At 40.7% G+C, this 230686-nt stretch carries 187 protein-coding genes, 4 tRNA genes, 3 rRNA genes, 3 pseudogenes and 2 riboswitches (2 of these 199 only partly in view); of the genes and pseudogenes, 113 read left to right on the top strand and 84 right to left on the bottom strand.

What is annotated here, in order from left to right:
• The 3 genes from PSPO_RS12995 to PSPO_RS12985 form a co-directional block, all read right to left on the bottom strand.
• Positions 1-493, bottom strand: partial view of a bifunctional diguanylate cyclase/phosphodiesterase gene (locus PSPO_RS12995; RefSeq protein WP_010561609.1) — the 5' end (the start) only. It extends 1838 nt beyond the left edge of the window; the window shows 493 of its 2331 coding nt (coding positions 1-493); the start codon lies at positions 491-493; its stop codon lies beyond the left edge, outside the window.
• Positions 471-1124: a methylamine utilization protein gene (locus PSPO_RS12990; protein WP_010561610.1), complete on the bottom strand. Its 654-nt coding sequence runs from the start codon at positions 1122-1124 to the stop codon at positions 471-473. The genes PSPO_RS12995 and PSPO_RS12990 overlap by 23 nt, the downstream gene beginning before the upstream one ends.
• 149 nt (positions 1125-1273) lie before the next feature.
• Positions 1274-2458, bottom strand: coding sequence for an MFS transporter (locus tag PSPO_RS12985; RefSeq protein WP_010561611.1), 1185 nt, complete (start codon positions 2456-2458; stop codon positions 1274-1276).
• 114 nt (positions 2459-2572) lie between these two features.
• On the opposite strand from PSPO_RS12985, the gene PSPO_RS12980 reads away from it, so the two are divergent.
• The 4 genes from PSPO_RS12980 (at position 2573) to PSPO_RS12965 (ending at position 7884) form a co-directional block, all read left to right on the top strand.
• On the top strand, positions 2573-3460 hold the full coding sequence (locus PSPO_RS12980; protein WP_010561612.1) for a LysR substrate-binding domain-containing protein: 888 nt from the start codon (positions 2573-2575) through the stop codon (positions 3458-3460).
• 93 nt (positions 3461-3553) lie between these two features.
• A complete protein-coding gene (locus tag PSPO_RS12975) occupies positions 3554-4231 on the top strand; it encodes a response regulator transcription factor (protein WP_010561613.1) in 678 nt (225 codons plus the stop codon).
• A complete protein-coding gene (locus tag PSPO_RS12970; RefSeq protein WP_010561614.1) occupies positions 4228-5565 on the top strand; it encodes a histidine kinase sensor domain-containing protein in 1338 nt (445 codons plus the stop codon). The genes PSPO_RS12975 and PSPO_RS12970 overlap by 4 nt, the downstream gene beginning before the upstream one ends.
• Before the next feature lie 174 nt (positions 5566-5739).
• A complete protein-coding gene (locus PSPO_RS12965) occupies positions 5740-7884 on the top strand; it encodes a TonB-dependent receptor (protein ID WP_010561615.1) in 2145 nt (714 codons plus the stop codon).
• A gap of 141 nt (positions 7885-8025) precedes the next feature.
• On the opposite strand, the gene PSPO_RS12960 is transcribed toward PSPO_RS12965, so the two are convergent.
• The 5 genes from PSPO_RS12960 to glnA form a co-directional block, all read right to left on the bottom strand.
• Positions 8026-12294 carry a PAS domain-containing protein gene (locus PSPO_RS12960; protein ID WP_010561616.1) on the bottom strand — a complete coding sequence of 1423 codons (4269 nt, stop codon included), beginning with the start codon at positions 12292-12294 and terminating at the stop codon, positions 8026-8028.
• A gap of 142 nt (positions 12295-12436) precedes the next feature.
• Positions 12437-13831, bottom strand: a complete 1395-nt coding sequence (glnG, locus tag PSPO_RS12955) for a nitrogen regulation protein NR(I) (RefSeq protein ID WP_010561617.1) — start codon at positions 13829-13831, stop codon at positions 12437-12439.
• Positions 13831-14907 carry a nitrogen regulation protein NR(II) gene (gene glnL / locus PSPO_RS12950; protein WP_010561618.1) on the bottom strand — a complete coding sequence of 359 codons (1077 nt, stop codon included), beginning with the start codon at positions 14905-14907 and terminating at the stop codon, positions 13831-13833. The genes glnG and glnL overlap by 1 nt, the downstream gene beginning before the upstream one ends.
• 100 nt (positions 14908-15007) lie before the next feature.
• Positions 15008-15538: a DUF4124 domain-containing protein gene (locus tag PSPO_RS12945; RefSeq protein WP_010561619.1), complete on the bottom strand. Its 531-nt coding sequence runs from the start codon at positions 15536-15538 to the stop codon at positions 15008-15010.
• Positions 15539-15763: 225 nt separating this feature from the next.
• The gene (glnA, locus tag PSPO_RS12940) at positions 15764-17170 is read right to left on the bottom strand and encodes a glutamate--ammonia ligase (RefSeq protein ID WP_010561620.1); all 1407 of its coding nucleotides are present in this window, start codon (positions 17168-17170) and stop codon (positions 15764-15766) included.
• 461 nt (positions 17171-17631) lie between these two features.
• Between glnA and typA the strand changes: the two genes are divergently transcribed.
• A complete protein-coding gene (typA, locus tag PSPO_RS12935; protein WP_010561621.1) occupies positions 17632-19458 on the top strand; it encodes a translational GTPase TypA in 1827 nt (608 codons plus the stop codon).
• Between the two features lie 244 nt (positions 19459-19702).
• Here typA and PSPO_RS12930 read toward each other — a convergent pair whose 3' ends face one another.
• The 5 genes from PSPO_RS12930 to dapA form a co-directional block, all read right to left on the bottom strand.
• Complete coding sequence (locus PSPO_RS12930) at positions 19703-20707, bottom strand: phospholipase A (protein ID WP_010561622.1); 1005 nt, start codon at positions 20705-20707, stop codon at positions 19703-19705.
• 108 nt (positions 20708-20815) lie between these two features.
• Positions 20816-21928 (bottom strand): succinylglutamate desuccinylase/aspartoacylase family protein, encoded by a 1113-nt coding sequence (locus PSPO_RS12925; RefSeq protein WP_010561623.1) that lies wholly within the window; start codon positions 21926-21928, stop codon positions 20816-20818.
• Between the two features lie 2 nt (positions 21929-21930).
• Positions 21931-23136, bottom strand: coding sequence for a PLP-dependent decarboxylase (locus PSPO_RS12920; RefSeq protein WP_010561624.1), 1206 nt, complete (start codon positions 23134-23136; stop codon positions 21931-21933).
• Positions 23136-23876 carry a 2,3,4,5-tetrahydropyridine-2,6-dicarboxylate N-succinyltransferase gene (locus PSPO_RS12915; RefSeq protein ID WP_010561625.1) on the bottom strand — a complete coding sequence of 247 codons (741 nt, stop codon included), beginning with the start codon at positions 23874-23876 and terminating at the stop codon, positions 23136-23138. The genes PSPO_RS12920 and PSPO_RS12915 overlap by 1 nt, the downstream gene beginning before the upstream one ends.
• A gap of 12 nt (positions 23877-23888) precedes the next feature.
• Positions 23889-24770 (bottom strand): 4-hydroxy-tetrahydrodipicolinate synthase, encoded by an 882-nt coding sequence (dapA, locus tag PSPO_RS12910; protein ID WP_010561626.1) that lies wholly within the window; start codon positions 24768-24770, stop codon positions 23889-23891.
• A 125-nt stretch (positions 24771-24895) separates the two neighbouring features.
• Positions 24896-25090, bottom strand: a riboswitch (Lysine riboswitch).
• 175 nt (positions 25091-25265) lie between these two features.
• On the opposite strand from dapA, the gene PSPO_RS12905 reads away from it, so the two are divergent.
• Both PSPO_RS12905 and PSPO_RS12900 read left to right on the top strand, forming a co-directional pair.
• The gene (locus PSPO_RS12905; protein WP_084616554.1) at positions 25266-26204 is read left to right on the top strand and encodes a Solitary outer membrane autotransporter beta-barrel domain; all 939 of its coding nucleotides are present in this window, start codon (positions 25266-25268) and stop codon (positions 26202-26204) included.
• 187 nt (positions 26205-26391) lie between these two features.
• Positions 26392-27441, top strand: coding sequence for an energy transducer TonB (locus PSPO_RS12900; RefSeq protein ID WP_010561628.1), 1050 nt, complete (start codon positions 26392-26394; stop codon positions 27439-27441).
• Between the two features lie 51 nt (positions 27442-27492).
• On the opposite strand, the gene PSPO_RS12895 is transcribed toward PSPO_RS12900, so the two are convergent.
• Positions 27493-28113, bottom strand: a complete 621-nt coding sequence (locus PSPO_RS12895) for a DUF4097 family beta strand repeat-containing protein (RefSeq protein WP_010561629.1) — start codon at positions 28111-28113, stop codon at positions 27493-27495.
• A 91-nt stretch (positions 28114-28204) separates the two neighbouring features.
• Positions 28205-29101: a TraB/GumN family protein gene (locus tag PSPO_RS12890; RefSeq protein ID WP_010561630.1), complete on the bottom strand. Its 897-nt coding sequence runs from the start codon at positions 29099-29101 to the stop codon at positions 28205-28207.
• Positions 29102-29631: 530 nt separating this feature from the next.
• Here PSPO_RS12890 and ilvG point away from each other — a divergent pair.
• From ilvG to PSPO_RS12850, 8 genes are all read left to right on the top strand, one after another.
• Positions 29632-31281: an acetolactate synthase 2 catalytic subunit gene (gene ilvG / locus PSPO_RS12885; RefSeq protein ID WP_010561631.1), complete on the top strand. Its 1650-nt coding sequence runs from the start codon at positions 29632-29634 to the stop codon at positions 31279-31281.
• Positions 31278-31526: an acetolactate synthase 2 small subunit gene (gene ilvM, locus PSPO_RS12880; RefSeq protein WP_010561632.1), complete on the top strand. Its 249-nt coding sequence runs from the start codon at positions 31278-31280 to the stop codon at positions 31524-31526. The genes ilvG and ilvM overlap by 4 nt, the downstream gene beginning before the upstream one ends.
• Before the next feature lie 25 nt (positions 31527-31551).
• The gene (locus tag PSPO_RS12875; protein ID WP_010561633.1) at positions 31552-32466 is read left to right on the top strand and encodes a branched-chain amino acid transaminase; all 915 of its coding nucleotides are present in this window, start codon (positions 31552-31554) and stop codon (positions 32464-32466) included.
• Between the two features lie 64 nt (positions 32467-32530).
• Complete coding sequence (ilvD, locus tag PSPO_RS12870; protein ID WP_010561634.1) at positions 32531-34387, top strand: dihydroxy-acid dehydratase; 1857 nt, start codon at positions 32531-32533, stop codon at positions 34385-34387.
• Positions 34387-35934 carry a threonine ammonia-lyase, biosynthetic gene (ilvA, locus tag PSPO_RS12865; RefSeq protein WP_010561635.1) on the top strand — a complete coding sequence of 516 codons (1548 nt, stop codon included), beginning with the start codon at positions 34387-34389 and terminating at the stop codon, positions 35932-35934. The genes ilvD and ilvA overlap by 1 nt, the downstream gene beginning before the upstream one ends.
• A 105-nt stretch (positions 35935-36039) precedes the next feature.
• On the top strand, positions 36040-37215 hold the full coding sequence (locus tag PSPO_RS12860; protein WP_010561636.1) for a methyltransferase: 1176 nt from the start codon (positions 36040-36042) through the stop codon (positions 37213-37215).
• Positions 37216-37238: 23 nt separating this feature from the next.
• Positions 37239-37889 (top strand): carbonate dehydratase, encoded by a 651-nt coding sequence (can, locus tag PSPO_RS12855; protein WP_010561637.1) that lies wholly within the window; start codon positions 37239-37241, stop codon positions 37887-37889.
• Complete coding sequence (locus tag PSPO_RS12850; RefSeq protein WP_010561638.1) at positions 37840-38613, top strand: substrate-binding periplasmic protein; 774 nt, start codon at positions 37840-37842, stop codon at positions 38611-38613. The genes can and PSPO_RS12850 overlap by 50 nt, the downstream gene beginning before the upstream one ends.
• 8 nt (positions 38614-38621) lie before the next feature.
• Here PSPO_RS12850 and ubiK read toward each other — a convergent pair whose 3' ends face one another.
• Positions 38622-38882, bottom strand: a complete 261-nt coding sequence (gene ubiK, locus PSPO_RS12845; RefSeq protein WP_010561639.1) for a ubiquinone biosynthesis accessory factor UbiK — start codon at positions 38880-38882, stop codon at positions 38622-38624.
• A 130-nt stretch (positions 38883-39012) separates the two neighbouring features.
• On the opposite strand from ubiK, the gene rep reads away from it, so the two are divergent.
• Complete coding sequence (rep, locus tag PSPO_RS12840) at positions 39013-41025, top strand: DNA helicase Rep (protein WP_010561640.1); 2013 nt, start codon at positions 39013-39015, stop codon at positions 41023-41025.
• A 3-nt stretch (positions 41026-41028) separates the two neighbouring features.
• Here the strand turns inward: rep and PSPO_RS12835 are convergent, their stop codons facing one another.
• From PSPO_RS12835 to elbB, 3 genes are all read right to left on the bottom strand, one after another.
• On the bottom strand, positions 41029-43542 hold the full coding sequence (locus PSPO_RS12835; protein WP_010561641.1) for a sensor domain-containing diguanylate cyclase: 2514 nt from the start codon (positions 43540-43542) through the stop codon (positions 41029-41031).
• A gap of 278 nt (positions 43543-43820) precedes the next feature.
• Positions 43821-44216 carry a c-type cytochrome gene (locus PSPO_RS12830; RefSeq protein ID WP_010561642.1) on the bottom strand — a complete coding sequence of 132 codons (396 nt, stop codon included), beginning with the start codon at positions 44214-44216 and terminating at the stop codon, positions 43821-43823.
• A gap of 157 nt (positions 44217-44373) precedes the next feature.
• Complete coding sequence (elbB, locus tag PSPO_RS12825; protein WP_010561643.1) at positions 44374-45024, bottom strand: isoprenoid biosynthesis glyoxalase ElbB; 651 nt, start codon at positions 45022-45024, stop codon at positions 44374-44376.
• Positions 45025-45515: 491 nt separating this feature from the next.
• Here elbB and polA point away from each other — a divergent pair, with 491 nt between their 5' ends.
• Complete coding sequence (gene polA / locus PSPO_RS12820; protein WP_010561644.1) at positions 45516-48254, top strand: DNA polymerase I; 2739 nt, start codon at positions 45516-45518, stop codon at positions 48252-48254.
• A 282-nt stretch (positions 48255-48536) separates the two neighbouring features.
• Here polA and yihA read toward each other — a convergent pair whose 3' ends face one another.
• Positions 48537-49184 carry a ribosome biogenesis GTP-binding protein YihA/YsxC gene (yihA, locus tag PSPO_RS12815; RefSeq protein ID WP_010561645.1) on the bottom strand — a complete coding sequence of 216 codons (648 nt, stop codon included), beginning with the start codon at positions 49182-49184 and terminating at the stop codon, positions 48537-48539.
• Positions 49185-49527: 343 nt separating this feature from the next.
• On the opposite strand from yihA, the gene PSPO_RS12810 reads away from it, so the two are divergent.
• The 5 genes from PSPO_RS12810 to hemN all read left to right on the top strand — a co-directional run bounded on the left by PSPO_RS12810 (position 49528) and on the right by hemN (position 53995).
• Positions 49528-50160, top strand: a complete 633-nt coding sequence (locus PSPO_RS12810) for a c-type cytochrome (protein WP_010561646.1) — start codon at positions 49528-49530, stop codon at positions 50158-50160.
• A 577-nt stretch (positions 50161-50737) separates the two neighbouring features.
• Positions 50738-51385, top strand: coding sequence for a class I SAM-dependent methyltransferase (locus PSPO_RS12805; protein WP_010561647.1), 648 nt, complete (start codon positions 50738-50740; stop codon positions 51383-51385).
• A gap of 36 nt (positions 51386-51421) precedes the next feature.
• Positions 51422-52003: a Der GTPase-activating protein YihI gene (gene yihI, locus PSPO_RS12800; protein WP_010561648.1), complete on the top strand. Its 582-nt coding sequence runs from the start codon at positions 51422-51424 to the stop codon at positions 52001-52003.
• Complete coding sequence (locus PSPO_RS12795) at positions 52003-52506, top strand: DUF2489 domain-containing protein (RefSeq protein WP_010561649.1); 504 nt, start codon at positions 52003-52005, stop codon at positions 52504-52506. Before yihI ends, PSPO_RS12795 begins: the two co-directional genes overlap by 1 nt.
• Before the next feature lie 118 nt (positions 52507-52624).
• A complete protein-coding gene (gene hemN, locus PSPO_RS12790; protein WP_010561650.1) occupies positions 52625-53995 on the top strand; it encodes an oxygen-independent coproporphyrinogen III oxidase in 1371 nt (456 codons plus the stop codon).
• A gap of 4 nt (positions 53996-53999) precedes the next feature.
• Here hemN and PSPO_RS12785 read toward each other — a convergent pair whose 3' ends face one another.
• The 3 genes from PSPO_RS12785 to PSPO_RS12775 all read right to left on the bottom strand — a co-directional run bounded on the left by PSPO_RS12785 (position 54000) and on the right by PSPO_RS12775 (position 55628).
• Positions 54000-54491 carry a DUF1285 domain-containing protein gene (locus tag PSPO_RS12785; RefSeq protein ID WP_010561651.1) on the bottom strand — a complete coding sequence of 164 codons (492 nt, stop codon included), beginning with the start codon at positions 54489-54491 and terminating at the stop codon, positions 54000-54002.
• 31 nt (positions 54492-54522) lie between these two features.
• The gene (locus PSPO_RS12780; RefSeq protein ID WP_010561652.1) at positions 54523-55092 is read right to left on the bottom strand and encodes a YceI family protein; all 570 of its coding nucleotides are present in this window, start codon (positions 55090-55092) and stop codon (positions 54523-54525) included.
• Between the two features lie 68 nt (positions 55093-55160).
• Positions 55161-55628 (bottom strand): DciA family protein, encoded by a 468-nt coding sequence (locus tag PSPO_RS12775; protein WP_010561653.1) that lies wholly within the window; start codon positions 55626-55628, stop codon positions 55161-55163.
• A gap of 348 nt (positions 55629-55976) precedes the next feature.
• Here PSPO_RS12775 and secA point away from each other — a divergent pair, with 348 nt between their 5' ends.
• The 11 genes from secA to PSPO_RS12720 all read left to right on the top strand — a co-directional run bounded on the left by secA (position 55977) and on the right by PSPO_RS12720 (position 72100).
• Positions 55977-58688, top strand: coding sequence for a preprotein translocase subunit SecA (gene secA, locus PSPO_RS12770; RefSeq protein ID WP_010561654.1), 2712 nt, complete (start codon positions 55977-55979; stop codon positions 58686-58688).
• A gap of 67 nt (positions 58689-58755) precedes the next feature.
• The gene (mutT, locus tag PSPO_RS12765) at positions 58756-59145 is read left to right on the top strand and encodes an 8-oxo-dGTP diphosphatase MutT (RefSeq protein ID WP_010561655.1); all 390 of its coding nucleotides are present in this window, start codon (positions 58756-58758) and stop codon (positions 59143-59145) included.
• A gap of 143 nt (positions 59146-59288) precedes the next feature.
• On the top strand, positions 59289-60977 hold the full coding sequence (gene ggt, locus PSPO_RS12760) for a gamma-glutamyltransferase (protein WP_010561656.1): 1689 nt from the start codon (positions 59289-59291) through the stop codon (positions 60975-60977).
• Positions 60978-61180: 203 nt separating this feature from the next.
• Positions 61181-63766, top strand: coding sequence for a family 20 glycosylhydrolase (locus PSPO_RS12755; RefSeq protein ID WP_010561657.1), 2586 nt, complete (start codon positions 61181-61183; stop codon positions 63764-63766).
• A gap of 312 nt (positions 63767-64078) precedes the next feature.
• Positions 64079-65377, top strand: a complete 1299-nt coding sequence (gene nagP / locus PSPO_RS12750; protein WP_010561658.1) for an N-acetylglucosamine MFS transporter NagP — start codon at positions 64079-64081, stop codon at positions 65375-65377.
• Positions 65378-65943: 566 nt separating this feature from the next.
• Positions 65944-67476, top strand: a 16S ribosomal RNA gene (locus tag PSPO_RS12745).
• A 76-nt stretch (positions 67477-67552) separates the two neighbouring features.
• A tRNA-Ile gene (locus PSPO_RS12740) sits at positions 67553-67629 on the top strand.
• Positions 67630-67674: 45 nt separating this feature from the next.
• Positions 67675-67750 (top strand) — tRNA-Ala (locus PSPO_RS12735).
• Between the two features lie 277 nt (positions 67751-68027).
• Positions 68028-70908 (top strand): 23S ribosomal RNA (locus PSPO_RS12730).
• 123 nt (positions 70909-71031) lie between these two features.
• Positions 71032-71146: ribosomal RNA gene (gene rrf, locus PSPO_RS12725) — 5S ribosomal RNA — on the top strand.
• Together the 16S, 23S and 5S rRNA genes with 2 tRNA genes alongside form the textbook arrangement of a ribosomal RNA operon.
• 294 nt (positions 71147-71440) lie before the next feature.
• Entirely contained in the window at positions 71441-72100 is a 660-nt protein-coding gene (locus PSPO_RS12720) for a substrate-binding periplasmic protein (RefSeq protein WP_233430425.1), read from the top strand.
• Positions 72101-72136: 36 nt separating this feature from the next.
• Here PSPO_RS12720 and PSPO_RS12715 read toward each other — a convergent pair whose 3' ends face one another.
• On the bottom strand, positions 72137-74170 hold the full coding sequence (locus PSPO_RS12715; RefSeq protein ID WP_010562163.1) for a methyl-accepting chemotaxis protein: 2034 nt from the start codon (positions 74168-74170) through the stop codon (positions 72137-72139).
• A 112-nt stretch (positions 74171-74282) separates the two neighbouring features.
• On the opposite strand from PSPO_RS12715, the gene PSPO_RS12710 reads away from it, so the two are divergent.
• The gene (locus PSPO_RS12710) at positions 74283-75074 is read left to right on the top strand and encodes an NAD-dependent epimerase/dehydratase family protein (protein WP_010562162.1); all 792 of its coding nucleotides are present in this window, start codon (positions 74283-74285) and stop codon (positions 75072-75074) included.
• Between the two features lie 17 nt (positions 75075-75091).
• On the opposite strand, the gene hutC is transcribed toward PSPO_RS12710, so the two are convergent.
• Complete coding sequence (gene hutC / locus PSPO_RS12705) at positions 75092-75799, bottom strand: histidine utilization repressor (RefSeq protein WP_010562161.1); 708 nt, start codon at positions 75797-75799, stop codon at positions 75092-75094.
• A gap of 170 nt (positions 75800-75969) precedes the next feature.
• Here hutC and hutI point away from each other — a divergent pair, with 170 nt between their 5' ends.
• A complete protein-coding gene (hutI, locus tag PSPO_RS12700) occupies positions 75970-77223 on the top strand; it encodes an imidazolonepropionase (protein ID WP_010562160.1) in 1254 nt (417 codons plus the stop codon).
• Positions 77224-77247: 24 nt separating this feature from the next.
• Positions 77248-79050, top strand: coding sequence for a GGDEF domain-containing phosphodiesterase (locus PSPO_RS12695; RefSeq protein ID WP_010562159.1), 1803 nt, complete (start codon positions 77248-77250; stop codon positions 79048-79050).
• Positions 79051-79075: 25 nt separating this feature from the next.
• On the opposite strand, the gene PSPO_RS12690 is transcribed toward PSPO_RS12695, so the two are convergent.
• Both PSPO_RS12690 and rraA read right to left on the bottom strand, forming a co-directional pair.
• Positions 79076-80125 (bottom strand): formimidoylglutamase, encoded by a 1050-nt coding sequence (locus PSPO_RS12690; RefSeq protein WP_010562158.1) that lies wholly within the window; start codon positions 80123-80125, stop codon positions 79076-79078.
• Positions 80118-80618, bottom strand: coding sequence for a ribonuclease E activity regulator RraA (gene rraA, locus PSPO_RS12685; protein WP_010562157.1), 501 nt, complete (start codon positions 80616-80618; stop codon positions 80118-80120). Before rraA ends, PSPO_RS12690 begins: the two co-directional genes overlap by 8 nt.
• Positions 80619-80941: 323 nt before the next feature.
• Between rraA and PSPO_RS12680 the strand changes: the two genes are divergently transcribed.
• From PSPO_RS12680 to PSPO_RS12670, 3 genes are all read left to right on the top strand, one after another.
• Positions 80942-81451: a phosphatase PAP2 family protein gene (locus tag PSPO_RS12680; protein ID WP_010562156.1), complete on the top strand. Its 510-nt coding sequence runs from the start codon at positions 80942-80944 to the stop codon at positions 81449-81451.
• Positions 81448-82497, top strand: a complete 1050-nt coding sequence (locus PSPO_RS12675) for an MJ1255/VC2487 family glycosyltransferase (RefSeq protein WP_010562155.1) — start codon at positions 81448-81450, stop codon at positions 82495-82497. Before PSPO_RS12680 ends, PSPO_RS12675 begins: the two co-directional genes overlap by 4 nt.
• Before the next feature lie 76 nt (positions 82498-82573).
• On the top strand, positions 82574-84454 hold the full coding sequence (locus tag PSPO_RS12670) for a methyl-accepting chemotaxis protein (RefSeq protein ID WP_010562154.1): 1881 nt from the start codon (positions 82574-82576) through the stop codon (positions 84452-84454).
• Here PSPO_RS12670 and PSPO_RS12665 read toward each other — a convergent pair.
• From PSPO_RS12665 to priA, 5 genes are all read right to left on the bottom strand, one after another.
• A complete protein-coding gene (locus PSPO_RS12665; protein WP_010562153.1) occupies positions 84444-84812 on the bottom strand; it encodes a gamma-butyrobetaine hydroxylase family protein in 369 nt (122 codons plus the stop codon). The two genes, PSPO_RS12670 and PSPO_RS12665, sit on opposite strands and share 11 nt — an antisense overlap.
• Before the next feature lie 63 nt (positions 84813-84875).
• Entirely contained in the window at positions 84876-86204 is a 1329-nt protein-coding gene (gene hslU, locus PSPO_RS12660) for an HslU--HslV peptidase ATPase subunit (RefSeq protein WP_010562152.1), read from the bottom strand.
• Positions 86205-86210: 6 nt separating this feature from the next.
• The gene (hslV, locus tag PSPO_RS12655; RefSeq protein ID WP_010562151.1) at positions 86211-86732 is read right to left on the bottom strand and encodes an ATP-dependent protease subunit HslV; all 522 of its coding nucleotides are present in this window, start codon (positions 86730-86732) and stop codon (positions 86211-86213) included.
• Between the two features lie 131 nt (positions 86733-86863).
• Positions 86864-87385: an SPOR domain-containing protein gene (locus PSPO_RS12650; protein ID WP_010562150.1), complete on the bottom strand. Its 522-nt coding sequence runs from the start codon at positions 87383-87385 to the stop codon at positions 86864-86866.
• Positions 87386-87399: 14 nt separating this feature from the next.
• The gene (gene priA / locus PSPO_RS12645) at positions 87400-89574 is read right to left on the bottom strand and encodes a primosomal protein N' (RefSeq protein WP_010562149.1); all 2175 of its coding nucleotides are present in this window, start codon (positions 89572-89574) and stop codon (positions 87400-87402) included.
• Between the two features lie 211 nt (positions 89575-89785).
• On the opposite strand from priA, the gene rpmE reads away from it, so the two are divergent.
• Complete coding sequence (rpmE, locus tag PSPO_RS12640; protein WP_010562148.1) at positions 89786-90001, top strand: 50S ribosomal protein L31; 216 nt, start codon at positions 89786-89788, stop codon at positions 89999-90001.
• 399 nt (positions 90002-90400) lie between these two features.
• Positions 90401-91642, top strand: a complete 1242-nt coding sequence (locus PSPO_RS12635) for a malic enzyme-like NAD(P)-binding protein (RefSeq protein WP_010562147.1) — start codon at positions 90401-90403, stop codon at positions 91640-91642.
• Positions 91643-91688: 46 nt separating this feature from the next.
• On the opposite strand, the gene metJ is transcribed toward PSPO_RS12635, so the two are convergent.
• On the bottom strand, positions 91689-92012 hold the full coding sequence (metJ, locus tag PSPO_RS12630; RefSeq protein WP_010562146.1) for a met regulon transcriptional regulator MetJ: 324 nt from the start codon (positions 92010-92012) through the stop codon (positions 91689-91691).
• A gap of 190 nt (positions 92013-92202) precedes the next feature.
• Here metJ and metB point away from each other — a divergent pair, with 190 nt between their 5' ends.
• Positions 92203-93423: a cystathionine gamma-synthase gene (gene metB, locus PSPO_RS12625; RefSeq protein WP_010562145.1), complete on the top strand. Its 1221-nt coding sequence runs from the start codon at positions 92203-92205 to the stop codon at positions 93421-93423.
• Positions 93424-93431: 8 nt separating this feature from the next.
• Entirely contained in the window at positions 93432-95768 is a 2337-nt protein-coding gene (gene metL / locus PSPO_RS12620) for a bifunctional aspartate kinase/homoserine dehydrogenase II (RefSeq protein WP_010562144.1), read from the top strand.
• Between the two features lie 88 nt (positions 95769-95856).
• Here the strand turns inward: metL and PSPO_RS12615 are convergent, their stop codons facing one another.
• Positions 95857-98313, bottom strand: coding sequence for a penicillin-binding protein 1A (locus PSPO_RS12615; protein ID WP_010562143.1), 2457 nt, complete (start codon positions 98311-98313; stop codon positions 95857-95859).
• Between the two features lie 135 nt (positions 98314-98448).
• Here PSPO_RS12615 and PSPO_RS12610 point away from each other — a divergent pair, with 135 nt between their 5' ends.
• From PSPO_RS12610 to PSPO_RS12570, 9 genes are all read left to right on the top strand, one after another.
• Positions 98449-99528 (top strand): pilus assembly protein PilM, encoded by a 1080-nt coding sequence (locus PSPO_RS12610; RefSeq protein ID WP_010562142.1) that lies wholly within the window; start codon positions 98449-98451, stop codon positions 99526-99528.
• Positions 99516-100082 (top strand): PilN domain-containing protein, encoded by a 567-nt coding sequence (locus tag PSPO_RS12605; RefSeq protein WP_010562141.1) that lies wholly within the window; start codon positions 99516-99518, stop codon positions 100080-100082. Before PSPO_RS12610 ends, PSPO_RS12605 begins: the two co-directional genes overlap by 13 nt.
• Positions 100079-100684, top strand: a complete 606-nt coding sequence (locus tag PSPO_RS12600) for a type IV pilus inner membrane component PilO (protein WP_010562140.1) — start codon at positions 100079-100081, stop codon at positions 100682-100684. The genes PSPO_RS12605 and PSPO_RS12600 overlap by 4 nt, the downstream gene beginning before the upstream one ends.
• Positions 100681-101214, top strand: a complete 534-nt coding sequence (locus PSPO_RS12595) for a pilus assembly protein PilP (RefSeq protein WP_010562139.1) — start codon at positions 100681-100683, stop codon at positions 101212-101214. Before PSPO_RS12600 ends, PSPO_RS12595 begins: the two co-directional genes overlap by 4 nt.
• Positions 101201-103285: a type IV pilus secretin PilQ gene (locus tag PSPO_RS12590; protein WP_010562138.1), complete on the top strand. Its 2085-nt coding sequence runs from the start codon at positions 101201-101203 to the stop codon at positions 103283-103285. The genes PSPO_RS12595 and PSPO_RS12590 overlap by 14 nt, the downstream gene beginning before the upstream one ends.
• Positions 103286-103427: 142 nt before the next feature.
• On the top strand, positions 103428-103946 hold the full coding sequence (gene aroK / locus PSPO_RS12585) for a shikimate kinase AroK (RefSeq protein ID WP_010562137.1): 519 nt from the start codon (positions 103428-103430) through the stop codon (positions 103944-103946).
• An 18-nt stretch (positions 103947-103964) separates the two neighbouring features.
• The gene (gene aroB / locus PSPO_RS12580; RefSeq protein WP_010562136.1) at positions 103965-105044 is read left to right on the top strand and encodes a 3-dehydroquinate synthase; all 1080 of its coding nucleotides are present in this window, start codon (positions 103965-103967) and stop codon (positions 105042-105044) included.
• On the top strand, positions 105034-106224 hold the full coding sequence (locus tag PSPO_RS12575; protein ID WP_096035294.1) for an AAA family ATPase: 1191 nt from the start codon (positions 105034-105036) through the stop codon (positions 106222-106224). The genes aroB and PSPO_RS12575 overlap by 11 nt, the downstream gene beginning before the upstream one ends.
• A 77-nt stretch (positions 106225-106301) precedes the next feature.
• Positions 106302-107138 carry a Dam family site-specific DNA-(adenine-N6)-methyltransferase gene (locus tag PSPO_RS12570; RefSeq protein ID WP_010562134.1) on the top strand — a complete coding sequence of 279 codons (837 nt, stop codon included), beginning with the start codon at positions 106302-106304 and terminating at the stop codon, positions 107136-107138.
• Here the strand turns inward: PSPO_RS12570 and PSPO_RS12565 are convergent.
• A complete protein-coding gene (locus tag PSPO_RS12565) occupies positions 107135-107305 on the bottom strand; it encodes a DUF2970 domain-containing protein (protein WP_010562133.1) in 171 nt (56 codons plus the stop codon). The genes PSPO_RS12570 and PSPO_RS12565 overlap by 4 nt on opposite strands.
• A gap of 11 nt (positions 107306-107316) precedes the next feature.
• The gene (locus tag PSPO_RS12560) at positions 107317-107628 is read right to left on the bottom strand and encodes a hypothetical protein (protein ID WP_010562132.1); all 312 of its coding nucleotides are present in this window, start codon (positions 107626-107628) and stop codon (positions 107317-107319) included.
• A gap of 229 nt (positions 107629-107857) precedes the next feature.
• Here PSPO_RS12560 and rpe point away from each other — a divergent pair, with 229 nt between their 5' ends.
• From rpe to speD, 10 genes are all read left to right on the top strand, one after another.
• Positions 107858-108532 (top strand): ribulose-phosphate 3-epimerase, encoded by a 675-nt coding sequence (gene rpe / locus PSPO_RS12555; protein ID WP_010562131.1) that lies wholly within the window; start codon positions 107858-107860, stop codon positions 108530-108532.
• 96 nt (positions 108533-108628) lie between these two features.
• Entirely contained in the window at positions 108629-109633 is a 1005-nt protein-coding gene (gene trpS / locus PSPO_RS12550) for a tryptophan--tRNA ligase (protein WP_010562130.1), read from the top strand.
• A 65-nt stretch (positions 109634-109698) separates the two neighbouring features.
• Entirely contained in the window at positions 109699-110283 is a 585-nt protein-coding gene (locus PSPO_RS12545; protein ID WP_010562129.1) for an anthranilate synthase component II, read from the top strand.
• An 11-nt stretch (positions 110284-110294) separates the two neighbouring features.
• Positions 110295-111455 carry an HDOD domain-containing protein gene (locus PSPO_RS12540; protein ID WP_010562128.1) on the top strand — a complete coding sequence of 387 codons (1161 nt, stop codon included), beginning with the start codon at positions 110295-110297 and terminating at the stop codon, positions 111453-111455.
• A gap of 312 nt (positions 111456-111767) precedes the next feature.
• Complete coding sequence (locus PSPO_RS12535) at positions 111768-112973, top strand: aspartate aminotransferase family protein (protein WP_010562127.1); 1206 nt, start codon at positions 111768-111770, stop codon at positions 112971-112973.
• Positions 112974-113033: 60 nt separating this feature from the next.
• Positions 113034-114056, top strand: coding sequence for an arginine N-succinyltransferase (astA, locus tag PSPO_RS12530; protein WP_010562126.1), 1023 nt, complete (start codon positions 113034-113036; stop codon positions 114054-114056).
• A 19-nt stretch (positions 114057-114075) separates the two neighbouring features.
• Entirely contained in the window at positions 114076-115542 is a 1467-nt protein-coding gene (astD, locus tag PSPO_RS12525; RefSeq protein WP_010562125.1) for a succinylglutamate-semialdehyde dehydrogenase, read from the top strand.
• Between the two features lie 321 nt (positions 115543-115863).
• Complete coding sequence (locus PSPO_RS12520; protein WP_010562124.1) at positions 115864-116202, top strand: DUF3802 family protein; 339 nt, start codon at positions 115864-115866, stop codon at positions 116200-116202.
• Between the two features lie 91 nt (positions 116203-116293).
• On the top strand, positions 116294-116698 hold the full coding sequence (locus tag PSPO_RS12515) for an OsmC family protein (protein WP_010562123.1): 405 nt from the start codon (positions 116294-116296) through the stop codon (positions 116696-116698).
• 97 nt (positions 116699-116795) lie between these two features.
• The gene (gene speD, locus PSPO_RS12510) at positions 116796-117608 is read left to right on the top strand and encodes an adenosylmethionine decarboxylase (protein ID WP_010562122.1); all 813 of its coding nucleotides are present in this window, start codon (positions 116796-116798) and stop codon (positions 117606-117608) included.
• A gap of 42 nt (positions 117609-117650) precedes the next feature.
• Here speD and PSPO_RS21670 read toward each other — a convergent pair whose 3' ends face one another.
• The 7 genes from PSPO_RS21670 to cutA all read right to left on the bottom strand — a co-directional run bounded on the left by PSPO_RS21670 (position 117651) and on the right by cutA (position 122995).
• The gene (locus PSPO_RS21670) at positions 117651-117803 is read right to left on the bottom strand and encodes a hypothetical protein (RefSeq protein ID WP_157813512.1); all 153 of its coding nucleotides are present in this window, start codon (positions 117801-117803) and stop codon (positions 117651-117653) included.
• 304 nt (positions 117804-118107) lie between these two features.
• Positions 118108-118184, bottom strand: a tRNA-Ile gene (locus PSPO_RS12505).
• Positions 118185-118377: 193 nt separating this feature from the next.
• On the bottom strand, positions 118378-119718 hold the full coding sequence (gene accC, locus PSPO_RS12500; RefSeq protein WP_010562121.1) for an acetyl-CoA carboxylase biotin carboxylase subunit: 1341 nt from the start codon (positions 119716-119718) through the stop codon (positions 118378-118380).
• A gap of 21 nt (positions 119719-119739) precedes the next feature.
• Entirely contained in the window at positions 119740-120198 is a 459-nt protein-coding gene (gene accB / locus PSPO_RS12495) for an acetyl-CoA carboxylase biotin carboxyl carrier protein (RefSeq protein ID WP_010562120.1), read from the bottom strand.
• 40 nt (positions 120199-120238) lie between these two features.
• The gene (aroQ, locus tag PSPO_RS12490) at positions 120239-120679 is read right to left on the bottom strand and encodes a type II 3-dehydroquinate dehydratase (protein ID WP_010562119.1); all 441 of its coding nucleotides are present in this window, start codon (positions 120677-120679) and stop codon (positions 120239-120241) included.
• A 193-nt stretch (positions 120680-120872) separates the two neighbouring features.
• The gene (locus tag PSPO_RS12485; RefSeq protein ID WP_010562118.1) at positions 120873-122678 is read right to left on the bottom strand and encodes a protein-disulfide reductase DsbD; all 1806 of its coding nucleotides are present in this window, start codon (positions 122676-122678) and stop codon (positions 120873-120875) included.
• The gene (cutA, locus tag PSPO_RS12480; RefSeq protein WP_010562117.1) at positions 122678-122995 is read right to left on the bottom strand and encodes a divalent-cation tolerance protein CutA; all 318 of its coding nucleotides are present in this window, start codon (positions 122993-122995) and stop codon (positions 122678-122680) included. The genes PSPO_RS12485 and cutA overlap by 1 nt, the downstream gene beginning before the upstream one ends.
• Before the next feature lie 180 nt (positions 122996-123175).
• Between cutA and PSPO_RS12475 the strand changes: the two genes are divergently transcribed.
• The 4 genes from PSPO_RS12475 (at position 123176) to PSPO_RS12460 (ending at position 128331) form a co-directional block, all read left to right on the top strand.
• Positions 123176-123679 (top strand): FxsA family protein, encoded by a 504-nt coding sequence (locus PSPO_RS12475; protein ID WP_010562116.1) that lies wholly within the window; start codon positions 123176-123178, stop codon positions 123677-123679.
• A 121-nt stretch (positions 123680-123800) separates the two neighbouring features.
• On the top strand, positions 123801-124088 hold the full coding sequence (locus PSPO_RS12470) for a co-chaperone GroES (RefSeq protein ID WP_010562115.1): 288 nt from the start codon (positions 123801-123803) through the stop codon (positions 124086-124088).
• A gap of 50 nt (positions 124089-124138) precedes the next feature.
• Complete coding sequence (gene groL, locus PSPO_RS12465) at positions 124139-125785, top strand: chaperonin GroEL (protein ID WP_010562114.1); 1647 nt, start codon at positions 124139-124141, stop codon at positions 125783-125785.
• A gap of 170 nt (positions 125786-125955) precedes the next feature.
• A complete protein-coding gene (locus PSPO_RS12460; protein WP_010562113.1) occupies positions 125956-128331 on the top strand; it encodes a PAS domain-containing sensor histidine kinase in 2376 nt (791 codons plus the stop codon).
• A 9-nt stretch (positions 128332-128340) separates the two neighbouring features.
• Here PSPO_RS12460 and PSPO_RS12455 read toward each other — a convergent pair whose 3' ends face one another.
• Positions 128341-130755, bottom strand: coding sequence for an EAL domain-containing protein (locus PSPO_RS12455; RefSeq protein ID WP_010562112.1), 2415 nt, complete (start codon positions 130753-130755; stop codon positions 128341-128343).
• A 294-nt stretch (positions 130756-131049) separates the two neighbouring features.
• Between PSPO_RS12455 and PSPO_RS12450 the strand changes: the two genes are divergently transcribed.
• The gene (locus PSPO_RS12450; protein WP_010562111.1) at positions 131050-131544 is read left to right on the top strand and encodes a DUF3016 domain-containing protein; all 495 of its coding nucleotides are present in this window, start codon (positions 131050-131052) and stop codon (positions 131542-131544) included.
• Between the two features lie 30 nt (positions 131545-131574).
• Here PSPO_RS12450 and PSPO_RS12445 read toward each other — a convergent pair whose 3' ends face one another.
• Both PSPO_RS12445 and PSPO_RS12440 read right to left on the bottom strand, forming a co-directional pair.
• Positions 131575-131889, bottom strand: a complete 315-nt coding sequence (locus PSPO_RS12445) for a hypothetical protein (protein WP_010562110.1) — start codon at positions 131887-131889, stop codon at positions 131575-131577.
• Between the two features lie 41 nt (positions 131890-131930).
• On the bottom strand, positions 131931-132224 hold the full coding sequence (locus PSPO_RS12440) for a hypothetical protein (RefSeq protein WP_010562109.1): 294 nt from the start codon (positions 132222-132224) through the stop codon (positions 131931-131933).
• 69 nt (positions 132225-132293) lie between these two features.
• On the opposite strand from PSPO_RS12440, the gene PSPO_RS12435 reads away from it, so the two are divergent.
• A complete protein-coding gene (locus tag PSPO_RS12435) occupies positions 132294-132500 on the top strand; it encodes a hypothetical protein (RefSeq protein WP_010562108.1) in 207 nt (68 codons plus the stop codon).
• Positions 132501-132602: 102 nt separating this feature from the next.
• Here the strand turns inward: PSPO_RS12435 and epmB are convergent, their stop codons facing one another.
• Positions 132603-133622, bottom strand: a complete 1020-nt coding sequence (gene epmB / locus PSPO_RS12430; RefSeq protein ID WP_010562107.1) for an EF-P beta-lysylation protein EpmB — start codon at positions 133620-133622, stop codon at positions 132603-132605.
• Positions 133623-133664: 42 nt separating this feature from the next.
• Here epmB and efp point away from each other — a divergent pair, with 42 nt between their 5' ends.
• Both efp and epmA read left to right on the top strand, forming a co-directional pair.
• On the top strand, positions 133665-134234 hold the full coding sequence (efp, locus tag PSPO_RS12425) for an elongation factor P (RefSeq protein WP_010562106.1): 570 nt from the start codon (positions 133665-133667) through the stop codon (positions 134232-134234).
• Positions 134235-134310: 76 nt separating this feature from the next.
• Positions 134311-135282 (top strand): elongation factor P--(R)-beta-lysine ligase, encoded by a 972-nt coding sequence (gene epmA / locus PSPO_RS12420; RefSeq protein ID WP_010562105.1) that lies wholly within the window; start codon positions 134311-134313, stop codon positions 135280-135282.
• Between the two features lie 68 nt (positions 135283-135350).
• Here epmA and PSPO_RS12415 read toward each other — a convergent pair whose 3' ends face one another.
• The 5 genes from PSPO_RS12415 to PSPO_RS12395 form a co-directional block, all read right to left on the bottom strand.
• Entirely contained in the window at positions 135351-136571 is a 1221-nt protein-coding gene (locus tag PSPO_RS12415; RefSeq protein ID WP_010562104.1) for a methyl-accepting chemotaxis protein, read from the bottom strand.
• Between the two features lie 28 nt (positions 136572-136599).
• Positions 136600-137109 (bottom strand): hypothetical protein, encoded by a 510-nt coding sequence (locus tag PSPO_RS12410; protein ID WP_010562103.1) that lies wholly within the window; start codon positions 137107-137109, stop codon positions 136600-136602.
• Between the two features lie 42 nt (positions 137110-137151).
• The gene (locus tag PSPO_RS12405) at positions 137152-137847 is read right to left on the bottom strand and encodes a glycerophosphodiester phosphodiesterase (RefSeq protein WP_010562102.1); all 696 of its coding nucleotides are present in this window, start codon (positions 137845-137847) and stop codon (positions 137152-137154) included.
• Between the two features lie 269 nt (positions 137848-138116).
• Positions 138117-138989 (bottom strand): DMT family transporter, encoded by an 873-nt coding sequence (locus PSPO_RS12400; protein WP_010562101.1) that lies wholly within the window; start codon positions 138987-138989, stop codon positions 138117-138119.
• Between the two features lie 109 nt (positions 138990-139098).
• Positions 139099-139174, bottom strand: a tRNA-Ala gene (locus tag PSPO_RS12395).
• Positions 139175-139315: 141 nt separating this feature from the next.
• On the opposite strand from PSPO_RS12395, the gene PSPO_RS12390 reads away from it, so the two are divergent.
• From PSPO_RS12390 to PSPO_RS12380, 3 genes are read left to right on the top strand one after another with little or no spacing between them, the layout of a single operon-like run.
• The gene (locus tag PSPO_RS12390; protein ID WP_010562100.1) at positions 139316-140104 is read left to right on the top strand and encodes a class I SAM-dependent methyltransferase; all 789 of its coding nucleotides are present in this window, start codon (positions 139316-139318) and stop codon (positions 140102-140104) included.
• A complete protein-coding gene (locus PSPO_RS12385; RefSeq protein ID WP_010562099.1) occupies positions 140104-140502 on the top strand; it encodes a hypothetical protein in 399 nt (132 codons plus the stop codon). Before PSPO_RS12390 ends, PSPO_RS12385 begins: the two co-directional genes overlap by 1 nt.
• Positions 140495-140983 carry a prolyl-tRNA synthetase associated domain-containing protein gene (locus tag PSPO_RS12380; protein WP_010562098.1) on the top strand — a complete coding sequence of 163 codons (489 nt, stop codon included), beginning with the start codon at positions 140495-140497 and terminating at the stop codon, positions 140981-140983. Before PSPO_RS12385 ends, PSPO_RS12380 begins: the two co-directional genes overlap by 8 nt.
• Here the strand turns inward: PSPO_RS12380 and PSPO_RS12375 are convergent.
• Positions 140969-142111, bottom strand: a complete 1143-nt coding sequence (locus PSPO_RS12375; RefSeq protein ID WP_040642016.1) for an MFS transporter — start codon at positions 142109-142111, stop codon at positions 140969-140971. The two genes, PSPO_RS12380 and PSPO_RS12375, sit on opposite strands and share 15 nt — an antisense overlap.
• A gap of 158 nt (positions 142112-142269) precedes the next feature.
• Here PSPO_RS12375 and PSPO_RS12370 point away from each other — a divergent pair, with 158 nt between their 5' ends.
• The 6 genes from PSPO_RS12370 (at position 142270) to PSPO_RS12345 (ending at position 147818) form a co-directional block, all read left to right on the top strand.
• Positions 142270-142812, top strand: coding sequence for a DUF2058 domain-containing protein (locus PSPO_RS12370; RefSeq protein ID WP_010562096.1), 543 nt, complete (start codon positions 142270-142272; stop codon positions 142810-142812).
• A 298-nt stretch (positions 142813-143110) separates the two neighbouring features.
• Positions 143111-143383, top strand: coding sequence for a c-type cytochrome (locus PSPO_RS12365; protein WP_394228488.1), 273 nt, complete (start codon positions 143111-143113; stop codon positions 143381-143383).
• Between the two features lie 82 nt (positions 143384-143465).
• Positions 143466-144650 (top strand): BaiN/RdsA family NAD(P)/FAD-dependent oxidoreductase, encoded by a 1185-nt coding sequence (locus PSPO_RS12360; protein ID WP_010562094.1) that lies wholly within the window; start codon positions 143466-143468, stop codon positions 144648-144650.
• Between the two features lie 164 nt (positions 144651-144814).
• Complete coding sequence (locus PSPO_RS12355) at positions 144815-145753, top strand: HlyD family secretion protein (protein WP_010562093.1); 939 nt, start codon at positions 144815-144817, stop codon at positions 145751-145753.
• On the top strand, positions 145750-146679 hold the full coding sequence (locus tag PSPO_RS12350; RefSeq protein WP_010562092.1) for an ABC transporter ATP-binding protein: 930 nt from the start codon (positions 145750-145752) through the stop codon (positions 146677-146679). Before PSPO_RS12355 ends, PSPO_RS12350 begins: the two co-directional genes overlap by 4 nt.
• The gene (locus PSPO_RS12345; protein ID WP_010562091.1) at positions 146676-147818 is read left to right on the top strand and encodes an ABC transporter permease; all 1143 of its coding nucleotides are present in this window, start codon (positions 146676-146678) and stop codon (positions 147816-147818) included. Before PSPO_RS12350 ends, PSPO_RS12345 begins: the two co-directional genes overlap by 4 nt.
• Here PSPO_RS12345 and PSPO_RS12340 read toward each other — a convergent pair.
• From PSPO_RS12340 to recQ, 4 genes are all read right to left on the bottom strand, one after another.
• Positions 147815-149539, bottom strand: coding sequence for a BamA/TamA family outer membrane protein (locus PSPO_RS12340; RefSeq protein WP_010562090.1), 1725 nt, complete (start codon positions 149537-149539; stop codon positions 147815-147817). The two genes, PSPO_RS12345 and PSPO_RS12340, sit on opposite strands and share 4 nt — an antisense overlap.
• Before the next feature lie 120 nt (positions 149540-149659).
• Positions 149660-150928 carry a metal-dependent hydrolase family protein gene (locus tag PSPO_RS12335; protein ID WP_010562089.1) on the bottom strand — a complete coding sequence of 423 codons (1269 nt, stop codon included), beginning with the start codon at positions 150926-150928 and terminating at the stop codon, positions 149660-149662.
• A 61-nt stretch (positions 150929-150989) separates the two neighbouring features.
• The gene (locus PSPO_RS12330) at positions 150990-151265 is read right to left on the bottom strand and encodes a DUF3630 family protein (protein ID WP_010562088.1); all 276 of its coding nucleotides are present in this window, start codon (positions 151263-151265) and stop codon (positions 150990-150992) included.
• 15 nt (positions 151266-151280) lie between these two features.
• Complete coding sequence (recQ, locus tag PSPO_RS12325) at positions 151281-153104, bottom strand: DNA helicase RecQ (RefSeq protein ID WP_010562087.1); 1824 nt, start codon at positions 153102-153104, stop codon at positions 151281-151283.
• Between the two features lie 158 nt (positions 153105-153262).
• On the opposite strand from recQ, the gene rarD reads away from it, so the two are divergent.
• Positions 153263-154153, top strand: coding sequence for an EamA family transporter RarD (rarD, locus tag PSPO_RS12320; protein ID WP_010562086.1), 891 nt, complete (start codon positions 153263-153265; stop codon positions 154151-154153).
• On the opposite strand, the gene PSPO_RS12315 is transcribed toward rarD, so the two are convergent.
• Positions 154140-155372, bottom strand: coding sequence for a GGDEF domain-containing response regulator (locus tag PSPO_RS12315; RefSeq protein ID WP_010562085.1), 1233 nt, complete (start codon positions 155370-155372; stop codon positions 154140-154142). The genes rarD and PSPO_RS12315 overlap by 14 nt on opposite strands.
• 291 nt (positions 155373-155663) lie before the next feature.
• On the opposite strand from PSPO_RS12315, the gene PSPO_RS12310 reads away from it, so the two are divergent.
• On the top strand, positions 155664-156599 hold the full coding sequence (locus PSPO_RS12310; RefSeq protein WP_010562084.1) for a porin: 936 nt from the start codon (positions 155664-155666) through the stop codon (positions 156597-156599).
• Positions 156600-156947: 348 nt separating this feature from the next.
• Here PSPO_RS12310 and hemH read toward each other — a convergent pair whose 3' ends face one another.
• Positions 156948-157967, bottom strand: coding sequence for a ferrochelatase (gene hemH / locus PSPO_RS12305; protein WP_010562083.1), 1020 nt, complete (start codon positions 157965-157967; stop codon positions 156948-156950).
• Positions 157968-158174: 207 nt separating this feature from the next.
• Between hemH and PSPO_RS12300 the strand changes: the two genes are divergently transcribed.
• Positions 158175-159374, top strand: a complete 1200-nt coding sequence (locus PSPO_RS12300) for an alkaline phosphatase family protein (RefSeq protein WP_010562082.1) — start codon at positions 158175-158177, stop codon at positions 159372-159374.
• A 441-nt stretch (positions 159375-159815) separates the two neighbouring features.
• On the opposite strand, the gene PSPO_RS12295 is transcribed toward PSPO_RS12300, so the two are convergent.
• Positions 159816-161120, bottom strand: coding sequence for an inosine/guanosine kinase (locus PSPO_RS12295; protein ID WP_010562081.1), 1305 nt, complete (start codon positions 161118-161120; stop codon positions 159816-159818).
• Between the two features lie 181 nt (positions 161121-161301).
• Here PSPO_RS12295 and tadA point away from each other — a divergent pair, with 181 nt between their 5' ends.
• A complete protein-coding gene (gene tadA / locus PSPO_RS12290) occupies positions 161302-161802 on the top strand; it encodes a tRNA adenosine(34) deaminase TadA (protein ID WP_010562080.1) in 501 nt (166 codons plus the stop codon).
• Here the strand turns inward: tadA and PSPO_RS21665 are convergent.
• The gene (locus tag PSPO_RS21665; protein ID WP_158523447.1) at positions 161799-161948 is read right to left on the bottom strand and encodes a hypothetical protein; all 150 of its coding nucleotides are present in this window, start codon (positions 161946-161948) and stop codon (positions 161799-161801) included. The genes tadA and PSPO_RS21665 overlap by 4 nt on opposite strands.
• 123 nt (positions 161949-162071) lie before the next feature.
• Positions 162072-163418, bottom strand: a complete 1347-nt coding sequence (gene mltF, locus PSPO_RS12285) for a membrane-bound lytic murein transglycosylase MltF (protein WP_010562079.1) — start codon at positions 163416-163418, stop codon at positions 162072-162074.
• 204 nt (positions 163419-163622) lie between these two features.
• Between mltF and purL the strand changes: the two genes are divergently transcribed.
• The 4 genes from purL to PSPO_RS12265 all read left to right on the top strand — a co-directional run bounded on the left by purL (position 163623) and on the right by PSPO_RS12265 (position 170851).
• On the top strand, positions 163623-167507 hold the full coding sequence (gene purL / locus PSPO_RS12280; protein ID WP_010562078.1) for a phosphoribosylformylglycinamidine synthase: 3885 nt from the start codon (positions 163623-163625) through the stop codon (positions 167505-167507).
• Between the two features lie 599 nt (positions 167508-168106).
• Entirely contained in the window at positions 168107-168331 is a 225-nt protein-coding gene (locus PSPO_RS12275; protein ID WP_010562077.1) for a FeoA family protein, read from the top strand.
• 15 nt (positions 168332-168346) lie between these two features.
• Positions 168347-170152, top strand: a complete 1806-nt coding sequence (gene feoB / locus PSPO_RS12270; protein ID WP_010562076.1) for a ferrous iron transporter B — start codon at positions 168347-168349, stop codon at positions 170150-170152.
• Positions 170153-170341: 189 nt separating this feature from the next.
• Positions 170342-170851: a DUF2780 domain-containing protein gene (locus PSPO_RS12265; RefSeq protein WP_010562075.1), complete on the top strand. Its 510-nt coding sequence runs from the start codon at positions 170342-170344 to the stop codon at positions 170849-170851.
• Between the two features lie 42 nt (positions 170852-170893).
• Here PSPO_RS12265 and PSPO_RS12260 read toward each other — a convergent pair whose 3' ends face one another.
• The 5 genes from PSPO_RS12260 to PSPO_RS12240 form a co-directional block, all read right to left on the bottom strand.
• A complete protein-coding gene (locus tag PSPO_RS12260) occupies positions 170894-171283 on the bottom strand; it encodes a hypothetical protein (protein WP_010562074.1) in 390 nt (129 codons plus the stop codon).
• Positions 171283-175443, bottom strand: a complete 4161-nt coding sequence (locus PSPO_RS12255) for a S8 family peptidase (RefSeq protein ID WP_010562073.1) — start codon at positions 175441-175443, stop codon at positions 171283-171285. The genes PSPO_RS12260 and PSPO_RS12255 overlap by 1 nt, the downstream gene beginning before the upstream one ends.
• A gap of 60 nt (positions 175444-175503) precedes the next feature.
• Positions 175504-176961 (bottom strand): NAD-dependent succinate-semialdehyde dehydrogenase, encoded by a 1458-nt coding sequence (locus tag PSPO_RS12250; protein WP_010562072.1) that lies wholly within the window; start codon positions 176959-176961, stop codon positions 175504-175506.
• Positions 176948-178591: an FMN-binding glutamate synthase family protein gene (locus PSPO_RS12245; RefSeq protein ID WP_010562071.1), complete on the bottom strand. Its 1644-nt coding sequence runs from the start codon at positions 178589-178591 to the stop codon at positions 176948-176950. The genes PSPO_RS12250 and PSPO_RS12245 overlap by 14 nt, the downstream gene beginning before the upstream one ends.
• A gap of 199 nt (positions 178592-178790) precedes the next feature.
• Positions 178791-179216, bottom strand: coding sequence for a hypothetical protein (locus PSPO_RS12240; RefSeq protein WP_010562070.1), 426 nt, complete (start codon positions 179214-179216; stop codon positions 178791-178793).
• Positions 179217-179355: 139 nt separating this feature from the next.
• Between PSPO_RS12240 and PSPO_RS12235 the strand changes: the two genes are divergently transcribed.
• On the top strand, positions 179356-179895 hold the full coding sequence (locus tag PSPO_RS12235) for a GNAT family N-acetyltransferase (RefSeq protein WP_010562069.1): 540 nt from the start codon (positions 179356-179358) through the stop codon (positions 179893-179895).
• Between the two features lie 550 nt (positions 179896-180445).
• Here PSPO_RS12235 and PSPO_RS12230 read toward each other — a convergent pair.
• Both PSPO_RS12230 and PSPO_RS12225 read right to left on the bottom strand, forming a co-directional pair.
• Positions 180446-181165 carry a hypothetical protein gene (locus PSPO_RS12230; RefSeq protein ID WP_010562068.1) on the bottom strand — a complete coding sequence of 240 codons (720 nt, stop codon included), beginning with the start codon at positions 181163-181165 and terminating at the stop codon, positions 180446-180448.
• An 86-nt stretch (positions 181166-181251) separates the two neighbouring features.
• Positions 181252-181794 carry a hypothetical protein gene (locus PSPO_RS12225; RefSeq protein WP_010562067.1) on the bottom strand — a complete coding sequence of 181 codons (543 nt, stop codon included), beginning with the start codon at positions 181792-181794 and terminating at the stop codon, positions 181252-181254.
• A gap of 655 nt (positions 181795-182449) precedes the next feature.
• Here PSPO_RS12225 and PSPO_RS12220 point away from each other — a divergent pair.
• The 4 genes from PSPO_RS12220 to PSPO_RS12205 all read left to right on the top strand — a co-directional run bounded on the left by PSPO_RS12220 (position 182450) and on the right by PSPO_RS12205 (position 187191).
• Positions 182450-183388: a ribonuclease Z gene (locus PSPO_RS12220; RefSeq protein WP_010562066.1), complete on the top strand. Its 939-nt coding sequence runs from the start codon at positions 182450-182452 to the stop codon at positions 183386-183388.
• 81 nt (positions 183389-183469) lie between these two features.
• Positions 183470-185899, top strand: a complete 2430-nt coding sequence (gene rnr / locus PSPO_RS12215) for a ribonuclease R (RefSeq protein ID WP_010562065.1) — start codon at positions 183470-183472, stop codon at positions 185897-185899.
• A 4-nt stretch (positions 185900-185903) separates the two neighbouring features.
• A complete protein-coding gene (gene rlmB / locus PSPO_RS12210) occupies positions 185904-186641 on the top strand; it encodes a 23S rRNA (guanosine(2251)-2'-O)-methyltransferase RlmB (RefSeq protein WP_010562064.1) in 738 nt (245 codons plus the stop codon).
• A gap of 121 nt (positions 186642-186762) precedes the next feature.
• Positions 186763-187191 (top strand): BLUF domain-containing protein, encoded by a 429-nt coding sequence (locus PSPO_RS12205; protein ID WP_010562063.1) that lies wholly within the window; start codon positions 186763-186765, stop codon positions 187189-187191.
• 74 nt (positions 187192-187265) lie between these two features.
• Here the strand turns inward: PSPO_RS12205 and PSPO_RS12200 are convergent, their stop codons facing one another.
• Positions 187266-190043 carry a M16 family metallopeptidase gene (locus tag PSPO_RS12200; protein WP_010562062.1) on the bottom strand — a complete coding sequence of 926 codons (2778 nt, stop codon included), beginning with the start codon at positions 190041-190043 and terminating at the stop codon, positions 187266-187268.
• A gap of 366 nt (positions 190044-190409) precedes the next feature.
• On the opposite strand from PSPO_RS12200, the gene thiI reads away from it, so the two are divergent.
• The gene (thiI, locus tag PSPO_RS12195) at positions 190410-191870 is read left to right on the top strand and encodes a tRNA uracil 4-sulfurtransferase ThiI (protein ID WP_010562061.1); all 1461 of its coding nucleotides are present in this window, start codon (positions 190410-190412) and stop codon (positions 191868-191870) included.
• Here thiI and PSPO_RS12190 read toward each other — a convergent pair.
• Together PSPO_RS12190 and PSPO_RS12185 are read right to left on the bottom strand one after the other, a co-directional pair.
• A complete protein-coding gene (locus tag PSPO_RS12190) occupies positions 191848-192741 on the bottom strand; it encodes a ketopantoate reductase family protein (protein ID WP_010562060.1) in 894 nt (297 codons plus the stop codon). The two genes, thiI and PSPO_RS12190, sit on opposite strands and share 23 nt — an antisense overlap.
• Positions 192728-193090: a VanZ family protein gene (locus PSPO_RS12185; protein ID WP_010562059.1), complete on the bottom strand. Its 363-nt coding sequence runs from the start codon at positions 193088-193090 to the stop codon at positions 192728-192730. The genes PSPO_RS12190 and PSPO_RS12185 overlap by 14 nt, the downstream gene beginning before the upstream one ends.
• A 263-nt stretch (positions 193091-193353) precedes the next feature.
• Between PSPO_RS12185 and PSPO_RS12180 the strand changes: the two are divergent.
• From PSPO_RS12180 to PSPO_RS12165, 4 genes and pseudogenes are all read left to right on the top strand, one after another.
• Positions 193354-193716 (top strand): annotated as a pseudogene (locus PSPO_RS12180) (YajQ family cyclic di-GMP-binding protein); the annotation flags it as partial.
• A gap of 308 nt (positions 193717-194024) precedes the next feature.
• Positions 194025-194507 carry a YajQ family cyclic di-GMP-binding protein gene (locus PSPO_RS12175; protein ID WP_010562057.1) on the top strand — a complete coding sequence of 161 codons (483 nt, stop codon included), beginning with the start codon at positions 194025-194027 and terminating at the stop codon, positions 194505-194507.
• Between the two features lie 437 nt (positions 194508-194944).
• Positions 194945-196921, top strand: coding sequence for an ATP-binding protein (locus tag PSPO_RS12170; protein WP_010562056.1), 1977 nt, complete (start codon positions 194945-194947; stop codon positions 196919-196921).
• 107 nt (positions 196922-197028) lie between these two features.
• A complete protein-coding gene (locus PSPO_RS12165) occupies positions 197029-197691 on the top strand; it encodes a DUF6998 domain-containing protein (protein ID WP_010562055.1) in 663 nt (220 codons plus the stop codon).
• Between the two features lie 62 nt (positions 197692-197753).
• Here the strand turns inward: PSPO_RS12165 and PSPO_RS12160 are convergent.
• Positions 197754-198329, bottom strand: a pseudogene (locus PSPO_RS12160) (IS110 family transposase); the annotation flags it as partial.
• A 188-nt stretch (positions 198330-198517) separates the two neighbouring features.
• Here PSPO_RS12160 and PSPO_RS12155 point away from each other — a divergent pair.
• Complete coding sequence (locus PSPO_RS12155; RefSeq protein WP_010562053.1) at positions 198518-198955, top strand: hypothetical protein; 438 nt, start codon at positions 198518-198520, stop codon at positions 198953-198955.
• A 252-nt stretch (positions 198956-199207) separates the two neighbouring features.
• On the opposite strand, the gene PSPO_RS12150 is transcribed toward PSPO_RS12155, so the two are convergent.
• Complete coding sequence (locus tag PSPO_RS12150) at positions 199208-199435, bottom strand: hypothetical protein (protein ID WP_010562052.1); 228 nt, start codon at positions 199433-199435, stop codon at positions 199208-199210.
• Between the two features lie 587 nt (positions 199436-200022).
• Between PSPO_RS12150 and PSPO_RS12145 the strand changes: the two genes are divergently transcribed.
• From PSPO_RS12145 to PSPO_RS12135, 3 genes are all read left to right on the top strand, one after another.
• Positions 200023-200397: a hypothetical protein gene (locus PSPO_RS12145; RefSeq protein ID WP_010562051.1), complete on the top strand. Its 375-nt coding sequence runs from the start codon at positions 200023-200025 to the stop codon at positions 200395-200397.
• Positions 200398-200501: 104 nt separating this feature from the next.
• Positions 200502-200900, top strand: a complete 399-nt coding sequence (locus tag PSPO_RS12140; RefSeq protein WP_021032974.1) for a hypothetical protein — start codon at positions 200502-200504, stop codon at positions 200898-200900.
• A gap of 132 nt (positions 200901-201032) precedes the next feature.
• A complete protein-coding gene (locus PSPO_RS12135) occupies positions 201033-202298 on the top strand; it encodes an FtsW/RodA/SpoVE family cell cycle protein (RefSeq protein WP_010562049.1) in 1266 nt (421 codons plus the stop codon).
• 279 nt (positions 202299-202577) lie between these two features.
• Here the strand turns inward: PSPO_RS12135 and PSPO_RS12130 are convergent, their stop codons facing one another.
• The gene (locus PSPO_RS12130; RefSeq protein WP_010562048.1) at positions 202578-202835 is read right to left on the bottom strand and encodes a transposase; all 258 of its coding nucleotides are present in this window, start codon (positions 202833-202835) and stop codon (positions 202578-202580) included.
• Between the two features lie 96 nt (positions 202836-202931).
• On the opposite strand from PSPO_RS12130, the gene PSPO_RS12125 reads away from it, so the two are divergent.
• The 4 genes from PSPO_RS12125 to PSPO_RS12110 all read left to right on the top strand — a co-directional run bounded on the left by PSPO_RS12125 (position 202932) and on the right by PSPO_RS12110 (position 207548).
• Positions 202932-203255 carry a helix-turn-helix domain-containing protein gene (locus tag PSPO_RS12125; protein ID WP_040641308.1) on the top strand — a complete coding sequence of 108 codons (324 nt, stop codon included), beginning with the start codon at positions 202932-202934 and terminating at the stop codon, positions 203253-203255.
• 230 nt (positions 203256-203485) lie between these two features.
• The gene (locus PSPO_RS12120) at positions 203486-204244 is read left to right on the top strand and encodes a hypothetical protein (RefSeq protein ID WP_010562046.1); all 759 of its coding nucleotides are present in this window, start codon (positions 203486-203488) and stop codon (positions 204242-204244) included.
• A 602-nt stretch (positions 204245-204846) separates the two neighbouring features.
• Entirely contained in the window at positions 204847-206766 is a 1920-nt protein-coding gene (locus PSPO_RS12115) for an AAA family ATPase (protein ID WP_010562045.1), read from the top strand.
• 47 nt (positions 206767-206813) lie between these two features.
• Positions 206814-207548, top strand: coding sequence for a hypothetical protein (locus PSPO_RS12110; RefSeq protein ID WP_010562044.1), 735 nt, complete (start codon positions 206814-206816; stop codon positions 207546-207548).
• A 223-nt stretch (positions 207549-207771) separates the two neighbouring features.
• On the opposite strand, the gene PSPO_RS12105 is transcribed toward PSPO_RS12110, so the two are convergent.
• The 5 genes from PSPO_RS12105 to PSPO_RS12085 form a co-directional block, all read right to left on the bottom strand.
• Entirely contained in the window at positions 207772-208677 is a 906-nt protein-coding gene (locus tag PSPO_RS12105; RefSeq protein WP_010562043.1) for an IS481 family transposase, read from the bottom strand.
• Between the two features lie 255 nt (positions 208678-208932).
• Positions 208933-209523 (bottom strand): hypothetical protein, encoded by a 591-nt coding sequence (locus PSPO_RS12100; protein ID WP_010562042.1) that lies wholly within the window; start codon positions 209521-209523, stop codon positions 208933-208935.
• Positions 209524-211638 (bottom strand): site-specific integrase, encoded by a 2115-nt coding sequence (locus PSPO_RS12095; RefSeq protein WP_010562041.1) that lies wholly within the window; start codon positions 211636-211638, stop codon positions 209524-209526.
• A 13-nt stretch (positions 211639-211651) separates the two neighbouring features.
• Positions 211652-213937, bottom strand: a complete 2286-nt coding sequence (locus PSPO_RS12090) for a hypothetical protein (RefSeq protein ID WP_010562040.1) — start codon at positions 213935-213937, stop codon at positions 211652-211654.
• Positions 213938-213958: 21 nt separating this feature from the next.
• Positions 213959-215083 (bottom strand): tyrosine-type recombinase/integrase, encoded by a 1125-nt coding sequence (locus PSPO_RS12085; protein ID WP_010562039.1) that lies wholly within the window; start codon positions 215081-215083, stop codon positions 213959-213961.
• Positions 215084-215188: 105 nt separating this feature from the next.
• Here PSPO_RS12085 and PSPO_RS12080 point away from each other — a divergent pair.
• Positions 215189-215329 (top strand): annotated as a pseudogene (locus PSPO_RS12080) (nucleotide-binding YajQ family protein); the annotation flags it as partial.
• 87 nt (positions 215330-215416) lie between these two features.
• On the opposite strand, the gene PSPO_RS12075 reads toward PSPO_RS12080, so the two are convergent.
• Complete coding sequence (locus PSPO_RS12075; RefSeq protein ID WP_010562037.1) at positions 215417-218671, bottom strand: M6 family metalloprotease domain-containing protein; 3255 nt, start codon at positions 218669-218671, stop codon at positions 215417-215419.
• A gap of 200 nt (positions 218672-218871) precedes the next feature.
• Positions 218872-219031: riboswitch (cobalamin riboswitch) on the top strand.
• A gap of 34 nt (positions 219032-219065) precedes the next feature.
• Between PSPO_RS12075 and PSPO_RS12070 the strand changes: the two genes are divergently transcribed.
• Positions 219066-220973: a TonB-dependent receptor domain-containing protein gene (locus PSPO_RS12070; protein WP_010562036.1), complete on the top strand. Its 1908-nt coding sequence runs from the start codon at positions 219066-219068 to the stop codon at positions 220971-220973.
• 57 nt (positions 220974-221030) lie between these two features.
• Here the strand turns inward: PSPO_RS12070 and msrA are convergent, their stop codons facing one another.
• Positions 221031-221555, bottom strand: coding sequence for a peptide-methionine (S)-S-oxide reductase MsrA (gene msrA / locus PSPO_RS12065; protein WP_010562035.1), 525 nt, complete (start codon positions 221553-221555; stop codon positions 221031-221033).
• 65 nt (positions 221556-221620) lie between these two features.
• Between msrA and PSPO_RS12060 the strand changes: the two genes are divergently transcribed.
• A complete protein-coding gene (locus PSPO_RS12060) occupies positions 221621-222322 on the top strand; it encodes an SDR family NAD(P)-dependent oxidoreductase (protein ID WP_010562034.1) in 702 nt (233 codons plus the stop codon).
• A 26-nt stretch (positions 222323-222348) separates the two neighbouring features.
• Here PSPO_RS12060 and PSPO_RS12055 read toward each other — a convergent pair whose 3' ends face one another.
• Together PSPO_RS12055 and PSPO_RS12050 are read right to left on the bottom strand one after the other, a co-directional pair.
• Positions 222349-225438 carry an efflux RND transporter permease subunit gene (locus tag PSPO_RS12055; RefSeq protein ID WP_010562033.1) on the bottom strand — a complete coding sequence of 1030 codons (3090 nt, stop codon included), beginning with the start codon at positions 225436-225438 and terminating at the stop codon, positions 222349-222351.
• Positions 225435-226496 (bottom strand): efflux RND transporter periplasmic adaptor subunit, encoded by a 1062-nt coding sequence (locus PSPO_RS12050; RefSeq protein ID WP_010562032.1) that lies wholly within the window; start codon positions 226494-226496, stop codon positions 225435-225437. The genes PSPO_RS12055 and PSPO_RS12050 overlap by 4 nt, the downstream gene beginning before the upstream one ends.
• Positions 226497-226718: 222 nt before the next feature.
• Between PSPO_RS12050 and PSPO_RS12045 the strand changes: the two genes are divergently transcribed.
• The 5 genes from PSPO_RS12045 to PSPO_RS12025 all read left to right on the top strand — a co-directional run.
• Positions 226719-227411, top strand: coding sequence for a DUF2982 domain-containing protein (locus PSPO_RS12045; RefSeq protein ID WP_010562031.1), 693 nt, complete (start codon positions 226719-226721; stop codon positions 227409-227411).
• Between the two features lie 75 nt (positions 227412-227486).
• The gene (locus tag PSPO_RS12040; RefSeq protein WP_010562030.1) at positions 227487-227819 is read left to right on the top strand and encodes a hypothetical protein; all 333 of its coding nucleotides are present in this window, start codon (positions 227487-227489) and stop codon (positions 227817-227819) included.
• A gap of 112 nt (positions 227820-227931) precedes the next feature.
• A complete protein-coding gene (locus PSPO_RS12035) occupies positions 227932-229626 on the top strand; it encodes an Lcl C-terminal domain-containing protein (RefSeq protein ID WP_010562029.1) in 1695 nt (564 codons plus the stop codon).
• A gap of 13 nt (positions 229627-229639) precedes the next feature.
• Positions 229640-230161, top strand: coding sequence for an Lcl C-terminal domain-containing protein (locus PSPO_RS12030; RefSeq protein ID WP_040641320.1), 522 nt, complete (start codon positions 229640-229642; stop codon positions 230159-230161).
• Positions 230162-230221: 60 nt separating this feature from the next.
• On the top strand, positions 230222-230686 hold the 5' portion of the coding sequence (locus tag PSPO_RS12025) for a YggN family protein (protein WP_010562027.1). 318 nt of this gene lie beyond the right edge of the window; 465 of the gene's 783 nt are visible here — the first part of the coding sequence; its start codon is at positions 230222-230224; its stop codon lies off the right edge, out of view.

The raw sequence follows: 230686 nt of genomic DNA, 5'->3' as shown, positions 1-230686 counted from the left end.
GCGCTTTGACCGGAACGAGTATAATTTGATAGATACTGTCGTTAATTGCGATCATTTGCGCGTTAACCGCTTTTAGCGGAAGTGCATCAAGGTGTTTATTAAGTTGCGCTAAAGAATATGAATTATTGTTGCTGGCAATAAACTCGCCGTTTAGATTAATTAACACCATAAGATCAGCTTTAATACGCTGACCATGATTAAGCAAGGCGCTTTGCAGTGTTTTGGTGTCTTGGGTCGCAACAGCTTGTTTAAAACCAAAATCGGCAGTCAGTACGTTGGCCGATGTAATCAGCACTTGCTCTTGTTGTTTAAGGTTTTGCTTGAGTACATTCTGTGCAAAATACATTTGTTGTTGTAATTGCTGTTCGACATAGCTTGCCGTGGTTAGCCAGTAATTAATGGTTAGCAATAAGGTTGTCATAATAATAAGACTGGCAGCTAGCCATGTAATTTGCGCCCGCAGGCTAAGCTTAATTAGCTGTTTTAAAAACATCTTGAAAACTGCCTGTGGCTTTTACAGGTGCAACAGGTAACGTTAAGGTAACAGTGGCTTTTGCTTGCTTGAGCTCAGCAAGGTTAATTACTTGTTTATGCTTTACTCCATTGTTGTTTCGTGGGTGCCAAAGCCATGCGTTTTTTATGTTAGAGGGCGCTATATCAATAGTTGTTTCTCCTTTTGCATTCGACATGTACACGTGACTGTTGTTGTACACATAAATATAACCCACCATTGCATCATGAATATTGCATCCAAGCACAACCACGCCTGTGTTTTCAAACATGATGGGTGACTTAGGTTGACCCGCATAGAGCTTCAATTCAAAAGGCTTTGCTTTAGAAAAAGAGTAAACATGGTGGCGAATATCATCGCTATTAGGAAAAATTACATAGCTAGTGGCAGGTACAGTGAGCACATGAGGGCTAAACGCCTTATCGATTTGATCCATAACCAAAGGCGTATCTGGTATGTTGGTTTGTACAGCATCAAGAGTTTCAATTTCGATGATGGCATGCTCTAGCGCTTGGTTGTTTTGATCTGTTATCAGCAATGAAATAGCAGCACTTACGTGAAACGAAAACAGTAAAGTGCTTGCTAAAAAGCTGTGTTTTAGCAAAGCTGGCAAGTGAGGTTTCTCATCAAAAGTGGCATACAAATAATATTAGTAAGGCAAACCGAACGCGTCCAACAAATATCTAAAAAATCAATATTTTTAAAGCGTTAGTAATAGCTTTGCTGTGTCATGATAATGCATGACACAGCTATTTTTTGCGGTTAGGCGTGAATATTATCGTTATTGACTGCGCATTTATCTAAGCGACCGCTGTAACGCGTTACCACTAGGGCGAGCGCAGAAATTAGTGCGCCAATCCATGCGGTATCTTGCAATGTCAGTTGTTCCACAATAACGCCTCCTAAAATAGATCCCAAAGCAATGCCAATATTGAACGCTGCAATATTAAGACCCGATGCAACATCCACAGCATTTGGGGTAAACTTTTCGGCAAGCTTAACGACATAAACTTGTAATCCGGGTACATTACCAAATGCAAAAGCGCCCCAAACCAATACCGTAAATACGGCACCTATTTTCGATGTCATGGTAAACGTTAGAGCAAGTAAAATCAGTGTTAAGGCGCTAAAAATTATGGTTAACGCATTAATTGGTCCTTTTTTATCGGCGAGTTTTCCACCGTAAATATTTCCGACAGAAACCGATACGCCATATACCAGCATGATCAAGCCGATCGCATTTGCTGAAAAGCCACTTTCACTTTGTAAAATTGGAGCAAGGTAGGTAAATGCGGTAAATGTGCCGCCATATCCTAAAATAGTCATTAAATACACTAACAACAATCGAGGTTGTACTAACACTTGAGCTTGCTCTTTTAAACGAGCAGGGCGGTTTTGTTTAAGATTTTTAGGTACTAGCAATGCGCTGCCAACAAGCGCGATTACGCCTAATGCAGAGACTACTAAAAAGGTTGCTCGCCAGCCAAAGTGTTGTCCTATCCAAGTGCCAAGTGGTACGCCTGTAACTAACGCTACCGTTAATCCGGTGAACATAATAGCTATGGCGCTGGCTTCTTTTTCTTTACTTACTAAGCTGGTGGCGATGGTCGAGCCAATAGAAAAGAACACACCATGTGCAAGGCCTGTTAATATTCGAGCGATTATTAAACTTTCATAGCTAGGTGCTTGCCACGCCAGCAAATTACCCACAACAAATAATGCCATTAAGCTAAGTAGCAAATATTTTCGATTCCATCGCCCTGTTAAGGCGGTTAAAACAGGGGCCCCAATTGCTACGCCAAATGCATAAAGGCTAACCAATAACCCTGCACTGGGTAAGCTAACCTGTAAATCGTTGGCAATGGTGGGTACAAGCCCGACAATCACAAATTCAGTTGTGCCTATAGCAAAGGCACTTAGCGTTAACGCAAATAATGCTAACGGCATAAAGTTTCCTATTTTAGTTATCTACTAATGAGAGGACTATTGTGAGTATTAATTTATTTGCAAAAAATAGCGGTAGTGACAAAATACTTTTGTTAAAAATGAAAAGGTGGGTGTATGTCTGTTTCTGCTAAAACTGAAGATTTAGAAGCATTTATAACAGTGGTTGATAGCGGTAGCTTTTCTACTGCAGCAAACTTGCTTAATTTACAAGTCGCTAAAGTCTCTCGGGCGGTCACGCGTTTAGAACGAACTCTTGACGTAACCTTACTTAATCGCACCACAAGGCGATTAGAACTGACTGAAGAAGGGGCGTTTTTTTTGCGCCATGCGCGTGATGGCCTTAATGTTTTGGCAAAAGGCGAAGAAGCCTTGCGTTTACTAAAACGTTCACCGTCGGGAAAGTTGCGAGTTGATGCTGCCAGCCCGTTTGTGTTACATCAAATTGCACCGCTAATAAACGAATTTAGTGAACTATATCCTGATATTCATTTAGAGCTTACTAGCCACGACAGCATTATTGATTTACTCGAACATAAAACAGATATTGCGATTCGTATTGGTGAGTTAAGCGATTCAAACTTACATGCGCGTTTACTGGGAAAAAGTAAATTACATATTGTGGCAAGCCCTAAATATTTAGCTAACGTAACGTTTGAAAACGGGCAGTTCGCTCCCCAAAACCATCGTTTAATTGGTTTTAGTGATGCGCCTCATTTAAATAATTGGCCGCTTAAAAGGCCACAAAAGCTGGATTTTGCGATCAGTGCTTCCAGCGGAGAAACGGTGCGACAATTGTGTATTGCAGGGCAAGGGTTAGCGTTACTTTCTCACTTTATGATTAAAGATGATTTAGCTGCGGGACGTTTAGTGAGTGTATTTCACGATCACATTGTATCGCCCAACAAACGCGAGAGCGTTCAGGCGGTGTATTATCGCAATAGTGCGGTATCGTCGCGGATCTCGGTATTTCTCGACTTTATTTCGGCGCGGCTAAGTTTATAAAAGTAAAATCAACCCTTGGAATTTACATTCGAAGTGCAGCACATTAAACTTATTAAATGAGATTAAAAATCATTTTGGTTAGCTGTTGCAGTGATGAACATATTGCTCATTGAAGACGATAAAACGTTAAGTTGTTATCTCAAAGACATGTTAGTTAAATCGGGTTATCAAGTAGAGCAATGCTTTGATGGTGAAAGAGGCTTAATGTGCGCCCGTGAACATCGCCATCACTTAATCTTGCTGGATAAAATGCTGCCTAAACTGGATGGCGTTACATTATTAAAATCATTACGTGAGTTTAGCCAAGTTCCTGTGATTATGGTGTCTGCTCAAGGTGCTGAAGAAGAGCGCATCATTGGCTTATCGCATGGCGCTGATGACTATGTTGCAAAACCATTCAATGCAAAAGAACTGTTGTTAAGGGTTGAGAGCTTATTACGCAGAAGCCAAGCGAATAGTTTTACTAACGTGGAATCCGAAATTAGCATCGATGGTTTAACTATTAACGCGTCTTCTCAGCAAATCCAAGTGGATGGAAAACCACTTGAATTTACGCCAATTCAATTTAAATTATTATGGCAGCTGATCTCTAAACGAAATGTTGTGATCGATAAATCAGAGCTGTATCAATCCGTGCTTAACAGGCAATTAGGTGCGTACGATCGCAGTTTAGATATGCATTTAAGCCGTGTCCGGCGCAAGTTATCACAAGCAAATTGGCAAGGAGACCGCTTGCAAACCGTTCATGGAAAAGGGTATTGCTTTAAATGAAGCGTATCTTGTTATGGAAACTGTGTTTTATATTGGCTACAGGGCTGGTTAGCTTTTTTTATTTTTTACACATAGTTACGATAAAAACCGAAGAAGGCATGAGCTTCATCGCAGAGCAGCATCGCAACCAACTTAATGCGTGGGGAAGGCAGGCCGAAACACTATACTTAAAAGAGAATAAAGCTGCACTTCAAGCTTGGCTTGAAACACTCAAACGGCAAGAGAAAACATATGTGTCGATAGCGAGCTTTGAGGCATTACATATTGCAGGTGATACGTTAGATAAGAATATTGTGGGGGCATATCACTTTGGCCGCAGTGTAGAGTGGAAAATTCATCTGTATTTTGATGAAAACCCAATTATGGAAGTGCCATTTACGCAAACAAATGCAAGTTTGGTGATTCGTTTACCTGACTATATGCGTCCCGGCTCTTATTGGATAACAACTAAGTTTTTGCTGCAGGTAATTACGCCAATGGCCTTGCTATTGTTGCTTTCAATAATGCTGTATCGTCACATCATTACGCCGCTTCAACAGCTCGAAAAGGCCACATCAGAATTTAGCCGAGGTAATTTTTCGGTGCGGGTAGGCAAGTACCTCGGGCGACGCAAAGACGAACTGGCAGATCTTGCGAAAACATTTGATACTATGGTAGCAAGAATCGGTGAACTTATTGGTAATCAGCGCCAATTGATCGCCGATTTATCGCATGAGTTAAGAACACCTCTCACCCGTTTAGATATTGCGGTAGCTAATTTTGAACATCTTGATGCCAGTGACCATTTGGCGCGTATTGAAAGGGAATCTAAGCATATTCGAAAGCTTGTTGAAGATAGCCTCACACTGGCATGGCTTGATAATGAAAAATTGATTTTACAACAAGAAAGCGTTGATTTGGTCGACTTACTTGATGTGTTAGTTGATGATGCGCGTTTTGAATTCCCAGAACATCAATTAGAGCTGATTACACCAAATAACGCCATTGTTCATAACAGCAATCATCGTGCTTTGGCGCCTGCTATCGAAAATGTGATTCGTAATGCGCTAAGGTACACTCCTTCGCGTGGTCTTGTACAAATTTTGCTAACACTAAACGACAGTTACTATGTACTTGAAATAACTGATCAAGGACCGGGTATTCCAGAGCAATACTTAGAAAAAATATTTGAGCCATTTTTTAGATTGGATAAAGCGCGTATTGCAAATGGCGATAGCTTTGGCTTGGGGCTTGCACTTGCGAAGCGTCATTTAGCGAGTGTTAGAGCAAGCATTCACGCTAAAAATAAGTCTGAAAAGGGCTTAAAGGTGGTGATTATTATTCCCTGTGAATAGCGAGCAATCGCTTATCCGCTATTTTGATTTAACGCGTAACTCTGCAGTGCTGTGTGCTTTTATCCAGCAAATAGCTACTTAATTGCAAATGTAACAATTGTAAAATTGCTATCCTAATACAGTCTAAATGGTAATAATTCCTATTATCTTTACTCGATGATATAGAGAATTTCCATGTACATAAATAACCGCACTAAGAAGCAGTGCTTTACCCTAAATACCTTTACGACTTTATTGATTGGACTCGGCTGCTCACTGCAAGTTAATGCTAATCCAACTTCCCAAAAATTAGACGAAAAAATCGAAAAAATTATTGTTGTTGGTGCCACAACAAACTCTGAAATTACGCCTGCAGAAATAGAAAATTATCAAGCGAATGACCTGGAAGATATTTTCCGTCATACGCCTTCAGTAACAGTTGGTGGTTCGCTGGGAATTGCACAAAAAATATTTGTACGCGGTATGGAAGACTCTATGGTAAACATTACCGTAGATGGTGCGCCACAGACCAGTACGCTATTTCACCATATTGGCCGTGTTTCAATCGAGCCCGAATTATTACGCAGTGTTGAAGTGCAGGCTGGTGCGGGTGAAGCTACCGCTGGTAGCGGCGCGGTTGGCGGAGCTATTCGTTTTAAAACTAAATCGGCAAAAGATATGCTAGCCGACGACGAAAAATTTGGTTCACTTGTGAAGGCGAGTTACTTTACAAATGATGGCCATAAAGAGAGCATATCGCTATATGGTGAGGTGACAGAGTCGGTAAATGTATTAGCGTCTTATGTGAACGTTAGTCGCAACAATATGGATGATGGTGATGGAAAAGAAATCCCAGGTACCGCTGCCGATCAAACATTGGCTTTTGTTAAGTTAAATGCACAGTTAACAGATAACCAAGAGCTCACGGTTAGTTACGAAAAAAGAGAAGAAGAAGGGAAGTTTGGCAAGCAAACTAACTGGGCACCATTAGAAACTGATCCATTGTTCAAATCGTGGGGTGATCGTGAAACGGTCGTTGCAAATCATACTTGGTACCTAAATGCGCTGGTAAACCTTGAAACAACGCTGTACCAAACGGAATCGTCATTTAAACGAGAGCTTTATACATGGGATGCGTCAATTAAAACCACAGGTTTTGATATTCGCAATACAAGTGATCTAGGCGACCACTCAGTTACTTATGGCGTTGATTACAAGCAAGATAAGGTCGATTCACAATCATACGCTGATTTCGGTGGCATTTATGCCGAAGAAGGCACGGTAACGGGGCTGTATGCGCAAGACCATTGGCAACTCACTGACGACTTACTACTAAGCTTTGGTGTACGTTATGATGCTTATGAACTTGATCATCAAGGCGAACACGCAAACTGGGTTAAAGTAGACGGAGTGTGGGTTGTTGAGACCGACGCGAACGGTAACCCGATTACATCGAGATCGTCATTTTCAACAGAAAAGCAAGATGGTGTGAGCGCAAACCTTGGTTTTACCTATAACTTTACTGAAAGTCTAAAACTTACCGCTGGTTATGCTGAAGCGTTACGTGGACGCCAAGTCGCAGATGCATTTACCGTCGGTGAACTGACGCCCAACCCGGATTTAACAGCTGAAGAAGTCGACAACATAGAGATAGGATTAGGGTATAACGATACTACGTGGCTATTTGAAGTTTCATTATATAACAGCACGATTAACGATGTGGTATTTGATAAGTTTAAAGGTCGTGAGGGCGTTTTTTATGAAAACATAGGTGATTTAGAGACGAAAGGCGCAGAGGTTGTAGCAGGTTATCAAGCAGATAACTTCGATGTGATTGTAAGTTATAACCATAACGATGTTGAACTAAATAATGTTGATTTTGTGTGGCCAGATGCAACTGCTGAAAGTGGTTATCGCACGCGGACATTTGATGGCATTGAGTTAGCTGCTTATGAATATGGTGGGCTTGGTAATGCTGTTGGTGACTCCCTTAATGTGAATTTCAATTATTACTTGAATGAGCAGATAAAAATGGGCCTAAGCTTCCAGCATGTAGCAAGTTTAAATGATATTGAAGTGTTTCACCGTTCGATTGAGTTAGGCTGGATGACGGAACTAGAAACCGTTAATAAGCCTGGTTACAACCTTGTCGACGCTTATGTAAGCTATGAGCCGTTAGAGAATTTACGTTTAGACTTGGCAGTACAAAACTTATTAGATGAGTCGTATCGCAGTCATGGTAGTGTTGCGGATTATGGCCATATTCCGGGCTATGAAAGTGTGGTTGGTATTAAAGAGCCGGGTCGCGATATTCGCTTAAGCGCTTCGTATCGATTCTAGGCTAACTCATTTAGGTAACCTTAGGTTTGGATAAAAATAGTTGCACCCCGTTGGCCTGCATAATTTGTTATCCATATCTGAGGTTGCGTATTAACTTAGGTTATAGAATCAAAAATCCCGTTTTTTATGGCATTATTGAATTTATGTTGGTGAAGAAAACAGTAAGTGCAGAGTATCTTTAACATCGTCAATTGAAATAGGCTTTGAAATATACTCATTCATGCCTGCTGCTAAGCACTTTTCTTTATCACCTTCCATCGCATTGGCAGTCATCGCAATAATGGTTGTGTGCTGGTGTTGTTCACCACATTGGTTTTGTCGTATGGCATTTGTTGCTTGGTAACCATCCATTTCAGGCATTTGAATATCCATAAAAATTACGTCGTACGGTGTTGATTGTGCTTTTAGCTTATTCACTGCATCAAGGCCGTTTTCAGCGATATCACACGTTAGCTTGAGCTTAGACAAAATACCTTTTGCAACCATTTGGTTTACTTTATTATCCTCAACTAACAACGCATTAAGTTGTGGTAATTCCTTGCTGGTAGGCTTAACCTTGGTGTTATTTAGTTCATTAATATAGTGGCGTGTTAACAGTGGTTCAGCGTGTTTTAACGGTTCGCCGTTATCGACAATAATCTGTAAAGCCGCGCGCAGATCCGCACTGGTCGCAGGTTTTGGAAAATAGCCATCAAAACCAATCTCTGCAAAACGCTTAGCATCGCCTTTGTGCTGCATTGAGGTCATCATAATCAACTTAATAGCTGCTAGTTGGTTGTCTGCTTTTAGCTCTTTAGCCAGCATTTCACCGCTCATTTTTGGCATTTGCATATCAAGTATCGCTACATCAAATAACGTTTCGCTCGCTTTGAGTGCATTACATCGCGCTAAGGCTTCTTGCCCGTTTGAAAACGTAGTAACCTTGGCGCCCCAGTTTTTAAGCTGCTTTGCTAATATTTCACAGTTAGTTTCATTATCATCGACAACTAAAATATTTAATCCACTTATTGCTACATTAGGTTGAGAAAGCGAGCTTTGATTTGCCTTTTTAATGCGTAAATTACAAACAAATTCGCTGCCTTCGTTTGTTGCACTGGTCAAGCTAATATCGCCATCCATGTGATTACATAACCGCTTTACGATAGCTAAACCAAGCCCGGTGCCGCCATAATTACGTGTGGTTGAAGAATCTTCTTGGCTGAATAGCTCAAATACATGTTGATGTTTTTCTTTAGAAATACCAATGCCAGTATCTTTTACCGCTAAGGTGAGACGCCAATAGTGCTCACTGTCATCGCATAGAGCTGCACTCACAATGATTTCGCCTTGGTGCGTAAATTTAATGGCATTGCCGATTAAGTTACTTAGAATTTGGCGAATTCGTCCGGGATCGCCTATTACGAAATGCTCATTTAAATTAACCGTATCTAAAATAAGCTCAAGCTGTTTTTGCTCTGCGCGAGTAGCAAATAACTCAACAAGCTCAGAAAGTAACAGGTGTAAATCAAATTGAATTTGCTCCAGCTCCAGTTTATCAGCTTCTATTTTTGAAAAATCGAGAATATCGTTAATCAGATTTAAAAGAGAATTTGCACTATTTTTGGCGATGGTTAAGCGGTGTGTTTGCTCATCATTGAGTGGACTATCTTGCATTAACTCAAGCATACCAATAACGCCATTCATTGGCGTACGAATTTCATGGCTCATACTAGCTAAAAATTCATCTTTGGCTACCATGGCAGCTTCGGCGTTAACTTTGGCTTTAGTGAGTGCTAACTCATTTTTAACACGCTCGGTTATATCGTAGTTTACACCGATCATATTGGAAACTTGCCCGTTGCCATCGAGCTTATTAATTGCAGACGCTTTTATATAGCGTGTTTCACCTGCTGGTGTGATAATTCTAAATTCAGTATCAAATTTAGAATTGGTTTCTAATGCGTGTGTGAGTGCGGCAACAGCGTCGGCTTTGTCATCGGGATGTAACCCGTTTTCCCACGCTTCATATGCACCGATAAATTGATCATCATCTATGCCGTACAACTTAAACATCCACGTATCCCAAGTTAATGCTTGGGTTTGTACGTTGTAGTCCCAAATACCAATGCCTGCGGAATCAGCGGCAAGTGCCATGCGCTCGTTTTTATCTTGAATTTCGAGTTCAGCTTGTTTCGACTGATGAATATCGAGGTGTGTGCCGATCATCCGCTTTGGCGAACCATCGGCATGCCATTCAACTATTTTTCCGGTGTCGAGTACCCAAACCCATTCGCCGTTTTTATGTTTCATACGGGTTTCACAGCTATAGTGTTCGTCTTCTCCCTGCCAATGACGCTGTAATTGCTTTTCTGCTTTAGCTAAATCATCGGGGTGTAGCAAGCTCATCCAAGTATCAACTGAGGTGGGTGCTAATTCATCAAGCGTATAGCCAATCATGGTCGCCCAGCGATCATTAAAGGTGGTTTTTCCGCTATCAACGTCCCAATCCCAAATACCCACACTGGTAGATTGCAGCACAAACTGTAAGCGTTGGTTAGTATCGGTTAAATTATCTCGCGCTAAAACTCGGTCGGTAATATCTTGGAATGAACCAAATACACGTAGGCATTGGCCATTTAGCATTTCTGGTTGAGCGCGTGCCGCAACCCACTTCTCGTTGCCTTTAGCTGTGATTATTTGAAGCTCTTCTTGGAAAGGTGTGCCATGCTCAATTGCGTTTGCCATTAATTGTGCGATGCGGTCACGGTTTTCGCCAGGCTTGTAGTAGTCAATTGCTGTTTCAACTTGTGGTTCAAAGTTGTCACTGACATCGTGGATTTTTTTGGTCATATGTGACCAATATAACGAATTGTTCGTTACATTATATTCCCACGCGCCAATTAGTGCTTGCTCACTCATTTCTTCCATTAACTGACGCTGTGAAAGCAATTTGTTTTGTTGCGCTGCGCGCGTTAACTCAAAGCCAATCCAGTGGGCAAATAACCGGATCAACTCGAGATCGCTATTAGTAAACGGGTGCGATGATGCATCAGGGCTTGAAAAGTTTAGTGTGCCAAAGCGCTTGCCATCGACAAAAATAGGGCAGCCAATATAACTTTCTAGGCCAAAGTTTAAATAACAAGGATGCGTTGCAATTTCACTTTCTGCCACATGATGAAACGCAATTGCTTGGTCAGCATTAAAGGTGTGAAAGCAGTATGTATTCTCAAAATCAAATTGATCATTTGGTGAAATTTCATTATTTGGGCTTTTGGCGTATAGCACTTTATAGTTGTTTGAAATTTCACTTACTATGCCAAGCGGTAGCTGAAAAATATCACAGCCGAGTGTTAGCATGGCGTTCATTTTATCATCGATGCTTGCATTTATATCACTGGTTATCTCATGTAGACGTTTAAACGCTAACTCGGCATGCTTTTGCTCAGTAATATCGTTTTGAATAATGATTGACGTGTCTTTTTGCTCATCATTACTGCGCAGCGGCACTATGGTGGTGCTAAACCAATAAAAGCGCCCATCTTTAGCTTTATTGCATAGCTCGCCATGCCATACCGTATGTTTTGTGATGGCATCGGTTATTTCTTGATAAAGGGTGTCGTCATGGTAATAACTTCTGAGCGTACGCGTTGAATGGCCAATAATCTCATTTTGCTCATAACCATAAAAATGCGTGAACATTTTATTGCAGTACAAAATGTTTGTTTGGTTATCAACTCGCAAAACTGCGGAATGTTTATTGATTGCGAATTCAAAATCAGATGCCCGATTACGTTGCGTTAGCAGTTTAGAGTAGGTATCTGCAAGCCAAGATTGCGTTGGTTTTAGTAGCGCAAATGCAAGCCCAAGCAGGCATAACAGTGAGCCAATCCAAGTAATATAAATCAGCTCATTCTGCGTTTGTTTGTCAAGTATTACAGCATTTTCAAATACACTAACAACTCGGTCTAATTGAGTGAGTATTTGGTCGGTTTTATCTGTTGTAAATAAACTACTTTGTGAGGTCGAAAGCGTTTTCCCTTGTGAAAGAGATAATGCAGCGTTTGCGTAGGTTTCAAGGGTTGCTTGCAGCTGGTTATCAGCAAAGTAAATTTGTTTAATTTTTTGCTGAGTACTTTCGTCAAACAGCACAAGTTGTTTGAGTAGCTGTGTTTGATTACTTAGTAGCTTTTCTGCGGCCTTCGTAAGCTGCTGTTGATGGTATTGCGTTGGCTCACGTTGAGCAAATAAGGCAATACGCTGCGATAACATTCGTTGCTCGCCGGCACTATTAACAATACTGGCATAGCTTTCTTGTTGCTGTTGTTGCAGGGTAATAATTAAAAACGCACATGAAATGAGCACCGCAATTGCAAAAAGCGCTGTTTTATAACGCTTGGAAAAGTTAGTAAGTAAAGACTCCGTGCTAAGCATTCAACTTCCTGAGGCGGTGCTGTTTTATTAGAACTTTAAATATTGCACTAAATGGCGCGTCTTGCCAGCGCAAAATGATTAAAAACAGGTGGTTACTTCAGATTAAAGTGCCTTTACTATTTTTTAGCTAAACCTAAAGTAGTCAATCGATATTGAGCTCTTTAAGTTTGCGGGTTAGAGTATTACGCCCCCAACCGATTAAGTGCGCGGCATCTTGTTTGTGGCCGTTGCTGTGTTTAAGCGCACTTTTAATAATTTGGCTTTCAATTTTGTTTTGTATATCGGGCCAGATATTGTGTTTACCTTGTTTTAGCTCGTTTTCAAACCACAGTTGAAATTGCTGTTGCCAGTTTGAATCATGACTATCGCCACTATGGCTTGCTTTTTCGGTAATTTCGCTTGGTAAATCTTCAACGCTAATAAGCTGACCAGGGGTCATCACCGTGAGCCAACGGCAGGTATTTTCGAGCTGGCGCACATTCCCCGGCCATGTAAATTCCATCATTTTATTGGCAGCTTCTTTAGACAGGATTTTGCTGTCGACTTTAAGTTCTTTCGCACTGCGACTCAAAAAGTAATTGGCTAACTTTTCAATATCGACACTGCGTTCGCGCAGTGGTGGCAGTTTTAAGCGGACTACATTTAAGCGGTGAAATAAATCTTCTCTAAATTTTCCTTCGCGAGCCAATTTTTCAAGGTTCTGGTGGGTTGCGGCAATGATGCGTACATCTACTTTAATGCTTTGATGGCCACCGACACGATAAAATTCACCGTCGGCCAGTACGCGTAGTAACCGAGTTTGCACATCCAGCGGCATATCACCTATTTCATCTAAAAACAGTGTACCGCCATTAGCTTGTTCAAAGCGGCCTTTACGCACGCTATCGGCACCGGTAAATGCCCCTTTTTCATGGCCAAACAGTTCTGATTCAACTAAATCTTTTGGAATAGCTGCCATATTGAGCGCAATAAAGGTTTTTTCGCGGCGCGGACTGTGATTATGCAGCGCGCCTGCAACCAGCTCTTTACCCGTACCGGATTCACCGTTGATAAGTACGCTCATACTTGAAGCGCTGAGTTTACCTATGGCTCTGAATACTTCCTGCATGGCGGGCGCTTCGCCAATAATGTCAGGTGCTTTTTTCTCGACTTTTTTCGGCTTTACTTTAACGCGTGTGTTGGCGCGACATGCGCTTTCAACAAGTGAAACAGCTTCATTTAAATCAAATGGCTTTGCTAAATATTCAAATGCCCCTTTTTGGAAAGCCTGTACCGCTGAATCGAGATCGGAGTGGGCGGTCATAATAATCACTGGCAAGCCTGGATTTTGCTCTACAATATTTTCAAGCAATGACATGCCATCTTGACCTGGCATGCGCACATCTGAAATCAGTACGGTTGGTTGATCGTATTCAAGCGCAGAGGCGGCAGCTTCTGCACTGGCGAATGATTCGGTATTAAAACCTGCACGCTTAAGTGCTTTTTCTAGTACAAAGCGAATCGAAGCGTCATCGTCAACTAACCAAACGGTTTTCATTATGGCTTCTCCATAGACAGGGGTAGATAAATATTAAATTCGGTGTGACCTGGCCAACTATCACATTCAATATAGCCTTGATGTTGGTCAATAAGCGTTTGTGCAATGGCTAGCCCTAAACCTGAGCCGCCGTCTTTGTTGGTGACCATAGGAAAAAATAGGGTTTCTTTTAGCGCTTCATCAATACCTGGGCCGTTGTCGATAACTTGAATGATGAGTGCATTTTTAAATGCTTTGTTATGTAAGCGTACATGGTGCTTAACTCGAGTTTTTAACGTTATTGTGCCAAGCTCAGCCAGTTTATTGAGTGCATGTTGCGCATTTTTAACAATGTTGAGCAACACTTGCTGAATTTTACCGTTATCGATAAATACATCGGGAATACTCGGATCGTAATCTTTTATTAGCTTAATTTTGTGTTGGTTATCGAGCAAACTGAGCTTAATTACTGACTCTAATGTTTGATGTATATTGATCCACTCTTTGTTTGGAAGCTGGTTTGGCCCAAGTAGTCGGTCAACAAGCTCAGTGAGACGATCGGCTTGTTCTATAATTAAATTGGCGCATTGTTCGCGTTCTTGCTGATCACTCTCATATTGTAGTAATTGCGCTGCACCGCGAATTCCGCCTAGCGGGTTTTTGATTTCATGGGCGAGGCCACGGATTAAATTACGCGCTGCACTTTGTTGGTGCATTTGATGTGAAGCCTGATCATGCTTGAGCTCTTGGTTAAGTGAACGGCATTCAAGCAGCATTAAAAGCTGGTTATCTAATTCGACGCGACGCGCTGAAAGGCTAATGGTTGCGTGCCGACCATCGTTAAATACCACATTGGCGCGATGTTGAACGCAGTCGTTACCACTGAGAAAGGTATTTTCTAAGATTTTATGTAAATCAATCGAGTGGTAGTGAAATAGTTGTTTAAAATTGGTTGTAACAATGCGTTTGGTACTGATGCCAAATAATTCGCTTGCGCTGGTATTTGCGTAGTGAAGTTTAAAGTCACCATCGACTAACAATACACAGCTTGTGAGATTTTCTAGTAGTTTAATGTAGCTGGATAAGTCTTTAAGCATCATTGCACCATTTTAGTGCGCTATTTTAATTAAAATCAATGTAAATTGATGTTTAATTAGAAAAAGCAAGAAGCGTTCCGCAATGAGCGTATTTAGAGAGTTATTTTGCGATACTGCTTGCGCGGTGCATAAAGAAGGCGATTTGCTCGCTGGTAGCAACAGTATTGCCTTTTTCATCAAATAGTTGCGCTTGAATTGTATGTGCGCCGCGATCTACATTACGCATTACAAAAACCGATTTGGATTGCGGTGAGGTGTTGCGCTTGCCATTAAATAATAGCTGTACTTTATATTTGGGATTAAAGCTTGGTGTTATGCGAATAGAAACATGGAGAGAACCAGTGTTATCACGAATCGTTTCTTCATGACTTGGCGATACAATCTCAACACCGTATTCTATTTTTTTATTGGGGTCATCCGGTTTATCAAAGATGGATGTATCCGCTTTTTTCATGCTGGTTGCTTTATCGTCAGCTAAAGAGATCACTTTTGCACCCGGACGTTTCGTATCTGAGAATACTAAAACACCGTTTTCATCGCGCCACATATAAATTTCTTTCGCAGTGGCGTTTGTTACTGGAAGTAACATGATAAAAATTAAAAGTGATAGCAGCGCGCTTTTAAAAGCCACATCAGCTCCTTGCTTAGATATGTTATTTTTTATTTTAGTACTGAACGAAAAAATTCGCCTGTTTTACAGACAAACTAGTTATAAAACACCTAGCGAAACAATATGATAAGGTTCAGATGGTACAAATGTATAATATATATATTTATTTTTCCACAAAAAAAGCCCGCAGAACGGGCTTAGGAACACACATTGAAACAATAAATTGATTCTGGAGGCGTGAAATTATTACACGCTGTAGTACATTTCAAACTCAACTGGGTGAGTTGTCATGTTTAATTTTTCTACTTCTTTCGACTTAAGTGCGATGTAAGCATCGATTAAGTCGTCAGTGAATACACCACCTTGAGTTAAGAACTCACGGTCAGCATCAAGTGCTGCAAGTGCTTCGTCTAATGAAGCTGCAACAGTTGGGATTTCAGCTGCTTCCTCAGCTGGCAGATCGTATAGATCTTTATCCATTGCTTCACCTGGGTGGATCTTATTTTTAATACCGTCAAGGCCAGCCATTAACATTGCTGAGAATGCTAAGTATGGGTTAGCTGTCGGATCTGGGAAGCGAACTTCGATACGACGTGCTTTTGCTGATGGTACTACTGGAATACGAATTGATGCAGAACGGTTACGTGCAGAGTATGCAAGCATTACCGGAGCTTCAAAACCAGGTACTAGACGCTTGTATGAGTTAGTTGACGCGTTCGCAAATGCATTGATTGCGCGAGCGTGCTTGATAATACCACCGATGTAGTAAAGTGCTTCTTCAGAAAGACCGCCGTACTTGTCACCAGCGAAGATGTTTTGACCATCTTTAGCAAGTGATTGGTGACAGTGCATACCTGAACCGTTATCACCAACAATTGGCTTAGGCATAAATGTAGCCGTTTTACCGTAAAGGTGAGCCATGTTGTGAATAACGTATTTCATTTCTTGAATTTCGTCCGCTTTGATTACCATTGTATTAAAGCGAGTTGCAATTTCGTTTTGACCAGCTGTTGCTACTTCATGGTGGTGAGCTTCAACAACTTGACCTAATTCTTCTAGCACTAGACAAGTAGCTGAACGCCAATCTTGTGATGAATCTACTGGTGCTACTGGGAAGTAACCACCTTTAACACCTGGACGGTGACCTGAGTTGCCGCCTTCGTAGTCTTTGTCTGAGTTCCATGACGCTTCTTCAGCATCGATTTTGTACATAGAACCAGACATGTCAGTTTTGTACTTAACATCGTCAAATAGGAAAAACTCTGGCTCAGGACCGAAAAGTACAGTATCTGCGATACCAGTTGAACGCATGTATTCTTCTGCGCGTTTAGCAACAGAACGAGGGTCGCGCTCATAACCTTGTAGTGTTGAAGGTTCTACTACGTCACAACGTACGATTAGTGTTGCTTCTTCAGCAAAAGGGTCTAGTTTAGCTGAATCTGCATCAGGCATTAATACCATGTCTGATTCGTTAATGCCTTTCCAACCAGCAATTGAAGAACCATCGAACATTTTACCATCTTCAAAGAAATCTTCGTCAGCTTGGTGATGAGGAATAGAAACGTGCTGCTCTTTACCTTTTGTATCTGTGAAACGTAGGTCAACAAACTTAACGTCGTTTTCCTTGATAAATTGTAAAACCGTGTGTGACATATAGTCCTCCAACCGTGTGTTGTTTTTAATTGTGAAATCGCTGTCTATAAAGCGGCTTTTGTGCCAGTTTTGTAACTCAATGAATATTAATGCTTTTTAGTAAACTCGATTTACTTTGCACCATTTTGATGCACCAAAAAGATCCCTGCTTGCACTGATGTGGTGCGCGATAAAGTCTAGAAAACACGGCTAAAATCGCAAGGTCAAAATCGTTTTTTTTAAATAAACCAGTAATGTGACAAAAATATCGCAAAAATCAGCTATTTTTATTCTGTCTAAACTTTCATCTGTCACAGTAATAGGGGATAATATGCCACTTTTTTGCAGGCGCAGACCCTTTTGAGGTCATCATTAAGATGACATAAAAGGTGTTTAGCTTAGATTTTTAGCGGGCTTTGATGGGTATTGTGCCTATTAGATAATCCGTAGCTTCTATCCAGAGCACTAACTTGAGTAAAAATATGAGTATCGAAAAATTACGTAATATTGCGATTATCGCGCACGTTGACCACGGTAAAACAACACTAGTTGATAAGCTACTTGAGCAATCAGGTACATTAGAAACACGTGGCGGTAATGAAGAACGTGTAATGGATTCAAATGATATCGAGAAAGAGCGCGGTATTACAATCCTAGCTAAAAATACAGCAATCGAGTGGAATGACTACCACATTAATATCGTGGACACTCCGGGACACGCTGACTTCGGTGGTGAAGTAGAACGTGTTCTTTCAATGGTTGATTCAGTATTACTACTTGTTGATGCACAAGAAGGTCCAATGCCACAAACGCGTTTCGTAACGCAAAAAGCATTCGCATTAGGTCTTAAGCCTATCGTTGTTATCAACAAAATTGACAAGCCAGGCGCACGCCCTGATTGGGTTATGGACCAAGTATTCGACCTTTTCGATAACTTAGGTGCAACTGATGACCAGTTAGACTTCCAAGTTATTTACGCGTCAGCAATCAATGGTTGGGCAACATTAGATCTAGACTCACCGTCAGACAACATGCAACCTATGTTTGAAGCAATTGTTGATCAAGTAGAAAAGCCAGATGCCGATCCTGAAGGCGCATTCCAAATGCAAATTTCACAGCTTGACTACAACTCATACATCGGTGTTATCGGTGTAGGTCGTATTAAGCGTGGTACGGTTAAAGTTAACCAGCAAGTAACAATTGTTGGTGCTGATGGTTCTAAGCGTAACGGTAAAGTAGGCCAGGTACTTACTTATTTAGGTCTTGATCGTCACGAAGCTGAACAAGCGCAAGCTGGCGACATCATTGCAATTACAGGTTTGGGTGAGCTTAAAATCTCAGACACAGTATGTGATGTAAACCAAGTTGAAGCACTTCCTGCACTTTCTGTTGATGAACCAACAGTAACCATGACGTTCTCTGTAAATACTTCACCTTTCTCAGGTCAAGAAGGTAAATTCGTTACTTCACGTAACATTCTTGAGCGTTTACAGGCTGAACTAGTTCACAACGTTGCACTACGTGTTGAAGAAACAGATAACCCAGATAGCTTCCGCGTATCAGGTCGTGGTGAACTTCACCTAGGTATCTTAATCGAGAACATGCGTCGTGAAGGTTACGAGCTTGCAGTATCTCGTCCAGAAGTAATCCTTCGCGAAGTAGATGGTCAATTAGAAGAACCATATGAAACAGTAACAGTTGACGTTGAAGAAGAGCACCAAGGTTCTATCATGGAACAACTTGGTCTGCGTAAAGCTGAAATGACTGATATGGCACCAGATGGTAAAGGCCGTATCCGTATGGACTTTATGATGCCTTCACGTGGTCTAATCGGTTTCCAAACTGACTTTATGACACTAACGTCTGGTTCAGGTTTAATGTACCACACGTTCGATCACTACGGTCCTCACAAAGGCGGTAACATTGGTCAGCGTAAGAACGGTGTACTTATTGCTAACGCAACAGGTAAAGCGCTTACTAACGCACTATTCAACCTACAAGACCGCGGTAAACTATTTATCGGTCACGGTGTGGAAGTATACGAAGGTATGATCATTGGTATTCACGCACGAGATAACGACCTTACAGTTAACGCACTTAAAGGTAAGCAACTTACTAACGTTCGTGCATCAGGTACTGATGAAGCACAAAACCTTGTGCCACCAATCATTATGTCTCTTGAGCAAGCGCTTGAGTTTATCGATGATGATGAGCTAGTAGAAGTAACGCCTGAAAGCATTCGTATTCGTAAGAAACTTCTTACTGAAAGCGAGCGTAAGCGTGCTAGCCGCGAAGCGAAAAAATCGTAATAGCGATTTCGTTTTGTAATAAAAAAAACCAGCCTAGGCTGGTTTTTTTTTATGTTTGAAATTTAACGAAATGCTCTGATACCAATTCGCTTAAGTAGCTAATCATCCTAGCGGGCTAAATATCATGCTAACTGCGTTAGAATTTATCAATGTAGAACAACTACATAAGAAAAATTCCGCCTTGTTACCATTTCATTTATCCAGCGCTATCCCTGATCACATAGTTAACAGAATTGGTATGAAATTATAAAAAGTCAGTTAATAAAATACCTACACCAAAGCGTTCAATGTGTTGGTTGTAATCAATTAAACTTTCGCCATAACCATTGTAATATTGCGCGTAACCTCGTAAACGACCCCACGCAGGGAATGACCAATCAAGCTGCACTGCACCTTTGTTATCTGACTTTAAGTTGTTGCGTAACATTACGGTAAATTCATGTTCTTCATAGCGATAAATCGTTGCAAACTCAAAGTGTCCCATGTAGTCATCAATATCTGGGTTATCATCACCAGTTGGGTCATCTTCGTTGCGTCTTTCTTCTTCAGGGATGCGGTACCAAGGCCTAAAGCTAAACACAAAGCCATCTTGCTCCCAAAACAGGTTCGCATAAATTCGATTCCATGAACGTGAAAGTGGAATATTTCGGCCATTTGATTGGTGTTCAAAACCAAGCACTATGCCCATTTCGTCACCCCATAAACGATTTTCATCGTCCAGTAAATTCATCCAAAATACTTCGGGTTGATAGTTGGTTTCTCGAAATGGCGATGAAATATCATTATTGTAGAGTTGCCAATACGACTGCATGGTAAAACCAAAATAAAATGCTTGGTCGATATCAGACTTAACTTGGTATAGCGGCACTTTTAACGACAGCTGAAACTTAGCTTCTAACTCATCTAAAGGCGCACCTTTTAAGTTAGGATCGCTTTCTGCAGGCGTGTTCTTTGGGCGATCCATGTAAGTCACAGGTAGAATATAGTTGCGATTATGTGGCGTAATTACATTGGGATTGTTGGTGGTAACTTTTTCTCGGATAACGCGTTTATCAATTGCCGACATGTCATCCATATCTGTTATTTTCAAACACTTTTTCTTAACTTCAGCAAGTGTTTGCGAATCATCGCCTGCAGCAAGTTCGTTAAGAATACATTGCTTGGCGAGTTCTTTTTCAGAAGGGTCGTCGTTTGCAAATGCAAGCGAGCTGGCCAGTGAGAGTATTAAGCTAGAAGCTAAAAGGCGCATTAATTATATCCCTAAAATGAGTGAGCTTTTATTATAACCATTTTAGAAACATAAAAAAGGCGGCATATTTGCCGCCTTGTGCCCCAAAGGGGACTTCTCACGCAACTGTTACAATTCAAAGTAGTTTGTAAAAAATTTATAAAGCTCAGTGCCTTGATTTACGCTGGCTGACGCAAAGTGCAAAATTGCTATGCCATCTTGCTCTAGGGTAATTTCATTTAGTGGCTGTTCAGATAAATAGCGTTCCATACGTAAAATTTTGGCAATGGTATCGCCTGCTTTTACGTGGCTACCGAGCGCTGCTGTGTATTCAACCATGCCACCCATGGGCGCGTAATACGCAAGATAATCATCTAAATAACAGGCGTAGCGGGTAATGGCTTGTGGCTGGTAATGAGAATCTTGTAATGCTTCTTTATACGTTAAATAGCTTAGTATGCTGTTTGCATCGTTAGCGGCTTCTGTCAGGTCAATCTTTTCTTGTGAACCTAGCTCAACGGTAAAGGCTTCCACTAAAACGGGAATGTCGCGACCTGTTTTTTTATAGGCTTGGCTTAGTTGCCACCATGGACAAAAATTCGCTTCGTCCATTGCGCCATCAAATTCATTTGGAATAAGTAACACATGCTCAATATCAAAATAACGGGCACTGTCTTTAGCATATTCTGGGCAATATAAATGCTTCGCTGAGATTGGCCCTGTGTGTAGGTCGAGCACAATGTCTGCCTGATGCGCTAATTTTTGTAAGTTTAAAGCAATTCGCTTACCCGTATTGAGTGCGTAACTTGGCCCTTCTAAAATTTCGGCAGTTGCATTTATTAGGCGCGATTTAAACGCACTTTTAATTGTTGCGATATCAGCATCCTGATATTCCACAACAAAGCCATCGACCAAAGCCGAGTGGTTTTGATACATACGGTTCCAGTTGGTACCCGTAATTGGATCAAATCGTCCTAGGGTAAACTCTCCTGACTTTTGGTTGCAACCAATTGGGTTTGCATAAGGCACTAAGGTAATGTTTGATGCCAACGTCTCGCGCTTCAGTTTTTCAAGTAACTGATATATCACCGCGTTGCCTTGTACTTCTGCACCATGCATATTGGCTTGAATATACACATTTGGCCCTGTGCCGTTTCCTTTGAGGCGATAAACCGGAATAGTCAGCGGTAAGCCGTTGGCAATTTCACCAACTTGAATGTTTTCTTGGGTGATTAGGTTCATAGTTACCTCAAGTAATAATCAGCGCTTTCGCTTTGTCTGACACATGTTACGACGCCATTTTTTACGACAAATTCTGCGGGTAATTCATGGCATAAAAAGTACGGCATACTTTCAGTAAAGCCATACGCGCCACATTGGGAAAAAATAAGCCAGTCAGTGTCGTTAATATCGTTGGCTAATTCAAACTCGCCTAAGCTATCTAGTGCTGTACAAAGCGGTCCGTGCACTAAATAGGGTTTAGTTTTGCTGTCTGTTTCACGCAATAACTCCGCAGGGAATGCCTGATTGGTAACCGCAGGGCGTAAAATGTGGTTAATGCCGCCAGCAACAATAAGTTGATTAGCACCGTAGTTTTGCTTTTGTTCAACGACAGGATTGGCATAAAAACCCACTTCGCCAACCGCATAACGGCCGAGTTCCATCCAAAGCTCTTCGCAACCTACCGAGTGCTTTATTGTTGCCAATGCATCTACTAATTCCTGCCAGACAAGCTCTGTGCTTGATGTGCAATAAGGAATGCCTAGGCCGCCGCCTAAATCTAAAATACGTAGATCAAATCCGAGTTGCTTACTTAAACTTTGTAATGGTGCAATCATGGCACGCCAAAGCTCAGCTAGCTTCTCTGTGCTGAGCATATTGCCCCACTGAAAAATATGTAAACCAGCAAAGTCGAGCGCTGGGTAATCGGCAATATTCAACGTGGACCATTCGTCACAGCCAAGGCCAAACGGTGTTAAGCTATCGCCACCAAGAGGATTCTTTTCACTGTCTGGCCAGCGCAATTGCACTCGCAATAAAATGCGCAGGGTTAGGTTATGTTCACTAGCAGCTTGGTTTAACCAAGCCACTTGGTTGTGACTTTCAGCGACAAAGGTGCGAACACCTTTATCGAGAAAGTGCCGGATCTGCTTTTTCGATTTTGCAGGTCCAGTGTTGAGCACACGTTTTGCGTCTATGCCTTGGGCTAAAACTTGGTTTAGTTCACCGCTGCTTGCTACATCAAAGTCAAAGCCACATTTATCTAACGTTTGGATAATCGCTGAAAGCGGGTTTGCTTTTACTGCGTACCACAGTTTCACCACATTTTGTGATGTAAGCTGCGTTAGATGCGCTTCTAGCTTATCTAAATCGTATAGATAAAATGGCAGATCTGTTTGTTGGCAAAGCTCTGCAAGTAATTGACGTTGTGGTGTGCTCAAAAAGCTCATTAACGTAAAGCCTCTTCCAGTTCTAATGATGCATCGCTTTGTTCATCACGATATTTAACGATAAGCGCACATGACATGCTTAAGCCTTGCTCGCGGCCCCATTCACTTGATGAAGGGCGTGAACCTGGAATAACAATCGCATTTTCTGGAATTGGTTCGCCTTTTTCTAAAACGCGCTCATTTACACAGTCATAAACAGGAATAGTCGCAGAAAGACGCACGCCAGGTGCTAGTACCGCACCTTTTTTAACTACAACGCCTTCAACGATGACACAACCTGCGCCGATAAATGCATCATCTTCAATTACTACAGGGCTTGCGCCAACAGGCTCTAATACACCGCCAATTTGCACTGCAGCACTTAAATGTACGTTTTTACCAATTTGAGCGCATGAGCCTACTAATGCATGGCTATCAACCATAGTGCCGGTGTCGATGTAAGCACCAATATTCACATAGGCTGGTGGCATAATCACTGTGCCGCTTGCAACATAGGCACCTGGGCGAACACTCGTACCACCTGGCACCATGCGTACACCTTCTTGTGCAGAAAAACCGCGTACAGCAAGGTTATCTTTATCTACAAAACCACCTGGAAATTCAGTGTTAGTACCATTTTTGAAAACATCTAAAATGCCTTTTTTAACTTCAACGTTCGCGTGCCAGTTACCATTTTCATCTTGGTTTGCTGCGCGTAAGGTGCCGTTTTCTAGGTTTTTTAATAGTTCTTGCCAGTTCATAGTACTTCTCTCTTAATTCCAAGATAAAATTGTTTGATTAGCAGCGAGAATTGCTGCAGGTGATTCCAGCTCATGATGGGTAAGCGGTGGACGTAAATTTGGGGTGTTGAGCTTGCCTTGTTGGTGCATTAACACTTTTACCGGCACAGGGTTAGCTACTTCAAATAAGCTATTTACCGCGTCGCTCCAAGTAGTAAACAGGTTTGGTGTGCCTAAAAGCGATCTGCGAACAAACTCTGCGGTTTGTTTAGGCCATGCGTTAGCAGCAACCGATACTAAACCTTTTGCGCCAGCTTGGGCAAAATATGGCATTAAGGCATCATCGCCACTGTAAATAGCTACATTAGGATTGCTGCTTCTAAATACTTCAAATTTACTAATGTCACCACTGGCCTCTTTTAAAGCCCATAAGTTAGTGTGATGACTTAATGCGGATAACAGTTCAGGAGCAAGTGCCACGGCGCTTCGTCCTGGCACGTTATACAACATGCAGGGAAGCTCTGTGGCACTAAGTAATGCATCAAACCACTGAATTTGGCCTTTAATGCCGGGTTTAGCGTAAAGTGGTGAGCCTAGTAATAGTGCGTCAATCGGTTGTTGGTTACAGAACTCTAACCATTCAAGTTGTTGCGGTAAGTTAACCCCGCCTACAGCAACCATCAAGGGTACAGTCGGCGATAAGTCACAGACAAAACGCACGATTTGCTGCTGCTCTGTGATGGTTAATGCTAAACCTTCACCTGTGCTGCCGAGTAATAAAATGCCATTGTTGGCATCTTGTTGATCTGCTACCAATTGCGCAAGATTGTCATAGTCAACTTCACCTGTCTCAGTGAAGGGGGTGACTAATGCAGTCCACAGCGGGTACTGCGTCAAATTAAATTGTGATTTCATCTCTAGCGAACTTAATATGTGTTCGAAGAAGGGATAAGAGAAAGGCTTAGTCCAGCTTCGAACAACTAAAAATTCGAAGAGCAATGGACTTAAAAAATAGATAAGGCGAATGGCCTTATTTTTCTAAGACCAGAAGCTCTCCACCAAACATATTTACTTAATACAAGTAATTGGTGACAGTCGCCGGGATTCAGCCCAAGCGCCCGAGATAAGTTATCAGCAAAAAAGCTTATCTCTCGGCGTTAATTCCCCTCATTCAGTGTCATTGGAGTTTGCTCCCCTCAACTGAATTACCTGAATAACGCACCTCTTCCAGCCCTAAGCTAGCCGCTATTTTAAATAGCCACTAACGTAAAATAGGGTGATTGAGCGGCAATTGAAACATTTTGGACGTCTAAATGTCAATAAAATTTATTTTAGAGCACTGCAATCGCATGATGTTTAATGATATAACTAGCGGCTATTGCGGTTGAAATTAAGTAAAAATAGTTAGTTGTGAGAAAGTTAGTATTTCTGTTGTGCGTTGTTATAAGCTTGCCATGCGATGCATCGGTGAAAAAAGCCTATGAGGAATCGTTTGCGTCCTCGGTAGTATTAAGTGACTCTGACGTTGTGCGCTTTGGCTTTGGTAATTTTGACCCGGTTAATATTTTAGAGCAACTCGGTGATGATGCAGGCGATAAAAATGTAAATTTAAGAACTCAGCTACAAGTATTTGCACTGCCTTATACCTACACGTTAGACGAAGATTCACGCATAAATACGCACTTTTCTTATATTTCACAATCGCAAGACATATTGCTGGATGATGTGGCTATACCTGACGACAGCCATGATCAAATCTTCACCGCTTATGCCGATTATGAAACAGCGCTGTATCGTTACGATAATTGGTTGTTAGAAGGCTCAATTGGTGCGCATGTTATGCATTACGACAATATTCATGACTACAACAGCCCTGAAAGCCGCGCCGCCAAAGCAGAAGTGGAAGGTATTTATTTTAATACAACTGCAAACTCAGTTTTAACCGATATGGGGTTAACTCTCAGTCGCAGAAAAGCCAGTCGTTGGGGGCATTGGTTAGTTAAATCGAGCTATAATCACTTCTTTGGTAAAGGATTTGGTGGTGATGATGCAACACGTGATTCAACCCCATCAGGTTGGTATTTTGCGAATAGCGTCAGGGCAACCATAAAGCTCGACCAAAAATTAAAACATACAGAGTCAATCTATCTTAAATTTCAACGTGTTGATTTGGGTGGAGACGCACGTAGCGCCTTTAGCACTGGCCATTATTATGAGTACGGTGGCGGCTTATTAATCGACACTCGGCCATGGACATCTTGGTTTGATAATATCGGCATTGGCTTGCATTACAACGAGGGTAGTGTACTTAGTGGCGGCAGTATTGTAATCTACTTTAACGAAGAGTAACTCCAACTCACTGTAATCGTTATCACTCTAGTGGGCTTAACGCCATGCTAACTAGGCCTAAAATTATCGGTGTAACGCAATATTATCAGATAAAAGTCGCCTTATTAGTATATCATTTGTTCAGCGCAATATTTGAATATAGACGTAAAGAGTTGGTGAACGCCATTAATATAAAAGGACTTAGATAATGATTCTATTACCGCTTATAACGCTGTCTGCAAGTGTCTTGAGTGCAGCTGATACATCTGATTTAGCAAACAAAACCGAACAACTTCACTTAAATACCATTGTCAATGCTGAGGCAATTAAACGTGTGCCGCCTAAATATCCAATCAATGCTGCGCGTGACGGTAAAGAAGGTTGGGTGCAGCTAAGTTTTGTAGTCGAACCAGACGGTTCAACATCTAATGTTATTGTTGAAGATTCCTCTAATGAGGCATTTGAAAAGTATGCACTGCGCTCAATCAAAAAGTGGAAATACTCACCAGCCACTAAAGATGGAAAGCCAATTCAGCAATGTCGAAATCAAGTACAATTGGACTTTAAATTAAGTAATGTCCCCAAAGGTGCATCAAAGTGGTTCTTTAGGCAATATCGCTCGGCAATGGATTTTTTAGAGGAAAATAAAGTCGCTGAGGCCGAAGAAATAGAGAAGAAGATCGAAGAAAAAGGTCGTTGGAATGCGTATGAAGATATGTATTATTCAATTCTTACCTCCCTTATCGCTGAAAAAAATACCAACCCAAAGGCCGAGCTAGCAGCAATTAAAAAGGTTTTGTCTTATAACGACTTACAAAAGGAAGCACAATACAGCTCGCTTGCTGCGCGTGCATTTAGTTTAGCGGTAGAGCTACAGGAATATGGTGATGCGCGTTCGATTTTTACAACACTTAAAAGGCATTACCCTGAAAATGAAAAGTTGGCGATGCTTACGCCTTACTACAATCAAGTAACTGCGTATTTAAAAAGTGACAAACCTATTATTATTAATGCACAAATAAGTAAACGTGATTTTTGGAGCTATCAGCTCGAACGCAGTGCTTTTATTATTGATAATGTGGATGGCAATTTAACTAATCTTGAAGTGCGTTGTGATAATCATCATTCCCAATTTTTGGTTGAATCAGGCAATAAATGGCAAATCCCTGAGTCTTGGGGCAGATGTTCGGTTTATGTGTTTGGCGATACCAATGCCAAGTTCACATTGGCCGATGTTCACAGCGAACAAAAAATCTAAATCATACAAAAAGGCGCTTAAGGCGCCTTTTTTAATTACTTGTTGCGTATTTTATTTACGCACTTTGATATCACCTACACCTACTTCGGCTTCAATGCTGTGCTCGCCTGCGCCAGAGTAGCGTGTTTCAGAGCTAACAATATTACGTGTGCTTTCTAAGTCGCCATTAAAGCCTTTAATGCTAGTATCGCCAACGCCTGTTGATAGTTCGATGCGCTTAAAGTCATCAAGTACTGTATCGACACGAATTGAACCAACACCTACTTCTGCTTCAAGTGAGTTTTCAAGTTTTTCTACATCAATGCTGCCAACGCCAATTTCAATGTCGATCGCTGCATGCTTTGGCACTTTTACAACCCATTCTTGACTTAAGTTTTCTTCGTCAATTTCCAATGAAATACGGTTATCACGAACGCGTTTACTTAGTTCTACATTTGATACATCACGATTTTTTGAAAACCAGCCTTCGTCTTTGCCCTCAATTTCAATTTCAATGCTAAGCTCGTTGCTATCTACTGTGATAATTTCGATGCTGCCCACAGGGAAATCAATTTCAAGATTTTGGCCTTGGCTTAATGTAAGAGTTTCAGTAATACGTTTTTCATCACCAGCATAAAGATTAGTTGAGATACTTGCGGCGATTAATGTCATTGCTAACGCTAATTTTTTCATGATGATTATTCCTTTTGATGACTGCGCTTAATCAGTTTTAACTGTTTGTTATTTAGTTAGACGCAGGCATCAATTAAAAAGGTTTAAAAAATTATTTATTTTTTTTCGAAAGTTTAAAGCCTTCCTTTTCAAGAAGCTTCAATAAACCTTCAGGACCGTATAAATGAAGTGCGCCAACAGCAATAAAATGTGGTTGTTTGGTTAGAGGAGCCTTTAACTGTTCTACCCAGTTGTTATTGCGATCAGTAAGCAGTACTTTTTCAGTTAGCGCGCTGTAGCTGTCACCCGTAAAGGTTTCGCGGTAGTAGTTTTCAAGTGCGCTATCGTTGCCTCGTTTCCAGTTACCAATCAGACGATTAAAGTACTTATCCATATCAGCCAGTTCTTTTAAACCGTCTTCAATCATTTTGTTGTTATGTTTGCTAAATCCTTTAAACATTCCCATTTGTTGCTCTAACGTTTCTAGTTGCATAATCGGAATTTGCAAACGTTGTGCGACATTCATTACTTGCTTGTCGATACCAAAGGAATCTTGATAACCTGCTTTTTGGTATTCCATTAGGGTGATCTGTAGCATTACAGCAAAGGGCTGCATCTGCTGAAAAAGCTCCATACCAAGTCCTAACTTCGCCATATAACTGCTTAGCGCTTTGTAATTCTTAGCGGATAACTCTGACTGTAATGTTTTACCTGCAGGGAGCAGCATATAGTTCATCATTACTTGCTGCTGTTCTATTGGGTTCACCTTAGATAGATCAACCTCAACAGCCAGTTTATCGGTTTTTTCAATCGCGCTTTTTACGTAGCTTGGTAATCCCGCCATTTGTTGATCACCCAAGTGAACAGTGCCAAGTAAATAAGATGTCACGCCATTTTTTTCAATTTTCCAAAGACTTGGGTTGATATTGCTGTTTGCAAATACTGGTTGAGCTAAACCGAGTAACAAAATGGGTAGTAGCAGTATTCGCGTAATTAAGAAAAGTCGCATTGCAGATCCTTGCGTTAATAATTAATTTTGTGTATCAGTGTACTTGATAGTGCAATATTAGTCTTTGCCTAATTATTAACAAAAAAGTTATAAGACTTTTAAAAATAAAGCGATATTCAAATAAGCTTTAGTCTTAGCATACATAATCTTTAAAATTGTATAAAATGGATTTTTTATTCTTTTTATGTGTTTTTTTATGCTTATCTTGGTTTTAAGTTAATTCTATTGATTTAAAAATGCATAGATTTCTTGATTGACTTTTTTGCTCATAAACGATACTAATAAAAAAGAAGCCAAGCAGACGCACGCTTGGCTATTTTTGTAAAGAATTTATGGTTGCTTAAACACATGTTTAAAACAGTAAACGTACTAGTCCTAATTATTAACGTGGTGATTATTATTACCGCGGGGGCTTCGTAGTGCTGTAGCAAAAGTTAAGCATTGAGAGAGCCCCCGAACTGAAAAGTCCGGGGGCTTTTTTTTTGGCAGTAAGAAAATGAGCAAGTAGTAAACATCACAGGGTAGAGAAAATGACAGGTGCAGAGTTAACAATCGATTTATTAGCCAAACATGGCGTGAAAGAGGTATTTGGATACCCTGGTGGTGCGATTATGCCAATTTACGATGCGCTGTATGGCTCGCCTGTTACTCACTATCTAACCCGTCATGAACAAGGCGCTGGTTTTGCCGCTGTTGGTTACGCAAGAAGCACAGGCAAACTGGGTGTTTGTTTCGCAACTTCAGGCCCTGGTGCGACAAACCTAATCACTGCACTTGCCGATGCCATGATGGATTCCGTACCACTGCTTGCAATTACCGGCCAAGTACCTACCGCTGCGATTGGCTCAGATGCTTTTCAAGAAGTTGATGTGTTAGGTATGTCACTGAGCTGTACTAAACACAGCTACATGGTAGAACGAGCTGAAGATTTAGCTGAGGTTTTACAAGAAGCGATGCATTTAGCGCAGTCAGGCCGACCAGGCCCCGTGCTTGTTGATATTCCGAAAGATATCCAAATGGGCGCTGTTAACTATCACCCTTGGCTTGCGGCAGACGACTACAAACCTGAATTGAGCCAATCGGAACTATCCAAAGCGAATGAACTACTAAGCCAAGCGAAAAAACCACTGGCGTATGTGGGTGGCGGTGTACAAATGGCAGATGCACAAGATGAGCTTATGCAATTCTTAAAAGCGACTAATATGCCTGCTGTAAGCACATTAAAAGCGCTTGGTTCTGTGACACCTGATTATGCCTATAATCTTGGTATGCTGGGCATGCACGGCGGTCAAGCAGCTAACTTAGCAGTGCAAGAATGCGATTTGCTAGTGTGTATTGGTGCTCGTTTTGACGACCGTGTAACAGGTAACCTTGCTAAATTTGCCAGTAAAGCTAAGGTTATCCATTTAGATGTTGATAATGCTGAGGTAGGTAAGCGTAAACCAGTTAATGCCTCACTGGTTGCTGATTTAAAAGATTCATTACCGTATTTAGCGACGCACAAAAGTAATCCAGAATGGTTGGCGCATATCAGTCACATGCAACAGCAATATGCATGGCGCTATGACTACCCTGGTGAAAAAGTATATGCCCCTTATTTATTAAACCGCTTAAGCCGTTTAATGCCAAATAATGGCGTGGTGTGCTGCGATGTTGGTCAGCACCAAATGTGGGTTGCGCAACACATGACGTTTTCACATCCAAGTAATCATTTAAGCAGTGGCGGTGCAGGCACTATGGGCTTTGGTTTACCCGCCGCAATCGGTGCGCAAATCGCTCGTCCTAACGACTTTGTCTTAACCGTTTCTGGCGATGGTTCAATCATGATGAACATTCAAGAGCTAGCCACAATTCGTCGTAACAACTTACCCGTTAAACTACTTATTTTAGATAACCAGCGTTTAGGTATGGTTAGACAGTGGCAGCAACTTTTCTTTGATGGTCGCTACAGTGAAACAAATCTTTCAGATAATCCTGATTTTGTACAATTGGCCGCTGTTTTTGGTATTCCGGGTGAAACCATCACCCATGCAAACCAAGTCGATGAAGCGATAGATAAATTAGTGGCGAGTGAAGGCCCTTATATTCTTCACGCGTGTATAGATGATAAAGAAAATGTTTGGCCATTAGTACCGCCAGGCGCCGCAAATGATCAAATGCTAACTGAGGTGGCAAAATGAAGCACAACTTATCAATCGAAGTGAAACAACAAAGTATCGCATTAGAGCGGTTTTTACGTGTAACACGCCACCGCGGGTTTAATTTAACCTCAATGAACATTGAGACTAGCGAAGAAAAGTATATTGTAAATATGATGGTAGACAGTGACCGACCTATTTATTTATTAACACAACAATTAAAAAAGTTAGTTGAAGTAAACCAAGTTGAAATACTTGAACAACAATCGATAGCAGCAACTAGCTAATTATTATTTTTTAAGGTTTTACAGAATGTCAGATTTAATTTGGTTCAATGGCAAAATTATTCCACAAGAACAAGCAACTACTCACGTACTTAGTCATGCACTGCACTATGGTAGCTCAGTATTTGAAGGTGTACGCGCATACGAAACGCCAAATGGTCCAGCCATTTTCCGTTTGCAAGATCACACCAAGCGTTTATTTGATTCAGCAAAAATTTACCGTATGCAAATCCCTTACACAGCTGATGAAATTAATGAAGCGTGTAAAGCAGCGGTACGTGAAAACGGTTTAAAAAATGCGTACCTACGTCCGTTTGCGTTTTTAGGCAATGTGGGATTAGGCGTAAATCCTAAATCTCATAAAGCAGACGTTGCCGTTGCTGCAATGGAATGGGGTACGTATTTAGGTGACGGCGCATTAGAAGCGGGCGTTGATGCGTGTGTTTCATCGTGGAACCGTTTAGCACCGAATACCATGCCAACAGCAGCAAAAGCAGGTGGTAATTACTTGTCATCACAGCTTATTTCAGGTGAAGCAAAACGCAATGGTTACGTTGAAGGTATCGCACTTGATGTAAATGGTTACCTTAGTGAAGGTGCTGGCGAAAACCTATTTATTGTTAAAAATGGCGTAATTTATACGCCACCAACAACCGCTGCAATTCTGCCGGGTTTAACACGCGATACCATGATGTATCTTGCGAAAAAAGCGGGCTTTGAAGTACGTGAAGAATCAATCTCGCGTGAAGCGCTTTACCTTGCAGATGAGTTCTTTATGACAGGCACAGCAGCAGAAGTAACACCAGTGCGTAGCGTAGACCAAATTGAAATTGGTACAGGTAAGCGCGGTGAAATCACCGAGCAATTACAGCAGGCGTATTTTGATTTAGTGAAAGGCCAAACAGAAGATGAAAATGGCTGGTTAACACTAATCAACGAATAATCGAAAAACACGACATATTTATTGGGAATGAGGAATGGGGCAAAGCCCTAAAATGAGGTAAACCATGGCAAAATTAAGAAGTGCAACAACAACTGAAGGTCGTAAACGTGCTGGTGCTCGTGCACTCTGGCGTGCAACAGGGATGACAGATAAAGACTTTGGTAAACCCATTGTTGCTGTGGTGAACTCATATACCCAGTTTGTACCGGGTCATGTTCACTTAAATCAACTAAGTGAAATGATGGCTGAAACCATTCGTGGCGCAGGCGGTGTACCGCGCGAATTTAATACTATTGCTATCGATGATGGTATCGCTATGGGTCATGGCGGCATGCTTTATTCATTGCCATCACGTGACCTAATTGCAGACTCTGTTGAATACATGGTTAATGCTCACTGTGCGGATGCCATGGTGTGTATTTCAAACTGCGACAAAATCACCCCAGGAATGTTGTTAGCTGCACTTCGCTTAAATATTCCGGTGATTTTTGTATCAGGTGGTCCAATGGAAGCGGGTAAAACGCGCCTTGCTGAAATTGATATCAAGCTTGATTTAGTTGATGCCATGGTAAAAGGTGCCGATCCATCGGTAAGTGATGAAGATTCAGACCAAGTTGAGCGTAGCGCCTGCCCAACTTGTGGTTCGTGTTCAGGTATGTTTACTGCAAACTCAATGAACTGTTTATTAGAAGCGCTTGGTTTAGCGCTGCCTGGTAACGGTACCACATTAGCAACGCACAAAGACCGCAAACAACTTTATGTGGAAGCAGGTCGCCGTATTGTCGATCTATGTCGTAGCTACTATCGTGATGAAGATGATTCAGTACTACCGCGTAATATTGCCGATCGCAGCGCGTTTATCAATGCCATGACACTCGATATTGCAATGGGCGGTTCATCAAATACCGTGTTACACATTATCGGTGCGGCACAAGAAGCGGGCGTTGATTTTGATATGACCCATATTGACCAGCTGTCACGTCAAACCCCATTCTTATGTAAAGTAGCACCAGCAACACCTGAATATCATATCGAAGATGTGCACCGTGCTGGTGGCATTATGGGGATTCTTAACGAGCTTGGTAAAGCAGGCAAATTAGAACTCAATGCAGGCCATGTGGCTGGTGGCACCTTAGGTGAACTAATTGAAAAATGGGATGCAACCAATTCTGAAAATAGCGCTGCGCAAAAATTCTATAAAGCGGGCCCTGCCGGTATTCGTACCACTAAAGCGATGAGCCAAGAAACGCGTTGGCCTGAACTCGACTTAGACCGTGAAAATGGCTGTATTCGCAGCGTCGAACATGCGTTTAGTCAAGATGGTGGTTTAGCGGTACTTTACGGCAACCTTGCGCCAGACGGTTGTATTGTTAAAACTGCTGGTGTTGCTGATGGCATGTTGGTTTTTAAAGGGACTGCGAAAGTATTCGAATCTCAAGATGACGCAGTGGATGGCATCTTAGGCGGCCAAATCGAAAAAGGGGATGTGGTTATCATCCGCTACGAAGGACCAAAGGGCGGCCCTGGTATGCAAGAAATGTTATATCCAACCAGTTACCTAAAATCGATGGGCTTAGATAAAGACTGTGCGCTATTAACGGATGGTCGTTTCTCAGGTGGTACATCGGGTTTATCAATTGGTCACGCTTCGCCAGAAGCTGCTAGCCAAGGTGCAATCGCGTTGGTTGAAAACGGCGATGAAATTGTCATTGATATTACCAAACGTAGCATTGATATGGTGTTAAGTGATGAAGAACTCGCTGCGCGCCATGAAAAGCAATTAGCTCGCGGTAAAGATGCTTATAAACCAGTAGATCGCGTACGCAGTGTAACGCCTGCATTAAAAGCTTATGCATTACTCGCAACCAGTGCTGATAAAGGCGCGGTACGTGACCTTAAAAAGTTAGAGGAGCTCAGTTAATGGTCTCCCAAGAGCTCGATTATTTTCGCGCTATTATCCAGGCCAATATGGAGCCCTTGGCAAAAGTAACAGAGGTTAGCCCTGTTACCAGCCTTGAGCAGAAACTTGGCAATCATATTTGGTTAAAGCGTGAAGATCAGCAGCCGGTATATTCGTTTAAATTACGCGGTGCGTATAACAAATTAAAGCAGTTACCAAAAGGCGCTCAAGTAGTTACCGCATCGGCGGGTAATCATGCACAAGGTGTGGCGCTTAGTGCCAGTCATCTTGGTCATACAGCACGTATTGTAATGCCAGTGACTACACCGGAAATCAAAGTAAATGCGGTGCGCAATTTAGGTGGTGAAGTGATTTTACATGGCCATCACTTTGATGCAGCGAATAGCTATGCATTAGAAATTGCGGAAAAAGAAGGTGCGGTGTTTGTGCCACCTTTTGATGATAAAGATGTGATCATCGGGCAAGGCACTATTGCGCGCGAACTGATGCAGCAGTTGCCATTACTTGATGCGGTATTTATTCCGGTTGGAGGCGGTGGCTTATTGGCTGGCATGTCAATTTACTTAAAATCCTTGCGTCCAGATATAAAAGTGATCGGTGTTGAAGCAGAAGATAGTGCCTGTCTAAAAGCTGCAATGGAAGCAGGTGAACCGGTTGAACTTGAGCGCGTAGGCAGTTTTGCTGATGGTGTTGCGGTTAAAATTATTGGTAAAGAGACCTTTCGCCTAGCGCAAAAATACTGTGATGATGTTATTACTGTTTCGAGTGATGAAATTTGCGCCGCGATGCAGGACATTTTTGTCTCAACCCGCGCTGTTGCAGAACCATCCGGTGGTTTGTCATTGGCAGGGCTGAAAAAATGGGTGGCACAAACGGGCGCTAAAGGTAAAAACCTCGCAGCAATCTTATCAGGTGCAAACCTTAACTTTGACAGATTGCGTTATGTCGCTGAGCGCACTGCGCTGGGTGAGCATAATGAAGCACTTTTAGCGGTGACTATCAAAGAAGAAAAAGGTAGCTTTAAGAGTTTCTGCAAGGCATTAAACGGCCGTTCAATTACAGAGTTTAACTATCGTTACACAGGCCCTGGTGATGCTGAAATCTTTGTCGGTGTGGGTTTACGTAATGGTGAAACAGAACTTGCGAGTTTAAAGCAGGAGTTAAGTGATAAAGGTTATAGCTATGTTGATATGACCAATAACGAGCTGGCAAAACTACATGTGCGTTACATGGTTGGCGGTAAACCAGGCGAGCAGTTATCAGAGCGTTTATTTCGTTTTGAGTTCCCTGAATATCCAGGAGCGCTCGAGCGCTTTCTTGATACTTTAGGTGCAAACTGGAATATCAGCTTATTCCACTATCGTAATCATGGTGCTGCAACCGGTAATGTTCTTGCTGCATTTGAAGTGCCTGAGCAAGATAACGCTGCCTTTAGTGAGCATTTACAGCGCTTAGCTTACGCTTATCAAGAGGAAACCAATAATCCGTGTTACCAGCAGTTTTTGTCGAGTAAGGCACATAACCTTGCGCAAGTAGCAAATAGCTAACCAAATAAAGCTTAAAAATGCCTCGATAATTGGGGCATTTTCTATTCTGAACATCACAGCAAGATTTGCTATCATAGCGCTATTCAAATTTAGCCTGTGTTGAAGATGTCTCACACCGCACTTTTTACCGCAATCGATACACTATTAACTAAAACACAAGCCTATTGGCAATGTGTGGCATTTGCCTCGCGCGAAATACCTTGGCCGCATTTAACTGAAACCCTGCTGGCGTTATCTGATGACGATGTTGAAAAGCTTGAAAGCAATCAAGTTGAGTTACAGCGGTACTTGGCAAATCTTATTCCTGAGCTAGATAATGTTGAACGCTTGTTGCAACTGCCAAGGGCAAATAAGCAAACAGTTCAGTTTCCGTTTTGGCTTACCAATGGCATTAAAGGCAGTAAAATTGCTCAGTTAGAAAGCTTTGTGATGCAAACAGCAGAGCAAGACTTACCGCTGCTGGAGTGGTGCGCAGGTAAAGGGCATTTAGGGCGGTTATATCACTTTGCCCACAAGGTGCCAGTACAGAGCGTAGAAATACAGCCTCAGCTGGTGGCTGAAGGGCAGCAGTTAGCACAGCAATTTGACTTGGATATTAAACTTGCTGAATTAGATGTTTTATCCGAACGTGCGGCAGATTATCTACACAAAGAGCAACACGCAGTGGCACTTCATGCCTGTGGTGGGCTGCACCAAGCACTGATTAAACATGGTGTTGCCAAAGGCACTAAATTAATGAGTATTTCACCATGTTGTTATCACTTATTTCAGCAATCTGAACACTATGTTGCAATGAGTGAGATTGCCATGAAATCTCAGGTTGCTTTTACTGCCAGTGATTTAAAACTTGCCTTGCAAGAAACGGTTACGTCAGGCAAGCGTATTTCACGTTTGCGTGAAATCGAGACAGTATGGCGTTTAGCATTTGATTGTTTGCTTGATGATATCATCGAAAAGGACAGTTATTTACCCGTACCATCAGCTAAAAAAGCGCTATTTAGTGGTGAATTTAGTGATTTTTGTAGTTGGGCTGCTAAGCAAAAAAACATCTCTTTGCCAGAGCAAATAGATTACGAATATTACCTCGAACAGGGCCGATTACGACGTCAAATTACGCAGCGCATAGAATTAGTGCGCCATGGTTTTAGGCGTTTGATTGAGCTTTGGTTAGTACTCGATCGTGTTTTATATTTGGAGCAATTTGGCTACCGCGTTACACTCAGCGAGTTTTGTGAAAAGCACATCACACCAAGAAATATATTAATTCAAGCAACTGTCTAACAACTATCAGGAACGCAATACTGATGAATAAACTCGCGCATCTTTTTGTTAAGAATCGCTCGTGGGCAAAAGAAACAACGGATCGGGATCCTGAGTTTTTTAAGATTCTTTCAATGCAACAAAACCCCGAATATTTATGGATCGGCTGTGCCGACTCCCGTGTGCCAGCTAACGAGATAGTGGGTCTATTACCGGGCGAATTATTTGTTCATAGAAATGTGGCAAATATGGTGGTACATACCGACCATAACTGCTTGTCTGTACTACAATATGCAGTAGAGGTTTTAAAAGTAAAACACATTATGGTTGTAGGGCACTACGGCTGTGGTGGCGTAAAAGCAGCGCTTGACGGCATTCGACTTGGTTTAATCGATAATTGGCTGCGTCATGTTGTCGATGCGCGCGATAAATATGAGACTGAACTTAGTAGTTCTGTTAGTGAGCAGCAAAAGTTTGATCGCTTATGTGAAATAAACGTCATTGAGCAAGTGAAGAATGTGTGCCAAACAAATATCGTGATGGATGCGTGGGAAAGAGGGCAAGCATTAGAAGTCCATGGCTGGATATATGGGTTGGCCGATGGCCATATTAGAGATTTAGAAACCAGCATTAATGGGGCGAACGATGTGGCAAAAATTTATAACAATGCCGTTCAAGGTGTGTTTAGTCGTTAGTGCGTATTTTGCCTTAACAGCTAATAATGCCTATGCCGAGCAAGTTTTACCACAAACGACAGAGCAAAAAATAACACTGCGTTTTGCAGTGCCGCATTTTCCACCGTACATTTATTTAAATGAAAATAAAAAGCTTACAGGGCAAGGTATTGTGCGTGTAACGCAAGTACTTAATAACTTGGAAGTAAACTACGAGTTTGAGCTTGTTGCAAATTACGGTGTGGCGCTGCGTGAAATGCGAAGTGGCAATGTTGATGGTTTTTTCTTAGCGACGCAAAACCGTTTTCGCGACCGTATTGCAAAAATTAGCGATGCGGTACTCATTAATAATTGGAGCTGGTTTTATAAAACATCTAATGTAATTGATGTGAAACACAGTGGATTTCGCGAACAAGCAAAAATAGGCACTATTTTAAACACCAATACGCAGGTGTGGCTGCAAGATAATAATTATCCTATAGCAACGCTTAGTAATGATGTGGATACGCTAGTTGAAATGCTGTTGGCTGACCGACTAGATGCGGTGTTTTTATCGGAGAGTGTGTTTGTTCATGCGTTATCAAAACGCTCGCAAAGCCTTGATAATATAGCAAGTGTTATTGAAGCAAGCAGAGATTTCTCGGTTTACTTTTCAAATAACTTTTTAGTAGAGCACCGCTGGTTTTTAGACGCATTTAACAGCGAGTTAGCAAAATTAAAAGCACAGGAAAAAGAAGCGCTTTAGCTTCTTTTTTATTCTGCGTCTTTATCGGCAAGCTTTGCTTCTAGCTCGTTCACACGTTGCTCTAAAATCGCCAACTTCTCACGTGTTCTTAATAATACTTGGCTTTGTACTTCAAAATCTTCACGGCTAACAAAATCCATTTCACTTAATTTATTTTGAATAGCTTGTTTCGTTTTGCCTTCCAATGTATCTGCTAAGTTTTTAACACCTTGTGGCATGTTTTCAGTAATTTGCTTGGCAATTTCTTCAAGTTTAGCTGGGTTAATCATAGTCAAATTCTAGTAATAAAAACTGTGTTTAGTTTAACCCATCAGGGCGTACAGGCAAAGACAATCCTTGCGCCTGACATAGCTGCATTTTAAAATCCCTTTCTTTGTTGTATTAATGCAAGCGATTTTAATGAAACTCAATCCTAAACAAGATGAAGCGGTTAAATATATCAGTGGTCCATGCCTAGTGCTGGCAGGCGCTGGCTCAGGTAAAACCCGTGTAATCACAAATAAAATTGCCTACTTAGTGCAAAAGTGCGAATACAAGGCACGCAATATTGCAGCGGTAACCTTTACTAATAAAGCAGCAAAAGAAATGCGTGAGCGTGTGGCACAAACACTGGGTAAGCAAGAAGCGAAAGGGTTATGGGTTTCTACGTTTCACACGCTTGGCTTGGAAATTGTTAAAAAAGAGCTAGATGCACTGGGTTATAAACCAGGTTTTTCATTATTTGATGACCAAGACAGCAACAAACTCTTGGCTGATTTAACAGAGCCCGAATTAAAAGGCGATAAAGACTTACTTAATCTGTTAAAAATGCAAATTTCGAATTGGAAAAATGACCTGATTTTGCCACAGCAGGCCATTGCGGAAGCGAGAGAGCAACAAAAAGTACAATTTGCTCAGCTTTATGCGCGTTTTCAAAATCAATTGCGCGCCTATAATGCGCTCGATTTTGATGATTTAATTATGATCCCAACTTTGCTGCTAAGCGCTAAGCCAGAGGTGCGTGAACGCTGGCAAAATCGCTTTCGCTATTTGTTGGTGGATGAATATCAAGATACCAACACCAGCCAATACCAATTAGTTAAACTGTTAGTGGGTGAGCGAGCGCGCTTTACCGTGGTAGGCGATGATGACCAAAGTATCTATTCTTGGCGCGGGGCAAAGCCACAAAACCTAGTGCTGTTGAGTAAAGACTTTCCCGGATTACGTTTAATTAAACTTGAGCAAAATTATCGTAGTGCTGGCCGAATTCTTAAGTCTGCCAATATTCTTATTGCAAATAACCCGCACGTGTTTGATAAAAAGTTATTTAGTGAATTAGCATACGGCGAACAGATTAAAGTTATCGCGACAAAAGATGAAGAGCATGAAGCTGAGAGAGTGGTTGCTGAGATTATTTCGCATAAGTTTATGAAGCGCACCAGCTATAAAGACTACGCGATTTTGTATCGTGGTAATCACCAAGCAAGGGTATTTGAAAAAGCCTTAATGGGAAGCCATATTCCTTACAAAATTAGCGGCGGTATGTCGTTTTTCTCACGTGCAGAAATTAAAGACATCATGGCGTATTTAAGATTGTTGGTGAATCAAGATGACGATAATGCCTTTTTACGTATCGTAAATACGCCACGTCGTGAAATTGGTCCTATCACACTTGAGAAATTAGGATCGCTGGCGAACGAAAAGCACATTAGTTTGTTTGCTGCGTGTTTTGAGCCTGAATTATCATCGCGCTTAGCTGGGCGCGGTTATAATGCGTTAATGGGTTTTGCCCGTTGGGTGGTTGAGCTTTCTGACCGCGCAACTCGCGGAGATACTCTTGAAGCTGTAAAAGACATGGTACGCGAGATTAATTACGAAGACTATTTGTATGAGACCTCAACCAGCGCTAAAGCAGCTGAAATGCGTATGAAAAACGTGTCGGAGCTGTATCGTTGGATCACCGATATGTTGGTTGGCAGTAGCGATAACCCGCCGCTGACCTTACCTGAGGTTGTGATGAAGCTAACTCTGCGCGACATGCTTGAACGCAATGAAGAAGAAGACGAGTCAGATGCGGTGCAATTACTGACATTACACGCATCGAAAGGCTTGGAATATCCGTATGTGTTTATGGTGGGAATGGAAGAGGGATTGTTGCCACACCAAACCAGTATTGATGAAGATAACGTTGAAGAAGAAAGGCGTTTAGCTTACGTAGGCATTACTCGTGCGCAGCAAGAGTTGATTTTAACCTATGCAAAAGAGCGCAGAATGTTCGGTGAAACGGCAACGCCAGAGTTAAGTCGTTTTGTTGCTGAAATGCCACAAGATGATCTTGCTTACGAGATGCGAAAACAACCGCAAAACCAACAACAACGTATGGAAAAAGGCCAAGCGCGAGTAGCTAATTTACGCGCCATGTTAAAGAAATAACGTTTACTTTTTATTGGTTTTACTGAGCAGTGATTGGCTTTTATCTATCTGCGATAGCTGCTCAGAGCCTTGCGTTAGCTGGCTTAAGAATAAGTTGATACCGAGTATTTTGAGCGCCGACTGAAAATTCACTATGGCAGGTCCGGTTGCAATAATTTCACACTTACTGCCTTTTGTTAGTGCAAGTAAGGCTGCAAGCTGTTGCTGTGCTATTTTCTCTGTGACTAATTTTCGACAAAAGTTAAGCTCTAACTGCATAAAATCAAATTCCACACAGGTTAGCTTTGCAAGATCGATTTGCTGACGAGCAACGTCAATAACACCTATTTTGAATCCCAATTTTTTGAGCTTTGCTAGATTATTAACTTGGGTCGTCGACATTTCAGCAAGGTTACTGTCGTTAATTAACCAGCAAATATTATTTGCTGACTTACTTAGTTCTGTGTAAAAACGATCAAATTCACGTGCCAAAATACTGGTATGCAGTTGCAAAAACACCGTACCATTTTGCACAACATGAGGGAGAATTTGATTTAATAAGTAATCACAATAATCAATTGCTGCATGTTGTTCTTGTAATAAGTGAGCAAGGGCTATTGTTGCACCTGATTCCAGTGTTAGCTGTGGATTGTAAAAAGTAGCGACACTGTGATCTTTATGCAGATCAATCACATTTGATTTGGCAAAACTCAGTTGCCCAGCGTTTATTTCTGTTGGGCAAATCAGGCTACTTCTTGGCTCTAGGTGTTCAGCGCTGAGCTCAATGGTACCTTTACCTGATTTCTTCGCTTGATACATGGCACTGTCTGCATCGCGAATAATTTGGTCTGTGCTGGTATAGGCTTTATTGCTGTATGCAATACCAATGCTTGCCCCACTTTTAATGCATAATTCATTAATACAAAATGGTTTATTCATTAATTTAATAATGCGCTTAGCGATAAGCTCAGCTTCGTCTTTGTGCTGTAAATGAGTTAATAAAATAACAAATTCATCACCACCAAAACGTGCTAGTAAATCATGCTCACGAATGCAGGTAGAAAACTCATTAGCAGTCGATTTTAAAAATTTATCGCCAGCGTGATGACCGAGAGTGTCATTGATATCTTTAAAATTATCGAGGTCAATAAACATCACAGCAAAGCCGTGCGATTTATCCCGCTTATGGCGTTGCAGAGTTTTATCTAATTGAGAAATAAACAAACTTCGGTTTGCTAAGCCTGTTAAATTATCATGATGGGCATCATGAAATAATTGCCGCTCAATTTTCTTACGCTCTTCAATTTGCAATTGCAAATGAATGTTGGCTTGCTGTAATTCAGCTGTTTTTTCTTTCACTCTTTGCTCTAATTGGTTATCTGCCAAGTGTTTTACGATTACATTGGAAATTTGCTCAGAGACAAAAGAGATAAGTTCAATATCAGATTGTTTGTAGCTGTATTCGTTATTAAACGCCTGACAAGCCAATACACCAATTACTTGTTGGTGGTGATAAAGCGGCACGCCAATCCAAGAAGTTGGTAAAGGAGAATTATTAAATTTAGCTGGCAGCTCAACATGGCCTTTTGCCACTTCATTTAACACACGGTTTTGGTCAAATAATTCCGTTTTACCTGAGCGAATAACAAATTCAGTTAATCCTTTAGAGAAGGTACGAGGTTGATAATCAACAGACATTTCATCCACTGCGTAAGGACAGCTGATCATATTTTCGCTGTGATCATAAAGCGCGATAAATAGGTTTTTAGCGAAGACTTCTTCGTTAACAATATTGTGAACTCGCTCAAAAAAGTCTTGGTTGTTAAGACTTTTTGTTGCTAGCTTAGAAATCGCGTACAAAATGTTTTGTTTGCGAATAGTATCTTGGTTTCGCGCAATTTCGCGGCTTAACTGTTCTGTGCGCTCAGCAACTTGTTGCGCCATATACTGGCGCTTTTTAACACGTTCAACCGCGGTACTAAAATAGAATGCAACCGTTTCGAAAAGTGCTATCTGACTATCATCAAACGGCTGATTTACATTATAGCTTTGCGTTGCCATAACGCCTATCACGCGACCATCATGATGGATTGGCACACCTAACCAGTATTCACAGGGCGTGCCCATAACGCGGCATACACCTTTAATTTCGCAATCAGCAATTTGTTCTTTATTAAATAGTTTGGTTTTTCCGGTCTTAAATACAAGTCCGGTAAGCGAATTATCGAGCATTCCTGTTTGTTGGGCTTGAATTGGTAAATGAATGCCATCGATCTCGTCGACAAAATAAGTAAGTTCGAGTTCGCCTATATCTGGGTTGAATAACACCACATAAAAGTTTCTACACGGAAGGCTGCTTTCTAAAATTTGCTGAATAGCGGGGTAGAGCAAGGTAAGTTCTGATACTTTACTTGCTTGTTCGGATAGCTGTAATAACGCAGTTTGCGTTTGCAAAGAGGTTTGATATTTCTTTACTAAACTTTTTAAGCGCTTTATTTTTCTTTGCTGTGAGCCGCTATCGGCATGAGCATCTTCCATTGCTATTTCTTATTATTAGGTAGAATTTATAGCAGTGTGAACCCAACCGAACCACACAGTTAATCACTGCCTATTTTTTAACCTTATTTTTCCATTTTTCGTTTTAAATAGCAATCTTGTCGATGAAATCGTTATGATGTTTAACTTATTGATAAATATAGATTTTTAAATAAGTCGAATATTCTTTTTTATTCTAACTAGTGTTTTCTTAGTTATATAAATGTTAACCAATAAAAAAGCCGCTTAGTTAAGCGGCTTTTTTACAATACGTTTTATGTTTATTGGCCTTTTGCCATAAACTCAATTGCATCTTTAATTTCATCATCAGAACAGTTCATACACGTACCGCGAGGAGGCATTGCATTGAAACCATTAATTGCATGCTGCATTAGTACATCCATGCCTTTCGCCATGCGAGTATCCCAGTCAGCTTTTGTCTTTGGCGCGCCTAGAGCACCTGTACCGTGACAACCAAAACAACTTGCTTGATACACTTGTTGGCCAGTACGTGGACCTGTTGGCTCAGCAACAACTGGTTCTGCACCTGCTAAATAAACAGAGCCAACTGGAGCGATACGTTTTTTAATTGCTTCTTCAGTTAACGAGTTATCAAAAGGTGCTGCAACTGCGACAGTTGCACTCATCATTAGTAATGCTGCTGTTAATTTTTTCATTTTTTACTTGCTCACAAATTGAGGTGATCAATCACAATAGACGGAAATTAGCACAATTATAACGTTTGCTGCGAATTTATAAAATGGTTAGTTATGGCTATTTAGTCGTAAAATATGAAAAAGTTGCGCTAGCGCAACTTTTTCTTTTGTTACAGGGTTAGCTCATTTTTACTAATTGTGCGATGGCTTTTTCAATACCGCTTGCCGCTTCGCGAATATTTGTCGCTAACATATAAGCTGGCGTGCTGATTACTTTTGCACTTTGGTCGACAATAATATCGTCTACCGCACAGTTTTGGTGTGCTGCGCCTAATGCGTTAACAATATTTGCTGTATCTAGGTCATTGCCAATGGTTGCAAGTGTGCCTGCGGCGTAAACTTGTGGAATAATTGCCGGTGCAATACAAATATAGGCTGCCGGTTTTTGCGCATCAGCAAATGCACGACACGCGTTGGCAACGTCTTCATTGATCTCGCACTCAGCGCCTTTTAATGCGAAATCACATAAATTTTTCGCAGCGCCAAAACCACCAGGTAAAGCGAGTGCATCAAACTCTGAAATGTTGAGCTCTTTAAGATCCTTGATCTCACCTCGTGCAATACGCGCAGATTCGACTAGTACGTTGCGTTTCTCAGGCATTTCCTCGCCAGTGATATGATTAATTACATGGTGTTGATCTATATTGGGTGCGAAACATTGGTAACTTGCACCCTGCAGTTCAATATTTAACAGCGTTAATACTGCCTCATGAATTTCAGCGCCATCAAATACACCACAGCCACTTAAAATCACTGCTATCTTTTTCATATATCTATTCCATATCTCAAGATTAGTTAAGCATTATATTCTAGCTATAAAGAAACGATGTAAATAAAAAAAAATTATAAAAAGATCGCTAGGATCTTTGATCTTTTATTGGTAGAGTAACTGCCCTGCTAAAGATTAGGATGTTCCTTGCCAAGCTTTAAGGATAAAAAGTTTAGCAGTTTCCACATCTTGGAAAATTAATAATAATAACAATACGCTAGTAAATTAGCTTTGTTAACTCATTGTATATTAACCAAAAATCAAGATTCTCCATTTGTTTTTTCAAATTCGGGGAAGGCTCCGTTACATCTTTACTAACAAACTTATCCACAGGTTACAACCAGTTGGCCTGAAGAATATTTCAACAATTCGTTTACTGCTTGCACTGCACTGATTATTTCTGTTGTTTATAGAGCTGAATTCTCGTTTTCTTATCGGGGATATGGCATGCTATCGGCAATTTATGTTTAATCGTTTTAAGGCGAGTGCTAATGGCTCAGATCCCTGAAAATCCGTTAATCTTGGTTGATGGTTCATCATACTTATTCCGTGCTTACCATGCTCCACCACATCTAACTAACTCAAAAGGTGAGGCCACCGGTGCTATCTATGGTGTAATTAATATGCTTAAGAGTTTAGTTAAGCAGTATTCGCCAAGTCATATGGTAGTGATCTTTGACGCCAAAGGTCCAACTTTTCGCAATGATATGTATTCTGAATACAAGGCAAACCGCCCACCGATGCCTGATGATCTGCGCACTCAAATTGAGCCTATTCACAATATTATCAAGGCTATGGGTTTACCGCTTATTAGCATTCCGGGTGTTGAAGCCGATGATGTAATTGGCACATTAGCGAAACGCGCGTCAGAACAAAAACGTCATGTACTTATTAGTACAGGCGATAAAGATATGGCGCAGTTAGTTGATGAGCATGTAACACTTATCAACACCATGACTAATACGATTATGGACCCTGCTGGAGTTGTTGATAAATTTGGTATTGGTCCTGAGTTAATCATCGATTATCTCGCATTAATGGGCGATAAAGTCGATAACATTCCAGGTGTACCAGGTGTGGGCGAAAAAACGGCTCTTGCAATGCTGCAAGGACTCGGCTCTATTGATTCACTTTACGATAACTTAGACAAAATCGCAGATCTTGGTTTCCGTGGTTCAAAAACCATGTCGAAGAAACTAGAAGATAATAAAGAACAGCTTCGGCTTTCTTATGAGCTTGCAACGATTAAGTTGGATGTAGAAGTTGAGCAAAACTTGGATTCTTTCGAAGTTGCGGCGCCAAATACTGATGAATTGATCAAGCTTTATGGCGAGTGTGAATTTAAGCGTTGGTTAAGTGAATTACTTGATGGTGACACCGCACCTGCTGCGGAAGTTGAAGTGGCAACTAAACCTGTTGAAACAAATTACGAAACGATATTAACTGAAGCACAGTTAGATAGTTGGGTTGCTAAATTACAAGCAGCAGATCTTTTCGCATTTGATACTGAAACCACCAGTCTTGATTACATGCAAGCTGATCTAGTCGGTATGAGCTTTGCGGTAACAGAAGCGGAAGCAGCTTATTTGCCGCTTAAACATGATTATTTAGGTGCGCCAGCACAACTCAGTCACGAGCTAGTATTTGCTAAACTTGCGCCAATTTTAGCTGATGAAAATAAAGCAAAAGTAGGGCAAAACCTTAAATACGATAGGAGCGTATTAGCACGAGCGGGTATTGAACTTAATGGTATTCGTTTTGATACCATGCTTGAGTCTTACGTACTCAATAGTGTTGGTACTCGTCATGATATGGACTCACTTGCGCTAAAATATCTCGGCCATAAAAACATAAGTTTTGAAGAAATTGCAGGTAAAGGCAAAGCGCAGCTAACCTTCAATCAAATTGAGCTAGAAAAAGCGGCACCTTATGCGGCGGAAGATGCCGACATAACCTTGCGATTGCATAATACGCTTTGGCCAATGTTAGAAAAAGAGCCTGAGCTAGTGGATGTTTTCAATTCAATCGAATTGCCATTGGTAAATGTGTTATCAGATATGGAACGTACCGGTGTTCATATTGATAGCCAAATGTTGGCACAGCAAAGTGTTGAAATTGCAGCGCGTCTTGAAGAGCTAGAAAAAGAAGCGTATGAGATTGCAGAAGAGGAGTTCAACCTAAGCTCAACCAAGCAATTACAAGGTATTCTGTTTGAAAAACTTGGCTTACCAGTATTAAAGAAAACACCAAAAGGTGCGCCGTCGACAGCGGAAGAAGTGCTGCAAGAACTTGCTCACGATTATCCATTGCCTAAATTGATTATTGAACACCGTGGTTTAGCCAAGCTCAAATCAACGTATACTGATAAATTACCTAAAATGGTAGATGAAGTAACTCAGCGTGTGCATACTTCGTATCATCAAGCAGTTACCGCAACAGGTCGCTTAAGTTCAAGCGATCCTAACTTACAGAATATTCCAATTCGTAATGAAGCAGGTCGCCGAATTCGTCAGGCCTTTGTTGCGGCTCCTGGCAAATTAATAATGGCGGCTGACTACAGTCAAATTGAATTGCGTATTATGGCGCATTTATCGCAAGATAACGGCCTATTAAGTGCATTTGCTGAAGGTAAAGATGTTCACAGCGCAACGGCTGCGGAAGTATTTGGTGTACCACTTGAAACCGTTACATCTGATATGCGTCGTAAAGCTAAGGCTGTAAACTTCGGTCTAATTTACGGCATGAGTGCCTTTGGTTTGTCACGTCAACTAGATATCCCGCGTAATGAAGCACAACATTATATGGATACCTATTTTGAACGCTTCCCTGGTGTACTTGAGTATATGGAACGCACGCGTGAAGATGCCGCTGAAAAAGGTTACGTTAGTACCTTATTTGGTCGTCGTTTATATTTGCCAGATATTAAAGCGCGTAATGGTGCGCGTCGTAAAGCAGCTGAACGAGCGGCAATTAACGCGCCAATGCAGGGCACTGCTGCCGATATCATTAAGCGCGCAATGATCAATGTAGCTGGTTGGCTGAAAACGCAATCGTCAGATGATATTGAAATGATCATGCAAGTTCACGATGAATTGGTGTTTGAAATTAACGCAGATAAAGTGGACGAATTTAGCGATAAAATTTGTTCATTGATGAGTGAAGCAGCTCAGTTGGACGTACCATTATTAGTGGAAGCTGATTCAGGTGACAACTGGGAGCAGGCTCACTAGTTTGCGCATAAATTAACAACAATTTTAAGTAGCCAATATTTAATGTTGGCTATTTTTTTATGTTAAATTTAAGTTTGCTGAATTTTAGTGCAGATTGTTACATTTCTTTGCAATTTGTCGCGATATAACTTTATTTTGCAAATCTGCTTTGTTAAAGTGCGCGCCGTCCTATAAGGACATCCTGTTGATGATGTATCTCTTACGGGGTACAGCGTTTTAATAGCTTCTCCCCAGATTGCTATACCCGGTTGGTTTTTACCAACCGGTTTTTTCCCAAACGTTTTATTCTGGCTCGTCTGACTCTTGTTCTGGCGCTATCGCGTCAATTTCACCTAAGTACCAAACATCCAGTGTTTTTGCCAATTCCGGTAAACCAATGCCTTTTAATGATGAAAACGCGTGAACAGTAATTTTGTCACTGAGTTCTTTTAACTCGCGGCGAACTTTTAGCACTTCACTTTTACGCTTGCCTTGTTTCAGTTTGTCGGCTTTAGTAAGTAGCGCAAGAATCTCTAAATCACTTTCAACGGCCCAGTTAATAAGGTCCATATCAAGCTCTTTTAATGGATGACGAATATCCATTAAGACCACAATGCCTTTTAAACTTTCACGCTTTTGCAGGTATTCACCCAGTGATTTCTGCCACTTCTTTTTCATTTCAAGTGGTACTTTGGCAAAACCATAACCTGGTAAGTCGATGATGCGCATATCTTCACCCAGCGAGAAGGTGTTGATTAGCTGCGTACGACCTGGTGTTTTACTTGTGCGCGCAAGTTTTTGATCGGTTAATGTGTTTAGCGCACTTGATTTACCCGCATTAGAACGACCTGCAAACGCAACTTCAACACCCGAATCAGCAGGCAGTTTAGTGATGTCTGGTGCACTTGTAATAAAGCTCGCTTTTGAATATTGAACCCGTGACTTTAGCAAGGTTAGCTCCTTAAAACGCTTTCTTAAGATTAAAGGCGAATCCCTATTTTCAGAGATTTTTGCTACACTGCCTTTAACATATCTTTTATTTCTGGGCGCGTATTTTATACTAACAATAGCCAAATAAGTAATGCTTTGTCTTTTTTAATGGGCCAAATTAACCTTGAGAAAGATCAAAGAAATGCGCCTTTACGGAGTTTTTTAGTAAAAACCCCTATATTTTATATGTTTTATCAAGGCACAAGAGGTGTCAGATAAAATTTAATCGTGTAGAATATGGCTACTTTAGCTGGTATTCATTCCTGCTTGTCAGGTTTTAACAGGGTCGAAACAGAGAAATAGCATGAAAAAAATAGCTTTATCTTTAATGATGGTTGCTGGTGCGTTCAGCGTCAATCAAGCTGCTGCTTTTGAGGGCGATATAGAAGCTGGTAAAACAAAAGCTGCGACATGTGTTGCTTGTCACGGTGTAGATGGAAACAAACCTCTTCCTAATCACCCTAAACTTGCAGGTCAGCACGCTCAATACTTATTTAAGCAATTAAAAGAGTTTAAATTAGGTATGACATCAGGCGGTGCAGAAGGTCGTATGGACCCTGTAATGAGTGGTATGGCTATGCCACTATCAGAGCAAGATATGCGCGATATCGCGGCTTACTTTTCAAGTCTTAACATGGAACCAGGTAGCACTCCAGAAGAAGTGGTTGAGCTAGGTGGTAAACTATACAAAGCAGGTGATGCGGAACGTGGTATTCCGGCATGTGCAGCATGTCACGGTCCTCGTGGTAACGGTACATCATTAGCGGGCTTCCCGAAAGTATCATTCCAAAATGCTGATTACGTAAAAGCGCAACTTGAGAAATTCCGCTCAGGTGATCGCAATAATGACCTAAATGGTATGATGCGCGATTTAGCGAAAAAGCTAACAGATAAGGACATTGAACTACTTTCTAAGTATGTTTCAGGTCTTCACTAATAACACTTATATTTTATAGGTGATGAAAAAAGCAGCGCAAGCTGCTTTTTTTATACCTTAGTCTGTGAGATATTTCTCACAATCATGGTAGGATAATGACTAATGTTAACTGTAAGTTAATTCGCTATTTTGTCACTAGATATGGCTTAAGTGTCTGTTTTTTATTGTTAACACGATTTTTAAAGAAATCTTTTTTTATTTATTTTAGTTAAATTAGTTGTAACAAATTTATTAACAAGTAAATTATTCACCTGTCGCAAGGGACAAAAATAACAGGGAAAGCAGTAAAATACGGAAGTGCAGCGACAATTATGTGCGTAGGGGAAAGTAACCATAGGTTACATTAATGGACTGCTAAGAAAGCGTCAGGAAGACCGAAAATAAAAAAAGCACGGATGAAAATAATAAAAATACGGATAGTAAAATAATAATAAAATTAGACTCGTTGGTTAAAACAGTCGAAGGGAGAAGTGTCATAAGACACTCAGATTAGTAAGCGGCAGAGATTCTCTGTCGCTTTTTTATTTGTCGCAATAAAATTGCTATGATTACGGCAAATAAATTTCACGTTTAAACCATGTCTGAACCTTGTCCATTATGTTTGCATTCTAAAAGCACCTTTTACAGCGAAGACAAACGCAGAGCTTACTATCAATGTGAGTTATGTCAGTTAGTATTTGTTGCGCGCAGCCAGTTAATTTCACTCGAGCAAGAAAAACAAATCTACGATAGTCATGAAAATGATGTAAATGACACGGGCTATCAGAAATTTCTGAGCCGCGCTTTAGCGCCTTTGCTGCCAGAATTAGCAGAAGCTAGTCAGGGTCTCGATTTTGGTTGTGGACCGGGTCCTGCACTTGCCAAAATGCTCACAGAGAAAGGTCATGCTACCGCGCTTTACGATATCTTCTATTATCCAAACACTGAGGTGTTAAATCGTCAATACGACTTTGTAACCTGTACTGAGGTAATTGAACATTTAGCCAATCCAAACGAAGTGTGGGCGCAACTACTGAACTTATTAAAGCCAAATGGCGTATTAGTTGTGATGACAAAGCTCGTCATCGACCAAGCCCGATTTAAAAATTGGCATTACAAAAATGATATTACGCATATCAATTTTTTTTCGCGGGCCACGTTTGATTATTTAGCACAGCACCATGGCTTATCACTGGCATATCATGGTGATGACGTGATGCTATTTAAACAGTCAGCAATAGTGTAAAATAAGCTTAGTTTTGTAAAAATTTTAGATTTAATTATGACCAGAAAGAAAAAGTCACGCAAAATCGGTACCGGTGGCAATGGAAGCTTCCGCCTTAGCAAAGAGAAACTTGCCGAACTACGCGCTTTGAAAGAGCAGCGTGTTAAAAAGCGTACTGGTAATAAAGCGGGTACGCGCAACGCACAAGATGCTTTAAATGAGCAGCAAGGTGCGGGTAAGCAACGCAAAGACAGCCGTTTAGGTAGTAAAAAGCCTGTTAGTCTTGTGCCTGAAGCAGAGGTTACTCAGCAACAGCCAGAGTTTAAGCGTCATCTACAGCCGCAAGTAGAGTTACGTAAAGTCGGTGAGCCTCAGCTAACACCAGAGCAAGAGCTTGAGCAAATTGAAAACGATCAAAAGCTAATGTCGTTACTTGAGCGTCAAAATGCAGGTGAAGTGTTAGTAGGAAAAGACATCAAATACTTAAACGCGAAGGTAGAGCGTCACCAAGCACTTTGCGACTTGTTAGGTATTGATGATGAAGATGAGTTTGACGATGAAGACATGCTTGACCAATTTATGTCGAACGATCTTGCCGATGAATGGTTAAGTGATGATGACGAGGAGGAGCTTAAGTAGTGAATGCTATTTGGGTTATCGCCATTATTATTGCCGCTGCTATTGTTGCAGGGTTAGCTTTTTACGCTGGTAAGTTGTTATTTCAACTGAAAGTACAAAAAGAAAAGCAACAAGCGCAAATTGAAAAGTTAAAAGTTAAAGCGGCTGAGCGCAATGCAAAAATTGCCGACAGCATTAACTTGATTGCACGCGCGATGAAAGAGAAGCAGTGTGAATATTCAGAAGGATGTTTACGTATTTGGGTGTTGATGTCGCAGTATCAATTCTCTGAAACAGTGGATCTTGAAACGGAATATCAGCACGTTTTCAAAATGTATGATGTGGTAAAGGAAATGCCGACCCACGATGCGCGTAAGAAATACAGTAAGAAAGAAGTCTTCCAAATGGATAGCAAGCGTTGGCGTGCTGAAAAAGAGCTTGAAGAAGGCATTTTGGCCGAAGCCGCTAAGCTAGAAGCTTACTTCCCAGCTGATCCGAATACCAAACACGTATTCGCTAATTAGCCACCTTATCTAATCTGTAAATAAAGCCAGCACTTGCTGGCTTTATTGTTTTGGATCAAAGCCGGTTTCTCGTTCCTTTTGTACACTTGCTAAACCTTAATATTGTTAGGTTTCAGTCGTGCAAAATTTCGTTGAATGGGATAACTCCCTTATAAAAAAATACAATGTGTCAGGTCCTCGTTATACTTCGTATCCAACGGCGTTGTCGTTTGAGCCTGGCTTTTCTGTTGATTCGGTAACACAGGCGATCGCCAAAAGCGATAATACGCGCTTGTCGCTGTATATTCATGTACCGTTTTGTCACCAGCTATGCTATTACTGCGGCTGTAATAAAATAATTACTCGCCACCAACATAAAGCAGATGTGTATTTAGACTTTTTAGAGCAAGAAGCAAAAGCACAAGCAACTCTTTATAAAGATTACAAAATCGAGCAGTTACATTTAGGTGGTGGTACACCCACGTTTTTAACAAAAGAACAAATGAGCCGTTTAATGGCGATTGTTAAAACGTATTTTAACTTTTCAGACCAAGTGCAAGCTGGAATTGAAATTGACCCACGCTCTTTACCTGAAGATATGCTTAGTCATTTACGCTCGCTAGGTTTTAATCGTGTGTCTTTTGGTATTCAAGATTTTAATGATGATGTGCAAAAGGCTGTAAACCGTGAACAATGTGCTGATAACGTTGCAAACTTAGTTACTGAAGCGCGCGCACTGGGTTTTTCTTCAGTGAATGCCGATATGATTTACGGCTTACCATTGCAAACGCCAGAGAGCTTCCAAGAAAGCATGGCGCGTTTAATAGCCCTGTCGCCTGATCGTGTTTCGGTATTTAACTATGCCCATTTACCTGATCGTTTTGCTGCACAGCGCAAAATTAAAGATGAGCAATTACCTAGCCCAGAGCATAAGCTAACAATGTTTAAAAACACCTTGGCGCAAATGGTTGAGGCTGGATACGTTAATATCGGCATGGATCATTTTGCCAAAAGCACGGATTCGTTGGCGATTGCGCAGCAACAAGGTAAATTGCATCGTAACTTCCAAGGCTACACCACACACGGTGAGTGTGACTTATTGGGTTTAGGTGCATCCTCTATTTCGCAAGTAGGCGATAGCATTTTCCAAAACCCGAAAGATTTGAAAGATTATTATCAAACCGTTGAAACGGCGGGCGTACCTGTTGTTAAAGGCCTAACGTTAACCACAGATGATAAAATTCGCGCATTTGTGATTAAAGAAATTATTTGTCACTTTAAGTTGAATTTCGCAGATGTTGAGCGCAAGTTTTCGATTAATTTTGCAGATTATTTTGCAGAAGAATTATCAGGTCTTTCGTGTTTTGCTGAAGATGGCATGATCTCATTAAACGATGAACAGCTTGTGGTTGAAAATAAAGGGCGTTTGTTTATTCGTAATATTTGTATGACGTTTGATGCGTACTTAAAACAACAAGCAAAGCTAACACGCTTCTCGCGAGTGATTTAAAAGTTTAACCAATAAAGAAGTCTTGGCCGCCAGAGCAAATAGCAAAGCGGCCTTTTTTTTGCTCTGAGATTTCAGCCCATTGATAAAATACGTTTCGTGATACTTTCGCCATTACACCATGATGTAAATGCAGGTAAGGCACGTCACCATTTATCTCTAAGGTGTGATTTTCACCAAGTACATACTCTCTTGCTAGGTTATCGCAGCAAACAATAAAGCCGTCTTTTTGATACCAATGCGTAATTAGAAAAGGCGCATCCTCTACCTGAATGCGCATTTTCTCAACGGGTGTTTTTAAATAGTAGTGGCCTTGCTCTTTGGTTAGTACTTTTGCAAACAGTTTTACCAAATTAATGCGATTGATTTTACTTTCTTGGAAATACCAATCGCCATTGCGTTTGATAGTGATATCAATATCGCCACAACTTTCTGGCTGCCATGTTTCAAATGGCGCAATACTGGTTTCAATTTGTTGTGTTAATTCTGCAAGGTTCATTTTTGAACAAGGCCTATGTTTGCCGCAAAAATTACTTAGCGAAATGCAATACGAAAGTCACAGGAACAGCACGCGCGATATTGGGTAGGCCAGCTACTTTTTGCAGCGCTGCTACGCCTGTGTCTAGATTAAAGTCACTGGCATTAATTACAACAGGTGTCATTGCGCTGACAAGTAAATCATCTTGGCTAGTACGGGCAACAAATACTTCGATTGAAAGCGTTTTTTCAATGCCATTTAGCGACAACGTAGCAGGTACTGAAAATACATGTGTCGGTGCGTTTTTCATTGCGGCAAGTTCTTTGCTTACATCGGCGCTTAACGTTAGTGTTGGAAATGCTTTAGTATTGAATAGCATGCTTTGCATACGTTCATTGCGAATTGGGATATTAGTTTCAACAGACGTTAGGTCAATTTCTAGAGATAATTTACCGTCGTCAGCAATCGTGCCAGATAATGTTTTAAAGTGGTGTACTTCACCGATTGTGTCTTTTTTTACCGAGACAAAGCTGAGTTTTGAACTGTCGTTTTGTAGTTGCCACGCTGCAAGCGAACTAAAGCTTGTTGCTAGTAAAGCGATTGAAAAAAGTGATCTAAGCATAACGCATACCTAAGTTAGTAATAAAAATAATTGCGATTCTATAGTAACTTAACTATCGCTAAATTCCATTACCTATCTGCGAGCTTAGCGAGTTTTTCGAGTTTTAATCTTAGAGAATCCGGTGCGTGCTGAGCAACTTCAAGCAGCGATTGCTGTGCACTTTTTGTCAGGCGTTTCTTTTCTTGGCTTTGTTGCTGTTGTTGGTTTGCTTGTAGGCTTTTTGCGCTGCGTGGCGATGTTTGAATTTTAATCTGGCACAACTCAGGCAAACCAAGGCGTCTAAAGTCACTGAGTAAGCTCATTTTCATATAGTTTAGGCGCATTGCAACTGCTGCAGATTGGGCGTTTAACACTAAGGTGCCATCTTGATAGTTTGCTATGGTGCACTTTTGTAGCATATTTTGATCAAGTATTTGTTCAAGCAAATTTTGTAATTGCTTGTTTTCTTGATTCTTATTTGAAAACTGCTGCAGCCGATTAGGAAGGTTAGTCAGTACATCCCCTAGCGGTTTAGGTGCAAACCTGTTTTTAGCCATGGTTAGATACCTCTTTTTTATTATTGTATTGGGCAAGAATAGTTACAGCAAGTAAAAAGCTGTAAATAAAGCAGAACAAAGGGCAAATTAAACTTGGCTCACTGTGATTAAACGAATAAAATATCGCCCTTGAATTTGGCAGTTTTGTCTCAATATATAGAAAAATATAGTTGTATCACACAAGGCTATATTGCTAGTTATCTCAAATAATGCAATTTCACTATTGTTAACGAGCCAGGTTTGGTCGGGTTAACTAGCAATATCGGTGCTCTGCTGATACTGTACGCACAATTAATTTGAAAAGTGGCATGGGTTTTGTCACTAAACTAAGGTTGTAACGGTTTTATCATGATAGCTAACTTACTTACCAAGATATTTGGTAGTCGCAATGATCGAATAATTAAAAACTTACGAAAAACGGTCGCGCAAATTAATGGATTAGAACAGCAATACGAAGGGCTGTCGGATGAAGAACTAAAAGCGAAAACAGCTGAGTTTCGTAAGCGTTATGATAATGGTGAAACCTTAGATTCATTTCTAGCTGAAGCATTTGCAGTTGTACGTGAAGCATCAAAGCGTGTTTATGGTATGCGCCATTTCGATGTACAGCTGATTGGTGGTATGGTTTTACACCAAGGTAAAATCTCTGAAATGCGTACTGGTGAAGGTAAAACCCTTACAGCAACTTTACCAGCATACTTACATGGTTTAACAGGCAAAGGCGTTCACGTTATTACGGTGAATGACTACCTTGCAAAACGTGATGCGGAAACAAACCGCGCACTTTTTGAATTCTTAGGTCTGACTGTTGGTTGTAACGTACCGGGCATGATGCCGCAGCAAAAGAAAGTAGCTTATGCTGCTGACATTACTTACGGTACAAACAACGAATTCGGTTTTGACTACTTACGTGACAATATGGCGTTTACACCAGATGAACGTGTACAACGTCCTTTATACTACGCCGTAGTGGATGAAGTTGACTCAATCTTAATTGATGAAGCGCGTACGCCACTGATTATTTCTGGTCCTGCGGAAGACAGTTCTGAACTTTATCAGCAAATTGATAAGCTAGTTCCAAGCCTAGAGCAGCAAGAAAAAGAAGATGAAGAAGGCGTTGAAGGTGATGGCGATTTCACGATTGATGAAAAAGCGAAACAAGTACACCTTACAGAGCGTGGCCAAGTACGTGTTGAAGAGCTACTTACCGAGCTAGGTTTAATTGATGAAGGTGATTCGCTTTATTCTGCTAATAACATCACATTATTAAGCCACGTATATGCAGCACTTCGTGCGCACAAGCTTTATCAAAAAGACGTTGATTACGTAGTAAAAGATGGCGATGTAATCATTGTTGATGAGCACACAGGCCGTACTATGGAAGGCCGTCGTTGGTCTGAAGGTTTACACCAAGCTGTTGAAGCAAAAGAAGGCGTAAATATTCAAAATGAGAACCAAACACTAGCATCAATCACGTTCCAGAATTACTTCCGTTTATATGATGTACTTGCTGGTATGACAGGTACAGCTGATACAGAAGCATTTGAGTTCCAGTCAATTTACGGTTTAGAAACCGTTGTTATTCCAACTAACAAGCCGATGATCCGTGATGATCGTGCGGATTTAGTTTATTTAACACAAGAAGAAAAGTACGAAGCAATTTTAGCGGACATTCGCGACTGCCAAGAGCGTGGTCAGCCTGTGCTTGTGGGTACTATTTCAATCGAAAGCTCTGAATACTTATCGCAGTTTTTACGCAAAGAGAAAATTAAGCACAACGTACTAAATGCAAAGTTCCACCAACAAGAAGCTGAAATTGTTGCCAATGCTGGCCTTGCAGGCGCGGTAACTATTGCTACTAACATGGCGGGTCGTGGTACCGATATCGTGTTAGGTGGTAACTGGAAGTTGGAAGTTGAACAACTTGAAAACCCATCTGATGAGCAAATTGCAAAGATTAAAGAAGAATGGCAAAAACGCCATGATGCAGTACTAGAAGCAGGTGGTTTACACATTATTGCTACTGAGCGTCATGAATCACGTCGTATTGATAACCAGTTACGTGGTCGTTCTGGTCGTCAAGGTGATGCGGGTTCAAGTCGTTTCTACCTATCAATGGAAGATGCGCTGATGCGTATTTTCGCTGGCGAACGCATGATGAACATGATGCGTAAACTCGGTATGCAACGTGGTGAAGCAATTGAGCACCCGTGGGTAAACCGTGCAATTGAAAATGCACAGCGTAAAGTTGAAGCGCGTAACTTTGATATTCGTAAGCAACTACTTGAGTACGATGATGTAGCAAACGATCAACGTCGTGTTGTTTACACACAGCGTAATGAATTGCTTGAAGAAGGCGATATTTCAGAAACAATCACAGCAATTCGCTCGGATGTATTAAACGGTATTATCGATCAGTACATTCCACCACAATCACTTGCTGATATGTGGGATGTCGCAGGTCTTGAAGAGCGTTTACGTGCCGATTTCCTAGTTGAAATGCCAATCCAGCAATGGCTTGATGAAGACAATAAACTTTACGAAGAAAAGCTTCGTGAGCGTATTGAAGAAGGTGTTACAGCGGCTTACAAACATAAAGAAGATCAAGTGGGTGCAGATGTGCTGCGTCACTTTGAAAAAGCGATTATGTTACAAACACTTGACCAACATTGGAAAGATCACCTTGCTGCGATGGATCACTTACGTCAAGGTATTGGTCTACGCGGTTATGCGCAGAAGAATCCAAAGCAAGAGTACAAGCGTGAATCATTCGAGCTGTTTTCTGATATGTTAGAAGCACTTAAAGTGGAAGTGGTTAGCATTCTTGCAAAAGTACAAGTGCGTGCTGAAGAAGATGTTGAAGCGGTTGAAGAGCGTCGTCGTCAGCAAGCTGAAAATACACCTAAGCAATATCAACATGAAGAAGCCGAGCATGTAGGTGGTGAAACACCAGAAGGTGCAGCGGTTACTGTACGCAACGATGCAAAAGTTGGCCGTAACGAGCCATGTCCATGTGGTTCGGGTAAAAAATACAAACAGTGTCATGGTAAATTGAGTTAATTTACCAGACACCTTTAAAAAAGCGGCATTTGATGTCGCTTTTTTTATGATTAAAAGTGAGTGGAAAATGAAAAAACAAGTACATGTTGCAGTGGGTGTAATTAAAAAAGATGACTTAATTTTTATTGCTAAACGTCACGAGTTACAACATCAAGGCGGAAAATGGGAATTCCCAGGCGGTAAAGTGGAAGCGGGTGAAACAGTGACGCAAGCACTGGCAAGAGAATTAAACGAAGAAATCGGCATTGACGTACAATCATCAACGCCATTTTTAGAAATTCATCATGATTACCCAGATAAATCAGTGCACCTTGATATTCACTTAGTAGAAGAGTTTGATGGGCAAGCGAGACACCTTGAAGGGCAAGATCATAAATGGGTGGCCATTAGTGATTTAAATAATTACGAGTTCCCAGCTGCCAATGTAGTGATTATCGAAAAGCTGCAATCCAACTAGTCCCCAACTTGGTAGCAAAGCATCTACGACTTTGCTACCAACCTGCATTTTATCTACAGATCTTCTCTACTTACCTCGAATTATTGTTTCCTGTTCAGAAAAAGCGCTATGTTAGCTATAACCAGAACAACAGGATAAAAATAATGAAATGGCTTAAACCCTCTCTACTGATTATCAGTTTGGCAATACCATCAATCGCCAGTGCTTACGATCGCATTACAGGTGAAATGTTTGCCAGTCGCTCCGAAGTATTTGCTGAAAATGGCATGGCTGCAACGTCACAACCGCTAGCAACGCAAGTTGCGCTCGATATTTTAAAAAAAGGTGGCAGTGCTGTAGATGCCGCGATTGCTGCAAATGCAGTATTGGGATTAGTTGAGCCAACAGGTTGCGGTATTGGTGGTGATTTATATGCCATTGTGTGGCAACAAAAAGAGCAAAAGCTGCACGGACTTAATGCATCTGGACGTTCGCCGGCAACGTTAACGCTAGATACATTAAAAGCACAAGGCGACAAAATCCCAAGTTATGGCCCTTTGCCAGTTTCGGTGCCAGGTGCGGTCGACGGTTGGTTTGAACTGCACAACAAATTTGGCAAATTACCAATGACAGAGTTATTAGCACCAGCAATTCACTATGCTGAAAAAGGCTTTCCAGTATCAGAGCTAATTGCTTATTACCTCGATAAAAGTGTTTCTGTACGTGGAAAGTACCTAGGCTTTAAAGAAGTCTTTATGCCAAATGGCCGTATGCCGGAAAAAGGTGAAATTTTTAAGAACCCTGCACTTGCACAAACTTACCGTGAAATTGCTAAAGGCGGTCGCGATGCATTTTATAAAGGTAAGATCGCAAAAGAAATCGACCGTTATATGAAAGCTAATGGTGGTTATTTGAGTTATGACGATTTAGCATCGCATAAAAGTAACTGGGTAGAACCAGTAAGTACTAACTATCGCGGTTATGATTTATGGGAGCTGCCGCCCAATGGTCAAGGTATTGCTGCACTGCAAATTTTAAATATTCTTGAAGACTATGATATTGCAAGTATGGGTTTTGATAGCCCTGAGTATGTTCACACTTTTGTGGAGGCTAAAAAATTAGCTTTTGCAGACCGCGCTAAATACTACGCTGACTCATCATTTAATGACATTCCAGTAAAACAATTAATTAGTAAAGAATACGCCGCAAAGCGTCGCAAGCTTATTGATGCAAATAAAGCGAGCAAGCAAGTGGATGCTGGGCCAGTTGAAGGCGATACCATTTATTTAACCACTGCTGATAAAAATGGCAACATGGTATCACTTATTCAAAGTAACTATCGCGGTATGGGTTCTGGCATGACGCCAGAAAAGTTAGGGTTTGTGTTGCAAAATCGTGGCGAGCTATTTGCCCTTGAAGAAGGCCACTTCAACGTTTATGCACCTAAAAAACGCCCCTTTCACACCATTATCCCTGCCTTTGTCACCAAAGATGGCAAACCGTATATCAGTTTTGGTGTGATGGGCGGTGCAACACAGCCGCAAATGCATGCGCAAATTCTAATTAATATGATTGATTTTGGTATGAACCTGCAAGAAGCGGGAGATGCACCACGCATTTTACATACGGGTTCATCGCAGCCAACTGGTGAAGTTATGTCAAATGGTGGCTATGTCAGCTTGGAAGCAGGGTTTTCGGAAAAAACAAAACGTGAGCTTGTGAAAAAAGGGCACACACTTCAACATGCGGTTGGCCCTTACGGTGGTTATCAAGCCATTATGAAGCAGCTTTCAAATGGGGTTTATGTTGGCGCATCGGAAACACGCAAGGACGGAATAGCTGCAGGCTATTAATATTTTCAAGATGTTAGAGGTGTTTTGTGATGCCTCTAACATGCTGATTTTTAATTGTTTCAGATAAAATTAAGGTTTTTTTTAAACTGTTTTGATAGCGCTGTCATTAAATAGTCATTATGATTCCTAATAACAAAAACTAAAATTAACGCTTTCGCTGTCTAATGTTAGAAAGCACACAATAAACAAGTAAAGGAAGTCTTATGCATTTGAGAAAAACCATACTTGCTACAGCTTTATTAGCAACGCCTCTGTTTGCTAATGCCAAGCTATCGCAATCCGACATTAAACAATTTGCAGCCCAAGCGGATCTTAAATTTGGTGTCGTTGATAACTTTCATGATAATGACGGTGGCTACATTGGAAAAATCCAACTTAAAAACACTTCAAAAGTTGCACTACCAAAAGGCGAAAGTAACTGGCAGCTGTACTTTCACAGTATTCGTAAAGTAAAAACCCCCGAAGTAAAAGGTATCGCGATTGAGCATGTAAATGGTGATTTGCATCGTTTAGTGCCAACGAAATCATTTGCCGGTTTAGCCGTGGGTGAAACATTAGCGCTTGAGTATGAAGCAGCAGCTTATATTGTGTCTTATTCAGATGTGATGCCACGTGCGTTTATTTCACTCGATAATAAAGACGCAGAAGTATTTGCTAGTACAGATACTGAAGACCTAAAACAGTTTGTACTGCCAATTGTTGAAGAGCGCCAATTAAAGAAATTTAACACGCCAAAAGATTTAAGTGTGATTGCTGATGCACAGAACCGTCATGCACTTAATATCAAAAACGAAAAATATACACCAAGCCAAGAAGACGCTTTAAAGCGTATTATTCCAAAGCCGCTTGATGTTGACTTCTCTCGTGGCGAAGTAACGCTTTCGTCAGATTGGGTTGTAAGCTATCAAGGCAGCTTAAAGCAAGAAGTAAACGTACTGCTTGATGATTTATCAAAATTATATGGCCTTAAATTAGAAGCGAATGCAGACCATATCTCTGTAGGTAAAAAGCCGCATTTATCTCTAAAAGTAGATAATGCAATTCAAAATGGTGACGCCGAAAGTTATCACTTAGAAATTGATAAAAACAAAATTACGGTTGTTGGTAGTGATAATGCAGGTGTTTTTTATGGTTTGCAGTCATTATTGGCACTTTTCCCAGCGGACGCCAACGGTAGCGTTGAATTACCACGTGTAGAAATTAAAGATTCGCCACGTTTTAGTTACCGCGGTATGCATTATGACAATGCACGTAACTTCCATGGTAAAGATGCAATGTTCAAGTTGGTTGAGCAAATGGCAAAATATAAGCTCAATACATTACATTGGCACTTTTCTGATGATGAAGGCTGGCGTTTAGAGATCCCATCGTTACCTGAGCTTGCAGAAATTGGTGGTGTGCGTTGTTTTGATTTATCTGAAGATTCTTGCTTACTGACTCAGTTAGGTACAGGTCCACATAAAGATGGTTCAGGTAATGGTTATTTAACAAAAGATGATTTTGTTGAATTATTAAAATTTGCCGCGGCACGTCATATTAAGATCATTCCAGAGGTAGAGTCGCCAGGTCATGCCCGTGCATCGATTAAAGCGATGGAAGCGCGTTACCGTAAATTGATGAAAGCAGGCGACGAAGTGGGTGCGAAAGCATACTTACTGAGTGACCCTGAAGATAAGTCAAAATACATTACAGTTCAGAATTACACAGATAATTCTATTAATGCGTGTATGGACTCAAGTTATAACTTTATGGAGAAGGTGACGTACGAGCTTCAACAAATGTATCGTGAAGCAGGTGTACGTTTAGAAAATCTGCATTTTGGTGGCGATGAAGTGGGCGCCGGTTCTTGGACTAATTCACCAGCGTGTCAAAAAATGTTTGAAGAGGCTGGTAATGGGGTTGCAGGTCCTGCCGACCTTAAGCCTTACTTTACCCAGCGCGTAGCAAAAATGCTTGCTAAACGTGGTATTGCACCGGGTGCATGGGAAGACGGCTTAATGTATGACCGCGTGAATACATTTAACCGTGAAGAATTCCCTAACCCAGTATTTACAGCGAATGCTTGGGATAACATTTGGGAGTGGGGGGTTGCTGACCGTGCTTACCGTTTAGCAAACAATGACTATCAAGTTGTTTTATCGCATGGCACACATCTTTACTTTGACCACCCGTATGAAGCTCATCCAGAAGAACGTGGCTATTATTGGGCAACGCGCTTTATCAGTAATGAAAAAGCATTTGGTTATATGCCAGACAATGTATATGCAAATGCTGACTTCACCCGCACTGGTGAAGCTATCAAAAACCTAGAAGACTTAGTAGGGCGTCCATTACCTCAGCTTGAAAAGCCTGAAAACATTTTAGGTATGCAAGGTCAGGTATGGTCTGAAACTATCCGTACTGAAGATCAAGTATTAGCTATGTTGTTCCCACGCGTGTTAGCAGTAGCTGAACGTGCATGGTATAAAGCGCCATGGGAAGGTGAAAAGCCGGATGCACAAAAGCGTGCAAAAGATTGGATGACTTTCTCAGCGGCACTTGGCACGAAAGAATTAGCAAAATTAGCCAAGTCTGGTGTTAAAGCAAATCTTGATGTACCAGGCGGTGAAGTCAATAAGGGTACTCTAACTACCAGTGTTGCAACAGCTTACTTAGATGTTGAATACAGTGTTGACCAAGGTAAATCATGGCAAACATACCAGCAACCAGTTAACGTAGGTGATACACAAGTGTGGTTAAGGAGTTCATTAAATGACCAAATTAAGAGTCGTATAACCACAATTAATTAACTAATTGTTATTAAAACTAAAGGGAGCATTTGCTCCCTTTTTGTTCTAATTATTTCAAAATTCAAACTGGCAATATTTATTCAATTGCATTAAAGTAAAATGACAGCGCTATCATTTTTATGGCTTAGGGGAAGCGCTAACTTCCATAAATTGCCGTATTCAAAGTGATTAGCGTTAATAATAAAACCAAGAAATAAACTGATTGCGTTAACTATTTATATAGTGCGTCTGAAAGATGAGGCTACTTAACGCAATTGGTATTTTCATAGCGTAAAGCTATGACATAAGATTAACTGCAACAAGAAGAAGTTTATGGAAGCAACAGTGGAAAACGAACAAAATTCCCAGCAAAGCATCATTTTACCAATGGTACTAGCTGGCTCTATGTTTTTTATACTAGGTTGTATTACCTGGTTAAACGGTGCAATAACACCTTTCTTACAACAAATGCTTGAGCTGTCGCCGCTGCAAGCTTCATTTATCATTTCATCTTTCTATATTGCAGTAACCATTGCGGGTATTCCATCGGCAATGTTAATTAAGAAAGTTGGTTATAAGAATGGCATGGCAATTGGCTGTGCGATTATGGCGAGTTCTGCGCTGTTGTATATTCCAGCAGCGAAATTGCAAATGATTGAAATTTTCTTATTTGCTCAATTGCTCATTGGTGTCGGTCAAACTGTATTACAAACGGCAGTTAACCCTTATGTTGTGAAAATGGGTTCAGAAAAGTCAGCAGCAGTGCGTGTTTGCATCATGGGTTTACTAAATAAGTTTGCAGGTGTTGTTGTTCCTATTGTATTCGCTATGGTAACGGTTGCAGCAGTTGCAGGTGAAGGGGAAGTACTTTCACAAGCGCAAAAAGATGCAATGGCAAATAGCTTAGTTGCACCTTATATAGCTATCGCAGGATTAATCTTAGCGTTTGCTGCATTCGCAAAATTCTCACCACTTCCTGATTTAGTATTTGAAGATGAAAATCCAAATGCAAAAGGTGAAGTGCGTGAAGCACTCAGCCACCCTCATTTAGTATTAGGTGTAATTGGTATCGCACTTTATGTAGCAGTAGAAGTAATCGCTGCAGATACCATCGGTTCATACGCACTCGCGATTGGCGTAGCTGATTACTCAATGATGACATCGTACACCATGGCATGCATGTTAGTGGGTTATGCAATTGGTATTGCGCTTATTCCTAAATACATGTCTCAACAAAATGCATTGGTGATGTCTGGTATCGCAGGTTTAATTACCGTTGCCGCTGTTGTATTTGGAAGTAACGAATCTACCGCTATCTCAAACGTACTACTTGTGCCATTTGGTGGTCCTGAATTACCTGATCCATTAGTGTGTATCGCATTACTTGGTTTTGCTAATGCAATGGTGTGGCCTGCAATCTGGCCGCTGGCATTAAGTGGTTTAGGCCGTTTAACAGGTACAGCATCAGGTTTACTTATTATGGGTATTGCTGGTGGTGCATTAGGTCCGTTACTAATAGGTTTAGGTAACGTAGCGGGTTTAGGTGCTCAAGGTGCATACGCATTAATGGTGCCTAGCTATCTATACATTCTATTCTACGCATTAAAAGGTCATAAAATGCGTAGTTGGTAATAACCACTTTTTAATTAGTATTACACTCCCGTAAAACGCCAAACCTAAGTTTGGCGTTTTTTTATGCGCAAATGTAGCTCCTAAGTTAACGAAATAGTGCTTTTGAATATTAAATAATCAAACGATCAAAAAAGATCGTTTTTTTATAAAAAAGGGGTTGATCTGATTTTCGATCTGCCTATAATGCGCATCCACCGACACGGAGCACGGCAACAACAAACGCTGAGTTAAGTGGAGGAAAGTCAAACGGAAAGTTACTTTGAAAAATAATTAACTTTCTAGTTGACTTTAAAAGTGAAGCGGTTAATATAGCGCTCCACTTCGCAGTAAGAAATGCTGCACTGTTCTTTAAAAATTTAAGCAATCATCTGTGTGGGCACTCGTACAGATTAAGTTCTAACATACGCTTTTAAAGCGTAACAAAATTTAGACTTAATTGAACTGAGTGACCAACGGAATAAAGAAATTTATTCAGCACAGTCAATTCGATATTTCATCTCTTGTAGATGGGAAATCAAAATCAAAATCAGAATTCATTGAGTCGGACTTATGTCCAAAACACTTTATAATTGAAGAGTTTGATCATGGCTCAGATTGAACGCTGGCGGCAGGCCTAACACATGCAAGTCGAGCGGTAACATTTCTAGCTTGCTAGAAGATGACGAGCGGCGGACGGGTGAGTAATGCTTGGGAACATGCCTTTAGGTGGGGGACAACCATTGGAAACGATGGCTAATACCGCATAATGTCTACGGACCAAAGGGGGCTTCGGCTCTCGCCTTTAGATTGGCCCAAGTGGGATTAGGTAGTTGGTGAGGTAATGGCTCACCAAGCCGACGATCCCTAGCTGGTTTGAGAGGATGATCAGCCACACTGGAACTGAGACACGGTCCAGACTCCTACGGGAGGCAGCAGTGGGGAATATTGCACAATGGGCGCAAGCCTGATGCAGCCATGCCGCGTGTGTGAAGAAGGCCTTCGGGTTGTAAAGCACTTTCAGTTGTGAGGAAAGGTTAGTAGTTAATACCTGCTAGCTGTGACGTTAGCAACAGAAGAAGCACCGGCTAACTCCGTGCCAGCAGCCGCGGTAATACGGAGGGTGCGAGCGTTAATCGGAATTACTGGGCGTAAAGCGTACGCAGGCGGTTTGTTAAGCGAGATGTGAAAGCCCCGGGCTCAACCTGGGAACTGCATTTCGAACTGGCAAACTAGAGTGTGATAGAGGGTGGTAGAATTTCAGGTGTAGCGGTGAAATGCGTAGAGATCTGAAGGAATACCGATGGCGAAGGCAGCCACCTGGGTCAACACTGACGCTCATGTACGAAAGCGTGGGGAGCAAACGGGATTAGATACCCCGGTAGTCCACGCCGTAAACGATGTCTACTAGGAGTTCGGTTTTTCGGAACTGTCTTCCAAAGCTAACGCATTAAGTAGACCGCCTGGGGAGTACGGCCGCAAGGTTAAAACTCAAATGAATTGACGGGGGCCCGCACAAGCGGTGGAGCATGTGGTTTAATTCGATGCAACGCGAAGAACCTTACCTACACTTGACATCCAGAGAACTTACTAGAGATAGTTTGGTGCCTTCGGGAACTCTGAGACAGGTGCTGCATGGCTGTCGTCAGCTCGTGTTGTGAGATGTTGGGTTAAGTCCCGCAACGAGCGCAACCCCTATCCTTAGTTGCCAGCGATTCGGTCGGGAACTCTAAGGAGACTGCCGGTGATAAACCGGAGGAAGGTGGGGACGACGTCAAGTCATCATGGCCCTTACGTGTAGGGCTACACACGTGCTACAATGGCGCATACAGAGTGCTGCGAACTCGCGAGAGTAAGCGAATCACTTAAAGTGCGTCGTAGTCCGGATTGGAGTCTGCAACTCGACTCCATGAAGTCGGAATCGCTAGTAATCGCGAATCAGAATGTCGCGGTGAATACGTTCCCGGGCCTTGTACACACCGCCCGTCACACCATGGGAGTGGGTTGCTCCAGAAGTAGGTAGCTTAACCTTAGGGAGGGCGCTTACCACGGAGTGATTCATGACTGGGGTGAAGTCGTAACAAGGTAGCCCTAGGGGAACCTGGGGCTGGATCACCTCCTTATACGATTTAGAACTTTTTGTTCGAAGTGTCCACACAGATGATTGTTAAATGATTGAGAACAACAATAATTGATTATGGGTCTGTAGCTCAGCTGGTTAGAGCGCACGCCTGATAAGCGTGAGGTCGGTAGTTCAAGTCTACTCAGACCCACCACTTTCTCCTCCCAGATTAAGTGGCAACATAATCAAATTATATAGTGGGGCTATAGCTCAGCTGGGAGAGCGCCTGCCTTGCACGCAGGAGGTCAGCAGTTCGATCCTGCTTAGCTCCACCACTTTCTCTCTTCTCAAACCTAAATAAACTAACATCACAGTATGTTTAGTTTTGAGAAGTAATTCTCGATTGCTCTTTAAAAATTTGGAAAGCTGACAAACTTTAAATTAAGTACTTACTTAGTAAGTGCATTATTTAATTTAGAGTTCTCAAAATAAAGTAAAGAAAATATGCCGCATTAATTAATTTTAATGTTGGTATCTACTTTAGTATTCAATATTTAACTTCTGGCGGAGTTAAAAACTGTCTTTAGCAATACAAACCATTTTGGGTTGTATGGTTAAGTGACTAAGCGTATACGGTGGATGCCTTGGCAGTTGGAGGCGATGAAGGACGTATTAACTTGCGATAAGCCTAGTCAAGCTAGTAAAAAGCGCTTGAGACTAGGATTTCCGAATGGGGAAACCCACCACTTTGTGGTATCACTTACTGAATACATAGGTAAGTGAGGCGAACCGGGAGAACTGAAACATCTAAGTACCCCGAGGAAAAGAAATCAACCGAGATTCCGAAAGTAGCGGCGAGCGAAATCGGATTAGCCCTTAAGCTGTAATGTAGTTAGTGGAACATTCTGGAAAGTTTGACGATACAGGGTGATAGTCCCGTACACGAAAACTTATTTACAGTGAAATCGAGTAGGTCGGAGCACGTGAAACTTTGACTGAATATGGGGGGACCATCCTCCAAGGCTAAATACTCCCAACTGACCGATAGTGAACCAGTACCGTGAGGGAAAGGCGAAAAGAACCCCTGTGAGGGGAGTGAAATAGAACCTGAAACCGTATACGTACAAGCAGTAGGAGCAGATTCGTTCTGTGACTGCGTACCTTTTGTATAATGGGTCAGCGACTTATATTCAGTAGCGAGGTTAACCATTTAGGGGAGCCGTAGTGAAAGCGAGCGTTAACTGCGCGTTTAGTTGCTGGGTATAGACCCGAAACCCGGTGATCTAGCCATGGGCAGGTTGAAGGTCAGGTAACACTGACTGGAGGACCGAACCGACTATCGTTGAAAAGCTAGCGGATGACCTGTGGCTAGGAGTGAAAGGCTAATCAAACCGGGAGATAGCTGGTTCTCCCCGAAATCTATTTAGGTAGAGCCTCGGACGAATACTATTGGGGGTAGAGCACTGTTAAGGCTAGGGGGTCATCCCGACTTACCAACCCTTTGCAAACTCCGAATACCAATAAGTAATATCCGGGAGACACACGGCGGGTGCTAACGTCCGTCGTGGAGAGGGAAACAACCCAGACCGCCAGCTAAGGTCCCAAAGTGTATGTTAAGTGGGAAACGATGTGGAAAGGCCCAGACAGCCAGGAGGTTGGCTTAGAAGCAGCCATCCTTTAAAGAAAGCGTAATAGCTCACTGGTCGAGTCGGTCTGCGCGGAAGATGTAACGGGGCTAAACATACCACCGAAGCTGCGGCTGCGAATTTATTCGCGGGGTAGGGGAGCGTTCTGTAAGCTGTTGAAGGTGTACCGGGAGGTATGCTGGAGGTATCAGAAGTGCGAATGCTGACATGAGTAACGATAAAGCGGGTGAAAAACCCGCTCGCCGGAAGACCAAGGGTTCCTATCCCATGCTAATCAGGGTAGGGTGAGTCGACCCCTAAGGCGAGGCCGAAAGGCGTAGTCGATGGGAAACGGGTTAATATTCCCGTACTTGGAATAATTGCGATGGGGGGACGGAGCAGGCTAAACAAGCATGGCGTTGGTTGTCCATGTGAAAGTATGTAGGCTGGAAACTTAGGCAAATCCGGGTTTCTAAGGCTGAGATACGAGACGACACTCTACGGAGTGGAAGTTGTTGATGCCATACTTCCAGGAAAAGCCTCTAAGCTTCAGATTATTTCGAATCGTACCCCAAACCGACACAGGTGGTCAGGTAGAGAATACTAAGGCGCTTGAGAGAACTCGGGTGAAGGAACTAGGCAAAATTGTACCGTAACTTCGGGAGAAGGTACGCTCCTATCTGTGATGAGACTTGCTCTCTAAGCGGACGGGAGTCGCAGTGACTAGGTGGCTGGGACTGTTTATTAAAAACACAGCACTCTGCAAATTCGAAAGAAGACGTATAGGGTGTGACACCTGCCCGGTGCCGGAAGGTTAATTGATGGGGTTAGCTTCGGCGAAGCTCTTGATCGAAGCCCCGGTAAACGGCGGCCGTAACTATAACGGTCCTAAGGTAGCGAAATTCCTTGTCGGGTAAGTTCCGACCTGCACGAATGGTGTAACCATGGCCACGCTGTCTCCACCCGAGACTCAGTGAAATTGAAATCGCAGTGAAGATGCTGTGTACCCGCGGCTAGACGGAAAGACCCCGTGAACCTTTACTACAGCTTGGCACTGAACATTGACCCTACATGTGTAGGATAGGTGGGAGGCTTTGAAGCACAGTCGCTAGATTGTGTGGAGCCGTCCTTGAAATACCACCCTTGTAGTGTTGATGTTCTAACATAGGCCCCTGAATCGGGGTTGTGGACAGTGCCTGGTGGGTAGTTTGACTGGGGCGGTCTCCTCCCAAAGAGTAACGGAGGAGCACGAAGGTTTGCTAAGTACGGTCGGACATCGTACGGTTAGTGTAATGGTAGAAGCAAGCTTAACTGCGAGACAGACACGTCGAGCAGGTACGAAAGTAGGTCATAGTGATCCGGTGGTTCTGAATGGAAGGGCCATCGCTCAACGGATAAAAGGTACTCCGGGGATAACAGGCTGATACCGCCCAAGAGTTCATATCGACGGCGGTGTTTGGCACCTCGATGTCGGCTCATCACATCCTGGGGCTGAAGTCGGTCCCAAGGGTATGGCTGTTCGCCATTTAAAGTGGTACGCGAGCTGGGTTTAGAACGTCGTGAGACAGTTCGGTCCCTATCTGCCGTGGGCGTTTGAGAATTGAGAGGGGCTGCTCCTAGTACGAGAGGACCGGAGTGGACGAACCGCTGGTGTTCGGGTTGTGATGCCAATTGCATTGCCCGGTAGCTACGTTCGGAATCGATAACCGCTGAAAGCATCTAAGCGGGAAGCGAGCCTCGAGATGAGTTCTCACTTTAACTTGAGTTAACTGAAGGGCCGTTGAAGACTACAACGTTGATAGGCAGGATGTGGAAGTGGTGTGAGCCATTAAGCTAACCTGTACTAATTACCCGTGAGGCTTAACCATACAACGCCAAAGTGGTTTATAACCCGCAGAAGTTGAATAGATTAAGATACTAAAGTAGACATTTACTTAAAAAAAGCTTTCCAGATTTAGATTTAAGACAAGCTCTTAAGTCAACCAGATTTGCTTGGTGACTATAGCGTTTTGGAACCACCTGACCCCATGCCGAACTCAGAAGTGAAACGAAACAGCGTCGATGATAGTGTGGGTTCGCCCATGTGAAAGTAGAACATCGCCAAGCTCCTAATTAAAAGAAAGCCTCAACATTATGTTGAGGCTTTTTTGCATTTGAACTCCAGAAAAGATAGGGCGAACGCCCCTGTGCCTCTCCACCGCTGTGGGCACTTGAACATCGCCAAGCTCCTAATTAAGTGAAAAGCCCGCTCATTGAGCGGGCTTTTTGCGTTTTGAGGATTTCACTTCATACTTAAGCATCTAACCGAACATAATAATTTATTTATAATTCTGTATGCTAAAAGCTCTATCACTCCTTTTATTAGTTTGTTCATTTACATTAACTGCACAGCAAGTTGTTGTGTTAAGCAGTGAAGGGCCTCCGCATACAATCAATGATGCTCAAAATAGTGGGATTGACCTAGATGTAGTGAAAGCGGTTTTAACGCGTCTAGGTTACGATGTGAAGTTTCATTTTGTGCCATTAGGGCGTGCTGAGTCATTAGTTAAATCTGGTGCGTACGTAGCTATGGCGCCTATTTTTGCGACAAGTGATGAAGAGCGGTTTTACGTTTCTCATCCGATTGTTAAGTATGCGCCGACGGTATTTTCATTAAAAAAGAATAAACTAACACCGCTATATTTAAATGATTTGAAAGGTCATTCGATTATTACTTTTCAAGGTGCTCCAGGTTATTTCGGTAAAGAATTTGAATTGCTTAGTGAGCAAAATAACTATTTTGAATCACCGAGCATGAAGGTGATCCCTGAGTTAATTAGAAAGGGGCGTTATGACTATGCTGTGCTGGATAAGTATATTTTCTATTACTTTTATCGCTTCGTTGATAAACAGAGAGATCTTTCTTTATTTAAAGAGCATGCGTTGATCCCATCGGTAACTGCAAGTGCTGGGTTTTCGGATAAGTCGCTGCGCGATAAGTTTAATCGAGAATTAGCCACCTTTTTGCTTGATGACGGTTATCGTAAGGTTGTGGAAAAGTATCTTGGTAAGTTGGAGTAAATGACGAAGCGCGCAACGCACTCCGCCACGTTTTTTTTATAATTTAAATTCGTTTACTGTTTTATTTAAATTACCAGCAAGGTTTCGTAATATCTGTGCTTCTCTTGCTAACTCATTAGCATGCTGTGATGTATTGTTAACTAACGAGTTAATTGAGCTTAAGTTATTATTAATATCCTCAGCGACGACAGTTTGCTCTTCTGTTGCAGTTGCAATTTGATGGTTTTGATCTTGAACTAAACTCACCGATGTTGAAATATCGGTAAAGGCTTGTAACACTTGTTGAGTTTTGTCACTTGAGCGTGATACTTGCTCTTTTCCTTGTTCCATCATTTGCGTTGCTTGCACTGCGATTTGCTGTAAGCGAGTGATCATATTACGAATGTCATCTGTTGACTCTTGGGTACGACTAGCAAGCGTTCTTACTTCATCTGCTACTACCGCAAAGCCTCTACCTTGTTCACCCGCTCTGGCTGCTTCTATGGCGGCGTTAAGGGCGAGTAGGTTAGTTTGTTCTGCAATGCTATTAATTACATCAACTACGCTGCCAATATTATTCGATTCTTGCTCCAGCCCTGACACAACTTCAGCTGCATTTTGAATATGCTTCGAGAGTGACTGCATTTCATGTTGTGCTGTATTTGAAAGGGTCACACCTTTGCTCGTTAACTGGTTTACTGAATCAGTGCCTTCGTTGGCTTGCTGCGCATTGCGTGATATTTCTAACACAGTTGCAGCCATTTCAGTTACCGCAGTGCTTACATTATCTACTTCGTCTTTTTCTTGCAGGATTTCTTGGTGAGTTTCTTCAGATACTCGGCTTAATTCCGCTGAAGCACTATCAAGTTGAATTGATTGGTCACGTGTATTAATAAGTAATGTTCGTAGCTTATCTATAAAGGTATTTACATGCTGCGCTAATTGACCAACTTCATCTTGGCTATCAACGCTAATGCGTTTGGTTAGGTCCCCTTCGCCTGAAGCAATGTCTTGCATGGTTTCTGTTAGTGCTGAAATTGGTTTAACAATCATTTGTGTAGCGAAAAAAATCATCGCCATAATAATAGCCAGAATAATAATTACGCTTGATGTGGTAGCCCATGCCGCTTCTTTTACAGGCGTATTAATATAACTTTCAGGCACAAGCAAACCTAAATACCAATTCAAGCTTGGTTTACTTAGCTCTAATCGTTGATATACAACAAAGTAAGTTTCACCATTGAGTGTTACTTGGCTATGCCCTGATTTTTGCTGTTTCATTTGACTGTTGAGTGCGGTAAAACCATTGGTGTTTGGCATTTGTGACTCAAGAGCTGATAAGTCGTCTTTTGAAATGCCACGAGACTCATCTTCAATCACCGATAGGGTGTGTTTAGTGCGGTTTGATAAGTGTACGACTTTCTGTTCATGGTCGAGTAAAAAGCCATAGCCAACATTGTTAAATTGTATTTGCTCAATCATTTCTGCAATGTTGTTAAGTTTTAGGTCTACTCCACCTACACCAATTAGTTTTCGATTACTGTCATAAACAGTTTGTTGCACTACGGCTGATACGTTACCTGTGGTTAAATCAATAGCGAGAGGGCCAACATATAAGCCATCATGTTTTAGTGCGTCTTGCCACCAACCGCGTTTATACGCAAAGTACTCTGCGCCATTGTATTGTGTGGTACGCTCATTTTCTTTGAAGTAAGCGCCAGTATTCGCTGAGGCAAAAAAAGCGGAAAGAATATTACTATCAGAACCACTAATCCTGATGAAGTCTTGGTTGATGGTGTTGTATCCTTGTGAGTTTTGATAATCAGCACCTCGCTCGGTCCAATTTGCGAACCATTCGACTAAATGTGGATTAGTAACAAAGGTTTCTACAACGCGACCATATTGCGAAAAAAAGCCTTCAATATTAAGTTTTTCGGTTTTTAAATAGCTTTTCGCCTCAGACTCGACGGAGGCGCGTGACAGGTTTGAAATGTGGCTAACAAAATAAAACGCTGAGAGTATAAGCAGCACAGTGATCGTACCGCCAATTAGTAATAGGATTTTCTTTCTCAAGGATAAATTATTTAACATTCTTATACTTCCTGAGGGCTAAACAGTTGAATTTTTATCGATACAAAACCACGTAAGCAGACGCAAAATTATTGTTATATAATCGGATTTTGTTCTTAGACTCTATCTAGTAATGATTAATAATTCAAATAATGGCGTTGTAGTGGGGGCTGGTTGGTTAGGGCAGCCTTTAGCTAATAGTCTTGAAGCCGATGGTTGGCAGGTTGTTAGAACAAGTCGCCAAGCTAAAAATAAGCCCAACTGGGCGCAATTTAACCTTGAGCAAGGTATTTGTGAGGTTGATATGCCGCATGCTGTGTGGTTTTTCTGTATGCCTCCTGGTCGAACTATTGAGGCTCAGCACGCATATTCTCAGTACTTAACAGAGAGTTTAGCATTGGCTAAAGCACAACAGGCTAAACGCTTTGTGTTTTGCTCTACAACCGGTGTTTATCCAACTAAAGCTCAAACTTATACAGAGCTAAGTGCGTTTGAAGCATCAGCTGAAAAGCAATCGCGACTATTAGAAAATGAACAACAAGTGGCTGACAGTGGTTTGCATTATGTTATTGTGCGCTTAGGTGGACTTATCGGTGAAAAGCGTCACCCAGGGCGTTTTTTAAGTGGTAAAACATTATCATCAAGCGCCAATGCGTTAGTAAATATGTTGCATCAAGATGATGCAGTGACGGGGTTATCATTTATTGCGACGCATAACCTTACTTCGTCGATTGTTAATTTAGTGACACCACATCACCCGACTAAGCAGGCGTTTTACGCAGAGGCTACTAAACTACTCGCAGTTGACGGCGTGAGCTTTGAAAAAAGTAATTTAGAAGAGCGTATTATCTCAAGTGATTTACTTGTAGAGCAGGGCTTTCAGTTTCAATACGATAACTTGTTTGAGGCCCTAAAGCACTGCTAACAAATACGCAGTATTTCTTAGCGTTTAAATGTTAAATGTCCACCAAGGCGATATTTACTGCCCGGTGAAATAAGGCGAGTAAAGCTAACAACACCATTTGATGACCAAGTGCGACGAATAACTTGTAAACAAGGTTCTTCATTAAATAGCGATAACCACTGGCTGATTTGTGGGCTTGGCATAATTGCTTCAACGGTGTGACGCGCTTCGGTAAGTGGTGCCACTTCACATAAGTATTCGTGCGGCGTTACTTGTTCAAAGTTTTGCTGCAGATACCCTGGCGCAAATGCAGGGTTTACAAAACGTTCTTCTACTTGAATTGGTGTGCCGTTTTCAAGGTGCACAAGCACCGAACGGTATACTAGGCTGTCTTGCTCAACACCTAAAGCAATTGCGATCGGTGCAATTGCGGGCATTGATTCTAAAATTTCAGGAATACACTTATGTTCACTGCCACGCTCTTTGATTTCATCGGCAATGTTACGAATTTCCAGCAAGTTAGACTGTGATTTAAAACTTGCGACAAAAGTACCTAATCCTTGTGTGCGGCTTAGAATACCGGCGTCTGTTAACTCACTGAGCGCGCGCCTTGCTGTCATACGGCTTACACTAAATTGCTCGGCGAGTTCATTTTCTGAGGCTACCCGGCTGTTCTCAGCCCATTCGCCTGATTTTATCTTGCCAATGATGTGTTGTTTGATTTGCGCAAATTTAGGTTGTGCCATAGTAACAGTGTTGTTGATTATTCAATTGTTTTAAGCCTTTTACCTAAGCATTAACGAGTAATCAAGCTATAGTTGATAAAAGATACAATGAAGATGGCATAATTGTATTGTATATACAAGTCTTCTTGGTAGACTTTCATTTTTATGAATAGATGTAATTTGAGTTAGTTATGACAGCCAATGATGTAAATGCGGCAGCGAAGCAGAGTTTTGATTTAGTGATCACCAATGTTCATATTGCAACCATGGACAGTGCAATAGATGATACCTATGGCACGGTGTTAAATGCCGCTTTGGGTATTAAAAATGGCAAAATTGCTTGGTGTGGTAATGCAGCGGATTTTCCTGAGTTTGATAGTTTGCAAACTCCTGTAGTAAATGGTCATGGTAAATGGATTACGCCAAGTTTGATTGATTGCCATACTCATATTGTATGTGCTGGCAATCGTGCTAACGAATTTGAAATGCGTTTAAACGGTGCGAGCTATCAGGAGATTGCAGCGCAAGGCGGCGGTATTATCTCAACCGTAAAAGCGACACGAGAGGCTGATCATGAATCGCTATTTGTTAGCGCAAAAGATCGTTTAAATGCATTGTTGAACGAAGGTGTTACTACAGTTGAAATTAAGTCAGGTTACGGTTTAGATCTAGACAGTGAAATTAAAATGCTCGAAGTCGCAGAGCAACTGAATCAACACCACCCAATTGATGTACAAAAAACGTTTCTTGGTGCGCACGCATTACCGCCAGAATATAAAGACAAAGCTGATGATTACATTACCTTAGTATGTGATGAAATGATGCCAAAAGTGGCTGAGCTTAACTTAGCCGATGCTGTAGATGCGTTTTGTGAGGGGGTTAGTTTTTCAAACGAACAAACTCGCCGTGTATTTGATGCAGCGAAAAAGCATAATCTTCCTGTAAAACTTCATGCGGAACAGCTTTCAAATTTGCAAGGTGCTCAATTAGTTGCAGAGTATAACGGGTTGTCGGCGGATCATATTGAGTTTCTTGATGAGGCAGGTGTTGTGGCAATGGCGCAGGCTAATACCGTAGCAGTGCTGCTACCAGGTGCTTTTTACTTTTTACGTGAGACACAATTACCACCTATTGAGCTGCTACGTAAACATAAAGTAGCTATGGCTATTGCTACCGATTTCAACCCTGGTACGTCACCCATTTGCTCGGTACAATTAATGCTTAACATGGCATGTACATTATTTAGATTGACTCCTGCGGAATCACTTGCAGGCGTTACGGTAAATGCAGCTCGCGCGCTGGGGTTAACGGACCGAGGCGTAATTAAAGTAGGACTAAACGCTGATTTTGTGCTCTGGGATATTGATTCTCCGGCGCAGTTATCGTATCAATATGGCGTCAACCCTTTGAAGGGACTATGGAAAGATGGTCAGCAATTAAAGTAGGGAGCTATTTCCTGTGAGAGGCGTATGAAAAAAGTAATAGCAGCGGGCGGTTTAACGCTTAGTTCGTTTTCACTGTGTGCAGCAACAGAAACCAGCATGTTTACATTTCCTAGTTTAGTAGCTGGGATGTTGCTTGTGAGCTGGTTGTTAGCGATTTTGCAAGCAGGCAATGCAGTGAATCGTGTGTTGGATATTTTGCTTGGTGTGGCAACATTGGCATTTCTTTCAACTCATAATCTTGTTGCTATTATTATTTGCGCCTTGATTTTGCTAGCAGAATGCTATTTTTCGCAGCAAAAAAAAGCACAGCGTATGGCGCTATGGCTAAACGTTGTTAGTTTATTGCTATTCCTTGGCCTTTCAGTCGCTTTCTTTACAAATTACTTAAGTGGCGCTTGGCCACCTGTTGCAGTTGTATTTCACTATATTTTTGCCAACCTTGATACTTACTTTAGACGCGAAAAGCGCCTTAGAATTGCCTTGTCTTCGCAATTGCACACCAATGAATCGCATAACGACAAACAGTTGCTACTTGAGCGCAGCTTATTTCTAAATGGCTATGACAATTGGCAAGTACAGTCGCTCAACCGTGTTTTGGTTTTAATTAAGCTTGAGGGATTGGGTCAAATTAATCGTATGGTGGGCCATGATTTTGGTGATTTATTAATTGCTAAACTCGGCAAAAAAATTAACGATGAATTAAAAACTGGTGATGTACTGTCGTTATCGTTATTTAATGAAGACGTGCAGCTTTGTTATTTAGGTGGGGTTGATTTTGCCTTTGCCGTTGATACCAGTGTTGAAGCGCACCTTCATCAGCGTTTAATTCACCGTATATACGACGTAGTGCACAAACCTACGCAAGTTGACAATATCGATTCAGAGCTTTCTTTACGAGCTGCAATTGTTGAAGACAAAAAACAATTAACAGCACAGCAGTTACTTGCACAAGCGCATTTAGCAATCGAGTTTACGTCAGAAATAGATTGGTTAATTACCTTCCAAAAAGAGATTGCAGAGCGAGCAGATAAACGCAGGCAGCTACTATCTGATTTATCAGTGCTTGATTTTGATAAAGATTTTCAGCTTTATTTCCATCCGGTTGTTGATATCGAAACAAACCAAATTTTGTTTATCGAGTTGCTGTTGCGTTGGCATCATCCAAAATTTGGTACTTTAGAGGCAAAACACTTTATTGATGAAATCAGTGCCGCAGGGTTAACTTTACCGATTGCACGTTGGGTGTCAGAGAAAGCGGCTGAATTGGCGTTAGCAATTAAGCTTGAAGACATTAATGTACCGATAAGCGTTAATTTATTTGGTAAAGAATTGCTGCAAGATGAGTTTATTGATCATCTCGCTGATGTGCTGGTAGAACACAGATTAACCGAAGGCGATATTATTATTGAAGCACCGGTGAATGTGTTTATGGGATTACCTGATTTTGGTGAATCTATTTTACGACGCCTTAAAGAAAACAATATTGCGGTGTGTTTAGACGACTTAGGTATTGAGCCGCTGCAATTATCTAGATTGCCTCGTCTTGCGTTAAATTATGTCAAAGTTGATGGTTCAATCGTTAAAGAGTTAACTGAAAATGTAAATACGCGCAGCTTATTAAGCGGCATTATTGATATGAGTAATAGCTTAGGTATAAAAGTGGTGTGTGAGGGGATCGAATCTGAAACTCAATATACCTATATCAATAGTATGAAGTGCCATGCTGCGCAAGGCTATTTATTCTCAAGACCATTACCGAATGTAGGCTTGTTGGGATGGTTAAAGCAGTGGCAAAAACGTCTTGCCAACGGTGAGCGCCCTTATTAGGCGCTCATTTTGTATTGTAAACAAACTAAGCTTCGCGACCACTTAAATAGCTGGTAACAAGTGCTGCTAAGATTTGTCCGGCCTCATTCATACCCTGGTTTACACCATTAGCATGCTCGCTTGGTGCAGCCTCACAAAGGTGCAAGTAGCGGGTGTATGGGTTTAGTGCTAATTGATAAACAAATTGCTCAGCTTCATATACTGCTAATCCACAATTGGTAAAGGCACTGACAGGCATATAAGAAATGCTATCAACATCGACCTCTATTCCCATAGGTAATTGATAGCCTTGCATTCGTGCAAGTGCGGCTTTATTTGCCTCGTTCAGGCTAAGCTCTTGTCTTACCTTAATTGCTTGATAAGAATCGTAAGAAAACCCAGCATCATGCATACGGTCAATGATGGCTTGATTGTTCTTTAACTCGTGCATAGCAATTACGTGATAATCACGTAAGTAGTTTTGCTGATGTGCATAACTAAAGCCGTTGCCACTATGTCTGCCTTCTGTGGCTCTAAAGTCAGCATGAGGGTCTAAGTTTATGGCGCAACAGGCTTGTTGCGTACTTTCACTTAGTGCCTTGATAATAGGGTAGCAATTGTTATGTCCGCCACCTATCACGATTGGCTCTAATCCCGCATCAAAAATCATTTGTAATACTGGACTAGCGATATCATCAATTTCACCGCACAGTGTGCGCAGTGTATCGAGTTCGGCTGGTACTTTGTTACTTAGCCCTTTGCCGCGTTTCATAATATCGGCACAATCGACTTCACCAAGTAACAGTACTTTATTGCTGGCAATAAATTGGTTTGCTTGCAAGTTTAAAAACTTGCTCAGGAAGGCCTGCCAGCCAAGTTCGGCACCACCATTACCTAAATTGGCGCGAGGGCCAATATCTTCCGGAATGCCAACAAGAACGTATTTAATACCATAGGCAGATGCATCGGCGAGTGCATTTTCAATTGATTGTTGCTGATTTATAAACGAAATACTTTGCCAAACGCGCTGCTCACCTGCGCGCGCTTGACATAAATCAGCAATGCTTTGCTCGGTATATATCTTTAGCTTATTCATCTTCATCTAAATCAATCGACAACTCTTCAGCAGAAAGAATGATGCCCGTGCTATCGGCATAGATGTAATCTCCTTCAAAGAAAGACACACCTGCAAAATTAACCGGAGCACCTAACTCACCATAACCTTCGCTGTCTGCCGCTACTGGAATCGATGCTACTGCTTGAATACCAATATCAAGCTCTTCAAGGTCGCTAACATGGCGAACACTGCCGTAAACAACCAATCCTTCCCAGTTGTTATCAAGTGCAAGTTCAGCAAGTTCAATATCAATTAATGCGCGGCGCGTAGAGCCGCCTCCATCGATTAACAGTACTTTTCCTGAACCATCCTGTGACAAAGTCTCTCGGATAAGTTGATTGTTCTCAAAACATTTTATTGTGGTAATTTGACCAGCAAAAGCAGTTGCGCCAGCAAAATTAACAAACAAAGGTTCTAGTACGTCGATGCTATCAGCAAACTGATCACACAGGTCTGATGTATTGATTTCCATATTAGCTCCAAGGGCTTAAATAGTTTTCTCAGTATACCCTGCAGCATGATTAATACAATTGATCTCGTATGGTTTTGTAAATGATTTATCTATGTTCGCTAGGTTTTACTGTGGGTTGTAGCTAGTGTTTTAAGTTATTGATGTTTAGGTTTCTATAAATGGCCCGCAATGAGCTAAACTGGATATAACTTCCGACAAATAGCCTCTTTTATTGGCTGTCATAAATAGGTCATCAAATTACCATCTTAATTACGTGAAACTGTCACCTGATTGTTACGTAGCGAATCTAAAGTCAAACTAACTCCTTGCAATCGAGAATTGCTATGCAAACCATTTCACAGTTAGACCGAAAAGCATTTTTTAAATTGTTTAATCACCAAGCGTCTAAACGTAGGTTATACGTCATAAAAGCGGTGTCAAAATTGGGAGATGGCTTTTTGTATTTACTTGTTGGGGCTGCATGCTACTTGATTGATACTGAAACCAGCAAGTTAGCTTTATTTGCTTTAGTTTTAGGGTTTTCAGTAGAGCGACCTGTTTACTTCTTTTTGAAAAACACCTTAAAGCGTGAAAGGCCCAGCCAGTCGATTGTCGAAGGCTTTGTGGTGCCAAGTGACCGTTTTAGTTTGCCATCAGGACATAGCTCCGCTGCATGGCTGTTTGCCTGCGTTATTACTTGGTATTTTCCTGAATTTAGTTACGTATTGTTGTTGGCAGTTGCCATTTCATTGTCACGCGTAATGCTTGGTGTGCACTATCCATGCGACATTATTGTAGGCGCTGTACTAGGTACGGGGTTTGCGTTTGTAGGTATTTTCGGAGCTTCATTATGAAAATTTTATATGGCATTCAAGGTACTGGTAATGGGCATATTACACGTGCTCGGGCAATGGCTAAGTCATTCGCAAAAAGCAGTATTAAAGTGGATTACTTTTTTAGCGGCCGACCTGCAAATAAGTATTTTGATATGTCTGACTTTAATGACTACCAAACACGAGAAGGTTTTACTTTTGCCATCGAAAACGGCTGTGTAAATAAGCTCAAAACCCTTAAAAATATTCGCGTTGGTCAATTTATTCACGACGTTAAAAAATTTGATTTATCGGGCTATGACTTAGTTATTAATGATTTTGAGCCCATCTCAGCGTGGGCAGCGAAACTTGCTAAAGTACCTTGCATAGGCATTAGTCACCAAGCCTCTTTTTTATCAAATAAAGTACCGTCGCAAGGGGCGACCTTGTTAACGCGTTTGGGTTTAAAGCTGTTTGCACCTGCTGATTGTTATTTGGGCGTTCATTGGTTTCCGTATCATCAAAATATTATTCCGCCATTTATTGAGCCAGTTAAAAGCTGGCAAAAAGACAACTTTATTGAAAATAAGATCTTAGTATATTTACCTTTTGAGGATCCTAAGAAGATCATTGCGTTATTACAGCATTTTCCTGAATACGAATTTTATTGCTATCACCCACAGTTAAGTAATAAAAGCATTAATCACCACATTCATTTGCGCTCACCGTGTCGAGTTGGTTTTTTAAATGATTTGGTCTCTGCCTCTGGCACGATAGGTAACGCGGGTTTTGAGTTATCAAGTGAAGCGCTGCGTTATGGTAAAAAGTTACTGCTAAAACCGCTCGATGGCCAATTTGAGCAAGCGTCAAATGCATTTACCTTAGTTAATGCTGGGCTTGCTACTAGTATGTCTTGCTTAAATGCCGATGTAGTGGATGATTGGCTCTCGGTTAACAACAAACAGGCGATTAACTTTCCAAGCGATCCTAGCCCGTTAACCGACTGGATAGCAGCGGGTGCAAGTGATGTGAAAGCCTTGTCAGATAACTTATGGCAAAACATTCAGCTTCCTACGTTTGCAAGCTAATCTACTTTTAGCACAATTTTATATAGCATCTATACTTTTATAAGCTTTCTAAAAATTATATGAAACAGAGGTTTATATGGAGCTGCTACAACGCTTAACAATTAAAGCTCGGCTACAGTTAAATGCTTTTTTTGTGGGTGCAGCAATGTTTATATTGCTGCTAGTGATTCTCTATGAAGCGTCAGTGATGCTTAAACTGAATACAGCGATTCAGTTAACAGAAGAACTGGCTATTCATGAAGGTGTTTTACGCAAACATGAAAAGAATTTTCTATTTTATAAAAATGTCGATTCGTTAGAGTTGTTCGATAATGAGTTTAAGTTACTGAAAAATAAATCAAGTAACTTAAACGAGCTTCTGCAAGAACTTGATATATCAACCAAAACGCTAGCTGGTTTGAACGGCATAATCGATCAATATAATGCCGATTTTAACGAGGTAGTTGCACTACAGAGGCGTATTGGTTTGCACCCGAAAGATGCAGCCTACGGTAATTTAAGAGCCGCAGTTCATCAGGTAGAGACCTTGCTAAAAAAACAAAACAACTATCAGTTACTTGCCGATATGCTGCAGTTACGTCGCAATGAAAAAGACTTTATGTTGCGTCTCGATAAGAAATACTTAACGCGCTTTAACAACAATATAAACGTTTTTAAAAGTAATATTCAGCAGGCTGATTTCGATTCGAGTTATCGCTCTGAATTACTAACATTGCTTGACACTTATCAACGAGAATTCTCGGCATTGGTATCAGCACAGGAGGCACTGGGCCTGGACTTAGAGTCAGGAGCTTTGGGGAAAATGGCTGCTAGTGTCGCGAAAAGCGACGTCTTGGTTGACCGAATGACAGCTGAAACAAAAGAGGCAATTGAGCAAAGTGCCGATTTTACTTCAACAGTAGCAATCATTATTTTTGTACTATCGACAGTGGTTGTAATGACCTTAGTTTACATGACCAGCCGGTCGATTATTTTACCTGTAAATAAGGTTTGCGACATAATTCATACAATACGTAGCACCAATGACTTAACGCGCAGTGTACAAAGCGCTGGTCAAGATGAAATTGCGCGTATGACAGGCGATTTCGATTCCTTTATTAATGACTTTAAGAACTTAATTTTTGAAGTTAAGCAAGCACTTGGTATTTTAAACTCTGCAACAGAAAACCTTGCCAATACCACTGCTGAAACCAGTGATGGCATGCGAGAACAGTTACATGAAGCGGATATGGTGGCTACTGCCGCGACTGAGATGCAGGCAACCATTCAAGATATTTCACACAATACTGAGGCTGCAGCTAAAAAAGCAGAATCGACCAATGAAAGTGCAATGCAAGGTAAACAAGAAGTTGATTCTACAGTAGCACGTATCTCAGAGCTTACTAACTCACTTACGCATGCATCTGATGTAGTAACTCAACTAGAGCAAGATGCGGTAACTATTGGCTCTGTGCTTGATGTTATTCGTGGTATCGCTGAACAAACTAACTTACTTGCACTTAATGCGGCGATTGAGGCGGCGCGCGCGGGTGAGCAAGGGCGCGGCTTTGCGGTAGTTGCTGATGAAGTACGCTCGCTGGCACAAAGAACACAAGATTCAACACAAGAAATCGAAAGTATTATTTCGACATTACAACAGCGCACGCAAGAGGTTGTAAGTGTAATGGAGCGCTGTAAAACTCAGGGGAGCTCAAGTTCAGAGCAAGCGGTACAAGCTGGGACCTTGCTCTATTCAATTAGTGAAGATGTACAAACCATTATGGATATGAGTACGCAAATAGCCACGGCAATTGATGAGCAAAATCAGGTGGCGTCTGAAGTGAATAAAAATGTTATTAAAATTCGTGATATTGCGGAGCAAGCGGCTACACATGCGCAAACTAATGCGCAAACCAGTGAAGAAGTGTCAACTCAGGCTGAAGTACTGCACCGAGCAATTGAAAAATTTAATGTGTAATTTTTATTGGGATCAAGGCGTCGCGAGACGCTTTGCTTTGTTTTAAGTTGGCTAAGTATGTTTGCCACAGCGAATCATGATTTTGAGCTAAGTGAAACAGATAGTCCCAACTGTAAAGCCCGGTATTATGGCCATCATTAAAGATAATACGTACAGCATAATGACCTACTTGCTCTATCGCCTGTATTGCAACGTCTTTTTTGTTGGTTACTAAAATCGCTTTGCCATGGCCTTGCACCTCTGCAGAAGGCGAATGAACGCGCAAAAACTCAGGTGTAAAAGTATGCTGACTTTGCCCGTCAAAATGCACATCAAGCAAGTTTGAAACACGATGATAATGTAATTTAGAAACTAACATAAAATACCCAAATAAAAAGGCGCCAATAAGCGCCTTTTCTATTGTTATAAAAGACGAGTCAAATTATAAGATAAAACGACTTAAATCTTCATCTTTAACTAATTCACCTAAGAAACGCTCAACGTAGGCTGCATCTACAATCAGGCTTTCACCTGATTTTTCGCTCGCATCATATGAAATTTCTTCCATTAGTCGTTCCATAACTGTGTGTAATCGACGTGCACCGATGTTTTCGGTTTTTTCATTTACTTGCCATGCAGCTTCTGCAATCTTAGTGATTGAGTCGTCACGGAACTCAACGTTAACACCTTCAGTACCCATTAACGCTTGATATTGCTCTGTAAGCGATGCGTGAGGTTCAGTTAGAATTCGTTCGAAATCAGATGAGGTAAGCGCTTCTAGTTCAACGCGAATTGGTAAACGACCTTGTAGTTCAGGAATTAGATCCGACGGTTTTGCCATTTGGAACGCACCTGATGCAATAAAGAGGATGTGGTCAGTTTTAACCATGCCGTGTTTAGTATTTACTGTTGAACCTTCAACAAGTGGCAGTAAGTCGCGCTGCACACCTTCACGGCTTACATCTGGACCTGATGATTCACCGCGCTTACAGATTTTGTCTATTTCATCAATAAACACAATACCATTTTGCTCAACGGCATTGATCGCTTGCTCTTTTAGCTCTTCAGGGTTTACTAGCGTTGCAGCTTCTTCTTCCGTAAGTAGCTTAAACGCGTCCTTAATTTTTAGTTTACGCTTAGACTTTTTATCGCCACCCATGTTTTGGAACATGCTTTGTAGCTGATTAGTCATCTCTTCCATGCCTGGAGGTGCCATAATTTCAACGCCAACAGGTGCTTGAGAAACATCAATTTCGATTTCTTTATCGTCTAATTGACCTTCACGTAATTTCTTGCGAAATGCTTGACGTGTTGTATTATTTTCAGACTCTTGCGCTTGGCCCCATGCGTCTTTTGCTGGTGGCAATAAGGCATCTAAAATGCGCTCTTCTGCAGCTTCTTCTGCTCTGAACTTGTACTTTTCGGTTTGCTGTTCACGTGTCATCTTCACTGCAATATCAGCAAGATCGCGAATGATGGTTTCAACTTCTTTACCAACGTAACCTACTTCAGTGAATTTCGTTGCTTCAACTTTAATAAATGGCGCATTAGCTAGTTTTGCTAAACGGCGTGCTATTTCAGTTTTACCTACACCCGTTGGGCCAATCATTAAAATGTTCTTTGGCGTAACTTCACTGCGCAGAGCTTCGTCAAGTTGCATACGACGCCAGCGGTTACGAAGGGCAATCGCAACGGCTTTTTTAGCTTTGTTTTGACCAATGATGTGCTGGTCTAACTCATGTACAATTTCTCTTGGTGTCATTGCAGACATATTTAATTACCCCAGCTCTTCAATGGTTTGGAAGTTATTAGTGAAAACGCAGATATCACCTGCAATTTTTAGGCTTTTTTCTACAATTTCGCGCGCACTTAAATCGGTGTTTTCAAGTAATGCAGTTGCTGATGCTTGGGCGAAGTTGCCGCCACTGCCAATAGCGATGAGATCGTGCTCAGGCTGCACTACATCGCCATTACCTGTGATAATAAGTGATGCAGTTTCATCTGCGACGGCTAGTAGCGCTTCGAGCTTTCTCAATGCGCGGTCGGTGCGCCAATCTTTAGCCATTTCAACAGCCGCTTTGGTTAAGTGGCCCTGATGCATTTCGAGTTTGGTTTCAAAACGTTCAAATAGTGTAAAAGCGTCGGCTGTACCGCCCGCAAATCCGGCAAGTACTTTGCCGTTATAAAGACGACGCACTTTTTTTGCATTGCCTTTCATTACTGTGTTGCCCAGTGAAACTTGGCCATCACCGCCAATCACTACTTTGCCTTCGCGGCGCACAGAAACTATCGTAGTCATAAATAAACCTTAGGTTTAATCTGTTAATTTCAATTGTTATTGATATGGGGAGTAAACAAAGGATTTCAAGGCTTGGCGGGGGAACTTGGTAGCAAAACAAAGCTACCAAGCTTGAATTTGTGTTAGTTGTGTTACTTAGGCATTAAATAAATGCGACAGCGAGAAATGCGCGCACGTTTAATTTGGTTGTTCGCACTTTCAGCAAGACGCTTGGTGGCAAATGGTTCTATTTTTACGCGATACCATACGCCATTTTTGCCTTCTGTACGGTCTACATCGGCAATGAGGCCGGTCTTAAATGCAATTTGTGCTTTTAGCGCTTCCGCATCATCACGATTGCGTAGCGATGCACATTGCATATAGTAGGGGCCTTTTTGCTCTTGCTCTGTAACTTCAACTTCAATGTTGGCATTCTCAATTTCTTCAATGAAATCGGGCTTTTTCGGCTTAGGCTTAGGTGATTTTGTTTGTTCTTTGGCAACTTTTTGCTGCGATGCTTTTACATCGCTATTAGTGGTAATAAAGTACAAGCCATAAATACCGGCCGACACTAAAACAACCGCGGCTACTAACGCAGCAACAGGAAAAGGGCGTTTGCTTGGGGCTGTTTTTTTAGGGGCACGTTTTTTATTTACGTAATCTCTTTGGGCCATTGTTTACTATTTTCTTATGCCATTGAAACTGGGTCGATATCGATACTCCAGCGGACCTTTGTTGCTAGCTTACTTTGACTTATGTAGCTAACAAGTTGATGTAGGTATAAGTGCAATTTTTTGCGCTCATTACCTTGAATATGGAGCTGGTAGCGGTATTTGCCTGCAATGCGCTCAAGTGCTGCAGGAACAGGTCCGAGCAATTGTATACCAGAAGGCAGTTGTTCTGGAATAAGGTCGTACAAAAAATTATTAATGTCGTTTAGCTTGTGCGATTCGCAACGAATGATTGCAAGACTAGTGTAGGGGGGTAGCAAGGTTTCTTCACGTTCACGCAAAGCATAACGGGAGAAGTCTTGGTAGCCATTATTGATTAGGTCTTGTAATAGCGGATGTTCTGGAAAATGTGTTTGGAGTAATACCGTGCCGGCTTCACCGCTACGCCCTGCGCGACCTGAAACTTGGGTAATTAATTGGGCTAGGTGCTCTGTAGCGCGAAAATCGTAAGAGTAGAGTCCGCTATCTACGTCCATAATGACGACTAGCGACACCTCACTAAAATGATGTCCTTTAGCAAGCATTTGGGTGCCAATTAAAATCCGCGGTTCGCCTTTGTTTATGTCGTGCAGTGCGCTTTCTAAACTGCCTTTTTTACGGGTTGAATCGCGGTCAACTCGGGTGATTGGGGTGTCGGGAAAGCTTTCAGCTAAAAACTCAGCAACTTGTTCTGTACCTTGTCCTGCGGGGATAATTTGCGTACTACCGCAACTTGGACATTGTGTTGGCACATGCTCTTGCGCTCCGCAATGATGGCAAATTAAATTGCGAATATGTTTGTGATAGGTGGCATTGGCGCTACAGCGTTGGCATTGACTTAACCAGCCACATTCGTGGCAAATAAGACTAGGCGAAAAACCTCTGCGATTTAAAAACACCATAACTTGCTTACCTTTCGTAAGCTCTTTTTTGATGTAATCAAGCGTTGCAAGTGCAAGACCTGACTGTTGATGCTGCCCTCGCATATCAAGTAGCACATACTGATTATCGCTTTGTGTTTGTGCTCGCTCAGTTAATGTAAGCAGTTGGTACTTATGATTTGTGGCATTATGAATCGTTTCAAGCGACGGTGTTGCACTGCCCAAGATTAATGGAATCGCTAGTTTAGCAGCGCGAAAGCAAGCTAAATCACGGGCGTGGTAGCGTAGTGAATCTTGCTGTTTAAATGACAAGTCGTGCTCTTCATCAACAATAATCATCGCGAGTTTGGCAAATGGTAAAAACACACTAGAGCGGGTGCCAATTACAATGGCAGCGCTTTGAGTTTGTGCTGCACGCCAAGTTGATAGGCGTTCATTATCCGTCATTGCAGAGTGCCAAAGCATAATAGGCACATTAGGAAAGCGTCTGCGAAAGCGGTTGACGGTTTGTGGCGTTAAGCCAATTTCGGGTACCAGTACTAACGCTTGTTTACCTTGTTGCAATGGCTTTTCCAAAGCTTGTAGATAAACTTCTGTTTTTCCGCTACCAGTTACACCTTCAAGCAAATAGCAGGTATAGCCTGTAGCTTGATTAATTGCTGCAAGTGCAATGGCTTGTTCACGCTTAAGTTTGGGTTTATCGTCGATTGCGAGAGGTTTTGATTGCCAATCACGATTGTATTCAACCGTTTTCTCAATAATCGCTTTTTCCAGCAGTGATTTAACGGTTGCACTACTAAACCCGAGCGCACTCAATTCGGTAACTGGCGTACTGCCCGAATCAACTAAATGCTCGATTAGTTGGCGCTGTTTTTTACCATTCACTGATGTATTTTCATCGATCAGTTTAATGATAGGCACTGCAGACTTATCAACTGCTTCGCCTTTGTTTAACAAAGTTGGTAGTGCAACTTGGTAGCACTCTCCAAGCGGGTTTTGGTAATAATGACTCGCAAATTCGATAAGGCTGATCATATGGCGATCAATAATCGCGTTGTTATCAATTAAACGTGAAATAGGTTTTAATTTATCGAGAAATTCACTATTTGATTTTAACGCAACAACAATGCCGACAAGTTGCTGACGACCAAATTGAACTGCAACACGACAACCCACCGCAATATTAGTTTGAAACTGAGGTTCAACGAGGTAATCAAAGTTACGGTAAAGCGGTACATTTAAGGCAATTTCTGCAACAACAGGCGTAGTCATTCAACTTTTATTTTTAGAGCGTATTTGTGGAAATTAAATCATGGCATTGTGTTTGCGGCTAGTGTTAAACAAAATTTATCTGAAGATGGTTAAAGATCTTGCTATTGGCATGTTAGTTGGCTAGAATTCGCGCCCTATATATTTTTGTTTAACAACGTATGGTGCCAGACTTCGGGTTTGGAGAGCGATGCGGCCTAATTAGAGGTTTACTATGAAAGAAGGTATCCACCCTAAGTACGAAGCAATCAATGCTACTTGTTCTTGTGGTAACAAATTCGAAACGCGTTCAACTCTTTGTAAAGACATTCACTTAGATGTTTGTTCAGAGTGTCACCCGTTCTACACTGGTAAGCAAAAAGTGCTTGATACAGGTGGTCGTGTTGATCGCTTCAACAAGCGTTTTGGCGCGCTTTCAAGCAAAAAATAAGAGCTATTTTAGTTCTTTCAAAAAAGCACCTAAGGGTGCTTTTTTTTGTATCTAAAATTTAATATGAATTTTTGTCATGTTATATGGTTTTTCTATGTCTTTTTATTCTAAATAGATGGCTATATACTGGATTATAGATAGCTTCAATATTCATTATTTTTACTATCTGTTGGCAAAATAGTATCTGTCGAGTGTAAAAAATAGATGGCTGTGAATCTGGTCGGATCTGAATTAACTTCAATCTGGTAATGATTTAGCAGAAAATATCCACAAGCCTATTGTTGTAAATTCAACTATGGTCTTAGGTTAAGATATAACCGCATTTAACTTCTATTTACTCTAAATGCCGTACTATTAAACCAGTATCTCTCACTTTTAACATCGTAGGATAAGGCACGCATGTCTGACATAAGAGAAAAAGCGCTACAATACCATTCTGAACCCGTTCCTGGAAAAATCAGCATCGAATTAACCAAACCAGCAGAGACAGTTAATGATCTTGCATTAGCTTATAGTCCTGGTGTTGCTGAACCGGTTCGTGAGATCGCAGCAGATCCGAACAATGCATATAAATATACTGCAAAGGGTAATATGGTCGCTGTTATCTCAAACGGTACTGCAATTTTAGGTTTAGGTAATTTAGGACCGCTTGCATCAAAACCAGTTATGGAAGGCAAGGCGTTATTATTTAAGCGTTTTGCTGGTTTAGATTCAATTGATATTGAAGTTAAGCACCGTACTACCGAAGACTTTATTAATACTGTAGAAAATATTGCAGATACTTTTGGTGGTATTAACCTGGAAGATATTAAAGCGCCAGAGTGTTTTGAAATTGAAAAAGCGCTTATTGAACGTTGTAGTGTGCCAGTATTTCATGATGACCAACACGGTACCGCGATTGTAACCGCGGCGGGCATGCTGAATGCGTTAGAGATCCAAGGTAAAAAGTTAAAAGATGCATTAATTGTATGTTTAGGTGCAGGTGCAGCAGCAATTGCGTGTATGGAGCTATTAATTAAATGTGGTGCACAACGTGAGCACATTTACATGCTTGATCGAAAAGGGGTTATTCATACGCGTCGTGATGACCTAAATGAATACAAAATGTTGTTTGCGAATAATACAGATAAGCGCACCTTACAAGATGTTATTGAAGAAGCTGACGTATTTGTGGGTGTTTCAGGTCCTGACTTACTTGCTCCTGAAGATCTAAAATTAATGGCAGATAAGCCAGTGGTATTTGCGTGTTCTAACCCTGATCCTGAAATTAAACCGGAAGTGGCGAATGCTGCGCGCAATGATTTAATTATGGCTACAGGTCGTTCAGATTACCCTAACCAAGTTAATAACGTATTATGCTTCCCGTTTATTTTCCGTGGTGCGCTTGATGTGCGCGCAACAGCGATTAATGACGAAATGAAAATTGCGGCGGTAAATGCGATTCGCGAAATTGCTAAAGAGCCAGTACCGCAAGAGGTATTGTCAGCGTCTGGTGAATCAAATCTTGAATTTGGTAAAGATTACATCATTCCTAAGCCAATGGACCCACGTTTACTTCCGCGTGTAGCGCGTGCTGTTGCAGAAGCCGCGGTTGAGTCAGGCGTTGCGCAGATTGAAATACCAGAAAACTACATGCTTTAACTTGATTAAAAGCAAAAAAAAACCTCAGCAATTGCTGAGGTTTTTTTTATTCATCTTCAAGCTCTGGAACCGGTAAGCCGCGTTCAGCAAGAATTTCTTTTACCCTTTGCGGAATATGCTCAGGGTTATCTTTTCTCAGATCTTCATCGTCAGGCAATGGCTGACCAGTAAACGCATGCAAAAATGCTTCACACAGTAGTTCGCTATTGGTTGCATGACGTAAGTTATTTACTTGTCTACGAGTGCGCTCGTCTGTCAGTACTTTCAATACGTTAAGTGGGATAGATACGGTAATTTTTTTCACTTGTTCTGATTTTTTACCGTGTTCTGCATATGGGTGAATATATTCACCGTTCCATTCAGTTGCCATAAAGTGTACTAGCCTATATCTGTTACGATTTAATTTTGACGATAGCCTGTATATTAAGAGGCAAAATTTTATCGTTTTAAAATATATAGTCAAATATCATTTATTTGGCTATATAGACGTGTAAAAGTTTTGACTTCCATTGTTTGGTGGTTTAACCTTTTAGACGTCTAAACATCTAAGTGGCAGAGTTATGAAGCAGAACAAACAAACAACCCTTGCTGTTCGCAATGGCATTACCGCAGATAAGCATCATGGTGCGGTTGTTCCACCGTTATATTTATCGACGACTTATTCGTTCGCCGATTTTGATAAAAAGCGTGATTATGATTATGGCCGTAGCGGCAATCCTAATCGTGATATTTTGGCTGATACGCTTGCTAAGCTAGAAGGCGGTGAAAAGGGTATTGTAACTGCAACAGGTATGGCTGCTGTTCACTTATGCACACAAATCTTAACACCAGAAGATACTATTTTAATTCCTCATGATTGCTATGGCGGTAGTTACCGTTTATTCACGAGCTTGGAAAAACGCGGTTTATTAAAAGTAGCGGTTGTCGACTTTACACAAGCGTCTTGCTACGAGCAGATTAAAGCAATTAAACCTAAGCTAGTGTGGATTGAAACGCCAAGTAACCCAGTTTTACGTTTAACTGACATTGCTAAAGTAGTGGAAGTTTCTCACTCCGTAGGGGCGTTAGTAGGAGCTGACAACACGTTTTTATCTCCAGCATTACAAAACCCAATTTCATTTGGTGTAGATATTGTTATCCACTCAACCACAAAATACATCAATGGCCACTCAGATGTTGTCGGTGGCGTGGTTATTACCCGCACTGCGGAGTTAGGTGAAGAGCTTGCTTGGTGGGCAAATAATATTGGCATTACAGGTGCGCCATTTGATGCGTATTTAACGCTGCGTGGTATTCGTACTTTAAATGTGCGTATTAAACAGCACCAAGAAAACGCATTTGCCATCGCACGTTACTTAGAAACCTGTGAGCATGTAGAGAAAGTTTATTACCCAGGTCTTAAAAATCATCCACAACATGACTTAGCAAAAGCACAGCAAAAAGGTTTTGGTGGCATGGTGAGCTTTAGTATTAAAGGCACAATTGAAGATACGGCTAAATTTTTAACCAGTGTAGAACAGTTTAGCCTCGCTGAATCACTTGGTGGTGTAGAGAGCTTAATTTGTCACCCAGCTACCATGACACACGCCGGCATGGCGCCTGAAGCACGAATTAAAGCAGGCGTTAACGATACGTTAATTCGTATTTCTGTTGGTATTGAAGATGTTGAAGATTTAATCGCAGATCTTGAACAAGCATTCGCAAAAACAATTAACAAAGACGTCGCTGCTGGTGGAGAAAAAAGCACTCAATGCTGCGCTGCACGACCTGCATTGTGGTGATTACTTAAATGACAAAACAAGTATATAAATTTGGTGGGTCAAGCCTAAGCAGTGCCAAGCGCTACCATGCAGTTGCCAATATTTGTCAGCAACTAGCGTATGGCGATGCCATAGTTGTATCTGCTGCAGGTAAAACGACCGATACGCTTGTGCGCTTGTGGTCGTGTTATCACAATCAAGATCATAAAGGTGTTGGTGAGGTAATTGCGTTACTAAAAGATCACCAATGCGCACTGGTTTCTGAATTATTAGGTGATAAAAGTGAAGTGTATGCTCACTTTATTGACGATATTAATGCAATCTCTCAACGTGCTGGCTGTGCAGAGTTAGAGCAGGCGTGGTTGCTTGCTCACGGTGAGCTGTGGTCTGCCCGTTTACTTGCGCATTATTTAAATAAGCAAGGGGTTGCTGCGACTCACTTTGATAGCCGAAAGCTATTTGTTGTTGCACAAAATAATCTTAAGCATCAAGAAAATACTGCACGCTGCCAGGCATTAAAGAGCGACCAACTTAATGTGGTGACAGGATTTATCGCAAGTGACGAAGTGGGTAACACGGTGACGCTAGGCCGTAATGGTAGCGATTACAGTGCGACTTTGCTTGGTAAATATATCAATGCCAGCAGTGTTACAATTTGGACAGATACTCAAGGCGTTTACAGTACCGACCCACGTAAAGTAGAGAAGGCGGTTAAATACAATAAAATTAGCCAGCAGCAAGCGCAACAACTCGCGCGATTAGGTAACCCTGTATTGCACGCTAAAACGCTTACACCATTAAAAGACAGCGATATTAAATTAGTCGTTCGCAGTAGCTACGATAGCCATAGTGATGGCACGCAAGTGGTTGCTAACGAACAAGCGAAAGCAAAACGTTTTTTAACGACACTAGCCAGTGTTGATGTATTTCAACTTACTCATAACAATAAAGATAGCATTCGAGAGTTAAGCATTATTCTGCAGCATCCGCTTCAGCCGCTTGAGGTAGAGGGAAATACGTTACTGCTTGTACCAAGTCAGTTTGGCGAGCAAGTTGCGTCATATTATTTACAAGATGCGGTGCTTATTGAATCGAATGTCTCTGGTGTGGCAATCGTGAGTGAGGCCGGCAGTGAATCGCAGTTACTTGAAAGTGCAAAAGCATTATTAGAGAAGCAAAGCATGACATTACGTGGTGCGTGGAGTCAAAATGGCTTTGCTATTTTACTTGGCGACCAGTTGCTTGAAAGCGATACGCTGTCATTATTACATGAAGAATTGATCACCGCTAAACAAGAATTAGCTGTGATTGTGGCGGGTATTGGTAATGTTGGAGAGGTGTTTTTATCACAGCTTAATGACCAGTTAGCGCGTCTAAATACCTTGTTACCAGTTAAGTTGGTAGGTTTATTACGCTCAAGTACGAGTTTGTTAAATGGCCAGGGTATAGAGCTGGCAACAGCCAGTGCAAACTTCAAAAATAATGCAAAAGTGTCGTCACCTGAGCAGATTATCGAGTTTATTAAAGAGCTTGATTATGGCCATAAAGTAGTGATTGATATCACGGCAAGTGAATCGTTTAGTAAGTTATACCCTGAATTTGCGTTGCACGATTGTCATATTATTTCAGCAAATAAATACGCGGGCACCGCAGAGCTAACTTGGTATGAAAATTTACGTCGCTTGCAGACAGAGAAAAATTTACTGTGGCGTTACAACACAAGTGTAGGCGCCGGTTTACCAATTAATTTTGCTTTAAAAGACCTGCAAAACTCAGGCGATAAAATCACTAAAATTAGTGGTGTGTTCTCGGGCACATTGTCTTGGTTAGGGGCAAATTATTCGCTCGATAAAAAGTTCTCAGATTTAGTTGAGCAAGCGCGAGAGCTGGGCTTTACCGAACCTGATCCGCGTGAAGATCTTTCTGGCCGTGACGTACAAAGAAAGTTACTTATTTTGGCAAGAGAGCTTGGTTTATCACTTGAATTAGACGATATTGAGTTATCGGCGTGGATGCCAGGAGAGCTTGCCGAAGGGCCTTGGCAAGATGCATTAGCAAAACGTGAGTCACTTGATACATTTGTGGAAGAGCTCGCTCTAGATGCACAAAGAGAAGGTAATACGCTTAGGTACGTGGCTGAGCTTGATACCACAACCTCACCTATTACGGCAAAAGTAGGGTTAAAAGCTGTTGCTCCGTCAGCTGCGGTTGCAACACTAACTCCGGGCGATAACATTTTTGTGATCAATAGTGTTTGGTATGCTGACAACGCATTGATTATTCAAGGACCTGGAGCAGGGCGTGAAGTTACCGCTGCGGGAGTGCATTCTGATTTATATTGGCTCTGCCATAAACTATCAGAGTAATCAGGATAATTAATATTAAAAAGCCGCTAACAGTGTTAGCGGCTTTTTTAATTTATATAAACTGATATACATAAATGAATTGATACCGTTAAAATAGCTCTTCAGCTGTTTTGCCTGAATCAGTCGTTGTTGTGTAAGGGTCAAATAAATTCTGCACTTCTTGTTGAGTATACTGCGTTGGTGCTGTGCCCTTTATAAAATACTCAAATCGTGACGAGTTATCGGTTTTTTTAGTTAGTAACCCTGATTTACGGTCGATTCTTACTGAGACGAGCCCTTCTGGTTGTTCAATAGGTGCGCTAGGCATACCTCTCAGAGCTTCACGCATATAATCAAGCCATGCAGGCTGCGCCGTTCGTGCACCAGATTCACCGCCAGCAAATTGATTGCGACTTAAATTATTATTGTAGCTTACTCTACCTAAACGCTTGCCGGCATCATCAAAGCCGACCCATACAGTGGTAATCACTTGGCTGTTAAAACCTGAGAACCAAGTATCTACAATATCGTTTGTAGTACCGGTTTTGCCTGATAAGTCATTACGTTTTAAATCTTTTGCACGCCAGCCTGTACCAAGCCAGCCTGGTTCTCCATAGATTGCAGTGTTCATCGCGTCGGCAATTAAAAAGGCATTTTGTTCGCTAATTACGCGAGGCGCGTAATGAAAGCTATCACGCACTTCTTCAGCACTACATTGATTGCAAACAACTAACGGTTGAGATTTATATACGATGTTGCCTTCGGCATCTTCAATACGGTCAATAAAATATGGCTCAATTAAATGTCCGCCATTGGCAAACGTTGCCATACCACGCGCCACTTCTAAAGGCGTTAACGAAGCAGCACCGAGGGAAAGTGCCTCATGTGGTTTAATGTCTTCAGGTGAAAAGCCAAATTTAAGTAAATGGTCTACTGTTTCGCGTGCGCCTATGCCTCGTAACAGGCGAACTGCAACCACGTTTTTAGACTGTGCCAATGCGCGACGCACACGAATTGGGCCATCGTAATTAGCTGGGCTATTTTCTGGGCGCCAAGCGATACGCTGTGCAGAGTTCCAGCTATTTATTGGGGCATCGTTAATTATTGAGCCTAACGAATAGCCATGCTCAATTGCAGCGGAATAAAGGAATGGCTTAATGTTTGAACCTACTTGACGTTTTGCTTGGGTTGCGCGGTTGTATTGCGATAACTCGAAGCTATATCCACCAACAAGTGACTCAATTGCACCGGTTTGAGGATTAAGAGACACTATTGCGCTGCTCACGTCAGGCATTTGAGATAGTTTATATTGACCATCTTCATTTTGCTGTAGCCAAACGAACGCCCCAGGATAGAGTATATCTGAGGTTGTTTCAGGCGGCTTTCCTTGGCGTGAATGCGAAATGTATGGACGAGCCCACTTTAATCCGTCCCATGGAATTGTGATTGAATTGCCGTTTTTAAGTACTGCATAAGCATTTTGCTCATCAATTTGCTCGATAACGGCTGCTTTTAAATAACCGATTTCATTTACAGATTCGAGATAAGAGAGGATTTCATTACGTTGCCAAGCCGTATCCGTTTCGGAGTTCCATAAATAAATGTTAACTCCTCTAAAACCATGACGATGGTCATAGTTATGAATATTATCCATTAACGCTTTTTGCGCAGCAGCTTGGTTTTTAGCTGTGATGGTTGCGTAAACTTTATAGCCGTTGTTATACGCGCCGTCTAATCCGAAGCGTGCAACCATGTCTGCTCGAATCATTTCTGAAATATAAGGTGAAGAAAACTCGATTTCTGCACCGTGTTTTTTCGCTGTTATTGGTGCTTTACTTGCTTCATCAAATTGTGCTTGTGAAATGTATCCTTCAACTAGCATACGTGAAAGAACAACGTTGCGGCGGTGTTTTGCTCGAGTTGGATTACTAATAGGGTTTAATGATGAAGGGGCTTTTGGTAAACCAGCAATCATCGCAAGCTGTGGCAAATTAAGTTGATCTAAATCTTTGCCGTAGTAAACCTGCGCTGCTGCGCCAACACCAAATGCACGATGACCAAGCTCTATTTTATTGAGATAAAGTGCCAATATTTCATCTTTTGTCATTAGGCTCTCAATATGCAACGCAATAAAAATTTCTTTTATTTTTCGCATGTATGCTTTTTCGCGCGTTAAAAAGAAGTTACGCGCCGTTTGCATGGTAATGGTACTGGCACCTTGTTTCTTTTCGCCTGTTGTTATTAGTACGATTGCAGAGCGGACAATGCCTATCGGGTCGATGCCGGGGTGATCGTAGAAACGATTATCTTCAGTCGCGAGTATAGCGTTTAAAAAATCTTGCGGAATTTGATCTATCGTAACCGGAATACGTTTTTTTTCACCAAATTGGTTGATTAATTGGCCATCTTTGGTGAATACTTGCATAGGTGTTTGAAGTTGCACGTCTTTTAAAACGGCAACACTGGGTAGTTCGGGCTTTACGTAAAAGTAAAGGATAACTACTGCAAAAGTACCAAGAATGGTACATATGATAATAAAACGTAAAAAGTTTTTTATAAAAGCCACAGAAAATTCCCGAGAATGGACTCCCAATTACAAGATAACACTGGTAGTATATCCTGATTAATTTTTGAATAAAATTTTTTCGCTAGATTTTATAAAGTTATTATAATTATAAAAAAAAGGATTAGCGTTAGGTTTATGATAGGTCAACTGTTTAAAAAACCACAGCCTCTGATGGTTGGTATTGATATTGGCTCTCATTCGGTTAAAGCCGTGCTATTAAGCCAAAAAGACACTCATTATCGACTTGAAGCGTTTGCTGTCGAGCCAATGCCTAAAGGGGCAATGGCAGAAAGGACGATCCAAGATATTGAAGCTGTTGGTCGTGTAATCAATAAAATTCGTAAAAAACTCCCCAAAAATATCACAGAAGCAGCAACAGCAGTATCTGGTCAGGCGGTTATCACGAAAGTTATTTTTATGGATGTAGCCTTAACGGATGCTGAATTAGAATCTCAAATAGAAATTGAAGCGGACAGCTTAATTCCTTATCCACTTGATGAAGTGAGTTTAGATTTTGAAAAGCTTGATGTAAACGATGCTGATCCATCAAAAGTAAACGTTTTACTTTCGGCTGCGCGTACAGAGAGTGTTGAAGCGCGTGCAGGAGCTGTTGAGTCAGGTGGCTTTGTGCCAAAAGTTGTTGATGTTGAAGCGTACGCGTTAAGTCGTAACCTTGAACTGTGTTACGACTTCTTACCAGAAGACGCTGCAAACAAGGTGGTTGCCTTTATTGATGTAGGCGCAACGATGACCCTTATCAGCGTAACGCAGAACGGTGAGACGTTGTATACCCGAGATCAGGTTTTTGGTGGCGAACAATATACGCAAAGTATTGTTTCTTATTACAATAAGAGTTTTGATGAAGCGGAACTTGCAAAAACGTCTGGTGACTTACCACCAAACTATACGTTTGAAGTGTTAGCACCGTTCCAAACATCATTTTTGCAACAGGTTCGTCGTGCCATCCAAATGTTCTTAACCACAAGTGGTAAAGACCAAGTTGACTATATTGTTTTATCAGGTGGTACCTCGTTAATCTCTGGCTTAGATAAGCTACTGATTGATGAGTTAGGTATTCATTCCGTCATTATGAATCCATTTGAAAAGATGGAGCTAGCACCGGGCGTGGACCGTGAATCTTTAGAGAAGAACCAAGCACAGTTAGCAGTAGCGACGGGCTTAGCACTAAGGAGTTTTTCACCATGCCACATATAAACCTCTTGGCGTGGCGTGATGCGTCGCGCAAGGAAGCACAAAAGCAGTTTGTTAGTATACTTGTGCTCGTTGTTATTGTTGCGTTTGGCAGTATGTTTGCTCTAAGTATGTTCTATGGTGCATTAAAAGATGGCCAAAATGTGCGTAATAACTTCCTTACTTCAGAAATAGCATTATTAGATCAGCGAATTAAAGATATTAATGAGCTAGATAAACGAAAAGCTAGTTTGCAACAACGTATGCGCCTTATTGAAGAATTACAGAGTAACCGAAACCTTGGTACACAGATTATGGACGAGGTTGCATTGGTAGTTCCTTCAGGTGTTTACTTAACAAGCTTAGAGCGTCGCGACCGTGCGCTTCAAATCGTAGGTAAAAGTGAATCACATAACCGTGTATCTGCTATGTTACGTAAGCTTGAAGAGTCATATTTATTTGAAGATGCAATTATGCAAGTGATTGAAGCAGGCGACCAAGAGCTGCGTTTGCTTAACGATTTTAACCTAAGGTTTAGAGTTAAGCCGTTCGAAGAAATTAGCGAGGTTCAAAAATGAATATCGACTTAAAATCGCTAAATGAAATCGATTTAGATGAGTTAGATTTAGAGAACGTTGGTAGTTGGCCACTTGCTGTTAAAGTTATCGTTTGCTGTATCGCTGCAGGCTTAGTTGCGTTTTTTACATATTCAATGTTGGTTTCAAGTGAAATTGAAGCCTATGAAAGAGCACAACAAAAAGAGCAAGAATTGCGAGCTTCTTATCGTCAAAAGTATGACGTAGCTAGTAAGTTAGAAATTTATCGTCAACAAATGGTTGAAATGGAAGAGAAGTTTTCACAGCTTTTAAAACGTCTTCCTACATCAAGTGAAACACCAGGCTTAATTGAAGATTTATCTTACATTGGAACTTCAAGCGGTTTAACGTTCCACAAAGTTGAATGGATGCCTGAGATTGAAAAAGAGTTCTACACTGAGTTACCAATTAAAATCGAAGTGGTAGGTAGTTACCATGATTTTGGTGAGTTTGTAAGTAAAGTAGCTGAGTTACCTCGTATTATCAGCTTACATGACTTCACAATTGAAGGTGGAGAACAACAAGAGCAGTTGGAGTTTAGCGTAGTTGCTAAAACCTACCGCTACGAAGGGGAGCGCGAATGAAAAAATTAGCTATTTTAGCTTTGCCTCTAATTCTTAGTGGCTGCTTTGATGATTTAACGGAACAACAAGAATTTATTAATCAGGTGCGTGCTAATACTAATAATAACGTAGAGCCAATTCCTGAAATTAAGAACTTTAACCACTTTGCTTACACTGCCAGCGAAAAGCGAAGCCCTTTTGTAGCACCAAAACCAGAGGTAATTCAGGATCGATTATTGCAAGTTCAAAACTGCTTGCACCCTGACCCTCGTCGTAGAAAAGAAGCGTTGGAGCGTTTCCCGTTAGAAAATCTACAAATGCGTGGCACAATTGGCTCAGCAACAGAGCTGTTAGCACTTATTACAGCTCCAGATAACTCATTGCATGAAATTGGTGTTGGTGAGCGAATGGGACTATTTAATGGCAAGGTAACTCAGGTACAGAATGGCTTTATTGAGCTGCTAGAATTAATACCTGATGGTGCAGGATGTTGGAAAGAACGCCTGACGAAAGTGGAAATCGTGGAGGCAGGTAGCAATGCGTCAAGTTAATAATAAAGGGTTTAATAATATGCGATTAGCAGTAGGTCTACTTCGTAAAGGCTTTTCAACTTTACTAGCAGCAGGTTTATTGGTGCTTTCATTTGGGGCGTCGGCTGTTCCGCTGCTATATGATGTGCGCTATAACCCATTACTCGATGGCGAAACAGAAATCGAATTCGTATTCGATGAAGAAATTTATGTCGAACCAAAAATTCAGGTGTTTTCAGAACCAGCACGTATCGAATTGTTTTTCGACGAAGCTGACTTTGAGGAAAACTTAACAGAAGTTTTGATTAACAAAGCTGGTGTTAAACGTGTAACCCACGCATTTGAAAATGATGGTTTTAAAGTAACTGTATTTTTAGATTATCTTAAAATTTATCAAACACGCGTAGATAAGAACCTTTTCTACTTACATGTAAGCGATAACCCAACGCAAGATGTAGCGGAGACTTCAGCAGTTGAAGACAGCTCAAGCTATATCAACAAAATTCAAGCAATTGATTTCCGCCGCGGTGAAAGTGGTGAAGCTCGCGTTATGATTTTCTTACAAGAAAACATGGCAGCTATCGATGTAAGCGAAAAGGCGGGTAAAATTGTTGCTGAGTTCCATAATACCGACATTCTTGATGACCTTCTTTATCAGCTAGATGTAATGGATTTTGGTACGGTCGTTAGCACTGTTGAAACATTTAAAGATGGTATTAATAGCCGTATTGTTATCGATACAACAACTGGCTTCGATTATAACTACCAACAATTGGATAATATCTTCACGTTAACAGTTGAAAAAGATGAATCAAAGCGCAGCTTCCTAGGTGACGGCAAAGATTACCAAGGTAAGCCGATGTCGCTTAACTTCCAAGATATTTCTATTCGTCAAGTACTACAAATTATTGCGCAGTATAACAATTTTAACTTAGTAACAAGTGACTCAGTTGAAGGTAACATCACACTGCGTTTAGATGGTGTGCCATGGGACCAAGCGCTTGATGTAGTACTTCGTATGAAGGGCCTTGACAAGCGTATGGATGGTTCAATTTTGATGGTTGCACCAACAGAAGAGCTTGCGTCTCGTGAAGCTAGAGAGTTAGAAGTGAAGCAGAAAGTTGCTGAGTTAGAGCCACTTTATAGTGAATATATTCAGTTAAATTACGCAAAGGCAAAAGACTTCTCTGAACTACTTAAGTTTGAAGGTAATAGTATTTTATCTAGCCGTGGTTCTGTTTCGGTGGATGAGCGTACAAATACACTTTTAATTAAAGACACTGCTACTAGTATCGAAAGTGTTCGTCGTATGATTGAGAATTTAGATATTCCTGTTAAACAGGTTAAAATTGAATCTCGCATGGTAACCGTTCGTGATAATGTACAAGAAGACTTAGGTATTCGTTGGGGTTTTAGTGATCAGCAAAATTCTGATGGCGTTTCAGGCACGCTTGAAGGGGCTAATAATATCGCAAATGGAATTATCCCTGCGCTGAGTGACCGCTTGAACGTTAACTTACCGATCGCTAACCCAGCAGGTAGTATTGGTATTCATGTAGCTAAGCTCGCGGATGGCACACTAATTGACTTAGAACTATCAGCACTTGAGCAAGAAAATAAAGCGGAAATCATTGCAAGCCCAAGTATTACTACGGCAAACCAAAAAGAAGCACGCATTGAACAGGGTACTGAAATTCCTTACGTTCAAGCAGCTTCAAGTGGTGCAACAACGGTTGAGTTCAAAAAAGCTGTATTAAGCTTAGAGGTAACACCACAAATTACACCTGATGATAAGATTATCTTAGATCTTGTTATTACTCAGGATACGCGTGGTGATACGGTGCAAACGCCAACAGGTCCAGCTGTAGCGATTGATACGCAAGAAATCCGCACACAAGTACTTGTTGATAATGGCCAAACCATTGTGTTAGGTGGTATTTACCAACAGCAGATTGTGAGCAACACTAAGAAAGTTCCTCTGTTAGGTGATATTCCTTACCTTGGTTACTTGTTCCAATCAAATAGTGAATTTAATGAGAAGAAAGAGTTACTTATCTTTGTAACTCCTAAAATTCTTAATGAATCTTTGTAATTAAAAAGGGCTGAATAGCCCTTTTTAATGTATAACACTTGAAAACCTTGCCTGTTTGTTGAGATAATCCCTGCCTTACTTTTGGGGACCAGCTAATAAGCGGGGTTTTTTTCAATTTTAGAGTTCGTTTGTACTAAAAGATATGGCTGAAAAACGTAATATATTTCTAGTGGGCCCAATGGGCGCAGGTAAAAGCACTATTGGTCGTCACCTTGCAGACCAACTTCATTTAGAGTTTTTTGACTCAGACCAAGAGATCGAGCGTCGCACTGGTGCGGATATCGCTTGGGTTTTTGATATTGAAGGTGAAGAAGGGTTTCGTCGCAGAGAAGAATCTGTTATTTCCGACTTAACAGAAAAGCAAGGGATCGTACTAGCAACAGGCGGTGGCTCTATTATTAGTAAAGATGTACGTAATAAGTTATCTGCTCGTGGTATTGTTGTTTACTTAGAGACACCAATTGAGAAACAACTAGCGCGTACACAACGCGATAAGAAACGTCCGTTGCTTCAAACTGAAGAAGCGCCTAAAGATGTGTTAGTTCGTCTTGCTGATGAGCGTAACCCTCTTTACGTTGAAGTTTCAGATTTTGTTGTTCGTACTGATGAACAAAGTGCAAAAGTAGTTGCTAATCAAATTATCGAAAAGATAAATTTCTAAATATAAAAGGGGATGCGCATGCTTGAATTATCAGTTAATTTGGGTGAGCGCAGCTACCCGATTTATATTGCACAAAACAATCTTACCGACAGTCCAAATTTATCCAATATTTTGGCAGGTCGTAAATTGGTGATTGTTTCAAATGAAACAATCGCTCCTATCTATCTAGATAAATTTACATCCCAATTACCAAAGAATGACTTTCTTTCTTGCATCATTCCCGATGGTGAGCAATTTAAATCTCTAGAATACTTCGAATTTATTAATCGCTTTCTGTTAGAGCATAATTGTGGCCGTGATACTTGCCTAATTGCGCTTGGTGGAGGTGTGATTGGTGATCTTACTGGTTTTGTTGCTGCATGTTACCAGCGTGGAATTGATTTTATCCAAGTACCAACCACACTACTTTCACAGGTGGATTCATCCGTTGGCGGGAAAACCGCGGTTAATCACCCGCTTGGTAAAAATATGATAGGTGCGTTTTACCAACCAAAAGCTGTTTATATCGATAACAACACACTTAGTACGTTACCAAACAGAGAATTCGCTGCAGGTATCGCAGAAGTGATTAAATATGGGTTAATTTACGATGTTGATTTCTTTAAATACATTGAAGATAACGTCGCTGAAATAAAAGCGCATAACTCGGAACAATTAAGCCAAATTATTTATCGCTGCTGTGAAATAAAAGCAGAAATCGTTGCGCAAGATGAAAAAGAAGCAGGTTTACGTGCATTGCTAAACCTTGGTCATACTTTTGGTCACGCAATTGAAGCTGAGATGGGATATGGTAACTGGTTACACGGCGAAGCAGTTGCAACTGGTATGGTTTTAGCATCCCAATTAGCATACCTAAGAGGCAAGCTATCAGAGGCAGAATTGAAACGTATTGTAAACTTGATTGCAGAATTTGAATTGCCGGTTAGCGCACCAGCGTCAATGTCGTGTGATGATTTTGTAAAACACATGGTTAAAGACAAGAAAAATAAGCAAGGCGTTATTCGATTCATTATTCCAAGCAAGTTTGGTGGCTGCGAGTTAGTTGATGATGTAACTCAGCAAGAGCTAGAAGAGTTATTTAAGCTGCATGCAAACTAAAATATTGCCCAGTAGGCAAGCACTTGTTGATCGAATTGAACTGCAGTTTGCCTACGGTAATAATTTTATCAGTCTCATCTCAGAGGTAGGACTTGGAAAAAGCTACCTTGCTGAGACATTCATTTCCGAAAAGTTTACAGAGCATAACAAAGCTTATGTTAAAGCAACACGTAGTGCGCAAGACCGACATCTAATCGGGCAAATTCTTGAGCAAAGCTTTTCAAATCCATTGATTGATTATGATCTGACTATAGTTGAAAACTTTATCGGGTTAACAGGCGAATCGATAGAGCCACTGCTGATTGTTATTGATGATGCTCACTTTATCAGTGATGATTTTGCAAATGAACTATTCCAACTAACCGAGTCTTACCAAGGTCAGATTCGTATTTTATTAACTGCAACACGACAGCTTCCAGTGGCTGAAGCGATTAACATGCACATTGAAGCATTAGATCAGGCTGAAAGTCTAACGCTGATGAAAATGTATTTTAGTGATTTACCAAATGTTGATGAACCTATTTTTAACGCGTTTATTGAAGCTTCTAATGGTAATCCTCAGCTACTATTAGCTTGGAAAAAAGATAACTCGGAGTTGCAGGTAGCGATGCAAAAACGCAGTAGGCAGTATAAAGTCTACCTTTTGTTAATTTGCATATTAATATTAATTGGGTTGTTAACTTCCTTAGCTTGGTACTTTTTTGATAAAAAGAATATACAAATTGCTTCAGTGAATAATCAACCGACAACTGCAATTACGATTGAAGATGTTTCGTCATCTAAACCTGTTGACTTAACAGCTAAACCCGACAAAACTCCTGGTCAGCCAGAGCAGCAGCCAGAGCAGCAGCCAGAGCAGCAGCCAGAGCAGCAGCCAAAAAACTTAACCGGTAACGAGTGGTTTATTGCACAGCCAGCAAATTATTTTACAATTCAGCTTATGGTGGTGCGCGATCTAGAAGTGATATCTCAAACAGTTGAAAACCTGAATTTAGATAACACACATATATTTGAAATAAAGAGCAATCAAGCTACCCTACATGGTTTAACGTATGGCTTATACAGCTCAATGGCAAAAGCACAAAAAGCGAGAGTAGAGCTACCAGCAACGCTTTTAAACCAGGGCGCGTTTGTCAAATCAGTAGGTAAAATTCAACAGCAAATTCAAGCAAATAACTAAAGCCATAGTTTACTAGTGTGAGCTAGTGTAGAATAGCTGCCCTCGACGTGAATTATAAACAATAAATACCAGCTAGCATGAACAAAAAAACACGCGCATTTTTAAAATGGGCAGGCGGCAAATACAGTTTAGTTGAAGAGCTTTCTAAGCGCTTACCAACAGCAGATACGTTAGTTGAGCCTTTTGTTGGTGCTGGTTCTGTTTTCCTAAATACGCAATTTAAGCATTATATTTTGAATGATATTAATGCAGATCTCATCAATCTCTATAATGAATTAAAAGATAATCCAGATGAGTTTATTGCCGATGCGCGGAAATTGTTTGTTGATGTAAATAATGATGCTGATGTTTACTATGAGTATCGTAAACAATTCAATGCGTCATCAGATGCCTATGAGCGTGCGATTCTATTTTTATATATGAATCGTCACGGCTACAACGGTCTTTGCCGTTATAATAAAAAAGGCATATTCAACGTACCATTTGGCAAATATAAACGCCCTTATTTCCCTGAAAATGAATTGTATTTTTTTGCAGAAAAAGCGCAGCAAGCGACCTTTACGTGCTTAAATTACGAAGAAGTATTTCAAGCTATTCCGGAAAATGCGGTTATTTATTGTGATCCTCCTTATGTTCCGTTAAGTAAAACTGCGTCATTTACTAGTTATGCTAAAGGCGGTTTTGATCTAGACGATCAAGCTAACCTTGCTAACTTGGCTGAAAGTCAGGCGTTTAACCAAGGTAATTCCGTTTTAATCTCTAACCACGACACGTTATGGACACGTAAAATTTACGCGCAAGCGAGCCTTGATGTGATCCAAGTAAAGCGCACAATTAGTCCGAAAGGAAATAAGCGTAATAAAGTGGGTGAATTAATGGCGTTATACAAAGCTGACGTGGACTACGAGATTTAACTAACAACCAGCTGAACAACAAACGTAATTGTTAAAATAAAGGCGACTGTTAGTACAATCCCAAGCACAATTAAGTACCTTACCGATAAGTTTTTGAAGTGATGATGTTGTCGCTTGCTACTCTGTACGCCAAATAATGCAGCTAAAACGGCTTGTAAATACTGCATTATAACGATCCTTATCTTATGTGCGTTGAATAATTCGCTTGTGTTTCTTTTTTACCTGACTCAAGCAGTTCAAGTAAGTCTAGATAATGAAATTGAGAACTGCGACTTTTTCCAATGAACCAAGAAAACCAGCTTTGATTCGCGGCCCGAGCTTGGCAACTGCCTGTAGGGAAATATTCAGTACTCGCGACTTGGAGTTTTGAAGGGCAGTTGCAGCCGTGTGATGTGGTGTTACTTTTTGCAATTAATGAATACGAAGCTGCAGAAAACACCGTAATAGTTGTTGCCAACACTGTGTGTTTTATCCATTTGCTAAACATCATGTTCTGCCTCTTCCAATTAGTAACATGACTAAAGCTTAACCAAGTTTTGGGGACAAAACAACGGTAATTTAACGCAAAATACAACTACTCCATCTCAAATTATGTTATAAATGTTAACCATTTGTAAAGGTGAATTTTAAGAAAAAATAGGTTACAGTATGTGCTGCTTGTAATTGAGCAATTCTCTCTTCCCGTTCAATGTGTTAACAAAAAAATTTGAGGTAGTGTTATGTCGCAGTTTTTAATTGCACCTTCTATTCTGTCAGCTGATTTCGCGCGTCTAGGTGAAGAAGTCGACAATGTTTTAAAAGCTGGTGCTGATGTGGTGCATTTCGATGTGATGGATAATCACTACGTACCCAATTTAACAATTGGACCAATGGTGTGTAAGGCACTACGTGATTACGGAATTGAAGCACCGATTGATGTGCATTTAATGGTAAAGCCAGTTGATACACTTATTCCAATGTTTGCCGATGCAGGTGCAAGCATAATTACATTCCACCCAGAAGCAAGCGAGCATGTAGATCGTACACTTTCATTAATCAAAGAACATGGTTGCAAAGCAGGCTTAGTACTAAACCCAGCAACACCGCTAAGTTGTCTAGAATATGTTATGGATAAACTAGACGTTATTTTATTAATGTCAGTTAACCCAGGTTTCGGTGGGCAAAAATTTATTCCAAATACGCTTGATAAGCTGCGCTCAGTTCGCAAGTTGATAGACCAATCTGGCTACGATATTCGCTTAGAAATTGATGGTGGTGTCAATGTGAATAATATCGCTGAAATTGCAGAGGCGGGCGCAGATATGTTCGTTGCAGGTTCGGCAATTTTCAATCAAGCTGACTACAAGCAAGTAATTGATCAAATGCGTGAACAACTGTCTCACGTAAAATCTTAAAAAATGTGAAATTCAGGTCGACAAATGCTTGCTTCCAATCTTGAAGCATTTAAAATTGTCGGCCTTATTTGTAAATTAAATTAGTAAAGGAAAATCATGACAAAGCCTGTAGTGTTAAGTGGCATTCAGCCCACCGGCGGTATGACAATTGGTAATTATATCGGTGCCATTAACCAGTGGCTTAAATTACAAGAAGATCATGATTGTTACTTTATGCTGGTTGATTTGCATGCGCTTACTGTTCGTCAAGAACCTGAAGTGTTAAAGCAACGTGTATTAGATGGTATTGCGCTTTATGCTGCGTGTGGCATTGATCCTGAAAAATCAGCGCTATTTGTCCAATCACAAGTACCAGAGCATGCACAGCTTAGCTGGGTGTTAAACTGTTATGCACAAATGGGTGAGCTTAATCGCATGACGCAGTTTAAAGATAAGTCAGCTAAAAATGCGAATAACATTAATGTTGGCCTATTTAGTTACCCAGTATTACAAGCTGCAGATATTTTGCTGTATCAAGCGGATCAGGTGCCAGTGGGTGAAGATCAAAAGCAGCATTTAGAATTAACGCGCGATATCGCAACACGCTTTAATAATTTATATGGCGACGTATTTAAAATTCCAGAGCCATACATTCCGGAATTTGGCGCGCGCGTGATGAGCCTGCAAGATCCAACTAAGAAAATGTCAAAGTCTGACGACAATCCAAATGGTTACATCATGTTATTAGATGAGCCTAAAAAGATTGAGAAGAAGCTTAAGAAAGCCGTTACCGATTCAGACGAGCAAGCACGCATTTATTTTGACCCGCAAGAGAAAGCCGGCGTTTCAAACTTATTAACCTTGCTTTCTGTGGCAACTGGCAAATCGATTGAAGAGCTTGTACCTGCGTACGAAGATAAAATGTATGGCCACCTGAAAAAAGACACAGCTGAAGCTGTGGTTAGCATGATTGAGCCGATTCAAACGCGTTTTAAAGAAATTCGTGAAGACCAAACATTGCTTAACAGCATTATGAAATCTGGTGCTGAAAAAGCAGGTGCGCGTGCAGAAGCAACGCTTAAATCGGTTTACAATGCGTTAGGTATGATCCCACGCCCATAATCTTGGCCACATAATGCCAAGCAAGAGCCAGGTTTAGCCTGGCTTTTCTATACATAGGTGCATCCATGTTGTTAATGATCGATAACTACGATTCGTTTACTTATAACTTAGTGCAGTACTTCCAGCGCCTTGATGTTGATGTGAAAGTGGTGCGCAATGATGAGCTCTCAGTTTCTGAAATAGCCAAGTTAAAACCGCAATATATTGTTATTTCACCTGGCCCATGCTCGCCAAACGAAGCAGGGATTTCGCTTGATGTTGTGCATCAATTAAAAGGGCAGCTGCCAATACTCGGAATTTGCCTTGGTCATCAAACGATCGCGCAAGCGTTAGGTGCGAATGTGGTGCGAGCAAAGCAAGTAATGCATGGTAAAACATCAAAAATAATCCATACTAATCAAGGTGTATTCACTAACTTGCCAAACCCATTGGAGGTTTGTCGCTATCACTCTTTAGTTGTTGAAAAGCAAGGTTTACCAACAGAGTTAAGTGTGACGGCGTGGAGCGTGGATACAGATGGACAACAAGACGAAATAATGGGTCTCAAGAATGAGAGCTTGGCATTAGAAGGGGTTCAATTTCACCCTGAAGCCATTTTAACGCAATCTGGATTAGCACTACTAAACAACTTTATAACTACGTATCGGTAATCGTTTTTTACATGAATAAAGCGACAAAGCAAAAATGGCAAGCAGAAATGCTAATTGGTCGATTTCATGACTTATTGTTGGGTCAGCAGTTTGCACAGCAGCAAATTGGTTATATTCATACACTCGATGTTAATTACGGTGAGCCTCTACCGGTACGAAAGCTGTTAGAAGTTGAGCAGGTTGCAGCAAAAGCCCGTGAAAAACAAGACTCTCGTAACCATCAATTTATTGCCGATGTAAATGCTGATCTGCACCAGCAAATCGAAGATGAAATTGATAAGTGCATGGATAATGTTGAATACATTTATAAAGAAATTATTCAAATTCAAGACAATATTCCTGCAACCTTGGACATTTTGGCGGTTAAATCAGCCTCGGTTGGCCGTATCGACCCACTTATCACCGATTTACATTGGTTAGGTGAGGAGATCCTTAAGTTTATTAATTTGCCACAATACCGCCCTGAAAAAGACCCAGCTAAAGCGGTAAGAGTCGATAACCCGTCGCTTGCGCTGCGTTATATCGGCCTTGAAAATTTAAAGCTGATTGTACCGACATTCTCATTAAAGCACTGGACACCTCACAGTACTGCGCCATTCCAAATGTTAAAACGCAAGCTATGGGAAACCGGTATGGCTGCGGGAATTGCATCACGTAGTTTAGCTGAAGAAAAGGGAGAAGATGGCTACAAACCATTCGTACTGGGAATGTTTCATGGTTTAGGAAATATGGCGTTAATTCGTCTCTATCTTAGACTATTTGATGCGCTGTGGGAGAAAAATTCCCGTGAAGCGCGCGAAAATGGTAATAAAGATCGCCATACCGCGCTCTCAGAAATAAAACCTGAAGCCTTATTTTTACGAAACCTGATGGTAGAGAAAGGCGCGCGTTTGTCCTGTAAGTTGATAGAGCATATGAGCTTAAAATACCTTCCTATTGCGCAGGCTATGCATGATATCGCCGAGAATAAGCCATTTGATGAGTGTTTACCGTTAGCGCAAACAGTATTGAAAGGGCGCGCATACAGTTATTATAAGTTTTTACAAAAACATAGCTTAATCGAACCCGACGAAGCAAAAGCGCTGTTTACGCATTATCAATTTAGCGGTAAAGAACTCAAATTACTAGCAAGTACCAGCTTACAGAATCTGCAATTACGCATTGAGCGATAATTATCCTTACTTTTTTCGTAATTTTTTACGCCTATTCATGCAATGTGAATAAATTTCACTAAACAAAGTAATTCACTAGCTTACATAGTGAAGTTTGGTAGAAGATAGGTGTGTTAAACAAAATAGTTATTCATATAACATGAAATATTATCCGAAACCCTTGTATTTAAAGGTGTTAGGGCTATTTTTAAGGAAGACAGTAGGGGAATTTTCTGGAATAATGTCAGTCCGAATTTTGCCCGATTTAGCGGGCTTAGGTAACACAAAAGTGTAATAAAACCTTGTGTACCGAAAAATTAATGAGGAGTTAAAATGACAGTTTCAAGAGCATTATTTGACCAAGTAATGGTACCTAACTATTCGCCATCAGCGGTTATTCCGGTTAAAGGTGAAGGTTCACGAGTATGGGATCAACAAGATAACGAGTATGTCGACTTTGCCGGTGGCATCGCGGTTAACTGCTTAGGTCACTGTCATCCAGCGCTTGTTTCAGCATTGAAAGAGCAAGGTGAAAAATTATGGCACCTTTCAAATGTATGGGCTAATGAGCCAGCACTTCGCCTAGCTGAAAAGCTAACTAAAGCGACATTTGCAGATAAAGTATATTTTGCAAACTCAGGTGCAGAAGCTAACGAAGCTGCACTAAAACTAGCACGTCGTTGGGCACTTGATAATTTTGGTGCTGAAAAATCACAAATTATTTCATTTAATAAAGGTTTCCACGGTCGCACATTCTTCACCGTAACTGTAGGTGGTCAAGCGGCTTACTCGGATGGCTTTGGTCCTAAACCTGGCGACATCGCGCACGCTGACTACAACGATTTAGCGTCATTAGAAGCGCTTATTTCAGATAACACCTGTGCAGTAATGCTTGAGCCACTACAAGGCGAAGGTGGTGTTGTAAGCCCAACTAGCGAATTTATGCAAGGTGTACGTGCGCTATGTGATAAGCACAATGCGTTACTTATTTTTGATGAAGTACAAACTGGTGTAGGCCGTACAGGCGATTTATACGCTTACCAGGGCTTAGGTGTAACACCTGACATTTTATCTACAGCGAAAGCGCTAGGTGGTGGTTTCCCAATTGGTGCTATGCTTACAACAACTGAGATTGCTAAGCACTTAAAAGTGGGTACGCATGGTTCGACATACGGCGGTAACCCGCTTGCATGTGCAGTAGCTGAAGCGGCATTTGACACCGTTAACACAAAAGAAGTACTTGAAGGTGTAACGGCTAAAGAAGCACTTTTCAAAGAGCTACTTGCAGAAATTAATGCTGAATACAACGTATTTGCAGAAGTACGTGGTAAAGGCTTGCTACTTGGCTTAGCGTTAACTGACGAATACAAAGGTCGCGCAAAAGAGTTTATGACAGCAGGTGTTGAGCACGGTGTGATGGCGCTTGTTGCCGGTGCAGACGTAATTCGCTTTACACCATCATTGGTAATTCCAGAAGCTGATATCCGCGAAGGTATGGCTCGCTTTGCAAAAGCAGTAGCACAGGTTGTTAAAGGCTAAGAGCAAAGACAGAAAAGCAGCATTTGGCTGCTTTTCTTAATTTTAATATAGGGGCTACTAATGATTATCGTTCGTCCGATTAAAAGCTCGGATTATCCAGCTTTAATGAAGATAGCTGAAGATTCAGGTCATGGCTTCACGTCTTTGCCACAAAATGAAGACCTGCTTAAGCGCAAAATCGCGCGTTCAGAGCAAAGCTTTAGCAAATCAGTCTCTCATCCTGAGGATGAGGGTTATTTGTTTGTAATGGAAGATTTGGCGACTGGCGAAGTTGTCGGTACATCTGCAATTGAAGCGGCAGTTGGCTTAGATGATGCCTTTTACCATTATCACTTAAGCAAGGTGATCCACTCGTCGCGTGAACTTAATGTTTACAAAGCAGTAGATATTCTTACCTTATGTAATGATTACACTGGTGCAACAGAGCTATGTACTTTGTACCTACAAGATCATTACCGTCAAGGTGGAAATGGTAAGTTATTATCAAAAATGCGCTTTATGTTTATGAATGCGCATGCAGAGCGCTTTGCTAGTAAAGTATTAGCTGAAATGCGCGGTGTATCTGATGAAAACGGCGAAAGCCCGTTTTGGCAATGGTTAGAAGAGCACTTCTTCTCAATGGATTTTCCAACGGCAGACTACCTGACAGGTATTGGCCAGAAAGTGTTTATTGCTGAATTAATGCCAAAATACCCAATTTATGTAAATTTACTTAGTAAAGACGCACAAGCGGTAATTGGTCAGGTACATGATAAAACCCGTCCAGCAATTGAGTTATTAAAAAGCGAAGGCTTCACGTTTAACGGCTATGTAGATATTTTTGATGCAGGGCCAACGGTAGAAGCAGATATTAGTAATATCAAAACAATCCGCGATTGCCAAAACCGCACTGTGGTAATTGGTGATATGGCACAAGGCTCAGAGGCAAGTTTTATGCTGTCAAACCACAAGTTGGTTGACTTTAGAGCGTTACTATCGACAATGACCTTGGATGCAAACAGCGAGACAGTTACTTTGTCTGCTGAACTTGCAAATGCGCTACATGTTTCAGAAGGTGATGTGATCACTATCGCACCACTTTAAATAGTTAGGAGAAATTGAGATGACTCACGCCGCTCAGTTTATAAATGGCCAGTGGTTAGCTGGTGAAGGAGCTGAATTCAGCTCGTTAAACCCTGCAAAAGGGGAAGTAATTTGGTCAGCAACGGCTGCAACAGCAGGTCAAGTTGACGCAGCAATCAACGCAGCACGCGAAGCGTTTTATAGCTGGACAGATTTAACATTTGAACAGCGTTTAGAGATTGTTAAAAAGTTTGCTGAACAGCTTGCTGAAAATAAAGATGCGCTTGCCAGAGCCATTGCACTTGAAACGGGTAAACCGCTTTGGGAAACAGCAACAGAAGTTGGCGCAATGATCGGCAAAATCGGTATTTCTGAAAAAGCGTATTTAGAGCGCACAGGTACTGTTGAAAACCCGATGCCTCAAGGCCGTGCTGTAATTCGTCATAAAGCACACGGTGTTGTTGCGGTATTTGGTCCTTATAATTTCCCTGGTCACTTGCCTAACGGTCACATTGTTCCTGCATTACTTGCTGGTAACACAGTTATCTTTAAGCCATCAGAACTAACCCCTATGGTTGCCGAGTTAACTCTGCAATTGTGGGAGAAAGCGGGTCTACCTAAAGGTGTAATCAACCTAGTTCAAGGTGAAGTTGAAACAGGTAAAGCGCTAGCATCTCATCGTGGTATTGATGGTTTATTCTTTACTGGTTCATCGCGTACTGGTCATTTAATTCACCAGCAATACGGCGGTCAGCCAGGTAAAATTTTAGCGTTAGAGATGGGTGGTAATAACCCACTAATCGTTAAAGATGTAGCAGACACTAAAGCAGTTGTTCACGATATTATTCAATCAGCGTTTGTATCGAGCGGTCAGCGTTGTACATGTGCACGTAAGTTATTCTTACCTGCAGGTGAACAAGGCGATGTGATTTTGTCACAGCTAATTGAAGCAACTAAAGCAATTAAAGTTGGTTTTTACGACGATGAAGATCAACCGTTTATGGGTTCAATGATCTCAGAAGCCGCTGCTAAATCAATGATGGATGCACAAGCTCAGCTTCAATCTCTTGGTGGTGAGTCACTAATTGAAATGACACATACTGCGGGCACAGGTTTTGTTACACCAGCGATTATTGAGTGTTCAAATATTGCTGATTTCCCTGATGATGAGCATTTCGGTCCATTGTTAAAAGTGTTCCGTTACACTGATTTCGATGCAGCAATCGATAAAGGTAACGATACAGACTATGGCCTTTCAGCAGGCTTATTAAGTGATAATGCAGCTGATTACGACCATTTCTTACGTCGTATCAGAGCGGGTATTGTTAACTGGAACCGTCCAATTACCGGTGCTTCAAGTGCCGCACCATTTGGTGGTATTGGCGCATCAGGTAACCACAGAGCAAGTGCATACTATGCAGCTGATTACTGTGCATACCCAGTTGCTTCGGTAGAGCTTGAAAAAGTAGCGATGCCAGCAACATTAAGTCCAGGCATTAAAATTTAGTAATAAGTTTTAACTATAAAAGCAGCGCAAGCTGCTTTTTTTATGTCTATAGTTATTGGAAGAAAGGTGATACCAATTTACTTAAATAGCTCACTTTTTTTGGCGAGTTAGCTGTAGAGTGAGTTGCGCTGAAATGTATTAATGTAGCCTCACTACGTTAAAAAGTTTCGCAATGTGAGCATTTGAGTGAATCAGTGTTATAGCTAAACACATAGTGAGCAGAGTTGGTATTAGAAGTAATAAAAAAGTGCAGGGTAGTATTTATTTAACTAATCTGCTTAAAATAGTCATATCAAATACACGTAGTAGGTAGATAAATAAATGGTAATTGATCAGCAAGGTTATGATGAGCTTATCATGTACTTAACAGAACACTTATCCTTGTTCGAAAAGCCAGGAGAAGTTCGACCAGGCGCGCCTACAGTAATGGCATTGATTGAAGATGATATTGCTGAACAAATCATTAATTTTTGCATGCAGCATGAAGACTTAAGTGTTGATGACCGCAGTGTGATTATGCGTGAAGTTGACGGTATTGTTTACGATCTACAGGAAGTGCTATCGGGCGTTGTTAATCAACCTGTTACGATTGAACAACATGCCTTTATTGATGAGTTTTCAGGGCTCGTTAAAAACTTATTTGATTCAGCTGTTTCCTAGCTATATTCACACTGTTAGTTAGCGCTTTTTATTGCTATCTTGTGTTGCTTACATACAATCGTTTGTAGATTAATAAATAAGAGTGTAAACAATGCAAGCAAATGTGAAATGGGTCGACGGAGATACCTTCGTTGGGCTTTCTAACTCGGGCCACAATGTGGTGTTTGATACAGGCAGTGATAGCGCTGCGCCAAGCCCTATGGAAATGGTTTTAATGTCAGCAGGCTGCTGCTCTTCTGTTGATGTTGTTAGCATTTTAAATAAAGCAAAACAAAACTTTTCCAACCTTGAAGTAAAGCTCTCTGCAGAGCGTGCAGAAACAACTCCACGAGTTTTTACTAAAATTAATCTACACTTTGTAGTTACTGGTAAAGATGTGTCTGAAAAGCATCTTTCACGTGCAATTAGTTTGTCGGCTGAAAAGTACTGTTCAGTAGCACTTATGCTAGATAAAACAGTCGATATTACACACAGTTACGAGATCATTGAAGAATAGCAAAAATAGTACTTTTGCGTGGGGGGATTTTCATATAAAATCCGCCCTCTTCAAAAGCGAAATCGCGATTATTTTATACAATTGAGGGTGGTTTATAGTGCCAAAGCCATTTAAAAAGCTAAAGTTACACGGTTTTAATAACTTAACAAAAAGCCTTAGTTTTAGTATTTATGACGTGTGTTATGCAAAGACACCACAACAACGTAAAGAATACATTGAATACATTGATGAACAGTACAGTGCTGAACGCCTAACCGATATTTTAGGTGAAGTAGTTGATATCATCGGTGCAAATATTCTAAATGTTGCTCGCCAGGACTACGACCCTCAAGGTGCCAGTGTAACTATTCTTATCTCTGAAGAGCCAGTAGCCGATGCGACAGCTCAGCAAGAAGAGCCGGGCCCATTACCAGACTCAGTTGTTGCACACTTAGATAAAAGCCATATTTGTGTACACACATACCCTGAGGAGCATCCTCATGACGGTATTTGTACTTTCCGAGCGGATATTGAAGTATCAACCTGTGGTGTTATCTCACCACTTAAAGCGTTGAACTTTTTAATTCACTCATTAGAGTCTGATGTTGTGACAATCGATTATCGTGTGCGCGGCTTTACGCGTGACGTAGATGGCAAAAAGCACTACATTGATCATGATATTCATTCAATTCAGAACTTTATGACTGAAGACACGCAAGACGCGTATCAAATGATTGACGTGAACGTATACCAAGAAAACTTGTTCCATACCAAAATGATGCTTAAAGAAACCGATTTAAATGCGTATTTATTCGGTATTACAACAGATGATTTATCTGAAGCTGAGCAGCAGGAAATTCGTCACAAGCTTTCACGCGAAATGCATGAAATATTCTATGGTAGAAATTATCCAGCAGACTCTGCATTTTAAAAAAGGCGCTTGAAGCGCCTTTTTTATTCCAATAACCTAGTATTACTCTGGTGGCTTAGTTGGTCTTTGAGGTTTATCTTTTGGATTTGACGCCATAATTTCCGCACCACCAACATCTGAAAGTATTGCGCCTGTATCCATAGCAATGCCACTCGCTTGTAACTGCAGTGTGAAATATAGAATTAAGCTTATCATTCCGCATCCTTATTATAAATTCTGTTCTAAATGTTTGCTGCTACCCGAAAAGAGTACTTAGTTGTTATCTAAGTAAATTTATACTTGCTCATTTTTTGTTCTGCGTCTACATCTTAATCAACTGAAATATAAACAAATGTAAATGGATTGTTATTTTTGTTACCGAATTGAGGTGGTTGATAGTCGTAGTTAAATATTTCTACTAAGCAGATAAAAATGATTTGAAAACACAAATTGCTAGACGATTTACAGCATTAGGGTGCGAATATTTGAGAGTGTTATTACGTTTTGCAACAATAATAAATGGTGGCCCCACCTGGACTCGAACCAGGGACCTAACGATTATGAGTCGTGTGCTCTAACCAACTGAGCTATAGGGCCATTTAAGACGCGTTAGTTATAGTTACTTAATGACTAAGCGGTGAGAAGTATAAGAACTTTTAATTGCCTTGTCACTAGCCAATAGGGTAAAAAATGTATTTTATTAATCAATTGATTATTAAATGTTCGCAACTGTACAAGTCAAAATTAGAGAAATAAAAAAGCCAGCAGCTGCTGGCTTTTTTCTAAGGATTTACAACCCTAATTTCTTCTCTAAATAGTGGATGTTTGTGCCACCATTATGGAAGTTTTCATCAGCAAGAATTTTCTTGTGAAGTGGGGTGTTGGTTTTTATACCATCAATTACAAGCTCGTTCAGTGCGTTTTTAGCACGTGAAATCGCTACGTCACGGTTTTCACCGTAAGTGATAAGCTTACCAATCATTGAATCGTAATGCGGTGGGACTGAGTAGTCAGCGTAAATGTGGCTGTCCCAGCGAATACCTAAGCCGCCAGCAGGATGGAATCGTGTGATTTTACCTGGTGATGGAATAAAGGTTTCAGGGTCTTCCGCATTGATACGGCATTCAATCGCATGGCCGCGAATAACAATATCATCTTGAGTAATTGATAATGGTTGGCCTGCTGCAATTTTTAGCTGTTCTTTAATCAGATCGATGCCTGTAACCATTTCCGTTACTGGGTGTTCTACCTGAATACGTGTATTCATTTCAATAAAGTAGAACTCACCATTTTCGTATAAGAACTCAAATGTACCTGCACCGCGGTAGCCAATTTCAACACATGCACGTGTACAGCGCTCACCAATGTTTTTACGCATTTCTGCTGTAATACCTGGTGCTGGTGCTTCTTCTACCACTTTTTGGTGGCGACGTTGCATTGAACAATCACGCTCACCTAAGTGAACCGCATTACCTTGACCGTCAGCAAGTACTTGAATTTCAATATGACGTGGGTTTTCAAGGAATTTCTCCATGTAAACAACGCCATTATTGAAGAATTGCTTCGCCTCTGTTTGCGTTAATGCAATTGAATCAATTAGCTCTTCTTCGCTACGCACTACACGCATACCACGACCACCGCCGCCGCCAGCAGCCTTGATGATTACTGGGTAACCAATGCGTTTTGCGATTTGCTTGTTGCGCTCGCTGTCGTCTGTAAGTGGACCATCAGAACCTGGAACACAAGGAACACCGGCTTTACGCATAGCGTCGATTGCTGAAACCTTGTCACCCATCATGCGAATAGTGTCGCCTTTCGGGCCAATGAAAATAAAACCACTTTGCTCTACTTGATCAGCAAAGTCAGCATTTTCTGATAGGAAACCGTAGCCTGGGTGAATTGCTACAGCGTCAGTTACTTCTGCCGCCGCAATGATACGTGTTGTATCTAAATAGCTTTCAGATGCAGGTGGCTTACCAATACAAATGGTTTCATCTGCAAGTAAAACGTGTTTTAGGTCTTTGTCTGCAGTTGAGTGCACAGCAACAGTTTTTATACCGAGCTCTTTACATGCACGCAGCACACGCAGGGCGATTTCGCCGCGGTTTGCAATTACAACTTTATCTAACATAAGGGTTGCCTTCTGCGTGTGTTATTCGATTACAAATAGAGGTTGGTCGAACTCAACAGCATCTTCGTTATCTACTAAGATCGCTTTAACAACACCCGCTTTATCAGATTCAATTTGGTTCATCATCTTCATTGCTTCTACGATACATAATGTGTCGCCAACACTTACTGTGTCGCCAACTTCTACGTATGATGCCGCTTCAGGTGAAGATGCGCGGTAGAATGTACCTACCATTGGTGATTTAACTTGGTGGCCTGAAACAACAGCAGGTGCTGCTGATTCTTCAGCTGCAACAGGTGCCGCTGCCGGAGCTGCTACTGGCGCAGCAGCAGGAGCCGCAGCGTAATGAACTGGAGCAGCCATTGGTGCAGAGCTATGACGATTAATACGTACCGACTCTTCACCTTCCGTGATTTCTAATTCAGCAATACCTGATTCTTCAACAAGTTCAATAAGCTTTTTGATTTTGCGAATATCCATTCTAACGACCCGCCTTATAATATTTTATTTAAATGTGTGTTTAGCGATCGGCCAAAATAGTGTCTAATGCCATTTTGTAACCGTTCGCACCAAATCCGCAAAGAACGCCTTTTGCAACATCACTAAAGTAGGAGTGATGGCGAAACGCTTCTCTTTGATAAATATTTGTCAGATGTACCTCAACAAAAGGAATCGCCACACTGAGTAATGCGTCGCGCAGTGCTACGCTGGTATGCGTAAATGCGGCAGGGTTAATAATAATAAAATCAACCTGCTCAAATGCTGAATGAATCGTAGAGATTAATTCGGCTTCGCTATTACTTTGAAAGTGCGTCAGTGCCACGTTGTTTGAATCTGCGTACTGAGTTAAGTGTTGCATTATTTCAGCTAATGTTTGCGCACCGTATATTTCAGGTTCGCGTTTGCCCAACATGTTTAAATTTGGGCCATTTAATACTAAAACTCGTAAACGTGCAGTCATCTTTCGTGAACTTCCTATTAAATCATTGAGGTTTGCTATTTTTTCTAAATTCCACGTTTAACTTAAGGTTTGTCGTGGTAAATAGCAAGTTTTTCTCACGATGGCGTATTATTATAGAGAGTTCGCAGAATATAGCAGCAAAATACTGGTCTAATCAGCAGGGGAGGATGGTTTGCTGATTAGACCGAGGTAGTTAGAATTTATTAGAAAGGGCGCTTAAGTGGGCTGAAAATTCATCAGCACTTTGAAAACCAGTAACGCGATGGTCAGGTAACTCTTCGCCTTGACGGTCAAAGAATAAGATTGTCGGTAAGCCGAATACATCAAAGCGTTCCATAAAGGCGATAGTGGTATCATTTGATTCAGTTAAATCAGCTTGAATTAATACATAGTCTTTAAACGCTGCTTGCACGTCAGCATTTGGGAAAGTGTACTTTTCGAACTCTTTACAAGCAACACACCAGTCTGCGTATAAATCAAACATCACAAGCTTTCCTTGTGCTGCTGCTTTACTCACTTCTGCATCTAGCTCTTCTAAATTAGTAACGTGAATAAACTGGCCGTGTACATCAGCAGATGTATTTGCTGTTACTTTCGCAGAGTCTGAAGGCCAAATTTGTTGGCTAATTGACGTAAGTGCACTAAACACCATGACAAACGAAACTAACCAGAGCACAGTTTTGCCTTTGTTATTTGTAGTAAGAGTATGCCAGTAATAAAGGTAAACACCGGTTACTAATAATAAGCCTGAACCAATCATTACAATAATATGCCAAGGTACGATGCGCTCTAATAAAATCAGCGGTACCATTAGCATAATAAAGCCGAATAAGGTTTTTACTTGCTCCATCCAAGCGCCTGCTTTTGGTAATAACTTACCGCCAGAGGTACCTAATAATAGAAGTGGAATACCCATACCAAGGCTTAGCACATACAGCGTAATGCCACCGACAAAGTAGTCGCCACTTTGTGCAACATATAATAATGCAGCAGACAATGGCGCTGTAGTGCATGGCGAGGCGATTAAACCAGACAATACACCCATCATAAATACGCCTAGGTAGTTGCCTGATTTTTGGTTATTCGATAATTGCGTTAAGCGCGTCATCCAACTTTCTGGCAATTTGAATTCATATAAGCCAAACATCGAAAGTGCTAACAACACAAATAAAATACTAAAGCTAATCAGTACTGCAGGATGCTGAATGTATCCTTGTACTTGGCCACCAAGTGATGCCACTACTAAACCTAGTAGCGCATAGGTAATTGCCATACCTTGCACATAGACAAATGATAAAGTGAACGCGCGTTTAGTTGATAACCCTTGTTGGCCTGCAATTAAACTCGAAAGAATAGGGAACATTGGGAATACACACGGTGTAAAGGCCAGTGTTAAACCCAATGCAAAAAAGATGGCTAAATTAGTTAGTAAGCTTTGCTGGTTTAACTTGTCTGTAAGTGATAACTCACTGTTAGATTCATTTGAAGGCGCTACTGGTGCTTCTGAAATACTATCGTTCGTAGTTTTGTCAGATGATGAACTTTGAAAAGCCGTTAGTGGGATTTCCACAATGACAGGTTGATAACATAACCCCGCTTCGGCACAGCCTTGGTAGCGGACTTTTACGTAAGCACCCTCTACTACATTATCGAGTTTAGAGACTGTGGTGAGCTCATTAAAATACACTTGCGTTTTACCAAAGTACTCATCTTCGTGGTCAGTACCTTTAGGTAATTTTGGTAGTGTTAACTCAGCACCTTTGGCAACAAATTCTAGCTTTTCTTTATAAAGGTAATAACCATCAGCAATATCCCAGCCTATAAATAAGGTTGAGCCTTGCTGATCAAAATCGATTTTAAATGCTTCATCGACTTTTAAAAACTGAGGTTGATTGGTTTTTATAAGATCATTAAAGGTGGTATTGGCGTTTGCCGGTTGACCTAAAAAGGCAAAAAGGGTGTTTAATAACAGCACACAGCCAAAAGTTATAAAGCGCATTACGCGAGTACCTCATCTATCCAACTAAAATATTCGTCATTGCCATCAGTGATGTTGATCACTTGAATTTCAGGCACATCATACGGGTGGATCTGTTTTAATGTGTCGATTAATACGTGAGTTTTTGCTGCATGGGTTTTTATAAACAGCTTAATTTCCGTATCGTGTGCCATTTTACCTTGCCACATGTAAAAAGATTCAACTTGCGGTAAGACATTTACACAGGCAGCAAGTTTCTTTGTGAGCAGTGTTTTTGCAATGGCATGTGCGTCATCTTTTGTTGCACACGTTGTTAGTACTAATTGATAATTAGCCATACTGAACCTTCAGAAAATGTGTAAGTCTCACATTTTATACATTAAATATCATGAATGATCATTAAAACAGGGTGATTAGATAACAGCGAAAAGAGTGATTCTTTAAGCTGTATTTTTCCTAAGCTTGAATTAAGACCTGAAAACCCCAATATTCATTTCATCTATTTTTAAGGAAGCGCTATGTTTAAAGCCTTATTTTTTCTTTTTATTGTTATCCCGATTGTTGAAATAGCTCTACTTATTCAGGTAAGCGAAGTGATTGGTGGTTGGAGTACCATTGCGCTTGTTATTGTAACTGCTTTTGTCGGTGCTAAATTAGTAAAGCAACAGGGAACAGATGCGTTGAAAAACGTGCAAGGTCAAATGGCGCAAGGGCAAATGCCGGCAGAAGAACTATTTGCGGGCTTATGCGTGATTATTGCCGGTGTGTTGCTATTAACCCCAGGTATTATGACGGATGTACTCGGCTTTTTGTTACTAACTCCAGTTGTGCGTAAGCGTCTTGCCGCTAATTTAATGTCGCAAGCTAAGGTGAAAATGACCAATCCGCAGCAAGGTGGTGGCTTTTATTATTCATCTTTCACACACACTCAGTCACCAAAGCGTGAGCAATTTACTGAAACACATATTCAATCAAATAAACCGTCTAATACATTAGAGGGTGAGTTTGAGCGAAAAGACTAAAAAATTTGCAATAAACCCCTTGGGATCTATTTTTTAATCCCCATAAATTGCATAACTAACTTTTTTGGGCCTTTAGGCCTTATTTCTGAGATAGAAAATTAAATCAGGAGAAAAACCCATAATGAACATTCGTCCATTACATGATCGCGTTATCGTAAAGCGTCTTGAAGAAGAAACTAAATCAGCAGGCGGTATCGTACTTACAGGTTCGGCTGCCGAAAAATCTTCACGTGGTGAAGTTGTTGCAGCGGGCAATGGCCGCGTGTTAGAGAACGGCGAAGTGCGTGCACTAGAAGTTAAGGCTGGTGACACAGTTCTTTTCGGCTCTTACGTAGAAAAAACTGAAAAAATCGACGGTCAAGAATACTTGATCATGCGTGAAGACAATATCCTAGGTATTGTTGGTTAATTTTTCGTTTCTAAATTATCGGTTTTAACAGAATTTTAAGGAATTAAATCATGGCAGCAAAAGACGTACGTTTTGCAGGTGATGCTCGCGCTAAAATGCTAGCGGGTGTAAATGTATTAGCAGATGCAGTTAAAGTTACTTTAGGTCCAAAAGGCCGTAACGTTGTTTTAGACAAGTCATTCGGCTCACCAGTAATCACTAAAGATGGTGTATCAGTTGCAAAAGAAATCGAGCTTGAAGACAAGTTCGAAAACATGGGTGCACAAATGGTTAAAGAAGTTGCATCTAAAGCAAACGATGCAGCGGGTGACGGTACAACGACAGCAACTGTACTTGCACAATCAATCGTAAACGAAGGTCTTAAATCAGTAGCTGCGGGTATGAACCCAATGGATCTTAAGCGCGGTATTGATAAAGCAGTTGCAGCAGCTGTTGAAGAGCTTAAAGCACTATCTGTTCCATGCGCAGACACAAAAGCAATTGCACAAGTTGGTACTATTTCAGCTAACTCAGACACAGAAATCGGCGACATCATTGCAAATGCAATGGAGCGCGTTGGTCGTGAGTCAGGTGTTATCACTGTTGAAGACGGTCAAGCACTTGAAAATGAACTAGACGTTGTTGAAGGTATGCAGTTTGATCGCGGTTACTTATCGCCTTACTTCATCAACAATGCTGAGAAAGGTGTAGTTGAACTAGATAGCCCATTTATTCTACTTGTAGACAAAAAAGTATCTAATATTCGTGAGCTTCTACCAACACTTGAAGCTGTTGCAAAAGCAAGCAAGCCGCTACTTATTATTGCTGAAGACCTAGAAGGCGAAGCACTAGCAACATTAGTTGTTAACAACATGCGCGGTATCGTGAAAGTTGCAGCGGTTAAAGCACCTGGTTTTGGCGACCGTCGTAAAGCAATGTTACAAGACATCGCAATTCTAACTGGCGGTACAGTAATCTCTGAAGAAGTGGGTCTTGACCTAGAAAAAGCTCAGCTTGAAGATTTAGGTTCAGCGAAGCGTGTTGTTATTACTAAAGATGACACAACAATTATCGATGGTGTTGGTGAGCAAGGCGCAATTGACGCACGTGTTAACCAAATTAAAGCACAAATCGAAGAAGCAACGTCAGACTACGACAAAGAAAAGCTACAAGAGCGCCAAGCTAAACTAGCTGGTGGTGTTGCAGTAATCAAAGTAGGTGCTGCGACTGAAGTTGAAATGAAAGAGAAGAAAGACCGCGTTGAAGATGCATTGCATGCAACTCGCGCTGCGGTTGAAGAAGGCGTTGTACCTGGTGGTGGTGTTGCGCTAGTACGTGTTGCTAGCAAAATCGAAAGCCTAACAGGTGATAACGAAGACCAAAACCACGGTATTAAAGTTGCTCTACGTGCAATGGAAGCGCCACTTCGTCAAATCGTTTCTAACGCAGGTGATGAAGCATCAGTAGTTGTAAACGCGGTTAAAGCAGGTGAAGGTAACTACGGTTATAACGCTGCAACTGGCGAATACAGCGATATGCTAGAAATGGGTATTCTTGACCCAACAAAAGTAACGCGTTCAGCACTACAATTCGCAGCATCAATTGCTGGTCTTATGATCACTACAGAAGCTATGGTTGCTGAAATCCCTCAAGATGCGCCAGCTGCACCAGATATGGGCGGTATGGGTGGCATGGGTGGCATGGGTGGAATGATGTAATTCATCTTCCAAGTTACCTACTTGTCAAAAAAGCCAGCGCAATGCGCTGGCTTTTTTATTGCGTTAAAAAATTGATTTAACTTATAAAGTTACTAATACTTTATCAAGTCGTACAGGTGATTGTTAGCATTAGTTCTAAACCTACAGTGAACGGATATCAGGAGTGTGGGGTGACAAAGTCTCGTAAAATTAGCCTTATTTTGTTGTTGTCGTTAATGTGTAATCTTTTTGTGTTGGGAACAACGTTTTTTAATTCACAAAGTTTAAAAAAAGAGCAAGCGACGCTGTCACAAGTTATTACTGTTAACACTGAATTGTTAATTACGTTGCATGAGTTAGAGCGTACGGTTGGATATTCTGGATTTATCCATCACTTCAAAAATTACATTATTCGTCAACAACGTCATTACTTTTTTGGTGCGCAATCTAGTTATAAAAAAGCGAAATCATTGATTGAAGAAATTCGTCATCTGTCATCAGAAAAAGACGTGCTAGACAATTTGATGCTACTTGAATCAACGCTTGATGAATATAATGAAAACTTAGAAAAACACTTCTCAGTACCTCAAGAGTTATCAGTATCCGAATTAGATAAGCTGGTAAAAATAGATGACACCATTGCTGCGAGTGCAGTAAACAACATCGTTGAGAAAGTACTTCCGAATATCAGGGGGTCAAATCAGGTGTTTTTAAATCGCATTGAGACACAGCTTTTCTATAGTTACTTAATATCAGCGATGATTTGCTTGGTTATTATCGTATTTACAGGATTAGTTATATGGCATATCAACAAATTAAACCAGTCGGTTGGCAAATTTGGAAAACTGTTTGATGCATCGCCAGACGGTATAATTCACGCCGATAATCGCGGTAAAGTGCTAGCTGCAAACCATGCTGCGCAGGCGCTATTTGGTTATTCGCCAAGTGAATTCTCGGAAAAATTTATTGAAGACTTAATGGCTCGGGAATTAAAAGAAGCACATCAGGGTTATCGTAAAGAATTTACTAAACAAACACAGTCTAAAAATATGTTGGATCGGCGCAGCGTTTACGGAATTGACAAGAAAAACCAACGGATCCCATTGCAAATAGCCATTGGCAGTTTTTTAGAAAATGATGAGTTTCAAAGTGTCAGTATTTTAAGAGATATGCGAGAGATCGCTGGGCTCAATCAAGAACTAAAGTTTCTTAGCTCTATTATTAATGGTTTGTCTTCATATGTTGTGATTATTAATGAACAAGGTCAGGTGATTACAGCTAATTATGATTTGCAAAATAGTACGAATAAACAACATATCGAGCTTACAAATACACAGGCATGGCAACGTGATCCAACCACTAAAAAACAGCTACAAAACGCTATTGAGAAGCTGAAAAGCACAGGTGTCGAACAGCGATTTGATAGTCAAATTTGGGTCGATGAACGGTTTTACAAAGTTGATGTTGTGGTTGCCCATTTGGATACTAAGGCTGAGACGGGGTCTAATATTATTTGTTCTGCACATGATATAAGCGAGCGAAAGTATTTTGAGCAGCAATTACTTGAGAATGAAGAACGTTTCAAGCTGGTTGTAAATCACGTGTCGGAGGGAATTATTTTGTTCAACCAGCAAGGGCGTATTGACTGGTTGAATGCTAAAGCCGTTGTGATGCTGTCACCGTTTACACAGGGATTAAGCCCCTGTAATTTTATTGATGTATTTACCGAAAAAGATCAGCAAGAAATCGCCACTATAATAAATGATCTAACCACACAACACCCAACAAGCGAACCATTTCAGGCGCTACTTGCATTAGATAACGAATCGTTACCCGTTGAGGTGTGTATTACGCGTTATGCAGATAATATGGAAATCAACTATTTGGCAACAGTGTCGGATGTTTCGGAGTTATTAGCGGCAAATGATAGACTCAGCAACATGCTTGAAGAGAAAAGTATTTTGCTCAACGAAATTCATCACCGCGTAAAGAATAATTTACAAGTGATAACCAGTCTATTAAAGCTGCAACAACAGCATGTGCCAGAAAGTGCTGCAAACGAGTTACTAGCCTGTCAGCAGCGCATACGTTCAGTTGCGCTGGTACATCAATTGCTCTACGAGCAAGAGAATAGTTCTAAAATTAACTTTGTAGAGTACACTGCTAAGTTAGCACAATTAATCTTATTAGATGGCATTAACCACGCCCCTTACAAGGTAGAACTTCAGCTACCTAGGCAAGCGATATATTTGCCAATTAGTATTATGGTGCCGATTGGCTTTGTTATAAATGAAGTACTAACAAATATTCAAAAGCATGCGTTCCCAGAAGGTTCAGAAAAAGGGTTGATCACAATTTTTGCTGAAGAAGCGGGGAAAGGGCTGGATTTATTAATCAAAGATAACGGAACCGGCTTTGATATAGAGCAGTTTAATCAAGCTAGTTCACTTGGTCATACGCTTATCGGATTATTTACAAAACAGGCAAATGGCACAATTAAGGTTGAAAGTGAGCTTGGCAAATACTCTCACTTTCAGTTTCATTTTGACTTGTCGTATGTAAAGTAATTTATCGATTTATTGTTCATCTACTGCAAAGTGTTGCTCAGTCTCGCTATGCAATTGACCACCTAGCAGCGACAAAAACAGTGATAATGGCATGGGCTTAGCATGATAAAACCCTTGCTGATGAATAGCTGGGTCTTGTGCGAAATACTCGCTTTGTTTTGCTGATTCAATGCCTTCTACAACAACTTTATAGCCTAGGGACTTGCTTAAGTTCACCATGTGTTCGCACACTTTTTGTGCTTTTCTATCATCAGGGATCCCTTCAATAAACACTCTGTCGATTTTTAATATATCAAGATCAAACTGTTGCAGTAGTTCTAGTGACGAGTAGCCGCGGCCAAAGTCGTCTAGTGCGATGGAAAAACCAATTTCTCGTAACCGTTCAATATTTTTAACTGCTGGAGTATCAGTTAACGCCGTTTCGGTGATTTCTAATGTTATGTTGTTAGGTGAAACTTGCTTACAGTTAATAATCTCCTCGAATTTTGCCGGCAAAGACGGGTGCGAAAGTTGCTTAGCAGATAGATTTAAGCCTAGCTTTATATCAGTAAAGCCAGCGTTACTTAAATGTTCAATCGCATCGCATACTTTTTTTAGCATGAGCTCACCAAGTGGAAAAATAAGCCAGCTTGATTCTGCGATTGGAATAAAGTCATTAGGCGAAATAAATCCCGTTGCTTTATCACGCCAGCGGCAAAGCCCTTCAGCGCTTGATATTTCACCTTTATAATCAAAAATGGGCTGTAACCAAAGTTCTAGCAGCTCATTTTCAATGGCAAGTTTTAACCCTTGCTCTAAAAACAATTGGTACTGAGCTGAGCTTCCCATATCTTCTTGGTAAAAACGAAAATCATTTTTACCGCCATTTTTCGCTGCGTACATGGCGATGTCTGCGCGTTTCATCAGATCAGATGTATCGCTAATAGTATCGTCCCACTGGGCAATACCAATTGAGCATGTGAGTGAAATAGAAACATCTTTGCATTTAAATGGTTCTGAAATTGCTTTGTTTATTGAGTTAGCAATTTTACTAACATCGTTGGCTGTGAGCTGGCCATCTAACATCAATACAAACTCATCACCACCATGACGTATCATAATGTCAGAGGAGCGGAATATATGCTTAAGTCGCCATGCAAACTCGGCCAAAATTACATCACCGTATGAATGCCCGTAGGTGTCGTTAATCAGTTTAAAAGAATCAAGGTCAATAAACATCAGCGTAAACTTACCTGAGTCAAAGAACTCTTGAGGATTAGCGAATGCGCGATTCATGTAAGTACGATTGTACATACCGGTTAGTTCATCGCGATAGGCTTGGTATTGTAGCTTACGCTCAGCCATTTTTAATTCCGATATATCGGTAACTATCATTACCAATTCATCACTTTGGTCTTGATGTGATATTAATTTGCCATTAACCAGCGCGTAAAATAATTCGCCAGATTCAGTTTTAAAAGTTTCTTCTCGTCGTGAACAGAGGTCTTCCCACGGCTGTTGGTTAATATCTTCAGCGCGCTCTCGCTTTACAATGTTGTGATATTTTTTATTGATCAATTGAGATAGCGGGTACCCAATTAATTTGCAAAAAGCGGGGTTTGCTTTGGTAATTTCGCAGTTTTTATTGAGTACTAAAATACCATCTGCAATATGGCTGAATACAGACTTTGATACTTTTAACTCACGAATGTAGGTTTCAGTCTCGGTAACGTCTTTCATCGCCCCAATTGGCGTATCGCCACCTTGCAGCTTGATATCGCTGGTATAGACTTCGAACCAATATTGTTCATCACTAAGTGGTGATTGAACTCGGATTTTTTGATTGGATTTTTGCCCGTCTTTTAACAGAGATTCAACTTTCCACTTATCTTGCTCATGTACCATGCTAATAAATTCATTAAGTGGCAGTGGGCTTAAATGACCGAAGTACTTTTGCAGCATTTCGGTACCAGTAAATACTAAATGTTCTGCTTCGGGGTTGTATTCCCATACGTTTAGGTTGGCAGCTTCAATTGCGAGTTTAAGGCGTGCTTCCGATGAGGTTATTTCATCTTCATAGCGAAAACGATTAAGTGCAGTTTCAATAACCGCCCTTACTTCTCTAAGGTTGTAGGGTTTTACAATATAACCAATAGGGTTGGCTGAATTGGCTGATTCGATAATGTCATCGTTGGCATATGCAGTCACATAAATAATAGGTATATTTTTAATGGCATTGATTTTTTTGGCCGCATTTATACCGCTGCCGCCCGATTCAAGATTAATATCCATTAAAACAAGGTTTGGGTTTTTCTCTGTGAACAGGGCGAGTGCCTCATCTTCACTATTTGCAATTCCCACAACCTCATAACCTAGAGACTCAAGCTCGATCTTAAGGCTTAATGCAACAATCTGTTCGTCTTCAACAATTAATAACGAACTCATAACTCTATCCTTTTAATTAACTTATACCTGTCGCTACTATGTCTAATTAAGCGAATTAATTATCGACATCTTTTTAAGTTTAGTTGGTTTAAAGTGATTCTCAAATTTATGCCACTAAAACTGATTTAAAACATACCTTTGCCGATTAACCCTAATGCTAATCGAGAGTTATTTTTTACAATAATTATGAAAATATTATGTGTTAAGCGTATATTAAGTGTCAGGATAGATAATAAATATAAATTGATATAGCGAGTGACCCTTTACACTTGCCAGTTCTCTAGGAGCATACTAATGAAATTAGCTAAGGTACTATTATTAAGTGTTGTAACAATTTCACCGCTTTCAGTATTTGCAGGTGAGGCAAGTGTAACGTATGGGAAATTTAACGATTTCACCGACGTGCGTGCGGCAAATGAAACACGCGGTGGTTATCACAAACGAATCGAAAAGCAATTTACCAAGCATTTTCAGGAGTTAGCTAAGAAGTTGCCTGAAGGCTATAAGCTCGGAGTGACAATCAACGATATCGACCTCGCTGGCGATGTGCGTTTTGGCGGTGGCAGAGAAATGCGTATCGTTAAACCAATTCATTTTCCAAAGCTTAAATTTAGTTATGCGTTAACAGATGCCAATGGCAAGCTGGTGGATAAAGGCGATGCTGAATTAAAAGACATGAGCTTTATGGACAAAATTCGTCGCGGTCGAGACGAAGAATTTATGCACGAAAAGCGCCTTATTACAGATTGGTTTGAAGATCAGTTATTGTCAAAAATTGATGCTAACTAATCATTAGTCATTTAAGAAAAAATAGCGGTACTATAATAGTGCCGCTATTTCTTTGTAGAGTTTACTTGCTTGGGACTCAGTTAAGTTTCCAGCTGCTTTAGATTGACCTATTGAGCTTGAGACTCTCACAACATCACTGCTAACTTGTACTGGCTGCTGCCGATTAATCAACTCTGATTGTTGCTGCCTCTCTCTTGCAGCATCAGAAATCTTTACGACGTCTTGAGTGAATTCACCGTAAATTGAACTAGCCGATACCTTCTCACTCAGGGATGAGCTTTTACTTGACTGTATATTACTTAAGGTAATTTCTGTACCTGCAGTAAGTGGCGTAGCAATCGACATAACAAAATATGTTCAGGATGTGTGCCTAAATTATAGTCAATTTATTTGAAGCTGGCTAATAATTGATGCAAATGCTGCATCTTTATTACGGTGCTTTTAAGTATCGCTTGGTCAATATCATCTTGCGTTGATAAGCTCTCTACATCACTTGCAACTTCTAGCACGTAAGGTTTGAAGCGCTTTGCTTCGATAGTAAAACCACTTTCGCTGTTAAACAAGGTTGAGAATTTACCTTTGCCTTGTTGTTGTAAGGAATCTAATTTGCTATCTGCATCAATAGCTTGGCGATATAATACTTTTAGATTGTTGTTTAGTTCTGAAATAACCGAATTCATAGTATAAAATAACTAAAGATTAAATATAAATTGCCGATATGATAGCACAGTTAACTGAGGTGAGTGACCATGCAGATTTCAAGTCCAGTTCAAAATGTAACAGCAAATGCAGATAGTTCAGAAGTAATTAGTGCCAAACTCGTCAAGAATCAGGTTATAGCCCAAGGGCAACAGGCGTTGGCTTTGATTGATTCAGCCGCAATGCCTGCGCAAACACAAAATAGAGCTAGTTCACCAACAACAACACTCGGTAATAATATCGATGTCTACGTTTAATGGCTGCATTGTTGTTTGTTAAATTGGGCGGTTATCGTTTGTTGTTAAACGATTCTATCGCCTAGGGCTATCGTTTAACGCTACCACTAATTGAAAAGCCACCTAAAAATCGTAAAGCCCTAAATCTAATGGCGTTTTACTTTTTTCTCCGCCAACTTCACGTACTAGTTTGGGTACTAAAAAGCCAGGTAACTCAGTTAATAATTCACGATGTAGTGCGATTGCGTTGGCATCGGTAATTGCAAAGTGGTGGGCGCCTTGTACTTTGTCTAACACGTGCAAATAATACGGCAATATATCCGCTTCAAATAAACGTTCAGAAAGCGAAATTTGTGCTGCTACCGTGTCATTAATGCTTTTTAATAATACTGCTTGATTTAACAAGGTATAACCCGCGCGTTTTACAGCGATAAGCTGCTTTTTTAATGCGTCGTCAATTTCATTCGCATGGTTAATATGCGTTACTAAAATCAATTTTAGCCGAGTGTGAGTGGGAATTGCTAAGAATGCTTCCGTAATACGTGCGGGGATTACAACCGGCAATCGTGAATGAATGCGCATGCGTGTGACATGGTTAATTGCTTCTAGCTTCTCAATAAACCACATTAGTGCTTCATCATTAGCCATCAGCGGGTCGCCACCACTTAAAATCACTTCGTTTATTTCAGGATGCTTTGCTATGTAATCAAGAGCACTTAGTAAGCTTTGTTTATTTTGGTGATTATCTTGATAGGGGAAGTGTCTGCGAAAGCAATAACGGCAGTTTACAGCGCAACCACCACGAAAAATAAGTAATACTCTCGATTTATATTTGTGCAGCAGGCCCGGAGTTTGGTTATTTTGCTCTTCTAATGGATCGCTTGTGTAACCTGGATGTGTTTCAAACTCATCCGCAAGTGGTAAAACTTGTTTCAGTAATGGATCGTTTAGATTGCCTTTTTCCATTCGTGATACAAATGGAAGTGGTACTCTCATAGCAAATAGCTTTCTCGCGGCAATGTCGTCTGATAAATTTTTTGAGTCAATTTCCAGTAACTTAAGCAGTATTTTTGGGTCGGAAATGGCATTTGCTAATTCTTTTTGCCAGTTAGTATGCAAATTTGCTTCAATTCTTTGTATCATTAGCCGATCAATTATGTAAAAAATTTTGCGATAGAGGAAACGATGGCGAATTATAGCACCAATGAGTTCAAGGGCGGCCTAAAATTTATGTTAGATGGCGAGCCGTGTTCAATTCTTGAAAACGAAGTTGTAAAACCGGGTAAAGGTCAAGCATTTAACCGTGTAAAGGTACGTAAACTTATCTCTGGTAAAGTGTTAGAAAAAACATTTAAATCAGGTGAAAGTGTAGAAGCTGCAGACGTTATGGATATCGAGCTAGATTATCTATACACAGATGGCGAGTTTTGGCATTTCATGAATAACGAAACGTTTGAACAGGTTGCTGCTGACGAAAAAGCAGTTGGCGATAGCGTTAAATGGTTAGTTGAAAACAACACTTGTACCATTACTCTTTGGAACGGTAACCCAATCTCAATTACGCCACCAAACTTTGTTGAGCTAGAAATCACAGACACAGATCCTGGTCTGAAAGGTGATACTGCTGGTACCGGTGGTAAGCCTGCTACTTTAACAACAGGTGCGGTTGTACGTGTTCCTCTGTTTGTTCAAATTGGTGAAGTAATCAAAGTTGACACTCGCTCTGGCGAATACGTTGGTCGTGCGCAAAAATAAATTTTTGATTTTATTTCGAAGAAAATCCCAGCGCTAGCTGGGATTTTTGTTTACGCCATAATTAAGAGTAACCATCATGACAGTCCAATGGCAGCCAAGTGCATCAATCGAAAACTTAAACGCGCGGGCAAAAATCATTAAAGCAATTCGTGAATTTTTCTACCAAAGAAATGTAATGGAGGTAGAAACGCCAAGTTTATCGCAGGCAAGCGTTACCGATATTCACTTAGCAAGTTTTAGTACTCAGTTTGTCGGCCCTGGGTTTGCTAAAGGCCTACCACTTTATCTGCAAACATCGCCGGAATTTGCTATGAAGCGATTGCTTGCCGCTGGCTCTGGCGCGATTTTTCAGTTGGCAAAAGCGTTTCGTAACGAAGAAGCGGGCCGTCATCATAATCCAGAATTTACAATGCTGGAGTGGTATCGACCTTACTTTAACGCAGCGCAGTTAATGGATGAAATTAATGACTTAATGATGAGTTTGTTAGGGTGTGGATCAGCAGAGCGTATCACTTATCAAGACGCTTTTTTAACGCATTTAAACTGTGATCCACTCACCGCATCTATCGAAGAGCTTTCTGCGCTTGCCGCTGAGCAAGGGTTTGAGCATATTGCCGCACAAGAAAACGATAAAGACACTTTGTTACAGCTATTATTTTGCATGTGTATTGAACCCAAAATAGGTCAGAAAGCCCCTTGTTTTGTTTATCATTTCCCTGCATCACAAGCGGCACTCGCTAAACTAAATGGCGCAGATCCTCGCGTTGCTGAGCGTTTTGAACTGTACTTTAAAGGTATGGAGTTAGCTAATGGCTTCGATGAGCTTACTGAGGGCTCTGAGCAGCGACAGCGCTTTGTTGATGATAATCAAAAGCGAGCATCGCAAGGTTTACCAGAGGTTGCAATTGATGAGCGATTTTTAGCGGCGCTTGATTATGGTTTGCCACAGTGCTCAGGTGTAGCGTTAGGAGTGGATAGGCTAATTATGTTGGCACTTGGCGCCGAGCGTATATCAGAGGTATTAGCTTTTGATGTTGAGAGGGCTTAACCCTCTCTTATCAGTGCTAGTTTTGAAAGTATCAAAACTAGCACTGGTATGGTAATCCGTCGCTTAGGCTAAATAAACTGTTCGAGATCTTTTTTGGTATCGGATGTTTGACACTGCAGTTCTCTACTATTTTCATTGGCGTTAGTAATTTTATCTTTCGCCATATGGCCGAGCTCGACAATTTGTTGTACCGAGGAATGCGTTTGTTGTTGTGTATGTTCCAGCTGATGCACGGCCGCAACAATTTCTTGTAACTGAGATTGGTTACTTTCTAGTTCTTTGGTCATTTGGCTAAACACATCATTAGTGTTTGCTATCGAACTTTCAGCACTACTCGATTGCTCAATCAATTGCTCAGTTTCGCGGTTTGTTTCACCAACAAGCGTATTCATTTGATTAATAAAATCATTAATTTGGCGAGTTGCATCGTTAACTTTTACTGACAGTGAACGCACTTCATCTGCTACCACTGCAAAGCCACGACCGGCTTCACCTGCGCGTGCAGCCTCAATTGCGGCATTAAGCGCCAGTAGGTTGGTTTGGTCTGAAAACTCTTCTACCATAGTGAGGATTTTTCGAATGTTGTCTGAGTTTTCTTTTAAGCCACCCACGGTTGTTGCGAAGCTACCGAGTAATTCGGTCATGCGCTGAATTTTAGTTACTAGGTTTCCAATTTCATTGGCGGAAGTATGAACTTTGCTCAGGTTTTCAACATTCGCATCAAAGGTCATTTGGGTATTTTGTGAAATTTGATTTAGGCTTTGGCTAACTTCTTCACTGGCGGTAAAAATTGTATTACTAAGTGCTAGCTGCTCTTCACCAATACGGTTGGTTTCAGTCATCGACTTAGTCACATTTTGATTGGTCATTTCAGCAAGTTCGGCTTTTTCATACACCTGTTTTAATAGCGCTTCTAACCGTGAAACAAAGGTATTGTACTGCTCGCTGAGTTCACGAAACTCATCAAAGGTAAATTGGGGTAAATGGGTTGCTAAATCAGCGCCTTTCTCATTGATATCTGTCAGTGTTTTCTTTAGTGCATTGATCGGACGTACAATTAAAAAGTGCATGTAAAAGCAGGTAAAGAAGAAACTGCCAATACTGATTAACGCGATAAACCAATAGCTCATATCAATATGGCCATTATCAGTCAGCTCTTGGTACAGCCAAATTAACGTAATAACTTGAAAGGCAAATAGAAAGCTCAAATTGCCAAAAATTTTGCGTGTTAGTGTAAAGAAAAAGGTTTTTTCAATTTTTTCGTATAATTGCATATATAAAGAACTCATTTTGCATGCCTTAAATGACCTTTACCCTTTAAAAAAGCTCAACATCGTCATCGTGCTGTTGTTGTTCTAATTGACGATGTAATTCAAGCGCTTGCTGTTTGGTTTTACCATCCATAATTGCTTGAAAAATTTGATGTTCAGATTCCATTGAATAACTATTTTTTAATTGGGTGCGCAATCCTTGCCATTTATCTTCATCGGCTAAGTTATCATTATCTTGAATCAAATGGCTCAATTGATCCATCGTTTGCTGAATATGTGACAATTGTTGTGTCAGTCTATCGTAAAACTGAAATGCCATAACCCCATTGTTTACACTGTGCTGTATTTGTTGGTGTAATTCATCTAATTTCGACGAAGTGCTTTTTTCATTTTCAAGTTTGCTGCAAATGTTCGCAAGGTTTTGAAAAACTTGGCTTAACTCTAATATATCTTGATCGCTTTGATTCAGGCTTAGCGTTAATTGCGTATTGCATAAAAGGAGTAGGCGCGATGCTTCACTGCGAAAGCAAAATAAATCTTGCTGTTGTTGGTCCATTAAATGCCCCTAGGTAGCTAAGCTATATGCTTATAGTTAGGATTATTTTTGCAACAGAAAGCTTTGTGCTTTAGAGGGGTAATTAGTAAAAATGCCATCTACACCAAGCGCAAGCATATCGTCAATGTCTTCCTGTTTATCTACAGTATAGGCAAAAACCTTTAAGTTTCTTGTTTTTGCATCGGCAACGTACTCGCAGTTCATAAAATTTTTATCCACATGCACGCTGTAGGCATTTAATCGTTCAGCAAATTCACAATACCCCAGCGGAATAGAGCCGGTTAATGCACCTATTTTTACCCAAGGCAATTGTTGTTTAAGCCATTTTAGCTGGTGATGGTCAAAAGAGGAGATTAAAATATTTTCACGTGTTAGCAGCCCTGATTGAACTTGTTGTTCGATTAGTTGGACTAGCTTATCCAGCGCGAAGGTATGTTTGAGCTCTAGGTTTAATAACGTTTGATTATTAACCCATTGAAATACTTCTTCAATGCTTGGTACGGTTTGTCCGTTACCGGCATCATATTGTTGCACTTCGGCAAGTGTAAGTTTGTTAACTTTTCCTCGCCCATTGGTTGTTCTGTCAAGCCAAGTATCGTGAATAACGGCAAAACCATCGAGTGTACTTTGTAAGTCAATTTCAATGCCATCAACACCCAATTCCAACGCCGCTAATATCGCTGAGCGTGTGTTTTCAGGATACAAACCACTGGCGCCTCGGTGGGCAAAAACTTTCATGTACTAACCCTTTTTGCTCTTAGTCAAAAGTTTATCTCTCACTCAACTTACCACAGCTTAACGGTTAAATTGCACAATTACTTTGAAATCAATCAAGATTTTCTACATCTGTTAAAAGCTAAATCGCAATTCACCTAATTAGCTAATCATGCTAGCTAGGTTGTTTGCTCATAGCGTGCCCGTTTACCTGTACTAAGCAATAGCTATAATTCAGCTTTGCAGGGCGTTTATTGATTTTTGCTCACAGGCTTAACAGAACTAGTATTTTATTATTTTGCTGCCTTAGCTTGTTTGTTAACTAGATAAGTTTCAAAAAATGCGCCACTAATCACCAACGAGCCACCAATTAATGTCGTCAGTGTTATTTTTTCGTGTAACAGTAAAAAGGCGAAAAAACTAGCATACAAAGGCTGCAAGCAGGAAATTAAGCCTGCGGTTTTAGCACTTAAATACGCAAGGCTTGCGGCAAATAAAGCATGTGGGGTTGCGGTAAACACTACACCAACAAGTAAAAGTAAATAAAGGTCGTGTTGCGAAACTTGGTTAAGAGGTACTTCAACAAATGCGCACAACATTATGCTTGCAACAAGGGTTTGATAAAGCATCGTTTGCGGCCCCGAATAACCCATAAAAAAGCTCTTGTGCAGAATATTGCGCAGGGCAAATAAAAAGCCCGAGAACATGCCTGTTACTATGCCAAGGGTAACCTGATTACCAAGGTTTGCTTCCGGTACAAGCAAGTAAATCCCAAGTAACACCATCATGGCAATAAACACATCTTGCATATGAGGTAGGCGCTTTGAAAACAGTGGCTCCATAAAGACGGTCATCACAGGGTAGGTAAAAAATGCGATGATGCCTATGGTGATGCCAGCCATTTGCATACCAGCAAAATAAGTCACCCAATGTAGGCCTACAACCACGCCAAGGATCAAGGCTACACCGTAATCTTTGGTTTGTTTTAATAAAATAGCTTGGCGTGTAAAAAACAAAAAAGCACACAAAGCAATTGCTGCGACGGCAGTACGGTAAACGGTTATATCTAGCGCATTAAGACCAATTAATTTGGCAAACAGTGCAGTGCCACCAAATAATAAAACGGCAGAGTGTAAAAAGGTTAAGCTTTGCTTCTCAGGGGACATAATAAGCAGAAAAAAGAATAATTTGCTGCATTATATCAAGATAAATTTAGCGAGAGATTTTTATTTGAAATACTTGGTATTGAATTTAAAAATAAGAGAGGTTGGAAAGTGGTGGAGCTAAGCAGGATCGAACTGCTGACCTCCTGCGTGCAAGGCAGGCGCTCTCCCAGCTGAGCTATAGCCCCACATTCCAAAAAAGGACATTCAAACCATGTTGCGTTTGAACGGGCAGAACTTTAATTTTTTTTCTGTCACTGGTCAAGTATTTTTTGTAGCATAAAAGATAATTTTCGCTTGTTTGCACATTAATTGTGCGAGAGAGACCAATGGATATTAAAAACTATAACAATCATGCATGGAATAAACAGGTTGAAGCAAATAATGAGTGGACTCAACCTGTCACGACTGAACAAGTAGACGCGGCACGAAAAGGTGAGTGGTCAATTGTTTTAACACCACATAAAAGTGTGCCTCATAACTGGTTTGGCGATCTTAAAGGCAAAAAAGTGCTTTGTCTTGCTTCAGGTGGTGGTCAGCAAGGGCCTATTTTAGCGGCTGCGGGTGCTGATGTAACCGTATTTGACTTATCTGAAAATCAACTTGCGCAAGATGCGCATGTTGCCAAGCGCGATGGCCTAACGTTAACAACCGTTAAAGGTGATATGACAGACTTGAGCTGTTTTGAAAATGAAAGCTTTGATTTAATTTTCCACCCTTGTTCTAATAATTTTGTGCCTGATATATCTGGCCTTTGGGCAGAAGCTGCTCGTGTATTAAAAGTAAACGGGCGTTTACTAAGTGGCTTTATCAATCCTGCAGCGTATATATTTGATTGGTTTGAGGCTGAAAAAGGCGTTACTAAAGTAAGGCACAAGTTACCCTTTAGTGACATTAATAACTTAACCCAAGCAGAGCAGGCATTGCTAAAAGAGCAAGATGAGCCACTGGTGTTTAGTCATTCATTTGAAGAGCAAATTAAAGGTCAGCTAGATAATGGTTTAGTGTTGGTAGATATGTTTGAAGATGATTGGCAGTCAATGGCGTTTTCTGAATATTTTCCGCCAACCATGGCGTGTTTAACAATTAAGTTGCCACAAGCAGTATGGAATCCTTAATGAAACAAATAATTATAACGGTGCTGAGCGCTACTGTGTTAATTGGCTGTGCGAACTCGGCACCAGAGCCTGAAGATTTTGAGATAGTTAATCAACAGCTAAGAACGATAACAGGCAATGATGGCGCTAAGTTATTTTCATATTTAGTCACGGTAAAGGCGGGTTCACAAAAGCTCATAAATAAAAAACGTCAACTGACAAAGTCAGAGATTAAAAAATTATTAAAACAAGAGAATTTTGTCGACTCATCATCACTTAAACTCGATCTTGAAGATAAAGCGGCGCTGCAACTTGACGCTGAATTAAAAAAGAAAAACTACTGCCAAGATAGTTATCAAATAGAAGAAGTTAAATGGCGCGATTACAGCGTAAGATTAAGCGGGCGTTGCGATGAGTGATATTGCGTTTCTTGAAAAGGTATTTAGCGAGCTGGCAATTGACTGTGAAAAAATATCACATCCGCCGCTACATACCGCAGTTGAGGCAGATCGTCTGTTGTTGGAACGCCCCGGAACGCGCTTAAAAAATTTGTTTTTACGCGATAACTACGGTAAACGACATTTTTTGCTCATTACGTCACCTAATAAACAGGTCGATTTAAAAGTCTTATCAAAATCACAAGGATTGTCGCGTTTGGGCTTTGCCTCAAATGAACGCTTAGCGAAATATTTAGCGGTAAAACCGGGGTGTGTTTCCATGTTGGCGCTTTTAAATGATGCGGAAAATGCGGTGCAACTATTGGTGGACGATGCGATATGGCAATCTGATTTGTTTCACTGCCATCCATTTGATAATACCCAAACTTGGTTAATGCAGAAAAACGACTTACTTAAAGTATTTGAATATTCTAATCACAGTGTTGAGTTAGTGAGTTTGTAAGCGTTTAAATTTAGCTACCAGTAAGCCTGAAGCCACACACATCAGTAGCAAGGTTATTAAAAACGCACTTTTGCCAGCGTGCTGATAAATAAGCCCCGGCAAAAATGACCCCAGCGTACCGCCACAATAATAAAAAGATACATACAGCCCATTAGTCAGCGAGCTGGGCGCATAGCTGATTTGGTTAAGTAATGCGGAGGCGCTGGCATGAATAATAAACATCGCCCCACAAAACACCGTAAAACCGATAAAAAAGAGCGTAAACGTGGTTGAAAATAAGCTTGTAATACTGAGCGCATAAACCACAAAGCTAATCACTAATAAATTAACTTTACCTTGTGTTAGGTTTTGTAAACGGGTGCTTAGTAATGATAAGCAAGCTCCTAACAGATAGCCTGAATACACCAAACCAATATCTTTTGAGCTGGTGAAGTGGTAATCGTTTTGCAAAATAAAAGGTAAGTAATTTAATAGCGCAGTAAAACAGAAAAACATGCCAAATACGGCGCAATAAAGGTACAAAGTGCTGCCTTTAGTTACCTTGTGCAGGTTCTCTTTAAGTGACGCCGGTACGTTTCTTTGACCGACATAACCACGCACTTTTTTATTGGCAAGGCTAAGTGATAACAGCACTAATACAATTGCGAGCAAATAAAAATAAACCTGCCAATGGGTGTATTCGCTTATTGAAGCGCTGACAACGCGTCCTAAAAAACCACCTGCAATTGTGCTTAAAATATAACTTGTGACGGCTTTACTCAAAAAGCTGTAGCGATAATGTTCACCAATATACGAGGTCATTGCGGTGAGCGCCGCTGGCAGTAGCAAACCTTGAAAAAATCGAATAATAAGTAATTGCTGGAACGTTTGCGATAAAGGTAATAACGCACAGCTAATACCCAATAAAAACAATGCTATTTTTAATAGTGAGAGTGAGTTTATACGAAGTAGTAGATAGCCATAAACTAATGGCGCAACCGCCAATGGCAACATAGTTACGGTCATTAGCAAACCCGCCTGCGCAGACGTTAGCTGATATGACTTTGCCAGTAAAGGCAAAATTGGCTGTGGTCCATATAATACAAAAAACGTAAAGACCGAGCACAAAAGTAAATGTATAAACTTCATGGTGAGAGAGGGTTGTTTATAACGGCCAAATTGTACCGTATTTTTAATTGCTTAACCTTAGTTTAAGCTAACTTTTCCTTGATTTAAGTTATGCTGGCTTCACATCTGGTGAATGGCTGTTATAAAATAACGCTAATACTTTTATAAGAGAATTAATCATGGGTTCATTACAAGATCAGTTGCTAAAAGCAGGCCTTACTACTGAGCATAATATGAAGGTTGCTAAATCAGAAAAGCGTAAACAAAACAAAAAGAAGAAGAAAAAAGGCGCAACCAGTAACCCAACCGATTTGCAAAAGCATATTGAGCAAACTAAAGCTGAGCAAGCTAAAAAAGCAGCTGAAGTAAATGCGCAGAAGCAGGCTGAACTAAAAGAAAAAGAGCAGGTAGCTCGCGTTAAACAAATTCTAGAGCATCACAACCAAGACGAAATTAGTGGTGATGTTACCTTTAACTTTACCTTTGAAAGCAAAATCAAAGAACTTGAAGTTAATGAGATTACTCACAAACAACTGGTAAAAGGTTTGTTGGCTATTTGCTATTTAGAGGGCAAGTTCTATGTACTACCTGATGAACCTGCACGCAAAATTGCTGAGGTAGACGAAAAGTATATTGTACTGCATGCCGAGCCGGAAAAAGATCAAAAGGATGAAGATGATCCTTACGCAGACTTTGAAATACCAGATGACATCATGTGGTAATCCACTGTGTAAAAAATGCCTCATTTTATTGAGGCATTTTTATTTGTGGTTAAGTAAATAAATTTGATCAAACGCAAGGTAACGTTCGCTTAGCGACTCAATCTTGCATGCTTGTTTGTTTTTTATACTGTTTTATCTTTACAAAACAGTATGAAAGTGGTCTACAATAGGTTAGTGCGAGTTTAACTTGTTGATTCAACAGTATATTGCAATTGAGAATTATTTACCGTCGAGATGGAATTATAATATGAATAAACTTTCAAAAACGCTCAGTGTAGCGGCTTTAACACTTGTGGGCATGGCGTCAGGCAATGCAATCGCAGCGGATGGTGCAGCACTTTATACAGCTAAAATGTGCCAAACGTGTCATGGGGCTGAAGGTAAAGCGCCAATTATGCCACTTTATCCTAAACTTGCAGGTCAAAACAAAGAGTACGCGCTTGCTCAAATGAAAGACATTAAATCAGGCAAGCGCAACAATGGCATGGCTTCAGCAATGAAAGCCATGGTTGCTAATGTTACTGATGAAGAGCTAGAAGCAATTGCTGATTATTTATCTAAAGTAAAATAATCACTTTATTGATTCAAAAAGCCGCAGATGCGGCTTTTTTTGTTTATAATGCGCGGCCAAAATAGCGAAGTGGATAATAAAAATGGTTCAGGTTGATGTATTAGTAATTGGTGCAGGTGCCGCTGGTTTAATGTGCGCCGCACAAGCCGGTTATCGTGGACGCTCTGTAACCGTGATTGATATGGGTAAAAAACCGGGCCGTAAAATCCTGATTAGTGGCGGCGGCCGTTGTAATTTTACCAACGAAAATGCCTCGCCAGAAAATTATCTTTGTACAAATCCCCACTTTGTTAAATCGTGTTTAAGCCGTTATACCCAACATGACTTTATTGAACTCGTTGATCGCCATGGTCTTGCCTACCACCACAAAACACTCGGTCAGCTATTTTGCGATAACTCAGCGCAAGATATTGTCGATATTTTATTAACCGAATGCGAATGGGCAGGGGTGACAATCCAACTTCGCCAAGAAGTACTGAGCGTGGAAAAAACCGAAAGTGGTTTTACCGTAATAACCAGTGAAACAAGCTATAGCTGTGAGTCGCTGGTGGTGGCTTCTGGTGGTTTAACCATGCCAAAACTAGGCGCTACACCAATCGGTTATAAAATTGCAGAGCAGTTTGACTTAGATGTATTGCCAACAATGGCTGCTTTAGTGCCATTTACGCTGCATCAACACGATAAGGCGCGTTTTGAAGCTTTATCGGGCATTAGTGTACCGAGTATTGTAACTGCTGAAGATGGCACACAGTTTAAAGAAAATATGTTGTTTACCCACCGCGGCTTATCGGGGCCAGCAATACTGCAAATTTCATCATTTTGGCGTGCGGGTCAGACAGTGTCAATTAACCTGTTACCAGAGCTAGAGCTTGCGGGGGAAATTCATACACAACGTCAATCTAATGGTCAAAAATCGCTTAAAAATGTGCTTGGAAGTGTATTGCCAAAGCGTTTTATTGAAATTTTAGTAACTGGTGGTGATATTCCAGATAAAGCGATTAATCAGTTATCTCACACTGAAATTGAACAATTATCTAATTTTATTCATAACTGGAAAATAAAACCCAATGGAACAGAGGGTTATAGAACTGCTGAGGTTACTTTGGGTGGTGTAAATAGCGCGGAATTAAGTTCTAAAACATTTGAAGCCAATAAAATTAAAGGGCTTTATTTTATTGGTGAAGTCACCGAAGTAACCGGTTGGCTCGGGGGCTATAATTTCCAGTATGCATGGAGTTCAGGTTGGGCGTGCGGCCAAGCCTGTTAAATAAATTAAGTTCAGTTTCAACCCTCCATTCTATATCGAGCAAACTTGATGTAAGCCACGTTTGCTCATTAAAAACATGCCTTTCACAATTTAAATAGTTTATTTTTCACGCTTTTTTGTTAGCTTAAAGACTCGCCTTTATTTTTGATAGGGAGTTCAGGCAGATGAAAGCGTGGCTTAGTATTTTCGTGTTTATTTTATTAGCTGGGTGCAGTGATGAGCAGAGTGTTGCTCTTGGCACGTTAGAGCGAGATCGCATAACCCATTCGGCAACAGTCAATGAGGTATTAATTGCGTTGCCAGTAGCGCGTGGCAGTATGGTTAAACAAGGGGATGTGCTAGCGCAATTAGATAATACTAAGCAATTAGCCCGTGTTGCCAAAGTGAAAGCCGATTTAGAGTCTGCGAATGCACATTTTATTAAACTTAAAAACGGTGCCCGCGAAGAAGAGGTGGCAAGAGCGCAAGCCACGCTTGCTGCTAATAAGGCTAACTTAGTAGAGGCGCAGCAGAACTACCACCGTGCCGTAGAAATCGTGGCAAAAGACCTCGCACCTAAAATCAGCCTAGACAGTGCAAAAGCCAATTTAGACGCAGCAACCGCCAATGTTGAAGCGGCAAAGCAGCAACTAACCGAACTTACTAACGGCACGCGAGTGGAAGATTTACAAGTCGCCGCAGCAAATGTTAAAGCCCAGCAAGCGTTACTTAGTGCAGAAGAAAAATTACTAAGTGAACTTAATATCACCGCAACCCGTGATGGCCTTTTGGATAACTTACCTTGGAATTTAGGAGAGCGTGTTACCTTAGGTAGCCCTGTTGCGATTGTGCTTGCGGGCGAAGCGCCTTTCGCGCGCATTTATTTGCCACAACAAGCGCGGGCAAAATTAAAAGTGGGCGACAGCCTAACAGTGACTATTGCCGAGCAATCAGAGCAAATAAATGGCACTGTACGTTGGCTTTCCCATGAAGCCGCTTTTACTCCGTACTATGGTTTAAATCAGTATGACCGTACCCGTTTAATGTATCTTGCTGAAGTCCAATTACCAGCAAAATACCAAGATTTACCCTCTGGTTTGCCAGTTGAGGCAAGGCTACCATGAGTGACGCGGTTATAAATGCTAATGGATTAACCAAGCAGTTTGGTGAAGTAATCGCTGTTAATCAGCTTGATTTAACCATAAATAAAGGTGAAGTTTACGGCTTTTTAGGGCCAAATGGTTGCGGCAAAACCACGGCCATTCGTATGCTAACCGGGCTTTTAATGCCCACAAGTGGCGATGTTTCGGTACTTGGTTTATCACTACCAAAACAAGCTAACTTACTACGTTATAAAATTGGATATATGACGCAAAAATTCTCACTTTATGATGATTTAACCGTAGCGGAAAATCTTGCGTTTTTAGCGGATGCTTACAGTTTAAAAGGAAAATATAAACGTAGTCGTATTGATGAGTTGTTAGCAATTTATGACTTAGCAGCAAGAGCAAATCAACTTGCCGGTAGCATGAGTGGCGGGCAAAAGCAGCGCTTAGCCCTAGCTGGCGCCACAATTCATAAACCTGAGTTACTTTTTTTAGATGAACCAACCTCAGCAGTAGACCCTGAAAACCGCCGTGATTTTTGGGAGAAGCTATTTGATTTAAGTGAGTTGGGCACGAGCATTTTGGTTTCAACCCATTACATGGACGAAGCCGAACGCTGCCATAAATTGGCAATTTTAGAAAAAGGCATTAAACGCGCCGATGATTCGCCCGAACAGTTAATGGCTAATCTAAATTGCCAAGTTGTTGAAGTAGAGGTGAACAATTCGCGCAGTACTAAACGCAGCTTAGAATCACTTACGCACATTCATTCTGCGACTCAGCTTGGCGCAAGACTTAGGGTACTTGTTGATAATTCAGTTAATGATGCTGAAACATGGCTTTTACAATTTGACGATGTAGTAGCCGCTAAAGCGGTGCGCCCGAACCTTGAAGATGTGTTTGTTAGCGTAACGGGGGAGCGCAATCGGGAGCAAACGATATGAATCTATCTCGTATTTTTTCGATTGTTAAAAAAGAGCTGCTTCAGCTAAAGCGCGACAAAACCACCTTTGCTATGGTGGTGATGATCCCCTTAGTGCAGTTGTTATTATTTGGTTTTGCGATTAATACGCAAATTCGTGATATTCCCGTTGCGGTGGTAGATCTAAGTAATTCGGCGCTTGGCCGCGTACTCACACAAACGGTTGAAGCCAGTCAAACGGTTAAAGTGGTTGCTAAATATCCCAGTGTTATTTTGGCGGAAAAGGCTATGGCGCAAGCGAAAGTAAGAGCCGTTTTGGTTATTCCGCGCGACGTTGCTGAGCGTCTTTCTCGCCATCAAGCACTTGGCAGCGCAACGCCAAATTCAAGTAATTACCAGCTGGTTAGGCCGATTGGACAATGGCTGGTGGATGGTTCAGACACTATGATCACAGGCGCAATTAAAGGGCTTGCCAATATGCCGCTCGGTGAACTTATGAAGCAGCCTGTTAATCGTCAAGTCACCACCTTTGCGGTAACGCCATATTATAATCCTGCCCAGCGCAGTGTAGTGAATATTGTGCCAGGGTTAGTTGGCGTAATTTTGACTATGACCATGGTGATGTTTACCTCAGCGGCAATTGTGCGCGAGCGAGAGCGGGGCAATTTAGAAATGCTGATTAACACGCCAATCAGCTCATTTGAGTTAATGCTTGCGAAGATTATTCCGTTTATTTTTATTGGCGCACTGCAAGTAACCATTATTTTATCGCTGGGTTATTTAGTATTTGATGTAAAAGTTGTGGGGTCGCTATTACAGCTTGCGCTGATGACCTTGTTGTTTATCTCAGCTAGCTTGGTATTAGGATTAATCATTTCAACCATTGCAAAATCCCAACTGCAAGCCATGCAATTAACGGTGTTTGTGTTGTTACCGTCTATTTTACTCTCAGGCTTTATGTTCCCGTATGAAGGCATGCCGGAAGTCGCGCAGTATATTGCCGAAGGCTTACCTGCAACCCATTACATTAGAGCCATGCGGGCGATTGTACTGCGCGATGTGGAAGTGAGTGATATGACCTATGATGCCCTTTGGTTAATGGGTTTTACGTTAGTTGGTTTGATCATTGCGTCATTGCGGTTTAAAAAGCGGTTAGACTAAAAACGGTTTTTTACTTTAATCACCCATTGTACTGTATCTATTTCGTCATCTTTATCGAGCGGGAAGGCAAGGTCGATATGAATGACGGTTTTTGCAGTTGCACGGCTTGGCGCAAGGCGTAAGCCAATGCCTGCGTCTTTTAAAAATTGGCCATTTTCGCCGTTGTTTTTATCGGGGAACCAAGCGCGGCCTACATCAAAAAACACAGCCCCACCCACTTTAAACAGTTGCAGTAAGTGATACTCCCAGTAATAACGCTTTTCAAGATTGAGCAACACAGAGCGGTCGCCCATTTGGTAATGAAGTGGGTAACCTCTAAGGCCTGTATCACCGCCTAGAGTCAGTTGTTGATCGGCTGTTAAGTTGCCACCATAGCGCAGTGAAAGATTAGCAAACCATGCGCGATAGCTGCTGCTATTGTAGAGAAAATTAGTATCTAAGTAAGCGTGTAAGTTTTCGCTTTTTTGTTGCTCTGTGTTCCAATAACCATGTACCCCCGTGTACAAGCGCCACAGCATACTATCATTTAAATGAAACGCTTTTGCGGCGCTGGCTTCAAGCACAACACGGCTATCGTCATCAGCAAGGCTTTCGTCTGAATAGCCAAGTCGGGCAAATACATTCCAACCTAAGTTTAAATCTTCGGTGCGGCCAATTGAGTCGAAGTTACTCAAGGTAATGTATCTATCTTCAATTAGCTGATAGCCAAGCCAAGGGTAATTAAGTGAGCGATCTTTGGCTAACGGTAAAGTGGTTTCAGCGATTTGTTCAAACTTAAAATCTTCTTGTTGCCAGCCTACAAGCCAACGGTTAGTCCAGCTGCCCAGCTTACTGCCTTGGCCATAGAATACTTGGTTAATTTGATTCTCTTGTTTGAATTCCGATACCACATCACCGCGATAATAAAGTGGCAACTCTTTTGTATCATCTAAGGTAACAGCACCATAACTTTGCTGTGATGCGAGTGAATAAAAGGGGAGTTTAAAGTCTAAATAGACGCGTTCACCATCGTCATTATCACTAAATTCAAAACGGCTACGATAACGGCTGCCCCATATATTTGGGTCATCATAGATAAAAGTATAACCAGTGCGGTCGGCATCGCTGCGCCAGGAAAGCGAAACGCGTTTACCTAAACCAAGCAAGTTTGTATCGCGAAAACCAAGTTGCGTTTTATCCTCGCCGCCGCTGCGGCTATAGCTTATTTCTGGAGTGAGTGTCCACAACTCTTTGGTGGTGATAGTAACCACAATATTGTCGTCACAATCACGTTCAGCTTCAATTTTAGCATCGTATAAATAGCGTGCATCACGCAAAATACGCTCTGATTCGCGTAGCAGTTGTTGGTCGTATTTATCACCTTGTTGAAACAGCAATTGCTGCAAAATAACGTGTTCTTTGGTGACGATATTAAGTGTATTTAAACCACGAAATAAAAAGTTATCTTCTTTAGGGTTGTTAGTATCAAAAATATTATGTCGAACGAGTCGAATATCACTAATAATCGCATTGGGGGCATCGGGAAGTTTGGAGTTATCAATGCTTTCAATATCAAAGTTACTTTTACGATCTTTTGGCTGATCAGCAAGCCATTGGCATTGGCTTAACGAAAAAATGTCCGTCTTGGAAGTGGCGTCTGCTTGCGCTGCGCAATAGCCATAAAATGGCACGAAAACAAGGCAAAAAAGTGCGCTAAAACGGCTAAATTTTAATACTGACATAACGCTCCTTTTTACTTGGATTTATTTTAATTCTATACCATTAATTTTAGTCTTGCAGAAATTAAAGCAAATAAAAAGCAGCCAATGGCTGCTTATAACTAATTAAAATATAATAATTTATTACTTAACTACTTGGCCTGAACGCATCACGAAAGTGACGTCCATTAACTGCTGTATATCCTGTAATGGCGAGGCTTTAGTGGCGATAATGTCGGCAAATTTACCGCTTTCGATAGTGCCTAGCTGATTTTCCAAACCAAGTAACTTTGCGCTGTTTATGGTGGCCGATTTGAGCACTTGTTTTGCTGGCATTCCGGCCTCAACCATCAGTACAGCTTCACGCGCGTTGGTACCGTGTTTTGATACCCCACTGTCGGTGCCGTAAGCAATGTTCACACCGGCTTTATAGGCATTAAAGAAATTACCTTTCATATCGTTGCCAACACGGATCGCTTTGGCTTTTATCGCATCACTCATAAAGTTTGAGTTATTAGCCATTTCAACAACGGTTTCACCAGCAAGCAAAGTAGGCACCAAATACGCGCCGGTTTTCTTGAACAGTTTATAGGCTTTTTTGCCTGCGTAAGAGCCGTGCTCGACACTGGCAACACCGGATTCAAGAGCGGCAATAATGCCATCTTCTTGGTGAGCGTGCGCAGCTACTTTTCTGCCCATGGTGCTTGCAGCCTTAACCACTTGATTAAGTTCATCGTCTTCCATTTGTTGGCCTGTACCGGTTGCACGGTCTGTTAACACGCCGCCTGTAGCGGCAACTTTAATCCAATCGGCACCATATTTTATGGCGTGACGCGTCGCTCGGCGACAATCATAAGGGCCATCGCAGGTAGTTTTTTTAGCAAATTTGTCCAGCATTTCATGGTGCACGCCACTGCTATCAAGGTGACCACCAGTTATCGCAACGCCACCTGCAGCAATAATGCGCGGCCCTTCAAGCCAGCCTTTGTTTATGGCATCACGCAGGGCATACATATATTGTGGATCGGACCCAAGATCGCGCACTGTAGTAAAACCGGCTTCTAAGGTTTTTTTGGCGTAATGGGCACTGCGCATACCGATTAGTTCGGGTGATACTTTGGCAATTTCTGCGTCGTTGTCTGGCCCTAATTCAAACTGCAAATGCACGTGCATATCCATTAAGCCTGGCATTACAAAGCTGTCAGATAAGTCGATCAGTGTTTGCTCATTACTGGCTTGTTGAAAACCGGCCTGAATACTGACGATTTTGTCGTCTTCAATAATAATAGTTTGCTTTGAAAGTGGCGTTTTATCGGCGTGAACCATTAGTTCGCCTGCGTGAATGAGGGTTTGTGCTGCAAAGCAGTTTGGAACAGCGAATAGGGCGAGCGTGAGTAACGATTTTTTAAACATGGCTATTGTTCTTATTGTTTTGTTTTACCTCACGCTAGCATGGTGAAAAGTAATGTCAAAACTAAAGCGATGAATAGAGCTCGGGTAATAATTCAAGATCTTGCTGACTGTCGCTATTAATCCAAATGCTTTGACTATAGTGTTCAAAGTTTAAATTAAACGAGGTGTTTTTAAATTTGAAGCGCATTAAGTGACGGTCGGCACCTTGTTCAAACTCTAACGATGAAATTGCATCATTGTGAAGATAAATACTTGCCCACAGCTCAAATTCTTCATCATCTGGCAGTTCAACAGGGGTAATTAAAATATGGTCTGAGAAAAGGACTTTGCTAGTCATTATATGCTCCAATAATTAGCTGGTTAAATGCATACGAATGGCATTCATAAAGTAGGCGCCATATTTATTGAGTTTGGTAAATCCAACACCTGATACTTTCAGGAATTCGGCATCGCTGGTTGGCATCTTTTGCGCCATTTCAGCAAGCGTAGCATCACTGAATACCACATAAGGTGGTACATCTTCCGCGTCAGCCAGCTCTTTACGTAAGCCGCGAAGTTTGGCGAATAGCTTTTTATCGTAGTTAAAGCGTGCAAGTTTGTCTTTGTAAACGTGTTTCACTTCAAGTCGCGGTTCGGCTAGTTGCAGGGCAAAATCACCTTTTAATACTGGGCGAGCTGCTTCGGTTAAGCGTAAGCTAGATGATTGCGTGATATCTTGGTGCAATAATCCGTGGTGAATAAGCTGACGCAAAATACTCAGCCAATATTCAACCGATTTGTCTTTGCCAAGGCCAAACGTTGAAAGTTGGTCGTGTTGGTTTTCGCGAATACGAATGGTATTGGCGCCGCGTAATACTTCAATCACATAACCCATACCAAACTTTTGCTCGACGCGATAAACACAACTTAATGCTTTTTGAGCCAGTTCAGTTCCATCAAATTGTTTTGGCGGATTTAAACAAATATCACAGTTTCCGCAAGGCTTACCTTGATACTCAGAAAAATAATTAAGCAGTATTTGGCGGCGACAGGTTTGTGCTTCAGCAAAGCTGGCCATGGCATTAAAGCGCTGCTCTTCTACCTTACGACGTTGCTCATCGGGAATATCATCAAAAAAGCGTTTTACGCGTGGTACATCGGCAGGGTCAAAATACATAATGGCTTCGGCTGAGAGGCCATCACGGCCTGCGCGACCGGTTTCTTGATAGTACGACTCGATGTTTTTAGGAATATCGTAATGAATAACAAAACGCACATTCGGTTTATTAATTCCCATGCCAAAGGCAACAGTCGCCACGACTATATGAATATCGTCCCGCGCAAAGGCGTTTTGCACAAATGAGCGCTGTTCATTTTCAAGCCCAGCATGATAAGACGCAGCGTTATAGCCTGCATCAACGAGCTTTTCAGCTATGTCGTCAACGCGCTTTCGGCTTGAGCAATAAATAATACCGCTTTGCCCTTTTTGCTCTTTTAAAAAGCGCATCAACTGACTAAGCGGTTTGAATTTTTCTTCAATGGTGTAACGGATATTGGGGCGGTCAAAACTGCCCGTATAAATATGGGCATTAGTAAGACCCAGTTGCATCACGATATCGTTACGCGTGGCAATATCTGCCGTTGCAGTGAGTGCCATAATAGGAATATGGCTAAAGCGTTGTTTAAGTTGCCCTAAGCGATAGTAGTGAGGTCTAAAATCATGGCCCCAGTGAGAAACGCAGTGCGCTTCATCTATGGCAAATAAACCAATATTTAAATGCTGTAAGCGGGTACTAAAATCGTCAGTAAGCAGTCGCTCAGGTGCTACATATAAAATTTTAATTTGGCCTTGGTGCAGGCCTTGATAAATTAATTGCTGCTCTTCGCGCGATTGGCTGTTGTTAATGTATGCCGCTGCAACACCTTGTGCTTTTAGCTGTGCGACTTGATCTTGCATGAGGGAAATAAGCGGCGAGACCACAATGGTAATACCGGGTAACAGTAATGCAGGTACTTGATAACATAATGATTTACCACCACCGGTTGGCATCAAAACCAAACAATCTTGACCTGCAAGCACTGCGTCAATGACTTGCTCTTGCCCAGCACGAAATTGCTTATAGCCAAATACTGAACTTAATACGCTGTGAGGCGTTTGTTGCTGCATTACTGGTTGGGTCGCTTGTTGATTTTCCATTACATTAAGGTGTATTCGATTGGCATTATGTTATCTGCATTGACTTACAAAGCATGCGATTTAGCGAGCGCTAATTCTAAAGTCTTTTTATCGCGCTGTCTTTACTTAAATTGAGCAGATCCCTAAACTGGCGCTCCCTGAGTTGTTGAGTGATTGATATGCAAAGTCAAAAGCAAGGCGTTATTTTTGCCATCGCTGCATTTTTAATGTGGGGGCTCGCCCCAATTTATTTTAAGGCAATAGATCATGTTGCCGCGATGGAAATATTACTACATCGTGTGGTGTGGTCAGTTTTATTCTTATTAGTGATTCTTACGGTAGTTAAAAAATGGCGTTTGATTAAAAGTGCGTTGTTTAATGTTAAAACAGCAGGCTGGTTATTGCTGAGCGCTGCGTTACTTGGTTTTAACTGGGGGTTGTTTATTTGGTCGGTAAATAACAACCATATGTTGGATGCCAGCTTAGGTTACTACATCAATCCGTTGTTAAATGTGTTGCTGGGTGTGCTGTTTTTATCAGAACATTTACGCAAAATACAACTAGTTGCGGTCGTACTGGCGGTAACGGGCGTGGTAATTCAACTTATAAGCTTTGGTTCGTTTCCGGTTATTGCGTTTAGCTTAGCAAGCTCGTTTGCGCTTTATGGGTTAATTCGAAAGAAACTACCGGTCGATACCTTGCCTGGTTTGTTGATTGAATCGTTATTTATGTTGCCGGTAGCGCTAATTTATTGGTGGGGGTTGGACACACCAACCAGTGATTTAACCAGTAATAGCGTATCGCTTAATTTATTGTTAATTAGTGCAGGTATTGTGACTACGCTGCCGCTACTGTGTTTCACAGCGGCTGCGCGTCGTATTCAGTACTCAACTCTTGGTTTTTTCCAGTACATTGGGCCAAGTTTAATGTTTATTTTAGCAGTGCTGTTTTATGGTGAAACCTTTAGTGCTGACCGCATGGTAACGTTTGGTTTTATTTGGTCTGCACTTGCGTTATTTAGTTTTGATTCTTACCGTAACGCAAAGCGCGTAGCGGTTAACCCACAATAACGCGGTTTCTGCCTTGCTCTTTTGCTTGATACAGGCACAAATCAGCAAGCTTTAACACTTCGTCTGTACTCTGTGTATCTTTTACGGTAACCCCAATCGAAATGGTTACACAGAGTGTTTTACTGGCACAATCAATTTGCAGCTGGCTTACGGTTTCTCTAAATTGCTCAAGTAGTGCTTGATTGTCTTTGTGATTTTCATCTTTAAACAATACGGCAAACTCTTCACCACCTAGGCGAGCAACTAAGTGATCTTTGCCAAACATGGTATCAAATAAGCGTGATACTTCTTTTAGCACGATATCGCCAGCATCGTGGCCATAGTTATCGTTTACTGCTTTAAAATGGTCGATGTCGAGCATTGCTACTTGGTGTGCAAATTTTTGTCTTTTCAGTATGCTATTTGCTTGCTCAAAGAAGTATCGACGATTTGGCAGGCCTGTTAAATAATCCGAATTAGCCTGACGACGAATAGTGGCAATGTTTTCTTGCATATCTAAGTTTTGGCTTACGCGGCAATAAAACTCTTCTGGGTAAAACGGTTTTCGCAGGTAATCGTCAGCGCCATTTTTAAGAAAATTAGCCGATACGCGATTATCGTCGGTACCTGAAATACCAATAATTACTTTATCTTCAGAATTGAATTTTTCGCGAATTTTACGAGTTAAGGTAACACCGTCTATATTTGGCATTTCGTTGTCAGTAATAATGACTTTGATGTCATCGAACTGCTCAAGCTTTTCAAGTGCCGACATACCGTCTTCGGCTTCGGCTATTAAATATTTGTGTCTCAGCAAATAGCTTTTAATTAGTTTGCGCGTGTTTCTTGAGTCATCAACAATAAGTACACGCACGTTTTCATTGCGCGGCAAGCGTTTAAGCTGTGTTTCTAAGTAGGTATATGCTTGGCGACTTTCTTTAGTGATGTAATCAACAACTGGGTACTGCATTACAGTATCACGGGTTTTGTCGTCTAATTTCCCTGTCATTACAATCGTTGGGATTGATGCGCCAATCGTTAATGGAATGGCTTCACCATTTGATGCGTCGGGTAGAACATAATCAACTACAGCGCAAAAATATTCATTTACTTCAATTAAATTAATTGCAGCGGCAAGGCTATCGGCAATATCGACTTGATAGCCAATTCTAAGTGCAACATGACGTTGTATTTTAGAAATTGAGGGATTGTCTTCAATTAACAATAGTTTAGGCAGCACTGTACTTCATTATAGTTGTTTAAATTATAATTTTTAGTTTAGTGGTATAAACAAACTCTGTGAAGATATTTTGCTAATTTATTGTTCCTATACATAAACATGACAGCTAAATGTCACTTTTCTTAATGTGATTATTCTCGTTCAGGTGTTGTATTTGCTGGTGGGTGACAATTTGAATACAGAAAAATGAAAAAAAAGTTTCAAGTGTAATATTTCTGTCACGTATTGATGACACACTGCGCCTCGTTCAAATTGATTACAAATATATTTCACTCATTTAGAGGTTTTCACATGAAAAATGTTAAGGCTCCCCTTGCTTTATCTTTACTAGCTGCACTTTCAGCACCTGCAATGGCTGATGTAAACGTTTACGGTAAAGCGAATGTTACAGTACAAAATAGCGATGAAGGCGAAGGCTCTTTTACTGAAATTAAAAGCAACGCGTCTCGTTTTGGTGTAAAAGGCAGTGAGACACTTAGTGAAGAGTCAGGCTTAAAAGTTGTTTATAAGCTTGAGTGGCAAGTTGATATGTCAGATGCTTCAAACAGCAGTGATGACCATCTTAAGTCACGTAACCAGTACGTTGGTTTACAAGGCGGTTTTGGTGAAGTATTAATCGGTCGTAACGACACAGCATTAAAGCAATCACAAGGTAAACTAGACCTATTCAACGACCTTGAAGGCGATATCAAAAACGTATTCAAAGGTGAAAACCGTATGGGTGATTCAATTACTTATAAAACACCTAAGTTTAACGGTTTCCAAGTTATTGGTTCTGTAATTGCTGAAGATTCAGCTGACGCTGACAATGGTTACTCAGCAGCAGTAACCTATGGTGATAAAGGCCTTAAAAAATCTGCGATTTACGCATCTGTTGCGGTAGATAGCGAAGTAAAAGGTTATGACGTTGTTCGTGGTTCAATTCACGGTAAAGTAGCGGGCGTTAAACTAGGTGCAATGTACCAAACACAAGAAAAAATCGATGGCTCTGAGTCAGCAGATGGTTTCTTAGTTAATGCTGCATACAAAATTAACGACTACACATTAAAAGCACAATACCAAGTACTTGAGTTTGATGCGGATGCAGATGACAAAGTAGCAACGTCTGTTGGTGTTGATTACAAGCTTAACAAAAACGCTAAGCTATTCGCTTTCTACACTAAGCAAGAGAAAGACGAAACTACAGATAACGATTACCTAGCGATTGGTATGGAATACAAGTTCTAATCGAGCTTATATTGCTAACACTAGGGTCTGTTGACCTTTCAAGTTCGTTTTTGCAGCAGTTTGATAGGGTTTTATACAAGGCAGAGGCTGCGTGGCATAGTTATTCTATGTGAGCCAGCCGATAACACAGTAGAAAAGCCAATCAAGCGCTGCCGAACGGTTCTTTTGAGCGCACTTTTCTCATTGTTGCTCGATATTCGCTTAGATTACTAGGCCACACATCGAGCGCCGCGATAAAAGCACGCTCAAAGAGAGCAAAAATAGAACAGCAAAGATCAACAGACCCTAGTTTAGGTAAAGAAAAACCCAGCTAGTGCTGGGTTTTTTTGTTGTTTATACTGCGGAAAATTATAAATGCTGTTTTATGATTTCATAAAAGGCAGCAATATGATCATCGCGGTCATTTAATGCTGGAATATAACGGTAGTGTTCGCCGCCAGCATGTTCAAAAATTTCACGATTTTCTTCTTCTAATTCTTCCAATGTTTCCAAGCAGTCTGAGCTAAAAGCTGGGCTGGCAATGGCAATGTTCTTAATGCCATTTTCTTTGGCTAATTTTTCGAGTGTTTCATCGGTGTAAGGTTTTAACCATTCCGCTTTACCAAAACGACTTTGGAAGGTGGTGATTACGTCGTCTTTGTTAAGTCCTAACTTTTCTACCACTAAACGGGTGGTCATTTGGCAAAAACAATAATACGGATCGCCTTTTTCTAGGAAAAACTTAGGTGTGCCATGGTAGCTAAGTACCAATTTTTCAGGCATACCATGTTTGTCTAAATCTTCTTTGATACTTGCGGCAAGGGCATCAATATAATGCGGGTTGTCTTGATAACCATTGATAAAGTGTAGTTCAGGTACCCAACGCCAGTTAACAAGCTCACGACTAATGGCATCATAAGTTGAGCCAGTAGTTGAACCGCTGTACTGAGGATATAAAGGTAAGACGACAATTTTTTGATAGCCTTTTTCACGAATCTCTTCGAGCACTGATTTGATTGATGGGTTACCGTAGCGCATCGCTAAGAATACTTCGGCGTGATCTAGGCCTTTGTCTTTAAGTAAAGTTGCTAGCTTCGCTTGCTGTTTTTTACTGTAAACCAATAATGGTGAACCGTGTTCAGTCCAAATACCGGCGTAAAGTTTTGCCGAACGTTTTGGGCGAATACGTAAAATAATGCCGTGCAAAATAATTTTCCAAAGCACACGCGGAATTTCAACGATGCGCGGATCAGATAAAAACTCTGCCAAATAGGTTCTTAGAGCCTTTGCGGTGGGTGCATCTGGGCTGCCTAAGTTAGTGAGTAAAACGGCTGTTTTTTTATGAAATCGTTTATGCGGTTCTTCAGTGACGGCAGTGAATCGAGACACGGTGACCCTTACTTAATTTGCTAAATTAAAAAGATTGTATCAAATCTTTTTGGAAAATTGCCCACATTACGTTGTGTTAGCTATTTAAGATCAATTTTTGATAAATAACTCGAGCTTACGTTAAATAAATATGGCTGAGGACAAATAGCCTAGACTTTTGTAATTCAACAAGTTTAGATGGTGTAAATTACTACACAAGCAAAGCAAATGAAAAAAATAGCTGTTTTACTTCTCGTTGTTTTAAGTGCTTTAAGCACGCCAGTGTTTGCCAAAGAGCAAACCGTTGTTTTGATTTCCCTTGATGGTTTTCGCTGGGATTATATTGAAAAGCACCAAGCAAAGAATTTAGCAAAAATTGCTAAAGCAGGCGTTCGTGCAGAGCGCATGATTCCAGTTTACCCAACGAAAACATTTCCTAATCATATTTCAATTATTACCGGCTTGCAGCCCGCTAATCACGGCATAATTGATAATAAATTTTGTGATAGAAATCGTAAAGAATGCTACAGCATGGGCAAAGGGCGTAACGACAGTACCTGGCTAAACGGAACGCCACTTTGGAACCTTGCTGAAATGCAAGGTGTTAAAGCGGCAACTTACTTTTGGCCAGAATCAGACGCGCGCTTTAATGGTCGTACACCAAGTTACTTTTATCACTACTCGCAACATAGCGATTATCAGCGCCGCGTAGACCAAATTGTAGACTGGCTTAGCTTGCCAAAGTCACAGCGCCCACGTTTTATTGCCGCTTATTTTTCAGTGGTTGATTCAATGGGCCATGATTTTGGACCTAACGCACAGCAAACGTTTGATGCGGTGCAAAAAATGGATGCGTTAATTGCCCAGTTGGATGCGCGCTTAGCCGAGCTGAAAGATCTTAATATTAATTTAGTTTTAGTATCCGATCACGGCATGTCGCAAGTTGATCCAAAACAGACCATTGAAATTAATTCGTTGGGCTTGTCTGAAGACGATTTTCTGATTAAGAATTCAGGTACTCGTGTGCAGCTTTATAAAAAGCCAGAATCCCAAATCGCTATTTTAGAGGCTAAAAAACACTTAGCAGAGCAAGCGAAAGGGCGTTATAGCGTACTTGATAAAAGCACACTAGCGAGTCGCGGGATTAAGTTTGGTGCTCGAGATGCAGATATTATTATTGAAACCACTGCACCAAAAACGTTCTCATTTGAAGGTGAATCAGATTATTTAGGCACGCATGGTTATGCCTACACTCAAGAAATGGGGGCATTATTTATAGCTAAAGGGCCTGCGTTTAAACAAAATACGTCGATTGCTGAGTTTCCTAATCTAGATGTTTACCCAACAATTGCGAAAGTACTTGGTTTAAAAATACTTTCCCCGGTAGATGGTGATGGCAAAAGCTTGGAAAGTGCACTTGCTCAATAAAGCCAGTAATAGCTATTTCGCTTAAGGATATAAGCAGCTTTAGCCGACTTAAATAATGCGTTATTTGAGTAAACAGGTATTAAGCGCAGAAGTTAGGTTAAATACTTTATTTTTAGCAATAACTTTCCAGAAAATTAATTTAATTAGTATGAATTAAGCAAAGGTTAAGTTTAAAAAGGCTAAAGTAAGCTTAAGTTCCAATCTCCCTTGGACTTTATTTCCCTTGTTGTTTTTATACAAGCTTTGCCCGCTAACTTTAGCGGGCTTTTTTATGCCTGTTAACAGGTTTGCTTAGTTAAAAATGTAGGAGTTGACAGAGTTAAGCTAAGGTTAAGTTAGTAAACTTATACTAAAAACCAGTTCCCAATCTCCAAAAGTACTGAGTTTAACTTGGTAACAAAAAGCCCGCATATTGTAGCGGGCTTTTTATATAAGGTGGGATTATTGTTCCCAGTAAGCTTGTTGCAAACTGTCTTCTCGTTCAGGCAAGCCGCGCGTTAAACGTGGCGAATGTTGCACTAATACTTCATAACTTACACGGTTAGCATATTTACTGATTTGTGAAAGCGATGAATAGGTAAGTGCATTGATTTTATGCTTACTTGAGGTAGGAACATTTAACTGGTGATATACATTAGCGCTAATATCGTGAAGTACTGCTGCCAGTGCGCCATCACCTGCGCCATTGGTATTTTTAATGCTGTCAGGCCCGCCCATGTAAGGTGCAGTGTGAGTGTAAATTTTTACTGGATTTTTACAGTCTTTGCGACGCATCGCGCGTGAAAATTCAAACTTATTAAAATCAGGAATACTGCCTGGCATTAATTGGTGCTCTGTTGGGCGTTTCCAACAGTCATCAATGTAACTAGCTAAGAACATGCCTTGAGCGCCAGCAGTACAAATTACCATATCAACCCAATCAAGCGCTTTATCGGCGGCTAATAGCGGGTCTTCAAAGCCGGTAATAGCAAGGCCTTCCTCTTCGTTCATGGCTAATATGTCAACGTGGTCGTTAACGAAGTTTTGCCACCACTCTGGGTCTTGCTCAATTAAGAATTTGGTGCCTAAGCTCAGTACAACAGGTACATTTGCTGCGTTTGCGTATTCAACGGCTTTTAGCGCCGCTTCGGTCATGGTGTCTTCACCTGTGGTACGCATTAAATAGGCCGAAATAACTAAAGCAGACGAGTTAGCAATAAGCTCTTGGGAAATGGATTCAGGACGTAGGCGGTTCATTAAGCCTGGACTGATAGCGAAAGTACGTTCGCCACTTTCATCAATAAGGGTAAAACAACGACCAATTGGGCCATCGACCGGTTGTAGATGTTCTAAATCTACGCGGGTTGAAGTTTTACTAACGAAACGATAGGCATAACTACCAATTTTGATATTTTCGCACATTACACCAAGCAGTACCGAGCGGTCATCTGATAGCACTGAGTAATTATGCATGGTGTTACCAATAGTGCCGCCAGCAAATTCGTAGTCGATCATGTCATGATCTTTTAACCGTGCATAGAGAGCGTTGGTGGTGTCATCATCCATTACTTGCGACATACCGCGGTGCAGGCCAAACTCATTGAGAAAGGCTTGATCAACTTTGGCTTCTATATCAACCACAATTTGGTCAATACCCACTATGTAATTACGTGCAAGCTTGCTGTCTTGTGTGATCACGTTCGTTAACGGATCTTTATCTTCCACTGGAAAGTAGTGTTTTTGTCTGCGTCGTCCAGGAAATTTCATCTTGTTTCTACATTGCTTTGGCGTCGTGCAAAATGGCGGCGGATTATAGCCTAAAAAATAATTGAATAACTATGACATTAGCCCTTTATTTTAAAAAATTCTAAGAAAAAGAGATAACAATGCATGAATCTTTTTAACTTGGTAAAATATTTAAGGTGTTTATAAATCAACCTGAGTAAGTATGTACCCTGAATTTAGCGATGAATATTGGATGATTGAGGCGCTTAAACGTGCTGATATTGCCGAGCAACATGGAGAAATACCGGTTGGTGCCATTGTTGTAAAAGACAATCAGATTATTGCTGAGGGATATAATTTATCAATTACACAGCATGATCCATCGGCCCATGCTGAGATGATGGCAATTCGCCAAGCTGGCAAGCACATTGAAAATTACCGTATGCTCGATTGTACGTTATACGTCACACTTGAACCTTGCTCTATGTGTGCAGGGTTGTTGGTGCATAGCCGTATAAAACGTTTGGTATTTGGCGCACATGATGAAAAAACAGGTTCAGCGGGCAGTATTATGGACTTAACCCGTCACGAAAAGCTCAATCATCAAATAGATGTAACTAGCGGGGTTTTAGCTGAGGTGTGCAGTGAAAAGCTGTCGGCATTTTTTAAAAAACGTCGCGCAGAAATAAAAGCCGCTAAAAAAGCGGCTAAAGGTGAAAGCTAGCTCGCTTCAGCTTCCACCAATAAATTAAATGCTCTGCGACGCTCAAGAACTTTACGATGGGTGTTGCGTCTTGCAATACGGCGACGAATAGCACAAGTGTTAACCGTACTGCGTTTTACTTTGAATTTTCTACGCGTTTTTAGCATAGGTTCTCCTTAAAAAGGTGAGAGTGGAGAAGGGTGATTGGCTAAAGCCCTTATCTCTCGATAAGTTTATTAATAAATTATGACACTTATATGACATTCACAGTGGTGAATTCAACTATTGTGTTACTCATCTTGGTTTTCATCAAGCCAAACGAGCGTGTCGTAATAGCGGCGAATATTATCGACATATTTAACGGCGACATCGCCACGGGCGAACCCGTATCTTGTTTGGCGATAGTAGCGCTTTTTAATCAGTAACGGTAAATGTTTTTTCACATCTGCCCATTTGTCGGCATCGCCACCTGCTTTTTCCGTTAACACGCGAGCATCTTCCATATGACCAAAGCCCACATTGTAAGCGGCAAGCGCAAGCCAAGTGCGGTCTGGTTCTTTTATGCGTTCGGGCACGCGATTAATCAATTTTTCTAAATAGATACCGCCACCACGAATATTTTGTTCAGGTTCAAGGCGGTTTTTAACACCCACCGATTTAGCAGTGGGCAAGGTCAACATCATAATACCGCGTACGCCAGTTGGCGATTTGGCACGAGGGTCCCACATCGACTCTTGATAACTCACAGCTGCCAGTAAGCGCCAATCAAGGCTGCGTGAATATTGCTTAAACCAATCTCGGTATTTAGGTAATACATCACGAACTGCTTCTATATAAGCGAGGGTATTGATGTAGTTAAACTGACGAACGTGGCCAAAATATTTTTCTTCTAGGTTTTGCAATAGGCCTGTTGAGCGCGCATAACCAAAAAACTCAATCGCCATTGCATATAAACTGTCGTCATCATTTTGCTGTAGCATCCAAGCGACGGGTTCTTCACGGGTCACTGAAAAGGCAATACTAAGCTCAGGGTGATAGCGGCGAAATAGCGCTAAAGTATGCGAGTCAGCAATGGTGTAATCGAATTTGCCATCAATAATGCCTTGTAATAATTCGGCTTCATCAAACTCTTCGGTTTCAACCCATTGTAAGTTTTCAAAGTTGGCTTTTGCTTTTAATAAACTGGCGGCATGAGCGCTTTTGGCAATAACGGTAACAGGGGCATCTAGCTGTGAAAAATTACGCGGTCTTTTGCGCCCTTGTTTATAAACTAGTTTTTGACTGATTGAGCGATATTGCGGAGCAAAACGGTATTTATTTAAACGTGATTTGTTTAGGGTAAGGCCTGAGGCCAGAATATCGATTTGTCCTTTTTCTAGCTTGTTAAGCATGTCTTTAATTGAGAAAAAAGGAATGATTTCGAGTTCTGCGTCAATAAAATTTGCGAATGCTTTGGCTAGCTCATATTCAAAACCGAGCTCACCATTGGCACTAATATAGTAGGTACTTTCGCCGGCAAGCGTGCCGATACGAACTTTATCTTTTTGTTTAATTTGGCCGAGGTGTGTTTCTGCGACAGGCTCTGAGCATGCTGCCAGCAAAAAAATAACCAGTGTAATTACAACGCGTTTTAGCACTCAAATCCTAAAATAACTAACCCCTACAAGCTTGTTATAACAGATAAAGTCCCGATCGTCACGAGGACTAATGTCCTATACATGAAAATAGAATTTGCCTATTTTTGTCTATTTTTTGATTTTTATTTAAATCTCATGTCATTTTCCACTATAATGTGCGCCCATAAATCTTCGTTCAATCCTTAACCCCGGATGAAAATACCTATGTTGATCCTACGTGGTGCACCTGCACTTTCTGATTTTAAAGTTCAAAAGATCCTTAAAACCTGCGCTGACGCCAATTTACCAGTGACTGGTGTTTACGCTGAGTTTATGCATTTTGCTGATTTAACAGCAGAACTTTCAGAGTCTGAGTTAGACAAACTAAATAAGCTATTAAAGTATGGCCCGACCATTACTGAACATACGCCTGAAGGTGCGCTCATTTTAGTGACGCCGCGCATTGGTACCATTTCTCCATGGGCATCAAAGGCAACTGATATTGCTAACAACTGTGGTTTAGACAAAGTACACCGTGTTGAACGTGGTATTGCTTACTATGTTGAAGGCGACCTAAACGCTGAGCAGTTAAATGACGTTGCTAAGCTAGTTCATGACCGTATGACAGAGTCTGTTCACAATAGCCTTGAAGATGCAGGTCAGTTATTCCGCGTTGAAGAGCCGCGCCCAATGTCATCAGTAGACATTCTTGGCGGTGGCCGTGAAGCGCTTGTGACTGCAAACGTAGAGCAAGGTTTCGCACTAGCAGATGATGAAATTGACTACCTAGTAGAAAACTTCACTAAACTAGGTCGTAACCCGAACGACATCGAATTATTCATGTTCGCACAGGCGAACTCAGAGCACTGTCGTCACAAGATTTTCAACGCCGATTGGACAATCGACGGCGTAGAACAGCCTAAGTCGCTGTTCAAAATGATCAAGAATACTTACGAAACGCACCCAGAAAACGTACTGTCTGCTTATAAAGATAATGCAGCGGTAATGAAGGGTTCTAAAGCGGGTCGTTTCTTCCCAAATAAAGAAGGCGAGTACAGCTACAATCAAGAGAACATTGAAATCTTGATGAAGGTTGAAACGCACAACCACCCAACTGCGATTGCTCCATTCTCTGGCGCATCAACCGGTTCTGGTGGTGAAATTCGTGACGAAGGTGCAACAGGTCGTGGTTCTAAGCCAAAAGCAGGCCTAGTTGGTTTTACTGTATCTAACCTTCGCATCCCTGGTTTTGAACAACCGTGGGAAACTAACTTCGGCAAGCCTGGTCGTATTGTTGATGCACTAGACATCATGATTGACGGCCCGCTAGGTGGCGCGGCGTTCAACAACGAATTTGGTCGTCCTAACCTACTTGGTTATTTCCGTACTTACGAAGAAAAAGTTAACAGCCATAACGGTGAAGAGGTACGTGGTTACCACAAGCCAATCATGCTTGCAGGTGGTCTAGGTAACATCCGTACTGAGCACGTTCAAAAAGGTGAAATTCCAGTAGGTGCTAAGCTAGTAGCACTAGGTGGCCCTGCGATGAACATCGGTCTTGGTGGTGGTGCGGCATCATCAATGGCATCTGGTCAGTCAAACGAAGATTTAGACTTTGCTTCTGTACAGCGTGAAAACCCAGAAATGGAGCGTCGTTGTCAGGAAGTTATTGATAAATGTTGGCAGCTAGGCGACGAAAACCCAATCGCGTTTATCCACGATGTGGGCGCGGGTGGTCTTTCAAACGCATTCCCTGAGCTAGTAGACGACGGTGGCCGTGGTGGTAAATTCCAACTACGTAATATCCCGAACGATGAGCCGGGTATGGCACCGCACGAAATTTGGTGTAACGAATCACAAGAGCGCTATGTACTTGCAGTAGCAGCTGAAGACTTCGCACGTTTTGAAGAAATCTGTAAGCGTGAGCGCGCACAATACGCAGTAATTGGTGAAGCAACAGAAGAGCGTCACCTAACAGTTGCGGATAGCCACTTTGATAACAACCCGGTAGATCTTCCGCTTGAAGTGCTACTTGGTAAAGCACCTAAGATGCACCGTGACGTTGAATCAAAGAAAGTAGAGGGTCAAGCTCTAAACACAGACAGCATCGATGTAGAGGAAGCGGCTAAGCGTTTACTTCGTCTACCTACTATCGCTGAAAAAACATTCCTTATCACTATTGGTGACCGTACGGTAACAGGTTTAGTGGCACGTGACCAAATGGTTGGCCCTTGGCAGGTGCCAGTAGCAAACTGTGCTGTAACAGCAGCAGCGTTTGACACTTACCACGGTGAAGCTATGTCTATGGGTGAGCGTACACCTGCAGCACTTCTAAACTACGGTGCATCAGCACGTTTAGCAGTAGCAGAAGCGTTAACGAACATTGCTGGCGCAAACATTGGCGGTCTTGAGAACATCAAGCTATCTGCAAACTGGATGGCAGCAGCAGGTCACCCTGGTGAAGACGCAGGTCTTTACGAAGCAGTTAAAGCAGTAGGTGAAGAGTTATGTCCAGCACTTGGTCTAACGATCCCTGTTGGTAAAGATTCAATGTCAATGAAGACAACATGGCAAGATGACGGTGAAGATAAAGCGGTTACAGCTCCTCTTTCTCTAGTAATCACTGCATTTGGCCGTGTAGAAGACATTCGTAAAACAGTAACCCCTCAGCTTCGCACTGATAAAGGTGATTCAAGCCTAATCCTAGTTGATTTAGGTGCTGGTCAAAACCGTATGGGTGCATCAAGCCTTGCACAGGTTTACAAGCAGCTTGGTGACAAGACGCCTGACGTTGATAGCCCTGAGCTATTAAAAGGCTTCTACAACGCAATGCAAGCACTTGTGGCTGACGAGAAGCTACTTGCCTACCACGACCGTTCAGACGGTGGTTTATTCACAACTGTTGCTGAAATGGCATTTGCTGGTCGCACAGGTGTGACTGTAAACCTTGATAGCCTAACAGGTTCAGACATCGAAGCACTTTATAACGAAGAGCTAGGTGCGGTAATTCAGATTCGTAACGACGACCTTGCAGCAGTTGAAGCTATTCTTGCTGATAACGGTCTTGCAGCAATCAGCCACACTATTGGTGCACTAAACGCTGAAGACAAAGTTATCTTCAACCGTGGCGGTGAAGCAGTTCTAGCAAATACACGTACTGAACTACGTACTATTTGGGCTGAAACAACTTACAAGATGCAAGCACTTCGTGATAACCCAGAGTGCGCTAAGCAAGAATTTGATGCGAAATTTGATGAAAAAGATCCTGGTCTTAACGTTAAATTAAGCTTCGACCTAAACGAAGACGTAGCAGCACCTTATATCGCAACAGGTGCTAAGCCTAAGATGGCTATCCTACGTGAGCAAGGTGTTAACTCACACGTTGAAATGGCAGCAGCATTTAACCGTGCAGGCTTTGCAGCAGTAGACGTACACATGAGTGACATCCTTGAAGGTCGCCTAACGCTAGAAGAGTTCAAAGGCCTTGTAGCATGTGGTGGTTTCTCTTACGGTGACGTACTAGGTGCCGGTGAAGGTTGGGCTAAGTCAATTCTATTCAATGACATGGCACGCGATCAGTTCCAAACATTCTTTGAGCGTCAAGACACGTTCAGCTTAGGTGTGTGTAACGGTTGTCAGATGCTTTCAACACTGAAAGAGCTTATCCCAGGTACTGAGCACTGGCCACGTTTTGTAACTAACAAGTCAGAGCGTTTTGAAGCACGTTTCAGCCTTGTTGAAGTACAAGAAAGCCCGTCAGTATTCTTCCAAGGTATGGCTGGTTCTCGCATACCAATCGCAGTATCTCACGGTGAAGGCCATGCAGAGTTTGCAAACGACGCAGCAGTGAAAGCAGCACTAGAGTCTGGCACTGTTGCAGTTCAGTACGTTGATAACTTTGGTAAGCCAACAACGCAATACCCTAACAACCCGAATGGTTCACCAGAAGGTATTACAGGTATCACATCAACTGACGGTCGTGCAACAGTAATGATGCCACATCCAGAGCGTGTATTCCGTGCAGTTGCTAACTCATGGCACCCAGATGAGTGGAAAGAAGATAGCCCATGGATGCGTATGTTCCGCAATGCTAGAAAGAATATCGGCTAATACTTAGCTGAAAAGAAAAGGTCGCGATAGCGGCCTTTTTTGTTGGTTGAGTAAGCTAACTCTTGGCAGCGATACCCAAAAAAAGAGTGGAAAGAGGACAGCCCATGGATGCGTATGTTTCGTAACGCACGCAAGAACGTGGGTTAATTGAGTTAATTTATAACTCGTTAGAAAAGGTCACTTCGGTGGCCTTTTTTGTATCTGTACGATGAGACCGACAAAAATATCGGGAACATTTTTGAACAGCGCAGCTGGCCCGAAGGGCGAAAGGCAGGATGCCTGAAGTCATCGAAGTTTCGCAGCGTGTTTTACGTCAGTCTGCGATGACGATTACTGCGTAGCGCACCGGGCCGCATCTTCAGGACGAATTAGTCTGCACTGCCTCAACTTAATTTAATTGAAAGGTCACTTCGGTGGCCTTTTTTATTATCTAAAATAAATATTTAAGTTAAATAAGATTAGTAACTTTTACAGGATTTTAATTTAATTAATAAATTAGTTTTTATTTATATAAAGTTTAGATAAATATTCAAATTGCATTGAGCTTTGTTGTAGAAAAGCGCATACTGGCGGCAAACATTTAACTGCGAATAAGTATCATGACGATTTGTGATGTTCCCGTAAAGCAACAGGCGACAATAGCGCGCTTGTGTCCAAGTTTAGATTCTGCCGTCGCTCAACGACTAGAGGAAATGGGGTTCGCTGAAAATGCGTTAATAACCTGCATACGTCGCACACCGTTCAATGGTCCCATTGTTTATCAAGTGGGGGATTGTGTTTACTCACTCGAACCTGCAATAGCTAAACGTATTTACATCGCATAAACCGTAAGAACCCTCATGAAACGAATTTTATTAGTTGGTAAGCCCAACTGTGGTAAAAGTTTGCTTTTTAATCAGTTAACAGGCTTAAAGCAAAAAGTTGCTAACTTTCCAGGTGTCACAGTCGAGCTTAAAAGTGGTCAATTTAATGACTTTGAAGTAGTTGATTTTCCAGGTACCTATTCGCTAAATACGCTTTCAAAAGATGAGCAGATCGCAGTCGAAAAGCTAAATGAGGCGATTAATCAAGACGACACCGAAGTGATTGTAAATGTACTAGACGCAACGCGATTAGAGCGCAGTTTGGTATTTGCATTGCAAGTGCAACATTTAGCACAGCAACATAATAAAAAGGTCGTGTTTGCACTTAACTTAATTGATGAATTACAGCGCTTTAATCATCAAATAGATGTCGCACAACTCGCTAAAGATTTGAATGCTCCAGTATTTGCTTTGTCAGCAAAAACGCTTATAGGTGTAACTGAGTTTCAAAAAGGTTTAGTTGAAATTGCTAAAGCACCTTTTCAGCAAAATCTTCATTCAGATCCTAGTAAAAACGTGCAAAGTGCTAAAGCGCTTGCAAAAAAATATGCAATTGCCAGCGATATTGTGCTTAAAAAGCAAAATGTTATCGATAACTTTTTGTTAAATAGCGTGTTTGGTGCTGTGGCATTTTTTACAATTATGTTTTTATTGTTTCAGAGCATTTTCACATGGGCTGCGCCGTTAATGGATGGCGTAGAAATGCTTATTGGTGATACCGCCGCGCTTGTTACAGGGTTATTGCCAAGTGGCATGATGCAAGACTTTACGGCAGATGCTTTGTTTGGTGGTGTGGGTTCTTTTTTAGTATTTGTGCCGCAAATTATGGTGCTGACGTTTATCATAGGTCTGCTCGAAGACAGTGGTTATTTGGCACGAGCTGCTTTGATATGCCATAAGCCTTTGAGCTTCTTTGGTTTGTCTGGTCGTAGCTTTATTCCTTACCTATCTGCACATGCCTGCGCGATACCTGCCATTATGGCCGCCAGGACCATAGAGTCACCGCGTAAACGCCTGATCACTATGATGACTATTCCCTTGATGTCATGCTCTGCAAGATTGCCGGTTTATGCCTTGTTAGTTGAGGTATTTATTCCGGCAGATCACACAGTACTTGGTATCTTTAACTTACAAGGTATCGCATTTTTTGCCCTGTATTTATTTGGCATTGTGATGGCGCTGATTGTAAGTGCATTATTGAGTAAGTCTAAAATGACAGAGCAGAGCCAGTCTGAAATGCCATTTATTTTAGAACTGCCAACCTACCGAATGCCCCATTGGAAACCACTAATGCACCGTGTTTTAAACAGTGGCATTTATTTTATTAAACGCGCTGCACCGGTTATTTTTATGGTGTCTGTGGTGATTTGGGTGCTAGGATATTTTCCGCAAAATGCTGATTTAGAGCACTCGTTACTTGGTCAATTTGGTCAGTTTATTGCACCAGTGTTTGAACCACTTGGTGTAGATTGGCGCTATGGTGTGGCAATCATGATGTCGTTTTTGGCGCGAGAAGTCTTTGTTGGTGCGTTAGGCACACTGTATGGCATGGAAGGCGCTGATGAAAATATTGCAGGACTAGCATCACAAATTATGGCAGATGGCTTACCACTTGGTACTGGCATTGGTTTAATGCTGTTTTATGTAGTGGCATTGCAATGTGTAGCAACCGTGGCAACGATAAAAGCGGAAATGGGTAACGCTAAACTCGCATGGGCTTTATTTGTGGTGTATGGATTAGTTGCTTATTGCTTAGCTGCACTTGCTCATTACTTTATATAAACATCTTACGTTATGCATTAGAGGCTATTTTCATGGCTCCTTTTCAGCCATTAGGTGCGTTACCGAGTCGATGTTGTGATTCAGTTTTAGGTTGAAGCACCGAGCGCATTAAATTAATGACTTTTTAATCCCTTAGTTGTTAGTATTGCGCTGTACCTAAATCGGTTAAACCCTTATTGGAAGTAAGTAATGAAAAAATTAACTTTAGTTGTAATGGTAACGGGCGCGTTTTACGCTAATTCTGTGAGTGCGGTTGATTTAAAAAGCACGTTAAATACTGCTGTAGCGAACCAAACAGCAGAAAAAACAACATCAAATGCCTTAGTAAAATATGCATCTGAACAATTGGGTTTATCTGAAGATATCATTGGTTCAGGCATGGGCGCGTTGCTCAAAGTAGCAAAAGATCATGTTAGCCCTGAAAACTTTGCCTTGATTAGTCAAGCATTACCAAATACTAACGGGCTGATCAGTGAAGCGCCTAAATCGTCAATGTCTTCACTAAGTTCAATGCTAGGCAAAGGTGGCGATAAAGGTAAACAAGCTGCAAGCCTAGGTTATTTGGATAGTGCGTTTGAAAGCATTGGTATTCCAAAAGAGCAAGTTCCTTTACTAGTAAACTCATTAGTTGGCTACATGGCGAATAATGGATACAGCAAAGAAGCTAACTTATTAAAGCAAGGTTTAAGCTTTTTATAAATTTAAAACCACAATAAAAAAGGCCACAATGGCCTTTTTTATTTAAACAGGGTTTGAACGTAACCGCTTTTCTCGCCATATTTTTAGGTAAAATAACCCGAGAGTCAGCTCGGTGATTATTGCCAAAAAGATCCCTACACCTGCATTACCTAGCGTAAATTCAATACTACCGAGTATTGCCAAGCCAAACATAATCACCATAAAACTCAAGCTAACACCTAGCTGTGCCGTGTTGTCTGATATGTTGCGTATTTGCCAAGAGACCAATGCAAGCCCAAGAAACAGAATGCTTGCTCTACGCCCCATAAAATAGGTTGCATCGCTGGCTTCAATATTAAATAGATAAAAAAGCAGCTCGGGTATTCCCATTAGGGCGACTGAAAGTAACGCAGCGATTAACGCCGTGATACCTGATAACAAACGAAAGTCCACTATTTACTCCCAGTAAAAAATGTAAAGCGTCGCATTATCGAAATTGATAACAGTATTATTAATGCAAAAAATGGCAATGTTCCTGAGGATGACTTCTTATTGTCTGTAACGTTATTTGCTGGGAGTGCTGATTTAGAGGCATCTAGTGGGAAAGCATCTAGGCTATCTTCTACGCCGTCACCATCATCATCGGTATCGGTATTGTTACCTATGCCGTCACCATCAGTGTCAACTGACTCTGTCGCATCGAGCGGGAAAGCATCCGCAGTATCTAATACACTGTCATTATCGTCATCAGTATCTGCGTTATTGCCTATACCATCACCATCGGTATCGACCGACTCTGTCGCATCGAGTGGGAATGCATCCGCGGCATCTAATACACTGTCATTATCATCATCAGTATCTGCGTTATTACCTATACCATCACCATCGGTATCGACTGATTCTGTCGCATCGAGTGGGAATGCATCCGCAGCATCTAATGCACCGTCATTATCGTCATCAGTATCGGCATTATTGCCTATGCCATCACTATCTGTGTCTACCGACTCATTAGCATCGAGTGGGAATGCATCTTCGGTATCTAGTACACTATCATTGTCGTCATCAGTATCAGCATTGTTACCAATACCGTCAACATCGGTATCCAGCCATTCACCTGCATCTAATGGGAAAGCATCTTTATCGTCTAAATAGCCATCATTGTCATCATCAGGATCGAGTTTGTTTCCAATGCCATCATTATCAGAATCTAACCATTCAATGGGATTAAATGGGAAGGCATCTATATCATCGTTGTAACCGTCATTATCATCATCCAGATCTTGGTCGTTTGGAATGCCGTCGTTATCTGCGTCATTAATCTCGCCAGCTTCTGAACCGTAAGTAAAATAATCATTGAGTGAATAAATGACATCTCTGGAATTAGTGCCATCGAAGGTAACGCGTAAACTGAGCGAATGATTTCCTTCTATTAACGGCAAGGAAACTGCAACAGGTCCTAAATCAGCTTGCCAAAAATAAACTTCTTCCCAATCACCGTCATTTATCTTTATTTCAGTCTTCTTAGCTTCTAAATCATTTCCCATGAAATGAATATCAATACCAATCTTATTGAGCTCAGGCTGAATAAATGTTCCACCATGATAATAAGCACCAATAGTTCCAATGCTTGGAATATAAAAACTGTCTTTGGCTGAAAGCTCAACACTGGAATTGTTAAAAGTCAGTTTAAATTTCAGGTTTTCACAGCTGTCTTTAAAATGTGAAAGACGAGACTCATTTGAATTTAAAGTACCAGTGTGAAGCTGTGTTTTTGTACCATCTTCATGCTCACAGAAAAATTGGTATTGACTATCAATATTGTATTTTGCACCTTGTAGGTCATGGTAAAATTGACCGTCCAAATATTTATTTGGTTTAAGTGAGATTGTTTCTCCATCACTTACAATGGATGCTGATAAATAAGCCTTTTCTGGGTTAAGTGGCAGTTCATTATTGGGCGTTTCTATTGGATAGCGATCGTAACCCCGAACGTAGTCAGAAATGCGTAGTTTGCCTTTGTTGCTTAAGCCGAAGTATGGTGAAACAATAAACGCTGTTTCAGCATTAGTAGAATCAAATAATTGCAGTATTTTTTTATCCAATACTGATTCATTATTTGTTTCGAACACTTGTATCTTAGTTATGTCGTTGGATAAATCTATATTATTTGCAGGATCATAGTGATGATCTTGCACTTTATAAGCAGCAACGTCGTTATAATTCGATAAATCAAATGTTGTGGCACTCAAAGTTGTTAAATCAATTTGAATATCCTCGCCAAGCATGCCTGTTTGTGAAGGTGTGTTTTGATATAAAAATAGTTTTTCTGTGTCGGATTGGTCTGTAATTCTATAGTGAGATTGATAGGAAAACTCATAGCTATGGTCAAGATTACCAACAGCAAGGTATTGAATGCTAGGCTGAGTAGGGGCAGATAACCATCCTAGTTTAAGTGTATCTTTTGAAAAGTACGTTGACGTAAAGAAGTTATTGATGTGTGTAAAGTCACTATTACCACTTGCATCTGTTAAGGAGGTTAACCCCGTTACGTGAGTTAACTCATCAACATCTAATTTAAATTCGGTATTCTCAGTTAAGTTTAGTAGATGAGAAGAAATCCCTTTTTTTATATTGATAAAACCAGACCTAACAGGTAAATCGCTGGTATCTAGATTAAAATAGGTAGCTCCCAACCAAAGGCTAGTATCGGGAACATTAATTATTACAGGAGATAGACCTGTTACTGTGTAAGTTGACCTTTCGCCGCTAGAATCGATCATATCTACAGATACCTCACTCGGTGAGTTAGTAGACAAAGTTAGTTTCATCGCATTTTCAAAGTAAGTAGGAATGCGTAATCTACTGGTATCAGATTCTAAAACGACCGCATTATGATGAATACCATCAGCTGCAACATCAGGAATAATAGCGGTATCTTGAACATCAACAGTAATTGTTAATTCAGCGGAGCTTTTTGCTGCGACAACTATCGATTCTTTATCGCTCGAAATAGAAGCACCTGTGGGAAAACCTTCTGTAAAACTCACCTTGTATGTTTGCGCCTCGTTAGCGCTATTATAAATTGTGAATGTTTTGGTGCTAGACCATTGCTTAGTGTTTTTATCTAAGGTGCCAAAATTTAACGCGGTTAGACTGGCGGATGTAGTTGCTTTTAGGCTTGCTAATATATCCAATCTTCCAGCGCCTTGTGCAAGTGGTGATACACCTAAATCAATTGCTCCTGCTACCAATAGCTGTTTGGCAGAGGAAGCGTTAAGAGAATCATTGTTCTGCTTTAATAACGCAATGGCTCCTGCAACATGTGGGGTAGCCATACTCGTGCCGCTTAAATGACCATAACTATACCTACCAGTTAATGTCGACTCTATGTAGTGGCCAGGAGCTGTAATTTCCGGTTTTGTAAAATTAGTTGCGGTTAGCGCTTTCGATGAGAATGATGACATTTCATCAATCTTCCTCGATGATGCAACGGTGATTGCTTTTTCGGCAGCTGCTGGAGAACTGTTGTTTATAGCGCCATAATAGCCATCATTACCGGCAGCAACTACCACAACTACTCCTGCATCAACCGCATTATTAACAGCGGTGCTGGTTGGATCTGTAGCATTACCACTTCCGCCTAAACTCATATTGATAATGTCTACTGCATCATCAGTTGTAATATCTCCATCAGGGTCTACTGCGCGTTCAATACCAGCGATAATGTCACTACTATATCCCCAACCATCGTCATTAAGTACTTTATAAGCATGAAAAGTAACATTGGGTGCAACGCCTTTAATATAACCATTTGCGCCTACAATACCAGCGACGTGAGTACCATGCCCATTTTCATCCATAGGATCATTGTCGTTGTAATGAAAGTCATAACCATTTGTTACGCGGCAATTAATACCAAAGCAGCCACCTAGATCTGGGTGAGTGTAATCAACACCTGAATCTAAGATAGCAACAACAACGCCTTCGCCTGTTAATAGTTGTCCGTCATTACTTTGAAGCTCCCATACTTTGTCAGCATTAATAAGTGGCACACTTTGTTCTAAATTAACGGTTTTAATGGTGTCTTTACTTACGCTTTTTACGCTAGGGAGTTGTCTTAGCGAATCTATGTAAGTTTGTTCGGCTTCTAATACAATCGCGTTGTTTACACGTGAAAATTGTCTTAACACCTTTATGTTTGGCGAAATAGCACGTAGTGCATGAATTGTTGATAATTGCTGGTTTTGAATGGCAAGTTCTGTTTGTTGAAGCTTAGAATTAATATGATGCAGCTGGTTTTGTGAAGCTGTTTTCGCTTGACCTTTGTCGGGAAATAGTTGTTTTTCAATTTTTCGTTTTACTTCTAATACCGATGCCTCTTTAAGCTGAACGATATAACGAGGTTTAGCACTCGTGTAGTATGACTTTTGCTCTAAAGGCTTACCATTTTCATTCAGAACAACGCGTGTGTGTTTTGTGACACTAGTTTGACGTTCATTCAAATTTAGATTATTTGAAAGTGAAAAGTTTGTGTTGCTTGCGTGTAATGAGGTAGCGATTGATAAGGCACATACAGAGACTGCGAACTGTCCCTTTTTCACAAAATATGGCATATATCATCCTTTGAGTACTATGAATATGGTGCTCATAGTACTCAGTTTAAAAGGTGATCGCTAGTCTAGATTGCCGAAACATAAGTATTTGATTTCTAAATAATCATCTAATCCATAAGCGGATCCTTCGCGGCCGTAACCGGACTGTTTTACGCCACCAAATGGGGCGGCGGCATTTGAAATAATGCCTTCATTAATGCCAAGCATGCCAAACTTTAATTGATTGGCTGCGCGCATAATGCGATTAATGTTTTGGCTATAAAAGTAAGCGGCAAGGCCATACTCAGTATCGTTAGCGAGATTGATAGCACTTTGCTCATCATCAAAGCTAAAAATAGTGGCTACTGGGCCAAAAATCTCGTTTTGTGCAATCTCCATAGTGTTGTTGCAGTTGGTTAAAATAGTTGCTGGGTAGCCTGTTGCACTTGCTTCACCTTGGTAGTGAATATGTGCGCCTTCACTTAGCGCTGTATCAACTAATTGTGTGACTTTATCGATTGCGGCTTGGTTAATAAGCGGACCAAGTTGCACATCGTTCAGGCCATTGCCTTGTATTAACTGCTTTAACTTTTCTGTGAAGATGGATAAAAATGGCTGTTTAATGGATTCGGCAAGATAAATACGATTGGCGCACACGCAGGTTTGCCCAGCGTTTCGAAATTTTGCTGCAATTAACCCTGTGGCTGCAGCTTCTAAATCAGCATCGTCAAAAACAATAAACGGTGCATTACCGCCAAGCTCCATCGAAACGCGTTTTACCGTTGATGCGGCTTGTTGGGTGAGTAATTTACCCACAGCTGTGGAACCGGTAAAACTAAACTTGGCAATATCTGGATGGGTGGTTAACACCTCGCCAATGGCTTTAGCATTAGTACCTGCAACCACATTAAAAACACCTTTTGGTATGCCTGCCTGTAGGCTTAATTCAGCCATTGCCAGCGCACTTAAAGGCGTTAACTCTGATGGTTTCACAATAAAACAGCAGCCTGCAGCAAGTGCAGCTGCGGCTTTTCGGGTGATCATCGCATTAGGAAAATTCCAAGGTGTAATCGCCGCAACAACACCAACAGGGTGTTTTGTTACAATCACTTGCTGAGAATTGCTTAGTGCAGGAATGGTATCGCCGTAAACTCGCTTGGCTTCTTCGCAAAACCACTCAATATAACTAATGCCATATTTAATTTCACCGCGCGCTTCCGCCAGTGGCTTACCTTGCTCTAAGGTGAGTAATAGCGCTAAATCGTCAAGATTTTCTGTTAATAACTCGCCCCACTTTTTAAGTTGAGATGCTCGTTCGTAGGCAGTGGTACTTTGCCATGCTTGTTGAGCGCTTTTGGCGGCAGAAACAGCATCTTCAACTTGCGTTATTTCAATATTATCAACCTGCAGTAGTGACTCATTGTTAAAAGGATTAATAACATCAAATGAGCTTTTTGATGATAACCACGAGCCGTTAACGAAACTACTTTGTTTAATCAGTGATTGGTTTTTTAACTGCGATAAATTAGGTGTTGTCACGTACTAACTCCTGTGGTTTTAAAATAGTCTCGTCGTATACGTAAAAATGCTCGCTTGAGGCTTGCTGCCACCAGATACTCCAATTGCCAAGTGGCCTATCTTCCAGTATTTCACCTTTGCGTAACGGTTTTATTAAGCTGCCAACCGACATTAGCAAGCCGTATGGCGTTCTGCGTTTTACCATTTGCGGCAATAGTTTATCGGGGTCGTCTAATCCCATGCTACCGAGTAATTCATAAAAGGCGTGAAGGGTATTTTTATGAAAGTTTTTAACTCGCTCACTTTTACTTTCAACATCGATTGCTTTTGCGCGCGCAGGATCTTGTGTGGCAATGCCAGTTGGGCATTCGTTAGTGTTACAGCTGCGAGATTGAATGCAGCCTAATGCCATCATCATAGTTCGCGCTGCGTTCACAGCGTCTGCGCCAATTGCAAGTTTTGCTAATAGATCGAATGCCGATGCGGTTTTACCAGAGGCAATAATGCTAATTCTATCGCGAATACCAACGCCAATTAATGCGTTATGAATAAGGTAAACACTTTCAAGGCAGGTCATGCCTAAGCGGTTTGAAAATTCAACGGGCGCAGCGCCTGTGCCACCCTCAGCGCCATCAACTGTAATAAAGTCGGGGTAAATATCCAGTTCTAACATGGCTTTACAGATTGCTAAAAACTCGGCGGGATTGCCTAAACAAAGTTTAAAGCCAACAGGTTTGCCCTGGCTAAGCTCGCGTAATTCAGCAACAAAGTTAAGTAATTCTTTTGGCGTTTTGCACTTGGGATGCGCCGCTGGCGATATACAGTCTTTATCTTGGTCCACTAATCGAATACGTGCTATTTCGTCGGTAATTTTTGCTTTAGGCAATACACCACCATGCCCTGGTTTTGCACCTTGCGATAGCTTTATTTCAATCATTTTAACTTGCGGTAATGCGCTTTTAGTGCGAAATACTTCATGGTCAAAGTCGCCATCTTGTGTTCGACACGAAAATAACCCCGAACCGATTTGCCAAACAATGTCGCCACCGTGTTTTAGGTGATAAGGGCTGAGCCCGCCTTCACCAGTATTGTGGTAAAAACTACCTTTATGGGCGCCTAAGTTAAGCGCTTCGATGGCGTTTTTACTTAACGAACCAAAACTCATTGCAGAAATATTTAAGCGAGATGCCGAATAGGGTTGTTTGCAATCCGGACCACCAATTAGCGTGCGCTTATATTCTTCTTTTACGTCACACGGCGCGAGCGAGTGCCATAAACTTAAATAATTTTCTTCCAGTAAATCGCGCTGCGTACCAAAGGCAATAGTATCGCGCACCGATTTTGAACGTTGGTAAACAAGCGAACGTTGCTCGCGGTTAAAGGGTTTTTCTTCGGTGTCGTTGGCAATAAAATATTGCTGTATTTCAACGCGAAATGACTCTAAAAAATAGCGAATGTAAGCAACAACTGGGTACAACCGGTTTAAATTACGCTTTGAGAAAAAGATATCGAAAAAGCCAATCGCACTGTAAAGAAGGGTAAAAATAAACAGTGATAGTGTTAGGTCATCAGGATGCTGTTGCCATAAAAAAAATGTAGTAGCGTTTCCTAAGGTGAGTATTAACCAATAGGTTTTTTGCATAATAGTCATGTAGTTTACTCTTATTTTGCTGACGGTTGCGTATAAGAGATAAAGGATTGACGCGAGACGACTAATTTGGGCAACCCTTGCACTCGTCTCTAATTTTGCATAATAACGTGGTCTTTGTCACTGAAAGAAAAAGGAAACCGTATTGGTTTCCTTTTATTCAGAAAGGGTTGGGTTCTGAATGTTTGACTGGTTTTAAAAATTAGCGAGCAAGTTTACGCCAAACTTCCGTTTCTTCTGTGCCATTCACTAACCCTTTGTGATGCCAGTAAATAACTTCTTGGCCGTGTTCTTGTTTGGTTTCAAGCCAACCTTTAAAGGTAAACACTTTACCTTGGTGCTCATTTGAAGTGCCTTTTTCAATATGCTCGCTGTAGCTATCGCCGTCTATGGTAAACTTGCCGGCTAAATACCCTAAGAACTCACCTTGCTGCATATTGTTTAAGGCAAATTTATCGCCTTTCACGGTTTTGATTGCCACAAGTGTCGCGTTATCTGCTTTTAGTACTTCATCTGACGGCGTTTTGTATTCACCTTTAATAAATTGCCAATCACCTTCATATTGGTGGGCAATGGCATTTGATACAAAAAGTGCGAGTGTTAGGCATAGTCCTTTAATTAAATTCATTGGTATTTCCTGTTATTAATGTTTGGTAACAGTTAATACTAAAGGCCTTTTAAAAAGTAGTGTTAGAATCACAAATCAGAAAAAAATAAGAAAAATTCAGCCCATAAATCACATTAATTACCGCTCAGGAGTATAAAAAATGCAGCCATCATCTTCACGCCTTAATTATTCATTTATCACTGAAAAAGATATCGATGATTTATATCAACTCGACCAAGACCCTGCGGTAATGAAATATTTAAATGGTGGCAAGCCAACCACGATGGAAGAAAAGCACACAGTGTTTTTACCGCGCATGGCAAAGTATGCCAATAAAGAAAAAGGTTGGGGTCTTTGGAAAGTTAACATTAAAGAGTCGGGTGAATTTATTGGTTGGATTTTAGTACGGCCAATGCATTTCTTTAATGATGAAACCGATACCCAGTGGCATAACCTTGAACTAGGTTGGCGTTTTAAGCAAAGCTCATGGGGTAAAGGGTATGCAACCGAAGCTGCTAATGCCCTAGTTGAGCAAATTGCGTTAATGCCTGAGTACACGCATATTAGTGCAATTGCGTTAAAAGAGAATGCTGGCTCCATTGGTGTAATGGAAAAGCTCGGTATGACGTTTGTAAAAGAGTATATGCATAGCGATCCGCTAGGGGATATTCCAGCGGTTTATTATGAAAGGGAACTTTGATTACTTTGCTATAACTCTGGAGTGTAATCTTAGCCAGAGTTTAGTTTGATACTATGTTTGTCGCGCTGGCGACAACAGCGTCCGTACTTTTATCTAGCGCCATCCATGGCGCTCTCTTGTTCATTTTTGTTACACGACAAAAACGAACCAAAAAACGTGCCCCAAAATCAAACTGATTCTTCAAACATAATTTAAATGTGAACATAAACGCCATGAATCGGCATCCATGCCTCAGCATGGCTTGCTCGACCGCTTCGCGCCCTGTCTCGCATTATTCATTTAAATAATGTTTTCAGGTTTGATTTAATGGGTGACGAAAGACCGAAGCAACGCTTCGCAGCTTGAGGAAGTGAGGTCATGGATGACCGATGGAACCAACCTTCATGGATGAATTATTTACTCAATGCGATACATTACTTGTTGTTATAAGGCAATTAATTGCCAACAAATATAATTCGTAACGCCTCAGTCAAAAGGGAAAGTTTTGTTGGCTATAATGTGAAGAGTAGCGAAACCAGCCAACTGAATTTTGTCCGGTTTTAACTGTTTGTTATGTATTTGGTTCGCCTATAAACTTGATAAAATTTGATCCTAGCTTGGTAGTTCTACTTTCAAGAACTGGCTTACTTCTGTCTACGTTGTAACCTTCTTGAGTAATAAAACCCTTAGTAAATAGTTCTTTCCATACAGTATTATAAATTTCGAAATTACCAACCATTTCAGGAAAAGCATTTTCCAATAAACCTCTGATAGCGCCAGAAATTAAACCTGCATTCCATTTTGGGAATTCATGATTATTATGTTCTGCCCATTTCATTGGATTATCAATTAAATGTAAAATTTTGATATGCCAAGATGTAAAGGAATCAATTGCTTGTAGGTAAACATTTTGCATAACATCATCTGGTGATTTACCCATAGCAGAGTTACAAATGACATTTCTTAAAGCTTTTAGCTTTTCTTGATCATGATTTTTTATTGCTATAGCGCTAGCATTAATTAGGGTCGTCATAAACCGTTCATTATTCTGAAGAGTATTTTCTGTTATCACTCCGTCATCCAACAGTTTATTTATAACTTCAGTGACTTGTACCATCCATTCTGTTTTTCTCTTTAGCATAGGAGGTTCAATTATGGCATTAAATGCTTCAACTGAAGCTCCTCCTATTAAAGGCACCATTGATAGGGTTGATCTAGCTATTCTATGTGCTTTCTCTGATGATGGCTCTATCATTGGGTCAATCAGTTCTTTATCTATTCTGTTATCCATAACCTAAACTCTAAAACCTGAAAAATACATAACGCTTTGCTAAAGGGCAATAACCAGTGAGTTTAAGAACAAATTTCAGCAACTTGTTATATGCCTGCATATGCTCTTTCTATTTGCTGAGTATAAATTTGTACAGCGTCTTTGGCTCGTTGTTGGCTCACTTTAAGCTGCAATCCTCTTTTTTGCATTACACATAATAACTCCATTAACCAGTCACGATATAAATAACAGCAGTGCATAGCAATGGTTATGTTGGGAAGATGATTTATATCAATATTGGTATTCAAATGAGCGACACGTACATTACGAGTATTTTTCATTTCTTCATGGTATGAAGACCACTCAGTCTCACTAATATCAAGGTAAGAAAGAAGCATATCTTTATTAAAGAGCTTTAAATTATCTTCTTTTGTTAATGTGATTTGAGCGACAAACTTTTTCCAGTGCGTTTCTTGGCTATTTTGCCCAAACAAACCATTCCAACAAATAACTAAATCCGCATAGCACATATCAGCTATTGGAACCCAAGCGCTGCCGAGAGGAGGCTTTTGTTTACAAATGAAGTCAGCATATACACATGCCCTTAAACAATCGTCCACAAGTCCAATTTGTTGGCTAAATAAATCCATATTAATCCACGCTTAACAAAGGCATATAACAATTTAATATCGACCAATTGGGTCGTTTTTCTGACGCGCCACGGGGTATTTTTATCATTGTACCAGTTCTACCACACTAACTAACTTGTTGCTACAGATAAACTTTTAATCATTATAGAAATTGTGAAAAGGACAAAAGCGACCAAATGGGTCGTTTTCTTGAATATAGGTGAAACTCATAGCAACTGGAGATAAAATCAGTATTGAAAAATAATTTTCTAATGACCGCTTTTCGCTCAATTACGACCTTGAAGGCTGCCACTGAGAAAAACTTCCCCCTTAAATCAAACCTGAAAGCAAAATTTAAATGAATAATGCGAGACAGGGAGCGTAGCGGTCGAGCAAGCCATGCTGAGGCATGGATGCCGATTCATGGCGTTTATGTTCACATTTAAATTATGTTTGAAGAATCAGTTTGATTTCTGGGGCGGCTTTTTCTTGGTTCGTTCTTTTTGGCCGTTTAAAAAGAATGAACGAGCGCATCATGGATGATGCGAGATAACAATCAAGGATGAATGCTGCTTTGCACAAGGCTATCAATATGCCCAATGCCGATTACCAATTCCATCCCCATTCAATCTCCTCTACAATTTAACCAATACCCACAAACCCATAGGCTCATAATTTGAAAATTCACTTTTTAGGTACGTCTTCAGCGTGCCCTTCACTTAATCGCAATGTTAGTGCTACTGCGGTGAGTTTTGACTCGACTAAGTCTTGGTTGCTGGTGGATTGTGGTGAGGGGACGCAGCATCAAATTTTAAAAAGTGAACTGGCGAGCTACCACTTATCGGTGATTTTAATTACCCATTTACATGGTGATCATTGTTATGGCTTGCCGGGGTTAATTGCCTCTATTTCGTTGGCGGGGCGAAAAGAGCCTGTACATTTAGTGGCACCTAAAGCGGTAATTGATTTTGTATTAAGCGCGCTTAAATTTACTCAAATGGAAACGGGGTTTGAGTTAATTTGCCGTGAAATTGAAGCGATAGATCACGGCCTTGATTTTAGTTTTTGTCAAGTGTCTATTCACCCATTAAAGCACCGCGTACCGAGTGTTGCCTTTAAAATAACGGAGCAAAATATTCCGCGAAAACTGCATCTTGATAAGTTGGCTAATGACGGCATTGCCACGGGTAGCCATTATAACTTGCTGCAAAAAGGGCACGATGCGGAATACCAAGGTAAGTTGTTACGTACAGAAGAATATAGCTTTCCTAGCTGGCAGCCGCGCAAGGTGATTATTTGTGGAGATAACGAAAAGCCAGCATTGTTATCCAATGCCGTTGAAGATATCGACTTATTGGTTCACGAAGCGACATTTACTCACAGTGATTTACATAAAGTTGGGTTGCATACCGGGCACAGTGATGCCAAACGCATTGCTGAATTTGCCGAGTTGTATCAGATCCCGCGTCTTGCGCTGTTTCATTTTTCAAGCAGATATCACGGCGAAGGCATGCTAGAACCGCTAGAAAATGAGGCAAAACGATACTACTTTGGTGAGTTAATATTGGCTTTTGATGGCTTAGTCGTTGAAATTGACAAACAAAAGAACGCGTAAAGTGAGTTGTCATAGAAATGACCTGTCACCCAATGGCTAAATGGTTTAAAATAAAAGCACTTTCATAGACAGTGCGAATTCATGCCAAAAAAAGATCCTTATTTAGACCGCGAACAACAAAAGTACGATAATCCAGTACCGAGTCGAGAGTTTATTCTTGATCACATCAGCAACCGAACTAAACCTGCAAATTTTGCCGATTTATGCGGCGAGCTTAATGTATTTGAAGAAGAGCGCCAAATTGCGCTAAAACGTCGTTTACGCGCAATGGAGCGTGACGGGCAGTTACTTTTTAATAAGCTAAAATGCTACTGCATTCCAGATAAAGTCGGTTTAGTAAAAGGTAAGGTTATTGGTCATCGCGAAGGGTTTGGCTTTTTAGAGCTGGATGAAGGCGGTAAAGATTGGTTTATTCCAAAACACCAAATGGAGCAAGTGCTGCATGGTGATCGTGTTTTAGCAAAACCTGCTAACATGGGTAAAAATGGCAAATGCGATGCGCGTATTGTGCGTGTACTTGAGGGCGATAGAGCGCCGATTATTGGCCGTTTTTTCCGTGAGCACGGCATGGCCGTTGTGGTAGCGGAAGATCCTCGCATTAGCCAAGATATTATGATTTTGCCGGGCTTTGAAGGTGATGCGAAGCACAATCAAATGGTGCAAATCGAAATCACTCAGCGCCCAAGTAAACGTATGAATGCGCTTGGTAAAGTGATTGATGTACTTGGTGAACATATGGCTCCAGGTATGGAGATTGAAGTTGCGCTACGTAATCACGACATTCCAAATCAATGGCCAAAAGACCTTGAGCAGCAAATTGCTGGCCTAACCGACGAAGTGCTTGAAAAAGACAAAGAAGGGCGCATCGATTTACGTCATTTACCATTGGTGACTATTGATGGGGAAGACGCCCGTGACTTTGATGATGCGGTATTCTGCGAAGCGAAAAAGTCAGGTGGTTGGCGTTTGTGGGTCGCGATTGCCGATGTATCGCACTATGTTAGCAAAAACAGCCCATTAGATCGTGAAGCAATTCAACGTGGTAACTCGGTGTACTTCCCGTCAGAAGTTATTCCAATGTTGCCAAAAGTGCTGTCTAACGGGTTATGTAGTTTAAATCCGAAAGTAGACCGCCTGTGTATGGTGGCTGAAATGACGGTATCACAAACGGGTAAATTGTCAGGCTATCGTTTTTACCAAGCCGTGATGAATTCGCACGCACGCTTAACTTACACCAAAGTGGGTGAGTTATTGGGTGGCGATGAAAATGCATTAGGTAAAGAAAATGCAGCGCTTGTGCCGCATATTCGCGAATTACACTTAATGTATAAAACGCTGAAAGCAGCGCGTTTAGAGCGCGGCGCTATTGAGTTTGAAACCAAAGAGCCGAAATTTATTTTTAACGCGCAGCGTAAAATCGAATCAATTGTGGCACTTAGCCGCAACGATGCACATAAATTGATCGAAGAGTGCATGATTTTAGCGAACGTTGCCGCCGCCAAGTTATTAGAAAAACACGAAGCGCCAGCGCTTTACCGTGTGCATGATGAGCCTGATCCTGAAAAGCTAATGAACTTTAGCCAGTTTTTAGGTGAGTTGGGTATTGAAGTAACTATGCCGCAAGAGCCAACGCCAAAAGAAGTGGGCGAGTTATTTGACCGATTAGAAAAGCGCCCTGAAATTGAGCTTATTCAAACCATGTTGTTACGCTCAATGAAGCAAGCGGTGTATCAGGCTGATAATATTGGCCACTTTGGCTTGGCGTTAAAAGCCTATGCGCACTTTACTTCGCCAATTCGCCGTTACCCTGATTTAGTTGTGCACCGCGCAATTAAAGCCGTTATTAAAGAGCAGGGGCAAAAAACATCGGGTGAATATGCCTATATTCAAGATGAGGTCGATCAGCTAGGCGAGCAATGCTCAATGACTGAACGCCGCGCAGACGATGCCACCCGTGAAGTGGCTGATTGGCTTAAGTGCGAATTTATGCAAGACCGCGTAGGCGAAGTATTCAGTGGTGTGATTTCATCGGTGACAAACTTTGGCTTATTTGTGCGCTTAAACGACTTATATATCGACGGTATGGTGCATGTTACGTCACTTGGCAACGACTACTATCATTTCGACGGTAAAAAGCATTGTTTAATAGGTGAAAATAGCCGCAAAGTATTCCGTATGGGTGATGCTATTGATGTGCAAGTAGCCTCTGTTAGCCTTGATGATCGCCGCATTAATTTAACGCTAGGTGAAGAAGTAGGGCAAGACCGCTATTCACGTCGTCGTGCCCAAAAAGCTGTAAATGAAGCGAGCAGTGTGCGCGACCAGCTACGTGCAGGTGCGATTCCTGAAAAAGGCAAAGGTAAGGGCAAACCAAAACCTGCGGGTAAATCATCAGGTAAGCCGACCAAGAAAAGCAAAGCAGGTAAAAAGTCTGCTAGCAAAACCAAATCAAAAGCTTCGGCTGCTAAAAAGCGTCCGGGTAAAAATGCAAGAAAACGTGCTAAGAGCTAATTAAATGAGTAACGAATTAATTTTTGGCTTTCACTCAGTGGAAGCAATTTTAAATAAAGAACCAGAGCGCTTTATCGAAATTTATGCGCTAAAAGGCCGCGAAGATAAACGCCTTAATCCAATTATTAACTTAGCGCGTCAATTCGGTGTGTCTATCCAATTTATGCAGCGTAAAGCACTCGATGATAAAGCCAAAGGTGAACAGCATCAGGGGATTATTGCCCGCGTAAAAGAGGGTAAAAAGTACAACGAGAAAGATCTCGACCAGATCATTGCCAATAGCGATACGCCATTTTTATTAGTACTTGATGGCGTAACTGACCCGCATAACTTAGGTGCGTGTTTACGTAATGCTGATGCCGCAGGTGTAGATGCGATTATTGTACCGAAAGATAAATCAGCCAAACTGAATGGTACCGCGCGTAAAGTTGCCTGTGGTGCGGCAGAAACGGTTCCTTTAGTGCAGGTAACAAACCTTGCTCGCACCCTGCGTGATATTAAAGAAATGGGTGTTTGGGTTGTTGGTACTGCTGGCGAAACAGATGTTGAAGTATTTGATGCTAAGCTAACAGGCCCAATGGCAATTGTAATGGGCGCAGAAGGCTCAGGTATGCGTCGCTTAACCCGTGAGCACTGCGATGAGCTGGTTAAAATTCCAATGGTCGGTACAGTTTCAAGCTTAAATGTATCGGTGGCAACGGGTATTTGTTTGTTTGAAGTACTGCGCCAACGACGCGCGTAAATACAGTTTACTCGCTTGGTAAAAAGGTCGCTTAGCGGCCTTTTTTTGTTATTAAACAGTGACCTTTTTAAGATAACAGTCTATATATTTTAAAGTTGAACTTTAAGCCATGGAACTGTTTATGTCACTGCACCAATTAATTTATCAAAGTAGAGAGTCGCGAAAGCTAACAAATCAAGATTTTACGGATTTGCTGGTGGTTGCTCGTCGTAATAATGGCAATCAGCATATAACAGGCTGTTTGTTTTACAACGGTGGTTGGCTGTTACAGGTGTTGGAAGGAGAGCATGCTCAACTTAGTTCACTTTATGAAAAAATAATGAAGGATGACAGACATCAGGACTGTAATTTAATGTACTTCGAGCCTGCAGATAAACGCGTGTTTTCTAAATGGAACATGGGAATGATTAATTTGGAAGTAGAAAAAGACAGTAAATATTCAGAACTTAAGAGAGAAATGGAACATTTTTCATCTGGTAGCGTAGCAATTCCACTTGCAATCAAGTTATTACGTATTTTTTCGAATGATTTTGAACCAAAATCAATTTGAGCTAGAAACGTTTTCATATCACTAATAAAAAGCCGCGTAATTGCGGCTTTTTAAATTAATACTTAGCTATTTCGTTAATCTTCTAGGTAAACAATTTCACCTAAGTTAAGTGATTCAAGTTCCGCTTTAATTTTTGCCACATCACCCACAATAACCCATGTCATTTGGTCTTGTTTGATAAGGCCTTTAGCTTGTTGTTTCACGTCACTAAGTGTGGTGCTTTTTACTTTTGAACCATATTGCTCAAGGTCAGATACATCTTTGCCTCGCTTATATGCGCTTGATAGCGAGCCAAGTAACGACCACTTTTTCTCGTAACGACCTGGTAGTTTAGCAACCTTGTTACTGACAACTTTATTTAGCTCTTCGTCAGTGGCTGGTTTTTTACCAGTGTAGTTTTCTAGTTCTTTTAAGATCTCTTGAATCGACTCTTTGGTTTTGTCGGTTTGCACTGGCGCATAAACAAAGAACGGAGACTGCCCTTTATAGTCAAGTAATGCAGAGCGAGCACCGTATGACCAACCTTTATCTTCACGCAGATTCATATTAATACGTGACGTAAATGAACCGCCAATAATGGTGTTCATAATATCCAGCTTAATATCTTGATCAGTGGCTAAACTATTGCGATCCGGGCCAAGTAAACCGGCAACAATCAGTGATTGTGGCGTATCTGGCTTGTCGATTACATATACTTTAGCTGTTTGTGCCGGTGTTACCTGCGTTAGGCTTACCGCTGGTTTTGCAGTATTTGGCGCCTTCCAGTCAGCCAACGTAGTATTTAGTGTTGTGGTTAGCTCATCCATTGAAATATCGCCAACCACAACTAAGCGTGCGTTATCAGGGCGTAACCAAGTGTTTTTGTAATTAACTAAGTCGTCACGAGTGAAACTGTTAACGGTTGCTGCGTAACCCGAGCCTGTTAAAGGTTGCGAATATGCGTGATTTTCGCCGTATAAACGTGGTGGCAGTTCACGCAATGCATTGCTCATTGGTGTTGATTTTTCTTTTTTGATGCCGTCAATCGTGAGTTTACGAATACGCTCAATATCTTGCTCGTTAAATGCAGGGTTAAGTATCGCTTGTGAAAATAACTCAGCACTGCGCTGCCAATTCACTTTTAATGCACTTAAACTAACATCAGCGTTATCTAAACTTGCACCTGAATAAAGTGACGCGCCAATTTTTTCAAGTTCTGCAGCCAGCTCTAAGCTTGATAATTCATTGGTGCCTTCGCGCAGCATTTTCATTGTAAAGAGTGCAAGGCCAGCTTTATCGTCGGTAGTTGATGAGAAGCCACCGTCAAAATTAAGTTCCATATTGATACTTGGCGTGTCAGAACGCTGTGCCAATACAACTTCTAAACCATTGTTTAAGCGCGCAGTTTGTACTTCAGGTAGCTTGAGTTCAGGTAATGAATCAACGCTTGGTACTTTACTTCTATCTGCGCCTGTTTGGTTGTGTGAAAGCTTTTCAAACGGTTCGATTGTTAGTACAAAATCACCATCAGTTAACCATTTTTTACCTGCTTGTTGAATATCAGCAGGGGTTGCGGCGTTTTGAATCGCCTCTTGTTTTTTATAGAAAACAGGGTCGCCGTGGTAAACCATGCCTGATGCTAGAATGTCTGACTTGCCACCAAAACCACCAACGCCTTCAACATTTTTTACCCAGCTTGCCGCATTTGAGAATTTAATACGGTTTAGTTCTTCGTTTGTAGGGCCTTCATCCAGTAGTTTCGCAAGTTCTTCATCAATAATCGCTTCTACTTCGTTTAAGTTTGCACCCGGTAGCGTATCAACACCAATCATAATTTGACCCGCCATAGTGCGAGTGTAGTTAAAGGCAAATGCCATTGATGCTTTTTGCTCTTGATAGACTAGGCGCTTATAAAGGCGACTGTTTTTTCCACCGGCAAGTACATCTGCAAGCAGTGATAAATACTCGCTATCAGCGGTACCTTTTTCAGCGGTATTCCATACTTTAACAATACGAGGACTCGGCACGCGGTCTTGCATTGTCATACGTTTAGTGCCAGTACGCTTAGCCACCCATGCATCAATTTGTGCAACTGGCTTACCTGGTTTGATGTCGCCAAAGTACTTGTTAACTTTTTCTTTTGCGGTTGCCACGTCAATGTCACCAGCAAGCACTAGTACGGCATTGTTAGGGCCATAATAATCTTTAAACCACTGGTGCACATCATCAAGTGACGCCGCATTTAAATCTTCCATTGAGCCGATGACAGACCACGAGTAAGGGTGACCTTTCGGGAATGTATTTTCCGCTACCGCTCCCCACATTTTGCCATAAGGGCGCGCTTCACCTTGGCGTTTTTCATTTTGTACGACACCGCGCTGTTCATCGAGTTTTTCTTGGGTAATGGCGCCAAGTAAGTGACCCATGCGATCAGATTCCATCCAAAGCGCCATATCTAATGCTGTGGTTGGTACGTTTTGGAAGTAGTTTGTACGGTCGTTGTTTGTAGTACCGTTTTGTTCAGTTGCACCGGCTTTTTCGAATGGACCAAAATACTCATCGTTATAGTTTTCAGTACCGTTAAACATTAAGTGTTCGAATAAATGGGCAAAACCAGTTTTGCCTAATTTTTCATGCTTTGAGCCAACGTTATACCAAACGTTTACAGCGACAATCGGTGCTTTTCGGTCTGTGTGAACAATAACTTTTAAGCCATTATCCAGTGTAAAAGAGTCATAACTTACGTCAACACTCGGTAAGTTAATTGCAGTGCTTGTTGATTGCGCTTGAGTCGAGGATGAGCTTGTACTGTTACAGCCTGAAAGTGCTAAAGATACAGCGACGGTAAGTGCCGTTAAAGTGAGTTTTTGCATTAATACTATCCTTAGAAAATTAGAGTACGTTGCACTGAGATGTGTGGAGTTATTTTACTTTTGATGCTGCGGACTCTAATAGCAAACGCCAAGCGCTGTTAGTTGTTAAGAAAACTAATTATCACGCCCTGATTTATTCCATTAAAGACAACGGCATTACGCTACAGTAACAACTTAGGTCAATATGCCTTTAGCTATAAAACACTAAGCGAAATTGAATTGCAAGGCTATGATTTAACAGATGTAAACAGCTTGGAAACAAAATAGAGCAGACAGCAGATATAACTAGCGTGCTTAAACTAAACTTTCAACAAGGGACTGAGTCTTGGTATAATAGTAAATTCACTGTCGCTTTGAGAATGATGTATGTTCAAGTTTATTGTTAAATTACACCCAGAAATATCGATTAAAAGTAAATCGGTTCGCAAACGTTTTACCAAGCTTTTAGCATCGAATGTTAAAAACATGGTTATTCGCGTTCATGAAGATGCGAAAGTAATTCAAAACTGGGACAACATCGTAGTGATGTGTAAAAGCCAAGATGAAGAGATTCGCCTTGGTTTAATCGATACCCTAAAGCGCGTGCCGGGTATTGTGCAATTTATTGAAGTACAAGAAACCACATTTGAATCTTTAGATGATATTTATCAAGTTGCACTTGAGCTTAACAAAGAGCGTTTAAAAGGCAAAACCTTCTGCGTACGTTGTAAACGTCAAGGTAAGCATGACTTCACCTCAAGCGACGTAGAGCGTTACGTTGGTGGTGGTTTAAATCAGAATGTTGAAGGTGCACAGGTAAAACTGCAAAAACCTGAAATTACGGTAAAAGTAGAAGTTAAAAATGAATTTGCTTACGTCGTCAAAGAAACGCATTTAGGTTTAGGTGGCTTTCCGCTTCCGACTCAAGAAGATGTATTAAGCTTAATGTCGGGCGGTTTTGACTCGGGTGTTGCAAGCTACTTAATGATGCGTAAAGGCGCACGTACTCACTTCTTATTCTTTAATCTTGGTGGTGCAACACACGAGATTGGCGTTAAGCAAGCAAGTTACTATTTGTGGAAACAATTTAGCTCAACGCACCGTGTAAAGTTTATTAAAGTAGACTTTGAACCGGTTGTTGCTGAAATTCTAGAAAACATCGAAAACAGCCAAATGGGTGTGGTACTTAAACGTATGATGATGCGTGCTGGTAGTGCAATTGCGCAAAAGCTGGGCATTGATGCGTTAGTTACAGGTGAAAGTCTAGGCCAGGTATCGAGCCAAACTTTAGCAAACTTAAATGTGATTGATCGCGTAACAGAAACGCTAATTTTACGCCCGCTTATTCAACACGATAAGCAAGAAATCATCGATATTGCTCGTAGCATAGGTACTTCTGAAATGGCTGAAGCCATGCCTGAGTTCTGTGGCGTTATTTCAAAAAAGCCAACGGTAAAAGCTAAGCTTGATAAGATCATTGCAGAAGAAGAAAACTTCGATTTTGATGTGCTTGATACGGTTGTAAATAATGCGCGTATTATGTGCATTAAAGAGATTGAAGCGGAAACTAAAGAAGAAGTTAAAGAAGCTGAATCGGCAGCTGAATTACCAAAAGGCGCGATCGTAATTGATATTCGTTCGCCGGAAGAAGAAGACAACGATCCGTTAGAGCTTGATGGTATTGAAGTTAAACACTTACCGTTTTATAAGTTAGCAACACAGTTTGGTGATTTACCAAAAGGTGAAGACTATTACCTCTATTGTAAAAAGGGCGTAATGAGCCAATTACAAGCGCTGATCTTACATGAAGAAGGCTACACTAACGTTAAGGTGTACCGTCCTGAATAAGCGCTAAAAAGCGAGAGTTAAATGGGGTTGAATAGCAATATTCAGCCCCTTTTTTATGGATGTAACCACAGATACTGTCGATTTCGCTTTGCTGCTGTTTAAATACGTCGCGATTCATTGAAGAGTAGTTTTGCGAAGTTGCGCGCATTACCCAGTAGGCACTGTCAAGCGCGCTACTAAGTGATATTTCCACCCCTTCTTTATTAGCAATAAACACCGCTTCATTGATCAAACCGATAATTTCGCTGGCATATTGTGGTGCGATAAGCGCGCCGTTTTTAACTTGATATACTGCAGTTAAAGGGTTTATCGCAATATTAATAATCAGTTTTTGCCACAGTAATGCGTTAATGTTTTGCTCTATGGTGATATTTGGTATGGCTGTTAAAAGATGCTCGATTGTTGGTGTTTTTTCGGTGTTAGCGTTTAATGCGCCAATAAAACTAGCGCCAAAGCCAGTGTGTGCTATCGCAAAATCTGCATGCTTAAGTGCAGCCATGCTGGTGGTTAAGAAAAACAGATTCTGTGTCGTGAGCGCTTGGTTAATTTCCGTCAAGTTGGGCATGCCATTATGGCTCAATATCACGGTGGCGCCGGTGCTTATTTTATTTTGCAGTTGAGCTAAAACGTTGGCGACTTGGTAAGACTTGGTTGGAATAAAGAGGTTATCGATAGAGTCTATTTGATCAATCGTTACGGTTTCGAGCGAGAATGTTTCAACCGACTGGTCAAGCGCTGTAACCGTTATGTGCGCTGAGTTTTTGGTTTTACTGCGTACAATCAGTTTGATATCAAATGCTGTGCGCAGCAATCGGGCGAACAATAAACCAATGGCGCCGTGGCCAACAATATACAGCTTAGGCTTGTTCACTTTCTTTCGCTTTTGAATAGCGTTTATGCCATATAGCACTGATGATTAAGTAACTAAGAATACCTGCAACATCAGCAACAAAGTCAGCAAATGAAGCTTGGCGATGAGGAAGCATACCTTGCACGTATTCCACACCAGCACCATACGCTGCCAAAATTACAATATATAACCAGAACGGCGCTTTTACCGCGCGTTTTAAAAAGCCTGTTAACACAAAAAACACAGCGAAGTGAGCAATCTTATCGATGTGCGAGATGCTAACTAGCGATGACTTTACTTCTTTAAAAAAGAGCAGGCTGCAGGCAATAATAAATACAATAAACAATGCCTGATAAATACGTCGGCTCACACAAAACTTCCTCAAAATCACGAATTTCGAGTATAACAAATAGCATTGCGTGAAAATATGAAAAATTTGTAAGTTTAATTATGCGCTTTATAATACCAACCCAATTAAAAAGCTAATCATGCTTGCAGCTAAATTTATCGGTGTAGAGTGGCTACATAAATTAAATTCTGCCTTGTTAGCATTTCATTTATCCAGCGCTATATCTGATCACATATTTAACAGAATTGGTATAATCGCACCATTAGCACATAACGGAGATAACTATGCCTTCATTTGATATCGTTTCTGAAGTGGAAATGACTGAAGCAAAAAACGCGGTTGATAATTCAAATCGTGAATTAGATACGCGTTACGATTTTAGAGGTGTTGAAGCCTCATTTGAATTTGGTAAAGAGATTATCACGATGAAAGCTGATTCAGATTTTCAGCTTAATCAGATGTTTGATATTTTAGCGGCAAAAGCAGTAAAGCGCGGCTTAGATGTTAAAAGCTTTGAAGTAAAAGATGTGGTTCACACGGGTAAAACGTATTCTCAGCAAGTGTTTATCAAGCAGGGCATAGAAAAAGACATTGCCAAAAAAATTGTGAAGCTGATTAAAGACTCAAAAGTAAATGTCATATCTGCCCAAAATATAATGTTGACATAATTAGTCAGCGAGTGTAATTACATATTTTTACTGGTATTTTTGAAACTTATTATCTTAAACCCAGCCATGTCTACATTTTTTTCGTAGACAATCCTAACATATATTTTTATCTCTTATATAGAAAAACAGAAAATTCACGGTGTTGAAGTACCTATAGTATCCTTTGTCTATTGTAGTATTATTTCTATTCAGTCTAAATAGCATAGAGATTATCCTTAATTGCGCCTCGAAGAAGGCATCAAATACGTTATAATACGACGCTAATATTGAATTTAAAGGATAACGATATGCCCTCATTTGATGTAGTCTCAGAAGTTAATTTAGATGAAATGCGTAATGCGACAGAAAACGCTAGTAGAGAGCTTAGTACACGTTTTGACTTTCGAGGCGTGGATGCAAGTTTTGAGTGGAAATCACCAGCTGTTACGGTAAAAGCAGAGAGTGATTTCCAAGTTAAACAAATGGTTGATATCTTACGTAAGCAATTGGTTAATAGAAAAATAGACCCTAATGCTATGGATATATCTTCTCCTGAGTTTTCGGGAAAGCTCTGCTATCAAAAAGTCACGATTAAAGAGGGTATCGAAAAAGATGTGGCTAAAAAGATCGTTAAGATGGTAAAAGACACAAAAATTAAAGTTCAAATAGCAATACAAGGCGAAGAATTAAGGGTGACGGGTAAAAAACGTGATGACTTACAGTCTGTAATGCAATTGATTCGCGAGAGTGATCTTGGGCAACCGTTTCAATTTAAAAACTTTAAGGACTAGTGAAAGCTAATCCACTTTTCAGCTACCAAATATCTTATGGCGTTGATAATTCTTTTACAGGTTTTAAAGCCTAAGTCTAATATCACTGTGAGAGAGTACTTTATAAGTATCATACTAAAATGGCAGTGATCATCAATGCGCTGCCATTCCTAAATCGAGAATGCCCCAAAACGTGTTCAGGCGAATGCACTCAAAAGAGTGAACTTCGGCCATTCAAAATTGCTTTTCTATTTCCTCAAAGTATATTGCCTGCATAGTCAGGAAAGCGGCCCTATCGCTCGTTTTTGTCCTGAGACAAAAGCTAGAACTCCTGTATTTTAGTATTAATGGCAATTAGTTAAGAATTTTGCTAAAAATGAGTCATTCAGAAAGACGCGCTATTAGCTCGCTATAAACATGCTATACCTCTTAGTGTTTTATTCAAATTTAGGTGTTAAATGGAAGATTCAATTAAAGTAGAAGTAAAAAAGGATCATTTGGATAAAGTTTCTCGGGCACCAGTTTTAAGTGCTTTGACTGAGCTAGTTTGGAATGCTTTTGATGCTGACGCGGATTTGGTGCAAGTTACGATAGAACGAACTGACTTTGGGTTACAAGCCGTCCATATTAAAGATGATGGAATGGGAATTATCCATAAAGATTCCAAAAAGCTATTTAGTTCCCTTGGGGGTTCCTGGAAAGGGCAAAAAGGAACTTCACCTAAAGGAAGATTCCTACATGGTAAAGAAGGTCAAGGTAGATTTAAATCATTTGCAATTGGAAGGGCGGTTGAATGGAATACATCTTTCTTTGATGGTGAAAATACACTTTCATACACAATAAAAGGTAAAGCAGATAATAAAGGTATATTTTACCCAACATCACCAAAAATTAGTGCTAATCAGTCTGCAGGAACAACCGTTTCAATATATGAACCCCACAAAGATTTTACATCTATAAATAAAGAGCGCTTGCTTGAGCACTTTTCGTCGGTTTTTGCCATATACCTATCACAATATAAGTCAATTAAGCTTTATGTTGATGGCGACTTAGTTGATCCAGAGGGTCAAATTAAACACAAAACTAACCTACCTTTAGATAATGTTCTCTTTGATAATGTTGATTATCCATATGAATTACAGATTATAGAATGGAACTGCAATACAACTAATGAGGTTCAGCTTTGTAATAACAATGGATTTCCTTTGTTACCTTATGAAAAAACTATTCGAGGAACAGGTGACTTTTCATATACGGCTTACTTAAAATCAGAACATATTAGTAAGCTAAATACAGTCGGTACACTGGGTCTTGGAGATCTTGAGCCATCATTATCTAAGCCAATTGACGCTGCAATTTCTGCATTAAAGAACCACTTCATGTTGCGCCGAATTGAACTTTCAGCAGATAAAATTCAAAAATGGAAAATTGAAAACATTTATCCTTACTCTAATGTACTAAATGGCCCAATAGAAGAAGCTGAGCGACAAGTCTTTGATATTTTAGCTTTGAATATCAGTGAGCAAATCCCTGAATTTGAAAGAACAGATATTAAACTTAAAAAGTTTCAGTTTCGTTTACTTAAACAAATAGTTGGCTCAAATCCTGATGATTTACACATTATTCTGACCGAGGTTTTAAACTTATCCAAAGGCAAGCAATCTGAGTTAGCCGAGCTCCTTAAAGATGCTTCTTTATCTGCAATAATTAGTACCGCCAAAGTAATATCCGACAGGTTAAGGTTTATTGCAGGACTAGAAGAAATTCTATTTAACCCTGACAAGAAGAAAGTATTGAAAGAAAGGACTCAATTACACAAGATACTTGCCGAGAACACCTGGGTTTTTGGGGATGAGTTTTCGCTAACAGTGAATGATCAGTCTCTTAGTGAAGTGCTAAAAATACATTTAGATAAAAAAGGTTCGGCAGTTCATCTAGATAAACCTGTAAAACGAATTGATGGTAGGGTCGGTATTGTAGATTTAATGTTGACTAGAAGTATCGGTAAAAACCACTCAGATGAAAGGGAACACTTAGTAGTTGAATTAAAAGCCCCCAAAGTAGATATTGGTGAAGATGAAATTTCTCAAATTAAATCATATGCATTTGCATCTATTGCAGATGAGCGATTCAAACATCTAAAAACCAAGTGGAATTTCTGGGTTATATCAAACGATTTGAAACCTTTTGCAGAAATGGAATTGAAGCAAGATAAAACCGGTAAAGGTATCATTTATGAAATTGATAACTTAACTATTTATGTGAAAACGTGGGGCGAATTAATACAAGAGTGTAAGCATCGTTTAGAGTTTGTTCGAGATCAGCTTGATATAAATATTGATAAAACAGATGGGCTTAAATATTTACAAGAATCATATTCTGAGTACACGAAAGATGTAATATTAGCGGAGGAGCACTCTGGAACAGAGGTATAACATAGCATTTAAGAGTCATTCGCAACGCTTGGTATTTTCGCTTCGCTCAAGTATAGCCAAGCGCCGCTCACACCTCAAAGCGGCGTTAGACATCAGGAGGTAAGTCTGTGGCATTAACACAAATCCAGGTAATTCAATCACTAGGTGAGTCGATGTCTTGGCTTGAACGCGAGTTAAATTGGGGCGTTCCTATTACTGAACTCAGGCATTTGACAGGAAGAATTGGTGAGCTTTATTCAGCTTTGATTACCAACGGTCAAATGGCAACTGAAATAAATCAATCGGGATATGATGTAGTCAGCGGGGACGGTGAAAGAGTCTCAGTCAAAACTACTGGACGTTTGGCTAATAATGGGCAGGTTTCATTTAATCCAAATACACTCAATAGTGTTGACCGAGTTATCGTCTTACGGATTAACGTTGAAGAAATGCAAATCGAAACATTGTTCGATGGAAGTGTTGAAAAAGCCAAGTTGCTCATGTGTACTTCTGGCTCAAAGTACACACTTGCTTTGAGCAAACTAACAAAATCGGACAGCATCGATCGAGACATTCCAAAAGTTAAAGAAGCTGTCTGGGGCAACTTAACTATTGCTGAGCGTGAGAATGGTTCAATAGAGGTTATTGACAATGGCTCCCCTCTTGTGCCAGCTAAACCACATTTGAGGCAAGTAGCTAAAGCGCTTGGGGTTTCAATACTAAATAGCAATGGTAACATCTACAACACAAGGCAGTTAGGTAGTTTACTCATCCGTGAACTAAATACCTAACAAACGTTTTAAGACGGATTCACAACGCTTGGCGGTTTTGGTTTGATTTAGCTTTAGTGTTTGGCTAAATCAAAATTAACATTACGTTGAACAGCTTGGTCGTCAAAGCGCATTTGGAATTCTTGGCGAACAAATTTATTTTTCATATGCAGTTCAAGCGGCGGATAGTTGTACTGGCTATTTGTGTTAACTATATGCGCTTTCAGTTGTGCGCCATGCTGAACCAATCGTGTTCTTCTGCGAAGTAAATCGCGTGTTGAACGCATATTAGCTGGGTAATTGTAAGCTAGCGGAAAATTGCCACCGCGCAATAGGCTTGCGATTTTATAAGAATCAATCTTATCATTTTTGGCTTTGCCACCATGAATGGCTTTCATATAAAGGGCATGACCAAGCACAAAATCAACATCATGCTCAGCACATAAATCACTGACCCAATACCAACAATGCATGCATTCAACACCGATTACGATATCTTCAAGATAGGGCGAAACCAGTTTAAGTAACTCATGTTTATCAGCTTTTATTTTCTGATGAACAACTTTATTACCACGCTCATCAAGAATGCAAACGTATAAAATGCGTGCATGTAGGTCAATTCCACAATAATATTTGTGAAAAGTAGTATAGAATTTCATTGAGCTTTCTCCTTTTGGTTTGGTCGCCTTGAAGTTTAGCTGTTCGCTAAACTTCGGGGAGAAGGTTCAATAAGTATCAAGCTAATAAACAAGGACAAAAAACAGTTTGCTGTTTTCGTCCCTCAACATTTTAGCAAACAATTTTTTGCCCATTATTAGGGCGTTATGTGCCATGAGGGTGTAGTGTTATGTCAAAAGAGTACCTTAAGGAGCATAGACTAGGTGAAGTGATCGCTTTAATTCAAGTTTTAGCATTTCACAGAAACACTAGTCGCAGTGAAGAAGGTTTAGTCGAAGAACTAAAGCTAGCTCCAAGATCTGCAAGTTCTTGGGTAGAGTTATCAAAATGCCACCCTGAACTATTTCGTGTTAGAGACGAAGAAGATAAAGTAAATAGAGTCTCTTTAGTCTCACGGTATGTAGCACCTTGTGAAACTCAAAATGGCAAGAAAATTCGTGAGAGGCTAGATCCAAGTTTAGTGCAAAAATTGATTGAAGTTGCTATTGAAATTCATGACCGTCAGGTTTCAAACTTTGAGCGCTGGAAGGTTATAGTCCCATTACTAGTAGCATGTATCAGTGCAACAGCGGTTATAACTGCAACACTTATGAAACTAACAAATTAGCACATAACTGTCATTTGTCTCAATACGTTTCTGTCCATAGGCGGGTTATAAATATAACTCGCCTCTGCCCCAAAGTGAGCAAACGTGATTACTCTATAGGTCAGCTTTGAGCTATCAGATATAGTTTTGTTGTTGTGCTCCCATATTCAATAAAATGAGCGACGAGCGCATTTTCAAAGTCTTGTTTTGAGTTGATTGATTTTATCAATGTGATAGTCATAACATACCTATCTTTGGAAAGATCAGATTAAATTACTCAAAATCTTCGGGGTTAAGTTCTTCTACACGGCATAAATAGCCGTGAGCTTTAATTTGTTCATCATTTAAAGATTGATCTGAAAACTTTTCAAGCTTAATCGAGCGTTTATCTTTCACAAGTGTACATAGCAGAATGTCACCAATTTTTAATTTGTTTTCTTCATTGAAATCTTCATCAGGTGGGAGAGGAATTGCCCCGTTTTTACCAACAGTAACAATCATAATTTAACCTATGTTTATAGTGTTTACTTTTTATTATACTCCAATTTCCTGAACGGCACATATGCGACTGTTGTGAGAGAGTAATAAAGTCTCATACCAAGTAATAAAGATTCATACTAAGTATTAAAGTATCATACTAAAATGGCAGCTAGCGCAGTCGATACGCTGCCATTTCTAAATCGAAAATGCCCCAAAACGTGTTTAGGCCAATGCCTCAAAAGAGCGAAGAGCGGTCATTGCTAAAACTAACGTCATTACACACATTGCATTACGAAGATCCACTTTTGTTCATGAATATGGCACGTTATGTAAAATCATATTTGGCTCGATTATGTAGACCTAAAAAAACAACTGATTGATATTTAATGCTAAAAATTGAAAATTAAAATTACATAACGGTCCTCTAATGGCACGATTAAGTAATGGCTCGTTTATCTAAATCCAGTTTTGCATTGATAGGGCAAAAAACTACTGGTAATCTACTGAAAATATTAAATAAAAAATTTATTAGCGTGCAAATATTTGGTTGTGGATAACTTCCTTAAATCGAAATGCGCATTAATAAGCTGTTATGAGTAAATTTGAATATGCAGTATCAATTAAACTATGAGAGTGAGATTAGGTTTGGTCCAGCGTATTACTCATTGGAAATTGACGGTAAGAAAGTACCTAATTTTGTGTATGGCTTTACTCGTAGCGAACTTCAAAATGGGCGCTATCTAGCAATCGAAGAATGGCTTACTACTGATTATAGAAAAGGGCCAATTACACGCGTGGCAATATTTGATTTAGAAAATAAGCTCGTGTCACGTTTAAAGACCGTTGAGAAAGGTTTCGTTGATTGCTTCAAGCTAGATAACAACCTCTTTTCTTATCGTAAAAATTACCACGCTAAAGGTAAAGTAGTAGAGTTAGAACTTGATTGGGACTCTGTAAAAGAGTGGAGTAATATTTACTCATAACAAGCGCATTAAGTGAAGGGACTGCTAACAGCTTGCTCAGTTCCGCTTCGCTACACATTTTAGCAAGCTATTATCAGCCCCTTATGCGGGCGTTAGCTGCAAGAATGAAAAGCATACTTTATTTCGTTGTTTTAATTGTATCTTTTGGACCATCTGCGATTTTGTTAACCCTCGGGGTTATATTTAGTCCCGCTTGGCTCTACAGTATGTTCGAAAGCCAAATGGCAACACTGGTTCCATTTCTAATGGTAGTAGCTGGTCTTTTGGGTTTTTGGGGTATGCTTGCACTTAACAATCTAACGCTTTATCCATATAAAACAGATACTCCGCCCAAACGATTAATTGTTTATCTATCTTTAGGCTGTATAGCTTCATTAACTGCAACTATTTTTGCAGCTTATATGGATTGGCTTTTGGCTATTGCTATGTTTCTTCCAATTCCAGTAACGGCTTGCCTAACATATCTCAATAGAGCATATTTTCATAAGCAGGTTTGCAGCTAACAAACAACTGTTGGCGCTCACTGCGTTCGCTGGGACACAAATACATGGGCTCCCTCGCTTCGCTCGTTATTTTAGCCCATGTATTTGTGTCCCAAAGTTGGGCGTTAGAGGCTTTCGATATGGTTGCTATATATGGATATTAAAAATTACTTGGGTCAGATAGAGAAACTTGAAAACGTTGGAAAGCGCTTTTCACCTTTTATTGACAGCAAATCTCCTTATTTATTTTTAGCAATCACTTCATTTTTGCTGCTTTGTGGCTCAATTCAATTGATTTATTTAACAAGCCCAACAAGTGAGCAAGTTACAGAACATTTTTCCTCCATACTAATTGGTATTGTTTTGTTCTTAACCTTACAACATAACAAATCAGATTACTTTTTAAATAAAATTACGAATAAACCTGTATTATGGTTGCTTCTCGCTATTTTTGTGACTGCTTCTAGTCTTTTTAGCGTGTCTATTAGTGGGGCAACTAGAACTGTATTTTTATTAAATTTAAAAACAGCGCCTGTAGTAAGTTTCTGCATTGTCATGTTTTATTCTTCAGTTGGCAGGTATTTAGTAAAGTTAAATAAACGTCAAAAATTAGGTTATTTAACGCTATTTGTAGTTTTGGTATTTTTAACAACGTTACAACCTAATATGATGCAAATAAAATCAATATTTTTAATATCTTTTTTTTATTTTGCTTTAGCGGGAATGAGAAGACAGTCATTTGAATTACTTTGCCTTATGGTTATATTGCTTTTGGTTGCAATATTTTTGTTAGAACCATACAGAACAATAAGGCTTTTTGGTTATTTAAATTACCATGAAGACCCTTATGGACATGGGTATCAGACATATAAATCTTTAACCGTTTGGGCAAATTCTGATTTATTTCGTTTCGGGCTTCAGGATAATATTAAGATAAGAGTTCCTGATATGGTCAATGCTTTACCTTTTACCGCAACCGCACAGCTTTGGGGGAAATTAGGAACATTAGTAATTATTATTTTAATTTCGTTTAAATTCATTTTAGTAGGGAATGGTATAGAAAAGTATAAAAATGAGAAGATTGCCTTGATAGCATTTGGTATGTTTGTTATCTATTTCCAATCAGTTATTGGATCTTTTTTATCTACGATTGGCCTTTTTCCACCAAGTCACCAAATAGTCGGTGTTGGATTTTTCACTCTTGGGGGAGGCACTGTTTTTGTATGTTTCGCTTGTGCTTTAGGTTATAAAATATTGTGTAATCAACAACCTAGTACTGTTAGGATTATAATATTATATGAGCGAAAACCACCACCTGTGTTGTTAGGAATAGAATACTTTAAAAAAGTTGTAATCTTCATTACTCTGTTTAGTTGTATGACTTCAATAGGTATTGGATTTAGTAAAATCAGCCTCTAACAAGTTGATTAATCTGATAAATTTTACTGTGTAGATTTTCGCTATTCCGCTTCGCGGGCAAAAATCAACCCAGCAAAATTTTCCAATTATCAACGCGTTACGAATGTTAGTTGTTGGCACAAAGCGCGCATTCGTCCTAACGCATTTCTGTCCAAAACGAGTTTACTCCACTGTCCATTCCTCGCTCAAAACGTTAAGTCCAAAGCTATTTACTGAGACGGCAGGAACAGATATGGGTTACTAAATATCACTTATAGCTACAGTTGAATTTCATATTTTTTACAGCTCTTTGGCAAAAATTGATGCAGCCTTGATAAGGATATTACGTTCTTCTGATACCTCCTCGAGACGCCGTTCCAGTGTTTTAATAATTAAGCTACCCTTTAAGCTGCGATCTTGTTTAGCGGCATTGAGCCATGCATATAATGTACTTTGTCCTATTTTCAAGTCTTTAGCTACTTCAGCGACTCGCTCTCCACCAATAAGTACTCTTTTTGTAGCTGATAACTTAATTTCATTTGAGTAAGGTTTACTCACTTTCTTATTCCTCGATTTTAGCTTAGGATTCCTAAGTATACATGGTAGATTAAAGCTTAGAGAATCTAAGCACCAGCTTTTTATTATGATTTACTTTTGGATTTTATTAACCCCCTCCCAATTCGGCTTAAAGAAGCTAGGACAAGATCAAATATATCTCAAAGAGATCTGGGAGTTAGAATTGGTCTGGAGCCCAGTTCTGCGAGTGGTAGAATGAATCATTACGAAAAAGGTAGACATACACCTGATCTGCAAACATTAAAGCGAATAGCAGAAGAGTTGAATGTGCCGCTAAACTACTTCTTTTGCGAAAGCGATGAAATGGCCAAATTTGTTTTATTATTCGAACAACTACCTGAAGATGAGAAAATCAAGTTAGTATGTGAGTTGGAGCACAAACAAAAGTCCGTAACAAATTAGTCAGTTCAACTTTATTAGCCACCTTTGTTTCAATAACCCCTACTAGATGAGTTGGGTCTAATCAAACTGGTATAAACTTAATTATGCCAAAGGCGGCCTATAAGCTGGATAGGCAGACTCCCACAAAACCATTAAATTCATTGAGTTACAAAACCATATGTCAACAAAGATTTCCTTATGGGCACAGTTTGTGGCACACTAAAAAAAGGACTTAGAGCAATAAATTTGACATGGAAAAAGAAGATATAACGAGCCAAAAACCAAGCTCTTGGGGGGTTATCCCCATCTTATCTATCATTGGGTTTATAACTGCTTATACACATTTTTTTGGCTTGAGTTACCTAAAATCTTATCTCGCTGGTGCAGGATTTGAATACGTAGCTCTTTCCCTTCCGCCAGACGAGTCTGTTTATTATGCGGTTAAGGGCTTACTATCAACTTTAAACCAAGCATTTACTATCGAAATTCTTACTCCAAAGTTAGTACATGCTTTACCAGGCGTATGTTTTACGATCCCCCTTATATTCGGTTATGTCTACCGAAAATTTAAAAATGACTCACCAAAACAATCAAGCCAAAAGTGCTTAGCTACCGAAGCAACTTCAAACATAAAAAACCTAACATTAGCGATAACGATCGGATTTGGCGGTGGTTATATTTTGCAGATAATCGTGACGGTTATGCTTATTTCTATATTGTTGTTTTTTTGGTTAATCATGTCATTAGGGTCGATTGCAGGTGAGCAAGATGGGAAAAAGTTAATATCATCTCCAGTTTGCAAACCTGTTGAATGGACTGAGCAAAAAGAAAACCGAATCTTATCTTGCCGAAAGCTTACTCTGAAAAATGGAGAAGAGTTAAACGGGATCAAGTTATTCAGTGATTCGAAAATCATATATTTCATTACAAATGAAGCAGCATACGAATTAACGACTAATAAAGAAGTGATAAGTCTTAGGAAAGTAATTACAAAACCAAGTTTTAGTTAAATAAATACTAAAGATGATGAGGCTAAATTCTCTGACCGCCTCAAAGCGATTCAAAACAAAAAAGCCAATATTTAGTTTACTTAAATACCTTGAATTTAAATGGTATTGCACTATACGCCTAGGTCTGAACCGCTTAATAATTAACAGGAGTACATTTGAGCAATTTTAACAGTAACCAGTTTGAAGAAACTTTTACAGAATTAGTACGCAATATACCTAAGCCTTTAAAAAATTAGTTAAAAAGCAGAATTAGTAGTTTTAATAATCTATACCATAAATCTACATTAACTTTAGAGACCGAAGTCGATTGTGAGAGAGTAATAAAGTCTCTAACCTTGGGGTGATCGCTTCGCCCCTTAACCTTGGTGATTGAATTTTCAAATTATTATGACTTAGCATAAGATAGTGCAGGTCTAATTAGGAGATACTTCAATCACTATGATTATTAATGACTTTTATACTCGAGAAGTTGAAGTTTATCGAGACCCCGAATATAGATACGCATTATAAAATCTCATGGGATAGCTTCCATAGAGTTAAGGTGTTATAACTACTTGTAACAAAAAAAGTTATCAAGTTCGATTTTAAAAGGAAGTTACTGAGTGTTTATTCTGAAACAAGCTAAGATCAATAGATATAAGAGTTACGGTAATGAGCAGATAGTTCAGATAGAAGATGATGTCACCACAGTAGTAGGAAAAAATGAAAGTGGTAAAACGGCATTTTTAGAGGCTCTCGCCAAGCTAAACTATTTCACAAACGATAATGATTTTGAGTTTGACGAAGTTAAAGATTACCCTCGTAATGAATTAAAAAAATACCAGAGAGCCGGTGAGCAATGCGAACCTATTATTTGTAAATTTCAGATGGATAAAAATACCATTGATGAAATTAATGAAGATTTAGGGAATGGGGTTCTTACAACAGATTATTTTACTGTCTCTAGCAGGTATGGTTCGGGAAGAACTTGGTACCATATCAATTGTAATGAAAAAAAATATATTGATAACCTTCAAAATGAGCTAAGTGTAAGTAGTGAAACTAAAGATATATTAAAAAACCTCAAAACAATATTAGAAGTTACAGAACTGGATGTCAGTAACAATGAAGAGCTTCAAGATTTCGTTGCTCACATAAAAAATAATATTGTAAACAAGGCTTACGATTGGAAAAGGAAGCTAATTGATGCTTATGTTTTCAAAAGATATATAGCCCCAAGGTTGCCAAGATTTTGGTATTTTGATGAGTATCACTCTCTTCCGTCTAGAGTCAATATCAATTCTGTTCGTAATGAGACAACAAGCGAGGAGCTAACCAAACAACAGCTCGATACGGCCAAGGCATTATTTGAATTAGCTATGATTGATGTGGAAGAACTAATTAACTCGTCTAGTTTTGAGTCTTTCATAGCAGAATTAGAATCAACATCAAATGAAATAACAGATCAAATATTTGAGTATTGGTCTACGAACAACAACCTAGAAATCGAATTTAAAATTGAATCGATACATCACCCACATCAAAGCCCCGAGAAAATACTTGATATTAGGGTAAAAAACAGACGTCATAGAATTACGTTGCCATTAAAAAATAGAAGCAAAGGATTCAATTGGTTTTTCTCTTTCATAGTCTGGTTCAGTAAGATTCAAGATGATAAAAACAATAACTTTATTTTGCTGTTAGATGAGCCAGGATTAAATCTTCATGCGTCCGCTCAAGCAGACCTATTGAGATTCATCAATGATTTATCTGATAAATATCAGGTTATATATACGACTCACTCACCTTTCATGGTTGAGTCCAATGCTTTACATCGAGTTAGGACTGTTTATGACTCAGAAGAAGGCAGTATTATTTCGAATGCCACACAAGAGAAAGATCCAGACACTTTGTTTCCTCTCCAGGCAGCTCTTGGGTATGATATTGCTCAAAACTTGTTTGTCTCTAAGAACAATTTGTTAGTTGAGGGGCCTTCTGATCTAAATTATTTGATATATATGTCAAACCTTCTTGAAAGCCTTAACTTAGTGGGTTTAAAGGACGATATCACTATTGTACCCGTCGGAGGTTTGGATAAAGTTGCGACATTCATATCGTTGTTAAGGGGATCTAAGTTAAAAGTATCGTGCTTACTTGATTCGTTTAATAATTCTAAAGGTGCACAAAGAATTGATAACTTAGTGAAATCAAAAATAATTAAAGATAAAAATATTCGCTTTTTTGATGAGTTTGCAGGTGAGGATTACACACAAGCTGATATTGAAGATTTATTTGAAACTTCTGAGTACCTTCATATATTTTCAAAAGCTTTTCCCGAGCACGCTGGAATTACAGCAGAAGATTTAGATAAAAAGAAACCAACAATTCTGACACAAATTCAATCTATCCTTGGAAGAAAGAGATTTAATCACTATAAACCATCTCAAGAATTACTCACTATGGGGCTGGACTCTGACTTTTTCTCAAAAGAAACCTTGGACAGATTCGAAGATATGTTCAAAAAAATCAATGAGCTATTCTAATGCTTTTGGGAATTCTGCTTATAGAGTTTAATTTGTAGGTATTTGTGATGTACGAATTACTCTTAAAATGGGGGCTAGATAGCCTTACAAAATTTTCAGGAACCAAAGGACAGCATGAGCTATCGATTCTGCTAGAGGCAATAAAAACCAAAAATACTTTAATAATTGAACGTTACAAACAAACTTGGGCACTCAATGAAAAGCTATCTGATTTAATTATTGAATTAGAGGTAGAGTTAGATTTATTTGCGAATGAGTCTATTGAAACTGACGGTACTTGGAAATCAGCAAGACAATTTATTGGTAAACTTAAATCCGATTTTCATCCTGCGTACTATAGAAAACTAGTAAAGCTAAGAGCGGGATTTGAAGGTACTAATGATATTCTTTCAGCTTACACATATACTTTCTTGAACATTGTCAATCTAGATAATTTATTCACAGTCTGTAAAAGTAAAAAAATCTATTCTAGAGGGGAGATTTGCCGGAGTTACAGGGGGTTGTGGACCAAATATGGGGAAGTTGTTTCATCAATTATTAGAATAACATCCGGAGATTTAAGGTTTTGGGTTACAGATATTCCTTATATCCAACATGCGGATAATTGGGCAGAATATGATCTCCAACTATTACAGCGTTTTATCTCTGCTAATAATTGGGGCAATAATAGGCTTCACATATCGCTAGAATCTAAAAGGGGTTTAGATAAGTTTTGGCATGAACTGAATGAGCATCATGAAAATAACAGAGAACAAGCGAAAAACAAACATGATGTGAAATGACAATAGTATGAATTATTTGTCGTAATTTTACCCATATTTCATTATGTTTTATGACTAAAAGTATGACGTGTAAATACCCTAGCTCTATTCCTTTTAAAATAAGGCTTAGAGCTAGAAAACATATTTTAAGTAATAACTTTCACCAAGGTTAAGGGGCGAAGCGATCACCCCAAGGTTAAAAACTTTATTTGTGGGTCTCGAAACCTCGGCTGACAAACTATAACTAGGCTCTCATTTTCGAAACTAGAATCTCATAAGGCGTTTTTCCTTTCAAGCCACCATGTGGTCTATGGTAGTTATAAAACGCCTCCCATTCAGCCAATTTGGCCTCTAAATCTACGTCTCCTTTATAGTTTAATAGCTGATAAAACTCTCTCTTGTCGGTTAGATGAGAGCGTTCGACTTTTCCGTTGAGGTTAGGACTAGCAGGTTTGATATACACATGCAGCATTCCCAGATCCTCGCAGTGCCAATGAAACTTAGATTGAAATTCATGGCCGTTATCTGTACGTATCATTTTAATGCGGAACGGAAACTTGCCAACAACGTAATCAATAAAGTCGATGGCACATGCTTGATTGTGTTTTTCGTAGACTTTCAATGCTCTGATACGTGTAGCATCATCGATAGCTGTATATTGGAATCTACGCACCTTCCTGCCTGACTTGTCCTTGAAGGTTAAAAACTTAACGTCAACTTGAACATGGTGCCTAGGAACTTGTTTCTCATACCTCTTTACGGATTTAACTTGCCGCGTTCTAAGATTCTGGGGGAGACGATTAAGTCCATGCCTACAAAGCACGCTATAAACGCCTGATATGGATACTTTTAGCCCATGATAACGAGCTAAATACCAACTAATTTTAGCTTGCCCAAAATGATAGTTCTTACGTAAATATAAGATTTTTTCTTCGATGACCGGATCAACTCGAACAGCTGGATTTTCGGGGCATGGCTTAGAGTTGATTAACCCTGCTTCTCCTTTAGCTGCATAATCTTTTTTCCAACGATAAAACGTATCTCTGGATACCCCCCAGTAGCGACAGGTTTTACTAACATTTCTGGTTTCTTTTGCGTGATCTAAAATCTTAAGCTTACGTCTAACTTCTTGTTCTTCTTTTCTGTTCATCTAAAACCTCAACTAACACAAAGTAAATATACAAAAATGTGTCAGCCAAGGTCTAAATATTCACACTTTATTCCTCTCCTACAACGATACTAATGCAATCTTTCAGGAAGTTAGAGCGAAAATGCCCCACAGTTGTTGTTTTATAGAAAAGCTTCTCGATAACCCTAACTTAGCTTTTTATGCTTTTTTGATATGGAATATAACGCTTTTCTAAATACAGTATTTTCAAGACCGTTAAGTTTTTGGGGGCTGTCACTATTCAACCATCCCAAAGTTTTTTCTTAACTGCAGAGACATTCTTGCCACTTGGCGCTCTAATTCCTCATTTCGTGCTTCTAGGTCAGATATCCTTTGTACTTTGTCTTGAATTTTTAAGCTGTCGCTTTCCTTTATAATCATATCCACGAACTCTCTGTGCAGTAAGCCTTTTAGCTTGTTTACTTCATTCTTTAATTGTTGGTTTTCGATAACAAGCTCAGGCTTGTTCTTACTACCTTGTGTCTGCAAGTGTTTATCTATTTCCCTCTTCCGGAGGGCTCTGAGCATAGCGTTGGTGTCATACATATGATTCACCAGTTTTGGATACCTTTTAGGACGCAACGCGCTCCGTTGTTTATTTAAGTTGTTGCATACATCTGTATTACTGACTTGATACTTGCTAATTGTTAATTCGGCTGGTGAGTGAGCTTCCATGATATTTGCTTTGCACACTTCTACTAAAGCCTCAAAAGCCCTATAAAATGCACTCTCCGCACCAGGCTTTAACCATTCAGGAGCTTTAATTGTATCGTCGCTCGCTTCAAGCCAATTATCAATATCAAAATTTGTTATATCATCAATGTTCATTTACGCTGCCTTCCATTTCTTCAACATATCTTTTCCTTCCTTCACAGCTTTTAATGACTCCTTCACTAGCGGGTCGCTCTCACCTACATTTAAGATGCTTATTCTATTATTCACAAACTCTTGATGAGCAATTGACTGACGTATAAGAGCAGCTTCATTATTGATCTTAGAAGCACAAAAATTTACACAACCTACGCAAGTTGAATAGCAGGCCCCGTCATAGTCTGGTGTCCCTGTTTCTTTATCAAAACAATTAGCGTGCTTTATCAATGAGGCTCGAGAAAGGCAATACCCATATTCATGGGCTTTTACATGAACATATTCATCAGCCAAATCATTTAGGAAGTCATCGATGCGATCAGACGTAACGACTTGATGATCAACGCTCTTGGATAAAATATCAACCGCAATTCCCTGTAAGTCTTTAACAAAAAGTCTATTAACAGTCGCTTGGAGTTCCTCATCAACTATTCTGCGTAAAACTTCCTTGAGATATTTCTTAACCAAGTCATCTGCAACTTCCTTGGTTAATTTATTAAATGTATAATGATCGGTCATGTACGAACCATAGCTATGCATAAAGTGACGGCGAATCTCTTCAACTACATTGCCTTCAAACATTCTTAATGCAAACTCAGCCCACGTATGGCGGAATTGGTGCGCTTTTATCTCTTTGTGTTCCTTGCCCATCTCAGGATGCGCTTCAGTAAAACAAAGATAGTATTTTTTTAAAGCTTGAGACATTCTATGACTAGTAACCCTTGATAAATCATTTAGGTTCCCTTTAGCTCGTACCCCTAAAAAATCATTACTAAACAGATAGATATTACCATCCAAATTTAACCTGCATAATTTGAGATTATCAGCCGCTTCTTTAAGTAAGTTGTGCGTTACTCGAACCTCTTTAATGCCATGATTAGTCTTTTTTATCGGCGTAGTATAAAAAATACTCTTGGGGTCATCAGCGTCTGCAACTACATCCTTGTTTCTCATGTTGCATATTTCACTCCAAGAGCGGGAGCCTGTTAAGCAGAGCATTACTGTTAATGCGGCATATCTTAAAGTTGACCTTACGTGTTCTAACACGTCTTTTGTTGTCTCTTCATTTGTTAAATATTGCTCTGCAACGCTTATAAAGTCGTTGCCCAGATCCCAATATACATCCCACTTTTCCACATTTGCGTCTAAAGACCTCTGTACAGCGGTAATGCTTTGGTGTAATTTTTTTTCATAATAAAAATCTTCAGCTTTACAGTTTTTTCCAGACTTCTTGCAAGCGTAATAGTATTCCCTTAACTTAGAAACAGGCTGATCTGGGGGAGTGAAATGAAATTTATAAAGATCTCGTGACTTTGTTTTTTTAAACTGAGTGTAAAAGTCAAAACAATCGTTTATTAGAAATCGAAAGTTAGCTGTAACATATTGGGATTCATTATACTTTCTTAACAATCCGTAAAAGCCAACTGCAAATTTAGTCTTATTGGAACGTAAGTCTCTAATGGCATAGGCTAAAAGAGACATTGCAACATAAACAGGTATGCTTCCATGTGACTTTCTAGAACCCCATTCGGCAAAATCAAGGCCGTATTCTTGACAAAGAACTTGCAAGATAGAGTTAGGCTTAGGAAGTCTCCCTAAATAATCAAGTTCAAACATCAACCCATCAGGGATATGTCTATGACGATACGCTTTATAAGTGTCTCTTAGCATCTGCATTTTCAACGTAACGGTTCCATATGCCATTTTTTCGTCAAATAAGTGTCGAACAAACTCATTTATATCCGCTTCTTTCAAGTCAACTAGATACTTGTCTGGGTGGTGCAGTGTGGCCCACCTTAGAAAGTTCGCCGCATTTTCGACAACGCATTTAACACTAACCTTAGATGCACTAATGAAGCGCTTATCGCCCTTGTATCCTCCGAATTTATGCAGGATGTAATGCTTAAGAGATTGCTTCCAACTCTTATTTAGTCCCGCTATATTCATATTCCGATGATAAAACACACCATTATCGGGGTCTTTAAATAACCAGTCATCTGATTTGAATACATCAATATCTTTACGCGGCAATAACGGCTCTGCATTGAGGGTATTAATCGGCAGGGTAGAATGCACTATTTCTTTTTCCTTACACTATCGGAGGAAAGAGTGAAGTTGGAAGCTTCTTCGAATGCTTTTCGCCTTCAGAAAGTACATTTTTAGGAAACTTTGCCAATACTTCAGACAATTGGATAAACTCTTTCAGTACAGCCGTTACGATTCTTTTACTGCTTCTTTGATGCTGTATTATCCTGGGAATCTCAGCTTTTAAATGATCTAGTCTTCTCAATATAAGAGCAGCGGTACTTGCAGTGGCTACATATACAGTCTTTTGCTTTGATTTAAATTCACCTAACAGGCCAATGTCTTCGACTGCATCACTGATGTGATTTAAACCTAATAAGCTTTTTACATCAGACTTATTTAATACCTCAGTTTTAGACAGCATATCATTTATGTCATCAGCAAAGTTCGACATCATTTCTGCCACTCGGTACGATAGTGACGGTGTGTCAGATATCTTCTCTTTAACGATACGTGGATATCTACTGTAGTAGACATCTTCTTCTGTTTTCTTTGAATGACCAGACAAACGTGCAGCAGCGTCTGCGTGACTACCTATCGTCGTATTTACACTTGATACAAGAACAAACGATTCATGTATAGGACTAATTGGAAGTGCTTTTCCTGATTTTTTTAATCTCTCTAATAACCATAAAAATGGTTCTAACTGTTCATTAGATATTAGTTCTCCTAATGCATTTCTTAACACTGAATTACTATTAAGCAATCGCTCTCGGATGTGGGCTCCTCTGCCCTTACTATTCAAGAATTTACTTAAGGAAAATATAGTAGAGTCAAAAACTTTGTCACTTTCAGTGGTGTTTCTATATTTTATTGCTCTTTTCGCTTGAGAAACTGCGCAATTGTATGCTCGATAAAATACATCAGGGGTATCTTTATTCGAATGTAGAGCTGTTGATAAGGATATTGTTGAACGATTTTTTATATAATCGAACTGAATTGTTTGCTTGCCGGATATGCTGGAAGTTTCTTTTATGTCAGAAAATACAAGATTTTGAACTCCTGTGGTTTGCACACCTTCGGTGGCTAATAGGCAAAACAACGCCCACTCTTGAATTGGGTTAAGTGACGTTAGGTTTGAAACCCCAAAATACCTGCAAGTCCAGGAATTTCCAGTCAGCCCGAGCGAATCAATATTTAGATGCGATGTCATATACCTTGATTTAGAAGGGGAGGTCACAACTTTATATGAATGCCCACCATTTTTAAGAAGACGTACCAAAGTGTGCTTTTTTATGCCGTATTCTTTTTGAGCATCAGAATGAGTGTAGTGCGGTTTACTATATTCATTCCTTATATTTATCACTACATCACGAGGTATACTTTCGGGAAAATACCCCTCAATAGATCTTCTTGCGTCATACTCTGTACAACCATATTTTTCACCTAAGGCTCTCATAGATGGCTTTGAATGCTTTAACTTACTTTTCATTTCCTCAATATCAGCAACAGAAAGCGGAGACTCAATAAGTTTTTTCTTGGGGCTAATAAATTCAGCGTATAAATCACTCACATTACTGGAGTTAAGGCAATAATCGAAATTATAATTGCTGAAAACTTCTGTTAGTACACACTCTTTAGCAAACTCGTTATTTTCTTCAAAAATAGCCTTGAAAATAGGAAGCATTATTGTACGGCACTCATTACTCCCACTATTAAATGATTGAAGATAGTAAGGGTTGGATACTGAGTCGCATTCAAACTCTAAAAAATGCCTACAATATTCTTGGTTTAATATTGTATCTTTAGCTTTTTGCTCTAACAGAATGATATTTGCGCACACTAGCCTTAGTGACACTAATAATTCATCATCACCATAAGGACAGTTAGAAAACATCATAGAAAGCGGTGGTTTCTTTTTACTACTTCTTCGTTGAATATCGAACTCTTGAATCACTTGATTTAAGAAGTCATATTCGTCAATGCTCAGCAATGACCCTTTAGCAAAGAAGTAATCTTTAACCGCTGTGACAAAAGGTCTAACTTGATAATAGGATTTAGAGCTATCTTTATCTTGCGCCAGTGTTATTGCCCATTCGTTAAAAATTGTTACTGGCGTAGTATTGATAGCAGTATATCCTCTATTTGTCAGGAAATGGTAAAGCTTGTTAGCTCCCCTAACCCAAATTTTCACCGAACCATCTCCTAATTTAGCAAACTTCTTAGAATAAAATTTAAACCATATAGCTTGCAGGATAGGGTGCTCGGTTTCAGCAGGCACCTCTAGCTTATCTAACCTACAGTTTATTGTAGAGATGCTCTTTACGTGCGATGTATCAATACTACTCATAGCTTTCCTTTAAAGTCGAATCTAAATGCTCATACGATCTAACTTCTTAATCACTTCTAATCGTTTAAATAACAAGGCTTCCGCACAGATATAAAGCTTAGTTGTGTTGTCATCTTCGTGTCCCATCCATTGAGGCAAGCTGAGCATCGGATCGTACCTACCCATGTCCATATCCTCGCAATATGTAACAAAGTTAGTCGCGCACGTATGTCGAAGTGAATGAAAAACCCATCGATTATAAGAGCTCCTTAATTCCGCTGGAGTAATATTCTTCGACAGATATTCATCTACAGAGGATCTAAAAAGTTTTGTAGCATAAGATGCACTGGTCATGGGGGTACCTTTCTTTTTCTCAAAAAGGTTTTTTCCCACATATTTACTTAAATCCCCGTACAGAAAACGAAACAGGTCTTTTTTTAGTTCCATAGATATTGGTACAGAACGGCGCTTATAACCTTTACCGGTGATCTTAATGAAAGCCTCTTCATAGAAACCGACCTTATCATTTGGGAATTGTTTTTTGAGGTTTTCAATATCAAAATTGCCGTATTTAACAAGTTCATGTGTCCTAACACCAAGAAAATACCCCATCTTTAGAGCCATCTCATTACGAGATCTTTTGAACATATCTTTCGTAGGTATATGGGCAAGAATATTATTAAAGTCTTCTTCTTGGATATATTGCGAAAGAATGGTGGATGTGGCTCTATCAGCTAATTGCAATTTAGCCGACAAGGTTCTAACACTGTATGAAAACTCTTTTGGCTCATCAATGTAACCGTGCTTATATGCAAAGCAATAAAACTCTGAAAGGGTAGATATGTGCCTAGTAATAGATACATCTTGGAGGCCATTATTTACTAAATCCATTAAATAAGTGTTCATCTGACTTTCAGTGATTTCTCTGTAATCAGATGGGAAAAAGTGGCCTGAAGAATCAGTTTTACTAATTACGTTTAGGTAACGAGTCAAATCACTTGCACGCCCCTTTACTGTCGACTTACTACCTGATTTTGACTTTTTAGCAACTTCTAGGAGGAAGTGACAGCTTGCTTTGTGATAGGTAAAGTTTTCAGTAAATAGCACTGCTGTTATTAAACTCCGACCACCACAAAAAACTTCCGTAAATCCGTACTTGAATTTCATAATTATCCCAAAGAATATATCTACCTTTTTGTTTTGTTGACGTTGCGTTTAATGCAAACCCTAGTAGTAATGATGTCAACAAGAGTATAGTAAGTGTTCATAGGAAGATATAAAGTACAAGCTGCGATTCAAGGTGAAGAAGTGCGCGTAACAGGTAAAAAACGCGATGACTTACAAGCTATTATGCAACTCGTTCGCGAAGCTGAATTAGGGCAACCGTTCCAGTTTAAAAACTTCCGCGATTAATCGGTGGGTTTTCAAAATCACCAATTATTTTGGTGATGTAAATTAAAAAAAGAGCCACAAATGTGGCTCTTTCTTTATGGTGTAATCTTAACTTCGTCTGCGTAAGCTAATTAGGGTGAGAAGCCCTAACATTGCAAATAAACTACCGCTTGAAGAACTTGATGTTGCTTCAGTAGTTGGAGGAGCAATGTTTTTAACAGTTACTTGAACACTTGCTGTGCTCGTTAGTAATTGGTCGCTCACTGTAACTTCAAATGTAAGTACTTGATCGCTATCAACGCTAGGTGCTGTGAAAACTAAGTTTGCCTCATCTGTACTGGTTAAATTCACTGCCGGACCACTGGTTTGTTTCCAGTTGTAATAAAGTTCATCACCATCTGGGTCGCTCGATTCTGCGGTTAACGTGACCGTTGCACCTTCATTTACTGATAAATCATTACCGATTGTAACTACCGGTGCTTGATTTGAACGCTTGATATCAATTGAAATATGAACACCTGAAGAGCCCTTACCGTCAGATACCGACACAAATAACTTAATAGCGGTATCACTTACTACATCTGGTGCTGTAAAACTGAGAGTGTTGCTGGCATTACCTGCTAAATCAATTGCAGGGCCTGAGATTTGTTGCCACTCATAGGTTAGTGCATCGCCGTCTTCATCTGTCGCGGAGACGGAAATAGTCACTAGCTCATTAGCTAATACTGATTGAGGTGCATCAATTTCGACAACTGGAAGCTTATTTACATTGATAACGTTTACAGTGATGTATGCGGTTGTACTACCTTTGCCATCATCTGCTGTGAGCGAGAATGTTAAGCTTTCGTCTGCTTGCACTTGCGGTGCGGTAAAGCTTAGGTTTGCACTTGTGCTATCTGCAATTGCCACTTCAGTACCTGATATTTGCTGCCAAGCTAGCGTGATAGGATCGTTATCAGCATCGCTTACAGTTGCGCTTAGCGCCACAGCTTCGCCTTCGGTAACATAATGAGTGGTTTCAAGTTGAATAATCGGTAGTAGGTTGTTGTCTACCGTATCTTCAACTTCAAGGTAATCAAGATAATGTGAAATCAGCGCAGACTTACTGCCAGCAGATAAGTGACTTAGTGAGCAAGTATTCACAATTAGTTTGCTGTTATTGATAGCACCTTGAATGCCACACGGGCCAAACTCATTTTTCCATTTACCTTCAATGTCATCATAAAACACACCTTTCGCGTTAAGAAAGGTTGTTGCATTTTGTTGTGTAATAAACTCAGAGCTTGGCGGTGAGATGCTATCCTCAGCAATGATAGTTTGGCTCACGGTTTGCCCATTATTAAGCGCGATACTTTCCACTTGCTCTACACGAACATCGGTGTTGGTTACCGTTAAATCGAGTGTATTGCTAAGTTCAGGCGATAGGCTAAGGACATTTTCACCGGCAATAATAAGCTTGCTGTTAAAGCGCGAGTAGTTATCAATAAATGATACTTCTTCACTGGTTGCTTTACGGTCACGGCCGAATGCTTGCAGTGTGCCATCGTCGAGTCTATTCCAAGGCGTGCGAGACTCACCAAAATCGACAGAGACAAATTTAAAGTTGGTGCTGGTTAGCGGGAATAAAAAGTCTGAATAGTAAACAGGCAAGGTCAAGCTATCGTAAACTTGTTTTGTTTCCGCATTTAATGAGTGATCTAAATGAAAGTGCACTGCTGAAGATTCACCGTTGTATGCGAATACTTTCAAGTATTCAGCGCTTTTATAACCTTCTGCGGTAACGGCATTAATCTGCAAGTTTAGTTGGCCATTCTCAGTAATAAGCTCTGCAAAATTCACGTCAAACGGTGCGGATAGTGTTTTTTTAAGTTCACCGTTAATTAACAATTCAACATGATCAACTTGAGATAAGTCGTCACTGCTAATGGTTGCTTGTGCATTGTGCGCAATCAGTGATTTATCGCTAATAGAACCGACTGAAATAGTCGCAATGCTAGGGTATACTTGTGCATTAAATGTAGCGGCATTGCCATCGGTATTGAGGTTTTGAATGTCTACGCCTGTATGTTTTGCGGCATAGTTTTTACTCGCTGGCAGGGTTTGAGGTGAAAAGCTATCACCCGTAGTAAATACATCGTTTTCATCAGCGTAGGCCGCAACTAGCTCAATTTCATTTAAATTATCAGCTTGAATGAGGCGAATAAGTTTGTTGTCAGAGTAGCTATTATCGTTGGCAAAGTAGCCCCAGCTATTGAGCTCTGAATTTATATGCCAAATATTTAAACCTTCAGCGTTTAAGTTTAAGTCGTTACCGCTTCTATCACGGTATTGCACAATAAAGTACTCGTCGTACTTATTGGTGGCACTTGTATCGCTGCGTAAAATAAGCGCATCTTGGTTAGTTGATGTGGCTGAAAGTTGATAGTTGGTATCTGAAGTTGATGCAAACTGCGGCGTCAGCCAGCCAAGTGCAAATTTACTAAATGCACTGTGATCTGAACTGTTATTATCCATCATATCCATGCCGCCTGTACCACCACGCGGACCAATGCTGTCATCGTAATCGTAGTAATCAGGCAGGCCAAGTGCATGGCCGGTTTCATGAATAAGTACAAGCGGTGAAAATGCTTGCCCTTCCGAATAGGCCAGCCATTGCCAAGAAATTGTGCTGATGGTTTTACCATCGACGGTAAATGAATTGTCGCCAAAACCTGAGAAAGTACCCCACCAAAGGCTTGCCCATTCGCCAGGAGGGCCGGTCCAAATCACCGCAACATAATCGATGTCGCCGTCGCCGTCGTTATCGTATTGGCTAAAGTCATGGCCAAGCGCATCGTGGTGTTCAATTGCTTCTTTGATGATTTGCTGCTTTACCTGTGCAGCGTTGGTACCATCGTCAAGCGGACGGTTGTACTCGGTTTTATACCAATCAAGTACATTACCTTGAATATCAAGTTTGTTATATGACGAACGCTGGTAAAATGCACGGTGGCTTTCAAACGGGAAACTGCTGGCGTTGCCCTCACCAAATATTTTACTGTTAATTGCGCTTTGAGAGTTGCTTTCATTGTGTAAGTAATCGGGAAATTCAACTAGCAGCACCAACATTTTAGGAGTGCCTAAACTCGGAAAATACCCTTCAAATGGGTTTGCTTCATCTGCTTTATTTTGCATTGTTCGCAGTTGCGGCAAATGGTGTAAACGCTGGTGGTTACCATATGATTTTGCTTGCAAAGCGCGCTGGCTAAACGTTTTTTCGGCTTTATAGCGTTTTAGCTGCTCTTGCGTGGGCGGTTGTAATGCACTTACGTGTAGAGTCAAAAATGCACTACAGGCAAGAAGTACCTTAGTTAACTGTTTCATAGTTGAATCCGTTACAAATCTATTGTCACTGTGTGAGTAATAAAGTTTACTCCTAAATGACCTTTTATAGAAACAATAAGGGAACAGTTTACCAGCTGTTTTTAGCGGTTTAGACTTCTAAAATTGACATTTTCACTTATCCCCTCCACAATACGCGCCTAAATTTATAGCCTATTGGTGCCGTTAAATTTTTGGTTCTTCGCTTCAGAAAAATAGTGGGTCAAACATAACAACGGATAATCGGGAAGTTGGTGCATAAGTCTTTGCCTTATTAAGTCCAACGCTGCCCCCGCAACGGTGATGTATTTTGTATTAAATAAAATGCTCAGCCCGGAGACCGGCCAATTGGTTTCTTAAAACGATTAACATTGTGCGGTGGGCACAAGGGGATAATATGTATCACAAATCTAAGTTAGGTTTGGCGCTTAGCCTTGCCTTGTCTTCTTCATTCGTTGCAGCTAACACAACTGATGCTCAAACAGAGCATGATATTGAAACTATTGTTGTTACCGCGAATAAGCTTGAGCAATCAATTGACCAAACTCTGGCAAGCGTGCAAGTTATTGACCGTGCGCAAATTGAGCAATTAAATGTGCGTGATGTGTTAAATGTGTTAGAAACGCAAGCGGGCATTCAAGTAAACCGTAATGGTGGGCAAGGGCAAAATGCGAGCCTGTTTGTACGTGGCTTAGAATCTCGTTACTCGCTTATTTTAATTGATGGTGTGCGCGTAGGCTCAGCAACCTTAGGTTATAAAAGCTTATCAACTTTGCCATTAAATTCAGTCGAGCGTATTGAGGTAGTAAAAGGCTCTCGCGCAGCACAATATGGTTCTGACGCGTTAGCGGGTGTTATTAATATTATTACGCGTCAATCACAAGGTCACAGCATTGCATTAACAACAGGCTCTAATAGTTATGCGAGCTTAGAAGGCACGTCACGTTTTACTACTGAATACGTGGATATTGCGCTTAATGCAGGTTATGAGCGCACTGAAGGATTTGACGTATTAGAAAACGATGCAACAAACTTTGCCGATCCAGATAAAGATGGTTACGACAACTTAAACCTAGGGTTAAACCTTACTCATAATAATGCGTTGTTAGGTCGATTAGGTTTTATTGCTCAATATTCAACGGGCGAAGTAGAGTTTGACAATTATTTTGATTATCAAGAGTCTTCATTAGATAAAACCGAATATGAAAACTACCATGTAAATGCTAATTGGTTTAAACAGTTAGGTGACTTTAGCCATAAAGTAGATGTTGCGTTTAGCCAAGATCAAGATGATACGTTTGGCACTAAACCAACTAGCCGCTTTGCAACAGAGCGTGTACAGCTAGATTATTTATCGACATATCAGTTATCTGAACAAATCGACTTTAACGGCGGCTTAAACTGGCATCAAGACAAGATTGATACAACGAGCAGTTATGACGAAAAAAGTCGCAATGCTTATGCTGCATTTGTTGGCGCATACTACGATGACGGTAACTTTTTAGCTAATGTGGCTGTGCGTCATGATGATTATGATGAAGTTGGATCTGAGCAAACGTATAACATTGCGGGTGGTATTAACCTGCATCAAGACGCAGTACTGCGTGTAAGTCAAAGCTCTGGCTTCAAAGCACCTACATTCAACGATTTATACTACCCAGGATCAGGTAACCCAGAGCTTGAAGCTGAAACATCAGTTAACCGTGAGCTTGGCTTACGTATTGATTTTGATAGCTTAAGTGTGGATGTTGCGGCATTTCGTAACGAGCTAACCAATAAAATTGCGTGGGCACCAGCACCAACAGCGGATAACCCATATCGTTGGTCACCATTTAACATTGCTGAAGCACGTTATGAAGGCGTAGAGCTAACCACTAATTTTGCATTTTACGGTTTTGATAACACGCTTAATGTAAGTTATATCGACGCGCAGAAAGTGGATAACTCACCGACCGCAGTTGAAAAATATAGTGACTTACCATTTGTTGCAAAAGAAAATGTACGTTACAGCATCGTTAAGCAGTGGCAAGATTTAGATATTAATTTAAGTGTTGCATATCAATCAGAGCAAAAATCGACGCTAATTAATAAAATCCCATCACGCATTGTGTGGGACTTAGCTGCAAACTACCAAATTCAACAGCAATTAACCGTAAGTGCTCGTATCGAAAATCTATTTGATAAAGAGTACATTCCAAGTCAAGGTTATGGCGTAGATATCGATGGCGATTGGGTAAATGATGCGTTTTATCACTATAACGAAATTGGTCGTCAGTTATTTGTTGGTATCGCGTACGATTTTTAATCGGTTGATTTAACAGCGAATCATTTTGTAAAAAAAGCCGCAAGTTGCGGCTTTTTTTTATTGTGCTAGTAATGTCGCATAATTAGCAGAGAACTTAGCTAATTTAGGGCCAATCATAATACTGCAATAAGGTTGATTAGGGTTATCGCGGTAATAGTCTTGGTGGTATGTTTCAGCACTATAAAAAAGTGTCGCAGGGCTTAGCTCAGTGACAATTTTGTCTGCAAAAAGTACTTGTTGACTCGCCAGCATTTTTAAGCTCGCTAGCTTTTGAACATCATCAAGATAAAAAATAACACTGCGGTATTGTGTACCAACATCATTACCTTGGCGGTTTAATTGTGTTGGATCGTGTAACTCAAAAAAGATTTGTAATAGTGTTGAGTAGCTAATGACCTTTTCATCAAATTCAATTTTCACTACTTCGGCATGACCGGATAAGCCGGTGCAAATATCTTGATAAGTTGGGTTATCTAAATGACCACCACTGTAACCTGATAGCACCGATTGCACGCCTTTTAAACGGCGAAATGCCGCATCAATACACCAAAAGCAGCCACCACCAAAAATTGCTGTTTGCATTATTGTTTAATCTATTTTCTTGTTAGTTGCGTAAAGATTAATACAGTTAGACAAGGGACGGCAAGATGAAACAAAGTTTAATTATTGGGGCGGGCGGCATAGGTTTGGCTGTTGCTGAGCTGTTATCCCAACAAGACGACGAACACAACATTACCATTATCACCAGCAATCCAACTCTTTTAAGTGATAAACGCTTTAATGTGTTGTTAGTCGAAAACCACAGTGAACAGCAGGTAGCAAGCTGTTTAGCAACATTATCAATTAAGTTCGATTATGTCTTTTGTTGTTTGGGTTTATTGCACCAAGAGGATATTCAGCCCGAAAAAAATCTATCACAATGGCGTGTTGATTCGGCCATGGCATTAATGCAAGCCAACGCATTTGCGCCGCTCACCTACTTAGTGCATTTACAAAAGTTACTGGCAAAAGAGTGTAAATTGGCATTTTTATCAGCGCGAGTTGGCAGTATAGGCGATAACCGCTTAGGTGGTTGGTACAGTTACCGTATGGCTAAAGCTGCACTTAATATGGCAATCAAAACCGCGAGTGTGGAACTGGCTCGAAGTAGCAATAAGGTATGTGTAATAGCCTTTCATCCGGGCACAACAGATACCAAGTTGTCTAAACCATTTCAACGTAATGTGCCTGAAAATAAATTGTTTACTGTACAATTTAGTGCGGAATGTTTAATTCGCTTGATGTTTCAGGTTAATGAAAAAGACAGTGGAAAATTCTTTGCGTGGGATGGGCAAGAAATAGAGTGGTAGCTAAGCTTAGCTACCACTCTATAATTTTATAGCGGATGATCGCTGGCTTGATCGTTAATTGCTTTTTCAGTGGTTTCTGGCGACTGAGTGTTACGCGCCAGCATGTAATACGCACTTGGAATAACAAATAGTGTTAGCAAGGTAGCCACAACCACACCGGTTAAGATAACAATACCAATAACCATACGACTTTCAGAACCTGGGCCTGATGCCAACACCAGCGGTACCGAACTCATTACTGTGGTTAAAGAGGTCATAATAATTGGGCGCAGGCGTTGTTTCGAAGCGCTGATTAATGCCTCGGTAAAGGCGACACCTTTATCGCGCAGCTGGTTGGCAAACTCCACAATTAAGATACCATTTTTGGCACTTAATCCTATCAACATAACAATACCAATTTGGCTATAAATATTGAGACTAGAGTTTGTGAAGAATAGCCCTGTTAACGCACCGACTAAGCCAAGTGGTACTGTAAGCATAATTACTAACGGGTGCACAAAGCTCTCAAATTGCGCTGCAAGTACTAAGAAAGTAACCGTGAGCGCTAAAATAAACACATAGGTCATTGCCGATGCGCCTTCATAGAACATTTGCGATTCGCCTTTGTAATCAATCGCGCCTTCAATATCGTTTTCTTCCATTGCCACTTGGTTTAGGAAATCAAGCGCTTCCGCTAATGAGTAATCAGCTGCAAGGTTGGCGCTAATGGTAATGGCGCGCATACGGTTATAACGGTTTAAACGCGCAGCTGTCGCTTGTTCATCAATGGCGATTAAGCTGTCCAGCGGGACTAAGTCATTGTTACGTGATTTTAGGTAAATCGACGAAATATTTTTAGGGTCTGAAAAGTCAGCTTTGGTGCCTTTTAAAATTACATCGTATTCTTCACCGCGGTCAATAAACGTGGTGACTCGGCGCTGACCCAGCATAGATTCAAGTGTGCGGCCAATTTGCGAAATACTAATCCCCAGATCTGCTGCTTTGTTTTTATCAATACTGACTAAAAACTGCGGAAAGGTCTCTTTGTAATCGTGGTCAAGACGTACTAGCCCTTTGTTCTCACGGGCACGAGCTAGAATGCGGTCACGCCAATCGGCCAGTTCTTCGTAGCTGTTGCCTTGCAATACAAACTCAACCGGACGACTGTTGCCACGACCGCCAACACCAGAGCGCATAATGGCAAAGGCACGCACATCGGTAACATCGGTTAATTTGCCGCTGATTTCGCCCATTACCTGCCAAGTATCACGTTTGCGTTCGTCCCAATCGGCCATACCGACAATTGCAACGCCGCCACGGCCACCCCAGCCAGGAACACGAATAAGTACGCGACTTAATTCACCATTTTCCTGATATGGCATCAGTTTTTCTTCAATCTGAGCCATGTTCTGTGCGTTATTTTCGTAGCTTGCGCCTTCAGGGCCATTCATCATTATAAAGAAAGTACCGCGGTCTTCTTTTGGTGTCAGTTCCGATGGCAGTTGTTTAAATAACAAGTAGCTAGCAAGGCCTGCAAAAATAAGAAGTAGCAACATGCTTTTGCTACTAGCCACGTTGTTACGCAGTAAATTTTCGTAGCCGTTTTCAACTTTGCTAAATAGTGCATCAATTTTATGACTAAACTTCGACGCTTTCTCGCTTGGTTTTAAAATTTTAGAGCACAGCGCTGGCGATAATGTAAGTGCGGTTAAACTTGAGAAAATCACCGCAGCGCTGGTGGCCATCGCGAATTCAGTAAATAAGCTACCAATTCGGCCTTCCATAAAGACTAGCGGCACAAATACCGACACCAGTACGAGTGTTGTTGCAACAATCGCAAAGCCGACTTCACGTGCACCGCGATAGGCCGCAAGCAGTGGCGGTTCGCCAAGTTCTACTCGGCGGTGAATGTTTTCAAGCATTACAATGGCATCATCTACCACTAAACCAATTGCCAGTACTAAGGCAAGCAAGGTGAGTAAGTTAATTGAGTAACCCATGCCGTAAAGAAAAGTAAAGCTACCAATCAGCGCAACGGGTACGGTAATTGCTGGAATAAGGGTTGCGCGCACGCTGCCTAAGAATAAAAAGATAACGGCAACTACTAACGCCATTGCAATAGCGAGTGTGCGATATACCTCAGCAATCGATTCACGGATAAAAATAGATGAATCGTAACTGTCTTGAATGGTTGTGCCTTCAGGTAATGAACGCTTAATTTTTTCTATTTCTTCGCGTGCTTTTTCAACTACGGTTAAGGTGTTAGCTTTGGCTTGCTTAACAATACCAAGGCCTATCATGTCTTTGCCGTTACCGCGGAATAGGTTTTCTTCATCAACCGCTTCAAGCCTTACGTCGGCCACTTCTTTTAAACGCACCAAGTAACCACTGTCACCGCGTTTAATGACTAAGTTTTGAAAATCACTTTGCGATTTATAGCTGCGCGCAATACGTACGGTGAAATCGCGATCTACTGATTCAATTTCACCGGCTGGTAATTCAACGTTCTCTTGACGTAATACACGCTCAATTTCATCAGCGGTAACCCCTTTAGCAGCCATTGCATCACGGTTTAACCATACTTTCATCGAGTATTCGCGTTGACCACCTAGACGCACATTGGCTACGCCATCTACTACCGCAAGCCTATCAACAATATAACGCTGGGCGTAATCAGACAGCTGCAATGAATTCATTGATGTACTGTTTAATACAAACCATGCAATTGGGCTTTCATCGCTGTCGGATTTTGACACTTCTGGCGGGCGTACTTGCTCGGGTAAGCTATCAAGTGCGCGTGAAACACGTTCGCGTACATCGTTGGCAGCGGCATCAATATCGCGGTCAATATTGAATTCAATGGTAATATTTGAGCGACCATTTCGGCTTGACGAGTTAATGCTTTTAACACCTTCAATACCTGAAATACGGTTTTCTAATACTTGGGTAATTTTGGTTTCGATAACCTCAGAAGACGCACCTGTGTAGCTAGTGCTTACTGACACAATTGGCGTATCAATATCTGGGTACTCTCTTAGCGGAAGCATTGAAAATGCAACTAAACCAAAAGTAAGTAGCAGTAAGTTTATTACGGTTGCAAAGACCGGACGTTTAACTGAAATGTCGGTTAAAATCATTTCAGCATCTCCTTAATTGTTACTTGGCTATTTGGTCTGACTTTAATAATGCCTTCAGTCACAATCTGTTCGCCTTCGCTTAAACCGCTGCCAATGGCAACCCAACCACCGCGGCGCAGGCCAATAGTGACTTGGCGTTTTTCAATTACGTTATCGTTGATGACATAAACAAAGTGTTTGTCTTGCTGTGGAATAAGCGACTTTTCAGGCACCATCAAGGTATTTTCTGCGCTTAGTTCTAATTGCGTGTATAGCAGCATGCCAGTGCGCAGCATGTTATCGTTATTATCAAAGTTAGCGGTAATTTTTACACTGCGTGTTGCCGCATCAATACGGCTGGCAATGTGCGACACAGTACCGCTGAAGGTTTTTGTTGGATAAGCAGGGCTTGTTGCGGTGACTGTCATACCAATGGCGATTTGCGCGAGGTATTTCTCTGGTACATTAAAATCGGTTTTAATCACGCTGGTATCATCCAGTGTGGTGATTTCTGTACTGGTATTTACAAAGGTACCTGTAGATACTTCTCGCAAGCCAAGTTTGCCGCTAAATGGGGCGTATAGCTTCATTTCAGCAAGTTTAATTTTAGCGCTAGCCAGTTGTGTTTTGGTTGCCTCATAGCTAGCCTCTTGCTCATCAAGTGCAGAGCGCGCAGTAGCTTGTGTTTTTGCCAACTGCTGTAAACGCTTTAATTTGCGGTTTTCTTCTTTTAACAGAATTTCAAGTTCTTCAACGCGGGTTTTTTCTTCGGCATCTTGAAGTTCAATCAGCAACTGGCCCTTTTTAACGGTGTCGCCATCATCAAAAAAGATATTTTTAATATAGTCAGATTGTGCGCTAACGAGCGTTACCGCTTGATTTGCACGCGCAGTACCAAGCGATTCGATAATATTTGCTTGGCGGCTAATTGCAACTTGATGCGCTTGTACTGGTGTTGCGTTTGCATTTCGCTTGCTTTGTTGTCCTTGCGATTCAGGTAAATACAAATAAATGCATAAACCGAATAAAACAAAACAGATGAGGGGGAATAATGCTTTACCAGATTGTTTTGCGTGCATAAAAGTTTCTCGTAAGTGTTCAGGGCTCACTATTCTACTAGACAGTTTAGAACTTGTGCGTGTTAGGCATCGTATAATATTGTGAATTAAACGTGTTTTTTTCCGTGAGTACGTAGAATTTATGAAAAATAAAAGTAAAAATTGCCCATATTGCAAACAGCTACGAGCAGCATTAATTTGGGGTGTTTTAATGGCATGTTTATATTTTAGTGTGTGGGGCTAATGGCAAAACGTTTAAAAATAGCTGCGTCGGCGCATAAGCACGGTGGCGAGTTTTTGGTGGCCGGTAGTATTGTTTTAGTGCTGGTATTATTGTTCGTTAAATTAAAGCCCGAACCCATCTCTATTTTTGATGTGGCGGTAGTGATTGGCGCCTTGGGTGCAATGTTTATCGGATATTTTAAATTATCAGAACCGCGCTATAATTTAGTATTGAGCAACAATGGTTTAGTGTTTTATCATCGCTACGGCAAAGTACGTATTTCTCGCGATAATATCGCGGAAGTGGGGCAAGTAAGTATTGCAAACGATGACCAGTTTATTGAACTTTCATGCTTGGGATTACGGCTTAAATCGATTGCGCCATTAATTAAACGTATGCCACCAAGGTTGGCACTTAAGCTAATTATGGAGCAGCGCAACTGGTTAATTGCAGGCATTAAAGTTAAGTGGCCGTTAGGTAATGTGCCGGATGATTGGCTAATTGAGGCTAATCAGTATCAAGATAAGTTTGAATCCAATGGTTTACTCGCCATGATGAGCCATCGTCTTGAGCATTTTAACGAGCTTTATGGCTATCATTTTTTGATATCCTATAATTACTTTGATCGCCCAGCAGATGAATTTGTGAATTTATTGCAACACTGGTTGCGAGATCCCGAGAAAACGATAGAAAAATATAGTAACATCAAGTAGAAAGATAGTTATAAGCGCAAATTTTTGAATGAAAACTCTCAGAGTTTCACGTTGCGTAAATCGGAAAGGCTGACTATGACAGTTGAAAGAGCATATGTAAAAAGTGGTCGCAACACCATAATTCATAAAGAAAAAAAGTTTGATTTAGTGATTGTTAATGGGGATAACCATCCTAAAATTAGAGTGACTGCTTTTGGTTTACAGCCTTTTAAAGAAAGCCTGCCGCGCAACCGCAGAGAAGCCAAAGAGCGCTATTTAGAGGTCGTGCAAATAGGCTCACCTGATGTATTTGGTGAAGAGAAACAACTTCTTTTTTTACAAGCACTGGATGGCCGAGAGTATAAAGTTGATTACTCAAAAGTTGGTACAAAACTGTTTGTGCGTGTTCATCAAGAAAGTTATATGTAGCTCAGAACAATTATTTTATTTCTAAAAAAGCAGTCATAGTTGAAAAATTATGGCTGCTTTTTTGCATTAAATTTTTATATTTTAGAAAACGACTTTTGATTAGGTGTTATTTATGACCATAGGAAAACAGCGTTCCGTGTTGCTCACTTGCTTAAGTGCAGTGTTAGTACTGGGGTGTGGTGGCGGCTCAGGTTCATCGAACGATGACAATACCAGTGCGCCTTTGTCTGTTAATGCCGGAAGTGATATTGCACTCGATGAAAAGCTCACGCTTTCAGTTAACGCGGTCGCAAGCCCAGAAGGTGGGACGTTTACTTGGCGACAGTTAAGTGGGCCGCAAATAGAAGGGTTTCCACTTGAGGGAGCCAAGCAAGAAATTGTCGCGCCCGATGTAAAACAAGATCAAACAATTGAGTTATCGGTTGAATATGTTGCCCCAGATAACCGTACGGTAAGCGATAACTTGGTGGTGTCGATTAACTCAGTTAATTTATTACCCGTTGTTTCAATTAAGCAAACTGCGCCAACAAGCTTACCGTCGCAATATGGCGATACTATTGTGTTGTCTAGCAGTAGCTCATTTGATCCTGATGAAAATGGTCAATTAGTCAGTTATTTGTGGCAACAAGTTGCAGGAACGGCAATTACCATTGCCGATAAATCATCTGCTGATTTAACATTTACACACCCATTGCTTGAACAAAATGACGAGGTAACGTTTAGTTTAACCATCACTGACGATGAAGGTGGTCAGCAATCTAACGAGTTAGCGCTAACCTTACAAAAAAGTAATCAGCTAATTTTTGCCAATGCCGGCGCAAACCAAAGCGCGCAAGAATTTTCCACTGTTACCTTAGATGCAAGCGCTTCAACCAGTGTTGATGGCAGTTTTCGCTGTAATTGGGTACAGCAATCAGGTGTAACAGTTACACTCGATAATAGCGAAGTGTGTCAAACTCAATTTATAGTGCCAGATGTTGATGCTCCTGAAAGCCTTATATTTGAGCTAACGGTAACGGATAGCGCCAATCGCTCTGACAGTGCACAAACACAGGTGCTTGCAGAGCCAAAAGCTCTCGGTTTAATTAATGACAGTGGTATGAATCGCTGCTTTGATAACAGCAAAGAGTTAATTAACTGCGTTTCAACTGAATTCCCAAGGCAGGACGCAGCGCTTGGCCGCGATATTCATGCTGGCTTACTTGATAAGGTTGGTAGCGGCCCCGAGGCATTTGATTTTACCAAACTTGATCAGTTTGCCGGAGAGCTGTCAGACAATGCCATTAATTTTAGCTGTGTAAGAGATAATATTTCAGGGTTAATTTGGGAAGTTAAGCAGCCTAGTAGTGGCACATTGCCTAATACGCAACTGCGCGAGGCGCAAAATACTTATAGTTGGTATTTAACAACGGTTAATAATGGTGGTTTTGCTGGGGTAGAGGCGCCCGCACAAGTTTCTTGCCCAAGTACGGTTAATTGTGGTCTTGATCAGTATGTAACTGAGGTTAATGAGATTAATTATTGTGGCGGTAATAATTGGCGAGTGCCAACCCATAGTGAGCTAAGCTCGCTACTGCATTTTGGTCAGCAGGGCTCGGGCAGTGTGCTGATCTCTGATTTTTTCCCGCACTCGGCAACACTCGCAATTGATGGTGTACTTCCGTATTGGACAATGCAAACCAGCGCTGAAGGTGGACAAAGCGCATTTGCTTGGGCGATTGATATGTTTTCAGGTAAAGACATTGGTTATCCTAAACAAAACCTTGGTTACATACGTTTAGTGCGAGACACCAGTAATGATGATTAATAAAGAGGGTACTATGCGTATTTTTAGTAAATTATCGATTATTGTGACTGCAACTATTTTTGCATGTACTGCTAAGGCGCAAGTATGTGTTGGTAATATTCCTAGCACGTCACCAACAGCGCAATTTACGATAAATGCAGATGGCACCGCGGTTGATAATTTAACTGGCCTGATGTGGATGCGTTGTAGTATTGGCCAATCTTGGGATGCGACTAATAGCACCTGCACTGGTGGCACTGAGCAATTAACTTGGCAACAAGCCTTGCAAGTAGCAGCAGATTATCAATACGCTGGCTTTGACGATTGGCAGTTGCCGAATGTTAAAGAGTTAAGTTCGCTTGTTGAACGCCAGTGCGTTGATGCGGCAATTAATAATGTTGTATTCCCAGCAACATTGGCGCAAAACTATTGGACCAATACAAGCGGTGTTGGCAGTATTACTCAAGCATGGGCTGTGGCCTTTTATAGCGGTAAAACAAACTTAAGAAGCAAAACCTCAGATGTGCACTTGCGTTTAATGCGCTATGCGAAATGATTTGGTATCTACCTCGTTAGTTTGATAATCTTGTTGAGTTATCTTTGGGGTAGAATTGTTATGAAGTTGGTGCGATTTTGGGTCTTTTTGATTACAAGCTTACTGTTTTCAAATGCATCGTTGGCTGATGAATTATGTGATGTTGAACTCGGACATGGCTTAATTATTACCGATGATGTCATTCGCATTGTCGATAAAGGACAAACCAATGTGCAGATAAATAACGACACTCAGTTGTTTATTCGCGGCCGTTGGGTTGAGCTTAACGATGAAGAGATGCAAGTTTTAAAAGAATACAGCAAAGGGTTGCGCAGTACCGTACCTGAACTGGTTAAACTTGCTACCGACGGTGTTAATTTAGGCTTGTCAGCAATTGAACAAGTGGTTACAGGCTTTACTGATAAAGAGCCTGAAGTGTTAAAAGACCAACTAAAGTACGTTGAAATTGCCCTAAAAGATAAGTTTAAAGCGGGCGACGACTTTTTCTATATCGCACCGCAATCCCTTTCTAAATTAGATGATTTT

It is taken from the genome of Pseudoalteromonas spongiae UST010723-006, assembly GCF_000238255.3.
Taxonomy (GTDB): domain Bacteria; phylum Pseudomonadota; class Gammaproteobacteria; order Enterobacterales; family Alteromonadaceae; genus Pseudoalteromonas; species Pseudoalteromonas spongiae.
Note: the sequence above shows the minus strand (reverse complement) of the source record. Positions and strands in the feature narration are given on the sequence as shown.

Bases quoted from the DNA above. Each gene is read 5' to 3' on its own strand.
- PSPO_RS12985 (WP_010561611.1), bottom strand. From the start codon at position 2,458: ATGCCGTTAGCATTATTTGCGTTAACGCTAAGTGCCTTTGCTATAGGC.
- PSPO_RS12980 (WP_010561612.1), top strand. From the start codon at position 2,573: ATGTCTGTTTCTGCTAAAACTGAAGATTTAGAAGCATTTATAACAGTG.
- PSPO_RS12975 (WP_010561613.1), top strand. From the start codon at position 3,554: ATGAACATATTGCTCATTGAAGACGATAAAACGTTAAGTTGTTATCTC.
- PSPO_RS12970 (WP_010561614.1), top strand. From the start codon at position 4,228: ATGAAGCGTATCTTGTTATGGAAACTGTGTTTTATATTGGCTACAGGG.
- PSPO_RS12965 (WP_010561615.1), top strand. From the start codon at position 5,740: ATGTACATAAATAACCGCACTAAGAAGCAGTGCTTTACCCTAAATACC.
- PSPO_RS12960 (WP_010561616.1), bottom strand. From the start codon at position 12,294: ATGCTTAGCACGGAGTCTTTACTTACTAACTTTTCCAAGCGTTATAAA.
- glnG (WP_010561617.1), bottom strand. From the start codon at position 13,831: ATGAAAACCGTTTGGTTAGTTGACGATGACGCTTCGATTCGCTTTGTA.
- glnL (WP_010561618.1), bottom strand. From the start codon at position 14,907: ATGCTTAAAGACTTATCCAGCTACATTAAACTACTAGAAAATCTCACA.
- glnA (WP_010561620.1), bottom strand. From the start codon at position 17,170: ATGTCACACACGGTTTTACAATTTATCAAGGAAAACGACGTTAAGTTT.
- typA (WP_010561621.1), top strand. From the start codon at position 17,632: ATGAGTATCGAAAAATTACGTAATATTGCGATTATCGCGCACGTTGAC.
- PSPO_RS12930 (WP_010561622.1), bottom strand. From the start codon at position 20,707: ATGCGCCTTTTAGCTTCTAGCTTAATACTCTCACTGGCCAGCTCGCTT.
- PSPO_RS12925 (WP_010561623.1), bottom strand. From the start codon at position 21,928: ATGAACCTAATCACCCAAGAAAACATTCAAGTTGGTGAAATTGCCAAC.
- PSPO_RS12920 (WP_010561624.1), bottom strand. From the start codon at position 23,136: ATGAGCTTTTTGAGCACACCACAACGTCAATTACTTGCAGAGCTTTGC.
- PSPO_RS12915 (WP_010561625.1), bottom strand. From the start codon at position 23,876: ATGAACTGGCAAGAACTATTAAAAAACCTAGAAAACGGCACCTTACGC.
- dapA (WP_010561626.1), bottom strand. From the start codon at position 24,770: ATGAAATCACAATTTAATTTGACGCAGTACCCGCTGTGGACTGCATTA.
- PSPO_RS12900 (WP_010561628.1), top strand. From the start codon at position 26,392: ATGATTCTATTACCGCTTATAACGCTGTCTGCAAGTGTCTTGAGTGCA.
- PSPO_RS12895 (WP_010561629.1), bottom strand. From the start codon at position 28,113: ATGAAAAAATTAGCGTTAGCAATGACATTAATCGCCGCAAGTATCTCA.
- PSPO_RS12890 (WP_010561630.1), bottom strand. From the start codon at position 29,101: ATGCGACTTTTCTTAATTACGCGAATACTGCTACTACCCATTTTGTTA.
- ilvG (WP_010561631.1), top strand. From the start codon at position 29,632: ATGACAGGTGCAGAGTTAACAATCGATTTATTAGCCAAACATGGCGTG.
- ilvM (WP_010561632.1), top strand. From the start codon at position 31,278: ATGAAGCACAACTTATCAATCGAAGTGAAACAACAAAGTATCGCATTA.
- PSPO_RS12875 (WP_010561633.1), top strand. From the start codon at position 31,552: ATGTCAGATTTAATTTGGTTCAATGGCAAAATTATTCCACAAGAACAA.
- ilvD (WP_010561634.1), top strand. From the start codon at position 32,531: ATGGCAAAATTAAGAAGTGCAACAACAACTGAAGGTCGTAAACGTGCT.
- ilvA (WP_010561635.1), top strand. From the start codon at position 34,387: ATGGTCTCCCAAGAGCTCGATTATTTTCGCGCTATTATCCAGGCCAAT.
- PSPO_RS12860 (WP_010561636.1), top strand. From the start codon at position 36,040: ATGTCTCACACCGCACTTTTTACCGCAATCGATACACTATTAACTAAA.
- can (WP_010561637.1), top strand. From the start codon at position 37,239: ATGAATAAACTCGCGCATCTTTTTGTTAAGAATCGCTCGTGGGCAAAA.
- PSPO_RS12850 (WP_010561638.1), top strand. From the start codon at position 37,840: ATGTGGCAAAAATTTATAACAATGCCGTTCAAGGTGTGTTTAGTCGTT.
- ubiK (WP_010561639.1), bottom strand. From the start codon at position 38,882: ATGATTAACCCAGCTAAACTTGAAGAAATTGCCAAGCAAATTACTGAA.
- rep (WP_010561640.1), top strand. From the start codon at position 39,013: ATGAAACTCAATCCTAAACAAGATGAAGCGGTTAAATATATCAGTGGT.
- PSPO_RS12835 (WP_010561641.1), bottom strand. From the start codon at position 43,542: ATGGAAGATGCTCATGCCGATAGCGGCTCACAGCAAAGAAAAATAAAG.
- PSPO_RS12830 (WP_010561642.1), bottom strand. From the start codon at position 44,216: ATGAAAAAATTAACAGCAGCATTACTAATGATGAGTGCAACTGTCGCA.
- elbB (WP_010561643.1), bottom strand. From the start codon at position 45,024: ATGAAAAAGATAGCAGTGATTTTAAGTGGCTGTGGTGTATTTGATGGC.
- polA (WP_010561644.1), top strand. From the start codon at position 45,516: ATGGCTCAGATCCCTGAAAATCCGTTAATCTTGGTTGATGGTTCATCA.
- PSPO_RS12810 (WP_010561646.1), top strand. From the start codon at position 49,528: ATGAAAAAAATAGCTTTATCTTTAATGATGGTTGCTGGTGCGTTCAGC.
- PSPO_RS12805 (WP_010561647.1), top strand. From the start codon at position 50,738: ATGTCTGAACCTTGTCCATTATGTTTGCATTCTAAAAGCACCTTTTAC.
- yihI (WP_010561648.1), top strand. From the start codon at position 51,422: ATGACCAGAAAGAAAAAGTCACGCAAAATCGGTACCGGTGGCAATGGA.
- PSPO_RS12785 (WP_010561651.1), bottom strand. From the start codon at position 54,491: ATGAACCTTGCAGAATTAACACAACAAATTGAAACCAGTATTGCGCCA.
- PSPO_RS12780 (WP_010561652.1), bottom strand. From the start codon at position 55,092: ATGCTTAGATCACTTTTTTCAATCGCTTTACTAGCAACAAGCTTTAGT.
- PSPO_RS12775 (WP_010561653.1), bottom strand. From the start codon at position 55,628: ATGGCTAAAAACAGGTTTGCACCTAAACCGCTAGGGGATGTACTGACT.
- secA (WP_010561654.1), top strand. From the start codon at position 55,977: ATGATAGCTAACTTACTTACCAAGATATTTGGTAGTCGCAATGATCGA.
- mutT (WP_010561655.1), top strand. From the start codon at position 58,756: ATGAAAAAACAAGTACATGTTGCAGTGGGTGTAATTAAAAAAGATGAC.
- ggt (WP_010561656.1), top strand. From the start codon at position 59,289: ATGAAATGGCTTAAACCCTCTCTACTGATTATCAGTTTGGCAATACCA.
- PSPO_RS12755 (WP_010561657.1), top strand. From the start codon at position 61,181: ATGCATTTGAGAAAAACCATACTTGCTACAGCTTTATTAGCAACGCCT.
- nagP (WP_010561658.1), top strand. From the start codon at position 64,079: ATGGAAGCAACAGTGGAAAACGAACAAAATTCCCAGCAAAGCATCATT.
- PSPO_RS12715 (WP_010562163.1), bottom strand. From the start codon at position 74,170: ATGTTAAATAATTTATCCTTGAGAAAGAAAATCCTATTACTAATTGGC.
- PSPO_RS12710 (WP_010562162.1), top strand. From the start codon at position 74,283: ATGATTAATAATTCAAATAATGGCGTTGTAGTGGGGGCTGGTTGGTTA.
- hutC (WP_010562161.1), bottom strand. From the start codon at position 75,799: ATGGCACAACCTAAATTTGCGCAAATCAAACAACACATCATTGGCAAG.
- hutI (WP_010562160.1), top strand. From the start codon at position 75,970: ATGACAGCCAATGATGTAAATGCGGCAGCGAAGCAGAGTTTTGATTTA.
- PSPO_RS12695 (WP_010562159.1), top strand. From the start codon at position 77,248: ATGAAAAAAGTAATAGCAGCGGGCGGTTTAACGCTTAGTTCGTTTTCA.
- PSPO_RS12690 (WP_010562158.1), bottom strand. From the start codon at position 80,125: ATGAATAAGCTAAAGATATATACCGAGCAAAGCATTGCTGATTTATGT.
- rraA (WP_010562157.1), bottom strand. From the start codon at position 80,618: ATGGAAATCAATACATCAGACCTGTGTGATCAGTTTGCTGATAGCATC.
- PSPO_RS12680 (WP_010562156.1), top strand. From the start codon at position 80,942: ATGCAAACCATTTCACAGTTAGACCGAAAAGCATTTTTTAAATTGTTT.
- PSPO_RS12675 (WP_010562155.1), top strand. From the start codon at position 81,448: ATGAAAATTTTATATGGCATTCAAGGTACTGGTAATGGGCATATTACA.
- PSPO_RS12670 (WP_010562154.1), top strand. From the start codon at position 82,574: ATGGAGCTGCTACAACGCTTAACAATTAAAGCTCGGCTACAGTTAAAT.
- PSPO_RS12665 (WP_010562153.1), bottom strand. From the start codon at position 84,812: ATGTTAGTTTCTAAATTACATTATCATCGTGTTTCAAACTTGCTTGAT.
- hslU (WP_010562152.1), bottom strand. From the start codon at position 86,204: ATGTCTGCAATGACACCAAGAGAAATTGTACATGAGTTAGACCAGCAC.
- hslV (WP_010562151.1), bottom strand. From the start codon at position 86,732: ATGACTACGATAGTTTCTGTGCGCCGCGAAGGCAAAGTAGTGATTGGC.
- PSPO_RS12650 (WP_010562150.1), bottom strand. From the start codon at position 87,385: ATGGCCCAAAGAGATTACGTAAATAAAAAACGTGCCCCTAAAAAAACA.
- priA (WP_010562149.1), bottom strand. From the start codon at position 89,574: ATGACTACGCCTGTTGTTGCAGAAATTGCCTTAAATGTACCGCTTTAC.
- rpmE (WP_010562148.1), top strand. From the start codon at position 89,786: ATGAAAGAAGGTATCCACCCTAAGTACGAAGCAATCAATGCTACTTGT.
- PSPO_RS12635 (WP_010562147.1), top strand. From the start codon at position 90,401: ATGTCTGACATAAGAGAAAAAGCGCTACAATACCATTCTGAACCCGTT.
- metJ (WP_010562146.1), bottom strand. From the start codon at position 92,012: ATGGCAACTGAATGGAACGGTGAATATATTCACCCATATGCAGAACAC.
- metB (WP_010562145.1), top strand. From the start codon at position 92,203: ATGAAGCAGAACAAACAAACAACCCTTGCTGTTCGCAATGGCATTACC.
- metL (WP_010562144.1), top strand. From the start codon at position 93,432: ATGACAAAACAAGTATATAAATTTGGTGGGTCAAGCCTAAGCAGTGCC.
- PSPO_RS12610 (WP_010562142.1), top strand. From the start codon at position 98,449: ATGATAGGTCAACTGTTTAAAAAACCACAGCCTCTGATGGTTGGTATT.
- PSPO_RS12605 (WP_010562141.1), top strand. From the start codon at position 99,516: ATGCCACATATAAACCTCTTGGCGTGGCGTGATGCGTCGCGCAAGGAA.
- PSPO_RS12600 (WP_010562140.1), top strand. From the start codon at position 100,079: ATGAATATCGACTTAAAATCGCTAAATGAAATCGATTTAGATGAGTTA.
- PSPO_RS12595 (WP_010562139.1), top strand. From the start codon at position 100,681: ATGAAAAAATTAGCTATTTTAGCTTTGCCTCTAATTCTTAGTGGCTGC.
- PSPO_RS12590 (WP_010562138.1), top strand. From the start codon at position 101,201: ATGCGTCAAGTTAATAATAAAGGGTTTAATAATATGCGATTAGCAGTA.
- aroK (WP_010562137.1), top strand. From the start codon at position 103,428: ATGGCTGAAAAACGTAATATATTTCTAGTGGGCCCAATGGGCGCAGGT.
- aroB (WP_010562136.1), top strand. From the start codon at position 103,965: ATGCTTGAATTATCAGTTAATTTGGGTGAGCGCAGCTACCCGATTTAT.
- PSPO_RS12575 (WP_096035294.1), top strand. From the start codon at position 105,034: ATGCAAACTAAAATATTGCCCAGTAGGCAAGCACTTGTTGATCGAATT.
- PSPO_RS12570 (WP_010562134.1), top strand. From the start codon at position 106,302: ATGAACAAAAAAACACGCGCATTTTTAAAATGGGCAGGCGGCAAATAC.
- PSPO_RS12565 (WP_010562133.1), bottom strand. From the start codon at position 107,305: ATGCAGTATTTACAAGCCGTTTTAGCTGCATTATTTGGCGTACAGAGT.
- PSPO_RS12560 (WP_010562132.1), bottom strand. From the start codon at position 107,628: ATGATGTTTAGCAAATGGATAAAACACACAGTGTTGGCAACAACTATT.
- rpe (WP_010562131.1), top strand. From the start codon at position 107,858: ATGTCGCAGTTTTTAATTGCACCTTCTATTCTGTCAGCTGATTTCGCG.
- trpS (WP_010562130.1), top strand. From the start codon at position 108,629: ATGACAAAGCCTGTAGTGTTAAGTGGCATTCAGCCCACCGGCGGTATG.
- PSPO_RS12545 (WP_010562129.1), top strand. From the start codon at position 109,699: ATGTTGTTAATGATCGATAACTACGATTCGTTTACTTATAACTTAGTG.
- PSPO_RS12540 (WP_010562128.1), top strand. From the start codon at position 110,295: ATGAATAAAGCGACAAAGCAAAAATGGCAAGCAGAAATGCTAATTGGT.
- PSPO_RS12535 (WP_010562127.1), top strand. From the start codon at position 111,768: ATGACAGTTTCAAGAGCATTATTTGACCAAGTAATGGTACCTAACTAT.
- astA (WP_010562126.1), top strand. From the start codon at position 113,034: ATGATTATCGTTCGTCCGATTAAAAGCTCGGATTATCCAGCTTTAATG.
- astD (WP_010562125.1), top strand. From the start codon at position 114,076: ATGACTCACGCCGCTCAGTTTATAAATGGCCAGTGGTTAGCTGGTGAA.
- PSPO_RS12520 (WP_010562124.1), top strand. From the start codon at position 115,864: ATGGTAATTGATCAGCAAGGTTATGATGAGCTTATCATGTACTTAACA.
- PSPO_RS12515 (WP_010562123.1), top strand. From the start codon at position 116,294: ATGCAAGCAAATGTGAAATGGGTCGACGGAGATACCTTCGTTGGGCTT.
- PSPO_RS21670 (WP_157813512.1), bottom strand. From the start codon at position 117,803: ATGATAAGCTTAATTCTATATTTCACACTGCAGTTACAAGCGAGTGGC.
- accC (WP_010562121.1), bottom strand. From the start codon at position 119,718: ATGTTAGATAAAGTTGTAATTGCAAACCGCGGCGAAATCGCCCTGCGT.
- accB (WP_010562120.1), bottom strand. From the start codon at position 120,198: ATGGATATTCGCAAAATCAAAAAGCTTATTGAACTTGTTGAAGAATCA.
- aroQ (WP_010562119.1), bottom strand. From the start codon at position 120,679: ATGACTGCACGTTTACGAGTTTTAGTATTAAATGGCCCAAATTTAAAC.
- PSPO_RS12485 (WP_010562118.1), bottom strand. From the start codon at position 122,678: ATGCGCTTTATAACTTTTGGCTGTGTGCTGTTATTAAACACCCTTTTT.
- cutA (WP_010562117.1), bottom strand. From the start codon at position 122,995: ATGGCTAATTATCAATTAGTACTAACAACGTGTGCAACAAAAGATGAC.
- PSPO_RS12475 (WP_010562116.1), top strand. From the start codon at position 123,176: ATGTTTAAAGCCTTATTTTTTCTTTTTATTGTTATCCCGATTGTTGAA.
- PSPO_RS12470 (WP_010562115.1), top strand. From the start codon at position 123,801: ATGAACATTCGTCCATTACATGATCGCGTTATCGTAAAGCGTCTTGAA.
- groL (WP_010562114.1), top strand. From the start codon at position 124,139: ATGGCAGCAAAAGACGTACGTTTTGCAGGTGATGCTCGCGCTAAAATG.
- PSPO_RS12455 (WP_010562112.1), bottom strand. From the start codon at position 130,755: ATGAGTTCGTTATTAATTGTTGAAGACGAACAGATTGTTGCATTAAGC.
- PSPO_RS12450 (WP_010562111.1), top strand. From the start codon at position 131,050: ATGAAATTAGCTAAGGTACTATTATTAAGTGTTGTAACAATTTCACCG.
- PSPO_RS12445 (WP_010562110.1), bottom strand. From the start codon at position 131,889: ATGTCGATTGCTACGCCACTTACTGCAGGTACAGAAATTACCTTAAGT.
- PSPO_RS12440 (WP_010562109.1), bottom strand. From the start codon at position 132,224: ATGAATTCGGTTATTTCAGAACTAAACAACAATCTAAAAGTATTATAT.
- PSPO_RS12435 (WP_010562108.1), top strand. From the start codon at position 132,294: ATGCAGATTTCAAGTCCAGTTCAAAATGTAACAGCAAATGCAGATAGT.
- epmB (WP_010562107.1), bottom strand. From the start codon at position 133,622: ATGATACAAAGAATTGAAGCAAATTTGCATACTAACTGGCAAAAAGAA.
- efp (WP_010562106.1), top strand. From the start codon at position 133,665: ATGGCGAATTATAGCACCAATGAGTTCAAGGGCGGCCTAAAATTTATG.
- epmA (WP_010562105.1), top strand. From the start codon at position 134,311: ATGACAGTCCAATGGCAGCCAAGTGCATCAATCGAAAACTTAAACGCG.
- PSPO_RS12415 (WP_010562104.1), bottom strand. From the start codon at position 136,571: ATGAGTTCTTTATATATGCAATTATACGAAAAAATTGAAAAAACCTTT.
- PSPO_RS12410 (WP_010562103.1), bottom strand. From the start codon at position 137,109: ATGGACCAACAACAGCAAGATTTATTTTGCTTTCGCAGTGAAGCATCG.
- PSPO_RS12405 (WP_010562102.1), bottom strand. From the start codon at position 137,847: ATGAAAGTTTTTGCCCACCGAGGCGCCAGTGGTTTGTATCCTGAAAAC.
- PSPO_RS12400 (WP_010562101.1), bottom strand. From the start codon at position 138,989: ATGTCCCCTGAGAAGCAAAGCTTAACCTTTTTACACTCTGCCGTTTTA.
- PSPO_RS12390 (WP_010562100.1), top strand. From the start codon at position 139,316: ATGGATATTAAAAACTATAACAATCATGCATGGAATAAACAGGTTGAA.
- PSPO_RS12385 (WP_010562099.1), top strand. From the start codon at position 140,104: ATGAAACAAATAATTATAACGGTGCTGAGCGCTACTGTGTTAATTGGC.
- PSPO_RS12380 (WP_010562098.1), top strand. From the start codon at position 140,495: ATGAGTGATATTGCGTTTCTTGAAAAGGTATTTAGCGAGCTGGCAATT.
- PSPO_RS12375 (WP_040642016.1), bottom strand. From the start codon at position 142,111: ATGAAGTTTATACATTTACTTTTGTGCTCGGTCTTTACGTTTTTTGTA.
- PSPO_RS12370 (WP_010562096.1), top strand. From the start codon at position 142,270: ATGGGTTCATTACAAGATCAGTTGCTAAAAGCAGGCCTTACTACTGAG.
- PSPO_RS12365 (WP_394228488.1), top strand. From the start codon at position 143,111: ATGGCGTCAGGCAATGCAATCGCAGCGGATGGTGCAGCACTTTATACA.
- PSPO_RS12360 (WP_010562094.1), top strand. From the start codon at position 143,466: ATGGTTCAGGTTGATGTATTAGTAATTGGTGCAGGTGCCGCTGGTTTA.
- PSPO_RS12355 (WP_010562093.1), top strand. From the start codon at position 144,815: ATGAAAGCGTGGCTTAGTATTTTCGTGTTTATTTTATTAGCTGGGTGC.
- PSPO_RS12350 (WP_010562092.1), top strand. From the start codon at position 145,750: ATGAGTGACGCGGTTATAAATGCTAATGGATTAACCAAGCAGTTTGGT.
- PSPO_RS12345 (WP_010562091.1), top strand. From the start codon at position 146,676: ATGAATCTATCTCGTATTTTTTCGATTGTTAAAAAAGAGCTGCTTCAG.
- PSPO_RS12340 (WP_010562090.1), bottom strand. From the start codon at position 149,539: ATGTCAGTATTAAAATTTAGCCGTTTTAGCGCACTTTTTTGCCTTGTT.
- PSPO_RS12335 (WP_010562089.1), bottom strand. From the start codon at position 150,928: ATGTTTAAAAAATCGTTACTCACGCTCGCCCTATTCGCTGTTCCAAAC.
- PSPO_RS12330 (WP_010562088.1), bottom strand. From the start codon at position 151,265: ATGACTAGCAAAGTCCTTTTCTCAGACCATATTTTAATTACCCCTGTT.
- recQ (WP_010562087.1), bottom strand. From the start codon at position 153,104: ATGGAAAATCAACAAGCGACCCAACCAGTAATGCAGCAACAAACGCCT.
- rarD (WP_010562086.1), top strand. From the start codon at position 153,263: ATGCAAAGTCAAAAGCAAGGCGTTATTTTTGCCATCGCTGCATTTTTA.
- PSPO_RS12310 (WP_010562084.1), top strand. From the start codon at position 155,664: ATGAAAAATGTTAAGGCTCCCCTTGCTTTATCTTTACTAGCTGCACTT.
- PSPO_RS12300 (WP_010562082.1), top strand. From the start codon at position 158,175: ATGAAAAAAATAGCTGTTTTACTTCTCGTTGTTTTAAGTGCTTTAAGC.
- PSPO_RS12295 (WP_010562081.1), bottom strand. From the start codon at position 161,120: ATGAAATTTCCTGGACGACGCAGACAAAAACACTACTTTCCAGTGGAA.
- tadA (WP_010562080.1), top strand. From the start codon at position 161,302: ATGTACCCTGAATTTAGCGATGAATATTGGATGATTGAGGCGCTTAAA.
- PSPO_RS21665 (WP_158523447.1), bottom strand. From the start codon at position 161,948: ATGCTAAAAACGCGTAGAAAATTCAAAGTAAAACGCAGTACGGTTAAC.
- purL (WP_010562078.1), top strand. From the start codon at position 163,623: ATGTTGATCCTACGTGGTGCACCTGCACTTTCTGATTTTAAAGTTCAA.
- PSPO_RS12275 (WP_010562077.1), top strand. From the start codon at position 168,107: ATGACGATTTGTGATGTTCCCGTAAAGCAACAGGCGACAATAGCGCGC.
- feoB (WP_010562076.1), top strand. From the start codon at position 168,347: ATGAAACGAATTTTATTAGTTGGTAAGCCCAACTGTGGTAAAAGTTTG.
- PSPO_RS12265 (WP_010562075.1), top strand. From the start codon at position 170,342: ATGAAAAAATTAACTTTAGTTGTAATGGTAACGGGCGCGTTTTACGCT.
- PSPO_RS12255 (WP_010562073.1), bottom strand. From the start codon at position 175,443: ATGCCATATTTTGTGAAAAAGGGACAGTTCGCAGTCTCTGTATGTGCC.
- PSPO_RS12245 (WP_010562071.1), bottom strand. From the start codon at position 178,591: ATGACTATTATGCAAAAAACCTATTGGTTAATACTCACCTTAGGAAAC.
- PSPO_RS12240 (WP_010562070.1), bottom strand. From the start codon at position 179,216: ATGAATTTAATTAAAGGACTATGCCTAACACTCGCACTTTTTGTATCA.
- PSPO_RS12235 (WP_010562069.1), top strand. From the start codon at position 179,356: ATGCAGCCATCATCTTCACGCCTTAATTATTCATTTATCACTGAAAAA.
- PSPO_RS12230 (WP_010562068.1), bottom strand. From the start codon at position 181,165: ATGGATAACAGAATAGATAAAGAACTGATTGACCCAATGATAGAGCCA.
- PSPO_RS12225 (WP_010562067.1), bottom strand. From the start codon at position 181,794: ATGGATTTATTTAGCCAACAAATTGGACTTGTGGACGATTGTTTAAGG.
- rnr (WP_010562065.1), top strand. From the start codon at position 183,470: ATGCCAAAAAAAGATCCTTATTTAGACCGCGAACAACAAAAGTACGAT.
- rlmB (WP_010562064.1), top strand. From the start codon at position 185,904: ATGAGTAACGAATTAATTTTTGGCTTTCACTCAGTGGAAGCAATTTTA.
- PSPO_RS12205 (WP_010562063.1), top strand. From the start codon at position 186,763: ATGTCACTGCACCAATTAATTTATCAAAGTAGAGAGTCGCGAAAGCTA.
- PSPO_RS12200 (WP_010562062.1), bottom strand. From the start codon at position 190,043: ATGCAAAAACTCACTTTAACGGCACTTACCGTCGCTGTATCTTTAGCA.
- thiI (WP_010562061.1), top strand. From the start codon at position 190,410: ATGTTCAAGTTTATTGTTAAATTACACCCAGAAATATCGATTAAAAGT.
- PSPO_RS12175 (WP_010562057.1), top strand. From the start codon at position 194,025: ATGCCCTCATTTGATGTAGTCTCAGAAGTTAATTTAGATGAAATGCGT.
- PSPO_RS12170 (WP_010562056.1), top strand. From the start codon at position 194,945: ATGGAAGATTCAATTAAAGTAGAAGTAAAAAAGGATCATTTGGATAAA.
- PSPO_RS12155 (WP_010562053.1), top strand. From the start codon at position 198,518: ATGTCAAAAGAGTACCTTAAGGAGCATAGACTAGGTGAAGTGATCGCT.
- PSPO_RS12150 (WP_010562052.1), bottom strand. From the start codon at position 199,435: ATGATTGTTACTGTTGGTAAAAACGGGGCAATTCCTCTCCCACCTGAT.
- PSPO_RS12145 (WP_010562051.1), top strand. From the start codon at position 200,023: ATGCAGTATCAATTAAACTATGAGAGTGAGATTAGGTTTGGTCCAGCG.
- PSPO_RS12140 (WP_021032974.1), top strand. From the start codon at position 200,502: ATGAAAAGCATACTTTATTTCGTTGTTTTAATTGTATCTTTTGGACCA.
- PSPO_RS12135 (WP_010562049.1), top strand. From the start codon at position 201,033: ATGGATATTAAAAATTACTTGGGTCAGATAGAGAAACTTGAAAACGTT.
- PSPO_RS12120 (WP_010562046.1), top strand. From the start codon at position 203,486: ATGGAAAAAGAAGATATAACGAGCCAAAAACCAAGCTCTTGGGGGGTT.
- PSPO_RS12110 (WP_010562044.1), top strand. From the start codon at position 206,814: ATGTACGAATTACTCTTAAAATGGGGGCTAGATAGCCTTACAAAATTT.
- PSPO_RS12105 (WP_010562043.1), bottom strand. From the start codon at position 208,677: ATGAACAGAAAAGAAGAACAAGAAGTTAGACGTAAGCTTAAGATTTTA.
- PSPO_RS12100 (WP_010562042.1), bottom strand. From the start codon at position 209,523: ATGAACATTGATGATATAACAAATTTTGATATTGATAATTGGCTTGAA.
- PSPO_RS12090 (WP_010562040.1), bottom strand. From the start codon at position 213,937: ATGAGTAGTATTGATACATCGCACGTAAAGAGCATCTCTACAATAAAC.
- PSPO_RS12085 (WP_010562039.1), bottom strand. From the start codon at position 215,083: ATGAAATTCAAGTACGGATTTACGGAAGTTTTTTGTGGTGGTCGGAGT.
- PSPO_RS12075 (WP_010562037.1), bottom strand. From the start codon at position 218,671: ATGAAACAGTTAACTAAGGTACTTCTTGCCTGTAGTGCATTTTTGACT.
- PSPO_RS12070 (WP_010562036.1), top strand. From the start codon at position 219,066: ATGTATCACAAATCTAAGTTAGGTTTGGCGCTTAGCCTTGCCTTGTCT.
- msrA (WP_010562035.1), bottom strand. From the start codon at position 221,555: ATGCAAACAGCAATTTTTGGTGGTGGCTGCTTTTGGTGTATTGATGCG.
- PSPO_RS12060 (WP_010562034.1), top strand. From the start codon at position 221,621: ATGAAACAAAGTTTAATTATTGGGGCGGGCGGCATAGGTTTGGCTGTT.
- PSPO_RS12055 (WP_010562033.1), bottom strand. From the start codon at position 225,438: ATGATTTTAACCGACATTTCAGTTAAACGTCCGGTCTTTGCAACCGTA.
- PSPO_RS12050 (WP_010562032.1), bottom strand. From the start codon at position 226,496: ATGCACGCAAAACAATCTGGTAAAGCATTATTCCCCCTCATCTGTTTT.
- PSPO_RS12045 (WP_010562031.1), top strand. From the start codon at position 226,719: ATGGCAAAACGTTTAAAAATAGCTGCGTCGGCGCATAAGCACGGTGGC.
- PSPO_RS12040 (WP_010562030.1), top strand. From the start codon at position 227,487: ATGACAGTTGAAAGAGCATATGTAAAAAGTGGTCGCAACACCATAATT.
- PSPO_RS12035 (WP_010562029.1), top strand. From the start codon at position 227,932: ATGACCATAGGAAAACAGCGTTCCGTGTTGCTCACTTGCTTAAGTGCA.
- PSPO_RS12030 (WP_040641320.1), top strand. From the start codon at position 229,640: ATGCGTATTTTTAGTAAATTATCGATTATTGTGACTGCAACTATTTTT.